This window comes from Enterobacter sp. SST3, from assembly GCF_000286655.1.
GTDB lineage: Bacteria > Pseudomonadota > Gammaproteobacteria > Enterobacterales > Enterobacteriaceae > Enterobacter > Enterobacter roggenkampii.
The window spans coordinates 114,433-294,064 of record NZ_ALNS01000004.1 but is presented as its reverse complement, the minus strand read 5'-3'; the positions used below and the strand labels follow the sequence as shown (position 1 = coordinate 294,064).

General features: G+C 56.0%; 157 protein-coding genes, 4 tRNA genes, 1 other RNA gene and 2 pseudogenes (1 of these 164 cut by a window edge). 94 read left to right on the top strand and 70 right to left on the bottom strand.

Features of this window, described 5'->3' with window-relative positions:
• Positions 1-41 precede the first annotated feature (41 nt).
• Together yghB and metC are read right to left on the bottom strand one after the other, a co-directional pair.
• Positions 42-701 carry a DedA family general envelope maintenance protein YghB gene (yghB, locus tag B498_RS18550; protein WP_008499812.1) on the bottom strand — a complete coding sequence of 220 codons (660 nt, stop codon included), beginning with the start codon at positions 699-701 and terminating at the stop codon, positions 42-44.
• A 143-nt stretch (positions 702-844) separates the two neighbouring features.
• A complete protein-coding gene (metC, locus tag B498_RS18555) occupies positions 845-2,032 on the bottom strand; it encodes a cystathionine beta-lyase (protein WP_008499811.1) in 1,188 nt (395 codons plus the stop codon).
• A gap of 251 nt (positions 2,033-2,283) precedes the next feature.
• Between metC and exbB the strand changes: the two genes are divergently transcribed.
• The gene (exbB, locus tag B498_RS18560) at positions 2,284-3,015 is read left to right on the top strand and encodes a tol-pal system-associated acyl-CoA thioesterase (protein ID WP_008499810.1); all 732 of its coding nucleotides are present in this window, start codon (positions 2,284-2,286) and stop codon (positions 3,013-3,015) included.
• Positions 3,016-3,019: 4 nt separating this feature from the next.
• Positions 3,020-3,445: a TonB system transport protein ExbD gene (gene exbD / locus B498_RS18565; RefSeq protein WP_008499809.1), complete on the top strand. Its 426-nt coding sequence runs from the start codon at positions 3,020-3,022 to the stop codon at positions 3,443-3,445.
• Between the two features lie 43 nt (positions 3,446-3,488).
• On the opposite strand, the gene B498_RS18570 is transcribed toward exbD, so the two are convergent.
• Positions 3,489-3,938 (bottom strand): hypothetical protein, encoded by a 450-nt coding sequence (locus B498_RS18570; protein ID WP_008499808.1) that lies wholly within the window; start codon positions 3,936-3,938, stop codon positions 3,489-3,491.
• 1 nt (position 3,939) lies between these two features.
• Entirely contained in the window at positions 3,940-4,344 is a 405-nt protein-coding gene (locus tag B498_RS18575; RefSeq protein ID WP_008499807.1) for a hypothetical protein, read from the bottom strand.
• A 103-nt stretch (positions 4,345-4,447) separates the two neighbouring features.
• Between B498_RS18575 and B498_RS18580 the strand changes: the two genes are divergently transcribed.
• The gene (locus B498_RS18580) at positions 4,448-4,951 is read left to right on the top strand and encodes an ESA_00282 family adhesion-associated protein (RefSeq protein ID WP_008499806.1); all 504 of its coding nucleotides are present in this window, start codon (positions 4,448-4,450) and stop codon (positions 4,949-4,951) included.
• 82 nt (positions 4,952-5,033) lie between these two features.
• The gene (locus tag B498_RS18585; RefSeq protein ID WP_008499805.1) at positions 5,034-5,522 is read left to right on the top strand and encodes a TIGR00645 family protein; all 489 of its coding nucleotides are present in this window, start codon (positions 5,034-5,036) and stop codon (positions 5,520-5,522) included.
• A 64-nt stretch (positions 5,523-5,586) separates the two neighbouring features.
• Here B498_RS18585 and B498_RS18590 read toward each other — a convergent pair.
• Positions 5,587-6,626, bottom strand: a pseudogene (locus B498_RS18590) (aldo/keto reductase).
• A gap of 181 nt (positions 6,627-6,807) precedes the next feature.
• Positions 6,808-9,354: an autotransporter outer membrane beta-barrel domain-containing protein gene (locus B498_RS18595; protein ID WP_223825737.1), complete on the bottom strand. Its 2,547-nt coding sequence runs from the start codon at positions 9,352-9,354 to the stop codon at positions 6,808-6,810.
• Positions 9,355-9,904: 550 nt separating this feature from the next.
• On the opposite strand from B498_RS18595, the gene B498_RS18600 reads away from it, so the two are divergent.
• From B498_RS18600 to B498_RS18610, 3 genes are all read left to right on the top strand, one after another.
• Positions 9,905-11,452 (top strand): methyl-accepting chemotaxis protein, encoded by a 1,548-nt coding sequence (locus B498_RS18600; protein ID WP_008499802.1) that lies wholly within the window; start codon positions 9,905-9,907, stop codon positions 11,450-11,452.
• Between the two features lie 126 nt (positions 11,453-11,578).
• Complete coding sequence (locus tag B498_RS18605) at positions 11,579-11,833, top strand: hypothetical protein (protein ID WP_008499801.1); 255 nt, start codon at positions 11,579-11,581, stop codon at positions 11,831-11,833.
• A gap of 202 nt (positions 11,834-12,035) precedes the next feature.
• Entirely contained in the window at positions 12,036-12,308 is a 273-nt protein-coding gene (locus tag B498_RS18610) for a hypothetical protein (protein ID WP_008499800.1), read from the top strand.
• 44 nt (positions 12,309-12,352) lie between these two features.
• Here B498_RS18610 and B498_RS18615 read toward each other — a convergent pair whose 3' ends face one another.
• The 4 genes from B498_RS18615 to yghU all read right to left on the bottom strand — a co-directional run bounded on the left by B498_RS18615 (position 12,353) and on the right by yghU (position 14,574).
• A complete protein-coding gene (locus B498_RS18615) occupies positions 12,353-12,679 on the bottom strand; it encodes a DNA-binding protein (RefSeq protein WP_008499799.1) in 327 nt (108 codons plus the stop codon).
• Positions 12,680-12,691: 12 nt separating this feature from the next.
• Positions 12,692-13,024 (bottom strand): type II toxin-antitoxin system RelE/ParE family toxin, encoded by a 333-nt coding sequence (locus tag B498_RS18620; RefSeq protein WP_008499798.1) that lies wholly within the window; start codon positions 13,022-13,024, stop codon positions 12,692-12,694.
• A gap of 192 nt (positions 13,025-13,216) precedes the next feature.
• A complete protein-coding gene (locus B498_RS18625) occupies positions 13,217-13,549 on the bottom strand; it encodes a glycine zipper domain-containing protein (protein WP_008499797.1) in 333 nt (110 codons plus the stop codon).
• Positions 13,550-13,707: 158 nt separating this feature from the next.
• On the bottom strand, positions 13,708-14,574 hold the full coding sequence (yghU, locus tag B498_RS18630) for a glutathione-dependent disulfide-bond oxidoreductase (RefSeq protein ID WP_008499796.1): 867 nt from the start codon (positions 14,572-14,574) through the stop codon (positions 13,708-13,710).
• Positions 14,575-14,819: 245 nt separating this feature from the next.
• Here yghU and B498_RS18635 point away from each other — a divergent pair, with 245 nt between their 5' ends.
• The 6 genes from B498_RS18635 (at position 14,820) to gss (ending at position 22,249) form a co-directional block, all read left to right on the top strand.
• Complete coding sequence (locus B498_RS18635) at positions 14,820-16,409, top strand: ABC transporter substrate-binding protein (RefSeq protein WP_008499795.1); 1,590 nt, start codon at positions 14,820-14,822, stop codon at positions 16,407-16,409.
• 45 nt (positions 16,410-16,454) lie between these two features.
• A complete protein-coding gene (locus B498_RS18640) occupies positions 16,455-17,408 on the top strand; it encodes an ABC transporter permease (protein ID WP_008499794.1) in 954 nt (317 codons plus the stop codon).
• Positions 17,409-17,413: 5 nt separating this feature from the next.
• Positions 17,414-18,259, top strand: coding sequence for an ABC transporter permease (locus B498_RS18645; RefSeq protein ID WP_008499793.1), 846 nt, complete (start codon positions 17,414-17,416; stop codon positions 18,257-18,259).
• Positions 18,252-19,229, top strand: a complete 978-nt coding sequence (locus B498_RS18650) for an ABC transporter ATP-binding protein (protein ID WP_008499792.1) — start codon at positions 18,252-18,254, stop codon at positions 19,227-19,229. Before B498_RS18645 ends, B498_RS18650 begins: the two co-directional genes overlap by 8 nt.
• Complete coding sequence (locus B498_RS18655; RefSeq protein ID WP_008499791.1) at positions 19,226-20,203, top strand: ABC transporter ATP-binding protein; 978 nt, start codon at positions 19,226-19,228, stop codon at positions 20,201-20,203. The genes B498_RS18650 and B498_RS18655 overlap by 4 nt, the downstream gene beginning before the upstream one ends.
• 183 nt (positions 20,204-20,386) lie before the next feature.
• On the top strand, positions 20,387-22,249 hold the full coding sequence (gene gss, locus B498_RS18660; RefSeq protein ID WP_008499790.1) for a bifunctional glutathionylspermidine amidase/synthase: 1,863 nt from the start codon (positions 20,387-20,389) through the stop codon (positions 22,247-22,249).
• Between the two features lie 52 nt (positions 22,250-22,301).
• Here the strand turns inward: gss and pgaD are convergent, their stop codons facing one another.
• The 4 genes from pgaD to pgaA are packed head-to-tail and all read right to left on the bottom strand — an operon-like array spanning position 22,302 to position 28,438.
• A complete protein-coding gene (pgaD, locus tag B498_RS18665) occupies positions 22,302-22,733 on the bottom strand; it encodes a poly-beta-1,6-N-acetyl-D-glucosamine biosynthesis protein PgaD (protein ID WP_008499789.1) in 432 nt (143 codons plus the stop codon).
• Positions 22,733-24,061, bottom strand: coding sequence for a poly-beta-1,6-N-acetyl-D-glucosamine synthase (gene pgaC / locus B498_RS18670; RefSeq protein WP_008499788.1), 1,329 nt, complete (start codon positions 24,059-24,061; stop codon positions 22,733-22,735). Before pgaC ends, pgaD begins: the two co-directional genes overlap by 1 nt.
• Positions 24,054-25,997 carry a poly-beta-1,6-N-acetyl-D-glucosamine N-deacetylase PgaB gene (gene pgaB, locus B498_RS18675; RefSeq protein WP_192812199.1) on the bottom strand — a complete coding sequence of 648 codons (1,944 nt, stop codon included), beginning with the start codon at positions 25,995-25,997 and terminating at the stop codon, positions 24,054-24,056. The genes pgaC and pgaB overlap by 8 nt, the downstream gene beginning before the upstream one ends.
• Before the next feature lie 2 nt (positions 25,998-25,999).
• The gene (gene pgaA / locus B498_RS18680; protein WP_008499786.1) at positions 26,000-28,438 is read right to left on the bottom strand and encodes a poly-beta-1,6 N-acetyl-D-glucosamine export porin PgaA; all 2,439 of its coding nucleotides are present in this window, start codon (positions 28,436-28,438) and stop codon (positions 26,000-26,002) included.
• 672 nt (positions 28,439-29,110) lie between these two features.
• Here pgaA and B498_RS18685 point away from each other — a divergent pair.
• Together B498_RS18685 and B498_RS22015 are read left to right on the top strand one after the other, a co-directional pair.
• Positions 29,111-29,638, top strand: coding sequence for a LuxR C-terminal-related transcriptional regulator (locus tag B498_RS18685; RefSeq protein WP_021242095.1), 528 nt, complete (start codon positions 29,111-29,113; stop codon positions 29,636-29,638).
• A 282-nt stretch (positions 29,639-29,920) separates the two neighbouring features.
• Positions 29,921-30,247 (top strand): hypothetical protein, encoded by a 327-nt coding sequence (locus B498_RS22015; protein ID WP_039265473.1) that lies wholly within the window; start codon positions 29,921-29,923, stop codon positions 30,245-30,247.
• Here the strand turns inward: B498_RS22015 and B498_RS0121175 are convergent.
• From B498_RS0121175 to B498_RS18700, 3 genes and pseudogenes are all read right to left on the bottom strand, one after another.
• A pseudogene (locus B498_RS0121175) lies at positions 30,225-31,043 on the bottom strand (DUF4225 domain-containing protein). The gene B498_RS22015 and the pseudogene B498_RS0121175 overlap by 23 nt on opposite strands.
• Before the next feature lie 543 nt (positions 31,044-31,586).
• Positions 31,587-31,662, bottom strand: a tRNA-Phe gene (locus B498_RS18695).
• Positions 31,663-31,757: 95 nt separating this feature from the next.
• Positions 31,758-32,471, bottom strand: coding sequence for a DUF554 domain-containing protein (locus B498_RS18700; RefSeq protein WP_008499781.1), 714 nt, complete (start codon positions 32,469-32,471; stop codon positions 31,758-31,760).
• Positions 32,472-32,653: 182 nt separating this feature from the next.
• On the opposite strand from B498_RS18700, the gene B498_RS18705 reads away from it, so the two are divergent.
• A complete protein-coding gene (locus tag B498_RS18705; protein ID WP_008499780.1) occupies positions 32,654-34,789 on the top strand; it encodes an ornithine decarboxylase in 2,136 nt (711 codons plus the stop codon).
• Positions 34,790-34,877: 88 nt separating this feature from the next.
• On the opposite strand, the gene B498_RS18710 is transcribed toward B498_RS18705, so the two are convergent.
• A complete protein-coding gene (locus tag B498_RS18710; protein WP_008499779.1) occupies positions 34,878-35,570 on the bottom strand; it encodes a response regulator in 693 nt (230 codons plus the stop codon).
• Positions 35,560-37,185, bottom strand: a complete 1,626-nt coding sequence (locus B498_RS18715; RefSeq protein ID WP_008499778.1) for a sensor histidine kinase — start codon at positions 37,183-37,185, stop codon at positions 35,560-35,562. Before B498_RS18715 ends, B498_RS18710 begins: the two co-directional genes overlap by 11 nt.
• A gap of 344 nt (positions 37,186-37,529) precedes the next feature.
• Between B498_RS18715 and B498_RS18720 the strand changes: the two genes are divergently transcribed.
• From B498_RS18720 to citG, 8 genes are read left to right on the top strand one after another with little or no spacing between them, the layout of a single operon-like run.
• Positions 37,530-38,891: a 2-hydroxycarboxylate transporter family protein gene (locus B498_RS18720; protein WP_008499777.1), complete on the top strand. Its 1,362-nt coding sequence runs from the start codon at positions 37,530-37,532 to the stop codon at positions 38,889-38,891.
• A 17-nt stretch (positions 38,892-38,908) separates the two neighbouring features.
• Positions 38,909-39,772 carry a fumarylacetoacetate hydrolase family protein gene (locus B498_RS18725; protein ID WP_008499775.1) on the top strand — a complete coding sequence of 288 codons (864 nt, stop codon included), beginning with the start codon at positions 38,909-38,911 and terminating at the stop codon, positions 39,770-39,772.
• A gap of 13 nt (positions 39,773-39,785) precedes the next feature.
• A complete protein-coding gene (gene citC / locus B498_RS18730; RefSeq protein WP_008499774.1) occupies positions 39,786-40,808 on the top strand; it encodes a [citrate (pro-3S)-lyase] ligase in 1,023 nt (340 codons plus the stop codon).
• 16 nt (positions 40,809-40,824) lie between these two features.
• Positions 40,825-41,118 (top strand): citrate lyase acyl carrier protein, encoded by a 294-nt coding sequence (gene citD, locus B498_RS18735; RefSeq protein WP_008499773.1) that lies wholly within the window; start codon positions 40,825-40,827, stop codon positions 41,116-41,118.
• The gene (gene citE / locus B498_RS18740; protein WP_008499772.1) at positions 41,115-41,990 is read left to right on the top strand and encodes a citrate (pro-3S)-lyase subunit beta; all 876 of its coding nucleotides are present in this window, start codon (positions 41,115-41,117) and stop codon (positions 41,988-41,990) included. Before citD ends, citE begins: the two co-directional genes overlap by 4 nt.
• A 10-nt stretch (positions 41,991-42,000) precedes the next feature.
• Complete coding sequence (citF, locus tag B498_RS18745; protein ID WP_008499771.1) at positions 42,001-43,524, top strand: citrate lyase subunit alpha; 1,524 nt, start codon at positions 42,001-42,003, stop codon at positions 43,522-43,524.
• The gene (gene citX, locus B498_RS18750; protein WP_008499770.1) at positions 43,521-44,060 is read left to right on the top strand and encodes a citrate lyase holo-[acyl-carrier protein] synthase; all 540 of its coding nucleotides are present in this window, start codon (positions 43,521-43,523) and stop codon (positions 44,058-44,060) included. The genes citF and citX overlap by 4 nt, the downstream gene beginning before the upstream one ends.
• On the top strand, positions 44,038-44,841 hold the full coding sequence (gene citG / locus B498_RS18755; RefSeq protein WP_008499769.1) for a triphosphoribosyl-dephospho-CoA synthase CitG: 804 nt from the start codon (positions 44,038-44,040) through the stop codon (positions 44,839-44,841). Before citX ends, citG begins: the two co-directional genes overlap by 23 nt.
• A 79-nt stretch (positions 44,842-44,920) precedes the next feature.
• Here the strand turns inward: citG and B498_RS18760 are convergent, their stop codons facing one another.
• The 4 genes from B498_RS18760 to mutY form a co-directional block, all read right to left on the bottom strand.
• Positions 44,921-46,177, bottom strand: a complete 1,257-nt coding sequence (locus B498_RS18760; RefSeq protein ID WP_008499767.1) for a nucleoside permease — start codon at positions 46,175-46,177, stop codon at positions 44,921-44,923.
• A 218-nt stretch (positions 46,178-46,395) separates the two neighbouring features.
• A complete protein-coding gene (gene mltC, locus B498_RS18765; RefSeq protein WP_021242082.1) occupies positions 46,396-47,472 on the bottom strand; it encodes a membrane-bound lytic murein transglycosylase MltC in 1,077 nt (358 codons plus the stop codon).
• A gap of 124 nt (positions 47,473-47,596) precedes the next feature.
• A complete protein-coding gene (locus tag B498_RS18770) occupies positions 47,597-47,869 on the bottom strand; it encodes an oxidative damage protection protein (protein ID WP_008499765.1) in 273 nt (90 codons plus the stop codon).
• A 26-nt stretch (positions 47,870-47,895) separates the two neighbouring features.
• Positions 47,896-48,948 carry an A/G-specific adenine glycosylase gene (gene mutY / locus B498_RS18775; RefSeq protein ID WP_192812198.1) on the bottom strand — a complete coding sequence of 351 codons (1,053 nt, stop codon included), beginning with the start codon at positions 48,946-48,948 and terminating at the stop codon, positions 47,896-47,898.
• A gap of 144 nt (positions 48,949-49,092) precedes the next feature.
• Here mutY and trmB point away from each other — a divergent pair, with 144 nt between their 5' ends.
• From trmB to B498_RS18790, 3 genes are read left to right on the top strand one after another with little or no spacing between them, the layout of a single operon-like run.
• On the top strand, positions 49,093-49,812 hold the full coding sequence (gene trmB / locus B498_RS18780; RefSeq protein WP_008499763.1) for a tRNA (guanosine(46)-N7)-methyltransferase TrmB: 720 nt from the start codon (positions 49,093-49,095) through the stop codon (positions 49,810-49,812).
• Complete coding sequence (locus tag B498_RS18785) at positions 49,812-50,138, top strand: YggL family protein (RefSeq protein WP_003862421.1); 327 nt, start codon at positions 49,812-49,814, stop codon at positions 50,136-50,138. Before trmB ends, B498_RS18785 begins: the two co-directional genes overlap by 1 nt.
• A gap of 56 nt (positions 50,139-50,194) precedes the next feature.
• Positions 50,195-50,911, top strand: coding sequence for a DUF2884 domain-containing protein (locus B498_RS18790; protein WP_008499762.1), 717 nt, complete (start codon positions 50,195-50,197; stop codon positions 50,909-50,911).
• A gap of 190 nt (positions 50,912-51,101) precedes the next feature.
• Here the strand turns inward: B498_RS18790 and hemW are convergent, their stop codons facing one another.
• The 5 genes from hemW to B498_RS18815 are packed head-to-tail and all read right to left on the bottom strand — an operon-like array spanning position 51,102 to position 54,422.
• Complete coding sequence (hemW, locus tag B498_RS18795; RefSeq protein ID WP_008499760.1) at positions 51,102-52,250, bottom strand: radical SAM family heme chaperone HemW; 1,149 nt, start codon at positions 52,248-52,250, stop codon at positions 51,102-51,104.
• Positions 52,243-52,836, bottom strand: a complete 594-nt coding sequence (locus B498_RS18800) for an XTP/dITP diphosphatase (RefSeq protein WP_008499759.1) — start codon at positions 52,834-52,836, stop codon at positions 52,243-52,245. Before B498_RS18800 ends, hemW begins: the two co-directional genes overlap by 8 nt.
• Positions 52,837-52,839: 3 nt before the next feature.
• Positions 52,840-53,136, bottom strand: a complete 297-nt coding sequence (yggU, locus tag B498_RS18805; RefSeq protein ID WP_008499758.1) for a DUF167 family protein YggU — start codon at positions 53,134-53,136, stop codon at positions 52,840-52,842.
• Positions 53,133-53,699, bottom strand: coding sequence for a YggT family protein (locus B498_RS18810; protein WP_008499757.1), 567 nt, complete (start codon positions 53,697-53,699; stop codon positions 53,133-53,135). Before B498_RS18810 ends, yggU begins: the two co-directional genes overlap by 4 nt.
• 21 nt (positions 53,700-53,720) lie before the next feature.
• The gene (locus B498_RS18815; RefSeq protein ID WP_008499756.1) at positions 53,721-54,422 is read right to left on the bottom strand and encodes a YggS family pyridoxal phosphate-dependent enzyme; all 702 of its coding nucleotides are present in this window, start codon (positions 54,420-54,422) and stop codon (positions 53,721-53,723) included.
• 17 nt (positions 54,423-54,439) lie between these two features.
• Here B498_RS18815 and B498_RS18820 point away from each other — a divergent pair, with 17 nt between their 5' ends.
• Positions 54,440-55,420 carry a type IV pilus twitching motility protein PilT gene (locus tag B498_RS18820; protein ID WP_032622697.1) on the top strand — a complete coding sequence of 327 codons (981 nt, stop codon included), beginning with the start codon at positions 54,440-54,442 and terminating at the stop codon, positions 55,418-55,420.
• 10 nt (positions 55,421-55,430) lie between these two features.
• Here the strand turns inward: B498_RS18820 and ruvX are convergent, their stop codons facing one another.
• The 8 genes from ruvX to metK form a co-directional block, all read right to left on the bottom strand.
• A complete protein-coding gene (ruvX, locus tag B498_RS18825; protein WP_008499753.1) occupies positions 55,431-55,847 on the bottom strand; it encodes a Holliday junction resolvase RuvX in 417 nt (138 codons plus the stop codon).
• Positions 55,847-56,407 (bottom strand): YqgE/AlgH family protein, encoded by a 561-nt coding sequence (locus B498_RS18830; protein WP_008499752.1) that lies wholly within the window; start codon positions 56,405-56,407, stop codon positions 55,847-55,849. The genes ruvX and B498_RS18830 overlap by 1 nt, the downstream gene beginning before the upstream one ends.
• A gap of 82 nt (positions 56,408-56,489) precedes the next feature.
• A complete protein-coding gene (gshB, locus tag B498_RS18835) occupies positions 56,490-57,437 on the bottom strand; it encodes a glutathione synthase (protein WP_008499751.1) in 948 nt (315 codons plus the stop codon).
• Between the two features lie 19 nt (positions 57,438-57,456).
• On the bottom strand, positions 57,457-58,188 hold the full coding sequence (gene rsmE / locus B498_RS18840; protein WP_008499750.1) for a 16S rRNA (uracil(1498)-N(3))-methyltransferase: 732 nt from the start codon (positions 58,186-58,188) through the stop codon (positions 57,457-57,459).
• Positions 58,189-58,239: 51 nt separating this feature from the next.
• On the bottom strand, positions 58,240-58,947 hold the full coding sequence (gene endA, locus B498_RS18845; RefSeq protein WP_008499749.1) for a deoxyribonuclease I: 708 nt from the start codon (positions 58,945-58,947) through the stop codon (positions 58,240-58,242).
• A 94-nt stretch (positions 58,948-59,041) separates the two neighbouring features.
• Positions 59,042-59,539 (bottom strand): SprT family zinc-dependent metalloprotease, encoded by a 498-nt coding sequence (locus tag B498_RS18850; protein WP_021242073.1) that lies wholly within the window; start codon positions 59,537-59,539, stop codon positions 59,042-59,044.
• A gap of 58 nt (positions 59,540-59,597) precedes the next feature.
• The gene (gene galP / locus B498_RS18855) at positions 59,598-60,995 is read right to left on the bottom strand and encodes a galactose/proton symporter (RefSeq protein ID WP_008499747.1); all 1,398 of its coding nucleotides are present in this window, start codon (positions 60,993-60,995) and stop codon (positions 59,598-59,600) included.
• Positions 60,996-61,436: 441 nt separating this feature from the next.
• On the bottom strand, positions 61,437-62,591 hold the full coding sequence (gene metK, locus B498_RS18860; RefSeq protein ID WP_008499745.1) for a methionine adenosyltransferase: 1,155 nt from the start codon (positions 62,589-62,591) through the stop codon (positions 61,437-61,439).
• 138 nt (positions 62,592-62,729) lie between these two features.
• On the opposite strand from metK, the gene B498_RS21845 reads away from it, so the two are divergent.
• The 3 genes from B498_RS21845 to speA all read left to right on the top strand — a co-directional run bounded on the left by B498_RS21845 (position 62,730) and on the right by speA (position 65,371).
• Positions 62,730-62,900 (top strand): hypothetical protein, encoded by a 171-nt coding sequence (locus B498_RS21845; protein ID WP_045335271.1) that lies wholly within the window; start codon positions 62,730-62,732, stop codon positions 62,898-62,900.
• A 354-nt stretch (positions 62,901-63,254) separates the two neighbouring features.
• Positions 63,255-63,386: an acid stress response protein YqgB gene (gene yqgB, locus B498_RS22005; RefSeq protein ID WP_127312443.1), complete on the top strand. Its 132-nt coding sequence runs from the start codon at positions 63,255-63,257 to the stop codon at positions 63,384-63,386.
• Between the two features lie 8 nt (positions 63,387-63,394).
• Complete coding sequence (gene speA, locus B498_RS18865) at positions 63,395-65,371, top strand: biosynthetic arginine decarboxylase (RefSeq protein ID WP_008499744.1); 1,977 nt, start codon at positions 63,395-63,397, stop codon at positions 65,369-65,371.
• A 52-nt stretch (positions 65,372-65,423) separates the two neighbouring features.
• On the opposite strand, the gene B498_RS18870 is transcribed toward speA, so the two are convergent.
• The 6 genes from B498_RS18870 to B498_RS18895 all read right to left on the bottom strand — a co-directional run bounded on the left by B498_RS18870 (position 65,424) and on the right by B498_RS18895 (position 80,438).
• Positions 65,424-73,682, bottom strand: a complete 8,259-nt coding sequence (locus B498_RS18870; RefSeq protein ID WP_008499743.1) for a hemagglutinin repeat-containing protein — start codon at positions 73,680-73,682, stop codon at positions 65,424-65,426.
• A gap of 14 nt (positions 73,683-73,696) precedes the next feature.
• Complete coding sequence (locus B498_RS18875) at positions 73,697-75,430, bottom strand: ShlB/FhaC/HecB family hemolysin secretion/activation protein (protein ID WP_008499742.1); 1,734 nt, start codon at positions 75,428-75,430, stop codon at positions 73,697-73,699.
• 17 nt (positions 75,431-75,447) lie between these two features.
• Positions 75,448-76,458, bottom strand: a complete 1,011-nt coding sequence (locus B498_RS18880) for a fimbrial protein (RefSeq protein WP_008499741.1) — start codon at positions 76,456-76,458, stop codon at positions 75,448-75,450.
• Positions 76,459-76,464: 6 nt separating this feature from the next.
• Entirely contained in the window at positions 76,465-79,047 is a 2,583-nt protein-coding gene (locus B498_RS18885) for a fimbria/pilus outer membrane usher protein (protein ID WP_008499740.1), read from the bottom strand.
• Between the two features lie 32 nt (positions 79,048-79,079).
• Positions 79,080-79,784 carry a molecular chaperone gene (locus B498_RS18890; RefSeq protein ID WP_225828762.1) on the bottom strand — a complete coding sequence of 235 codons (705 nt, stop codon included), beginning with the start codon at positions 79,782-79,784 and terminating at the stop codon, positions 79,080-79,082.
• Between the two features lie 93 nt (positions 79,785-79,877).
• The gene (locus B498_RS18895; RefSeq protein WP_008499738.1) at positions 79,878-80,438 is read right to left on the bottom strand and encodes a fimbrial protein; all 561 of its coding nucleotides are present in this window, start codon (positions 80,436-80,438) and stop codon (positions 79,878-79,880) included.
• Between the two features lie 447 nt (positions 80,439-80,885).
• Here B498_RS18895 and speB point away from each other — a divergent pair, with 447 nt between their 5' ends.
• Positions 80,886-81,806 carry an agmatinase gene (gene speB, locus B498_RS18900; RefSeq protein ID WP_008499737.1) on the top strand — a complete coding sequence of 307 codons (921 nt, stop codon included), beginning with the start codon at positions 80,886-80,888 and terminating at the stop codon, positions 81,804-81,806.
• A gap of 50 nt (positions 81,807-81,856) precedes the next feature.
• On the opposite strand, the gene B498_RS18905 is transcribed toward speB, so the two are convergent.
• Both B498_RS18905 and B498_RS18910 read right to left on the bottom strand, forming a co-directional pair.
• Positions 81,857-83,125, bottom strand: a complete 1,269-nt coding sequence (locus B498_RS18905) for an OprD family outer membrane porin (RefSeq protein WP_008499736.1) — start codon at positions 83,123-83,125, stop codon at positions 81,857-81,859.
• A 209-nt stretch (positions 83,126-83,334) separates the two neighbouring features.
• Entirely contained in the window at positions 83,335-84,093 is a 759-nt protein-coding gene (locus B498_RS18910; RefSeq protein WP_008499735.1) for a M48 family metallopeptidase, read from the bottom strand.
• A gap of 272 nt (positions 84,094-84,365) precedes the next feature.
• Between B498_RS18910 and tkt the strand changes: the two genes are divergently transcribed.
• From tkt to B498_RS18945, 7 genes are all read left to right on the top strand, one after another.
• Complete coding sequence (tkt, locus tag B498_RS18915; protein WP_008499734.1) at positions 84,366-86,357, top strand: transketolase; 1,992 nt, start codon at positions 84,366-84,368, stop codon at positions 86,355-86,357.
• Positions 86,358-86,683: 326 nt separating this feature from the next.
• A complete protein-coding gene (epd, locus tag B498_RS18920) occupies positions 86,684-87,703 on the top strand; it encodes an erythrose-4-phosphate dehydrogenase (protein WP_008499733.1) in 1,020 nt (339 codons plus the stop codon).
• Between the two features lie 49 nt (positions 87,704-87,752).
• Positions 87,753-88,916 carry a phosphoglycerate kinase gene (pgk, locus tag B498_RS18925; RefSeq protein ID WP_008499732.1) on the top strand — a complete coding sequence of 388 codons (1,164 nt, stop codon included), beginning with the start codon at positions 87,753-87,755 and terminating at the stop codon, positions 88,914-88,916.
• Between the two features lie 92 nt (positions 88,917-89,008).
• Positions 89,009-90,088: a class II fructose-bisphosphate aldolase gene (gene fbaA / locus B498_RS18930; RefSeq protein ID WP_008499731.1), complete on the top strand. Its 1,080-nt coding sequence runs from the start codon at positions 89,009-89,011 to the stop codon at positions 90,086-90,088.
• 186 nt (positions 90,089-90,274) lie between these two features.
• Entirely contained in the window at positions 90,275-91,129 is an 855-nt protein-coding gene (gene mscS / locus B498_RS18935) for a small-conductance mechanosensitive channel MscS (protein ID WP_008499730.1), read from the top strand.
• Positions 91,130-91,278: 149 nt separating this feature from the next.
• Positions 91,279-91,914: an arginine exporter ArgO gene (gene argO, locus B498_RS18940; RefSeq protein ID WP_021242063.1), complete on the top strand. Its 636-nt coding sequence runs from the start codon at positions 91,279-91,281 to the stop codon at positions 91,912-91,914.
• A 92-nt stretch (positions 91,915-92,006) separates the two neighbouring features.
• A complete protein-coding gene (locus B498_RS18945) occupies positions 92,007-92,738 on the top strand; it encodes an oxidative stress defense protein (protein WP_008499728.1) in 732 nt (243 codons plus the stop codon).
• 43 nt (positions 92,739-92,781) lie between these two features.
• Here B498_RS18945 and argP read toward each other — a convergent pair whose 3' ends face one another.
• Positions 92,782-93,675 carry a DNA-binding transcriptional regulator ArgP gene (gene argP / locus B498_RS18950; RefSeq protein WP_008499727.1) on the bottom strand — a complete coding sequence of 298 codons (894 nt, stop codon included), beginning with the start codon at positions 93,673-93,675 and terminating at the stop codon, positions 92,782-92,784.
• Between the two features lie 127 nt (positions 93,676-93,802).
• Here argP and rpiA point away from each other — a divergent pair, with 127 nt between their 5' ends.
• Positions 93,803-94,462: a ribose-5-phosphate isomerase RpiA gene (gene rpiA, locus B498_RS18955; RefSeq protein WP_003860091.1), complete on the top strand. Its 660-nt coding sequence runs from the start codon at positions 93,803-93,805 to the stop codon at positions 94,460-94,462.
• Positions 94,463-94,728: 266 nt separating this feature from the next.
• Positions 94,729-95,961 (top strand): phosphoglycerate dehydrogenase, encoded by a 1,233-nt coding sequence (gene serA, locus B498_RS18960; protein WP_008499726.1) that lies wholly within the window; start codon positions 94,729-94,731, stop codon positions 95,959-95,961.
• A 102-nt stretch (positions 95,962-96,063) separates the two neighbouring features.
• Here the strand turns inward: serA and B498_RS0121170 are convergent, their stop codons facing one another.
• The 3 genes from B498_RS0121170 to zapA form a co-directional block, all read right to left on the bottom strand.
• Entirely contained in the window at positions 96,064-96,660 is a 597-nt protein-coding gene (locus B498_RS0121170) for a 5-formyltetrahydrofolate cyclo-ligase (protein WP_025912458.1), read from the bottom strand.
• Positions 96,661-96,684: 24 nt separating this feature from the next.
• A non-coding RNA gene (gene ssrS, locus B498_RS21995) (6S RNA) lies at positions 96,685-96,868 on the bottom strand.
• A 41-nt stretch (positions 96,869-96,909) separates the two neighbouring features.
• Positions 96,910-97,239, bottom strand: coding sequence for a cell division protein ZapA (gene zapA / locus B498_RS18965; protein ID WP_006811891.1), 330 nt, complete (start codon positions 97,237-97,239; stop codon positions 96,910-96,912).
• Between the two features lie 168 nt (positions 97,240-97,407).
• Between zapA and B498_RS18970 the strand changes: the two genes are divergently transcribed.
• The 8 genes from B498_RS18970 (at position 97,408) to B498_RS19005 (ending at position 107,441) form a co-directional block, all read left to right on the top strand.
• Positions 97,408-97,986, top strand: a complete 579-nt coding sequence (locus B498_RS18970; RefSeq protein ID WP_025912457.1) for a YecA family protein — start codon at positions 97,408-97,410, stop codon at positions 97,984-97,986.
• A 31-nt stretch (positions 97,987-98,017) separates the two neighbouring features.
• Positions 98,018-99,331 carry a Xaa-Pro aminopeptidase gene (pepP, locus tag B498_RS18975; protein WP_085930285.1) on the top strand — a complete coding sequence of 438 codons (1,314 nt, stop codon included), beginning with the start codon at positions 98,018-98,020 and terminating at the stop codon, positions 99,329-99,331.
• Positions 99,328-100,506: a 2-octaprenyl-6-methoxyphenyl hydroxylase gene (ubiH, locus tag B498_RS18980; RefSeq protein WP_008499721.1), complete on the top strand. Its 1,179-nt coding sequence runs from the start codon at positions 99,328-99,330 to the stop codon at positions 100,504-100,506. The genes pepP and ubiH overlap by 4 nt, the downstream gene beginning before the upstream one ends.
• A gap of 12 nt (positions 100,507-100,518) precedes the next feature.
• Entirely contained in the window at positions 100,519-101,721 is a 1,203-nt protein-coding gene (gene ubiI / locus B498_RS18985) for an FAD-dependent 2-octaprenylphenol hydroxylase (RefSeq protein ID WP_008499720.1), read from the top strand.
• A 397-nt stretch (positions 101,722-102,118) separates the two neighbouring features.
• Positions 102,119-103,213, top strand: coding sequence for a glycine cleavage system aminomethyltransferase GcvT (gene gcvT / locus B498_RS18990; RefSeq protein WP_008499719.1), 1,095 nt, complete (start codon positions 102,119-102,121; stop codon positions 103,211-103,213).
• 23 nt (positions 103,214-103,236) lie between these two features.
• Positions 103,237-103,626, top strand: coding sequence for a glycine cleavage system protein GcvH (gene gcvH / locus B498_RS18995; protein WP_008499718.1), 390 nt, complete (start codon positions 103,237-103,239; stop codon positions 103,624-103,626).
• 127 nt (positions 103,627-103,753) lie between these two features.
• Positions 103,754-106,627 (top strand): aminomethyl-transferring glycine dehydrogenase, encoded by a 2,874-nt coding sequence (gene gcvP / locus B498_RS19000; protein ID WP_008499717.1) that lies wholly within the window; start codon positions 103,754-103,756, stop codon positions 106,625-106,627.
• A 70-nt stretch (positions 106,628-106,697) separates the two neighbouring features.
• Positions 106,698-107,441, top strand: a complete 744-nt coding sequence (locus B498_RS19005) for an SDR family oxidoreductase (protein ID WP_008499716.1) — start codon at positions 106,698-106,700, stop codon at positions 107,439-107,441.
• 75 nt (positions 107,442-107,516) lie between these two features.
• Here B498_RS19005 and bglA read toward each other — a convergent pair whose 3' ends face one another.
• Both bglA and B498_RS19015 read right to left on the bottom strand, forming a co-directional pair.
• Positions 107,517-108,950 (bottom strand): 6-phospho-beta-glucosidase BglA, encoded by a 1,434-nt coding sequence (gene bglA, locus B498_RS19010; RefSeq protein ID WP_008499715.1) that lies wholly within the window; start codon positions 108,948-108,950, stop codon positions 107,517-107,519.
• Between the two features lie 116 nt (positions 108,951-109,066).
• Entirely contained in the window at positions 109,067-109,798 is a 732-nt protein-coding gene (locus B498_RS19015) for a MurR/RpiR family transcriptional regulator (RefSeq protein WP_008499714.1), read from the bottom strand.
• A 266-nt stretch (positions 109,799-110,064) separates the two neighbouring features.
• Between B498_RS19015 and trhA the strand changes: the two genes are divergently transcribed.
• Positions 110,065-110,724 (top strand): PAQR family membrane homeostasis protein TrhA, encoded by a 660-nt coding sequence (trhA, locus tag B498_RS19020; protein ID WP_008499713.1) that lies wholly within the window; start codon positions 110,065-110,067, stop codon positions 110,722-110,724.
• An 84-nt stretch (positions 110,725-110,808) separates the two neighbouring features.
• Here trhA and ygfZ read toward each other — a convergent pair whose 3' ends face one another.
• Positions 110,809-111,789 carry a tRNA-modifying protein YgfZ gene (gene ygfZ, locus B498_RS19025; RefSeq protein ID WP_008499712.1) on the bottom strand — a complete coding sequence of 327 codons (981 nt, stop codon included), beginning with the start codon at positions 111,787-111,789 and terminating at the stop codon, positions 110,809-110,811.
• 294 nt (positions 111,790-112,083) lie between these two features.
• Here ygfZ and sdhE point away from each other — a divergent pair, with 294 nt between their 5' ends.
• Both sdhE and B498_RS19035 read left to right on the top strand, forming a co-directional pair.
• On the top strand, positions 112,084-112,350 hold the full coding sequence (sdhE, locus tag B498_RS19030; RefSeq protein WP_006178375.1) for an FAD assembly factor SdhE: 267 nt from the start codon (positions 112,084-112,086) through the stop codon (positions 112,348-112,350).
• Positions 112,331-112,741: a protein YgfX gene (locus B498_RS19035; RefSeq protein ID WP_008499711.1), complete on the top strand. Its 411-nt coding sequence runs from the start codon at positions 112,331-112,333 to the stop codon at positions 112,739-112,741. Before sdhE ends, B498_RS19035 begins: the two co-directional genes overlap by 20 nt.
• Before the next feature lie 6 nt (positions 112,742-112,747).
• On the opposite strand, the gene fldB is transcribed toward B498_RS19035, so the two are convergent.
• Complete coding sequence (gene fldB / locus B498_RS19040) at positions 112,748-113,269, bottom strand: flavodoxin FldB (protein ID WP_008499710.1); 522 nt, start codon at positions 113,267-113,269, stop codon at positions 112,748-112,750.
• A 101-nt stretch (positions 113,270-113,370) separates the two neighbouring features.
• Between fldB and xerD the strand changes: the two genes are divergently transcribed.
• From xerD to lysS, 5 genes are all read left to right on the top strand, one after another.
• A complete protein-coding gene (gene xerD / locus B498_RS19045; protein WP_008499709.1) occupies positions 113,371-114,267 on the top strand; it encodes a site-specific tyrosine recombinase XerD in 897 nt (298 codons plus the stop codon).
• Positions 114,268-114,295: 28 nt separating this feature from the next.
• A complete protein-coding gene (gene dsbC, locus B498_RS19050; RefSeq protein WP_008499708.1) occupies positions 114,296-115,009 on the top strand; it encodes a bifunctional protein-disulfide isomerase/oxidoreductase DsbC in 714 nt (237 codons plus the stop codon).
• 5 nt (positions 115,010-115,014) lie between these two features.
• Positions 115,015-116,748, top strand: coding sequence for a single-stranded-DNA-specific exonuclease RecJ (gene recJ, locus B498_RS19055; protein WP_008499707.1), 1,734 nt, complete (start codon positions 115,015-115,017; stop codon positions 116,746-116,748).
• A gap of 90 nt (positions 116,749-116,838) precedes the next feature.
• Positions 116,839-117,937, top strand: a protein-coding gene (gene prfB / locus B498_RS19060) for a peptide chain release factor 2 (RefSeq protein ID WP_095908218.1) whose coding sequence is annotated in 2 segments (ribosomal slippage) — positions 116,839-116,913 and positions 116,915-117,937 — 1,098 coding nt in all. Because the reading frame shifts where the segments join, the coding sequence is not laid out codon by codon here.
• Positions 117,938-117,946: 9 nt separating this feature from the next.
• A complete protein-coding gene (gene lysS / locus B498_RS19065) occupies positions 117,947-119,464 on the top strand; it encodes a lysine--tRNA ligase (protein ID WP_008499705.1) in 1,518 nt (505 codons plus the stop codon).
• 38 nt (positions 119,465-119,502) lie between these two features.
• Here lysS and idi read toward each other — a convergent pair whose 3' ends face one another.
• The gene (idi, locus tag B498_RS19070; protein ID WP_008499704.1) at positions 119,503-120,045 is read right to left on the bottom strand and encodes an isopentenyl-diphosphate Delta-isomerase; all 543 of its coding nucleotides are present in this window, start codon (positions 120,043-120,045) and stop codon (positions 119,503-119,505) included.
• Between the two features lie 163 nt (positions 120,046-120,208).
• Between idi and actS the strand changes: the two genes are divergently transcribed.
• The 9 genes from actS (at position 120,209) to B498_RS19105 (ending at position 127,308) form a co-directional block, all read left to right on the top strand.
• Positions 120,209-120,952 (top strand): amidase activator ActS, encoded by a 744-nt coding sequence (gene actS / locus B498_RS19075; RefSeq protein ID WP_008499703.1) that lies wholly within the window; start codon positions 120,209-120,211, stop codon positions 120,950-120,952.
• Between the two features lie 80 nt (positions 120,953-121,032).
• Positions 121,033-121,106, top strand: a tRNA-Gly gene (locus B498_RS19080).
• A gap of 510 nt (positions 121,107-121,616) precedes the next feature.
• Complete coding sequence (locus B498_RS23055; protein ID WP_008499702.1) at positions 121,617-122,054, top strand: hemagglutinin repeat-containing protein; 438 nt, start codon at positions 121,617-121,619, stop codon at positions 122,052-122,054.
• Positions 122,026-122,688, top strand: coding sequence for a hemagglutinin repeat-containing protein (locus tag B498_RS19090; RefSeq protein WP_008499701.1), 663 nt, complete (start codon positions 122,026-122,028; stop codon positions 122,686-122,688). Before B498_RS23055 ends, B498_RS19090 begins: the two co-directional genes overlap by 29 nt.
• Positions 122,685-124,142: a VENN motif pre-toxin domain-containing protein gene (locus B498_RS19095; protein WP_008499699.1), complete on the top strand. Its 1,458-nt coding sequence runs from the start codon at positions 122,685-122,687 to the stop codon at positions 124,140-124,142. The genes B498_RS19090 and B498_RS19095 overlap by 4 nt, the downstream gene beginning before the upstream one ends.
• Complete coding sequence (locus B498_RS21980) at positions 124,139-124,327, top strand: CPCC family cysteine-rich protein (RefSeq protein WP_369879017.1); 189 nt, start codon at positions 124,139-124,141, stop codon at positions 124,325-124,327. The genes B498_RS19095 and B498_RS21980 overlap by 4 nt, the downstream gene beginning before the upstream one ends.
• A gap of 518 nt (positions 124,328-124,845) precedes the next feature.
• Positions 124,846-125,121 (top strand): hypothetical protein, encoded by a 276-nt coding sequence (locus B498_RS23050; RefSeq protein ID WP_126287432.1) that lies wholly within the window; start codon positions 124,846-124,848, stop codon positions 125,119-125,121.
• Positions 125,122-125,695: 574 nt separating this feature from the next.
• A complete protein-coding gene (locus tag B498_RS19100) occupies positions 125,696-126,856 on the top strand; it encodes a VENN motif pre-toxin domain-containing protein (protein WP_102000885.1) in 1,161 nt (386 codons plus the stop codon).
• Entirely contained in the window at positions 126,856-127,308 is a 453-nt protein-coding gene (locus B498_RS19105) for a hypothetical protein (protein ID WP_008499695.1), read from the top strand. Before B498_RS19100 ends, B498_RS19105 begins: the two co-directional genes overlap by 1 nt.
• Positions 127,309-127,518: 210 nt before the next feature.
• Here B498_RS19105 and B498_RS19110 read toward each other — a convergent pair whose 3' ends face one another.
• The 5 genes from B498_RS19110 to B498_RS19130 all read right to left on the bottom strand — a co-directional run bounded on the left by B498_RS19110 (position 127,519) and on the right by B498_RS19130 (position 134,008).
• Positions 127,519-128,589 (bottom strand): ABC transporter ATP-binding protein, encoded by a 1,071-nt coding sequence (locus B498_RS19110; protein ID WP_008499694.1) that lies wholly within the window; start codon positions 128,587-128,589, stop codon positions 127,519-127,521.
• A complete protein-coding gene (locus B498_RS19115) occupies positions 128,582-130,351 on the bottom strand; it encodes an ABC transporter permease (RefSeq protein ID WP_008499693.1) in 1,770 nt (589 codons plus the stop codon). The genes B498_RS19110 and B498_RS19115 overlap by 8 nt, the downstream gene beginning before the upstream one ends.
• An 80-nt stretch (positions 130,352-130,431) precedes the next feature.
• On the bottom strand, positions 130,432-131,520 hold the full coding sequence (locus tag B498_RS19120) for an ABC transporter substrate-binding protein (protein ID WP_008499692.1): 1,089 nt from the start codon (positions 131,518-131,520) through the stop codon (positions 130,432-130,434).
• 168 nt (positions 131,521-131,688) lie between these two features.
• On the bottom strand, positions 131,689-132,384 hold the full coding sequence (locus B498_RS19125; RefSeq protein ID WP_008499691.1) for a response regulator: 696 nt from the start codon (positions 132,382-132,384) through the stop codon (positions 131,689-131,691).
• A complete protein-coding gene (locus B498_RS19130; protein ID WP_008499690.1) occupies positions 132,368-134,008 on the bottom strand; it encodes a sensor histidine kinase in 1,641 nt (546 codons plus the stop codon). The genes B498_RS19125 and B498_RS19130 overlap by 17 nt, the downstream gene beginning before the upstream one ends.
• 176 nt (positions 134,009-134,184) lie before the next feature.
• On the opposite strand from B498_RS19130, the gene yjdI reads away from it, so the two are divergent.
• On the top strand, positions 134,185-134,415 hold the full coding sequence (yjdI, locus tag B498_RS19135; protein WP_008499689.1) for a 4Fe-4S mono-cluster protein YjdI: 231 nt from the start codon (positions 134,185-134,187) through the stop codon (positions 134,413-134,415).
• A 10-nt stretch (positions 134,416-134,425) separates the two neighbouring features.
• The gene (locus B498_RS19140; protein ID WP_008499687.1) at positions 134,426-134,698 is read left to right on the top strand and encodes a GNAT family N-acetyltransferase; all 273 of its coding nucleotides are present in this window, start codon (positions 134,426-134,428) and stop codon (positions 134,696-134,698) included.
• A gap of 28 nt (positions 134,699-134,726) precedes the next feature.
• On the opposite strand, the gene B498_RS19145 is transcribed toward B498_RS19140, so the two are convergent.
• Positions 134,727-135,338, bottom strand: coding sequence for a LysE family translocator (locus B498_RS19145; protein WP_008499686.1), 612 nt, complete (start codon positions 135,336-135,338; stop codon positions 134,727-134,729).
• Between the two features lie 115 nt (positions 135,339-135,453).
• On the opposite strand from B498_RS19145, the gene B498_RS19150 reads away from it, so the two are divergent.
• On the top strand, positions 135,454-135,924 hold the full coding sequence (locus tag B498_RS19150) for an Lrp/AsnC family transcriptional regulator (protein WP_008499685.1): 471 nt from the start codon (positions 135,454-135,456) through the stop codon (positions 135,922-135,924).
• Between the two features lie 38 nt (positions 135,925-135,962).
• Here B498_RS19150 and B498_RS19155 read toward each other — a convergent pair whose 3' ends face one another.
• Both B498_RS19155 and B498_RS19160 read right to left on the bottom strand, forming a co-directional pair.
• A complete protein-coding gene (locus B498_RS19155) occupies positions 135,963-137,192 on the bottom strand; it encodes an amino acid permease (protein ID WP_008499684.1) in 1,230 nt (409 codons plus the stop codon).
• Positions 137,193-137,311: 119 nt separating this feature from the next.
• Entirely contained in the window at positions 137,312-137,773 is a 462-nt protein-coding gene (locus B498_RS19160) for a multidrug/biocide efflux PACE transporter (protein ID WP_008499683.1), read from the bottom strand.
• Positions 137,774-137,878: 105 nt separating this feature from the next.
• Between B498_RS19160 and B498_RS19165 the strand changes: the two genes are divergently transcribed.
• From B498_RS19165 to B498_RS19190, 6 genes are all read left to right on the top strand, one after another.
• Positions 137,879-138,745: a LysR family transcriptional regulator gene (locus B498_RS19165; RefSeq protein WP_008499682.1), complete on the top strand. Its 867-nt coding sequence runs from the start codon at positions 137,879-137,881 to the stop codon at positions 138,743-138,745.
• Positions 138,746-138,838: 93 nt separating this feature from the next.
• Positions 138,839-140,017, top strand: a complete 1,179-nt coding sequence (locus B498_RS19170; RefSeq protein ID WP_008499681.1) for an acetyl-CoA C-acetyltransferase — start codon at positions 138,839-138,841, stop codon at positions 140,015-140,017.
• 229 nt (positions 140,018-140,246) lie between these two features.
• On the top strand, positions 140,247-141,083 hold the full coding sequence (gene kduI, locus B498_RS19175) for a 5-dehydro-4-deoxy-D-glucuronate isomerase (RefSeq protein WP_008499680.1): 837 nt from the start codon (positions 140,247-140,249) through the stop codon (positions 141,081-141,083).
• A 63-nt stretch (positions 141,084-141,146) separates the two neighbouring features.
• A complete protein-coding gene (gene kduD / locus B498_RS19180; RefSeq protein WP_008499679.1) occupies positions 141,147-141,908 on the top strand; it encodes a 2-dehydro-3-deoxy-D-gluconate 5-dehydrogenase KduD in 762 nt (253 codons plus the stop codon).
• 293 nt (positions 141,909-142,201) lie between these two features.
• Entirely contained in the window at positions 142,202-143,635 is a 1,434-nt protein-coding gene (locus tag B498_RS19185; RefSeq protein WP_227009946.1) for a sugar porter family MFS transporter, read from the top strand.
• 133 nt (positions 143,636-143,768) lie between these two features.
• Entirely contained in the window at positions 143,769-144,461 is a 693-nt protein-coding gene (locus tag B498_RS19190) for an aspartate/glutamate racemase (protein WP_008499677.1), read from the top strand.
• On the opposite strand, the gene B498_RS19195 is transcribed toward B498_RS19190, so the two are convergent.
• Positions 144,456-145,382 (bottom strand): LysR family transcriptional regulator, encoded by a 927-nt coding sequence (locus B498_RS19195; protein WP_008499676.1) that lies wholly within the window; start codon positions 145,380-145,382, stop codon positions 144,456-144,458. The genes B498_RS19190 and B498_RS19195 overlap by 6 nt on opposite strands.
• Before the next feature lie 121 nt (positions 145,383-145,503).
• Here B498_RS19195 and lysA point away from each other — a divergent pair, with 121 nt between their 5' ends.
• Positions 145,504-146,766 (top strand): diaminopimelate decarboxylase, encoded by a 1,263-nt coding sequence (gene lysA, locus B498_RS19200; protein WP_008499675.1) that lies wholly within the window; start codon positions 145,504-145,506, stop codon positions 146,764-146,766.
• Here lysA and B498_RS19205 read toward each other — a convergent pair.
• Entirely contained in the window at positions 146,736-147,773 is a 1,038-nt protein-coding gene (locus B498_RS19205; RefSeq protein ID WP_008499674.1) for a LacI family DNA-binding transcriptional regulator, read from the bottom strand. The genes lysA and B498_RS19205 overlap by 31 nt on opposite strands.
• Positions 147,774-147,993: 220 nt before the next feature.
• Between B498_RS19205 and B498_RS19210 the strand changes: the two genes are divergently transcribed.
• Positions 147,994-148,479, top strand: a complete 486-nt coding sequence (locus B498_RS19210) for a GNAT family N-acetyltransferase (RefSeq protein WP_008499673.1) — start codon at positions 147,994-147,996, stop codon at positions 148,477-148,479.
• On the opposite strand, the gene galR is transcribed toward B498_RS19210, so the two are convergent.
• Positions 148,440-149,456, bottom strand: a complete 1,017-nt coding sequence (galR, locus tag B498_RS19215) for an HTH-type transcriptional regulator GalR (RefSeq protein ID WP_008499672.1) — start codon at positions 149,454-149,456, stop codon at positions 148,440-148,442. The genes B498_RS19210 and galR overlap by 40 nt on opposite strands.
• Before the next feature lie 425 nt (positions 149,457-149,881).
• Here galR and aas point away from each other — a divergent pair, with 425 nt between their 5' ends.
• Positions 149,882-152,041 carry a bifunctional acyl-ACP--phospholipid O-acyltransferase/long-chain-fatty-acid--ACP ligase gene (gene aas, locus B498_RS19220; RefSeq protein WP_008499671.1) on the top strand — a complete coding sequence of 720 codons (2,160 nt, stop codon included), beginning with the start codon at positions 149,882-149,884 and terminating at the stop codon, positions 152,039-152,041.
• Positions 152,034-153,227 (top strand): lysophospholipid transporter LplT, encoded by a 1,194-nt coding sequence (gene lplT, locus B498_RS19225; protein WP_008499670.1) that lies wholly within the window; start codon positions 152,034-152,036, stop codon positions 153,225-153,227. The genes aas and lplT overlap by 8 nt, the downstream gene beginning before the upstream one ends.
• A 92-nt stretch (positions 153,228-153,319) precedes the next feature.
• Here the strand turns inward: lplT and B498_RS19230 are convergent, their stop codons facing one another.
• The 3 genes from B498_RS19230 to mutH all read right to left on the bottom strand — a co-directional run bounded on the left by B498_RS19230 (position 153,320) and on the right by mutH (position 155,531).
• Positions 153,320-154,360 carry an NADP(H)-dependent aldo-keto reductase gene (locus B498_RS19230; RefSeq protein ID WP_008499669.1) on the bottom strand — a complete coding sequence of 347 codons (1,041 nt, stop codon included), beginning with the start codon at positions 154,358-154,360 and terminating at the stop codon, positions 153,320-153,322.
• Between the two features lie 131 nt (positions 154,361-154,491).
• Complete coding sequence (locus tag B498_RS19235) at positions 154,492-154,710, bottom strand: YgdI/YgdR family lipoprotein (protein WP_008499668.1); 219 nt, start codon at positions 154,708-154,710, stop codon at positions 154,492-154,494.
• Positions 154,711-154,838: 128 nt separating this feature from the next.
• Complete coding sequence (mutH, locus tag B498_RS19240) at positions 154,839-155,531, bottom strand: DNA mismatch repair endonuclease MutH (protein WP_008499667.1); 693 nt, start codon at positions 155,529-155,531, stop codon at positions 154,839-154,841.
• Between the two features lie 683 nt (positions 155,532-156,214).
• Between mutH and rppH the strand changes: the two genes are divergently transcribed.
• The 12 genes from rppH to recD all read left to right on the top strand — a co-directional run bounded on the left by rppH (position 156,215) and on the right by recD (position 174,544).
• Complete coding sequence (rppH, locus tag B498_RS19245) at positions 156,215-156,745, top strand: RNA pyrophosphohydrolase (protein ID WP_013098553.1); 531 nt, start codon at positions 156,215-156,217, stop codon at positions 156,743-156,745.
• Between the two features lie 12 nt (positions 156,746-156,757).
• A complete protein-coding gene (gene ptsP / locus B498_RS19250; RefSeq protein WP_008499665.1) occupies positions 156,758-159,004 on the top strand; it encodes a phosphoenolpyruvate--protein phosphotransferase in 2,247 nt (748 codons plus the stop codon).
• A 192-nt stretch (positions 159,005-159,196) separates the two neighbouring features.
• Positions 159,197-160,072 (top strand): prolipoprotein diacylglyceryl transferase, encoded by an 876-nt coding sequence (gene lgt, locus B498_RS19255; protein WP_008499664.1) that lies wholly within the window; start codon positions 159,197-159,199, stop codon positions 160,070-160,072.
• 6 nt (positions 160,073-160,078) lie between these two features.
• On the top strand, positions 160,079-160,873 hold the full coding sequence (gene thyA / locus B498_RS19260; protein ID WP_008499663.1) for a thymidylate synthase: 795 nt from the start codon (positions 160,079-160,081) through the stop codon (positions 160,871-160,873).
• A gap of 184 nt (positions 160,874-161,057) precedes the next feature.
• On the top strand, positions 161,058-161,522 hold the full coding sequence (locus B498_RS19265; protein WP_032622705.1) for a prepilin peptidase-dependent protein: 465 nt from the start codon (positions 161,058-161,060) through the stop codon (positions 161,520-161,522).
• Positions 161,513-162,073: a prepilin peptidase-dependent protein gene (locus B498_RS19270; protein ID WP_032622690.1), complete on the top strand. Its 561-nt coding sequence runs from the start codon at positions 161,513-161,515 to the stop codon at positions 162,071-162,073. The genes B498_RS19265 and B498_RS19270 overlap by 10 nt, the downstream gene beginning before the upstream one ends.
• Entirely contained in the window at positions 162,070-162,471 is a 402-nt protein-coding gene (locus tag B498_RS0121155; protein ID WP_032622689.1) for a DUF2509 family protein, read from the top strand. The genes B498_RS19270 and B498_RS0121155 overlap by 4 nt, the downstream gene beginning before the upstream one ends.
• Entirely contained in the window at positions 162,456-162,779 is a 324-nt protein-coding gene (locus tag B498_RS19275; protein ID WP_008499660.1) for a prepilin-type N-terminal cleavage/methylation domain-containing protein, read from the top strand. The genes B498_RS0121155 and B498_RS19275 overlap by 16 nt, the downstream gene beginning before the upstream one ends.
• Before the next feature lie 12 nt (positions 162,780-162,791).
• Complete coding sequence (gene recC / locus B498_RS19280) at positions 162,792-166,166, top strand: exodeoxyribonuclease V subunit gamma (RefSeq protein WP_008499659.1); 3,375 nt, start codon at positions 162,792-162,794, stop codon at positions 166,164-166,166.
• Between the two features lie 139 nt (positions 166,167-166,305).
• Positions 166,306-169,188, top strand: coding sequence for a pitrilysin (ptrA, locus tag B498_RS19285; RefSeq protein ID WP_008499658.1), 2,883 nt, complete (start codon positions 166,306-166,308; stop codon positions 169,186-169,188).
• Positions 169,185-172,727, top strand: a complete 3,543-nt coding sequence (gene recB, locus B498_RS19290) for an exodeoxyribonuclease V subunit beta (protein ID WP_008499657.1) — start codon at positions 169,185-169,187, stop codon at positions 172,725-172,727. Before ptrA ends, recB begins: the two co-directional genes overlap by 4 nt.
• Positions 172,724-174,544, top strand: a complete 1,821-nt coding sequence (gene recD / locus B498_RS19295; protein ID WP_008499656.1) for an exodeoxyribonuclease V subunit alpha — start codon at positions 172,724-172,726, stop codon at positions 174,542-174,544. The genes recB and recD overlap by 4 nt, the downstream gene beginning before the upstream one ends.
• A 34-nt stretch (positions 174,545-174,578) precedes the next feature.
• On the opposite strand, the gene argA is transcribed toward recD, so the two are convergent.
• On the bottom strand, positions 174,579-175,910 hold the full coding sequence (argA, locus tag B498_RS19300) for an amino-acid N-acetyltransferase (protein ID WP_008499655.1): 1,332 nt from the start codon (positions 175,908-175,910) through the stop codon (positions 174,579-174,581).
• 227 nt (positions 175,911-176,137) lie between these two features.
• Between argA and amiC the strand changes: the two genes are divergently transcribed.
• Complete coding sequence (gene amiC, locus B498_RS19305; protein ID WP_032622687.1) at positions 176,138-177,391, top strand: N-acetylmuramoyl-L-alanine amidase AmiC; 1,254 nt, start codon at positions 176,138-176,140, stop codon at positions 177,389-177,391.
• A gap of 87 nt (positions 177,392-177,478) precedes the next feature.
• Here amiC and B498_RS19310 read toward each other — a convergent pair.
• A tRNA-Met gene (locus B498_RS19310) sits at positions 177,479-177,555 on the bottom strand.
• Between the two features lie 44 nt (positions 177,556-177,599).
• Positions 177,600-177,676, bottom strand: a tRNA-Met gene (locus tag B498_RS19315).
• A gap of 208 nt (positions 177,677-177,884) precedes the next feature.
• Here B498_RS19315 and mltA point away from each other — a divergent pair.
• Both mltA and tcdA read left to right on the top strand, forming a co-directional pair.
• The gene (mltA, locus tag B498_RS19320) at positions 177,885-178,982 is read left to right on the top strand and encodes a murein transglycosylase A (RefSeq protein WP_008499652.1); all 1,098 of its coding nucleotides are present in this window, start codon (positions 177,885-177,887) and stop codon (positions 178,980-178,982) included.
• A 75-nt stretch (positions 178,983-179,057) separates the two neighbouring features.
• Positions 179,058-179,632: the 5' portion of a tRNA cyclic N6-threonylcarbamoyladenosine(37) synthase TcdA gene (tcdA, locus tag B498_RS19325; RefSeq protein WP_008499651.1), read on the top strand. Its footprint extends 232 nt past the window's final position; the window shows 575 of its 807 coding nt (coding positions 1-575); it begins with the start codon at positions 179,058-179,060; its stop codon lies off the right edge, out of view.

Sequence of the window (179,632 nt, the reverse complement as noted above, 5' to 3'; positions counted from 1 at the left end):
GTAGGCCGGGTAAGGCGTAGCCGCCACCCGGCAATTTTTTATCACGCGCTGCAGTACTTCTTCTTAATCACCACCGCGATGGTTCCCACCAGACCCGCCACCAGCAGGAACATCGGCAGCACCATCAGGAAGGTCATCACCTGATCTTCGTGGTGTTTCACGAAGGGGATCATATTCAGCGCGTAGCCGAATGTCGTCACCACGCCAACCCAAAGCAGGGCGCTCAGCCAGTTGAAGAACTGGAAGCGGCGGTTCGACAAACCGGAAATGCCCGCCATCGTCGGCAGAAGGGTGCGAACGAACGCCAGAAAACGTCCGGCCAGCAGCGCAAGCAGGCCGTGCCGGTCAAACATGCAGGTTGCACGCTGATGGTATTTATGGGGTAACTGCGCCAGCCAGCTTTTGACCACGCGCGTGTTGCCGAGCCAGCGGCCCTGCAGATAGCTCAGCCAGCAGCCCAGGCTGGCTGCGGAAGTGAGGATAACCATCGTGGGCGTAAAGTCCATGACGCCTTTGCCGATCAACGCCCCGGCAAGCAAAAGCAGACTGTCACCGGGTAAAAACGAAGCTGGCAGTAATCCATTTTCCAGAAACAGCGTTGCGAACATCACGAAATAGACGACGCCTATGACGTGAGGATCCGCCAGGGCGGCAAAATCATGTTGCCAGAGCGCCGCGATAATATCTTGAATAACAGCCATGGACTTTCCTGTGGAACAGCAGATATAGCGCTATTGTACTCCCTAATTCGCCCGTCGGGTTTGATCCCGGGCGCAACTCATGCAGACTTTTCTGCTTGCGGTGTCCACAAAAGCGTCCAGAGAGTACATTTTCAGCCAGCACTCTACACGATACGCTCGAACCCTGCTGCTAAATCCGCAATCAGATCGTCAACATTTTCTAAACCGATATGCAGTCGTATTAGGGTACCGCTGAAGTCCACTTCACCGCCGGGGCGCAGGGCCGCGATCTGCTCCGGCTGGTTAGCCAGGATCAGGGATTCAAAACCGCCCCAGGAGTAGGCCATGCTGAAGAGGCTAAAATTATCCAGATAGCTTGCCAGCTCGTCATTATTCAGCCGTTTTTTCAGCACAAACGAGAACAAACCGCTGCTGCCCGTAAAGTCACGTTGCCAGAATTCATGCCCCTTACTGCCCGGCAGCGCCGGATGGTTTACGCGCTCAACCTGCGGATGCTGCGCCAGCCATTCGGCCACCTTCAGGCTGCTTTCGTGGTGCTGACGCAGGCGAACGCCCAGCGTGCGGAGTCCGCGGCTGGTCATGTACGCCGTGTCGGCATCCACCATCTGGCCCATCAGATAGGCGTTTTCACGCAGCTGATCCCAGCAGCGCGCGTTGGAAACCGCAGTACCAATCATGCCGTCAGAGTGGCCAATCAGGTATTTCGTCGCCGCCTGGATGGAAATATCAATGTCGAATTCCAGCGCTTTGAACAGCACGCCTGCCGCCCAGGTGTTGTCGATCATAATGATCGCCTCTGGCGCTTTGCTGCGCACGGCCTTGACGATAGCCGGCACGTCGTGAACTTCCATGGTGAGTGACCCCGGCGATTCCAGGAACACAATGCGCGTGTTTGGCTGAATAAGTTCGGCAATACCTTCACCAATCAGCGGGTCGAACCAGCCGGTCGTCACGCCGAGCTTGCTGAGGATTTTGGTACAGAAGTCCTGGCTGGGTTCATAGGCGGTGTTGGTCATCAGGATATGGTCGCCCTGTTCCACAAACGCCAGAATGGTGTTGGCGACCGCCGCCGCGCCGCACGGGAACAGCGCGCAGCCTGCGCCGCCTTCCAGCTCGCACATCGCTTCCTGTAAAGAAAAATGGGTTAGCGTGCCGCGACGGCCATAAAACAGCCCGCCTTTTGCGCGGTTGCGCGTGGCGTTTTTTTTCTCCTCAACGGTGTCAAACACCAGCGAGGAGGCGCGTTGAATCACGCTGTTGACCGATCCCTGAGTATATTTTTTGCTGCGTCCTGCCTGTACCAGCGTGGTATCAAGATGCTTCGTTGTCATGTTCGCTAACCCTGTTTTTATACGTCTGGACGTCCAGACTACCACGATTGGAAAAAACTGCACCCGCAGGCTTATCGAATAAGCAGAAAATATTAGCAAAAAAGCGCATAAGAAATTTTTACTGCGTAAGCGCAAGGAAAGTGAACGAAAATTGCGGCACTATGCAAATACTAATGAGAACTACTATCAATTCGACGATGTTTTGATATTATTACGTTCAGATTTTGTGATTTGCGTCCTGGAGATACAGAGTGGGTAATAATTTGATGCAGGCGGATCTCTCCGTTTGGGGCATGTATCAGCATGCTGACATCGTGGTTAAGATTGTGATGATCGGCCTGATTCTGGCGTCCGTTGTCACCTGGGCTATCTTCTTCAGCAAGAGCGCCGAGCTGCTTTCGCAGAAGCGTCGCCTCAAGCGGGAACAGCAGCAGCTGGCAGAAGCCCGTTCTCTGGATCAGGCCTCAGATATGACCTCATCCTTCCACGCGAAAAGCCTGACCACCCTGCTCGTGAATGAAGCACAGAACGAGCTGGAACTCTCCGCGGGCAGTGAAGATAACGAAGGCGTCAAGGAGCGTACCGGTTTCCGTCTGGAGCGTCGCGTGGCGGCGGTTGGCCGACACATGGGGCGCGGCAATGGTTATCTGGCCACCATCGGCGCGATTTCGCCGTTCATCGGTCTTTTCGGTACGGTCTGGGGCATCATGAACAGCTTTATCGGTATCGCGCAGACCCAAACCACCAACCTGGCGGTCGTTGCGCCGGGTATCGCAGAAGCGCTGCTGGCAACGGCGATTGGTCTGGTCGCAGCGATTCCGGCGGTGGTTATCTACAACATCTTCGCGCGCATGATTGGCAGCTACAAAGCCACCCTCGGTGACGTTGCCGCGCAGGTTCTGCTGCTGCAGAGCCGCGATCTCGACCTGAATGCCAGCGCCGTTAAGCCGGTGCACGCGGCGTCCAAACTGCGCGTAGGTTGATATTATGGCGATGCGTCTAAACGAAAATCTGGACGATAACGGCGAAATGCATGAGATCAACGTGACGCCGTTTATCGACGTCATGCTGGTTCTGCTGATCATCTTCATGGTGGCCGCGCCGCTGGCGACGGTGGACGTGAAGGTGAATCTGCCAGCCTCGTCCAGCCAGCCGCAGCCGCGCCCGGAAAAGCCTGTCTATCTGTCCGTGAAGGCCGATAAATCGATGTTCCTCGGGAACGACCCGGTAACGGCCGACTCTGTTATCCCGGCGCTGGATCAGCTTACCGGCGGTAAAAAAGACACCACGGTCTTCTTCCGTGCGGATAAAACCGTGGATTATGAAACCATGATGAAGGTAATGGACACGCTGCATCAGGCGGGTTATCTGAAGATTGGGCTGGTCGGCGAAGAGAAAGCGGCCGCGAAGTGATAAAGAAGCTGGCGAAAGCCGGCTTTTTTTATGCCTGTTGGGTTTATGCGTTTTTATTTTCCGTCGGTGCGATAGAGGGGGTTGCCAGCGCGTCCTCATCAAGCGCAACGCAGGTGACGTTTGAGGTACGGTACTCGCCGTCTGACAGTTTGCGCGTCAGACGCAGGGTGGCGATCTCTCTGGCAAGAAGATACTGGTAGTTGGCCTCAAGGCGTCCCAGAAGCTTCTCTTTTAGCTCTGGCCGCTGTTCCATGATGGCGTTCATCACGGCACCGTAAATTTCTTCTTTGACCTGCAGCGGATAAATCTCACGGCGATTCTGCCATTTCAGCCGCACCAGCGTCGCCGGGATCGATACCAGGTCCTGTGTAATGCGCGTCATCTCGTCATTTTTTGTGTTTCGCAGCGCGTCGAGATTTTGCTTTAAGATAAATTCATCACTTTTTTTATCATCCAAAGTCAAATAAACGTCGTTATTTTTAACTTCCTTCACGTTAATCCTCCCCCAGGCTATAAAAAATTGGGTTGTTTTTTTCGCGCGTAATTAAGTTAAGCCAAATTTCATTGCCCGCTTCGTTAATTTCTTTGGTTTTTTCGGCCAATATTTGACTTAGTTTCTGGGCATCTATTTCACCTTCGGCCTGCAGATCATTCAGCAGGTGGACAAAAGCTTCAATTTTTATGGCGCGAAATAAGCGGTCTTTTATATGACGATCGTGCTCTTCCAGCAACATATTACGGGATTTGCCGGTACGGGAAACACCAATTAATATATCAGGCTCGAAATCAGAGAGCTTTCTTTTCCCCTGAGTGAAACTGACCTCTTTTTCTGCTTCCGTCGGTTGCTGTTCCACAGGCGTAATGTGGTACTTAGCCGGGACGAGATAGTCGGGCAGCATTTTTAATTTCCTTTAATTTCAACAGGGTGGGGTTGGTAAAGGCGTGAGATTCGTTGACAATATCATGAGGCAAATTTAAAATCAAAAAAAATGGAGCCTACCCATGAACAGCATCTTTTTTACGGTCATCACATTACTATTACTGACCGCTGGTGTGCTTTTATTGATGCAGGAGTTCAATAAAACGAAAGTGTCGAAAGACACCAGTGAACCGCCGCAACCGGAACTCATGACAAAAGAGGAAGGGGAAGACCATTTCTCTGTATTGATGAACTCCGTTACGCCTGTCTGGTACTGGCGGGTGAACCATGAATATATCGACTTTTTACACGCGACAATTAAACGCATGAAAATGTCGGAAATTAATGACACGCCCGGACTGTTTGAAGCACAGCGTCGCTGTAGCGATCTCAATTCAGCCGTGTATAAATATTATGACAATATCAAAAAACGCTGCCTTAACGGCGAGAAGGTCTCTTATTCCGATCTGGACGTATTAAATTTGCGTCAGTGTTTTCGTGAGTTCAGCCTGGAAGCCTACCCGGAGCTGGTGGTGCTGGTCTGGCCGGAATACGCCCGTCCCGAGGTTAACCCCGACAACGTCTGAGTGACCATACTGGTGAGCTATTGCAAACAGTCAGCGCCATTGGGATATACTGGGCGCTGGTTTCTCTTGCAAACAGGACTTTATGGAACGCTTTTTTGAAAATGCCATGTACGCCTCTCGCTGGATACTGGCTCCCGTCTATTTTGGCCTTTCGCTGGCGCTTATCGCGCTGACGATTAAGTTCTTTCAGGAAATCCTGCACGTTCTGCCGAATATCTTTTCCATTGCCGAGGCGGATTTGATTCTGGTTCTGCTGTCGCTGGTGGATATGACCCTGGTGGGCGGGCTGCTGGTAATGGTGATGTTCTCCGGCTACGAGAATTTCGTCTCTCAGCTGGATATCGACGAGCGAAAAGAGAAGCTCAGCTGGTTGGGCAAAATGGATGCCTCGTCGCTGAAGAATAAAGTGGCCGCGTCGATTGTGGCGATCTCTTCTATCCACCTGCTACGCGTGTTTATGGACGCGAAGAACGTGCCGGATAACAAACTGATGTGGTACGTCATTATCCATCTGACGTTTGTGCTGTCTGCGTTTGTGATGGGGTATCTGGATAAGATCAGTAAGAAGTAAAGTACGCCTTACCCCTCACCCTAACCCTCTCCCCAAAGGGGAGAGGGGACTGCTCGGTGCGGTATTATTTATCAGACGACGCCTGCCACAGGTTCAACTCCCATCCGCAACATGCTGGTCAATCCGCTTGAGTTCGTCCTCAGTAAAGCGCAGGTTATCCAGCGCCCGAACGTTCTCCTCAATCTGATCCGGGCGGCTTGCGCCAATCAGCACTGACGTCACGCGCGCATCTTTCAGCAGCCAGCTCAACGCCATCTGCGCCATGGTCTGACCCCGCGCCTGCGCCATTTCACTCAGCAAACGCAGGCTGTTCAGGTTGGCTTCGGTCAGCATTTTTTCGTTCAGACCGCGGACTTTCTTGCCTTCACGCTGCATGCGTGAATCTTCAGGAATACCGTTCAGGTATTTTCCGGTCAGCAGCCCCTGCGCCAGCGGGGTAAAGGCGATGCACCCGGTACCGTTTGCCGCCAGCGCATCCAGTAAACCGGTCTTATCGACCCAGCGGTTAAGCAGGTTATAGGACGGCTGGTGGATCAGCAGGGGGATCTTCCACTCGCGCAGCAGCTCGGCCATTTTTTGCGTGCGCTCGGTTGAGTAGGAGGAAATGCCTACATACAGCGCTTTGCCGCTCTGCACGGCGTGGGCAAGCGCAGAGGCCGTCTCTTCCATCGGCGTGGTTTCATCCACGCGGTGGGAATAGAAAATATCCACGTAGTCGACGCCCAGGCGTTTCAGGCTCTGATCGAGGCTGGCGAGCAGATATTTGCGCGATCCGCCTGAGCCGTATGGCCCGGCCCACATGTCGTAACCCGCCTTGGTGGAGATAACCAGCTCGTCGCGATACGCGGCAAAGTCCTCCCGCAGCAGACGGCCAAAATTCTCTTCCGCGCTGCCTGCTGGCGGGCCGTAGTTGTTGGCAAGGTCGAAATGGGTAATGCCGAGGTCGAAGGCTTTACGCAGCAGCGCCCGCTGGGCATCAAGAGGCTGAATATGGCCGAAGCTATGCCACAGGCCAAGCGACAGCGCGGGCAGGCGAAGGCCGCTTTTGCCACAGTGGCGGTACTGCATGTTCTCGTAGCGGTCAGGGGCAGGGTACCAGGACATGATGTCTCCTTTTCTTATCGATGAATTTTTGAAACGGCGTTTTCATTCTGTCCTTATCAAAACACAAATCCCGGGGAGAAGCGATGGCAGAACTCCCTGCCAGCAATTTTCCCCGGGATGCGTCAGACGTTGAGTCCCGCACTGCCCGATACACGCAGGTCACCGGGCAATCAGACGACAATCAGAAGCTATAGCTCATCCCCGCCTGTACGCTGGCATCGTTATCCACATCGCCAGTACCGACATAGACGCCGGTAGTCAGGGTGAAGTTATGGGCGATGGTGGCGTTGATACCTGCCCCAAAGATGCCCATGGTGTTGTTGTGACCGGAGGTATTGTGATAATCCGCCGCCTGAATGTCGGTGTCATCGCTGAACTCTTTCTGGAAGCGCGCGTCGATCCACGGCATCACCTTCACGTTCTTGTTCAAATCGCGAAGGGTGGTGGTGAGCCTCACGCCCGCGCCGCCGTTCCAGGAAGAGACCTGGCTGTCGGCAAAGGTGACTTCGCTGTCAGAGAAGCCGTTCGCTTTGGTCTGATCCCAGCCAAGAGTGGCGTAGGGTTGCAGCAGCGTTTCGCCTGGCAGCAACACGTTCACCCCGGTGCGAGCCTGCGCCAGATACAGACTGCCATCGGTGGAGCCGTGCAGCGCTTCCGTCATGCCGCTGGTATCGCCCGTCACGTTGTTGGCAGACAGCGAGTAACGCATATCGCCGTAGCTGAAGCTGCCGTCAGCAAACAGACCCCAGGTTCGGCCGTTCAGCGCCTGCTGCCAGCCGCCATACAGGCTGTAGTAGTTACCGTAAACGCTGTCTTTGAAGCTATCCGCGCCGTCGCTGGTGTCCTGCACGCGGCTGCGCGTCCACGCCAGCGCGATACCGCCGGTGACGCTGTCGCCGTTGTCCAGATGCGCCGTCCAGTCTACGCCGCCCTGCGCACCCTGAGTGATGCTTTTGTAGTCGACGTCGTTGCTGAAATTACCGTTCTGATAAAGGAAATCGCCCCAGACCTGCGCACCGTCCTGCTGTTCTCCCAGCAGGTTTGCCAGATGCACCTGGTTCATGTGGTTGCTGATGTCATCCGCTACCTGATGCCCGGCCTGTTCCGCTGCATCCAGGCCGGCTACCAGCCCCTGAACGTCGCTCGCAAGGTTGCCCTTCTGGCTGTTAAATTCAATATTCCAGCTCTGGCTATTATCTGCAGTCAGCTGAGCCTGAGGCGCGCTGTCGGCCGCAACAATATTCAGACTGTTGTTGTAGTTATACGCGCCGCTACGGTTCTCCACGGTCTGGTCGCCGTTGGTAAACGTGGCTGCTGCATAATTCTGCGGCGCACTGCTGCCCGACGTGGTGAAGGTCCCCAGGACTATTCCCTGCTGATTTTGCGCTGACGGCGTAATGCTGTTCACCACCACGGCGTTATTGGCGCCGGTAATATTACCGAAATTCACGTAGCTGTCGGTGCTCATGGTAACCAGCGCATTGCTGCCGGTGGTGTTGGCAATCAGGGTTGAACCGTTTTGCAAACTCCAGCTGGTTGCATCGTTAATTTTATCAATGGCAATGCTGTTATCGCTGGTGGTATTTACCGTTTCAAACTGGCTTATTTGTCCGGATATAGAACTGCCCGCATCCATTGACAGGGTATCGCTGCCGTCACCACCGTTAACATTGCCATTGACATGTGAATCATTGGTCAGGACGACCGTATCATCACCTGCACCCGTTGTAATATCACCGTTGACGGTCGCGTTGTTCTGCAGCGTAATTGTGCTATTGCCCGTACTCTGGCTAGTATTTATCTCGCCATTCACGGTGCTGTTATCCACCAGAACGGAATTTGCGGCGTTACCATCGACGGTCACATTGCCATTTACCACGCTGTTATTGGTCAATGAAATCAGCGTGGTGCCGTTTTCGTTAAAGGCCCCAATGTCGCCGGTGACCGTACTGTTATCCAGCGCCAGCGAATCAGCCTTCGTTCCGTACATCGCGATGGCAACATCGCCAAAGGCATCCAGGTTGATGTCGCTGAAGGGCTTGTATCCGCTCAGTTTTACCGCCAGCGTGTCGATGTTCTGCGCGATTTCGCTCTGCGAGGCATCCACGGAAGCGTTAGTCAGCGTAATATTGGTATCAGATTTATCGCTACCCGCGTAAATACCGCCTTTATCCATCGTGCTGTTGCTGATGGCAATATTTTGTGCACCGGCTCCCGCACTGAGAATACTGCCGTGCAGCATGCTGCCGTCCTCAACGTTGACGGTGTGGTAACCTTTATCCATGGGGTCGAGATAAATGGCGGAACCCATCATATAGGCTTTCTTGCCCTCGTAGCTTCCGGCGTCATTTTCGCCATTCAGCGTGGCGTCATCGATGGTCACCGTCGTATTGGTGGTTGCACCGGTATTGCCCACTTCGATCATATCGACGGTGGCGCCGTTATTCACCGTAATATTAGCCGTCCCCCCGTTGCTGCCCTGAATATAATGGCCGGACATGTCGGTACCAGAAACGGTTAATGACTGGGTATCCCCTGATTCACGGCTTCCATCCATAAAGATATTATTTGCGGTGGTGTCGGCCATAATGGCATTAGTCACGCCGGGATCTTCATAGAAACTATTATCTACATATTTCGTTAAGCCGCAGGTCTGCGATGTCACGCCCGGCTGGCAGGGCGTAGCGGGTGTTACGTTAGCCTGGGCGCCAAATGACGTTAAAGCCACTAATACACATTGCGAAAGCAATGTACGATTCATTAATTTGCGCATTTGAAGTTCTCTGGATGAGTCGAAAATTGTCCGGCTCTTTTTAAATGAATTTATTTAAAATAAGAACTTCCTCAGCAGGTAAGGATGTAATGAAATCTAAAAAAATATCCTGCACAATAATTAGCGTTTAAATAATTAAATCTGATTAATAAATTTAATTTAATTCATGAGCTAAATGCTTTGGAATGATTTGCATACAAATTAAAGGGTTTCTTGACCGGTCGTGCGGTTCTTTGACCGTCTTATTCATCAGGGTATTCATCCTTTCGGGTTGTGAGGTTAATTAACTGTTTGTCTGTTTTACATTTAGACGGCTGCTGAAATATGAAAACATGTATTGAGCAGTCAGATTTTCCCCGCAGTGATTATCCTTTTCCGGCGAACGGCAGGGTAGCGAAGATTTTTATAAAATTACGCGCGAAATAGTATAACTTCGTCAGTTTCTGCCGATAACGAGGGTAAGACTCGCCTCTGGGCGAATTCACCCTCACGGCAAGTAAGACTTATGAATATGCTCCGTAATTTCACGATCCGTTTCGTCATGCTGGCGATTCTCGGGATCTTTTGTTTAATGTGGGCGGGTGTTGGGCTGTACAGCACCTGGTCTCTGTCTCGCGTTTCTGATGGCAACGAGGTGGACCGCCAGCTGGTCAAGCAGATGACGGTGCTCAGCCAGGGCAACGATCAGTATTTCCGCTTTGTGACCCGTCTGAGCCGCGCAATGGAAGTCAAAGCCGCAGGCGGCACGCCGGATCTGGCCTCTGCCCAGCAGGCGCTGGATAACATGGGCAAGAAGCTGGCCGAGATGAAGGCGATCTCCCCAGGCCCAATGGATCCCCAGGTCTCTTCCCGGGTGATCGGTGCCTGGCAGACGCTGCTCGAACAGGGCGTGACGCCGCAAATGCAGCAGGCGAAACTGGGCGCGCTGGACGGCTATCGTCAGCAGGCCAATAACGTCACGCCAACGCTGAGCCGCGCGTTCGGCGCGGCGGCTGAAGAGTTCAACAATGCTGCCGCGAAGTCGCTCGACAGCACCCGCGTGGTGGTGGACGGCCTGACCAGCATGACCCGTACGGTAATTATCGTCGCCACGATCGTCGGTCTGCTGATCCTGCTCTTCACCGACCGTTACCTGGTCGCGATGCTGGTCAAACCGCTCGACCGCATTCGCCAGCAGTTCCGCCAGATTGCTCAGGGCGATCTCAGCCAGCCCATTGAGCCGTTCGGCCGCAACTGCGTGGGACAGCTGGTGCCGCTGCTGAGCGCCATGCAGGACAGCCTGCGCGAGGCGGTCAGCACGATCCGCTCCGGCAGTGAAAATATCTGGCGCGGGGCGACGGAGATTTCCAGCGGTAACAACGATCTCTCCTCCCGTACCGAAGAGCAGGCGGCGGCGCTGGAAGAGACGGCAGCCAGCATGGAACAGCTGACCGCTACGGTGAAACTGAACGCGGAGAGCGCCCGTCAGGCAAGCCAGCTGGCCGATGTGGCCTCAACCACCGCCAGCCGCGGCGGTTCGCTGGTGGAAGAGGTGGTAAGCACCATGAGCGGTATTTCGGAAAGCTCGAAGAAAATTGCTGAAATCACCAACGTCATTAACAGCATTGCCTTCCAGACCAATATTCTGGCACTTAACGCGGCGGTTGAAGCAGCACGCGCGGGCGAACAGGGGCGCGGCTTCGCCGTCGTCGCGGGCGAAGTCCGCAACCTGGCAAGCCGCAGCGCCAACGCGGCGAAAGAGATTGAAGGGCTGATTACCGATTCCGTTTCCCGCGTCGAGCAGGGGGCAAAGCTGGTAAGCGACACGGGGACGACCATGGATGCGATTTTGCGGGACGTGACGGAAGTGACGACCATTATGAAGCAAATCGCCTCTGCCTCTGAGGAGCAGAGTAAGGGCATTTCGCAGGTCGGTATCGCCATTACGCAGATGGACGGCGTCACCCAGCAAAACGCCTCGCTGGTGGAGGAGGTTTCCGCGGCGGCTTCGGCGCTGGAGCGTCAGACCGAAGATCTTCAGCGCTCGGTGCAGAAGTTCCGCCTGACGGCATAACGCAACGTTGTAAGGCCGCCTTGAGCGGCCTTACATTATTAACGCCTTCCCCATTCCGCGTGCTCTGAAACTGCTATTCTTTTGCTAACCCCTGACGTTCTGGACTCTCTTCTACGAGGTGTTGCTATGAACAGATCGTTATCGTTTATCCCTGTCTTTTCTCTCATTTTTCTGACGCTTTTCTCGGTTTCCACCAGCGCGACCCAGCAGGCGCAGGAGCGGCGCGTGGCGCGTGATGTCAGGCAGGAAACCCGCGACGCGTCACGGCAGGTGAAGCAGACCTGCATGGCGAACAATAACCAGAGTAATCACGACTGCCGCCAGGATAAACGTCAGATTAAACAGGCCGGGCGGCAAAAAGCGCGGGATATAAAGTATTAACATAGCAGGCGAGGCGGCATGCGAGCATGTTTCTTGCCGCCTTTTTAAAAAGCGTGAGTCAATATATTTCAAATATTAAAATATTCGCTTGTAACAATATATTTGGCATTTTCTGCACATTCCAGAACATGAAAATTAATATTGTCTTAAGAATTCGCCGACATAATGAATTATCTTCTTGAAGCCGGAAATAATTCAATTTATGAAAAACCGTATTATTTTATTTGCTGCCCTGGCAGGTTTTGCCGTGGTCAATACAGCGATGGCCCAGAGCGTCACGGTCGATGTCCCTGCCGGGTATAAGGTCGTGATTGTTCCGCAGTCAGCCACGGTTCCTGAGGCGGTAAGCGTTGCGCCTGCACCTGTACAAACAACGTATGCCGCCCCTGCTCCGGTCTATCATCCGCGTGCACGCCATGTGGCGAGCGTGGCGGAAGGAATGGTGATTGAGCATCAGTATGACGATCACCATTGATGTATTGCCCGGGTCGCATATCCGGGCCTATTTTGGAGTGGCTCTCACGCTGTTGTGTTTAATCCTGCTGTTGCAATTCGGGATATTGGGTAGCCCGTTGCAGATGCCACTTCGGCGATACGCTTAAATGAGGGATTACCGTTTGGTGAAAGTGATTTGTAGAGTGATTCGCGAGAAATGCCTGCGCGTTTTGCAATGACAGTCATCCCGCCGGAGGCTTCTATAACATGTCGTAAAGCCAGCATGAATGCCTCATAGCCTCCGGGCTCGTCAATTTCAATGAAAGCCTGATGAAGATATACGGGCGCGAAATCCGGAGAATCTTTCAGGAGTTGTACCATTGCGTCATCATGGAGTACTGATTTAGCCATTGCGATTTCCTTTTATATCCTGCGCTTGTAGTCGTTGAGGTACTCAACGGCTCTTTCAATATCTGCACTTTGCTTTTTTTTCGTTCCAGTCAGTAGCACCAGACTCACTGCGCCATCTGCCGGATCGGAGACTTCGCTGAAATAGACACGGTAACCCGGCCCCTGGTTAATTCTGAGCTCTGAAACGCTCTCTCTGCATGGTTTACAATCACCATAGTTACCCGTTGACATTCTGGCGACACGCGTGGCAATCATGGCTTTTGCTATGGGATCTTTCACACTTCTTAGATATGCATCAAAAGGGTCATACCCGTCAGCTGTGATGTAGTGTTTAACCTTAGCCATTATTGTAGCCTGTAGTTTACGATAAGCAAATGCATTGTAATCTTCAGGCTACGACTGGCAATTGTTAACATCGCTGCGACAGAGGGGAAATGCTATTTCGGAAAGCGGCTCGCAAAAATGCGAGATTGGGTGCGGGGTTATTACTGAATAGCCATGAGGCCGGGCACGCGCTGCGACGCCCGGCGAAGTTTATCAGTGCGTCGCTTCACCAATCAGCGCGCCCGTTCCCGCGCCAACGGCTGCACCTTTCAGCACGCTCTTGCCGGTAACCGCCGCGGCGCCTGCGCCCACGGCAGCCCCTACGGCGCCGCCTTTACGCGCGGCTTTACCTTTGTCGCCGTTTTTGAACATGGCACCCGTGCCTGCGCCAACAACGGCACCGCCAACGGTGGATTTCAGATCTTTGCCCGTGGCCGCGCCAATGGCAGCGCCTGCTACCGCGCCAGCGGCGGTTTTATCGATGGCCATTCCCGAGGTGGAAAAAATGAGGGCGCTGATAACCAGCGTTGTTTTAATCAGTTTCATAACAGATCCTTTGTGACTGCTGTCGGTTGATACGTCGCTTCTCACTCTGAGGTGAGAAAAACGCACAGATAGTGCCAGCAATACCGGCTCAACCTTTAGGCCAATCATGCCCTGCGAAAGGATCTCGGTTGCCGGGCGGCGATCCGCCCGGCAGAACATTACGCCTGACGCTTATCTTCCGTATTGGTCTCGAAGTCGCTCGCCGCGTGGCGTTCGTGGAGCTGCTCGTTCAGCTCGCCGCTGGTGCGGTTAACGATGCGTCCGCGCTTAACGGCATGGCGATTCGCCACGTCTTTCGCCCAGCGCTGCACGTTGGTGTACTTTTCTGCGTCGAGGAACTCAGCGGCGTTATACACGCTGCCCAGCGCCACGCAGCCGAACCATGGCCAGATGGCGATATCCGCAATGGTGTACTCCTCACCCGCCACGTAGCGACCGCGCGCCAGCTGTTTATCCAGCACGTCGAACAGGCGTTTAGCTTCCATGGTGAAGCGGTCAATCGCGTACTCAATTTTCACCGGGGCATAGTTATAGAAGTGGCCAAAGCCGCCGCCGAGGAACGGCGCCGCGCCCTGCAGCCAGAACAGCCAGTTCAGCGTCTCGGTGCGTCCCGCCGGATCTTTCGGCAGGAAGTGGCCGAATTTCTCCGCCAGATAGAGCAGGATATTGCCGGATTCAAAGACGCGCGTTGGCGGGTTCGTGGAGTGGTCACGCAGCGCTGGGATTTTCGAGTTCGGGTTCACCTCCACGAAGCCGCTGGAGAACTGGTCGCCCTCGCCGATGCGGATCAACCACGCGTCGTACTCCGCGCCCGTCACGCCCAGCGCCAGCAGCTCTTCGAGCATGATCGTCACTTTCTGGCCGTTCGGTGTGCCCAGCGAGTAGAGCTGCAGCGGGTGAGAGCCGACAGGAAGATCTTTCTCATGGGTCGCGCCGGAAATGGGGCGGTTGATGTTGGCGAACGCGCCGCCGTTGTTCTTTTTCCATTCCCACACTTTGGGTGGCTGATACGTGTTGTCTGACATGTTGGCCTGCCTTTTGAGTGATGTGTTGAGGCAGTGTAGCAGGAGATTTGTGAAGCGTTTAACGTTGTGAGCGCAAGCAATTAACCGCTATTCCTTCTGCTGCTTATATATATCAAATACGGCATAAGCTTAATCGAAAATCGCATTTTCATAATTAATGCGTAAACGGATAAAGCTGCATATGATGCTTCAACATAAATAAAAGATGCAGTCATAAACACTTTATAAGGCAAGGAGTTAGTGAGATGCGCAAGCTTCTGTTATCGGCAGTGGTTGTTTCGCTCGCGTTAGGCCTGGCGGGCTGTGATGATGCGAAAAATAAAGAGACAAATACGCCCTCAGCGGCAAAAAGCGATGCGCCAAAAGCGGGCGGTTCGCTGATTATCGGTATTACCTCCGGCGACCCGTTAGCTGTAAATCCGCTCTACGCCAGCGACCGTACCACGTTGACGATCATGCAGGCGCTCTATGCCCCGCTCTATAGCTTCAATAACGGTAAGATCGAATGGGGCCTGGCGGAAAGCCTGACGCCCTCCGCCGACAACCTGAGCTACACCCTGACGTTAAAACCCAACCTGAAATGGCAGGACGGCCAGCCGCTGACGGCGGACGACGTGGTCTTCACCTTCAATAAGCTGCTGGATGCCAAACAGCACAGCTTCTTCCGCAGCATGTTCACCTACGGCGATAAGCCGGTACAGGTAAGCAAGGTTGACGACCGCACCGTTAAGTTCACCTTACCGCAGGTCAGCGCGGCCTTTACCGGCACGCTGGTACAGATCTACCCGATCCCGCAGCACGTGTTCGCCGGCGAAGGCGACCTGGAAAAGAGCAGCAAAAACGATGCACCGGTCGGCTCCGGGCCGTTCAAATTTAAAGAGTACCGCGCCGGACAATATTATGCCCTGACCCGTTTTGACGATTACTGGAACGGCAAAGCGAAGCTAGATTCGGTGACCTACCGTTTCGCCAAAGACAGTAACGCCGCCAACCTTGCGCTGCAAAACGGTGAAATCAACCTCAAGATGGTTGACCCGCAGGATGTGAACCGCCTGAAAAATACCGGTAAGTTTGACTTCGTGGTCTATCCGGAAGGCCGTCTGGCCTATATGACGTTCAACCAGAACGTGCCGGTAATGAAGAGCAAAGAATTGCGTCAGGCCATTGCGTACGCCATCAACAAAGACGAGCTGACCCAGACCGCCTTTACCTCGCTGGACTACGCCAAACCGGCGACGTCCTTCCTGACGCCCGATACGCTTTACAAGACGGATGACGTCGAGCAATACACATTCGACCTGCAAAAAGCTAAAGAGCGGCTTAAAGCGTCCGGCGCGCCGGACAACCTCAAGCTGCGCCTGGCGTATGTGAATACCAACAAAACCCAGGAGAGCATGGCGCTCTACATTCAGCAGGCGCTGAAGGGCATTGGGGTGAACGTGGAGCTGATGCCGCTGGACTCCAACGCCATGTCTCAGCGCAGCCTCGATATGAACAACACCGCGTGGGAGCTGAACCTGGGCGGCTACATCATGGGCTCAGAGCCGGACGGCTACAAATCGCTGTTCATGAGCAACGAAGCCTATAACTACGCGCACTACAAAAATCCGCAGTTTGATGCCCTGTGGGATAAAGGCGCCGTGGAAACCGACGCCGCAAAACGTGCCGATATCTACAAGCAAATTCAGCAGACCGTGGCGAATGACATGACGTACTACCCGATCGCCTATACCAATGCGACCGTCGCGGTGGACAAGCGTTTTGGCGGTACCGAGGAAGCGGAGCCGAAACCGGTCTATCTGTTCCAGGATCTGTCAAAAATCTATCAGAAATAAGCGATTGCCCCGGCCGTCGGGTCGGGGCCTTGGTAAGGGCACGTCGTGAACACACTTCTCACGCGTCGGCTGCTGCAGCTGCTGCCGATGCTGTTCTTTATTTCGCTGGTGGCGTTTTTGCTGGTCAAGCTCGCGCCCGGCGATCCGGTGGCGGCGTACATCACGCCGCGCATGGCTCCGGAAGATATCGAACGTATTCGCCAGAGCCTGGGGCTGGATAAGCCGCTGGTCACGCAGTACGTCCTGTGGCTGAAAAACGTCCTGCAGGGCGATCTCGGCTATTCGCTGATTTACCACCGCCCGGTGCTCGAGATGATCGGCGAACGCATTCCGGCCACGCTGGGGCTGATGGGCGCGTCGCTGCTGCTGGCGATCGTGCTGGCCATCCCGCTCGGCCTGCTGGCGGGGGCATTTAAGCACCGCTGGCTGGATCACCTGCTGAACCTGTTCGCCTATATCGGCATCTCGGTGCCGATTTTCTGGTTCGGCATTTTGCTCATCACCGTTTTTGCCGTGCAGCTTAACTGGTTCCCCAGCATGGGAATGCGCACCATCGGCATGGAAGATAACGCGCTGGACGTGCTGCGTCATGGCGTGCTGCCGTGTATTGCCCTCACGTTCTACAACCTCTCCAGCTACGTGCGCTACATCCGCTCCAACACCATCTCGCAGCTCTCTGCCGACTATGTGCAGACCCAGCTGGCTTACGGCGCCACGCGTTCCAGCATTCTGTTCCGCCACGTGCTGAAAAACGTGCTGCTGCCGGTGATCACCCTGTTCGGATTGTCGTTCGGCGAGCTGATTGTGGGGGCCTACGTGACGGAAAGCGTCTTCTCCTGGCCGGGGATGGGGCTGCTCGGGATCCAGTCGATTGCTTCGCTGGACTACCCGCTGATCATGGCGATCATCATGCTCTCGTCGATGATGCTGATCGTCGGTAACCTGATCGCCGATCTGCTTTATCGCTTCGCCGATCCCCGCATTCGTACGCTGAGGTAACCCGCATGAGCAGACGCTGGCAGCAGGTTCGTCACCAGCTGCGCCGCAACCGTCCGGCGCAGTTCTCCCTGTTTGTGCTTTTTATATTTGTTATCGCCGCGCTCTGTGCCGGGTTAAGTCCCTACGATCCGGATCGGATGGCGCTCGGCGCACGTACGCTGCCGCCGGATGCCGCACACTGGTTCGGCACCGACGAGTACGGGCGCGACTACTTCACCCGCGCGCTGTATGGCGGGCAGATCTCCCTGATGGTCGGTTTTCTCGCCATGCTCTTTTCCACGCTTATCGGTACGGTGGTGGGAACGGTGAGCGGCTACTTTGGCGGCTGGCTGGACAACCTGATGATGCGCGCCGTGGATATCCTGATGGCCATTCCGGCCTTCTTCCTGCTGCTGGTGGTGAATGCGTACCTCAAGCCGGGCGTGGATAACATCATTCTGATCATCAGCCTGCTGACGTGGATGAACATGTCGCGGCTGGTGCGCGCAGAAACCCTGTCGGTGAAAGAGCGCGAGTATGTGCTTTATGCCCGCGCGTCGGGGGAACACCCGCTGCGCATTATCGTGCGCCACATTATTCCCGGCGTGCTGCCGACCATTATCGTGGCCGCCACGCTCAATATCGCCTCGGCCATTCTGATGGAGTCGACGCTCAGCTTCTTAGGGCTGGGCGTACAGGCACCGGCGGCGTCGTGGGGAAGCATGCTCAACAACGCCCAGTCTTATATTGGCGAAGCGTCGTGGCTGGCGATGTTCCCCGGCATTCTGATCCTGCTGACGGTGTTCAGCTTTAACGTGCTGGGCGATGTGTTCCGTACCGCCTTTGAGCCAGGAGCGAATCGCGATGAGTAGCTTATTAGCGCTGGAGAATCTGCAAACCACCTTCCGCACCCGCGAGGGCGAGGTTCACGCGGTGCGCGGCGTGAGCTTTCAGGTGCAGCCGGGGGAACTCGTCGGCATCGTCGGCGAGTCGGGCTGCGGGAAAAGCGTCACCTGTAAGTCCATCATTCAGCTTCTGGGGAGCAACGGACGGATAACCGGCGGCAGCATTCGCTTCCAGAATGACGATCTGGCGCAGAAAACGCCCGCGCAGATGCGCGCCATTCGCGGCAACGAGATCGCGATGATTTTCCAGGATCCAATGACCGCCCTGAATCCGGTGCTGACCATCGGCAAACAGATGGCAGAGATCCTGATGCGCAATAAAGGGCTCACCAAAAGAGCGGCCAAAGCGGCGGCGATCGCCATGCTGGAACAGGTGGGCATTGCCGAGGCGGAACGCCGATACGATCAGTATCCCCACGAGTTCAGCGGCGGGATGCGCCAGCGGGTGATGATCGCCATTGCGCTCTCCTGCAACCCGAAGCTGCTTATTGCCGATGAGCCGACCACCGCGCTGGACGTTACCATTCAGGCGCAGATCCTGCGTCTGCTGAAAAGCCTGCAACAGCAGACCCAAACCGCGATTCTGCTGATCACCCACGATCTCGGCGTGGTGGCGCAGGTCTGCAGCCGCGTGGTGGTGATGTACGGCGGGCTGGTGATGGAGGAGGGGAGCGTGGAGGACATTTTTTATCGCCCTGCGCATCCTTATACCCAGGGGCTGCTGGCCTCGCTGCCGCGCCCGGATGAGGTCAACCAACGTTTATCGCCCATTGAAGGCGCGCCGCCTGGCCTGCTTAACCCGCCGCCGGGCTGTCCGTTCGCCGAACGCTGCCCGAAACGCATGCCCCAGTGTGAACGGCAGCCCGCTTTTTACGCCATGGGTGAAGGCCATCGCGCCGCCTGCTGGCTATGGGCCGATAAGGAGATTCAGGCATGAGTGAACAACAGGCCCCTTTAGTAAGCGTGCGAGATCTGCGCAAACACTATCCGCTTAACGGCGGTTTGCTGCGTAAAGGCGCGGCGGTGAAGGCGGTTGATGGCGTGAGTTTTGATATCCAGCCCGGCGAGACGTTTGGCCTGGTGGGCGAGTCCGGCTGCGGGAAATCCACCCTCGGGCGCGCCATCCTGCGCCTTTTCGATATCACCGCGGGCGAAATCCACTTTGCCGGACAGGCGATTGCCCATGCCCGCGAAAAAGAGCTCAAGCCGCTGCGTAAGCGGATGCAGGCGATTTTTCAGGACCCTTACTCCTCGCTCAACCCCGGTATGACCGTGCGACAGCTGGTGGCCGAGCCGATGCAGATCCACGGCTACAGCCGTGAAGAACAGCGCGAACGGACGGAAACGCTGCTCTACAAAGTGGGGCTTAAGCAGGAACACCTTGAGCGGTTTCCGCATGAGTTCAGCGGCGGGCAGCGCCAGCGCATCAGTATTGCCCGCGCGTTGTCCGTGCGTCCTGAATTTGTGCTGTGCGATGAGCCGCTCTCGGCGCTGGACGTCTCGGTGCAGGCGCAGGTGGTGAATATTCTGCAGGACCTGCAGCAGGAGCTGGGGCTGACCTATCTGTTCATCGCCCACGATCTCTCGATGGTGCGCCATATCTCCAGCCGCATTGGGGTGATGTACCTCGGTAAGCTGGTGGAGGTGGCCCCGGCGAATGAGCTGTATCAGCGTCCGGCGCACCCTTATACCCGCGCGCTGCTGGCGGCGGTTCCCCAGCCCGACCCGCGGATTCGCAACCTCGAAGACGCAACCCTGCGCGGCGAAATGCCCGGCCCTACGTCCGCGCTGCCGGGCTGTAAGTTCTGCAGCCGCTGCTCACACGCCATGCCGGTTTGCCAGACGCAGGAGCCTGCCATGCAGGAGATCGCGCCAGGGCATTTCGCGGCGTGCTGGCTGTTTAAGATGTGAGCCTTAAACGTGTCGGGTGGCGCTTCGCTTACCCGACCTACAGGGTTTTGCGTTTTGTCGGCCGGGTAAGGCGAATTATTTACCACGCAGGTGTATGATAAACGCTCCTCTGTCAGGTTAATTACAACGTGCAGACGACGACAACCCATAAAAATTGCCGCCTGCCTGTTTTAGGTTGGATACATGCGTAAAGGAACGTTAAGCAGTGATGCGCCATTCGGGACATTGTTAGGCTATGCGCCCGGTGGCGTGGCGATTTACTCTTCAAATTACGGCAGTCTGGACCCGCGAAACTATCCGGAAGATGCGGATTTCCGCAGCTACATCGGCAACGAATACATGGGCCACAAGTGGCAGTGCGTTGAGTTTGCCCGCCGTTTCCTGTTCCTCAACTATGGCTTCGTGTTTACCGACGTCGGTATGGCGTGGGAAATTTTCTCCCTGCGCTTTTTGCGTCAGGTGGTGAACGATAACATTCTGCCCCTTCAGGCTTTTGCCAACGGCTCAAAACGCGCGCCGCGCGCCGGGGCGCTGCTGATCTGGCAAAAGGGCGGCGAGTTTCACGAGACCGGCCACGTGGCGGTGATCACCCAGCTTCTGGACGATAAGGTGCGTATCGCCGAGCAGAACGTCATTCACTCTCCGCTGCCGCTCGGGCAGCAGTGGACGCGCGAGCTGCGCCTGAGCGTGGAGAACGGGTGTTACACCCTCCACGACACCTTCAGCGACACGGAAATTCTCGGCTGGATGATCCAGACCGACGACACAGAACACAGCATTTCGCAGCCGGAAATCGACGGCGAACTGCTGAAAATCAGCGGCGCGCGGCTGAAAAACACACGTCAGTTCGACGGGAAATGGCTCAACGAAAATGACGCGCTGCAGCAGGCGTATATTCGCGCCAACGGTCACGTGATCAACAAAGATCCCTGCCAGTACTTCACCATTACCGAAAGCGCCGAGCAGGAGCTGATCAAAGCCACCAACGAGCTGCACCTGATGTACCTGCACGCCACGGACAAGGTGCTGAGAGACGACAGCCTGCTGGCGCTTTTCGACATCCCGAAAATCCTCTGGCCGCGCCTGCGCCTCTCCTGGCAGTGGCGTCGTCACCATATGATCACCGGTCGTATGGATTTCTGCATGGATGAGCGCGGCATCAAGGTCTACGAGTACAATGCCGACTCCGCCTCCTGCCATACCGAGGGCGGGCTGATTCTCGAAGAGTGGGTCAAAAACGGCTATCGCGGCAACGGGCATAACCCGGCAGAAGGCCTGCTGGAAGAGCTGACCGGGGCGTGGAAACACAGCCACGCCCGGCCGTTCGTCCACATCATGCAGGACAACGATGTCGAAGAGGACTATCACGCGCTCTTTATCCAGCGTTCTCTGCTGCAGGCCGGGTTCGAGACCAAAATCCTCCACGGGCTGGGGGCGCTCAGCTGGGATGCCGCCGGACAGCTGATTGATGACGAAGGCCGCCACGTCAACTGCGTGTGGAAAACCTGGGCGTGGGAGACGGCGATTGAGCAGATCCGCGAGGTCAGCGAAACCGAATACGCGGCGGTGCCGATCCGCACCGGACATCCTGAAGGCGAAGTGCGCCTGATTGACGTCCTGTTGCGCCCGGAGGTGCTGGTCTTTGAACCTCTATGGACCGTTATTCCCGGCAACAAGGCGATTCTCCCGGTGCTGTGGCAACTGTTCCCGAACCACCGTTACCTGCTCGACACCGATTTTGAGGTCAACGATCTGCTGAAGCAGACCGGATACGCCGTTAAGCCGATTGCCGGACGCTGCGGCAGCAATATCGATCTGATCAGCGCCCAGGACGAGCTGCTGGATAAATCCAGCGGCAAGTTTGTTGACCGTAAAAACATCTACCAGCAGCTGTGGTGCCTGCCGAAGGTCGACGGCAAGTACATACAGGTCTGTACCTTTACCGTGGGCGGGAACTACGGTGGGACCTGCCTGCGCGGCGATGACTCGCTGGTGGTGAAGAAAGAGAGCGATATTGAGCCGCTGATCGTGGTTAAAGATAAGTAGCTCTTACCTGCAATAAAAACGCCCCCGCAGGGTATCCTGCGGGGGCGTTTCGTTACTGTTCTTCCTCTTCCTGCCCGTTGATCTTCAGATCGATGATGCGGCCAATCTGGTCATGATAGACCGTCAGCAGGTTGTACTGGCTCATCTCGGAGATGATCTGCGGTGAAACATTAAAGCTGCGGGCCAACTCCTCCTGGTGAAAATAGCCCGGCTGACGCCGCCTCGCGTGGGCCCGACGGCGGTTGTACTGATACCACAAAATCAGCAGCCAGCCGTTGAGCGCGGCGAACAGCAGGTAGAGCAGCACCGTATTAAAGGAGGCAATAATCACGCTCCAGCGGTGATCGCTCTCCTCGGTTAGCTGCATCCAGAGCCGGGCATACAGGAAAAACAGAAAGCCCCCCCACGCCACCAGCGTTAACGCGGCATCGAAAAGACGTGGCAGCAGCCGATGTTCGGTCAGAATTAAGGTATTTTCGTTCATTAAATGCGTCCTTTTCCCCGGTCTGGACTGATCCAGCGCGCGCGGGCGCGCTGGCGTTTAAGCATGACTTTTGGAAATGCGACAAGGGTGGTGAACAGGCCGATCATCCAGTACACCATCGGGAACCAGATCACCCAGAAAAGCGAGCTGGCCACCTTCCGTTCATAGCGCCGCTCGATGAACAGGCTGACCAGGAACTGCAACAAGCACATCACGCCCAGCAGCAGCCCGGTAAACTCCGGTGGAAAGAGGCTCTCCACGGTCAGCCTGGCGGGAATCGGCGTGATATGGCTGAGGATAAATAACAGCACCGTCATGGCGTAGGCGAAGGCCCACAGCGTTGACAGGGCATACTCAAGATACAGGGGCCACATGCGGTGATGCTCCCAGCGCACAATCCTGCGAAGGTTGACCAGAAACACCTCCGCACCGCCCTGGGCCCAGCGCAGACGCTGTTTCCACAGGCCCTTCAGCGTCTCCGGCATCAGGATCCAGCACAGCGCCCGCGGCTCGAAAAAGATATCCCAGTGGCGCAGCTGCAGCTTCCAGCTGATGTCGATGTCTTCGGTGATCATGTCCGGGCTCCAGTACCCGACGTCCGCCAGCGCCTGTCGGCGAAAGGCGGCGATGACGCCCGAGACGGTAAAGACCCGGCCATAGATCCGCTGCGTCCGCTTGATGAGCCCGATAATCGATGAGAACTCGCCCACCTGAATGCGGCCAATCAGTGTGGAGCGCGTGCGGATACGCGGATTCCCGGTGACCGCCCCGACGTGGGGATACTGAATCAGCGGGGCTACCAGATACGCTGCCGTATCGCGGTCGAGCAGGGCGTCGCCGTCAATGCAGACCAGCAGATCGCCCCGGGCCGCCGCTGCCCCGGCTTTGAGCGCCAGCGCTTTCCCCTGGTTTTCCGCGAGATTAATCACCCGCAGGCGCGGCTGCTCCTGCGCCAGCGCCTGCAGCACCTGCGCGGTGTTGTCAGACGAGCCGTCGTTGATGGCGATAACCTCGATATTTTCATACCGCTGATCCAGCGCGGCGCTAATCGTCTCCCGGGCATTCCTTCCCTCGTTGAAGCAGGGGATAAGAATGGAGATGAGCGGCTCACCGGCGAGCGTCGGGGCGGGCGTCTCTTTATCCCACGACCAGTGGCGTTCAAGCTGAAACCAGAAATAGAGCCCGCCGGTTATCCAGAGCACGGACATGAACAGCGGCCAGAAGAACACAAAATCCAGAATCAGCTCGCCGGTAAAGAGGGCGGCCACGCCTAACGGCAACCCGAATACCAGACATAAAATGGAAAAGGCGATAATGCGATCAGTCATTGTCAGGGTACCAGTACGAAGAAAATACAGGCCTGATGCGTGAGATATCAGGTTGGTTGTTGATAAAATCATCGGGGTAGTAACCGTAGTTTTTGACGCCGTTCAGCTGGAGCACGCGCATCCACTGTGCCAGCTGGCTGTCGGAAACGGCGCGCTGCGGTTTCCGCTCCCAGTCCCGGGCCTGCAGCTCGAAAATGGTTTTATCGAGCGCGCCGGGGCGCGCGGCGACCGCGTTAACCAGACGCGTCAGCCAGACATCACTTTCGTCTGTCGGGACGGACTCCATCAGCGGCATAGCCATCGGCACCGTCCAGTCATACTCCGCCAGAAAATCGTCAAGATTCTGGGCGAACCACGCTTCGCTTTCGGGCTGCAGAATGGGCAAGGCGAACATGTTGCGCGCGGTTTTTATCTGCGGGCCACGGATATGCTTCACCGCGAGGCTCAGGGCGTGGGTAAACCCGATAAGCGTCTGGCTTTTCTGACGTGTTGTGCTCTGAGGGCCATCGTCCACGTCGGTCAGCACCGCATCGTCATGGAATAAGATCCCGTTGAAGCTGGCATAGCGGGCCAGATCTTCATAGAGATCCGTCACCTGCTGGCGCACCTGCGGGTCCCACGGGGAGAGCCGGATATAGGGATCGGTGGCTGCGCGCAGCTGGCCTGACGAGCGGTCCCGACGCTGCACGCGCGGCAGGGCAGGATCGAGATCGAACGAGAGCACCGGCATCCACGCGAAGACTTTCACGCCCGCCCGGGTTTGCAGCTGCCAGGAGACAAAATTAAACAGATCGGCACGGACCGGCAGCTGGCGGTTGGGGAAATAGAGCGCCTTGATCCGGCCGTCGCCCTGCGGGTCGGCAAACGCCTGCAGGAAAACATGGCTGATTTTCATGTCGTAGACCCGCTGGATCAGCCTGTTGATATTTTGGGTCTGCTGGGCTGGATCGGGATCGTAAACGTAGTCGAGATCGACGTGCATGACGCGCACGGGTTCGCGCTCCTGAACCTGGCTGACCGTACTGGCAAACGCCTTGAGCGAGGGATTGCCGGCGATCAGCAGACGGGGGATGTTCCCCAGCTCCTTCACGTTCCCCAGCCCGTCCTCAAGGGTAAAGGCCAGCTGATAACCCTGCTGTCTGGCGATGGCGAGCGACGTGCCGTTGGCGGCACCGTAGGGCCAGACCCAGGCGCGCGGCGCCTTGCCCGTCACCTGCGTGATTTTTTCAGTCACTTTGTGAACGTCATCGCCGATCCGCTGGCTGAACTGCCGATCGGTTTCATAGCGGCCCGTCGCTTTATCGTAAAAGCGGTTGGCGATGGCGGGTTCGCGGCTGCCCTGCGGGTTGGCAACAATGCCGTAATGCGAGGCCCAGGTGTGCGACCCGATCTCAATCAGCGGAGACCGGCTGAGCTCGCGCACCATATCCCACGTCGCGAAACGATCGCGGGGCGTCATCAGGCCGCCGAAGTTAACTTTTTGATTTTCCGGCGTATCCACCCAGTTGCCCACCGGCGCCCAGAGCGCAGGGACGTTCCACGCCTGAAGCAGTGGCCAGACGCGGGTGTAAAAGCTGCTGTAGCCATCGTCAAAGCTGAGCAGAACGGCTTTGGGCGGCAGCGTTTTTTTTCCGTCATGGGCATCCAGGATGTCCTGCACGCTGATGACGTGATAACCGTTGTGCAGCAGCCAGCTTATCTGCTCGTTTAGCGCGCTGGTGCGCACGGAGAGGTAGCGCTGATCGGCGGCATCGTCTTCGACGTCGTGGTAGGCCAGCACCAGAAACTGGTTCTGCGGCCAGGGTTTGCTCGCCTCCAGCTGCGGCCGATCTTTGGGCGCAATAAACGAAAATGCCTGCGCGCAGACATTTGCGCTGAGGCAGAGCCAGCCGATGAGTATCAGGCTCGCGGAAAAACGTGTGTTCATTATCATCATCCTTAAAAGCGTAAAGTCGCATCAAACGTGACGGAGAGGTTGCTCTCGCGTTTGCCGTCGTAAGGGCGCTTGTCCCAGTTCAGCATCACGCCGGTATCCATGACGTTGTTCCACTGAACGCGTTGTCCGTAACCCAGCACAGCGATGGCACCAGCGGACTGATTTTTCTGCCAGTAGCGGCCGCCTCCCGCCACGAACTGCTGGCTCCAGAGGGTGTCGTAATGGCGATACATCTCATGGTCAACGGCCAGGGCGGCCGTCACGGAAAGATCCCGTGCCGGGTTGTAATAGAGGGTGTCCCGCAGGCTGTTTTTGCTGGCGGCGATCCCCGGTTCGAGATCCAGCGTCAGGGACGGGGTCTGCCAGAGACGCTCCTTGCCCGTGAGGGTGTATTCCTGTCGGCGGTTATGATCCGAGAAGCGGCTGAGGGCGGCGCTGAACTGATACTCACGGCGCTCGTTTTGATACCAGCGCACGCCGCCTTCCCCCCGGTTGGCGCTGATCCCGTTGCGTAACGCCCGCAGGGGCGTGGTGCGCGACAGGCGCGCAAGGCTGCCGCTGACCTGCCAGCTATCGGTGAGGCTGTACGTCGTTGAGAGGCGAGCGCCCGGCTTGTTCGCCCCGTGATAGCGGTTGCTTGAGAGCTCGGCTTCGAGCTGGAGATCGCGTGGCCGCCATTCGATGCCGCCCAACAGGTGACGGCTGGTGCCTTTGCCTTCATCGAAATTGCCCTCTGCATAGCGGGTGCCGGCAAACAGCCGCCAGTTATCTGCTATGGGCGGGCCATAGAGCGTGGCGTCCCAGTTGAGGTCGTGCGTCCCACTGACAGGGTTATCGGAGTGCAAACCCTTGCTCGCGTTGAGGCGCAGCTCGGACATATGGTGGACGGTGCGGAGCCTGTCCAGACGCCTTGCGCTGCGATCGCGCGGCGCGCGGGCAACGACGTCGTCGGCCAGTAAATCCATCTGCCGCCACTCCTGCAGATCCATGGCGACGTAAGCCTGCTGCTGCTCAAGCTCCAGATTCGAGGGCTCCAGCGCCTCCGCCATTTTCAGCGTTTGCTCGGCCGCGCGCGGCAGACCTCGCGCCTGCAGCAGGGTAGCGTAGTCAATCTGCAAACCCTGATTGCCCGGTGCCGTTGTCGCCATACGTCGCGCCAGCTTTTCGGCTTCCGGCAGGGCATTCGTCGCCAGCAAATAGTTAAAACGAAGCGACTGACCGGTAAGCCACCGATCGTTCGGCTGAGGGGTAGGGGAACCGAAATCGTAACGGGTCCAGGGAACGTTGCGGGTGTGGCGCTCTGCATACCGGCGGGCGGACGGATACTCTCCCGTATCCAGCCAGGCGTAGAAAAGCGCGTGCTCCTCGTCCTGCGGATCGGATGCGTACTGCGGATAGCGTTGCAGAAGCGCGAAGGCGGCGGCAGCGTTTTTCTCCTGCAGATATGCGGAGATCACCCAGCCGATTGCCCAGCCCGGCACCGGATGCCGGGCTGCCGTCAGATCCTGATATTCGCTGATGACCCGCGGGTAATCGGCATGGGCATACAGCGCGCCGAGCCGGTCGATACGCGCAAGCACGACGTCTTCCGCGGCCTGCGGCTCGCTCTGCCAGCGAGACAGCTGCGCGTCGTAACGATTCAGCGCAGATTGCGCAAGCTGCAGGCGCTCCTTTTCTGTTCTGCCCGACACGTCTGCAAGGCGAACGCTTTCGGCGGCGGCATTCAGCTCAAGACGACGACGCTCCGCGGGGGCTAGCGCCACCTTTTGTGAAAGCAGGAGCGCGGGGGTATTGACCCGGTTATCCGTTAGCGCGTCGACCCGCTCGCGGAGAAGCGCGTGATTTTCTGGCGCGACACACAGCGCGCGCGTGTCGGCTAAAAGTCGATCCCAGCTTTTTCCCTGGCGTAGCCAGACGTATGCCAGCGTCTGAAGATGCGCCTGCGAGGGGGCCTCCGCCACCAGCCGTCGGGCCTCCTGAAGGGCAAGCGTATCTTTACGGGCATCGGCCAGGGTTTTGATATAGCCGATACGATAATCGTCGTTATCCGGCGCAAGGCTGCGCGCTTCTTTCCAGAGCGCCAGAGCGGGCTCCCACGCTTTCTGATTTCGTCTGGCCTGCGCGACAGCCGCAACGCCGCGGGCGGGCAGCGGCATATAAATGCTGTAGCGCTGCCAGACCTTAATAACCTCGTCATCATGACCTGCCCAGGCCGCCACCTGTAACCAGTCCGCAACGTGCTCGGGCGTCAGGGCATGCTGCTGCTGATAACGCTGAAGATAATCGAGAAACGACGTGTAATTACCGTTACGCGCCTGTTGAATCTGTTGCTCATAAACGGATTCCGTCGCCTGAACCAGAACAGGAAAGAGCAATAACAGAAACAATAATGTTGGGGTGCGATAAAAGAATAATGTACTGAATCGAAGCGATCTTTCCATATCTATTTGCCATTTGTTTATCATGAATCCATTGCATAACACGGCTGCCTTTTAACTCTGCGTTAAAGGCCATAAATGAGAACATTAAATCTGAATGCAGTAACGTTAAGGGGTACTTACTTAAAGGTAATTATGGCGCCTCATCTTAGTGGACTGGATGGGAGGTAATGTACACCCGATATGTTGCCCGATAAATATGCTGAAAAGCGGCTGTGTCGTTTTGAGATAATTCTGTAATGAGCAGATTTTTGTGTTTATTTTGAATTGAGTGATTAATTGTAATTCATTGAAATATAATGATTTTATTTTTATTGTGACAGTTTTGTATATATTTTTAATGACGCTTGCTAGCCTCAATTAAAGTACTTTCTGGTGCATGTTTGGGAAGTTTCATGACAAAAATTCTTAATGTTTAGAGAAGTGACTTTTCTGCGATTGTTTTTTATTTATAATTAAAGACAGACATTGAATGATAGTCTACAGGAAGTCTTACTCATCAATGTGTGTATTGAGGGATGTCTAAAGCCAGAATACATCTATCGTTAATATAACAGCGCTATAAAACGAAGGCGGTCTTCTTTTCGCAGGATCGTTCTTGCTTTAATCTAAAAGGGATGGTTAGTGGCAACTTCAATAGTGTTAGTGACTCAGGATCGCTACCTTGTCAGGGGGATGCGGATATTTTTTCCGGATATTATCCTGCTCGATTCGATTGACAGAAACATATTTGATAACGGTGCAGATGAATATTCTGTATTGATTGATAGTCGTGCGCCGCTCCGTTTATATGATTACCTGATACGCCATCCGGCCAGAACGAAAAAAACGATTTGCTGCGTTATGCTTGATATGCGCCATCGCGAGGAGAATCTGCTCAGTATGAAGCTGTTTATGAATACGTCGCTGACGGCACCGGATATGGCCTCGCTGTTTAACCTGGTGCTCAATATGAAGGGCCGTCGCCTGACCACGAAGTGGCTGCTGAATTTACGGCTGAGCACGCATGAAACGATCATGTTGCGGTTGCTGAGGGCAGGGATGTCAATGGAGGAGATTGCAGGCGAGCTGAATACGTCGGTGAAAAGTCTCTATCGCAAACGAATGGCGCTCTCGGAACGACTGGGGGCGGAGAACTTCAACGAGGCGTGTTTGTTTATCTTCAAAAACAAACTGCTGGGCGCAGGTGGGAACGATCCCTAGGTTGGGGAGAGAACAAAAGCATAATTGCGGGCGGTATTCAGAGGTTTGAGAACGCTGGATGAGGACAACTTCCTGGCCTTGGGTTTGGATTTACTCTGGCTCAAAACGACACAAGGACGTTGTCATGGACACGATTGAAGAGTCTGGTCACCGCCACTGTAAGATATCTTCAACTATTTGATATAAATATAAATTTGACAAATATCGACAGGTAGCGATTTATCCGTCAAATTCAGTTAAACTTCGTCACATGTTTCAGTGAGTTATGGGATGGTTAGTAGAATGACCAGCGAAGAAGCACTTTTAAAATCAGGTTTTAGTAAACGAGATCTTCAAAAGCTAAAAAACAATATCGAGAATTACGGTGGTTCGTTTGATAGCGTAACTCATGATCTGGCCAATCGTTTTAAGGCAATGAAGTGGATAACTATTATTGCCTTTATCATACTGGCTTTAACTCTTTTACTTGCATCCAGGGATACAAGTCTGACACTTGCGCTCACGTTATTGATTGTACTACCTTTTATCTGGTATATAACGCCAGCAAAACTTGGCTACAAATCCTGGCGTTACCGTAAAATGCTGACTAATTCTGAGACGGGTCGCTGACGGACAACAGATCAAAAATAATCTTAGCTTTCACGCCGTAACCTGCTATTTTCATTGTAAGCTGCGGGCGGCTCAATGTGCTCACCTTTCGGTAATAGTCTGTGGGTAGATAACGAAACAGTCGCCAGGTACCAGGTCGCCGTAACAAGCCAAAAATGGTATACGCATTAGCGGCCAGTGAGATTGATTTGTAGACACCTAAACCATTCTCACGACTAAAGCCCATAAACTCAGCTGTAGACATCGCGGCATTCGCGACCAGCCCTTCACTGGTAGTGTTGTTCGTTGCGTAGCGAGCCACTTCTTTACTGATGCTGTTTGCCCCGTCAGTAACCAGAATCGCACCAGCAAGAACTCCGAGAGGGGTCATCGTGCCAATCAGTGTAAATCCTGCGGCTATTTCAGCACCGGCCAGGACAACACTAACTGCCGAGATAACATACCCAACAATTTTGTTATTCTCTCGGATGAACTCGACTTTCGCGTAAAGCTTCGCTGCCTTCGTTCGTAATAAACGAGCTTGTTCCAGGAGGTTATAGTTTTATTCTCGAAGTATTTTAACGCAGTCCATGCATTCTTTATCTGATTTAGCCTGACGAGCTAGCGTAAACTGTTGTTCTATGAGGTCCCGAATTTCCTGAATGAACTTCATTCGAGTCAGACCATCGCTGAGATGAAAAGCCGACAGAGTGTTGGCTGTATTTACCAGTTTCCTGGCTTCCATATTCACCATCGTTTCCGCCCAGGCTTTATTTCTTCCACCTGATTGCATCATGTTAAGCAATGCTGCATCCATTGTAATTCCTCTCAATTGCTTTACCGGCGTCTGTTTAGACTGATAAACGGCTCCCTCTGACTGCCATGCGTGCCAACGCATGCACAATATAGTAGCAATGTGGTTACGGGGTCTGAAGCAGAAGTCGCTTTTTGCAGCTACACACCTCGGCCTGCTAGACGGCTTTCACCGGGCATCACCGAAAGTATCAGGCCAGATTTTTGCTCAATGGCATCAATGAGAAGCCCGTTCTCGCTTGAGTGGCCGCTGTAGTAGGGAAAGGGCAACACCAGCGGAAAGCCAGCCGTTTTTGTCGGGAATTTCACCATCAATCAGGCCGGATGTGCAGCACGACTGGACGTTTTCGGAGGCCCTGGGCAATCCGGCATGTGTCCACTGTATAGTAGGTGCCGTTTCGGTCTTTGGTAGGCTTTATCATAATGCCCATTTTGTACCACCGGGAAGCGGGGCCGGAGGAAAGATAAGAGGGGTAACTACTGATAAACCAACAAGTTGTTGACTCAGAAAGCAAAAACCCGCCACGAGGGCGGGTTCTTTAAATAGTGGTGCCCGGACTCGGAATCGAACCAAGGACACGGGGATTTTCAATCCCCTGCTCTACCGACTGAGCTATCCGGGCAACGGGGCGCATTAAACCCGATCTGCCCGGTGGCGTCAACGAAAAATGTTGTTTTCGTTACGGACTGCGCAATCTCTCACCATTTCGCCGCATCCTTAAGCGAAAAAGTGCGTCCAGAGCGCGGAGAGCGGCATGGCGAGCAGCAGCGCGGGCAGCATGTTCACCACGGCAAACATCTTGATCCCACAGATGCGCAGCCCTGTTGCCAGCAGCAGCAGGCCGCCGACGGCGGTAAAGTCTGCCATCATCGCCGGCGTAGTGAGCGGGAGAATTAACGTGGCGCAGGTAGCCAGTGCCAGCTGGATAAGCAGCATCGGCACGCAAATCGCCGCGACGGCAATGCCGAGCGTGGTGGCAAAAATGGTGGCGGTGAAGAAATCCAGAAACGCTTTTGCAATCAAAATGCTCGGGTCGCCCGTCATCCCTTCCTGCATCGAACCGAAAATCCCGGTGCCGCTGGCGCAAAACAGAATAATGATGGCGACGTAGTTCTGAATAAACGTCTCGTGCGTGCCGTGCTTCGCCTTGCCCGGTCGGGCTATCAGGTTTTTGGCTTTGCCTACCGCATTATTGATGCCTTTTTCCAGATAGCAAAACTCGCCAATCAGCGCGCCGAGCAGGGTGGCCAACACCATCACCGGCAGGTTGGCGCATTTGACCACTAGCAGAATACCGATCCCTAACGAGGCCAGGCCGAATATCGAGGGCATGGATGAGCGGATACGCTCCGGCAGCCGCTGGCTCAGCACTGCGCCGAGTACGCCGCCCAGCAATACGGCTCCTGCGTTGATAAATGGCCCGATAACCACGCTTAACTCCTGTTATTTAATCATTGATATTGCATTATTATGGCACGTCAGCGCTGCGCGGGCCTTAGCTTTGGGTGATATACGTGCATACTGATTCCTTCTTGCACCTCAAAATAAAAGGTGACATTATTGCGCGAATTTTCTCCTCCCTGTCTCACCGTTCGGTGAGGGTAATTGCGCTTATGAAAACCATGAAAATCGCCGTCAGCCGCGAGCTGCTCTCAACGGTGTCTACGCATCGCGAAAAGGTGACGCTGGACAGCACGGATTTCACCGATGTGGCAGCCGTCGTCATGACGACGACAGAGAGTCGCAGCGGCATCCTTGCCTTGCTGAAACGCACGGGCTTTCATTTACCGGTGTTTATTTTCTCTCAGGAGCCGACGGAGGTGCCTGACGGCGCCACCGCGGTCATCTCGGGTAAAGCTCAGGAGTTTCTGGAACTGGAGACTGCTGCCAGCCGTTACGAAGAGAACCTGCTGCCGCCGTTTTTCGACACCCTGAGTCAGTATGTGGAGATGGGCAACAGCACTTTCGCCTGTCCGGGCCACCAGCACGGCGCGTTTTTCAAAAAGCATCCGGCAGGGCGGCAGTTCTATGATTTCTTCGGTGAGAACGTGTTCCGCGCGGACATGTGCAATGCCGACGTGAAGCTGGGCGATCTGCTGATCCACGAAGGCTCCGCCAAGCACGCGCAAAAGTTCGCGGCGAAAGTCTTCAACGCGGACAAAACCTACTTTGTGCTGAACGGCACGTCGGCGGCCAACAAGGTGGTGACCAACGCGCTGCTCACCCGCGGCGATCTGGTGCTGTTCGACCGCAACAACCATAAATCTAACCACCACGGGGCGCTGATCCAGGCGGGCGCCACGCCGGTTTACCTTGAGGCCGCACGTAACCCGTTTGGCTTTATTGGCGGGATTGACGAGCATTGCTTTGACGACGCGTATCTGCGGGACCTGATCCGCGAGGCGGCGCCGGAGAAAGCCGACGAGCCGCGTCCATTCCGCCTTGCGATCATTCAGCTTGGCACCTACGACGGGACGATCTACAACGCCCGTCAGGTGATCGACAAGATCGGCCATCTGTGCGACTACATTCTCTTTGACTCCGCCTGGGTAGGCTACGAGCAGTTTATTCCGATGATGGCGGAAACGTCCCCGCTGTTGCTGGAATTGAACGAGAACGATCCGGGCATTTTCGTGACCCAGTCGGTGCACAAACAGCAGGCCGGGTTCTCGCAAACGTCGCAGATCCATAAAAAGGATAACCATATCCGCGGCCAGGCGCGTTTCTGCCCGCACAAGCGGCTGAACAACGCCTTTATGCTGCATGCCTCCACCAGCCCGTTTTACCCGCTGTTCGCGGCGCTGGACGTCAATGCGAAAATCCACGAAGGGGAAAGCGGGCGCAGGCTGTGGGCCGAGTGTGTGGAGCTGGGCATTGAGGCGCGCAAGGCCATCATCGCCAACTGCCATATGATCAAGCCGTTTATCCCACCGTTGGTGGCGGGGCGGCCGTGGCAGGATCATCCGACGCACGCCATTGCCAGCGAGCTGCGCTTCTTCAGCTTCGAGCCGGGGGCCAAATGGCACGGGTTTGAGGGCTATGCGAGCGAGCAGTACTTTGTTGACCCGTGCAAGCTGCTGCTGACCACGCCGGGCATTGATGCCGAAACCGGGGAGTACACCGATTTCGGGATCCCGGCGACGATTCTGGCGCACTACCTGCGTGAAAACGGCATCGTGCCGGAAAAATGCGACCTTAACTCGATCCTGTTCCTGCTGACGCCTGCCGAAAGCAGCGAGAAGCTGGCTCAGCTGGTGGCAATGCTGGGGCAGTTTGAACAGCATATTGAAGACGACACCCCGCTGGCCGACGTGCTGCCGACGATCTTCCAGAAATACCCGGTGCGCTATCGGGATTATACCCTTCGCCAGCTGTGTCAGGAGATGCACGATCTCTACGTCAGCTTCGACGTGAAGGATTTGCAGAAGGCGATGTTCCGCAAGGAGAGCCTGCCTGAGGTGGTGATGAACCCGCAGGATGCCAATCAGGCGTATATTCGCGGGAACGTGGAGCTGGTTCGCATACGGGATGCCGAAGGGCGGATTGCTGCCGAAGGGGCGCTGCCCTATCCGCCGGGCGTGCTGTGCGTGGTGCCGGGTGAAGTCTGGGGCGGGGCGGTACAGCGTTACTTCCTGGCGCTGGAGGAGGGCATCAACCTGCTGCCGGGCTTTTCGCCGGAGCTGCAGGGCGTGTACAGCGAGAAGGATGCCGACGGGATTAAGCGGCTGTATGGATATGTGTTGAAGTAGACTCTCCCTCGAACGTAGGCCGGGTAAGCGTCAGCGCCACCCGGCGATTTGCCCGGTGGCGCAAGCTTACCGGGCCTACAACATAGCTTCAGGCTTCTGCGCGCCGGTACATCCTCCTCGGGTGCCCAATCTTGCCGTACAGCATCTCCACGCTGAGAAACCCCGTCTCCACGCAGTGCTCCAGATAGCGACGGGTGGTGGTTTTACTCAGTCCCGTCTCGCTCACCACCTCATCCACGGTAAAGCAGTGCGTTGCCTTGTCGTTAAACAGCGACTGCACCCGCGCCAGGGTATTTTCCTCAATGCCCTTGCTGCCGTTGTCCTGGCGGTAGTTTTTCGCCTGAAGCTGATAGAGCGAATCGACGTTCTGCTGGTCGACAATCTTCCAGACGCGCTGCTGTTCGGCAAACTGCACAAACCGCTCCAGCGACTGGCTGAGCCGCTTCCAGGAGACGGGTTTGAGGATGTAGTCGAACGCGCCGTTGCGGATCGCCTGGCTGCAGGTGTCCATATCGCTGGCGGCAGTAATAAAAATGACCGAGCAGTTGGCGCGGGCCAGCATGGGGTTATTGATCAGCGAGATCCCTTTGCCGTCCGGCAGATAGTTATCCAGCAGCACCAGCTGCGGCTGTTTGCTTGCAAGCTCTGCCTGGGCCGCAGCCAGCGACGAGGCAATGCCCACCAGCCTCAGACGCGGATGCTTGCTTATCAGCTCCGCGTGCAGTTGCGCCAGCTCGTTCTCGTCTTCAACAATCAGTACGTCGATAAGTTCATGTTGCATAGTCGGTGTCTTCCAGTTGCCGGGCGGTTCCCGTGGCCGGGATAAACAGGGAGAAAATGGCGCCGCGCGGGATATTATCGGCAACTTCTACCGCGCCGCCAGCCTGTGTGACATAGCTTTCGATCAGATACAGACCAATCCCATGATCGCCGCGCGTTTTGGTGGTGATGCCGCGTTCAAAGATCCGCTCACGGATCTCCGGCTTGATGCCAACGCCCTGGTCGGCCACTTCAATAATCAGCTCCTGTTCGCTGAGCTTTATCAGCACCTCCACCGGCGCGTGGGGAAGCGGCGACCGCTGCGTCGCTTCGATAGCGTTATCCAGCAGGTTGCCAATAATCGAAATCAGCTCTTGTTCCCCCAACGGCAGGAACGGCCTGTCCAGCCGACAGGCCGGGTCGAAACTCAGCTCGACCCCTTTCTCCCGCGCGCGGGCGGCTTTCCCCAGCAGCAGGCCGCACAGGGACGGGGAGCTGAAGCGCGAAGAGATAAAGTCCAGCAGCTCCTGAGCGTGTTCAGACTGCGCCTGAATGTAGCCAATCGCCTCTTCATAGCGGCCCATATGCAGCAGGCCGGACAGGGTGGTCATCCGGTTTAACTGCTCATGGCGCATAATGCGCAGGTTATCGACGTAGCGTTTGACCTGGCTGAGCTGGGCGCTCAGCGAGTCGATCTCGTTGCGATCGCGGAAGGTGATCACCCAGCCCTGCAGCGATCCCTCAAGCATGATGTGGACCCGGCTGGCAATCACCGTGAGATCGTTAAAACGGCAAATCTCATCATGGGTATCTTTCGCCAGCATCGTCTGCGTGTCGAAGAACGGGACCGGATCGATCACCTGGCTTATCAGCTGCCCGCGAAGCTCACGGGCCGGCTGGCTCAGCCCCAGCAGCTTGCGCGCCGCCTGGTTGATGACTTCAATCCGCCTTTGATCGTCAATGGCAATTACGCCTTCATAAATAGACTCCATCAACGCCTTCTGCTGGCGCACCAGCAGGCCGATCTCGCGCGGCTCGAGGGAGAAGATCTGCTTCTTAATACTGCGGGTAAAGAACCAGGAGAAGATAAAGAGAGCAATCAGCAGCAGCACCGCGGCAATCAGGATATTGACCACTTTACTGACGGTAATGGTGTCCAGGTAGCTGGTGAGATAGCCGACCGAAACAATGCCGACCACCTGTCCGGCAGCGTTGAAGATGGGGGCCTTACTGCGCAGCGAAATACCCAACCCGCCTTTGCGGATGGTGGTGGTGCTTTTACCCTGCAATACGGCTTCGTTGTCACCGCCTACCAGCGTGGTGCCCACTCTGTCGGCGAAGACGGAGTGAAAAAGATGCTGGCCCTTATTATCACCAATCACAATAAAGCTGGCGTCACTGTGCGCAGAAATCTTCTGCATAAAATCATGGATGGCGGCGATATTCTTTTGTTCAACTTCATGTCGCAATGTTGGAATAAGCGCAATCTCTTCAGCCTGTATTTTGGCGCGCGTACTCATTTCCTGATAAAGCTGTTTCCCGACATCGGCATAATAATATCCGCCCAGTAACGCAAAAAGCACTGAGAAAAAGGCAACCAGCGAAATAAACAGCTTTATCTGGAAAGAGACTTTCATAACTCTCACGCAAGGTAGCGACAAAGAACGCCAATATATCATCTTTTTTCGCGCGGACGTCCGCTTTGCCGAAAACTTGTGATCCCTTGCACAGCGGGCGTTGTAAAAGCATCATCCCAAAGACGGGTGGCCTCTGGCTGCACGAATAAATGTTATTTGTTTGTTCAATTCAGAAAAGAAACCATAAAAACCACGGCCATAAATAAGGCGTAAATCACATTAAATAAAAGAAACCATTAAAACCATAGCTGCCATTAAAACTTCGCTTTTAATATGCCATTCCTCACATAAAGTAAGCCTTTGTGACTCTAAGCTGAACGCACAAAATAACCAAGGGGCTTATTATGAGCACAACTGACGATTCTTTCTCTGTTACCCACGACCCGATTGAAATTCAGCGGCCTTCGCTCAAAGAGCGCTGGTGGCATATTATGGATACCTGGAAAATCGGGATTATTCCTCTGCCGCTGTTCGTTCTGGCGGGCGCGCTGATCGCCATTGATTGCCTGGGCGGAAAACTGCCGAGCGATATCGTGGTGATGGTGGCGACGCTGGCCTTCTTCGGCTTTGCCTGCGGTGAGTTTGGCAAACGCCTGCCGATTGTCGGCAAGCTCGGCGCGGCGGCGATTTGCGCCACCTTTATCCCTTCCGCGCTGGTCTATTACGGCCTGCTGCCGGACGTGGTGGTCGAGTCTACGACCAAGTTCTACAAATCCACCAACATTCTCTACCTCTACATCTGCTGCATCATCGTCGGCAGCATCATGAGTATGAACCGCACGGTGCTGATTCAGGGCTTCCTGCGCATCTTCTTCCCGATGCTGTGCGGTGAAGTTGTCGGCATGCTGGTAGGGATGGGCGTCGGCCTGGCGCTGGGTCTTGAGCCATTCCAGATCTTCTTCTTTATCATCCTGCCGATCATGGCGGGCGGCGTCGGGGAAGGGGCAATCCCGCTTTCCATCGGCTATGCCACCCTGCTGCATATGGACCAGGGCGTGGCGCTCGGACGCGTGCTGCCGATGGTCATGCTCGGCGGTCTGACTGCCATCATTATCTCCGGGTGCCTGAACCAGCTGGGCAAGCGTTATCCACACCTGACCGGTGAAGGCCAGCTGATGCCGAACCGCGCCAATGCCGATGCCACCGTTTCTCAGCCTGCGTTCTCCGGCAAGGCGGATGTGACCACCATCGCCTCCGGCGCGCTGCTGGCGGTGCTGCTCTACATGCTGGGCATGCTCGGCCACAAGCTGATTGGCCTGCCTGCGCCAGTGGGCATGCTGTTTATGGCTGTGTTGGTGAAGCTCTGCAACGGTGCTTCTCCGCGCCTGCTGGAAGGCTCGCAGGTGGTGTACAAGTTCTTCCAGACCTCCGTGACCTACCCGATTCTCTTTGCCGTTGGCGTGGCCATCACCCCATGGCATGAACTGGTGGCAGCCTTCACGCTGACCAACCTGCTGGTGATTATCAGCACCGTCTCCGCGCTGGTGGCGACCGGGTTCTTCGTCGGCAAAAAGATTGGCATGCACCCGATTGATGTCGCCATCGTCTCCTGCTGCCAGAGCGGCCAGGGCGGTACCGGCGACGTGGCGATCCTGACCGCAGGCAACCGCATGAGCCTGATGCCGTTCGCCCAGATTGCTACCCGTATCGGCGGGGCGATTAACGTCTCCATCTCACTGCTGATTCTGGGCAACTTCCTCGTTTAAGTTTTCAGGAAAGAACAATGAAACTCGCAAGCTTTTTATACCAGGGAAAACGCAGCTACGGCATCGTCCAGGCCGACGGCGTGATTGATTTGGGCCGCCGTCTGGGCGACCGCTACAGCGACCTTAAGGCGCTGCTGCAGGGCAACGGGCTGGCGCAGGCCACCCGCTACCTGAACGATGCCGTGGACGTGCCGATGAGCGCTATCACCTTCTTACCGGTGATTGAGCAGCCGGAAAAAATCCTCTGCGTGGGCATGAACTACGCCGACAAGCGTAAGGAGTTTGACCAGCACAACCCGGCCCCGACGCTGTTTGTCCGCTTCCCCGACTCACAGACCGGCCACAACGAGCCGGTGCTGAAGCCGCGCCACTCCAGCGAATTCGACTACGAAGGCGAGCTGGCGGTGATCATCGGTAAAGGCGGGGAGAACATCAGCCGCGACGACGCCCTGCGCCACGTGGCGGGCTACAGCTGCTACATGGACGGCTCCGCCCGCGACTGGCAGCACACCTGGTTTACCGCCGGTAAAAACTGGCGCAAAACCGGCGCGTTTGGCCCGTGGATGGCGACGGCGGACGAGATCCCGGATCCGCACCAACTGGCAATCCGCACCTGGCTGAACGGCCACATGGTGCAGGAAGACAACACCAGCAGCATGATCCACAAGGTGGCGGAGCTGATCGAGTACATCAGCACCTTCACCCGCTTGAGTCCTGGCGATGTGATCATCACCGGATCCCCTGGTGGGGTGGGTAAAAAGCGTAACCCGCCGCTGTTTATGAAAGAGGGGGATCGCATTGAGGTGGAGATCGAGCATATCGGTCATCTCAGCAACGTGATCGTGGAAGCGCCAGCCGTCGGGCTTGCGGCAGCACATTAAGTAAGGCGGCAGCATGCATTCGCAACCCATCGATTTTCGCCACACGCTGGTGGCGAAACACCCGGAACGCTTGAGTCAGATCCGTTACCTGCTGGCAGACAGCGGCCTTGGCCTGGACAACGACATCACGCTGTTCGTCGAAGCCTGGTCCGGCCCGCAGCTGGTGGGTTGCGCAGGGCTTGCCGCCAACGTCATCAAGTGCGTGGCGGTCAACGAGCAGCTTCGCGGCGAGAACCTCAGCGCGCGGCTGCTGGCGGAGGTGCAAAATGCGGCGCTGGAGCGCGGCCATTTTCACCTCTTCCTCTGCACCCGGCCGTGCAACCGGGAGCGCTTTGCCCGCAGCGGCTTCTGGCCTATCGCCCAGAGCGGGAACAACGCGGTGCTGATGGAGAACACCCCGCAGGGGATCGCGCGCTACTGCCGTTCTCTGCGCGCGAGCCGCAAATGTGGAGAGAAGATTGGCGCCATCGTGATGAACGCCAATCCGTTCACCCTCGGGCACCGCCATCTGGTGGAGCAGGCGGCAGCGCAGTGTGACGCCCTGCATCTGTTCGTGGTGCGCGAAGACGCGTCGTTCTTCCCGTTCAGCGCGCGTCTGGAGATGGTGCGAGCGGGCGTGGCGCACCTGCCGAACGTGGTGGTGCATGAAGGCTCGCAGTACATCATTTCCCGCGCCACGTTTCCGGCCTACTTCCTGAAGGAGACCGGCAAGGTGCAGCAGGCGTGGAGCGAGATCGACGTGCTGATCTTCCGGGACTTCATTGCCCCGGCGCTCGGCATCACGCACCGCTTCATCGGCTCGGAGCCGTTCTGCGACATCACCCGCCAGTATAACCAGACGCTGCACGACCTGCTGGCCTCGCATATTGAGGTGGTGGAAATGCCGCGCATCAAGGCCACCGGTAACGCCATATCGGCGTCCGAAGTGCGCCGATTACTGAAGACACAGCAGTTTTCCCGGATCCGGGAGATTGTCCCGGACTCCACCTTCGCGCACCTCGAAACGCATTACCGTGCGAGTGCCGAAGTCGCTTAACTACCAGGAATTTATCATGAAAATTGTAAGGGAGGCGCTGGCCGGAACGCAGGAGTCCAGCGACCTGATGGTGAAAATTGCTCCCGCTCACGGCGAGCTGGAGATCGTCATCCACAGCGAAGTGATTAAGCAGTTTGGCGAGCAGATTCGCCAGGTGGTCAACGACACATTGCGCGCCATGAACGTGCACCAGGGATTAATCATTATTGAAGACAAAGGGGCGCTGGACTGTGTGATCCGCGCCCGCCTGCAAAGCGCGCTGATGCGTGCCGCCGATGAACAGGCCATCAACTGGGGAGCGCTGAAATGAGCAAACTCCGCCGCAGTATGCTGTTCCTGCCGGGTGCTAACGCCGCCATGCTCTCCACCGCCTTTATCTACCGTCCCGACGCCATCATGTTTGACCTTGAGGACGCCGTTGCCCTGCGCGAGAAGGATACGGCGCGCATGCTGGTGTTCCACGCGTTGCAGCACCCGATGTATCAGGATATCGAAACCGTGGTGCGCATTAACCCGCTGAGCACGCCGTTTGGTCTGCTGGATCTGGAAGCCGCCGTGCGGGCCGGCGTGGATGTGATCCGTCTGCCGAAAACCGATACCCCGGACGACATTTACGAGCTGGAGGGTCACCTCGAGCGCATCGAGCAGGCGTGCGGCCGCGAGGTCGGCTCCACCCGCGTGATGGCGGCGATTGAATCGGCCATTGGCGTCATCAACGCCGTGGCGATTGCCCGCAGCTCTCCGCGCCTCATCGGCATTGCGCTGGCCGCCTTTGACTACGTGATGGATATGCAGACCGAGCGCGGCGACGGCACCGAGCTGTTCTACGCCCGCTGTGCCGTGCTGCACGCCGCCCGCGCGGCGGGTATCGACGCCTTCGACGTGGTGTGGTCAGACGTTAACGACGAGGCCGGGTTCCTGCGCGAGGTCGATCTGATCCGCAAGATGGGCTTCAACGGCAAATCGCTGATTAACCCGCGCCAGATTGACCTGCTGCACAACGCCTACGCCCCGACGCAGGAAGAGGTGGATCACGCCAGAAGGGTGATTGAGGCGGCAGAAGAGGGCGAGCGTAACGGCCTGGGCGTGGTGTCGCTCAACGGCAAAATGGTGGATGCACCGATTATTAACCACGCGCAGGTGGTGCTGGAGCGCGCGGCGGCCTCCGGCCTGCGTCGGTAAGGATAAGACAATGAATCAGACTGAACTTCTTCACGTGAATTTTCCCCATCTGCGGGACTTAAAACCGTTTGATACCGCCCACAGCGCCACGCCGTGGCTGGCGGACAGCGACGCGAAGCACAGCCGCAAGCTCTGCGCCTCCATTGAAGAGGCGGTTAAACGCTGCGGCCTGCAGGACGGGATGACCATCTCCTTCCACCATGCGTTTCGCGAAGGCGACCGGGTGATCAACACCGTCGTGGCGCTGCTGGCGCGGATGGGCTTCAAAAACCTGACGCTGGCCTCCAGCTCGCTGATGACCTGCAACGACGCGCTGATCGAGCATATCGAAAGCGGCGTCATCACCCGGATTTACACCTCGGGCATGCGCGGCAGGCTGGCGGATGCCATCTCCCACGGGCTGATGGACGAGCCGGTGCAAATTCACTCCCACGGCGGGCGCGTGAAGCTGCTCCAGGACGGCGAGCTGAATATCGACGTGGCGTTTCTCGGCGTGCCGTGCAGCGATGCGTTTGGCAACGCCAACGGGACGCACGGAAAATCGTGCTGCGGCTCGCTGGGCTACGCCATGGTGGACGCGCACTTTGCCCACAGGGTGGTGCTGCTGACCGAAGAGCTGGTGCCGTTCCCCAATATGCCTGCCAGCCTGGTGCAGGACCAGGTGGACTACATCGTGCAGGTCGAGAGCGTGGGCGACCCGGCGAAAATCAGCGTCGGCGCGGCGCGCGTCACCAGCAACCCGCGCGAGCTGATGATCGCCCGCTATGCGGCGGACGTGATTGAACACTCCGGCTACTTCAAACCGGGCTTCTCGATGCAGACCGGCTCCGGCGCGGCGGCCACCGCCTGCACCCGCTTTATGGAAGAGAAGATGGAGCGCAGCGGCGTGAAGGCGCGCTTTGCGCTCGGCGGCATCACCGGCAGCCTGGTGGATCTGCACGAGAAGGGGCTCATCGAAAAGCTGCTCGATACCCAGTGCTTTGACGGTCAGGCGGCGGCCTCGCTGGCGCGTAACCCGAACCACGTGGAGATCTCCACCAACGTCTACGCCAACCCCGGCAGCAAGGCGGCAAGCTGCGACCAGCTCGACGTGGTGATCCTCAGCGCCCTGGAGATCGACGTCGAGTTCAACGTCAACGTCATCACCGGCTCCGACGGCGTGATGCGCGGCGCGTCCGGCGGGCACTGCGACGTGGCCGCCGCGGCGAACCTGACCATTGTGGTCGCGCCGCTGCTACGCAGCCGCATTCCGACGGTGGTGAAGCGCGTTACCACGCGCCTTACGCCGGGGGAGAGCATCGATGTCCTGGTTACCGATCACGGCATCGCGGTCAACCCGGCGCGCCCCGAAATCCGCGAGCGGCTGCTGGAAGCCGGGCTGAAGGTTGTGGATATCAACGCGCTGTATGAACGGGCGATCTCCCTGACCGGCGTCCCGAAACCGATTGAGTTCACCGACAAAATCGTCGGGGTGATCCGCTACCGCGACGGCAGCGTGATCGACACCGTGCGACAGGTGAAGGAGGACGTATGACTTTAGCGACACCCGTGCGGGCGGGTGTCAGCCTTGACGAACTGCTGGCGGCGAAAGAGCGCCGCGCAGCGCGCCAGGCTGACATGCTTGAGCACTATCAACAACCGGTGATCTCCCTCACGCTGGTCATGCCGGGGGAAATCAAGGACAGCCTGCGCTACCGCAATACCATGGGCGTGGCGCTGCAGATGTGCGACCAGCTGCTGTGGGAAAACCGCTGGCAGGTGCTGGACCGCCAGGTGCTGTGGCTCCCGACCGGGCCCGAAGCCCTGTGGTGCGTGGCCCATCCGGCGGTGGAAATTAAGGCGCACTGTGCAGAACTGGAGCAGACGCACCCGCTCGGCAGGCTGTGGGATCTGGACGTGATTTGCCCTCAGCACGGCCACGTCGGGCGTCAGTCGCTGGGGGGGAATCTCAGGCGCTGCCTGATCTGCGACGCGCCCGCCCACGCCTGTTCCCGTTCGCGCAATCACCCCGTTGAGCAGGTGGTTTCCCGCGTGGAGAAGACGATCGATGACTGGTTTGCTCGCGACTAAACCGCGCCCGGCTGACGTGCCCGCGCTTGCCGAAGCGGCGCTGTGGCAGGAGCTGGAGCTGACGCCCAAGCCGGGGCTGGTGGACAGGCTCAACAACGGTTCCCATCGCGATATGGACCACGCGCTGTTTGTCCGCAGCATTGCGGCGATTACGCCGTGGTTTTCGCGCTTTGCCGAGCTGGGCAGCGCGCATGCGGATAAACCGGCTGGGGAACAGCTACGACTTCTCCGCCCGATGGGGCTGGCCTGCGAGCAGGCGATGTATGCCGCGACGAACGGAGTGAACACCCACAAGGGCGGCATTTTTGCCCTGGGGTTACTGTGCTTCGCCGCCGGGCGTGTGAAAAATGTCTCCGCAGAGAGCCTCTGCTGTGAGGTGAGTAACATCTGCCGCGGGCTGGTGTCGCGGGAGCTGGCCGCACGCAGCGGACAGGCGACGGCGGGCGAGCGGCAGTTTAAGCAGTACGGCTTAACCGGCGCGCGCGGTGAGGCGGAGAGCGGCTTTGCGACGGTGCGTAAGGCTTTAGATTCGTGGAACGGACAGTCGCTTCACGGCCTGCTGTTACGCCTGATGGCGGTCAATCAGGACAGTAATCTCGTGTCGCGCGGCGGCATGGAAGGACTGCGCTACGTTCAGGGCTACGCGCGGGAACTGCTGGATAACGGCTGGGACCGCGAGGCGTTGATCAGAATGGATAACGCACTGATTGAACTGAACCTGAGCCCGGGCGGCAGCGCGGATTTGCTGTCGGTGGGGTGGGTGCTCTCTGCAATAAAATAGCCGGGTGGCGGCTTCGCCTTACCCGGCCTACGGTCTGGTTTTGTAGGCCCGGTAAGCGCAGCGCCACCGGGCACAACAATCAATGCGCGATCGGCTGCGCACCGTGCGGTTCACGCACGTGCTTGTACTTGAACAGCGCGATGAACGCGAAGAACAGCACCAGCGAGTACGCCGCGAAGATCAGCCACACCGGCTGCCAGTTGGTGATGCCGTTGGTGGTGTACATCTCAACCACTTTACCGCTCACCACGCCGCCCAGAATACAGCCGAAGCCGTTGGTCATCATCAGGAACATACCCTGCGCGCTGGCGCGGATTTCAGGTTTAACCTCTTTTTCCACAAACACCGAGCCGGAGATGTTGAAGAAGTCGAAGGCGCAGCCGTAAACAATCATCGATAGCACCAGCAGCACCGTGCCGAACGGGCTTGGGTCGCCGTAGGCGAACAGACCGAAGCGCAGCATCCACGCCGCGATACTGATCAGCATGACGTTCTTGATGCCGTAGCGGCTCAGGAAGAACGGGATGGTCAGGATGAACAGCGTCTCAGAGATCTGAGAGATGGACATCATCACCGATGCATGCTCAACGATAAAGCTGCCGGAGAACAGCGGGTTGTTATCGAAGCTGTGCAGGAAGGTGTTGCCGAACATGTTGGTGATCTGCAGCTCCGCGCCCAGCAGCATGGAGAAGATGAAGAAGATCGCCATGCGTTTGTTTTTGAACAGCGCGAAGGCATCCAGGCCGAGCATGGTGCTCCAGCTCTGGTTTTTCTGCTGGTTAGACACCGGAATGGTTGGCAGCGTCAGGGTGAAGATCGCCAGCAGCACGGAGAGCGCCGCACCGATATAGAGCTGCATATGGCTCAGTTCGAAGCCCGCAAAGCTCACGCCCCACATCGCCATGATAAAGCCGATGGTGCCCCAGATACGGATTGGCGGGAAATCGGTGACGATATCCATATCCGCGGACTTCAGGCGGTAGTAGGAGATGGTGTTGATCAGCCCAAGCGTTGGCATATAGGCCAGCGAGTTGAGCAGAATCACCATGAACATCGCCCCCGGCGTGGTCACCTGGGCTGCCATAAACAGCGTCCCCGCGCCCACCAGGTGGCAAAGCATGTACAGCCATTTGGCGCTTAACCATTTATCCGCCACGATCCCCAGCAGCGTTGGCATGAAGACAGCCGCAATACCGAGCGAGCTGTAGACGGCACCGATTGACGCACCATCGAACTTGAGCGTCACAAACATATAGGAGCCGAGTGTAGTCAGCCAGCTACCCCACAGGCAGAACTGCAGAAACGACAATATTTTAAGCTGCAGCTTAAGGTTCATGTTACTTTCCTCACAAGTGAGCGGGAGATATGTTGTTATAGAAACATTCAGGGTTGTTATTTGATGCAATTCTATCAGTTGGCAACGATATGTTTTGTTACCTCCCGCAAAAAAATGCAATCCACATTAATTTGCAGTTTGGATTGTGATGCAAATAACATTTTCGTATGGGTGGGGGGAAGCAGAACACCTTCTCCTTGCAGGAGAAGGTGTGCGGATCACCGGCGACGGTAGTTCTTCTGCGCCGTATTCACCTTATACAGATAACGACGGGATTCCGCGGACGGGTGGCGGGTGGTCAGGGTGGCGTAGACATCCCCCGGCGCCATGCTGTTGATGATGTTCGCGGCCTGCACTTTGTCATTTGAGAAGACGCGCAGCACGCTGCCCGCGCCGCCGTTATAGGCGGTGATCACCGCATAGCGACGCGACGTCGGGTTGTCGATGCCGCCGAGGTAGACATTGTTCAGCATCGCCAGATAGGCCGTGCCGGTATCAATGTTGCTCTGCGGGTCGAACAGATAGCTGCGGCTCGGCGTGCCGGATTTCCCCTGCGCGCGGAACACGTCTTTACCGGCGCTGTGCTGCACCACCTGCATCAGCCCCAGGGCGTCGGAACGGCTTACCGCATACGGGTTAAACGAGGATTCGGTCTGCATAATCGCCAGGATCAGCGACTCATCCACGCCGTATTTACGCGAGGCCTGACGCACCATGCCCAGATACTTATGCGCACGCTTGTCGAGGTGGTTCGGGACGAGGTTGATGGTGACGCTATAGATGATCTTCAGACCGTTCGACCGGCTCTTCAGGCGCGTTTGCAGCAGGTAGTCGGCAAATTTCGTGGCGCGACCTTCCCAGCGGATCGGCTGGCCGGTCTGATCGACGACCTGACCGTACAGGAACGGCTCTTTCGAGATGGTGATATCGTCGGCATCGGAGTAGAGATCGATAGAGCCCGGATCGTCACCCATCAGCAGGGTTTTGATAATGGCCTGACGGAGTCGAGCCGCAGGGTCTGTGCCTGCGATGGTCTCAATCGTGATCGTCCCCTCATCAAAGTTGATGTGGCTACGGGTCAGATAGGCGTCGGTGTACTTAACGTAGTCCTTAGGTCCGGCAATAAGAACTTCGTTAAATCCCCATATGTTCTCGATGTTGTGGGCAAACTGCCCCATCAAAATGTCAAAACCGTTGGTGTCCTTGATCCAGGCTTCGTTGTAATCATCGCCTTTTTTTGACGAACATGAGACAAGCAACGGCGCAACAAGGGCTAGCGCTAAAAGTTTTTTCATCATTCCGGGAGTGCGTGTTGTGTTTGCTTAGTCGTTGCTTTCGCCGGGTGGCGCTGCGCTTACCCGGCCTACAAAACCGTAGGCCCGTGCAAGCGAAGCGCCGCCGGGCAACAGCCGCTCGATGTTATTTTTCCGGTGGCGTATAGCCTTCGATGTGCACGTCTTTACCTTCGAACAGGAAGCTCACCATCTCCTGCTCCAGCAGCTTGCGGTGTTCCGGGTTCATCATGCTGAGTTTCTTCTCGTTAATCAGCATGGTCTGCTTTTTCTGCCACTGTCCCCAGGCTTCTTTGGAGATTTCATTGTAGATGCGTTTACCCAGCTCGCCCGGATAAAGCTGGAAATCCTGGCCCTCAGCGTCACGCTGCAGGAAAGTACAAAAAATCGTTCTGGCCATACTCATTCCTCTTTTTCTTGTCGATGCTAAACCATTGCACCGGCACGTAATTGCTGTAACAGGCGCTCCACGGGAGCCGCCAGTCCGACTGATGGCGGTTGCGCTAAGTTATACCAGAGAGCGGTGCCTTCATCCATGCACGAGGCGAAGGAGGACACGGGAAGCCACATCGGCACAATATCCAGATGGAAATGGCTGAAGGTGTGGCGAAACGCGGTCTGCTGCGTCAGGTTATCGGCAGCAATCCCGCGCTGTTTAAGCCATTCACGCAGCAAGTCTTCATCTTCAAACTGTGGGAAGCAGTATAGACCACCCCACAGACCGCTCGGCGGACGCTGGGCGAGGAAGACCTCATCGCCGTGCTGCATCAGCAGCATATAGCCGGTGCGCTCCGGCAGCGTCTGTTTGGGTTTCTTGCCCGGATACTGCGCCCAGGAATGATTGGCATACGCCACGCAGAGGTTATTCACCGGGCAGAGTTCGCATTTGGGTTTTGAGCGCGTGCAGACCATGGCGCCGAGATCCATCATCGCCTGGTTGAAACGCTCGACGCCGTTGGCTGGGGTAACCGCTTCACTGATTTCCCAAAGGCGTTTTTCAACATCCTTCTTCCCCGGCCAGCCGTCAACGGCATAGCAGCGTGCCAGCACGCGCTTCACATTGCCGTCGAGGATCGGGAAATGCTTGCCTAAAGACAGGGAGAGAATAGCGCCTGCGGTTGAGCGTCCCACGCCGGGGAGATCGGCCACCTCATCGAAGGTTTCCGGGAATTTCCCGTTGTGGCGCGTCGCGACCTGCTGTGCGGCCTTGTGCAGGTTGCGCGCGCGGGCGTAATAGCCCAGCCCGGTCCACAGGTGCAGCACCTCGTCAAGCGGGGCGTTCGCCAGATCGGTGACCGTCGGGAAGCGCGCCATAAAACGCTCGAAGTAAGGGATTACCGTGGCGACCTGCGTTTGTTGCAACATCACCTCGGAGAGCCATACTTTGTAAGGCGTTTTTTCAATTTGCCAGGGCAGGGTTTTACGCCCGTATTTGTCGTACCAGTCCAGCACCTGGGCTGAAAATTGAGAGGCTTGCATGGTCATCGATTCGCATAATCAGGGACGCAGATTGCAGCACAGCGTCAATCTGCTGTAAACCGGATCTTTCCCATGCTTGCATAGAAGCCTTAACTTTGGATAATGCCCGTTTCCCGAACATTCTCACAAGCAGACAACTCTTTTATGAAAAACGACGTCATTTCACCGGAATTTGATGAAAACGGTCGCCCGCTGCGCCGTATTCGCAGCTTTGTCCGTCGTCAGGGCCGCCTGACAAAAGGTCAGCAACACGCGCTGGACAACTACTGGCCGGTGATGGGCGTTGAGTTCAGCGAGCAGCCTCTGGATTTTGCCGAGCTGTTTGGCCGCGACGCGCCGGTCACGCTGGAAATTGGCTTCGGTATGGGCGCCTCGCTGGTGACCATGGCGAAAGCGCGCCCGGAGCAGAACTTCCTCGGTATCGAAGTCCACTCCCCGGGCGTCGGTGCGTGTCTGGCAACGGCCCATGAAGAGGGCGTTGAGAACCTGCGCGTGATGTGTCACGACGCGGTGGAAGTGCTGCACAAAATGATTCCTGACAATTCTTTAACCATGGTTCAGCTCTTTTTCCCTGACCCGTGGCACAAAGCGCGTCATAATAAACGCCGTATCGTTCAGGCGCCGTTTGCCGAGCTGGTTAAAAGCAAGCTGAAGCTGGGCGGTGTCTTCCATATGGCAACCGACTGGGAACCGTATGCGGAACATATGCTGGAAGTGATGTCGTCGCTCGACGGTTATAAAAACCAGTCTGCGAATAACGACTATGTACCGCGTCCGGAATCGCGTCCGGTAACGAAATTTGAACAGCGTGGCCATCGTCTTGGTCACGGTGTATGGGACTTAATGTTCGAGAGGGTGAAATAATGGCAAAGAATCGTAGCCGTCGTCTGCGTAAAAAGATGCACATCGAAGAATTCCAGGAAGTTGGCTTCTCCGTTGCGTGGCGTTTCCCGGAAGGCACCAGCGTTGAGCAGATCGATCAGGACGTGGATGCGTTCATCAACGAGGTGATCGAGCCAAACAAACTGGCCTTCGACGGTAGCGGCTATCTGGCCTGGGAAGGTCTGATCTGCACCCAGGAAGTGGGTAAATGCACCGAAGAACATCAGGCCCTGGTCCGTAAATGGCTTGAAGATCACAAGCTCGAAGATGTCCGCGTCAGCGAACTTTTCGACGTTTGGTGGGACTAATAAAGCAGTCAAGGGCCAGCATTAGCTGGCCCGTTTTGTCTGAGGGAGTGTTTAAGATGCGCAAAACGTTGCTGGCTGTTGCTTTGATGGCAACCGGATTCACCGCCCATGCGGATTATCAATGTAGCGTCACCCCGCGTGATGACGTGGTGTTAAGCCCGCAAACCGTGCAGGTCAAAGGCGAGAACGGCAATCTGGTAATTACGCCAGAAGGGAACGTCACCTATAACGGCAAACAGTACAACCTGACTGCCGCACAGCGCGAGCAGGCGAAAGACTACCAGTCCGAATTGCGTACCGCGCTGCCGTGGATTAATGAAGGTGCCCTGACGCGCGTCGAAAAGAGCCGCGTGGCGCTGGATAAGATCATCACCAAAGAGGTGGGTGAGAGCAGTAACATGCGCACCCGCCTGACGAAGCTGGACAAGCAGCTTAAAGAACAGATGAACCGCATTATCGAGACGCGCTCCGACGGCCTGACGTTCCACTACAAGGCGATCGATCAGGTCCGTGCTGACGGGCAGCAGCTGGTGAACCAGGCGATGGGCGGCATCCTGCAGGACAGCATCAACGAGATGGGCGCCAAAGCGGTGCTGAAAGGCGGCGGTAACCCGCTGCAGGGCGTGCTGGGCAGTCTGGGCGGCCTGCAAACCTCCATTCAGAATGAGTGGAAAAACCAGGAAGATGATTTCCAGCAGTTCGGCAAAGACGTGTGTAAACGCGTGGTGTCGCTGGAAGACAGCCGGAAGGCGCTGGTGGGGACGCTGAAGTAAGGTCCCCTAACCCTAACCCTCTCCCTTTTAGGGTGTACGGTCCGGGGACATGGTAGACAGGTGTTCGGGGACATGGTGAACACTTTTTAACATCCTTTACCCATGGTGATCGACTGTTTCTTCAGGTCGATCATCCCCACACTCTGCCAGCCTTTCCCTCAGCCGGCAGAACGGGATGCAAAATCCTGAATCAGCCTTCAGCTTCTTCGGCGAGGAACAGCTCAAGAAGGGAATTGAGGAACAGTTTGCCGTGCTCGGTGATCTGCCAGTATTCCTCACATTCCGTGAGATACCCCTGCGCCAGCGCTTCGTCGATCTGCGGGCGAATCACCGACTCCGGCAGCCCGGTGTACAGCGCAAACTCAGCGCGCGGCGCGGCTTCCAGCAGACGGAAGCGGTTCATAAAGAACTCAAACGGCTTATCCGCCGCCTCGACGTCGTGCTGACGCTCCAGGTAGCGGCCTTCCATATACCCGCGAGGGTGGCGGGTTTTGGCAGTACGCAGAATACGCCCGTCCGGGAAGGTCACCTTGCCGTGTGCGCCGCAGCCGATGCCGAGATAGTCGCCAAAGCGCCAGTAGTTCAGGTTGTGCTGACACTGGTAGCCCGGCTTTGCATATGCCGACGTTTCGTACTGCTGATAGCCCGCCGCGGTTAACAGCTGGTGACCCTGCTCGAAGATATCCCACAGCGCGTCGTCATCCGGCAGCACCGGCGGACGCGAGCCAAACAGGGTGTTGGGCTCGATGGTGAGCTGGTACCACGACAGATGAGGGGGATTCAGCGCAATGGCCTGGCGCAAATCGTCCAGCGCCTCTTCCAGAGACTGATCCGGCAGGCCGTGCATCAGATCCAGGTTAAAGCTGCGAAGATTAAGACCGGTCGCCAGGTTTGCCGCGCGTTTCGCCTCTTCCGGGCCGTGAATACGCCCCAGGCGCTTCAGCTTCGGCTCGCTAAAGCTCTGCACGCCGATGGAGATGCGGTTCACGCCCGCGCGCTGGTAGTCGACAAAACGGTCGGCCTCAACGGTGCCGGGGTTGGCTTCCATCGTAATTTCAGCATCCGCTGCCAGGTTCAGGCGCGCACGCACGCCGTCCAGCAGCGTTTGCATCGCCGGGCCTGACAGCAGGCTCGGCGTACCGCCACCAATGAAAATGGTCTTAACTTCACGTCCCTGTGCGTAAGGTACATCGGCATCCAGGTCGGCCAGCAGATGCGCAACGTAGTCATCGTGCGGCACTTCGCCCTTCAGCGCGTGCGAGTTGAAATCACAGTACGGGCATTTTTGCACGCACCACGGGATGTGAATATAAAGACTCAGAGGTGGCAAATTAGCCATTACGCAGTGCTTCCAGTAACAGTTTCAGCGCGCGTCCGCGGTGGGATATCGCGCTTTTTTCTTCGCGGGTCAGTTCCGCAGCGGTTTTGCCCTCGGAAGGGACAAAGAAAATCGGGTCGTAACCAAAGCCGCCGTTGCCCGCTGCTTCACGGGTAATCACGCCCGGCCAGCTGCCGTGGCAGACGATCGGCGTCGGGTCTTCCGCGTGACGCAGATAGACCAGCACGCAGTGGAACTGCGCGGTGCGCTGTTCGTCCGGGACGTCTTTCAGGGCGACAAGCAGCTTTTCCAGATTCTGCTGGTCGGTAGCGTCAACGCCGGAATAGCGGGCAGAGTAGATCCCCGGCGCGCCGCCGAGGGCGTCTACGGCCAGGCCGGAGTCGTCGGCAATCGCGGGGAGGCCAGTTACCTGCGCAGCGTGGCGTGCTTTGAGGATCGCGTTTTCGATAAACGTCAGCCCCGTCTCTTCGGCGGAATCCACGCCAAGATCGGTCTGGGCGACCACGTCCAGACCAAAATCATTTAATAGCGAGGCCAGCTCGCGCACTTTACCGGCGTTGCCGGTCGCGAGAACAACTTTCTGCATGGTTTAGTCCTGTTCTGTCAGAGCCGCGACTTCCGTCGGGATAGATTGCGGATTAAGGATTTTTACCTGTTTATGTCGCCCCAGTTCGCCTTTTTCAATGATGACCTGGCTTTTGGCGACGCGAAACTGTTTTGCCAGATATTTGGTCAGATGCGCGTTCGCCTGGCCGTCAACCGGCGGGGCAGTGATGGCGACTTTTAACTCGTCGCCATGCAGTCCAACAATACCGTCACGGCTGGCTTTCGGCTGAATATACAGCCGTAAAACCAGCCCGTCAGCGCAGGTGCTTACGGCACTCATAGCGCCATCCACAGCCCCGGCAGCAGCATATCGCCCGTGGACTGCAGCAGTTCAGCGACCCCCATGTTGATCACATAGAGCAGCAGAACCAGGATCATCGGCGAAAAATCGATGCCGCCCATAGACGGAAGCAGGTTACGGATCGGGCGCAGCAGCGGCTCGGTCAGCTGAATCAAGGCGTACTCCACCGGGCTACGGCCCTGGCTCACCCAACTCATGATCGCCATGACCAGCAGCACCCAGAAGATCAGCAGACCGATGGTTTTGATCAAAATCAGGACGGCGACAATCCAGATGATCGGCTGGAAGGTGAAGACCATAAACAGCACAATCGCTTTGATAACGCTCAGAATAAACGCCACCAGCAGAGACGAACTGTCGATGGGCCCCATGGCCGGGATAATACGGCGCAGCGGTCCGACAACAGGCTGCGTGATTTTCACGACAAACTGCGAGAACGGATTGTAAAAATCACAGCGGGCCCACTGCATCCAGACGCGCAGCAAAAGCGCCATCGTGTACAGCTCAATGACCGTTGAGAGCAGGAAAGTCAACGTCTTCATGGCGTTCCTCAGGTTTCCTTATTATTTTGAGTAGTCGCGCGCACCGAAAATTGCCGTGCCGATGCGCACCATCGTGCTGCCTGCCGCAATGGCGGCTTCCATATCATCCGACATGCCCAGAGAAAGCGTGTCTACCGTGTTATAGCGCGCTTTAAGCGCCTCAAATGCTACAGCCATTTGCTGTGCCACGGCAAACTGCCTTTCATAACTTGACTCAGGCGCCGGGATTGCCATCAAACCACGCAGGCTTAAGCGCGGCAGTTCGGCCACCTCGGCTGCCAGCGCATCCAGCTCGCTCAGCGCAATACCGGACTTGCTGTTTTCATCGCTGATGTTGATTTGAATCAGCACGTTAAGCGCTGGCATCTCTGCCGGACGCTGGTCGTTCAGGCGTGTCGCAATGCGCAGACGGTCAACGGTATGGCACCAGTCGAAGTGCTCCGCCACCAGACGGCTTTTGTTCGACTGCAGTGGGCCGATAAAGTGCCACTGCAGATCCGTCTTCCCCTGTTCCTGGAAGTAGCGAATTTTATCCACGCCTTCCTGGACGTAGTTTTCACCAAACGCCCGCTGGCCTGCGTCAATGGCTTCTGCGATGGCGCTCGCAGGCTTGGTTTTGCTGACTGCAAGCAGCGTAATTTCTTCTGAAGCCCGGCCGCAACGCGTTGCGGCGGCTGAGATTTTGTCCCGGACCTGTGCCAGGTTATGCGCAATGTCGTTCATTTTCCGAGGAGTAGTCTATAGATGTGGAAGAAATTGTGGCCCTTAGTGTAAAGCATAACGTCTCCGATCTACACCTGTGCAGTGATTCGCCACCTCGCTGGCGCAGAACGGGCCGCCTTGAACCGGCACCGTTTCCTTCTCCGGACCTCGGGGCGTTGTTAAAAGCGTGGCTCAACGATGAGCAGCAGGGGATATGGTGGGCCAACGGGCAGGTGGATTTTGCCGCGACGGTGGCGGGAGGCCAGCGCCTGCGCGGCAGTGCCTTTAAGCAGATGCACGGAGTCTCTGTGACGCTACGGCTGTTGCCGCGTACCTGTCCGCAGCTCGCTTCGCTGGGCGCACCGAGGGTTATCCCGGAACTGTTAACCAATGCGTCCGGGTTGATTCTGGTGACGGGGGCGACCGGCAGCGGCAAATCTACGACGCTGGCGGCGATGGTCGATTTTCTCAACCACCATACTGACGGCCATATTCTCACGCTCGAAGATCCGGTGGAGTTTATCTATCAGAGCGCACGTTGCCTGATCCAGCAGCGGGAGATCGGCCAGCACAGCCCGTCATTTGCCGATGCGCTGCGCAGTGCCTTACGCCAGGATCCGGACGTGATTTTACTGGGAGAGTTGCGCGACAGCGAAACGATCCGCCTGGCGCTAACGGCAGCGGAGACCGGGCATCTGGTGCTGGCGACGCTGCATACGCGCGGGGCATCGCAGGCGATTGAGCGGCTGGTCGATACGTTCCCGGCGCAGGAGAAAGATCCGGTGCGTAACCAGCTGGCCGGCAGCCTGCGGGCGGTGCTGGCGCAGAAGCTGGTTCCTGACTTACAGGACGGGCGCGTCGCGCTGTATGAGCTGCTGGTGAATACCGCGGCGGCGGCGAATCTGATACGAGAAGGAAAAACGTGGCAGCTGCCCGGCATTATTCAAACCGGACAGCAGGCAGGCATGCAGAACTTTGACCAAAGCCTGGCGGAGAGACGGTCGCAGGGGCGGTTGTAGGCCCCTGTGCTTAAAAGCCCTGCTCGAAATAGCTTTCGAGGATGATGACGGCAGAAGCGGAGTCCACGCTGCCTTTATTGAGCGCGCGGAAGCCACCGTGTTCAAACAGACCCGCACGCGCTTCGACGGTGCTGAGACGCTCGTCGTGCAGCTTCACGGAGACGCCAAAGCGACCATGGATTTTATTGGCGAACTTACGCGCCCGGGCGGTCAGCGGCTGTTCGGTACCGTCCATGTTGAGCGGTAATCCGACAATCACGTCATCCGGCTGCCACTCTTTGAGCAGACGCTCAATGAGATTCCAGTCCGGCGTACCGTCGTTGGCCTTCAGGGCCGCAAGCGGACGCGCGGTACCGGTGATGCGCTGCCCCACGGCGACGCCAATGCTTTTGGTGCCAAAATCGAAGGCCAGAAGCGTTCCGCTCATCAGGCGTGCCCCGCTACGCCAGGCATGGTCAGGATATCAATGCCAATCAACTTCGCCGCGTCGCGCCAGCGATCGGCTATCGGCGTTTTAAACAGGATATTCATGTCCGCAGGGGCGGTGAGCCAGGCGTTATCGAGGATCTCCTGCTCAAGCTGGCCTTTTTCCCACGACGAATAGCCCAGCGCCACCAGCACTTCAGAAGGCTGCTCTGCGGTGCCCAGCGTTTCGAGCACGTCACGCGAGGTGGTGATGACGGTGTTATCCGAAATGCGAATACTGGAAGAGAACACCGGCGGCGTATGCAGGATAAAGCCGCGATCTTCTGCAAGAGGTCCACCCAGCATCACGGGCTTATCAAGCCGGATCTCCGGCAGTCGCGCTTCAGCCGGGATTTTCAGCTTGTCCAGAATCCCTTCAACCTGAAGATTTTCCAGCGGTTTATTAATGATAATACCCATCGCACCGTCTTCATTGTATTCACAAATATAAACCACGGCGCGGCGAAAAATCGGGTCCTGGAGAGCAGGCATGGCAATAAGAAAGTGATGCTGTAAATTCATTGTCAGAGGTACTGTTTCCTGGTTTAAAAAGCGACAGCGACCAGTATGCGGAGAAACCCGGGCGCTGTCACTCATTGGTGGGTTATTTCTGCAGGCGTTTTTCGATGGCGTCCATCAGCATTCCGGTGATCGAGACCGGGAATTCCGCTTCAATTTCACGAATGCAGGTCGGGCTGGTGACGTTCACTTCGGTCAGACGATCGCCGATGATATCCAGTCCGACGAAGATCAGGCCTTTGGCTTTCAGCGTCGGGCCTACGCGGCGGGCAATTTCCCAGTCGCTTTCGGTCAACGGACGCGGTTCACCCCGGCCACCGGCCGCCAGGTTACCACGGGTTTCGCCACCCTGCGGGATACGCGCCAGGCAGTAAGGGACCGGTTCGCCATCCACCACCAGCACGCGTTTGTCGCCGTCCTTGATTGCCGGAATATAGTTCTGTGCCATGCAGTAACGGGTGCCCAGTTCGGTCAGGGTTTCGGCAATCACGCCAATGTTCGGGTCGCCTTCTTTCACGCGGAAAATCGACGCGCCGCCCATCCCGTCCAGCGGCTTCATGATGATGTCGCCGTGCTTCTGCCAGAATGCCTTCAACTGCGCCTTGCTGCGGGTCACCAGGGTTTCCGGCGTCAGGTCAGAGAACCAGGCGGTGTAGAGCTTCTCGTTACAGTCGCGCAGGCTCTGCGGCTTGTTGACGATCAGCGTTCCCTTCTCTTCTGCACGTTCAAGGATATAGGTGCAGTAGATATACTCGGTGTCGAACGGCGGATCTTTACGCATCAGAATGACGTTGAGATCGGCCAGGGCAATGTCCTGCTCGGTGCCGAACTCATACCATTTGTCGTAGTTCTGCTCGACGTTAACGATGCGGGTGCGGGCGCGGGCTTCACCGTTGATCAGGTAAAGATCGTTCATCTCCATATAGTGGAGTTCATAGCCGCGACGCTGCGCTTCCAGCAGCATGGCGAAGCTGGAATCTTTCTTGATGTTGATGTTTGCGATGGGGTCCATCACGATGCCGAGCTTGATCATCTTTCTCTCCAATAATGCGTCAACCCAGATCGCCAAACCGTACCTGTAGCGCGGTAATGGCCGTGAGTGCCGTTGTCTCAGTGCGCAGAACGCGAGGTCCCAACAGAATATCAGTAAACTGGTAACGTGCCGTCATCGCAATTTCGTCCGCCGACAGGCCGCCTTCAGGGCCAATCAGCAGGCGAACGCGCTCAACGGGCAGCGGCAGCGTATTGATGCTGGCGCTGGCGCGCGGATGAAGATTGAGCTTCAGCCCACTGTCCTCTTCTGCACACCACTCCTCCAGATCCATCGCCGATCGGATCTCCGGAATACGGTTGCGGCCACTCTGTTCGCAAGCCGCGATGGCAATTTTCTGCCACTGCTGGATCTTTTTGTTCAGACGTTCCGCATCCAGTTTAACGCCACAGCGCTCAGAAAAAAGTGGCGTAATGAGGCTTACACCCAGTTCAATGGATTTCTGAATCGTGAACTCCATTTTCTCGCCGCGCGACATCACCTGGCCCAGATGGATATGCAGCGGTGATTCCCGGTCATCCACTTCACCGCGCAGGACGTTCACGTGTACGCTTTTTTTATCCGCCCTCGTGATTTCCGCGTCGAAAACCTGGTTAGAGCCGTCGAACAATTGTATTGCCTGGCCGGCGCCCATGCGCAGCACGCGGCCAACGTGGTTGGCGGCGTCATCAGACAGGGCGATTTCACGGCCTGCGGTAATCAGTTCAGGATGGTAAATGCGGGGAATGCGCATAGTCAGAAATTCCATGTGTCATGCGATATAAGCGAATTGCCGTAGTGTAGGTTAGCTCTTTTGCGCCTGGCAAGCCCGCTGGACGTAAGGGTTGTGATTCCCCTGGACTCTGGCGATACGCTCGTCGCGCTGGCATTCCCACTCCGTCACCGGGTATTGCTTGTCCCAGGCGTTGAACAACTGGGTCTGCTGGCGGGAGAGGTTGAGATCGTAACGGTCACGCATATAGAAATAGGTGCGGGCAATGCTGCCGCGCGCGCGGGCAGGGGGCTCGGCGACTTTCTCTTTAAAATCAATCTTCATACCGCACTGGCCGTACTGACCTTCGCCACCGTTCCACTGGCTGTACATGAAGTTGCCGCGATCGCCGTTCACTTCGCCCACCGCGGGCTGCAGGTTATGCATGTCGCTTTCCATCTGGCGGTATACCGGATCTTTGGCGCAGTTTTTACGTCCGCCATCCTGCCAGCACTGGCGCTGGTGGCCAAACTGCCATGCCGGAACGACATGTTCCCATTCAATACGGCTGGCGCGGTTTTCGTTTTTACGCACCTTGTAGCCGCAGGACTCAAGGTCAACGAGCCCTTTTTTACCCTTCCAGTTAATTTTACAGCCGCAGTAGAAATCGCCCGGTACGTCAGCGTTGACCTTTACACCGGCCGCTTTGGCCTGTGAGAAACTGTTGATACCGTCGGCCAGGGCGTGGCCTGAGAGCGCCGTCGTCAGAAAGGCGACCGCGAGAGAAAAATTACGGGACATCTTACACTCCGTGTCAAAACGAGCCCGCAACGTAACGAATGTTGTTCCTGTATGCAATCAGTCAGATCAGGAAAGTTCCTGAACGTTCAGATAATTATTCCGCCACCAGCGGCTCGCCGCATTTCACGCAGCGGTAGGTTGCCTCGCCGCGCACCACGCGATTATGGCGGCGGACGGTAAGCTGATGTTGCTGACACTGGCAGCGGTAGGGGAAGGTATTGCGGCGCACCGATTCCAGCTCGAACTGATGGGTTCTGCGCGCCGGAACGCCGAGCACCGCTTCCATCATCCACTTCCACTCCTTGCCGTGGGGGGCGACGCGTCCGAAGTGTTTCCACACCAGCAGGTGCGCCAGCTCGTGCGGCACCACCTCATCAATAAACGCCTGCTGGTTTTCCATCATCAGCACCGGGTTCAGGCGGATCTCATAGGATTCCAGCCAGGCGGTACCGGCCGAGGTGCCACGCTGCTGGTAGACGAGTTTGGGTTCAGGGTAATTGCGACCAAGCTTCAGGTTCGCCTGGGCGAGTTTTTCCCGCAGGCTGCGCATAACGGCTTGCTGAATGGCGATGGGGAGACGGGGAGCTTTCATAGGGGCAGAGCATAAAGCGGGAAGCGGGGAGGCGCAAGAGGCGCCTCCCGCAAGAGGATCAGTCGTGGGCGCCGATTTCGCGCAGCGGGCGACCTTTCATCAGGTTACGTTCAATATGTTCCAGAGACACGTGTTTGGTTTCTGGAACCAGCCAGATGGTCAGCACAATAAAGAAGATGTTCAGACCGGCGTAGACCCAGAAGGTATTGGCATTGCCCAGAGTGTTGAGCATGGTCAGGAACGTTGCGCCGACGATCATGTTGGCAATCCAGTTGGTTGCGGTAGAGCAGGTGATACCAAAATCACGTCCTTTCAGCGGCTGGATCTCAGAGCACAGCACCCAGATCAGCGGCCCGGCGCTCATCGCAAACCCGACGATAAACATCAGCAGCATGCCTACCGCAAAGTACTGGGCGGTTGGGGAGTGAATGCCCACATGCATCATGGTACCGAGGACGCCCATACCGGCCGCCATCACCAGGAAGCCCAGCGTCAGGGTTGGCTTACGTCCCCAGCGGTCCACCAGACCGATGGCGATAAAGGTCGCCAGCACGTTGGTCAGACCCACGATGACGGTCCCCCACATCTGCTCGGTGGTGTTGGTATAACCCGCCAGCTCAAAGATTTTGGGCGCGTAGTACATGATGACGTTCATCCCGGTGAACTGCTGCATCACCTGGAGCAGCACGCCGAGGAACACCGCCCGGCGGAAGTTGCTGTTCTCTTTAAACAGCGCCCAGCCGGACTGTTTGACCTTCAGGCTTTCGCGGATCTCTTCCAGCTCGTTTTTCGCTTCCGCGCTGGTATCGCGCAGGCGCATCAGCACGCGTTCGGCATCGTGGAAGCGACGTTTTGCAGCAAACCAGCGCGGGCTGTCCGGCAGGAAGAAGACGCCAATCAGCAGCAGAACCGCAGGGATGATGATCACGCCGAGCATCCAGCGCCATGCGCCGCTGTAGCTAAACGCGGTATCGGAAAGGTACGCGCCCAGGATACCGATGGTGATCATGAGCTGGTACATCGAAATCATACTGCCGCGGATTTTCTCCGGCGCGATTTCCGACAGATACAGTGGGGCGGTATAGGACGCCACGCCCACGGCCAGACCGAGCAGCACGCGGGAAACCAGCAGAACCTCAACGTTAGGCGCTGCGGCAGAGAAGAGTGAGCCGGCCACGAACAGGATCGCGCCAATCATCAGGCTCTTTTTACGTCCGAGTTTGAAGGAGAGCCAGCCGCTGCCGACGGCCCCAACGGCCGCACCGAACATCATGGAGCTGACCACCCATTCCTGGGTGTGAGCGCTAATCTGGAACTCGTCAGTGATGAAAGGTAATGCACCGGCAATCACGCCGATATCCAGGCCAAAAAGTAATCCTGCCAGGGCGGCGAGGAAACAGACGAAGAATGTCATCGCCTTGTTGGACGTACGCCCCTGTTTTTTATTGTCAGGCATTATGCCCTCCAGTTGGGTTATCAGTTTTATTGATGGTAAGGGTAGGTGAGCGACCCGTAAAAATATGTGAGATTAATCACATAGGTGTAATCGGTTACACTCGTGTGCAACCGTAAATAAAATTAAAGCTTTGAAAATATAGAGGTAAATGAAGTGAGGCGCATCGCGAAAGGAGATATTTCAGACTTAACTGAAAGGAAATGTAACAGCAGAAGAATGGCGATCATGCAAAGAGAATATTCTGAAAGCGGAGGGGTACCGGTGCGGTGTAATCGGTTCCAAATAGTGCGCCTTTCAGCCGGGTGGCGGCTGCGCCTTACCCGGCCTACAAATGCCCAAAACTCGTAGGCCCGTGCAAGCGAAGCGCCGCCGGGCAAGGATGATCGCACAAATGCAAAAGGCCAGCCCGAAGGCTGGCCTTTTAAAAGCGATGACAGTCGATTACTTCAGACCGGCAGCTTCACGCAGCAGGGCGGCTTTGTCGGTTTTTTCCCATGGGAAATGTTCACGACCAAAGTGACCGTATGCAGCGGTTTCTTTGTAGATTGGGTGCAGCAGATCCAGCATCTGAATCAGGCCGTATGGGCGCAGGTCGAAGAACTCGCGCACCAGCAGGGTCAGCTGTTCTGAAGGCACCTTCTCAGTACCAAAGGTTTCCACCATGATGGAGGTGGGTTCAGCCACGCCGATGGCGTAGGAAACCTGAATCTCACAGCGGTCAGCCAGGCCGGCAGCAACGATGTTTTTCGCCACATAACGTGCCGCGTACGCTGCAGAACGGTCCACTTTTGATGGATCTTTACCGGAGAATGCACCGCCACCGTGACGCGCCATGCCGCCGTAGGTATCAACGATGATTTTACGACCGGTCAGGCCGCAGTCACCCATTGGGCCGCCGATAACAAAGCGTCCGGTTGGGTTGATGAAGAATTTGGTGGCGCTGCTCAGCCATTCGGTTGGCAGAACCGGCTTGATGATCTCTTCCATCACTGCTTCCTGCAGGGATTTCTGATCGATATCTTCGGCATGCTGGGTAGACAGAACCACCGCGTCAATACCGACAATTTTACCGTCGTCGTACTGGAAGGTGACCTGGCTCTTCGCATCCGGGCGCAGCCACGGCAGGGTGCCGTTTTTACGCACTTCAGCCTGACGCTGCACCAGACGGTGTGCGTAGGTGACCGGCGCTGGCATCAGCACGTCGGTTTCGTTGGTTGCATAGCCGAACATCAGGCCCTGGTCGCCCGCGCCCTGTTCCAGCGGATCGGCACGGTCAACGCCCTGGTTGATGTCCGGAGACTGTTTGCCAATTGCGCTCAATACCGCGCAGGAGTTGGCATCAAAGCCCATATCAGAATGCACATAACCGATCTCACGCACCGTGTTACGGGTGATCTCTTCGATATCAACCCATGCGCTGGTGGTGATCTCACCGCCAACCAGAACCATGCCGGTTTTGACATAGGTTTCACACGCGACGCGTGCTTTTGGATCCTGCGCGAGGATCGCATCCAGCACCGCATCGGAGATTTGGTCAGCAATTTTATCAGGATGTCCTTCTGATACGGACTCGGACGTAAACAGGTGTTTTGCCATGTTTTATTTCACCTAAGAGGAATTTGGTTAGCTCAAGCTGCTGTGTGGAATAGCCAAAGGAGATAATTCTACCAAGGCCTGCAGGTTTTTGACACTGGCAGTATGAGTGTTAATCAGTATAGATGGATTAACATCTGGATGGCTATTTTAGGTCACTTCTTCACCCGATTTCCAGTTTTTTTTGACTCATCTCTCACTCAGTTGAAATTGCTGCTGGCAAAAATTCCTGACGGTGCTGGCAACACGCGCATTTTTGTTTTGCTTTTTAGCCCCCTTCTCGGTATAAAACGCGGCGCGCGGCTCATATAAAATAAGCGCTCGATGAACTCATCGTGTCGCCACTTCCAGCCGGGTAAAGCAGTGAACTTTTAGCTTTGGCTTGGGGTCCGTTTCAGCAGAGGCGGCCGTGGAGGTGATACGAGATAATGAACCATCGTTTTCCGCTAATTCAGCGCAGCCGTTCTGGCGCGCATTTGATTCCCGCAACCCGCATTTCTAGTCTGCAAACCTGCCGATGTTATACCCATCTCGGCGCTTCTCAGGATTCCAGGGCCGGTCACGCTTTGTGAAAACTGAACAAGGGCGCTCTTGTTAATACAAGAGTTTTCTCGTGGTTTCGCCGAACCTTGTCATACAGAGTTCGGATACGTGTTTTACAATGATATGAATAAGAAACCGGTCGCACGGTCTGGATTTCAGCATACTCTGCTGGGAAACGGAGCCGTTTATGGGTTGTTATCGCCGTATAACGCTGCGATAGTAGTCAACTGTTTTACACTTAATACAAAGAGTTGAGGTTCGCTATGTCTGACGACATGTCTTCTTTTTCGCCTTCGTCAGCGGGCGAACAGGGTGTACTACGTTCTATGCAGGAGGTTGCGATGAGCTCCGAGGAAGCCAGCAAGATGCTGCGCACTTACAATATTGCCTGGTGGGGCAATAACTACTACGACGTCAACGAACTGGGCCACATCAGCGTCTGCCCGGATCCGGACGTCCCAGAAGCGCGCGTGGATCTCGCCAAACTGGTGAAAGCCCGTGAGGCTCAGGGCCAGCGTTTGCCTGCACTGTTCTGCTTCCCGCAGATCCTGCAACATCGTCTGCGTTCGATTAACGCCGCGTTCAAACGCGCGCGTGAATCCTACGGCTATAAAGGCGACTACTTCCTGGTTTACCCGATCAAGGTAAACCAGCACCGCCGCGTGATTGAATCGCTGATCCACTCCGGCGAGCCGCTGGGGCTGGAGGCGGGTTCCAAAGCGGAACTGATGGCCGTGCTGGCGCATGCGGGGATGACCCGTTCAGTGATCGTCTGTAACGGCTATAAAGACCGTGAATACATTCGTCTGGCGCTGATTGGCGAGAAGATGGGCCACAAGGTCTATCTGGTTATCGAGAAGATGACTGAAATCGCTATCGTGCTGGAAGAGGCCGAGCGTCTGAACGTGGTGCCGCGCCTTGGCGTGCGTGCGCGTCTGGCGTCGCAGGGTTCCGGAAAATGGCAGTCCTCCGGCGGTGAAAAATCCAAGTTCGGCCTGGCGGCCAACCAGGTGCTGCAGCTGGTAGAAATTCTGCGCGAGCGTGGTCGTCTGGACAGCATTCAGCTGCTGCACTTCCACCTCGGCTCGCAGATGGCCAACATTCGTGATATCGCCACCGGCGTGCGAGAGTCGGCGCGTTTCTACGTTGAGCTGCACAAGCTTGGCGTGAATATTCAGTGCTTCGACGTGGGCGGCGGCCTGGGCGTGGACTACGAAGGGACTCGCTCGCAGTCCGACTGCTCCGTAAACTACGGCCTGAACGAATACGCGAACAACATCATCTGGGCGATCGGCGACGCCTGTGAAGAGAACGGCCTGCCGCACCCGACGGTGATTACCGAATCCGGTCGCGCGGTGACCGCGCACCATACGGTGCTGGTCTCTAACATTATCGGCGTTGAGCGGAGCGAAACCACCGAAGCGACGCCGCCGGCAGACGATGCCCCGCGTTCCCTGCAAAGCATGTGGGAAACCTGGCAGGAGATGCACGAGCCCGGCACGCGTCGTTCCCTGCGCGAATGGCTTCACGACAGCCAGATGGATCTGCACGATATTCACGTCGGCTACTCTTCAGGCACCTTCAGCCTGCAGGAGCGCGCGTGGGCAGAGCAGCTCTATCTGAATATGTGCCATGAAGTGCAGAAGCAGCTCGACCCGAGCAACCGCGCCCACCGTCCGATAATCGACGAGCTGCAGGAGCGTATGGCGGATAAGATTTACGTCAACTTCTCGCTGTTCCAGTCGATGCCGGATGCCTGGGGTATCGATCAGCTGTTCCCGGTTCTGCCGCTGGAAGGATTGAATCACGCCCCGGAACGTCGCGCGGTGCTGCTGGACATCACCTGCGACTCTGACGGCGCTATCGACCACTACGTGGACGGCGACGGTATCGCCACGACGATGCCAATGCCGGAATACGACCCGGAGAACCCGCCAATGCTGGGCTTCTTTATGGTCGGTGCGTATCAGGAGATCCTCGGCAACATGCACAACCTGTTCGGCGATACCGAGGCGGTCGACGTGTTTGTCTTCCCTGACGGCAGCGTGGAAGTTGAGCTGTCTGACGAAGGGGATACCGTGGCGGACATGCTGGAATACGTTCAGCTGGATCCGAAAACCCTGCTCACGCAGTTCCGCGACCAGGTGAAAAACACCGGGCTGGACGATGCGCTGCAGCAGCAGTTCCTGGAAGAGTTTGAAGCGGGTCTGTACGGATATACGTATCTGGAAGACGAATAACGTTCGAAAGGGGCGTTAAAAAAGGGTCTGACGAAAGTCAGACCCTTTTGTTTTAGCTGTACTGCTCGTCGGTGAAGGTAATGGTTACCGGAGCATAGATATCAATCGGTCGATCGATTTGCAACGCCTTCCACTGTGGACGCGCGTTCATCGCACCTTTGCTCATGTCGCCATTCCACTGTTTGTGTTCCGGCGTTTTCGGCATGTCCATCCCGGTCTGACCGGTGGACGACCCCGGAGAAAGCTTAACGTCATTCCCTTTGGCGTTGCTGGATGGCGCAACGCCGTTGGTCATGTCGCCATTCCACTGCTTGTGTTCCGGCGTTTTCGGCATATCCATCCCGGTCTGACCGGTGGACGAACCCGGCGAGAGCTTGACGTCATCGCCTTTGGTGTTGCTGGATGGCGCAACGCCGTTGGTCATGTCGCCATTCCACTTCCTGTGGTCCGGTGTTTTCGGCATGTCTTTACCGGTTTTACCCGTTGCAGAGCCAGGAGAGAGCACCGGATAGTTAGTTTCCGGTACGGCCCATTTCTTCACTGGCGTAACCGTTGTGGCTTCTGGTTTCGCTTTTGGCGTAACCGTTGCGGCCTCTGGTTTCGCTTTTGGCGTCAGCGGCTGGGACGTTGACGGCGCAACGTTTGGCACGGCTTCACTGCGTGCGGTTTCAGACGCGACGGCCTCCTTATGGACCACCGAAGAGGCGGACGTGGAGGTCGTTGTCGCCGTCGTTTTCTCAATCGTCATATGCTGAGAATCAGACGTTGTACGCGTCGTGGTAGTCGTCTGCTGCTGCGTTGAGCCTGGCTTAGTCGGCGTACACTTCTGAGGGCAGCCGCCATCGTCCGTATGGCCGTCATCCGGCTTCGCTGGAGTATCGCTGTCTGCGTCAGCGCCACTTTTCTTCTTCTTACGAATCCCCGGATCGGCAAGCGTGTAGGAAATGTTATTTCCTGCTTCTTTCTCATCACGTGTGACAACCGACATTTCATCTTTATTGGTATTGAGATCGCCATTCACTGTCGCACTGGTGGTGTCACCCACGGCGATAGTGGATTTCTGCGTTTCGTTGTAGTGAATTTCATCCACGGTGTCGACGTAGATGTTACCGGAAGGCACTACGCCATTGCTCAGGCCAATGCCGCCACCGCCGTACAGACCATCCTGCTCAACGTGGTCTTCCAGCGTTTTCGCATTGATATCACCCGCAACGTTCACCGATCCGGTGCCATCCTGAGATACCAGATTAGCCCCGGTCATATTGAGGTCGCCTCCGGTTTTCACATTCAGCTCGCCGCTGGTATTGATACCAGATTGCTTCGCTGTTTTAGACGAATCGTAACTTTCAGAGCCGCCGCCCCCGTTGACGGACGCGTTCGGGATGATGCCCGCTGCCGAGACGGAGATGCCCACAGAAGCGCCCCAGTTACCGCGGCTACTTTCGGTGTGCTCGGTATTCTGCACGGAGGTGATATTCATATCGCCTGCAACGTTAACATCCGCTTTTTCTGCATCGATGTTAGCGCCCTTCATGTTCATATCACCGCCAGCGTTCACTGTCACCGTGTTGCCGTTGATAGTACTGTTCTTATACGACGTAGAGTTACCCGAGCCGTGTTCCGTACTGCCGTTGTAATCGACTGAAATACCGCCGCTTGCGCCAGTTATATCCACTCCCACGCCTGCGGTAAGACCGCCTTTGTGTTTTTCGGTTTCATTGGTGTAAGAGGTTGTTGATTTCGCTGCGTTAATGTCCACATTACCACCCGCATTGATCTCCGTATTCTGCGAGTTCACGTTCACGCCGTTGAGCGTGGTATCGTTGGTCGAATTAATGCTGACGTTTTTAGCATTAATATTGGTGGTATTCTCCGCCGTTGCGGTGCGCGTTTCTTTCGTTTTTGTCGTGTTCCCGCCGAAAGTGACGGAGCCGCCAGCAAGATCGTTTAGCATGATGTTGGACACATCGCCCAGCACTTCCGCCGTCGTGGTTCCGCTGTTAATCGACTGGCCTTGCTGCGATTTATCAATGAGATTCCCGGTTTTGTCGATCGCATCAACTACCGCACTGTGGGCCTCACCTGAAACACCGACAAAGCGGTCTTTATGTGTGACGGTGGTTTTGGTTTCATCCTCGTATTTGGTGCTTGCGACATCCTTCGCGTTAATGCTGAGCTTATCTCCGGCGGAGAGGTCAGCGCCGCCAATATCCGCCGTTTTTCCTGCATTTACGGAACCGGAATCGGTAAAATTAATGGACGCGTTGGTGTTCTGCTTGCTCTGGGTCGACACGGTATCGGTTGTGTCTTCCATACCCACCTTGAAACCGGCAGTATCGGTGATCGGTGCGCGGCCCGGTTTGGCACCAATCGCGGAGGTTTCAGAATTACCGCCTGCGCTGGTGTAGTCGCCAGAGGTGGTATTTTTTGTGGTGCCGTCGTTTTTGCCGTAGGAAGCCGAGGCGGATTTACCGGCGCCGCTGATGCCGGCCTCAGCAACAAACTGGCGAGACTGTGTGGTGTGTTCCTCAGCGGACACGTTTTCAGACGTCTTTATCTCAACGTTTTCTGCCGCGTTGATGGAGCCGCTTTTCGCGTCAATGCTGCCGCCTTCGATGACCACATTCTTGCTGGCATCAATCTGCACATTGCCGCCAGCCTTGACGGTTGCGCCGATAGCTTCGCCGGTCACCGTTTTGGTGTCGGTGGTGGTATAGCTGGACAGACCGTTGATCTCGGTATTGATGGTACGGTTAGAATCAATCTGATGCAGGTCGTTGAAGGTGACGTCACCTTCGCTCGCCTTCATATTCACGTCCTGGCCTGCCGTAATATCAGCCGCGTTGGAAGTGATGGTTTTCGCCTGCATGTTGATACTGCCGCCTGCGGTGACGCCATCATCGTGCGCATGAATCTTCTGCTTGCCGTCTTCGCCGTGTCCGACAGATGCGGTCAGGGTGATGTCGCCCTTTTCAGCCTTCATGTCAATGTCGCCACCGGCGTTCACTGCCGCGCCGTTTGAGGCAATGCTGCCATTTTCCGACGTCATTGAGACGTTACCGCCCGCCGAGATGCCAGCATCTGTCGCATTGCTGATGTTGTTAATATCCCCTTTGGATTTCAGCGTGACGTCACCCTTAGAGGAGAGGGTACCGTTCACGTTGTTAATGGCGGTGGCATCAACTGCAAGGCTATTTCCGGCTGCAATGGACGCTGTGCCTTTACTGATATCACCGTTAGCCAGCTGGCTAAGGGTTTCAGGGCAAAGGTAGACCACCGGCACCAGCACTTCCGTCCCTTTGATGTTCTGGCTCACGAACCAGACGATATCCTGGGTTAGCCCATTGCGCTGCTCTTCGCTCAGAGGCTGCCCCACCACCAGATTTAGATCGCTGTTTTTCGCCGCAATACCGGCGTTATCCATCAGGTTTTGTACCAGCGCATCGCCTTCAAGACCGTCTCGTATCGCAAACATGCTGCCTACGGAGCGGCTGATCTCTCGACGAATCAGTTCGGAGATAAAGTAGTTATCGCCAATGACGTTAACGGTTTCGGTGGTAGTGTAATCCACCTTGTCGAAATAGTAGTCAGAGCCGCTGTACTTGCTCTGATCGATCATTTCCGGGCGCGTTTCGAAAATCGGAATGATGTGGTTGGCCGGGCCGCTGTATTCGGTACCGTTTTTCGCCGCCTCAGAGGCTTTTTTGAATTCGTCAGTGACTTCAAACATGCCCGGCAGAGAGACCAAATCCTTGATGGTCGGCAGTGGGCTGATCCCCATGGCCAGTTCATTCAGCTTTTTGGTATTGATGGCAACATCATAGCCCGCGACGGCGGTGTCGATGGTGTAGTCACCCACGTCGATATTCTCAATTTTGGCGTTTTCTTTGATTGTGCCAGCGTTAGCCAGGCCGTTATCCAGCGTGCCGCCATTGTGCGTAAAGTTACGACCCGCCGTGATTTCACCTTTTTCTGAAGGCACGAAGTAGATCATATTCGTCTTCAGAGGGGTAATGCTGGTGTCATTGCTTACCAGGTTATGCCATGCCGTGTTCAGGGTCGCGTAATCTTGCGAATTCCACGTTTCACCAAACACTTTGCTCATGACGTAGTTGAGCTGGGTTGAGTCATTCGCGGCGTCGAGAAGCGATTTATAGCTACGCTCTCTGTTTGGATCCTGGGTACCGCTTTTGGTTGCAGGTGCGCCGTCACCAAAGATGAAATCAAGGTATTGATAGAGCGAGTTGAAGGTCAGCGTCGTGTAGTGCTCTGCTGCCACCTTCCAGTAGTCGGTCAGTACTATCGGTTGCTCAAGGATGAGATTCAGATAGTCATACATGGATTCGGAGGTATAGGTTGGCGAGTTCAGCAGATTACCCGTGATGGTGATATCACGTCCCGCCTGGATCAGGCCGCCGTTATTTTTAACCTCTTTTTCGTCGAAAATGCCGCGCTGGTTAATATTAATATCTTTCCCGGCGCTGATTTCGCCGAGCTTACTCATAGCGATATCTGACGCCAGAACCGGGATGTGCAGAACCGTGGTAATCCTGACCTGCGTCATCACATTATCAATACCGGCCCATTGACCCACGGCATCCTGCGTTTGGGTTTGCGAAATGGTGCCACCCGTATAGGTGCTCTGGTTTTCCAGAGAGGCCGCATCAATATTGATGTTCTGTTCGGAGCGAATGATCCCGGCGGAGTTGATAATCGTTTTCGCGATGAGCGACATGTCACCCATGCTCAGCACGTTACCGTTATAGTCATTAACAAAGGCACCGTCGTGGGCATTAATATCCATCTTCCCTAACGACCAGAGCAGGCTGTTGCTGTTGTTCATTACCTCATTAGCGTTGATGTGTAAATCACCCCCCGTGACCACAGACTTGCTGTTGATCACCTTACCGTCTGCCTGGAGCGTCAGGTTGCCGATGGCTTCCATCATGGTGTTGTTGTACAGCGTACCTTCCGTGCTGAGCGTCATATCATGACCTGCACGAATACTGCGGTTATTGTCATTCAGCGCGATGGAGTCTTTTACCTTGAGCAATAAATCATGACCCGCTTCGAGGATGCCATTGATGTTATTGAATGAACCGGTATGGATGTTGAGGTCGTTTCTGGCAGAGGTCGTGCCGGAATCATGATTATTCAGCTGCGAGGCATTAATCGTGATGTTATTCCCGGCGATCAGGGCATTTTTTTCGTTGCTAATCGTCCCGCCCGCTACGTTAAGGTTCGTATTGTTGGCACCCGATAGTACCGCTGCATTGGCGTTGATCAGATTATTAGCGACATTAACTGACAGATCGCTCTGCGTCGACACAATCACCGCCTGTTCGGTGTTAAGCATGTTTTGCGCATTGATCGTAATGTCGCCGCCCGCCACGAGAGTGGACACCGACTGCTGCCCGTCCTCTGCGGTGAGGCTGCCAATGTTGCTCAACGTGTTGGCGACAATCTCCAGCGGGCCGTTTACAGCCTGAATGACACCGGCCGTGCGGTTGGTCAGAACGCCGATGGCGTTCAGCACCGTCTGCATATTGGCGGAGATGACCGCGCCGTCGCTGTTGATGAGCGACTCAACGTCTTCAATCGTCAGGTTACGCAGTGCAGCTAAAACATGCCCTTCACCTGTGTTGGCCAGGTTTTTGACGTTGCGAATAATCAGATCCAGACCTGCCTGAACCACACCGTCGTTTTTCAGCTCCTCAACGGCATCGATCGCGATATTGCCATTGCCGATGATCACCGAGCGGTTGTTTAACGTCTTCACGCCGCTGATATTCAGATTGCCCTCAGAGGCAATCACTGCATCACTGCTGTTATTAAGCGTCGTGGTCGTCGCGATCGAGAGCGCATTATCCGATTTAATCATCGATGCGCCGCTGTTATTAAGGGTACCTACGTTTCTCAGCGTGGTATTTCCAGCACCGAATAGCGTTGCACCTTCAGTGTTATTGAGGGTGTTCACATCGGACAGTGACAGCGTGCCATCAGAAATCACAAAACTGCCGGTGTTATTCAGCGTGTTGAGATGGGTAAGTTGCAGCGTCTTGCTGGCATACAGCGTGGCGGCGTTAAGGTTATCGACGGTGCTGACGCGATCGAGCGTCAGGCTACCGGCCTGAATGGTTGAGGCGTCGTTAAGCAACGATGTCGCTGTAACGGAGAGGGTTTCTCTTGCCGCGATCAGCGCGTCATGGGTGTTAGAGAGGGTGGTAATTCCGCTGGCATTGATATTATCGCCCTGGATCAGCCCATCGTCATTGTGTACTGCCAGCGCGCCGTCACCCTTTATGGTGAGGTTCTTCCCGGCAATAATGCTGCCTTTTTGACTATTCTGTAGCTCTTTTTTGACATCAAGCTGCATGTCAGTGGTTGCACTCAGCGTGCCGGCCTGGTTTTTCAGATTCGCGGTTGCGATGGTCAGTTTCTCGCTGGCACTGATGGTGCCGCTGTTACTGACGGTTGCACTGGCTTTACGGGTCTGGGTGGAGACATTACGTCCTGCAATACGTCCGGTATTGCTGAGCGTGTCGCCGCCGGATGCCAGCGTCACGTCATGCTTGTTGCTGGCAATGGTGCCGTCGTTGACGATGTTACCGTCGGCATCAATGAAGATCAGCGCATCGTTACCGCTCAGGGTGCCGCTGTTTGAAACCTCACCGTTGACCTTAATGCGCATCTCACCGCTATTAGCGCCAATATGACCACTGTTGTTCAGGGCGCTGGCGGTCATAACCAGGTTTTTATCCGCGTAGAGGCGGCCTGCGTTGTCGAGATGGCCGACAGACAGCGTCTGGGCGTTGCTGGCATACAGGATGCCATTGTTCTTCATTGAACCTGATGCAATCCAGATATCCCCTGTGGCGCTGACGGAACCCTTGTTTTCAAACGCACCGGTCAGGTTGAACTGCAGCGTCCCTTTCTTCGCGAGAATAACGCCTTCATTGTTAGTCATGCTGCCCGCGGTGATGTTGACATTACCACTGTTGCTGACGATCTCCGCATCGGAGACGAGGGTGCTGAAGGGCACCTGCTGGCCATTCTGGATGACGACAAAATCGCCATTTTTTAACGTCACGACGCCACCGGAAATGACAGCGCCGTTAGCATCCAGCGCTTTTAGTTTTCCGGAAAGGGTGTACTGCCCGGCAACATTAATCTGAATGGCGGGTACCGCTGTTGTGGCACTGTTTTGCGCAATGATAGCAGCCGTATTTTGCAGCAGGGTTGAGGCATCAATTCGGATTGTGCCGTTACGGGAGATAACGTCGTTATTCACCGTCATGCCAGAGAGCGCATGCAGGATAATATTATTTTGCGCTTCTGTACTTCCGGTGCCGCTGCTGTTTTTGTTCAGGGCAATATTGTTGCCGCTGACAGTGACATTTTTATCGCTGCGTAAACCTGTCAGCGTCACGTCGCCGTTCGCACTGATCTCAATGTCACCCGTGGCAATAATACTGCCCTCATGACGGACGCCTGCGCCGGATTCGGTGCTGATAAGCTGAATTTTACCACCGTACATTGACCCCATCGCCCGACCGTCAATCGCGACATCCGGCGTATGGCCGTCACCCGTGGCGCGAGTCGTGTGCTGGCGGCTGGAGAGATCGTAATCGTTCTGCCCGGCAACTACCTTAACGTCCGCCTGGCCGGCAATTTCACCTTCCAGTTTTGCACTTCGGCTGACAATGTCGAAGTAGCTTAGCCCTTCGGTAGAAATGCCTTGCCCTGTGAGAGACACGGTGCCTTTTTCAACAGCTAGTTTATAGTTGCCGTCCTCTTTCATCTGCACCTTACCGGTACTCAGCGTCAGGCTGTTGGCATTAATGGTGGTGGCGCCGTTAACGCTAATACCGTTTTGGTTAGCAACGATCACGTCCGCTTTTCTGCCGAAGACTTCCATCGTCCCGTTAATATAGGACGCCTGGGCTCCCGTCACTTCACTGATAATTGCTTTTGCTTCATGCTCAAGCTGGGCGTTTTTAACCGTGTAACCCCCGATCTTAGACACACCATCCTGCATGCTGTTGTTAAAAATAAGACCATTTTTATCAACGTTAAACTGGTCGAATTTATTATGCGAGACGCCTTTCGCATTCGGATCGGTGATATTCACGACTGGCGTGCCGTTAGCCGCCTGACCCATTGTTGGCCCTTTACTCTGGCTGGCATCCGGCACAGTTGCGGCTTCGGCATTAGCTGCGAGAATACCCGCTATTGAAATAAAAAGTGGGCAAAGGTGTTTATGCAAATTCCCTGCGGTTAGCTTCGTTTTTGAGGTTTTATTATTGCTCATAAAAATTCCTTAAATTAGAACGTTACTTCCATCTTGTAATAAACGACCGTGTTATCGACGGTATTCTCTTCCAGTGAATCTGGTTTTTTTATAGGCCAGCCCGCGAGGACATACGTTGAAAAATGGCTACCGGTAGCTTTAATCCCGACAGAGCCACCCATCATGAATTGGCTATCACATACGTTGACGCCTTTAGGGCAATTATCTTTGGCAAAGCCCAGGTCATAACCTACATAGGGAATAAGCTGATAGATACCGCCGACGCCAACATCGAATGGAAACTGCAGGGTATTGGCGATCCAGCCGCCGCTATCAACCAGCAGGCTATCGTCCTTGAAGCCTCGTACGGTGAATTCATCGCCCAGCGTTAATTTTGCATCGCTAACCAGTACGTTCGGGGTGTACTGGAATCCTGCGTTGAGTTCATACACGCCACCTAAACGGCCAGACTGAAAAAGCGGACGCGTCCAGCTGGCAATGCCGTTGTACTTGACGTAATCAAGGTCAAACCCTTTAAGGTCGGCATCGTTTTTCCAGGCGGAACCAAACCAGGGAACCGCTGCCGTCACGCCCACATCGCCATAGAACCAGCCGTTCATCAGAGCGCCGACCCAGGTAGCGCCCGACGAAATCGAGGTATAGGTTTTAGAGCTGACGTCTATACGCTGGTTTTCAATGCTGTTGTTGCTATTACGTCTTTCAACTTTTGCCCACCAGCTGGTTTTACCCGTGGCGTTACGGCCGAGCATGCGGCTGACACGCAGAGAAGCACGGTCAGAATCTCCGTCAGAAGTGTAGCTGGCGTTATTGCCGGCAAGCGTTTTGTCGTAGCTGGATTTGTAATAAAGCGCGTCAAACGACCAATAACCCAGTGGGATGCTGTAACTCGTTGACCACGAATCCTGATTATCCTGGTTATTCTTCAGGTTATTCCATGAATAATAAACGTTGAAAATATCATTGATGCCGGCAATGTTTTTAGCGGTTACGCTGCCATAATACTGCTGCCAGCCGTCAGCCTTAAAGCCAGAGTTGTTAAGACCCGCGGTGACCGAAAGAGGGAATGCAGGCACGTGCAGCAGATTAAGATCGGAATAGCTGTTTATAACAGACGGTTGAATTTCAATATTGTCGTTAGGGTAAACGCTCAGCAGGTTTTCGACCATTTGATCGACATCCTGCATGTTCAGAATCTTGTCTTTCGCAAAAGGATAGGCAGTGAACATGCGCGTGCGTTCACGGAAGGACGGCGCTTGCCCGTTAACCTTAAGATCGTGTATTTTTCCCCACATCACCCGCAGAGAGAGTGTGCCCGTTTTGATATTACCGGGCTCAACACCAATCAGCGTCGTGGCATAACCACGAGAAATATAAAAATCGGTCAGTTCTTTGGCCAGTTCAAATATTTCTGTTCGACCGAGCATTTTTCCCTCATAGCGATCGATAATCGCCTGACGCTGCGGTGAGTTGTCAAACTGCGTATCATCAAGGATGACAATATGATTGACCTGAAATTTCCAGTTCGAGTCGCTGCTGGCCAGGGTTTCATCTCCGGCTTCGCGCATTTTTTTTTGTTGCTGGATTAACTGCTCGGTCCGCTTGGCTTCTTCTATTAATGCCTGGCTGGTTTGTCTTTCGAGACGATCCAGTTCCTGTTTATTTTGCTGACCAGGGAGTGCCGCCGTAGCGTGAGCCACAGGAATGAACGGCACTAATAAAAGTGCATATTTTGAAAAACGCTGAAGCACGAATCTCTCCTTGATAATTATCTTAAAGCCATGGTGTATTGAATTGCGCCGACCACCCTGCCAGCACTTAATGAGTTTTCGCGATTAACCTCGGCAGGAACGAATATCTGGGCCTGATAGTTTTTAGTTAAGCGGGATGAAACCTGGAAAGGGTATTCTTTTCCAAGAACAAGGGCCGATGAGACATAAGGGCTGGATTTTTCGTAAACCATAATCGCGAAATTTTTCGCGTAGCCTTCGCCGGTCTCGACGCCCAAAAGACCGATCATTGATGCGAATTTGGTATTGATCAGGGAAGAGAAAGTTAAGCCAACTTGTGCCTGTTCCGGGCATGTGATGGTAATAGAAAAGTCCTTTTTATCACCTTGATAATTTAGCGTGTTCTGGAATGAGGCAATACTGTAGGTCCCCAAATCGACGTTGGTCGACGAGGGATAAATGGAACATGAACGCGTATTTACTTTAATTGGCGCTGAGAAATTGATAGTAAGAATACGAAGCGCATCCTCTGGCGTGAGCAAAGGTTTGACTTTTACGTTAACCATTTCGCCGGCAGGGATCTCGGATTCTCCCTGATTAATATTACCTGTCTGCACGAACTCTACCAATACGGTGCTGTTGTCGATAGAACAGCTCGGGCTGCAGGTCACCGGAGAGCCGGAGTTACCCGGCACCCAGGTGTTCCCTGCGTTGGCTGGCCATTTCATCCGAATACCGATACCCGGAATTTCGGTTGTATAGACTTTATCTACCGATGAAGAGAGATAATTTCGGCTGTAAGCGGTGTGCCACTGCGTTTGCGTTGATTCATCACAGATATATTTGATGTTAGGTGCAGTATACGTTTTCGACCATAAGACCGTTCCAGTGGAGCCTTTATCCGCAGGGTTTAACGTAATGTCGTCTGTAATATTTAAAACCTTTTCTACGCCTTCGAGTCTGCACGCAGAGGCTTTTGCTTCAAGGGTAAACATCCATAAAACGGATAATAAAACGAGATAAAGCAGAGTAGTAATGTATTTATTCATTTTCTGTTAAAGGCCTTTGCAGATAATATCTATTGCATTAAAGGAGGCGGCTTTATTCATGTTGCGGGGTTTTCTGTTATCAGAAAGGTGATTGACTTCTGCTGAGCACGCGTTCATCACCTTATTACTATTCCATTTAATAACGATCGGCTTGCCAGGTTCAGGTAAGGTCAGCATTGCCAGGCCACCCTGTCCGACCATACCGAGCGTGGTATTGCTACCATCGGTAATGGATGCGCCGAAGGGGATCTTTTGCCCGGAGGCATGTGTGAAGCGCACAAAGGTCTGTTGCTTCTGCTGTGTTTCCATTTTGATATGCACGGCGGCACCGGCGGTTGGCACAATGCTCTTACGCGTATCCTCTACATCGACACTCATTGATGTACCTTTTGGATCAATGAAGACATCGTTGTATCTGTAAGGCGTCAGATAGCCGACAATCCCGTAGCCGTTATCTTTAATGACCGCATTTGAATCAGGGTAAACTCTTGCCCCTTCAGCGCCTTTGGCCTCTATCACGCCAATGGTGTCGCCTAACGTTGGGGTCAAATTGATACCGCCACGGTGCACAACCACGCCACCGTTCATGTTCAAACCGCCCATGAAGCTATGGAGGGACTGGCTGAACGCGACGCCGCCGGAAGCGCTATCGCCCACATAAGACAGGTTGGTACCGAAGTTGGTTTCCGGCCTGCTGGACTCGCTGAAGTAGCCGCTAAAGCCATACTGCGATCGCTCGCCGGCCGAGCCGCTGAGCGAGGTGCGGATGGTGGCCTCATCACTGTTGTAGCTAAAGTTTGCTCCCAGGCGAGCCTGTTTTTCATAACGATGGCCGAGCGGCATAGATACGCTCAGGTAGATCGTATCGTCGTGACCACCGTCTTCATTGTTGGTACGGCCAAGCGAAATGCCCCAGGTCGACGAGCCAAACCGGTTGTTGTATCCCAGCGCGTAGTTGGATTTTTCCGTGCGGCCCAGTTCATCGTTCCAGATGTTGCCGATAAAACCACTGACGTAGAAACTTCCCCAACCCGCAGGCAGCATCTGGTTGATGTTTGCTTCCAGGCGTTCACGATAGCGTTCGGGTAAATATCGGTCGTTACCATGCTCCAGCGCCTGCTTCACGCTGACGGCATCCGACAGCGAGTAGTAATTTTTACTGGAGTAGCGGTAACCCACCAGGCTGAAATTTGTCCCGGTTTCGGAAAGATTTTTAGCAAGGCTGATACGCAGGGACATGTCACACAGTGAGCCGCAGTCATCGCTCCCGGTGCTGGAGTTAAAGTTCGTATAAGAGCGGGTAACGTCCAGGCCTAATGCCCCCAGCGGGGTATTGATAGCCACACCACCCAGCAGGGCGTTGTAATCGCCATCAAACGCGGTTTGAGCGCCTACGTAACCGGTCAGATTATTAAGCAAACCGTACTGAAGCGTGCCTTCCGTCATCCACGGATCATCGGCAAGAAATGTGTTGCGGATTTCACCCGAGGAGACCGAATAGCGAAAATAGCCTTCGCGCAGCAGCTGCGGAACGCTGGAGTAGGGGACGGTAAAGGTATTGATGGTGCCATCGGTCTCTTTGACGGTGACTTCCAGATCGCCGTTGTAGCCCGTTGCATAGAGATCGCTGATGGCAAACTCGCCTGGGGGAACCACTTTTTCATAGAGGGTACTGCCGGACTGCTTGATGGTGACCGTCGCGTTGCTGTTGGCAAAACCACGAACGACAGGCGCATAGCTGCGCACGGAATCCGGCAGCATGCGATCGTCGGTGGCGAGTCTGACGCCGCGGATGGCCGTTGTATCAAACATCTCCCCGCTGGTGTTGAGATCGCCCAGCACCACTTCAGATTGCCAGGCCGCAATTCCCCGGCTGGCAAATGCCTGCAGATGATCGACCCCTTCATCCTCAATATCATTGCCGAGGTTCAGGGTGTCATAGGTTACAAAACGCCACGCACCGAGCGTCATAGCGGTTTGCAGGTTACCAAAGAGATAGTTGCTGGTTTCACCTAACTCACGGTTGCGCGTGCTTGAACCACTCAGCGCGTAGGAGGCCATGAGGGTAGGTTCACCGTCATCCCATAGTTCAGGGCTGATATAACCCTCTGGTGTATTGAGCAGCATCGCCTGCGGAACGGTGACATCCAGGCGCTCATCATCCTGGTTGTAGGTGACGGTCGCGCCGGGGATAAGCGTTTCGAGGATCAGGCAGCGGCCCGTCTTCCAGTTTTCCGGCAGTTTGCTGGTATCGACATCAAAGCGGATAATCATTTCCGGCGTCATGCAGGCATTTACGCCCTGCGTATTGTTTGCCGGAATAAATGAAATGGGCCAGGTTCCTAATTTCCGCAAGTTGCTAAATACTTCCAGTTTGTAATCACCTGGCTGGATTTTATCTACCCCGTCGAACTGGCTAAGGTCTAATCCACTGTCATAGAAATTCATAAAGCCGCGAGAAAAGTTTACCGCTTTTTTTTCTGTTTCTGCGTTAACCTGGCCTGAAATGCACAATGCCAGAATCATTATCTGGCCAAGGGTACTTTTCGCTTTTTTGAGAAGCCTGTATTTATTATGGCGTGCGGACATTTGACCTTCCGAAAGGTAGAACGTATAAAAAGTTAAAAGTTATAGGTGCGCTTAATATATGCGCCTAAATCAGTGATATAATTGTATTTAAATATGCCGCGTCCACTCACTGCGCTCACCTGCGGAAAGTGATAAACCAGCGTTCCATAAGGGACAATCATGTCACCGGGGATCTCAATGTCTTTATTGTCGGCATTCGTTAGCCACACGCTCGTCATGCTCACGTGGAAAGGCGAATTATTGGTTCCCACCACGTCGTAGCCCTTTGCCACTTTACGCAGTTCCCACTTCAGATCGTCGCCCGCCTGCATGGGATTGCCTTTCAGGCCCGCAGGGCGATAGAAAAATTTGATCATCGTGCGGAACGCCATTTTTATCTGATTCCGATCCGCCTCTTCCGGCAGTTCAGGTGGAATATCCAGCACGTTTAGCCAGAGCAGGGTTTCGCGATCTTTCGGGTATTTTCCTGCGGCTTCCTCTGTCTGGAATATACGGAAAACTTTCCCTTTCTGACCGTTTACGCGCGCAGCGGGAGGGTTGATAAAGAACGGAAGATTCTCCTTCTCCGTCCCATCGGTTTTGTCGGTGCTGGAAAGCCAGACCTGCACCAGCTCCGGGTTTTTACTGAGGTTATTTACGCGAACGGTTTGTTCACTCTCGTTTGCATTGAATGCCACACGAGTTGTTAAAATTTGTATAGTGGCGTTGGCGCAGGGGAACCACGTCAATGTCACCATTAACATTACTTTGAGAATATTACTGACCATCAGGCTCAACGTTCCTAAATGTGGCAGGGAAAGCAGTGGGATAACTCCCACTGCTCAAAGGTCTTACTGGTACTTAATGGAATAAATGACGTCAGTGGTGACTTTACCGGCCGTTGCCGCACCGCCGGTGGCAACGTACTGCGCCCAGTAGTCGAAGCGAGCGGTATTACCCGAAATGACCGCTGTTTTCGGGTTATTGTTTGCGGTATTCAAATCCAAAACAGCTTTGCTGGAATCTAACAGACCGATTTCAACTTTATCGGCACCACCCGTGGTAACGGTGTTTTTCAGGTTACCGGTCGCGGTGTTGATATTGGTGCTCTGTGCCAGTTCGAAGAATACGCTGGCGACTTTGTTGTTGGTGCAATTTGAGCCGCTCAGTTTAATGAAGAATGGCGTGTCTCCCGCGCGCTGACCCGCAGTGGCCAGCGCGGTGGTGCTGACGCTTGGCAGATGCACGGTGAAATCAGGAGAGGTGGATTCACCCTGTGCGTCACCGCCTGTAATAATACAGGTGGCGTCACTGATCGTTCCGTCAAAGGTAATTGTGCCATCTTCTGCCGCTGCTGCAGAACCCGCTCCCGCCAGAATGGTAAAAAGACCAATTTTTAAATATTTGTTCATAGATAATTCCATTTAGACATAAATTTTAATAAAGCGGCGGGATTGTAGGGAGTAAAAAAAGAGAAAACCACAGGATGAAACTAAATAAATTCCGAATTGAGACTGTCTCATGCTGTTTATGTATGTATGAATATGGTATGAGGCGTTTTTTCCTTTGAATTACAAGGGTGAAATAGATGGTGGGATGAATTAAATATTCACCTGGAAAATATATGGATTGTAAAGATTATAATATTTTTATGGCTATGGTTTTATTTGGTGAATAGGATGGGTTGTCTATATATATTGTATTTATGAGTCGCTTGAATTTAATGGAATCAGGCGCTATTCTTAGCGCCATACAGCATTACGATATGAAACGATCCCTTCCTCGTCGGGCTTAACGACGCGGAAGGGATTTTTTTCACCTTTAGCAACGATCGTCTATCTATGATACGAGGACAGGACATGAGCACTTTAGGTCATCAGTACGATAACTCTCTGGTATCTAACGCGTTTGGTTTTTTACGCCTTCCGATGAACTTCCAGCCGTACGACAGTGATGCGGACTGGGTGATCACCGGCGTGCCGTTCGACATGGCAACGTCAGGCCGTGCGGGTGGCCGCCATGGCCCGGCGGCGATCCGTCAGGTTTCCACTAACCTGGCCTGGGAGCACAACCGCTTCCCGTGGAACTTCGACATGCGCGAGCGTCTGAACGTGGTGGACTGCGGTGACCTGGTGTACGCCTTTGGCGACGCGCGTGAGATGAGCGAAAAGCTGCAGGCCCACGCCGAGAAGCTGCTGGCTGCCGGCAAGCGCATGCTCTCCTTCGGCGGCGACCACTTCGTGACCCTGCCGCTGCTGCGCGCCCACGCGAAGCACTTTGGTAAAATGGCGCTGGTGCACTTCGATGCCCACACCGACACCTACGCCAACGGCTGTGAGTTTGACCACGGCACCATGTTCTTCACCGCGCCGAATGAAGGTCTGATCGACCCGAACCACTCCGTGCAGATCGGTATTCGCACTGAATTCGACAAAGACAACGGCTTCACCGTGCTGGATGCGGGTCAGGTTAACGATCGCGGTGTTGATGACATCCTCGCGCAGGTGAAGCAGATCGTGGGTGATATGCCTGTGTATCTGACCTTCGACATCGACTGCCTGGATCCGGCATTTGCACCGGGTACCGGTACGCCGGTGATCGGCGGCCTGACCTCAGACCGTGCCATCAAGCTGGTGCGCGGCCTGAAGGATCTCAACATTGTCGGGATGGACGTGGTGGAAGTGGCGCCTGCGTATGACCAGTCCGAGATCACTGCGCTGGCCGCAGCGACCCTGGCACTGGAAATGCTCTACATCCAGGCAGCCAAAAAAGGCGAATAAGCCTCTTCTGGCGTAAAAAAACCTCTCCCTGGAGAGGTTTTTTATTGCCTTTAAAACACGTTAAACGGGTATTCCACGTAAGCGCGGATCTCGTCCCCGCCCACGTTATAATCGCTGGCGTTGCTGGAGACGCGCAGTACGGAATAGCGCAGTTTCAGTTTCAGATCCTTCGCTGGGCCATCCTGCACCTGGTACTGGATCTGATTAAACCACTCGTGCTCTTTGCCGTTGCTGGTTTCTGCGGTTTTGATGTTGTCCCCGCGCACGTAGGCGGTGGTCCAGCTCAGACCCGGCAGGCCAAGGCCACCAAAGTCCAGACCGTAGGATGCCTGCCAGGAACGTTCATCTTCGCCGTTAAAATCAGACCAGTAGGAATTTGCCAGCCAGATGGTGTTACCGCCATCACCCACGCCGCCCTGGTCGCGGTAGCCGCCGTAGTTGTAGCCGGTGCTGCCGCTGCTCTGCTGGTACGCCACTTTGAACGTGTGAATATCCCAGATGTAGCTCGCCGCCAGGCTCCAGATAGCGTTGCTGCGGCCCGTGTCGAGGCTGTCCGCATAACTCTGGTCCAGACGGGAGTTATAACCGTTGAAGTCGAGCACCAGCTGCTGCCCGGTGCTGAACGGCTGTTTGAAGTTCAGGCCCAGATATTGCTTGTTCATCACCTCTTCATTGTGAGAGGCGTAAAACGCGCCGCTGAACTGGTCGTTGAACTGGTAGCTCGCGCCGCCGAAGGAGAGGCTCTTCAGCCCGCTGTCGTGGCGGTCGTCACTTTTACGCTGCTCGTCCGTGAAATAACCGGCGTTGATTTCCAGACCATCGATCTCTTTTGAGGTCAGCATGGTGCCGGTATAGCTTTCAAACAGCAGGCGGGAGCTGTCGGCATTCACGATAGGCAATTCTGGTCGCTGATTCCCGTAGCTCAGTACGGTATTCGAGATGCGCATTTTGGCGGTTGCGCCAAACTTTGCCAGATCGGATTTTGCCCGGCCGTCGTCTTCCTGCTTAAAGAAGTCGATGCCGCCCGCGCCGCTCTTGCCGCGGCCGCCGTCCAGGCGCACGCCGTATTGAGCAATACCGTCCACACCAAAGCCAACCGGTCCTTCGGTATAGCCGGATGCAAACGTGGCGATGATCCCCTGACCCCATTCGGCTTTGTCCTGCTGGCCCTGATGATAATCACGGCTGATATACGCATTGCGTAAAAACAGGTCCAGATGGCTGTCGTCAATAAAACCCTGGCTGTCGGATTGCTGGCTTGCAGCGGCAGGTAATGCGGCAAATAAACTTAAAGCAATTAATGATAATTCTTTTTTCACGGAGGGAACGTCTCTGTCTGGATATATTAATTGAATAACTGCAGGGGGGATAATTACCGGAAAAAGTGACCTTTGCAATAATTATGTGACCAGGTGTTTCGATGTGACAGAGCAGATTTGGCGGGGCTTTCAGGGGTGTTATCGATGCGTGCTGTTAAGTTAACAATTCATGCGAAATAAAAAGGAGGCAAAACTGCCTCCTTCTGAAATTATTTAATTCCGTCTGCGGCCATACGGTCGCGAATATGCTGTGCGCGTTCTTCTGAGGCAGGGTGATCGTCAAACATGGAGCTTTGACGTCCCGCTTCCAGCTTGGCCAGTTTTTCGAAGCTGGTGGCTAAACCGGATGGATTAATGCCGCGTTTGCGCAACAGATCGTAGGAGTAGTCATCCGCTTCGGACTCCTGACGCTGGGAGAACTGAGAGTTCACCAGCTTTTCACCTACGTCGCCCAGCTGTGACTGCGACAGGCTGCCAACGATACCGCCCGCTGAGGCTGCCGCTGCGCGGATGGCATTGGTGCCCAGGGCTACCTGCATCCCTTTCTTCACGTGGCCCAGGGCAACGTGGCCCATTTCATGGCCGATAACCGCTTCCACTTCGTTGTCGGTCATCATGTCCATCAGCCCGCTGTAGACGCGGATACAGCCGTTTGCCATCGCGAAGGCGTTGACGTCTTTCGCCATGTACACCTTGTAGTTCACCGGCTGGCCGTTGATGTTATCGCCCAGCGCGGAAGCAATCTTATTCAGACGCTGCGTGTAGGTACTGTCAGACGGTGCAAGGGTGGCTTTTCCGTCCATATCTTTACAGGCCTGGTCGCTCAGCGCTTTTACCTGCGCATCGCTCAGGGAATAGGCCTGAAAGGCCTCTGCGCCTGACGTCATCAGACCGTTAGAGTCCATATTCTGACAGCCGCTCAGCAGGAGCGTTGTACCCAGGGCCAGCACTATTGCACGCATTTTCATGAGGTTGCTTCCGTACTCGTTAATCTGAATAAAATCCGAAAAGTGCACCGTCAGCGAAGCCGGTGTCGGGCTAAGTATAAGGAATATCTACAGGGCCGGGCGAGCAGATTGCGCAACATGCGAGCATGATCCAGAGATTTCTTAACAAGCAAAAGAATGCTCCATGTACATGACTTGCGGCTTGGGTTACATTGTTGGCACTTTTTTCCGGCGTAGCCCAAAACGCGCTGTCGTCAAGGGCATGGCCTTTAACAGTCCGATCTGGAGTTAAAATGTCCTCACGTAAAGAGCTTGCTAATGCTATTCGTGCGCTGAGCATGGACGCAGTACAGAAAGCCAAATCCGGCCACCCAGGGGCCCCTATGGGTATGGCTGATATCGCCGAAGTTCTGTGGCGCGATTTCCTGAACCACAACCCGCAGAACCCGTCATGGGCTGACCGCGACCGCTTCGTGCTGTCCAACGGCCACGGCTCTATGCTGATCTATAGCCTGCTGCACCTCACCGGCTACGATCTGCCTATCGAAGAGCTGAAAAACTTCCGTCAGCTGCACTCCAAAACTCCAGGTCACCCGGAAGTGGGCTACACCGCTGGCGTAGAAACCACCACCGGCCCGCTGGGTCAGGGTATTGCAAACGCTGTGGGTATGGCGATTGCTGAGAAGACCCTGGCGGCGCAGTTCAACCGTCCTGGCCACGACATCGTTGACCACTTCACCTACGCGTTCATGGGCGATGGCTGCATGATGGAAGGCATTTCTCACGAAGTGTGCTCCCTGGCAGGTACCCTGAAGCTGGGTAAACTGGTTGCGTTCTATGACGACAACGGTATCTCCATCGACGGTCACGTTGAAGGCTGGTTCACTGACGACACCGCTGCACGTTTCGAAGCCTACGGCTGGCACGTTGTGCGTGGCGTTGATGGCCACGATGCTGACTCGATTAAACGTGCAGTAGAAGAAGCGCGCGCTGTGAAGGACAAACCGTCCCTGTTGATGTGCAAAACCATCATCGGCTTCGGTTCTCCGAACAAGGCGGGTACGCACGACTCCCACGGCGCGCCGCTGGGCGACGCGGAAATCGCACTGACCCGCGAAGCGCTGGGCTGGAAATACCCTGCATTCGAAATCCCATCTGAGATCTATGCTCAGTGGGATGCAAAAGAAGTAGGCCAGGCGAAAGAAGCGGCATGGAACGAGAAGTTCGCTGCTTACGCGAAAGCCTTCCCACAGGAAGCGGCTGAATTCACCCGTCGTATGAAAGGTGACATGCCGTCTGACTTCGACGCGAAAGCGAACGAATTCATCGCTAAGCTGCAGGCGAACCCGTCTAAAATCGCGAGCCGTAAAGCGTCTCAGAATGCCATTGAAGCGTTCGGTCCTCTGCTGCCTGAATTCCTCGGCGGCTCCGCTGACCTGGCACCATCTAACCTGACCCTGTGGTCCGGTTCTAAGCCAATCAACGAAGACACTGCCGGTAACTACATCCATTACGGTGTACGTGAATTCGGTATGACTGCGATTGCCAACGGTATCTCCCTGCACGGTGGTTTCCTGCCGTACACCTCTACCTTCCTGATGTTCATTGAATATGCGCGTAACGCCGTGCGTATGGCGGCGCTAATGAAACAGCGTCAGGTGATGGTCTATACCCACGACTCCATCGGTCTGGGCGAAGACGGTCCAACTCACCAGCCGGTAGAGCAGGTGGCTTCCCTGCGCGTGACCCCGAACATGAGCACATGGCGTCCATGTGACCAGGTTGAATCCGCGGTGGCGTGGAAATACGGCGTTGAGCGTCAGGACGGTCCTACCGCGCTGATCCTCTCCCGTCAGAACCTGGCGCAGCAGGAACGTACCCCAGAGCAGCTGGCGAACATCGCGCGCGGCGGTTATGTGCTGAAAGATTGCGCGGGCCAGCCAGAGCTGATCTTCATCGCTACCGGTTCTGAAGTTGAACTGGCCGTTGCTGCATGGGAAAAACTGACTGCCGAAGGCGTGAAGGCGCGCGTGGTTTCCATGCCGTCTACCGACGCGTTCGACAAGCAGGATGCTGCTTACCGTGAATCCGTACTGCCTAAAGCGGTTTCCGCGCGTGTGGCAGTGGAAGCGGGTATCGCTGACTACTGGTTCAAATACGTGGGTCTGAACGGCGCTATCGTCGGTATGACCACCTTCGGTGAATCTGCTCCGGCAGAACTGCTGTTCGAAGAGTTCGGCTTCACCGTTGAGAACGTTGTCGCGAAGGCGAAAGAACTGCTGTAATCACCATTTTGCCCGGTGGCGCTTATGCTTACCGGGCCTACAAATGGCTCGAAAGTAGGCCGGGTAAGCGCTAGCGCGCCACCCGGCTTTTTTGTAAGCATTATTCCACCTAAAATGTGACGCAAGTCATATAGCTCGCTTATTCATCTGGACAGACATTCCTTTTATTCCCCGATTCGCTTATTCTTGCTGAAGCGTTTCAGTCGATTAAATGTTCGACAAATGACCAATCAATCGCAGTTTGTGACAGCAAGGATTCCCCTTCGGGCGTAGCTGGATTACTCTTTCAGCCACCTCAAACTCAGGGATTGCTTTGCAGGAGATCTATGACCGTACGCGTAGCGATTAACGGCTTCGGTCGCATCGGGCGTAATGTGGTTCGTGCTTTGTATGAATCCGGACGTCGGGCGGAAATGACCATGGTGGCAATCAATGAACTGGCGGATGCTGCGGGCATGGCGCATTTGTTGAAGTATGACACCAGCCACGGACGCTTTGCCTGGGATGTACGCCAGGAAAGAGATCAGCTTTTTGTGGGTGATGACGCTATTCGTGTGCTGCATGAGAACAGCATCTCCGGGCTACCCTGGCGTGAACTGGGTGTGGATGTCGTGCTTGACTGTACCGGTGTGTATGGCAATCGCGAACATGGCGAAGCGCATCTCTCTGCAGGTGCGAAAAAAGTCCTGTTTTCTCATCCCGGCAGTAACGACCTCGACGCGACCGTCGTGTTTGGCGTCAACCAGCATGAGCTGCAAGCCGAACACCGCATTGTTTCCAACGCCTCCTGTACCACCAACTGCATTATTCCGGTCATCAAACTGTTAGACGATGCGTATGGCATTGAGTCCGGCACCGTGACCACGATTCACTCCGCCATGCACGATCAACAGGTCATTGACGCTTACCACCCGGATTTACGGCGCACGCGTGCAGCGAGCCAGTCAATCATTCCGGTGGATACAAAGCTGGCTGCTGGGATTACCCGAATTTTTCCGCAGTTCAACGATCGTTTTGAGGCGATTGCCGTGCGCGTCCCGACGATCAACGTCACCGCGATCGACCTTAGCGTGACGGTGAAAAAACCGGTAAAAGCCTGTGAAGTCAACCTGTTGCTGCAAAAAGCGGCACAGGGGGCATTTCATGGTATAGTTGACTATACGGAATTACCGTTGGTCTCAGTAGATTTTAACCACGACCCGCACAGCGCCATCGTCGATGGCACGCAAACGAGGGTCAGTGGCGCACACCTTATCAAGACGCTGGTCTGGTGTGATAACGAATGGGGCTTTGCTAACCGAATGCTCGACACCACGTTAGCAATGGCTGCTCAAGGTTTCAGGTAAGGCGCATCGTGCGTCTGCAAAACTTTAAGAATCAACGAGAGGATTCACCATGTCTGTAATTAAGATGACCGATCTGGATCTGGCTGGTAAACGCGTTTTCATCCGTGCCGATCTGAACGTACCGGTTAAAGATGGCAAAGTGACCAGCGACGCGCGTATCCGTGCATCTCTGCCAACCATCGAGCTGGCTCTGAAGCAGGGCGCGAAAGTGATGGTCACCTCCCACCTGGGTCGTCCAACTGAAGGCGAGTACAACGAAGAGTTCTCTCTGCTGCCAGTGGTTAATTACCTGAAAGACAAACTGTCCAACCCGGTTCGCCTGGTGAAAGATTACCTGGACGGCGTTGACGTTGCAGCCGGTGAACTGGTTGTGCTGGAAAACGTTCGCTTCAACAAAGGCGAGAAGAAAGACGACGAAACCCTGTCTAAAAAATACGCTGCACTGTGCGACGTATTCGTGATGGATGCATTCGGTACGGCTCACCGTGCTCAGGCGTCTACCCATGGTATCGGTAAATTCGCAGACGTAGCGTGTGCCGGTCCTCTGCTGGCTGACGAACTGGAAGCGCTGGGTAAAGCACTGAAAGAGCCTGCTCGTCCGATGGTCGCTATCGTTGGTGGTTCTAAAGTTTCTACCAAACTGACCGTTCTGGATTCTCTGTCTAAAATCGCTGACCAGCTGATCGTTGGCGGTGGTATCGCGAACACCTTCGTTGCCGCTCAGGGCCACAACGTCGGTAAATCCCTGTACGAAGCAGACCTGGTTGACGAAGCCAAACGCCTGCTGGGTACCTGTGATATCCCGGTTCCAACTGACGTGCGCGTCGCGACCGAGTTCTCCGAAACCGCAACCGCGACCCTGAAATCTGTAAACGACATCAAAGACGAAGAGCAGATTCTGGACCTGGGCGACGTTTCTGCACAGAAACTGGCTGAAATCCTCAAAAACGCAAAAACTATCCTGTGGAACGGTCCTGTTGGCGTGTTCGAATTCCCGAACTTCCGCAAAGGGACTGAAATCGTGGCTAACGCAATCGCAGACAGCGAAGCGTTCTCTATCGCAGGCGGTGGTGACACCCTGGCAGCAATCGACCTGTTCGGTATCGCTGACAAGATCTCCTACATCTCCACTGGTGGCGGCGCATTCCTCGAATTCGTGGAAGGCAAAGTACTGCCAGCAGTAGCAATGCTCGAAGAGCGCGCTAAGAAGTAAGCCATTCAAGGGCAGGGAAACCTGCCCAATTTTCAGCGCGCTTTTAAGAGCTCGCACCTTTTCTAACGGCCGAAGATACAGGACTAAGCAACATGTCTAAAATTTTTGATTTCGTAAAACCTGGCGTTATCACTGGTGATGACGTACAGAAAGTGTTCCAGGTAGCTAAAGAAAACAACTTCGCTCTGCCAGCAGTTAACTGCGTGGGTACCGACTCCATCAACGCCGTACTGGAAACTGCTGCTAAAGTTAAAGCTCCAGTTATCGTTCAGTTCTCTAACGGCGGCGCTGCGTTCATCGCAGGTAAAGGCGTGAAAACTGACATTCCTCAGGGTGCTGCAATCCTGGGCGCTATCTCTGGTGCGCACCACGTTCACCAGATGGCTGAACACTACGGTGTTCCAGTTATCCTGCACACTGACCACTGCGCGAAGAAACTGCTGCCGTGGATCGACGGTCTGCTGGACGCGGGTGAAAAACACTTCGCGGCAACCGGTAAGCCACTGTTCTCTTCTCACATGATCGACCTGTCTGAAGAGTCACTGCACGAAAACATCGAAATCTGCTCTAAGTACCTTGCGCGCATGGCCAAAATGGACATGACCCTGGAAATCGAACTGGGTTGCACCGGCGGTGAAGAAGATGGCGTGGACAACAGCCACATGGACGCTTCTGCACTTTACACCCAGCCAGAAGACGTTGATTACGCTTACACCGAGCTGAGCAAAATCAGCCCACGCTTCACCATTGCAGCGTCCTTCGGTAACGTACACGGCGTTTACAAACCAGGTAACGTAGTTCTGACCCCAACCATCCTGCGTGATTCTCAGGAATACGTTTCCAAGAAACACAACCTGCCGCACAACAGCCTGAACTTCGTCTTCCACGGCGGTTCCGGTTCTTCTGCTCAGGAAATCAAAGACTCCGTAAGCTACGGCGTTGTGAAAATGAACATCGACACCGACACCCAGTGGGCAACCTGGGACGGTATCCTGCAGTACTACAAAGCGAACGAAGCTTACCTGCAGGGCCAGCTGGGCAACCCGAAAGGCGAAGACCAGCCGAACAAGAAATACTACGATCCACGCGTATGGCTGCGCGCAGCGCAGACGTCCATGGTGACCCGTCTGGAGCAGGCTTTCAAAGAACTGAACGCGATCGACGTTCTGTAATTTGAGCTGCTAACAGCATCAGAAGGCCCGCAAATGCGGGCCTTTTTTTATGCTTTTTCAATACCCTGCCAGCCCTGTTTTTGTGATCTGTTTGGCAAAGCCGGTGCTTTTTGTTTACCCTTTACTGACCTGCCTGTCTCCATGGGGGATGGATTTTGTGTTTTGGTTTAACAAAAGGAAGAATAAATGGAACAACTCGATGTTGTAGACAGCATCAATAACGCCGGTAACTGGCTGGTGCGCAACCAGGCCCTGCTGCTGAGCTATGCCGTGAACATCGTCGCGGCGATTGCCATCATCATCGTCGGGATGATCGTGGCGCGTATTGTCTCGAATACGGTTAACCGCGTAATGCTGGCCCGTCACATTGACGCCACGGTGGCAGACTTCCTCTCCGCACTGGTGCGCTACGGCATTATCGCCTTCACGCTGATTGCCGCGCTGGGCCGTGTGGGGGTGCAAACCGCCTCCGTCATTGCCGTTCTCGGCGCCGCCGGTCTGGCCATTGGTCTGGCACTGCAGGGCTCGCTTTCAAACCTGGCGGCAGGCGTGCTGCTGGTGACCTTCCGTCCGTTCCGCTCCGGCGAATACGTTGACCTTGGCGGCATTGCCGGAACCGTGCTGCAGGTACAGATTTTCTCAACGACTATGCGTACCGTCGATGGCCGCATCGTGGTCGTGCCGAACGGGAAAATTATCGCGGGCAACATTATCAACTTCTCCCGTGAGCCGGTGCGTCGTAACGAACTGATTATCAGCGTGGCATACGACTCCGATATCGATCAGGTGAAGTCGCTGATTACCAACATCATTGCTTCTGACGATCGCATTCTGAAAGACAAAGAGCAGACGGTTCGCCTGAATGAACTCGGCGCTTCCTCCATTAACTTTGTGGTGCGTATCTGGAGCAAAAGCAGCGATCTGCAAAACGTATACTGGGACGTGCTGGAACGCATTAAGCGCGACTTCGACGCCAACGGCATCAGTTTCCCGTATCCGCAGATGGACGTGAATCTTAAACGCGAGAAAGCCGCCGAGTAATCCCCCGACGTTGTAGGCCCGGTAAGCGCTAGCGCCACCGGGCTTTACCTTCATAAGCTCCGCTAATACCCAATTAATATTATCCATTTCATCTAATGTGATTCGCGCAGTATAGTCAGCTTCCAGAACAACTCTGCGAGAAAATCATCATGCTATCTTATTATTTTCAAGGGCTTGCCTTAGGTGCAGCCATGATCCTTCCCCTCGGCCCGCAAAATGCGTTCGTGATGAATCAGGGCATCCGCCGCCAGTACCATCTGATGATTGCCCTGCTGTGCGCGGTAAGTGATTTGCTGCTGATCTGTGCCGGGATTTTTGGCGGCAGCGCGCTGCTGATGCAGTCTCCGTGGCTGCTGGCGTTGGTCACCTGGGGCGGCGTGGCGTTTCTGCTCTGGTACGGATTCGGCGCGCTGAAAACGGCGATGAGCAGTAACCTCGAACTGGCGAGCGCGGAGGTCATGAAGCAGGGGCGCTGGAAGATTATCGTCACCATGCTGGCGGTGACCTGGCTTAACCCGCATGTGTATCTCGACACCTTCGTCGTGCTGGGCAGCCTGGGCGGTCAACTGGACGTTGAGCCGAAACGCTGGTTTGCGCTCGGTACGGTCAGCGCCTCTTTCCTGTGGTTCTTCGGTCTCGCCATTCTGGCGGCATGGCTGGCGCCCCGCCTGCGTACGGCCAAAGCCCAGCGCATCATTAATACCCTGGTCGGCCTGGTGATGTGGTTTATCGCTTTCCAGCTGGCGAAAGAGGGGATTCATCATGTCCAGGAATTGTTCAACTAATCCTTGTCTTATGGACAACTGAATAAGACCCGCTAAGCTTGCTGGCATGCGCCCTGTTATTGGGGCACTCTTCGCAACATGGAGGAATGACAGTGAAGTTTAAAGTGATGGCCCTGGCGGCATTAGTGAGTTTCGGTGCGGTGTCGGTGCAGGCAAGCGAATTGCCGGATGGCCCGCACATCGTCACGTCAGGCACCGCAAGCGTGGACGCGGTACCCGATGTTGCAACCCTGGCAATTGAGGTGAATGTGGCGGCGAAAGATGCAGCGACGGCCAAGAAGCAGGCTGACGATCGCGTTGCGCAATACCTCTCTTTCCTCGAGCAGAACGGTGTCGGTAAAAAAGATATCAACTCTGCGAACCTGCGTACTCAACCCGATTACGACTACCAGAATGGCAAAAGCATCCTGAAAGGCTACCGTGCGGTGCGTACCGTTGAAGTGACCGTGCGTCAGCTGGATAAGCTTAACTCGCTGCTGGACGGTGCGCTGAAGGCGGGCCTGAACGAGATCCGTTCCGTGTCGCTGGGCGTTGCGCAACCGGAGAAATACAAAGACGAAGCGCGTAAAGCGGCGATTGATGATGCCATTCACCAGGCGGAACAGCTGGCTTCTGGCTTTAAGAGCAAGCTCGGTCCGGTTTACAGCGTGCGTTACCACGTCTCTAACTACCAGCCAAGCCCGATGGTTCGTATGATGAAGGCTGACGCAGCGCCGGTATCCGCTCAGGAAACTTACGAGCAGCCGACGATCCAGTTCGACGATCAGGTGGATGTGGTGTTCCAGCTTGAACCTGTTGCAGCACAGCCGAAACCGGCTCAGTAATCTGTAGGCCGGGTAAGGCGTGGCCGCCACCCGGCTTTTCTTTTTAATCCTGTCTCAATACCTTATGCCCGTACGCCAGCAGCGCGTCAGTGACGTTGCGCATCATGCGGCTTTCCGGCGCAAAACGGTGCCAGTAGAGCATCCGACGCTGATACAGCCCCGGCGTTAAGTCAATCAGCTCACCGCTTTTCAACTCTTTCTCAATCTGCAGGTGCGGGATCATGCAGCAGGTCGTGCCCTGGCGTGCAAGCTGCACGAAGGCTTCTGACGAGTTCACGATATGGCACGGCACGCTGCCCGGCGGCAGGTCGAAGTTTTGCTGCAGGAACGCCTGATGCATATCGTCCAGATGGTCGAAGGCCACGGCAGGGGCTTTCAGCAGCGCCGCGCGGGTGACGCCGTTGGGGAAGTAGCGTTCCGCAAAGGCTTTTGAACCCACAAACAGGTAGTCCAGGGCGCCTAACTGATCGACAAGGCAGCTTGGCAGCGCCTGAGGCTGAATACTGACCGCCCCAACCACTTCACCGCGACGCAGGCGTTCCTGGGTGCGGGTTTCGTCTTCAACCTGCAAATTCAGGCGGATAGGGGAGTCCGCGAGGACCGGCGCCAGGGCCGGCAGCAGCCAGGTTGCCAGACTGTCGGCGTTGACCGCCAGAGAGAGCAGCAGCGGCGTAGAGCCCGTTTGTTCGTCACCCAGCCACTCGTCTTCCAGCAGTTCAACCTGACGCAGCAGAGCGAGGAGCTTTTGCCCTTGCTCTGTTGGACGTGGCGGCACGGTACGCACCAGCAGCGGCTGGCCGAACATGTTTTCAAGCTGTTTGATACGCTGAGAGACGGCGGACTGCGTGATGCAAAGCTTTTGCGCCGCGCGCTCAAAGCCTCGTTCACGAATAACTGCATCAAGTGCCTGTAGTGTTCTGTAGTCCGGACGTTTCATTGCTCTGGCTGGCTCCTTAATTTTGCTTATTCTGCACTATGACACAATTTTCCCTTTGTGGCAGACGAATTCCATTCGACGTGTTCTATAATGCGCCCTGAGTTTTCACACCACAGGCAAAACGATCATGACGCAGGATGAACTGAAAAAAGCAGTAGGATGGGCCGCTCTCCAGTACGTACAGCCGGGTACCATTGTCGGTGTCGGTACGGGATCAACCGCGGCACACTTTATCGATGCGCTGGGCACGATGAAGGGGCAGATCGAGGGCGCGGTTTCCAGCTCTGATGCTTCCACGGAAAAGCTGAAAAGCCTCGGCATTACCGTTTTCGATCTTAACGAAGTGGATCGTCTGGGGATTTACGTTGATGGCGCGGATGAAATCAACGGCCACATGCAGATGATCAAAGGCGGCGGCGCGGCGCTGACGCGCGAAAAAATCATCGCCTCCGTTGCGGACAAGTTTATCTGCATCGCCGACGCCTCCAAGCAGGTGGACATTCTGGGGAATTTCCCGCTGCCGGTTGAAGTGATCCCGATGGCCCGCAGCGCGGTTGCCCGTCAGCTGGTCAAGCTGGGCGGTCGTCCGGAATATCGTCAGGGCGTAGTGACCGACAACGGCAACGTGATCCTCGACGTTCACGGTCTGGAAATTCTTGACGCGATTGCGCTGGAAAACGCCATCAACGGCATTCCAGGCGTAGTGACCGTAGGGCTATTCGCCAACCGTGGCGCGGATGTGGCGCTGATCGGCACCGCTGACGGCGTGAAAACCATCGTAAAATGATCTGACGGGGGGAGTCCTCCCCCCGCTAAAAAATTTTTGAAACGCTAAATTCGGTGACTTGTGTCACGTTTTTATGCCTCTTTTGCCGATCCTTCCGCGTTTGTAAATTTCCATAGCATTTTCCTCTGCCATTTTGCGCTGTATGACTTTCCTTCAGCGTACTGACGCAAACGTTCATATTGCTGCAATAGTTTTTTTTGATATGTTGGCTACAGCGGATTTATATCCAGCACAACATCAGTTCAGACAAAAACAGGGTCGGGTAAATGGCAAAGGTATCACTGGAGAAAGACAAGATTAAATTCCTGCTGGTCGAGGGCGTGCATCAAAAAGCAATCGATAGCCTTCGTGCGGCAGGTTACACCAACATCGAATTTCACAAAGGCGCGCTTGATACCGAAGAGCTGAAAGCGTCCATCCGTGATGCCCACTTCATTGGCCTGCGATCCCGTACTCACCTGACTGAAGATGTGATTGCCGCGGCGGAAAAGCTGGTGGCTATCGGCTGCTTCTGCATCGGTACCAACCAGGTTGACCTGAATGCTGCTGCGAAACGCGGTATTCCTGTCTTCAACGCCCCGTTCTCTAACACCCGTTCCGTGGCGGAGCTGGTGATTGGCGAACTGCTGCTGCTCCTGCGCGGCATTCCGGAGGCTAACGCTAAAGCACACCGCGGCGTCTGGAACAAACTGGCTGCGGGCTCCTACGAAGCCCGTGGGAAAAAACTGGGTATCATCGGCTATGGTCACATCGGTACCCAGCTGGGGATTCTGGCGGAATCTCTCGGTATGCATGTCTATTTTTACGATATCGAAAGCAAGCTGCCTTTAGGCAATGCCACCCAGGTTCAACACCTGTCTGACCTGCTGAACATGAGTGACGTGGTAAGCCTGCACGTGCCGGAAAATGCCTCCACCAAAAACATGATGGGCGCAGAAGAGCTGGCGCTGATGAAGCCGGGCTCACTGCTGATTAACGCCGCGCGCGGCACGGTGGTCGATATCCCTGCGCTGTGCGATGCGCTGAAGCGTAAGCATCTGGCAGGGGCGGCCATCGACGTTTTCCCAACGGAGCCCGCCACCAACAGCGATCCGTTCACCTCTCCGCTGTGCGAGTTCGACAACGTGATCCTGACGCCACACATCGGTGGGTCTACGCAGGAAGCGCAGGAGAATATCGGTCTGGAAGTGGCAGGTAAGCTGAGCAAATACTCCGACAACGGTTCTACGCTCTCTGCGGTGAACTTCCCGGAAGTGTCTCTGCCGCTGCACGGCGGTCGTCGTCTGCTGCATATTCACGAAAACCGTCCAGGCGTGCTGACTGCCATTAACCAGATCTTTGCTGAGCAGAGCGTCAACATCGCCGCGCAGTATCTGCAGACCAACTCGCAGATGGGCTATGTGGTCATTGATATCGAAGCGGATGACGATGTGGCCGAGAAAGCGTTGCTGAGCATGAAGGCCATTCCGGGGACGATTCGCGCGCGTCTGCTTTACTGATGGTGCGGTCTGTGGTGTCGGGGGGGGCTTACGCTTACCCGACCTACAATGTTTGAGGATTTACGTAGGCCGGGTAAGGCGCAGCCGCCACCCGGCTTTATCCTACCAGACCCAGATTTTGCTGGGCGTCACCACCGCCGGTAACGGCACATCCCATTTCTCCACCGGCAACGCCTCCACGCCCTGGCAATCATGCGCGTAGCCTACCGGCTGCAACCCATACTGCTGCCAGTTTTGTAGCGTTCTGTCGTAAAAACCACCGCCCATTCCCAGGCGCTGTCCCTGCTCATCAAACGCCACCAGCGGCGTAATCAGCACATCCAGCTGTGACAGCGGCAGCACGTCGCGCACATCGAGTTTCGGCTCGGTGATTTTCAGACGATTCACCACCAGCTCGCTGTGCGGGTGATAGTGCAAAAAAAGCAGATTGCCTTCGCTGAACGGGTGCAGCACCGGCAGGTATACCTTCTTCCCGGCGCGCCAGAGCTGCTCTATCAGCGGTTGGGTGTCCAGTTCGCCGTCAAACGACAGAAACAGGGCAACCGTGCGCGCCATCACGACAGGGGGATACGCCATCATACGGGCGGCGGCCTGCTGGGCAAAATGCGCTTGCTGTTCTGGGGTTAACGCACGACGGCGTTGACGAATGAGCTGACGAATGTCCTGGCGTGAAGCTGAAACTTCAGGGAATTGAGTCATGGTAGTCGGTAGAAGAAAAGAGAGGGAATCTCCGAGATGCCGCCGCAGGCTGTAACCCTTGAACCCTTGGTTCAAGGTGAATGTGTCGTCATAGTTTTAAGGCTTCTCGGACGGACCGAGCATGCTCACCAACCATGGAGCGCCACATTCTTGTGGTATGAAATATCGGCTCAGGGGACTGGCCCGCTTGCGAACATCTCAGAGAAATTTTGTCTTCACAGTTACTCTACCATAGTCAACTGAGAAGTGTTATTCAAACTTGGGTCCCGGTCTTTCGGGATTGCGACCTTGATCAAGCAATGCTTGTTCTATGGTCTGCTGGAGCATTTTTATGCGCTGCTCCATGCTTGCCGCGTAGTCGCGGGTCTTCGCTTTTTCCTGAGTCAGTTCATAGCTGATGTTCAACGCGGCGATGAAAACCAGCTGCTCAGTATTTGTGACTCTAGTGCGTTCTTTTAGATCTTGCAACCGCTGATTCAAATCGTCCGCAGCCTGATTCAAAGCATCCCTTTGTTCAGGCGGACAATTCACTCGCAGTGAACGGCCAAAAATCTGGAGATCGACGGGTTGTGCAGACATGCCACCTTCCTGCTGATTGACTGCGCTGCCTTCGCTTACTGCCCCGGGGGCTGCGAAGGGGCGACACTATAGCTACCCTGATGTGAAGATACAAGCCCTTTTCTGGTATCACCAGGGTCCAAAGTGGTAGCATATCATGAAACTTCCCCCCAATGATGACGAATGCGCATGTCTATACAGAACGAAATGCCTGGTTACAAGGATTTAAACCAGTTACTGAACCAGCAGGGAGTCGGTTTAACCCCTGCCGAAATGCACGGTCTGATCAGTGGCATGCTGTGCGGCGGAAACAGCGACAGCTCCTGGCAGCCGCTGATCCACGACCTCACGAATGAAGGGCTGGCGTTTGGTCACGAGCTGGCGGAAGCGCTGCGTAAAATGCACGCCGCCATCAGCGATTCGCTGGAAGACGATGGCTTCCTTTTTCAGCTTTATCTGCCTGACGGCGACGACGTCAGCGTGTTCGATCGCGCCGATGCGCTGGCCGGCTGGGTAAACCACTATCTGCTGGGGCTGGGCGTCACGCAGCCTAAACTGGATAAAGTGACCGGCGAAGCGGGTGAGGCGATCGACGACCTGCGCAACATTGCCCAGCTTGGCTACGATGAAGACGAAGACCAGGAAGAGCTGGAAATGTCTCTCGAAGAGATCATCGAGTACGTGCGCGTGGCGGCACTGCTGTGCCACGACAACTTTACGCGCTCACAGCCGACCGCACCGGAAGTTCGTAAGCCAACCTTACATTAAGAAAAATAACGCACAGGAGGGTGTCATGGTTATCTCGAGTCAAGAGTATTCGCGCCGCCGTCAGGCGCTGCTGGCGAAAATGCAGCCGGGCAGCGCCGCGCTAATTTTTGCTGCGCCTGAAGTGACGCGCAGCGCTGACAGCGAATATCCCTATCGCCAGAGCAGCGATTTCTGGTACTTCACCGGCTTTAACGAGCCGGAAGCGGTACTGGTGCTGATTAAAAGCAATGACACCCACAACCACAGCGTGATATTCAACCGCGTGCGCGACCTGACGGCCGAAATCTGGTTTGGCCGCCGCCTGGGCCAGGAGGCCGCGCCGGCGACGCTGGGCGTTGACCGGGCGCTGGCGTTTAGCGAAATCAACCAGCAACTCTACCAGCTGCTTAACGGCCTCGACGTGCTCTATCACGCGCAGGGCGAATATGCCTACGCCGATGAGATTGTCTTCACGGCGCTGGATAAGCTGCGCAAAGGCTCGCGCCAGAACCTGTCCGCACCGGCCACGCTGACGGACTGGCGTCCGGTGGTGCATGAGATGCGCCTGTTCAAGTCTGAGGAAGAGCTAAATGTGATGCGCCGCGCGGGCGAAATCAGCGCGCTGGCACACACCCGCGCCATGGAGAAATGCCGTCCCGGGCTGTTCGAATACCAGCTGGAGGGCGAAATTCACCTCGAATTTAACCGCCACGGCGCGCGCTATCCCTCCTACAACACCATTGTCGGCGGCGGGGAAAACGGCTGCATTCTGCACTACACCGAAAACGAAAGTGCGCTGCGCGACGGCGATCTGGTGCTGATTGACGCCGGTTGCGAATATCAGGGCTATGCGGGGGACATCACCCGTACCTTCCCGGTGAACGGCAAATTCTCGCCGGCACAGCGCGCGATTTACGACATTGTTCTCGAATCCCTTGAGACAGCGCTCAAACTGTATCGTCCGGGGACTTCCATGCAGGAAGTGACCGGCGAAGTGGTGCGCATCATGATTACCGGTCTGGTCAGGCTCGGGATCCTGAAAGGGGATGTCGACACCCTGATTGCTGAAAATGCGCATCGACCGTATTTCATGCACGGCCTGAGCCACTGGCTGGGGCTGGACGTGCATGACGTTGGCGCATACGGCACCGACCGTTCGCGCGTGCTGGAGCCGGGCATGGTGTTAACCGTGGAGCCGGGTCTCTACATCGCGCCGGATGCCGACGTGCCAGAAGAATACCGCGGGATTGGCATTCGTATTGAAGACGATATCGTGATTACCGAAACCGGTAACGAAAACCTGACCGCCAGCGTCGTGAAAAACGCTGACGATATCGAGGCGCTGATGGCAGCGGCACGCGCATGAGCGTGATTATCGTGGGCGGCGGCATGACCGGGGCCACGCTGGCGCTGGCCATTTCGCATATGACGCAGGGCCAGCTTCCGGTGCACCTGGTAGAAGCCGTTGCGCCAGAGGCGTCAAACCACCCTGGTTTTGATGCCCGCGCCATTGCGCTGGCGCAGGGCACCTGCCAGCAGCTTGCGCGCATTGGTATCTGGCAGGCGATAGCCGACCGCGCCACGGCGATCGGGACCGTGCACGTCAGCGATCGCGGACATGCAGGCTTTGTCACGCTGGAGGCGCAGGATTACCGTATTGATGCCCTGGGTCAGGTTGTTGAGCTGCACGACGTCGGATTGCGTCTGTTCCGCCTGCTCCAGGACGCGCCGGGCGTCACGCTGCATTGTCCCGCGCGCGTGGCCAGCGTGAGCCGGAGTGACGCGTCGGTCAGCGTGACCCTGGAAAGCGGCACCGTCCTTGAAGGCCAGCTTCTGGTCGCTGCGGACGGTTCGCGCTCGTCGCTCGGCACCCAGTGTGGCGTGGAGTGGCGCCAGCAGCCTTACGGGCAGGTGGCGGTCATTGCGAACGTCGCTACCGCAGCTGACCACAACGGCAGGGCCTTTGAGCGCTTTACGCAGCATGGCCCGCTGGCGATGCTGCCGATGTCGGACGGGCGCTGTTCCCTGGTCTGGTGTCACCCGCAGGATAAGGCGGAAGAGGTTAAGGCCTGGTCCGACGAACGTTTTTGTACCGAGCTGCAGAAAGCCTTTGGCTGGCGGCTGGGGCGTATTACCCATGCCGGCAAGCGGACGGTCTACCCGCTTTCGCTGACCACGGCGTCTCAGTCTGTCTCCCATCGTCTGGCGCTTGTCGGTAACGCTGCGCAGACGCTGCACCCCATCGCGGGGCAAGGTTTCAACCTTGGCTTACGCGATGTCATGAGCCTGGCCGAATCTCTGGCGCAGGCGTGGGGCGAGCAAAAAGACTGTGGGGCCTATTCGGTGCTGAGTCATTACCAGAAGCGCCGACAGGCGGATAAAGAGGCCACCATCGGTGTGACCGATGGTCTGGTTCATCTTTTTGCCAATCGCTGGGCACCGCTGGTTGCGGGTCGCAACCTTGGGCTGATGGCGATGGAATTATTCATTCCGGCACGTGACGTGCTGGCGCAGCGGACCCTGGGTTGGGTCGCGCGTTAAGGAGTTATCACCGTGCAAAATGTTGATGTCGCCATCGTTGGCGGCGGAATGGTTGGACTGGCATTGGCCTGCGGGTTACAGGGCAGCGGCCTGCGCGTGGCGGTGCTGGAGCAAAAGCAGCCTCAGCCCGTTGCACCGGATGCGCCGCCGGAACTCCGCGTCTCGGCGATCAATGCGGCCAGCGAAAAGCTGCTGACGCACCTTGGCGTCTGGTCAGATATTGTGGCACACCGTGCCAGCTGCTATCACGGCATGGAAGTGTGGGATAAAGACAGCTTTGGTCATATTGCTTTTGATGATGAAAGCATGGGCTATAGCCATCTGGGGCACATCGTTGAAAACGCGGTGATCCACCACGCGCTGTGGCAGAAAGCACAGCAGTGCAGCGACGTGACGCTGATTGCGCCTGCGCAGATCCAGCAGGTGGCGTGGGGCGAAAACGAGGCGTTTATCACCCTGCAGAGTGGCGACATGCTGACCGCGCGTCTGGTGGTCGGTGCTGACGGTGCCAACTCCTGGCTGCGTAATAAAGCCGATATCCCGCTGACGTACTGGGATTACCGCCATCATGCTCTGGTCGCGACGATCCGTACCGAAGAGCCGCACGGCGGCGTCGCGCGCCAGATTTTCCACAACGATGGCATACTGGCGTTCCTGCCGCTTGCCGATCCGCACCTGTGCTCAATTGTCTGGTCCCTGGTGCCGGAAAAAGCCCAGCAGATGCATGAGGCGACGCCGGAGGCCTTTAACCAGGCGCTGTGCGTGGCCTTTGATAACCGCCTTGGCCTGTGCACGCTTGAAAGCGAGCGTCAGGTGTTCCCGTTAACCGGCCGCTACGCGCGCCAGTTTGCGGCGCACCGTCTGGCGCTGGTGGGCGATGCGGCGCATACCATCCATCCGCTGGCCGGGCAGGGCGTCAACCTTGGTTTTATGGACGCGGCGGAGCTGGTAGAAGAGCTGCGTCGCCTGCATCGTGAAGGCAAAGATATCGGCCAGCATCTCTACCTGCGTCGCTACGAGCGCAGCCGCAAGCACAGCGCGGCAATGATGCTGGCGGGTATGCAGGGCTTCCGCGAGCTGTTTGCCGGGTCAAATCCGGCGAAGAAATTGCTGCGCGACATCGGCCTTAAGCTTGCTGACACCCTTCCGGGTGTTAAACCCCAACTCCTCCGTCAGGCGATGGGTCTGAACGACCTCCCGGACTGGCTGCGTTAATGTAGACCCCTGTCACACTTTCTTTTCCCGGCCTCTGCGCCGGGGAAATTCCCTCGTTTGAAATATTCTAATTTCACGTCATTTTTCGCATTAGATAATCTAATGTCGTGTTTTTCTCGTTACGGAAATTCGGCCCGTTTTTCCGCACGAAATATCACCATGTGCTAAATCCTGTTAGATCATTGTTAATTTTGTGCGGGGTTAATCGCATTTTTCCAGTGGATAACTCTGTAGGCTTTTCAGCGTTTTTTGGTCATAAGCTAATGTGATGACCTGTTTTGCCTTATGGTTAACCGCCGTTTTCGGTGGTAAGTTCAGGTAAAAGAGAACGTTTGCGTCGGTGCCCGAACGCGGGGCCGATACCGGGTTTCACGGTGAATTTTTCAACGAGGACAAGATGGCTCAACAGACTCCTTTGTACGAACAACACGTGTTGTGCGGCGCCCGCATGGTGGACTTCCACGGCTGGATGATGCCGCTGCACTACGGCTCGCAGATTGATGAGCACCACGCGGTGCGCACCGATGCCGGTATGTTCGACGTGTCCCACATGACGATTGTCGATCTGCGCGGTAGCCGCACCCGGGAGTTTTTGCGTTATCTGCTGGCAAACGACGTCGCCAAACTGAAGACGCCGGGTAAAGCGCTCTATACCGGCATGCTGAATGCCTCGGGCGGCGTGATTGATGACCTTATCGTCTACTACTTCACCGAAGATTTCTTCCGCCTCGTTGTAAACTCCGCCACCCGCGAAAAAGACCTCTCCTGGATCACCCAACACGCCGAACCGTATGCCATCGACATCACCGTCCGTGATGACCTGTCGCTGATCGCCGTGCAGGGGCCTAACGCGCAGGCGAAAGCCGCGTCTCTGTTCAACGATGAGCAACGTAAAGCCACCGAAGGCATGAAGCCGTTCTTCGGCGTGCAGGCGGGGGATCTGTTTATCGCCACCACCGGCTACACCGGTGAAGCGGGCTACGAAATTGCGATGCCGAACGAAAAGGCCGCTGATTTCTGGCGTGCGCTGGTGGAGGCGGGCGTGAAGCCTGCGGGCCTGGGCGCGCGCGATACGCTGCGTCTGGAAGCGGGCATGAACCTCTACGGTCAGGAGATGGACGAAGGCGTCTCTCCGCTGGCCGCCAACATGGGCTGGACCATCGCGTGGGAACCGGCTGACCGTGACTTTATTGGCCGTGAAGCGCTGGAGATGCAGCGCGAGAAGGGCACTGAACAGCTGGTTGGCCTGGTGATGAAGGAAAAAGGCGTGCTGCGCGGCGAGCTGCCTGTACGTTTTACCGATGCTGACGGCAATCCTCGCGAAGGCGTGATCACCAGCGGAACCTTCTCACCGACGCTGGGCTACAGTATTGCACTGGCACGCGTGCCGGCGGGCATTGGCGAAACGGCGGTGGTGCAAATCCGCAACCGCGAAATGCCGGTCAACGTAACCAAACCGATTTTTGTTCGCGCCGGTAAGCCGGTCGCCTAACTATTTTTATCAGGAGAACTTCAATGAGCAATGTGCCAGCAGAACTGAAATACAGCAAAGAACACGAGTGGCTGCGTAAAGAGGCGGACGGCACTTACACCGTCGGGATCACCGAGCACGCGCAGGAGCTGCTGGGCGACATGGTGTTTGTTGACCTGCCTGACGTGGGCACGACCGTGAGCGCGGGCGACGACTGCGCCGTGGCGGAGTCCGTAAAAGCGGCATCAGACATCTACGCACCGGTAAGCGGTGAGATTGTTGCGGTCAACGACGCGCTGAGCGACTCCCCTGAGCTGGTCAACAGCGAGCCTTATGAAGGCGGCTGGATCTTCAAGATCAAAGCCAGCGACGAATCCCAGGTTGCCGCGCTGCTGGATGCGACCGCATACGAAGCACTACTGGAAGACGAATAACGTTGTGCCGGATGGCGCTGCGCTTATCCGGCCTGGAGATCAACGTAGGCCCGGTAAGCGTTAGCGCCACCGGGCAACAGCGTTACAGATAACTACGATTCACTGCACGTTTCAGGAACCATCGCTCATGACACAGACTTTAAGCCAGCTTGAAAACCGTGGCGCCTTCATTGAACGTCACATTGGGCCGGATGCTCAGCAACAGCAGGAGATGCTGAAGACGGTTGGCGCGGATTCATTAAACGCATTGATCGGCCAGATTGTGCCAAAAGACATCCAGCTTGCCACGCCGCCTCAGGTGGGGGAAGCCACCACGGAGTTCGCCGCGCTGGCGGAGCTGAAGGCTATCGCCGGCCTGAACAAGCGCTATAAGTCTTACATTGGCATGGGCTACACCAACGTGCAGTTGCCGCCGGTGATCCTGCGCAACATGCTGGAAAACCCGGGCTGGTACACCGCCTATACGCCGTATCAGCCAGAAGTGTCCCAGGGTCGTCTGGAAGCGCTGCTGAACTTCCAGCAGGTAACGCTGGATCTGACCGGTATGGATATCGCCTCCGCGTCTCTGCTGGATGAAGCGACCGCCGCCGCCGAAGCGATGGCGATGGCGAAGCGCGTGAGCAAGCTGAAAAATGCCAACCGCTTCTTCGTGGCGGCGGACGTGCATCCGCAGACGCTGGACGTGGTGCGCACCCGTGCGGAAACCTTCGGCTTTGACGTGATCGTCGATGACGCTGACAAAGTGCTGGATCACCAGGACGTCTTCGGCGTGCTGCTGCAGCAGGTGGGCACCACCGGCGAAGTGCACGACTACGGCGCGCTGATTGCCGAGCTGAAATCCCGCAAGGTGGTTGTCAGCGTTGCCGCCGATTTTATGGCGCTGGTGCTGCTGACGGCCCCGGGCAAACAGGGCGCGGATATCGTATTCGGCTCTGCGCAGCGCTTCGGCGTACCGATGGGCTACGGCGGCCCGCACGCGGCGTTCTTCGGCGCGAAAGATGAATTCAAACGTTCCATGCCAGGCCGTATTATCGGCGTCTCCAAAGATGCTGCCGGTAACACCGCGCTGCGCATGGCGATGCAGACCCGCGAGCAGCATATCCGCCGCGAGAAAGCGAACTCCAACATCTGTACCTCGCAGGTTCTGCTGGCAAACATCGCCAGCCTGTACGCCGTATTCCACGGCCCGGCAGGCCTGAAACGCATTGCCAGCCGCATTCACCGCCTGGCCGATATCCTGGCCTGCGGCCTGCAGCAAAATGGTCTTAAGCTGCGCCATGCCCACTACTTCGATACCCTGTGCGTGGACGTGGCGGACAAAGCCGCCGTGCTGGCGCGTGCGGACGCGGCAAAGATCAACCTGCGCAGCGACATCCACAACGCCGTCGGCATTACGCTGGATGAAAGCACCACCCGCAACGATATTCTGAACCTGTTCAGCGTGCTGCTGGGTGACGCGCACGGTCTGGACATTGATGCGCTCGACAAAGAAGTTGCGCTCGACAGCCGCTCCATTCAGGACAGCATGCTGCGTAACGACGCCATCCTGACGCACCCGGTCTTCAATCGCTACCACAGCGAGACCGAGATGATGCGTTACATGCACTCTCTGGAGCGCAAGGATCTGGCGCTGAACCAGGCGATGATCCCGCTGGGATCCTGCACCATGAAGCTGAATGCCGCGGCAGAGATGATCCCGATCACCTGGCCTGAATTCTCCGAGCTGCACCCGTTCTGCCCGCCGGAGCAGGCGGAAGGTTATCACGTGATGATTAACCAGCTTTCCGACTGGCTGGTGAAGCTGACCGGTTACGACGCGCTCTGCATGCAGCCGAACTCCGGCGCGCAGGGTGAATATGCCGGCCTGCTGGCGATCCGTCACTATCACGAAAGCCGTAACGAAGGCCATCGCGATATCTGCCTGATCCCAAGCTCCGCCCACGGCACCAACCCGGCCTCAGCCCAGATGGCGGGCATGGAAGTCGTGGTGGTCGCATGCGATAAGAACGGCAACATCGACCTGGCTGACCTGCGCGCGAAAGCCGAACAGGCGGGCGACAAGCTCTCCTGCATCATGGTGACCTATCCGTCCACCCACGGCGTGTACGAAGAGACCATCCGTGAAGTGTGCGAAGTGGTGCACCAGTTCGGCGGTCAGGTATACCTCGATGGCGCGAACATGAACGCGCAGGTGGGCATTACCTCTCCGGGCTTTATCGGCGCGGACGTGTCGCACCTTAACCTGCACAAAACCTTCTGCATCCCGCACGGCGGTGGCGGCCCGGGCATGGGCCCAATCGGCGTGAAGGCGCACCTGGCACCGTTTGTCCCAGGCCACAGCGTTGTGCAGATCGAAGGCATGCTGACCCGTCAGGGCGCGGTCTCTGCGGCACCGTTCGGCAGCGCTTCCATCCTGCCAATCAGCTGGATGTACATCCGCATGATGGGCGCGGAAGGGCTGAAGCAGGCGAGCCGGGTGGCAATTCTGAATGCTAACTACATTGCGACCCGCCTGAAGTCTGCCTTCCCGGTGCTCTATACCGGCCGCGACGGTCGCGTGGCGCACGAGTGCATCCTCGATATTCGTCCGCTGAAAGAGCAGACCGGCATTAGCGAGCTGGATATTGCCAAACGCCTGATCGACTACGGCTTCCACGCGCCTACTATGTCGTTCCCGGTTGCGGGCACGCTGATGGTGGAGCCAACGGAGTCCGAAAGTAAAGCCGAGCTGGACCGCTTTATCGACGCGATGCTGGCCATCCGCATGGAAATTGACCGCGTGCAGGACGGCGAGTGGACGCTGGAAGATAACCCGCTGGTCAACGCTCCCCACACCCAGCACGAGCTGGTGGCCGAGTGGAACCACGGCTATTCCCGCGAGCTGGCCGTCTTCCCGGCAGGCGTGGCGAACAAATACTGGCCGACCGTGAAGCGTCTCGATGACGTCTACGGCGACCGTAACCTGTTCTGCTCCTGCGTGCCGATGAGCGAATACCAGTAACATTGCTGATGTAGTAACGTAGGCCGGGTAAGGCGAAGCCGCCACCCGGCTTTTTTATTGGGAGAAGAAAATGGGCATTGCACTTGTGACGGGCGCCAGCCGGGGCATAGGGAAGGCCACTGCGCTGCAGCTGGCCCGCGAAGGCTACACCGTGGCGGTGAACTATCATCACAACATTAAGGCCGCAACGGACGTGATCAACCAGATTGTTGAGGCGGGCGGTAAAGCCTTTGCCGTTCGGGCAGACATCAGTGATGAAGCTCAGGTGCTGGCGATGTTTGAAAGCCTCGATCGTGAAGGCGAGCCGCTGACCGCGCTGGTCAATAATGCGGGGATTCTGTTTGAGCAATCCACCATTGAGAATCTCTCCGCCGAGCGCATTAACCGCGTCCTGGCGACCAACGTCACGGGCTACTTCCTCTGCTGCCGGGAAGCGGTAAAACGCATGTCCTTCAAACATGGCGGCAAGGGCGGGGCGATAGTGAATGTCTCTTCCGCGGCGTCCCGCCTGGGCGCACCGGGGGAATATGTGGATTACGCCGCGTCCAAGGGGGCGGTGGATTCGCTGACAACGGGGCTGTCGCTGGAGGTGGCGACGCAGGGCATTCGCGTCAACTGCGTCCGTCCGGGCCTGATCTATACCGATATTCATGCTTCCGGCGGAGAACCGGGGCGAGTGGATCGCGTGAAAGCGTTACTGCCGATGCAGCGCGGCGGCCAGCCGGAAGAGGTCGCCCAGGCGATTGTCTGGCTGCTGAGCGAAAAGGCGTCGTACGTGACGGGGAGTTTTATTGAGTTAGCGGGCGGGAAATAAGCCGGGTGGCGGCTTCGCCTTACCGGGCCTACTGTTCGTGTAGACCCGGCAAGCGCAGTGCCACCGGGCAAAAAATCACAGCGCCTCGCCGTTGCTGGCAATCACGCCTTTATACCACTCGAAGCTCTTCTTGCGGGAACGCGACATGTCGCCCGTGCCGTCGTCGTGCTTGTTCACGTAGATAAAGCCGTAGCGCTTGCTGTACTGGCCGGTGGTGAACGACACGCAGTCGATACAGCCCCATGGCGTATAGCCCATCAGATCGACGCCATCGTGGGTGACGGCTTTGATCATCTCCTCCACGTGGGCACGCAGGTAGTCGATGCGGTAGTCATCGTTGATGCTGCCGTCTTCTTCCACCTTGTCGTAGGCACCGAAGCCGTTTTCAACGATAAACAGCGGCTTCTGGTAACGCTCGTACAGTTCGCACAGAGAATAGCGCAGGCCCACCGGGTCAATCTGCCAGCCCCAGTCGGACGCCTTCACGTGCGGGTTCGGCACGCTGCCTTCGAAGCCGGAAATGGCATCGCCGGTGCCGCCTTCCGCCTTCACCGCGTTGGTCATGTAGTAGCTGAAGCCCAGGTAGTCGCAGGTGCCTTCGCGCAGGATCTGCTCGTCACCCGCTTCCATTTTGATGGAGAAGCCACGACGCTCCCATTCGTTCAGCACGTAGGACGGGTAGTAGCCGCGCAGCTGGACGTCGGTAAAGACGTAGCGCTCGCGCATGGACTCCTGGGCGAACATCACGTCTTCCGGTTTGCAGGAGTACGGATAGAGCGCCACCATCGCCAGCATGCAGCCGACTTTCATCTCCGGGTTGATGCGGCGCGCGGCTTTCACCGCCAGGGCGCTGGCCACAAACTGGTGGTGCAGGACCTGGTACATGGTCTCTTCCGGATTTTCATGTTCCGTATAGACCACGCCCGAGCAGCAGTAGCCGAACAGCGGGGCGCGCCAGTTACGCTGGTTGTTGATTTCGTTGAAGGTCATCCAGTATTTGACCTTGTTTTTGTAGCGCTCAAAGACCACTTCCGCGAAGCGCACAAAGAAATCGACCACTTTACGGTTGGTCCAGCTGCCGTACTCCTTCACCAGGTGCAGCGGCATTTCGAAGTGGGAGAGGGTGATCACCGGTTCGATGTTGTATTTCAGCAGCTCATCGAACATGTCGTCGTAGAACTTAAGCCCTTCTTCGTTTGGCTGCGTTTCGTCACCGTTCGGGAAGATACGCGTCCAGGCAATCGAGGTGCGGAAACACTTGAAGCCCATCTCGGCAAACAGCTTGATGTCTTCCTTGTAATGGCCGTGAAAATCAATCGCTTCATGGTTGGGATAGTATTTTCCCGGCACCACGTCCTGCGTGATTTCGCGCGGCACGCCGTGTGCGCCGCCGGTTAATACGTCGCAAATGCTTGGCCCTTTGCCGCCTTTGTTCCAGCCGCCTTCAACCTGGTGAGCGGCAACCGCGCCACCCCATAAAAAATCTTTTGGTAAGGTCAATTTTTTCATCGCTGCTATTCTCAATAAATGGCTTATTGGCATCGAGTCTAGCAAAGCGAAATTAAATGTCACGATATAACAAATTGGGCATAATGTGATTTGTCACATCAAAAAAACAGGATGTTTTATTCTGCAAGTTTCTTCGCCAGCTTACGGCCGAGAGATTCCAGAATATAGATGACGGGAATTTGCGTGGTGATATCGTAGACGCCTGCAATACGCGTCTGGGGAACGTGCCAGGAGAGATTAAAGTCCGCCAGTTTTGCGAGACGCGAGTGCTCGTGGCTGGTAATGGAGAGCACCTTGCAGTGATGCAGGCTAAACTGGCTGGCGAAGCGCAGGATCTCCTCGGTCTCACCCGAGACGGAGAGCACAATCGCCAGCGCATTTTTCGCCATGTCATTGGTGACCGGGAAATAAGGGTCATCAATATGGTTACTGAATTTTCCGATATTAGAAAAGAAACGTGCGCCATATTTTGCCAGCGAGCCTGACGTTCCTGCGCCGACAAATATAATGCGTTCCGACGATAAAATAATATCGACCGCATTATCTAATAACGCGTCGAACTCTTCATTATTTACGCTTTTAAAGAAGCTGATAATTTCGCTGGCGCCAAAGTTCGCCTGCTGGGGTTCATTCTGCTCGAGATAGAGCTTAAAGCGCACGCGAAACTCCGAGTAGCCTTCGCAGTTAAGCTTGCGGCAAAAGCGCAGGATAGTGGTCGTCGAGACACCCGCCGCATCCGCCAGCTCGCGGATGGTCATGTACATGACTTTGTCACGGTTTTTAATGACATAGTTGTAGACCATCATCTCCAGGTTATTGAGACTGGCAATGGCGGAGTGGGTGAACATACTCACAATGGCATAACTCTTATTCAGACCTCATGTATCCATCATAACATGCGGCCAGACGGCAGGATCCATTTTTATGCTCTTGATTCTTAATGGTTAAATTTTAATGTGAACAAATGTTAGGTGAAAAATTCATTTATACCTATGATTTTTAGGTATAAATCACTGATGTGAAATTATTTTAGCTAACAGGTGTTCACTGGAATCATTCTCAGTTAGCATAGTGATGCGATGAATAATCATCTTTTGTTTTCCCGGAGTTTTGTATGGTGAGTAGACCATTAATCGCACAGGGATATTCGCTGGCTGAGGAAATAGCCAACAGCATCAGCCACGGCATTGGCCTGGTGTTTGGGATTGTCGGTTTAGTGTTATTGCTGGTGCAGGCGGTAGACGCCGATGCCAGCGCGATGGCGATTACCAGCTACAGCCTCTATGGCGGGAGCATGATCCTGCTGTTTCTGGCCTCGACGCTGTATCACGCGATCCCGCATCAGCGGGCCAAGATGTGGCTCAAGAAGTTTGACCACTGCGCTATCTACCTTCTCATTGCAGGTACCTACACGCCGTTTCTGCTGGTGGGGCTCAACTCACCGCTGTCGCGCGGGCTGATGATCGTTATCTGGAGCCTGGCGCTGCTCGGGATCCTGTTTAAGCTCACCATCGCGCACCGGTTTAAGGTGCTGTCGCTGGTCACCTATCTGACCATGGGCTGGCTGTCGCTGATCGTGGTGTACCAGCTGGCAATCAAACTGTCGATAGGGGGCGTAACGCTTCTGGCCTTAGGCGGCGTGGTGTATTCGCTCGGCGTCATTTTCTACGTCTGCAAGCGCATTCCGTACAACCATGCTATCTGGCACGGCTTTGTGCTGGGCGGCAGCGTGTGCCACTTTTTGGCGATTTATTTGTACGTGGGGCAGGTGTAATTTTTCGTCGGGTGGCGGCTTCGCCTTACCCGACCTACGGGATAAGTAGGCCCGGTAAGCGCAGCGCCACCGGGCGATACAGCATCACTCTTCCAGAGAATACGGCAGCGGCTCGATGCTCAGCGTGTTCACATCGTCACGCACGCGGAACACGCTGTCGGCTTCCATGTCGTTGTTCATAACGGCCTGCACCAGAAGACGTCCATCATCCAGCTGTACGGCGGCTAATACGGTGCCGGTACGGCGCCAGTTTTCACCCATCTTCAGCTCTAAATCTTCCCCTGCTTCAGGTACGCGGCTGGCATGGCCCGCAAGTGTCCATAACGCGCGTTTGTTTGCCCCGCGGAATTTTGCTCGTGCGACCATCTCCTGGCCGGTGTAGCAGCCTTTTTTAAAGCTGATGCCGCCCAGCGCCTGCAGGTTCGTTGCCTGAGGAATAAACTGCGCGCTGTTTGCAGCGTCAATGATCGGCAGACCCGCTTCGATGTTCAGCGCCAGCCACTGCTGGCTGTTGTTGAGCTGCGCTTCGCCGCGCAGCGCTTCGGTCACGCGTTCGGCAGTTGCCGCATCCGTGACTAACAGGAAACGCTCCGCCGGGTGTTCAAACCACAGGATTGAGGTGGCGCCTTCGCTGACGAGCTGCTTTTCGGCATCCGGCAGTTCGCTGAACAGGTTTTTCAGCGCCGCACGCGCCTGGAAGCCGGCCACACCCAGCAGGACATGTTCGTCGTCTGCGGCAATGGTGACTTTGGAAAAGACCGCGTATTTTTTCAGCTCTTTGAGCTGGGCGTCTCGCAGGCTGCGGCGCTCAATAAAGGCAAAGCCGTCCTGACGGCGGAACAGACGCAGGTTGCTCCACATTTTGCCTTTTGGATCGCAATGGGCGGCCAGCAGGTGCTGGTGTTCGGTCATCTGGCTGACGTCGGCGGTCACCTGGCCCTGCAGATATTTTTCGGCGTCGGCACCGGTGAGCGTTGCCAGCGCCCAGTCATCAAGAGAAATAAGCGTCAGCGGCAGACGCGCAGAGGCGGCGGGCTGGCGAGGAGAAAATGGTGTAAAGGCCATAACGATATCCTGAATTGCTTAACGCTTTGATAATGCCTAATGGTAAAAGAGCCTGCAGGCAATGCAAGCGCTTTCAACAGGCCATTTGTGCCATAAACCGGTTCTGCGTAGCGCCACGCAAAATAGTGTAATCCGCTGTGTTTGTAGGGATTATTCTGGAAGCCTGCTCGTTGATCGCAATATTCCAGTAATGAAACGGTCAAAAACACGTTACACTAGCTGGTGTCCCCGTAGAGAAATAAAGAACACCGAATGGGGTACCGACTGTGCCAAACGTAATGCAGGAAACTGAACATGGATATTAACAACAAGGCCCGTATTCACTGGGCGTGCCGTCGCGGCATGCGTGAACTTGATATTTCCATCATGCCTTTCTTCGAATATGAGTATGACACCTTAAGCGACGACGATAAGCGTCTGTTTGTTCGCCTGCTTGAGTCTGACGATCCGGATTTATTCAACTGGCTGATGAACCACGGCAAACCCGCCGACACCGAGTTGCAACGGATGGTGCAATTAATTCAAACACGGAATCGGGAACGTGGTCCTGTGGCAATCTGATCTTCGCGTCTCGTGGCGCTCGCAGTGGATGTCTTTATTGCTCCACGGCCTGGTTGCGACCATTGTGTTACTGATGCCGTGGCCGCTGAGCTATACGCCGCTGTGGCTGCTGCTACTTTCGTTTGTCGTTTTTGACAGCGTACGCAGCCAGCGTCGCATTAATGCCCGTCAGGGAGAGATCAAGTTACTGATGGATTCCCGCCTGCGCTGGCAGGGAAAAGAGTGGGATATTCTCGGTATGCCCTGGATGCTCAACTGCGGCATGATGTTACGGCTACGCAAGGTGGACGGCGGGCGTTGCCAGCATCTGTGGCTGGCGGCTGACAGTATGGATGCTGCTGAGTGGCGAGACCTGCGCCGGATGCTATTGCAACAGACGACGCAGGGGTAATACGCGTTAGCTAAACTTTTCTGCCATTTCGCCGAGAATCTGCTCGCACCAGGTTTGCAGACGTTCATCGCTAAGATCGTACTGGTTGGTTTCATCCAGCGCGAGCCCAACAAACAGCTCGCCGTCGGCAATAATCGGTTTTTTACTGGTGAACTCGTAACCTTCGGTTGGCCAGTAGCCGATGAACGACACCCCTTTCGGCGCGAGCTTGTCGTGCAGCATGCCGAGTGCGTCCAGGAACCATTCCCCGTAACCCAGCTGATCTCCCATGCCGTACATGGCAATGATCTTGCCGTCGAGATTGACTGAATCGAGTTGATCCCAGATGGCTTCCCAGTCTTCCTGTATCTCACCAAAATCCCAGGTTGGGATGCCCAGGATCAGCACATCGTACTGTTCCATCAGCGCGACCGCGTCATCTTTCAGGTTATGCAACGTCACCAGTTCCGGGCCAATGATGTCGCGAATTTTCTCTGCCGCCATTTCGGTGTAGCAGGTGCTGGAACCATAGAACAGACCAATATTCATCGCGTAACTATCTCAATTCATGCTTTGACTTTGCGCGTAGTGTACCAGAAACCGGTCACAATCAGGCATAATGGCCAGACTGCAGAATCAAAGGGGCTGATGTGGAAAAGGATCTCGCACTCGTTGAACAGTTTCTCGACGCGCTGTGGCTGGAAAAAAATCTGGCCGAGAATACGCTCAGCGCCTACCGGCGCGATCTTACCATGCTGGTGGAGTGGCTGGCCCGTCGGCAGCTCTCGCTGGCGAGCGCGCAAAGCGACGACCTGCAGGCGCTGCTCGGTGAACGTGTAGAAGGGGGATACAAAGCCACCAGCTCTGCACGCTTGCTCAGCGCCATGCGTCGGCTGTTCCAGCATCTCTACCGTGAGAAGATCCGCGAAGACGATCCCAGCGCGCTGCTGGCATCCCCGAAACTTCCGCAGCGGCTGCCGAAAGATCTCAGCGAAGCACAAGTTGAGAGATTATTACAGTCACCGGCTGTTGACCTGCCGCTGGAGTTACGCGATAAAGCCATGCTTGAGCTATTGTATGCTACCGGCCTGCGCGTTTCGGAGCTGGTTGGCCTGACGATGAGTGACATCAGCCTGCGTCAGGGCGTGGTGCGCGTCATCGGTAAAGGAAACAAGGAAAGGCTGGTTCCGCTGGGCGAAGAGGCGGTTTACTGGCTGGAAACGTATCTGGAGCACGGTCGCCCGTGGCTGCTCAACGGCGCGTCTATCGACGTTCTGTTTCCGAGCCAGCGCGCACAGCAGATGACGCGGCAAACGTTCTGGCATCGCATCAAGCATTACGCCACACTGGCCGGTATCGACAGTGAAAAGCTTTCGCCGCACGTATTGCGTCATGCCTTCGCGACGCATCTGCTCAACCACGGCGCGGATTTACGCGTGGTGCAGATGCTGCTGGGACATAGCGATCTTTCCACGACGCAAATTTACACCCATGTCGCGACGGAACGCCTGCGGCAGCTACACCAACAGCACCACCCTCGTGCGTGAGTGCCGACGAATTGTAACAGGATCAACTATGAAAAAGAGTTTCGCGCTATTCACCCTGCTGGCAGCCTCCTTTACCGGTTTCGCCCATGCTGACGACGCCGCTATCAAACAGTCGCTCGCTAAGCTTGGCGTCACCGGCAGCGATATTCAGCCAGCACCGGTCGCCGGGATGAAAACGGTACTGACCAACAGCGGCGTGCTGTACGTCACCGAAGACGGTAAACACATTATTCAGGGGCCAATGTACGACGTGAGCGGCGCGCAGCCGGTCAACGTGACCAACCAGCTGCTGATGAAAAACCTGAACGCGCTCGAAAAAGAGATGATCGTCTATAAGGCGGCGCAGGAAAAACACGTTATTACCGTCTTCACCGATATCACCTGCGGCTACTGCCACAAGCTGCATGAAGAGATGAAAGACTACAACGCGCTGGGTATTACCGTGCGTTACCTGGCCTTCCCGCGCGCGGGCGTGCAGAGCCAGCCGGAGCAGGACATGAAGGCCATCTGGTGTGCAAAAGACCGCAACAAAGCGTTTGACGACGCGATGAACGGCAAAGGCGTTAAGCCGGCCTCCTGCGACATTGATATCGCTAACCACTACGCGCTGGGCGTGCAGTTTGGCGTGAGCGGTACGCCAGCGATTGTCCTGAGCAACGGGTACGTCGTTCCGGGCTATCAGGGACCAAAAGAGATGAAAGAGTTCCTCGACGCGCACCAGAAACAGGTTAGTGGTAAATAATCCGCGTGAAAGCCCCGATAAAATTGCGCCGCCGCGAGGCGGTTGAACCGATTGATTTGCCGGACGATCTCCCGCCGCTACTGAAGCGCCTCTACGCCAGCCGCGGCGTGCGTCGTGCTGAGGATCTTGAACGTAGCGTAAAAGGGATGCTGCCCTGGCAGCAGCTGAACGGCATCGAAAAAGCCACTGAAATGCTCTACAACGCCCTGCGTGAGAACACGCGTATTGTGGTAGTAGGGGATTTCGACGCCGACGGCGCAACCAGCACCGCGCTGAGCGTGCTCAGCCTGCGCGCGCTGGGCTGCGATAACGTCACGTATCTGGTGCCGAACCGTTTTGAAGACGGCTACGGACTCAGCCCGGAAGTGGTCGATCAGGCCCACGCCCGCGGTGCGCAGATGATCATGACCGTCGATAACGGGATCTCTTCCCATGCGGGGGTCGATCATGCCCACGCGCTGGGGATCCCGGTGCTGGTTACCGATCACCATCTCCCCGGTGAAACGCTGCCTGCCGCCGACGCGATTATTAACCCCAACCTGCGCGACTGTGATTTTCCGTCGAAATCCCTCGCGGGCGTAGGCGTGGCGTTTTATCTGATGCTGGCGCTGCGTACCCTATTACGCGATAAGGGCTGGTTCGACTCCCGCGGTATTGCCGCACCGAACCTGGCCGAATATCTCGATCTGGTGGCGCTGGGTACCGTCGCGGACGTGGTCCCGCTCGATACCAATAACCGTATTTTGACCTGGCAGGGCTTAAGCCGTATCCGAGCGGGCAAGTGCCGTCCGGGGATCAAGGCGCTGCTGGAAATCGCCAACCGCGACCCGCTCAAGCTGGCGGCAAGCGATTTGGGCTTTGCCCTCGGTCCACGCCTGAACGCGGCCGGAAGACTGGACGATATGTCCGTTGGCGTCGCGCTGCTGCTGTGCGACAACCTCGGTGAGGCGCGCGTGCTGGCCAACGAGCTGGACGCCCTGAACCAGACACGTAAAGAGATTGAGCAGGGAATGCAGGCCGAAGCGCTGACCCTGTGTGAAAAGCTTGAACGCAGCGGCGATACGCTGCCGGGCGGCCTGGCAATGTACCATCCCGAGTGGCATCAGGGCGTGGTCGGCATTCTGGCGTCGCGCATCAAAGAGCGCTTCCACCGCCCGGTGATCGCCTTCGCCCCCGCGGGCGACGGCACGCTGAAAGGCTCTGGCCGCTCGATTCAGGGCCTGCATATGCGCGACGCGCTGGAGCGTCTCGATACGCTGTATCCGGGCCTGATGATCAAGTTCGGCGGCCATGCGATGGCGGCAGGCCTGTCGCTGGAAGAGGCGAAATTCGACGAGTTTCAGCGCCTGTTCGGCGAGCTGGTCACCGACTGGATTGACCCGGCCCTGCTGCAGGGTGAAGTGGTGTCCGATGGCGAGCTTTCACCGCTTGAGATGACGATGGACGTGGCGCAAATGCTCCGCGATGCCGGTCCATGGGGGCAGATGTTCCCGGAACCGCTGTTCGATGGCCGTTTCCGCCTGCTGCAGCAGCGCATCGTCGGCGAACGTCATCTGAAGGTGATGGTTGAGCCGGTCGGCGGCGGCCCGCTGCTGGACGGCATTGCCTTTAACGTTGACACGGCGGTATGGCCGGACAACGGCGTGCGCGAGGTCGAGCTGGCGTACAAACTGGACATCAACGAGTTTCGCGGTAACCGCACCCTTCAGATCATCATCGACAATATCTGGCCAATTTAGCGGCAGTAATCTCTATAAAAAAGGGCGTGGATTCGGTACAATCCCGCTCTTATCACCGCATTTTGACAAGTCCATAAAAGAAAACAGACCATGTTTGAAATTAATCCGGTAAAAAACCGTATTCAGGACCTCACGGAGCGCTCTGACGTTCTTAGGGGGTATCTTTGACTACGATGCCAAGAAAGAGCGTCTTGAAGAAGTAAACGCCGAGCTGGAACAGCCGGACGTCTGGAACGAACCTGAACGCGCACAGGCGCTGGGTAAAGAGCGTTCCTCTCTCGAAGCTATCGTAGATACGCTGGATCAAATGGCCCAGGGGCTGGAAGATGTTTCCGGTTTGCTGGAGCTGGCCGTCGAAGCCGACGACGAAGAAACCTTTAACGAAGCCGTAGCAGAACTCGACGTGCTGGAAGAGAAGCTGGCGCAGCTTGAATTCCGTCGCATGTTCTCCGGCGAATACGACAGCGCTGACTGCTATCTCGATATTCAGGCAGGTTCCGGCGGTACCGAAGCGCAGGACTGGGCCAGCATGCTGATGCGTATGTATCTGCGCTGGGCCGAAGCGCGCGGCTTCAAAACCGAAATTATCGAAGAGTCAGAAGGTGAAGTGGCCGGTATTAAATCCGTGACCATTAAGATCATCGGTGATTATGCCTACGGCTGGCTGCGCACCGAAACCGGCGTTCACCGCCTGGTGCGTAAGAGCCCGTTCGACTCCGGCGGCCGTCGTCATACCTCCTTCAGCTCCGCGTTTGTTTACCCGGAAGTTGATGAAGATATCGATATCGAAATCAACCCGGCGGACCTGCGTATCGACGTTTATCGCGCATCCGGCGCGGGCGGCCAGCACGTTAACCGTACGGAATCGGCGGTGCGTATTACCCACATTCCAACCGGGCTGGTCACGCAATGCCAGAACGACCGTTCCCAGCATAAGAACAAAGACCAGGCCATGAAGCAGATGAAAGCGAAGCTTTATGAGCTGGAGATGCAGAAGAAAAATGCTGAGAAACAGGCGATGGAAGACAACAAGTCTGACATCGGCTGGGGCAGCCAGATCCGTTCTTACGTCCTTGATGACTCCCGCATCAAAGACCTGCGTACCGGGGTTGAAACCCGCAACACGCAGGCGGTGCTGGACGGCAGCCTGGACCAATTTATCGAAGCAAGTTTGAAAGCAGGGTTATGAGGAACCAACATGTCTGAACAACAAGCACAGGGCGCTGACGCGGTAGTCGATCTTAACAACGAACTGAAAACCCGCCGCGAGAAGCTGGCAGCGCTGCGCGAGCAGGGCGTGCCGTTCCCGAACGATTTTCGTCGTGACCACACCTCAGACCAACTGCACGCTGACTTCGACGCGAAAGAGAACGAAGAGCTGGAAGCGCTGAACGTTGAAGTGGCCGTTGCGGGCCGCATGATGACCCGTCGTATCATGGGTAAAGCCTCCTTCGTGACCCTGCAGGACGTTGGCGGCCGCATTCAGCTGTACGTGTCCCGTGACGATCTGCCGGAAGGCATCTACAACGAGCAGTTCAAGAAGTGGGACCTGGGCGATATTCTGGGCGCGAAAGGTAAACTGTTCAAAACCAAAACCGGTGAACTGTCTATCCACTGCACCGAGCTGCGTCTGCTGACCAAAGCCCTGCGCCCGCTGCCGGACAAATTCCACGGCCTGCAGGATAAGGAAGCGCGCTATCGTCAGCGTTATCTGGATCTCATCTCTAACGATGAATCCCGCAAGACCTTCAAAATTCGCTCCCAGATCATGGCCGGTATCCGCCAGTTCATGGTGAACCGCGACTTTATGGAAGTGGAAACCCCGATGATGCAGGTGATCCCTGGCGGCGCGTCTGCGCGTCCGTTCATCACCCATCACAACGCCCTGGACCTGGACATGTACCTGCGTATCGCGCCGGAACTGTACCTGAAGCGTCTGGTGGTTGGTGGTTTTGACCGCGTGTTCGAGATCAACCGTAACTTCCGTAACGAAGGGATCTCCGTTCGTCATAACCCAGAGTTCACCATGATGGAACTCTATATGGCGTACGCGGATTACAAAGATCTGATCGAGCTGACCGAATCCCTGTTCCGTACCCTGGCGCAGGATATTCTGGGCACCACGCAGGTTCCTTACGGTGAAGAAGTCTTCGACTTCGGCAAGCCGTTCGAAAAACTGACCATGCGCGAAGCGATCAAGAAGTACCGTCCGGAAACCAACATGGCGGATCTGGATAACTTCGATTCTGCGAAAGCGATCGCCGAAAGCATCGGTATCAAGGTTGAGAAGAGCTGGGGTCTGGGCCGTATCGTGACCGAGATCTTCGAAGAAGTGGCCGAAGCGCACCTGATTCAGCCGACCTTCATTACCGAGTACCCGGCTGAAGTCTCTCCGCTGGCGCGTCGTAATGACCAGAACCCTGAAATCACTGACCGCTTCGAATTCTTCATCGGCGGCCGTGAAATCGGCAACGGCTTTAGCGAGCTGAACGATGCGGAAGACCAGGCTCAGCGCTTCCAGGATCAGGTTGACGCGAAGGCGGCAGGCGACGACGAAGCGATGTTCTTCGACGAAGACTACGTGACCGCGCTGGAGCACGGCCTGCCACCAACGGCGGGTCTGGGTATTGGTATCGACCGTATGGTGATGCTGTTCACCAACAGCCATACCATCCGCGACGTGATCCTGTTCCCGGCGATGCGCCCGGTCAAGTAAGACGTTAAGATGTAAAAAAAGCCCCGAAAGGGGCTTTTTTATTGCGCCGCGAAGGCTATGAGTTTTTCGCGGGCGGTCGTCGCTTCCATGACCATCCACGGGCTAAAGGCCCAGGGCGTCGCGTCCAGCGCGCGGAATAGCGCATCAAGCTCAACCCACTGATAGTCCATCACTTCATCTTCGTTTATCGTCACGTCATTGGTAATGCGTGCGGCGAATACCGGGCAAATTTCGTTTTCCACGATCCCGGACGGGTCGGTTTCCCGATAGCGAAATTCAGGGGCGACGGCGGTGATATCGGTCAGTTCTGCGCCCACTTCGAAGCGGCAGCGGCGGATTATCGCCTGGACTGTCTCTTCGCCCGACTGCGGGTGGCCGCAGACGGAGTTGGTCCAGACGCCGGGCCAGGCTTTTTTGCTTAAGGCGCGTCGGGTGATCAGACATTCGCCTTTTGCGTTAAAAAGCCAGGAAGAGAACGCCAGATGCAGCGGGGTATGTAACGTGTGCGCGGCATATTTTTCCTGAGTGCCAATCACCATTCCCTGGTCGTTTACCAAAATAACGTGTTCTTGAATACTCATTGATGCTCCAGTGCCAAATTGCCGAGTGGTTCAGCACCATCAGCCGAAGCATTATACTGCATTCTTATACGAACGGTTTGGCTCGTAGAGCGGAAAAGGGAATGACCCCTGTTCGTTTTGGCTGTTATCATAGTGCGCCATTCACGCTGACCGAGGATCTGTTTTGTTTGCAGGAAGCCTGACGAGAAAACCCCTTACCGCTATTTTTTGCCTGACGCTGACGCTATTACTGGCGGGCTGTTCAGGGAGCAAATCTTCGGATACGGGAAGCTATTCCGGTTCGGTCTACACCGTCAAACGCGGGGACACTCTGTACCGGATTTCGCGCGCAACGGGGACCCGCGTGAAGGATCTGGCGCGTCTGAATAACCTTTCTCCGCCCTACACCATCGAGGTGGGGCAGCAGCTGAAGGTTAGCGGCGGATCGTCCTCCGGTAAAAAATCCTCTTCGAAAGGCAAAACCGCCAAAGTGACGCCGTCCTATCAGGTGCCACAATCGTCATGGCCGCCGGTTGGACAGCGCTGCTGGATTTGGCCTGCCAGCGGTAAAGTGGTCGCCCCTTACTCACTCTCTGAAGGTGGCAACAAGGGTATTGATATCGCCGCTGCGCGCGGTACGCCGGTTTATGCCTCCGGAGCCGGGAAGGTGGTTTACGTGGGTAACCAGCTGCGCGGCTACGGTAACCTGATCATGATTAAGCATGGGGAAGACTACATCACGGCCTATGCGCACAACGACACGATGCTGGTCAACAACGGGCAGAACGTCAAAGCCGGGCAGAAGATTGCCACCATGGGCAGCACCGGTACGGATTCAGTGAAGCTGCATTTCCAGATCCGCTATAAGGCGACGGCCATCGATCCGCAGCGCTATCTTCCTGCGCCCGGCAGCAAACCGAAGTGCTAAGTGATTATTTAATCGCCGGTTAGTTGTGAAGAGGCTTGTATGAAGGTGCGTAAGGTCTATAATGCCTTACGCACCTCAAAGCGGGCGTAGTTCAATGGTAGAACGAGAGCTTCCCAAGCTCTATACGAGGGTTCGATTCCCTTCGCCCGCTCCAGAATTTCTTGATGTGATCCTCCTCTGTCTATTTTTTAACCAGACCATCCTTTTCCATCCAGGTATCGTCATGCTGTTGTTTGATCGCTTCAACGAAGTTATCACGCATGCCTCCATATTCAGCACTGAGTTATCAGGTGTCATCAGAATTTGCAGCACGATGAATGCAACGGATAATTTAATCTACGCTGCAAGCTCATGTTTATATCTAACTATTGGAAGGGGTGGTTAAAATTTTTTGAAAGAAGAAACAATCAGGCAATAATAAAAAATTCCGATATGACGCTCTTCGTCATAACGGTTTTTTTAAACTTAACGCAAATATTACTACCAATTATAGTAGCCCTCTTTTTGAGACTATTCCCTATTGCGCCAGAGCTGGCATATTGAGGAAAACAAAAACTATTATCCTTTAATATGCGCTATTACAGCAAAGCCGTCTTTTTTTGCTCGTTTTATTTTTTTGCTCTCTGAGCCATGCAGCCCCCTTACTCCTGCTGACCGGGACACAATGCGTCAGCAGCAGGAGGAACTGTTATTAAAGAGCCAGCAACAGCGTGAGGAGCTGGAGCGGAGTATTCCTCGCCCTGCGCCCGCCAGACCGCTGCCTGTTTCCGGCTCCGGACCCTGTTTCACCATTCATACCATTACCCTTTCCGGTGCGACCTTAATCTCCCCAATAACCCGGCAGAACCTTGTCGCGCAGGCCGGTAACGATCTCTCCCTGTCAGGTACGGATATCCGTGCCGGTAAATCGGTCTCACTCAGTGGCGAAAATGTCCTCATGGGGGTGAGCCGGGATACCCGCGACGGTGAAAACCACAGCAGCAGCGCCCAGAATGGTGTGACGGCATCTGCTGGCGGCTGGGCTGTTGAGGCTGCTAAAGCCGCAGAGACGGCTGCCCGCAGCGCAGGGCGCTATGCCGGACTCGTCGCTCGTCAAGGCTAAAGTGTCTTTAACGGCGGGGACGTCCTCTCAGGACAGTCGTTACAACAGTACCGACACGCAGGGCACCACCATTAATGCCGGTGAGAATGTCTCTGTCCGTGCCGGAAATGACATTGCCGGTATTGGGGTACAGATCGCGGGTAAACACGTGGCGCTGGATGCGGGGCGCGATATTCTGTTGTCTGCCTCCCAGAACACAACCCTCTCTGAGAGTAAAAACAGCGTTAGCCAGTTCAGCGTTGGTGTTGGTGTGAGCCTGATTGGTGCGCAAAACGGCATCTCGGTGGAGCTGGGAGCGTCACAGTATAAGGGTAAGGAAAACAGCCAGTCACAGCGCAATACGAACAGCGTTGTCCATGCTGATGAACAGCTTACGGTGAACAGCGGACGCGATCTCACCATCAGCAGCGTGCAGGATACAGCCAGTTATAACAGCAAGCAGTCTTCGTCAGGCGCGTCCCTCAGTCTGTGCATACCGCCACTGTGTTATGGTGCCTTTTCCGGTAGCGTCAGTGCATCGGTGAGAATATCACCCAGAATGGTAAGAGCGTCGCTGAACAGAGCGGGATATTCGCAGGCAAGGGCGGCTTTGCCGTCACCACCGGAAATCATACCCAGCTTGACGGAGCGGTGATTGCATCCACGGCGTCTGCAGATAAAAATAGCCTCGACACCGGTACGCTGGGTTTCAGTAATCTCCACAACGAGAGCCAGACCAGCGGCAACGGCTACACGGTGGCGCTTTCCGGCAGCGCGGGCGGCAGCGGGAACGGTGAAAACCGCAACCTGGCACCGGCCATCGGTACGGGCCAGGCAAAAGAGAGCCACACCGGCACGACCTCATCAGCGGTGAGTGGCGGTAGCATTGTCATTCGCAACCCGGCGGGACAGAAACAGGATATTGCTGACCTGAACCGTGATACGGCTGACGCCCACCACGGCGTGGACGTGAACGGTGATGTGCAGAAGGTAAGGGATAACCTGGCGGTCCAGAGCGAAGGCGCGGCGCTGGCCACCTCTGCGCTGGATGCTTACGGCAAGTATGCGGAGCAGAAAGCGCGGGAATCCAATGCGGTGCTGGGCGCGAAGCTGGCGTCAGAAGGAAAACTGCAGGGCGATACGCCGCAGGAGCAGGAAGCGTTCCTGAAGACGCAGCCCGGATATCAGAATACCGAGTACGGTCCGGGGAGTGCCTTCTGGACTAAGGGCAGTGCCGCGGCGGGATTACTGGCAGGTGCGCTTGGCGGTAACCTGAAGGCAGGTGCGGCAGCGGGGGCGGCCCCTCTGCTGGCGACCCTGGTCAAGGAGCAGAAAGATCCGACAGCCCGTGCCGCGCTGCACGGTATTGTGGCTGCGGCGCTGACGCAGCTGAGTGGCGGGAGCAGTGCGGATGGCCTGAAGGCTGGTGCCATAGGGGCCATTACGGCCTCGGCGATGACTGACCATCTGGTCAGCGCGCTGTATGGAGATAAAAAATCCAGTGACCTGACGGCAGAGGAGAAACGGCTGGTCAGTAGCCTCGTGAGTATCGCAGGTGGTCTGGCGGGCGCAGCAGTGACGGATGGCAGTGTCTCCATGGCGGCGACGGCGTCGGAAACGGCGAAGGTGGAGGTTGAGAATAACACGCTGAGTCCTGGCCATGATGAGGAAGAGCTTGAGAAAGAGCACGGCGACCGCCTCCCAAAAGTCTACAACATTGCCAGGCCTGGGGTGTTGTTTGACGAAGATGGTAAGCCGCTTCCTGGAACTGCTGGTCTTGGGATTGGGGCTGTTCCGATTGGTGGTAAATCTAAAGATACTCAGATTTGGACAGAAACCAAGAAAGCAAAACCTGTGGGTAATGCCTATGGACACTGGACAAAACATGGGAAAGAATTTCCTGAGTATCAGAATGCTAAGCAATATGTTGATGCTGCCCATAATTTTATGACAACCCCACCGCAAGGTACCTTAACTAAAACTCGCCCTAACGGAGACACGCTGTATTACAATCCTGCGACTAATGTCTTTGCTTCAAAAGATATAAATGGTGTACCGCGTACAATGTTTAAACCAGAGAAAGGTCTCGAATATTGGAAAAAACAATGATGAATAATGGCTCTTATCCTTGTCCATGCTGTGGAAATAAAACAATTGATGAGCTGGGTTGTTATGAAATTTGCCCTGTATGTGGGTGGGAAGATGACCCTGTACAATCGGCTGATCCAGATTTTTCTGGCGGGGCAAACTCTTCGAATTTAAATGAGGCGAAACGAGCATTTAACAAACAGTAACTGATAAAACGATCCCAGCTCAATGGCTGGGATCGTTTTATCAGCCTTTAACCCCTTGAAACGCTTAACAGCGAAAAAAGTTGCAGCAGCAGATGTACCTTAGCAAAAACACCCTGTAAGTCACTGACTGAACAGGGAAAAATGTGTTGTTCCTGCCGGAATGCACAGGAAAGAGTTGTTGTTGAGAATAACACGCTGAACAGCGCAATGTGTGCACAGGAGCCGTGGGCATGCAGAAATCCATTGCTGGAAGGTGGTGGGTTTGGGCCAGGAGGCGGGACTGCTGCCGCCACTGGTGCAGGTGTAGCAATCGGTGAAGCGCTGACTAATGATAAAGAACAGCCAAATACTGGCGCAAATTGGACGGATGAAGAAAAGGCAGAACTGGGGGAGCGGGATCAGGCACGCCGGGGGGCTGGGAGCCGCAGGATGAGGAGAATGCTCGGAATAACAGGGCTTCTACTGCCCCATCAAAAGATCGCCTTAATGAGGCCGCTTCAGCATCTAACAGAAATGGATTGACTGATGCCGGACGAGCACTACAAAAGCATGGCGGAAGAGAAGGTTCCGCATATTCTTATTCCAGTCAAAAAGCGTCAGTTCTTAATCAGGAAGCTCAGAATATAGTTAACGAAATATTAAACAATCCAAATACTAAGATTGAATCCCGAGTGGTTTTTGAAAATAAACAAAGGATTACTGTTGTTGAAGCTACAGCTCCTGATGGACGAGCATTACGATTTAATTCTGATGGTTCAAGATTAATTGGCTTCCGTGAACCACCAACTAAATAGAGGTCTCATATGTTGGAATATAGCGTAGGTAGTTCAGTTGATCGGGAAGATCTTTATGCTGAATTGTCTTTTAATCGAGTCCAGTGGGGTGAAATCTCACTATCAGAAGACAGGAAATCAGTGAATATTATTATTTATCCAGATGAAAGTAATATTCTTGAATTTCAATGCGATGAGTTTTTACAGCTTATAGAGAAGGCAAAGTCTCATCTTCTTCGCCTTGAACCACTGTCTAAATGACACAGATCCCGGCCACTGTGCCGGGATCGTTTAATCAGCCGTTAAGTTTACCCCCAATGCGGCGCTGGGCGCGAAGCTGGCGTCAGAAGGAAAACTGCAGGGCGATACGCCGCAGGAGCAGGAAGCGTTCCTGAAGACGCAGCCCGGATATCAGAATACCGAGTACGGTCCGGGGAGTGCCTTCTGGACTAAGGGCAGCGCAGCTGCGGGATTACTGGCAGGTGCGCTTGGCGGTAACCTGAAGGCAGGTGCGGCAGCGGGGGCGGCCCCTCTTCTGGCGACCCTGGTCAAGGAGCAGAAAGATCCGACAGCCCGTGCCGCGCTGCACGGTATTGTGGCTGCGGCGCTGACGCAGCTGAGTGGGGGGAGCAGTGCTGCTGGCCTGAAGGCCGGTGCCATGGGTGCCATTACGGCCTCGGCGATGACCGACCATCTGGTCAGCGCGCTGTATGGCGATAAAAAATCCAGTGACCTGGCAGCAGAGGAGAAACGGCTGGTCAGTAGCCTCGTGAGTATCGCAGGTGGTCTGGCGGGCGCAGCAGTGACGGATGGTAGTGTCTCCATGGCGGCGACGGCGTCGGAAACGGCGAAGGTGGAGGTTGAGAATAACTCGCTGGGTGTCGTTATACAGGGCGGTAAACTGGCTGCACAGGGATGTCTGAAAATTTCTGCTTGCCGTGATCGCCTGGTTGCCAGTGGTCTGGGTGCTTTACTGGGCATTGGTGCATCCACATCAGCAATGGATACATTGTCACAAGATGAGCAGTTGCATCTGATCTATGTGGCCTCGCTCAATGATCCTTCCCAGCTCAGTCAGTTAAATAATGCTCAGAAAGCGGCCTATGAGTCCCTGACAGGTAAGACGATCACCAGTACTGGTGGTACGCAGGTCATCAACCCGGGACCATCAAACACTGGTGGCGACCAGACTGTAACTGGAAATGTGCCCTCCAACACAGGGAAGAATAGTGTAGCAACCGGAGGGATAAATCATACTGGTAATACCAACGGTGATGGAGCGTCAAACAATAATGGCTGGACGACAACTACGCCGGTTCCGGATTCTCCTTCACTGGATGATCTTTTCTATCAGAACGAGAAGATCCCCGGTCTTGAAAATGTTCGCCCTGAAAATCCCGGTTATCCAGCCAATCAGAGTGTTATTGAAAAAATGAACGAACCTAAGTTTATTGCCTGGATAGGCAATACAGATTGTACGGATTGCTCAGATATCGCACCTAAACTTCTCGATGCAGCTGGCGGGCACGGGAAAATTATTGAAGCAAGGCCGACGACTCCGTACAACTTAAATGTGTATGAAAATGGAAAAATTGTACATGAACAAGCATTTCATCAGGTTTATACCGATGGTCAGTATGTTTACGATCCAAGAGTGTCCTTAAAACCAATTCCTAAAGGAGATTGGGAAAAACATATCAAATCTATAAATCAGGGAAGTGTTACGATCTCTGATAAATTACAGGGGTTAAAATAATGTTTCCGATAGGTAAGAAAGAAACAATCTTGTTGGACTTCATTGGTTCTCTTGGAAAACTGGAGTGGTTACATTATCAGAGCCGTATTGAAGATGAATGGATAAATGACCATTTTGAAAAAATTGATCGCTCTAAGTATCCTCCTTATACCAGTTTTCGTTTTGAAAAAGAGGTTCCAGAAGTTATCGCCTTACTGGAAGATGCGATTCAATCATATAAAGGTAAAGTTGAGTGGTGTATGACCCATCATCCGAAAGAGTATGGTACTGGTGTTAATCATCGTATTTTGCCTACATTTGTTAAGAATCTCAGAGTCAGTGAAGGTATGGAAGATGTTAACGAGTATATTGAAAACCATTATCCTGATTTTGGCCCAATCGCCTATGAAGATCTTGTTGGACTGACGGAGCATGTTCAATCAGTTTTCAAAAATGCTGGATATGATGCATAAATTTTCTTTATATGCTCTGTAATAACATTTTGATATGGAGCCTTAACCCGTTATGCGTAGGGATGGAAAGAAGAGTCAGGTAAATATTTAAGTCGGAATGCATTAACAATAATAACTAGCGCCACCAATCCTGGCATCAGCGCATTTCTTTATTTTGTAGACCCGGTAAGCGAATCGCTACCGGGCCATGGCAGATTAATTATTGACTCATCACCCTTTCGGGAACACCCAAACATGCTTCTCCGGCAGCGAAAGATGGCAGTGCTGCGGATCCCGAACCTCATGCCCATACGCACGAATGACAAAATCATCTCCCACCGTGCGGAACAGGTACTCCCAGCGGTCGCCGAGGTACATGCTGGTGAGCAGCGGCAGCTCAAGCTGATTTTCCCCAGGCCCCTCGACCACCGCCACGCGCTCGACGCGGATCACCGCCGTGGCGTCATTACCGCTCTGTACCCCTTCGCCCGCCTGGCCCCACAGCACCCAGCCTTTTCCTTCGATGCGCGCTCTGCCGTCGCGCACGTCGGTGACCTTGCCGTGCAGGCGGTTGTTGCTGCCCATAAACTCGGCGGTAAACAGCGTCTTCGGCGAGCCGTACATCTCCTGCGGCGTACCCTGTTGCTCAATTTTGCCGTTGTTGAGCAGCAGGATGCGGTCGGAAATGGACATCGCTTCGTTCTGGTCGTGCGTCACCATCAGTGCAGATAACCCGAGCTTGATAATCAGCTCGCGCAGGAACACGCGGGCCTCTTCGCGCAGCTTGGCGTCGAGGTTGGAAAGCGGCTCGTCCAGCAAAATCACCGGCGGGTTGTACACCAGCGCGCGGCCAATCGCTACGCGCTGCTGCTGCCCACCGGAGAGCTGGTGCGGGTGACGTTTGCCAAGATGGCCCAGACCAAGCTGGTCCAGCACGTCCTGCACGCGCTGCTGGATCTCTTTGGCCGGAACTTTGCGCAGCTTGAGCGGATAGGCCACGTTCTCAAACACGGTTTTGTGCGGCCACAGGGCATAGGACTGAAATACCAGCCCCAGGTTACGCTCTTCCGCCGGGACCTCACTGCGCGGCGTGCCGTCGTATACTTTATTGTTGCCAATCACAATCGAGCCCTGGGTCGGTTTTTCCAGACCCGCGACGGCGCGGAGCAGGGTGGTTTTGCCGCTGCCGGAGGGGCCTAACAGGGAGACCACTTCGCCGCGCTTCAGGTTCATGGAGACACCTTTTAAAACAGGATTGTCGCCGTAGGTTAAGTGCAGATCGTCAACCGCTAATTCAATCATGTATTTTCACTCCGAAACGAAGGGCAATGCCCAGACCTACCACGACAAGCAGGATGTTAATGAAAGAGAGCGCCGCCACGATATCAATGGCACCCGCGGCCCAGAGGGAAACCAGCATCGAGCCGATGGTCTCCGTGCCGGGCGAAAGCAGATACACACCCGTTGAGTATTCGCGTTCAAAGATCAGGAACATCAGCAGCCACGAACCGATCAGACCGTAGCGGGAGAGCGGAATGGTGACGTGGCGGGTGATCTGCCCGCGCGTCGCCCCGGTACTGCGCGCCGCCTCTTCAAGCTCCGGCCCTACCTGCAGCAGCGTGGAAGAGATAAGCCTCAGCCCGTAAGCCATCCACACCACGGTATAGGCCAGCCAGACGCTGAAAATGGTGCTGCGCAGCGAACGCAGCCAGACGATGACGTTTTCGCGCATCCAGTCGGTCCAGGCAAACCCGGAAAGCCAGCCGGATTTCAGCGAGTTATCCAGCCACATCGGCAGGAACAGGAACACCCACAGGAAGGCCAGACCCGCCAGCAGGCCAGGCACGGCGCGCGGCACCAGCACGCTGTAGTCCAGGAAACGCGTGGTGTTATCCGGCTTACGGTGCATGGCAATGCCGACAAACAGGTAGCACACCACGGCAAGCGCGCCGCCAATGACGCCAATCGCCATGGAGTTGACGATGGCGCGCAGCAGATTGGGCTGCGCCCAGATGGTGCGGAAGGTGTTCAGAGAAAGCTCGTCCCACAGCGAAACGCCCACGCCCCAGTTGGAGATAAACGCGCGCAGCACCACGCCGAGCAGCGGAACGCCGATGGTGACGGTGAGCCAGAAGGCAATCACCCCGCCAGCCACCCAGCGCCATTTACCCAGCGGTAGCGCGCGGGCCTGCGAGGCCTTGCCCTTCATGGTGACGAAGCGGTTAGCGGTGCGCATCAGGCGACGCTGGAGCATCACCAGCGGGATGGTGATGCAGATCAGCACCACGGCAACCGCCGCCATCAGGTTATAGGACGGGGTACCCATCTTGTTCGTCAGCTTATAAAGATAGGTCGCCAGCACCATGTTGCCTTCCGGGTCGCCGAGGACCAGCATCAGGCCGAACACTTCCAGCCCGAGGAAGAACAGCAGCACGGTGGCGTACAGAATGGACGGGCGTACCATCGGCAGGCTGACGGAGGTCATCACCTGCCATGGCGACGCGCCCGCGGTGCGCGCGGCTTCTTCCACGTCGGAGCCCACGCTGCGCAGCGCTGACGAGATATACAGATAGGCGTGCGGGACGTGCGTCAGGCCGGCAATGACCACAATGCTCGACATGTCGTAGATGTTCCACGGCACAAAGCCAATCAGCGCCTCAGCCCACTGGGAGAGAAAGCCCACCGGACCGGCGGCCACCACGTAGCCGAAGCCCAGCACCATCGGTGAAACGAAAATCGGGACCAGGATCAGCGGCTCAATCAACCGGCGACCGGGCAGGTCGGTACGCACCATCAGAAACGCCAGCACGCCGCCCAGCGGAATGGAGATAAAGACCAGCCCGAAAGCCAGAATAAAGCCGCTTTTCAGGGCCTTATAAAAATCGGGGTCGGTGAAAATAAAATCAAATGATTCAAAGCTCCACTCTTTTGACGGCGAAAAGAACGGCGCGGACAGGAAGCTCTGGATCACGATAAACGACAGCGGCGTGTAGATAACCAGGGCGGTTATCAGCACGACGATGCCTCGCGGCAGGCTTTGCCACTTTCTGCGTAATGTATTCATGGGGTATCCCTGGTATTGCAGCCCAGAAAAACGAACTCAGTCGATAAGGGAGCGCGGCGGCCAGCGCCGCGCTCAGACGCTTATTTACCGGCGGCGGTGCGCCACTCTTTGATGTACTCGAGGCGTTTTTTCGGCTGCAGGTATTCCAGCAGCGTTTCATCAACCGGGATCGGCTTCAGCGCGTTGCCGAGGATTTTGGTCAGGCCGTCGATATCGTTCTTGCCTTCGATATCGTTACGAATGGAGGGGATGTCCGCCTGATTGGCCAGAATGTTTTGCCCTTGTTCAGACAGCACGTAGTCCAGCCACAGCTTCGCGGCATTGCTGTTTTGCGCCTGCTGGCTGATGAACGACACGCGCGACAGCACCAGGATGTAATCCTTCGGATAGGCAATGCCGAGTGACGGATCGTTCTTCGCACGCGCTTCCGCATAAGAACCGAGGATGTTGAAGCCGATCAGGTTTTCACCGGAGGAGACGCGCTCCATCATGGTGCCGGTAGACGACTGCACCGACAGGCCACCTTTGGCGACGTCGGCCAGGGTCTTAAAGTAGTTCGGATCGGCGTTGTGATCCTGCACCGAAAGCATAAAGCCCAGACCCGATTTTTCGATGTCATAGGTGGTGACTTTGTTCTTGAATTTGTCCGTCTGGCTGGCAATCAGCTTCGCCAGCGCGGCGTGAGAATCCGGCACGTCGCCAGCTGGGATCAGACGCTTGTTGTAGATAAAGACCACCGGCTCATAGGTGGTGCCGTAGGCCTTATCTTTCCAGACCGCCCATTTCGGCAGCTGGCTTTGCTCCGGAGATTTGTACTCCATGGCGTAGTCGGTGGCGAGCTTCAGGCCGGTGTCCATCGAGGAGCTCCAGACCACGTCGCCGCTCACGCCGCCGGAAGCCTGTTCGCTAATGAAACGGTTGTACAGCTCGGTGCTGTTCATGTCGTTGTATTCGACTTTAATGCCCGGGTAGGTTTTTTCGAAGCCCTGGATCAGCGGCCCGGCAGCTTTGATGTCGGTGGTGGAATAGATGACAACCTTGCCCTCTTTCGTGGCGGCATCAACCACTTTTTGATACTCAGCAGGATAACCCTGCGGCAGGGCAGAGAGTGCAGAAGCAGAGAACAGGACGGTAGCGGTAAGCAGAGAAATTCGGAACGTGTTCGACATTATAGTTAACCTTTTAGTTACATTTGAGGAACTAATTGTCAACATAGCGTAAAGCGCGCCTCCGACAATAGGGAGGCGAGGGCAATGATTCCGAAGTGTGATTGTCGCCGTCGTTTCAGCAATTAACACCATAAAATCCGCGAACGTTAGCCAACGAACGGTTGCGGATCACGGTTTATTGGGGGCTTTGCGGTATAACCGGCGAGGATGACCAATATTGCCGTACAGCATTTCAACGCTGATTAACCCGCTCTCCACGCAGTATTCAAGATAGCGGCGCCCCGTGGTTTTGCTGATCCCCACGTTTTCCACTACCTCCTCAACCGACAACGCACTGTCGGGATGCTCGGCGAACAGGCGTTTAATCCGCTCCAGCGTCTGGGGTTCAATGCCCTTTGTGGACGGCGTTACGGAGGCTTCCGCGGCAGGCAGATGAAACAGGCGATCAAGCGCATGCTGGTCGACCACCTTCACCTGTTGCACGGTGTGGATGAAGCGCATAAACCGCTCCAGCGAAGCGTGCAGGCGCTGGAAAAAGACGGGCTTGATGAGGTAGTCAAACGCGCCGCTGCGCATGGCGTGGCTGCAGGTCTGCATATCGCTGGCGGCGGTTATGAAGATCACCGAACACTCATAGCTTTTCAGCAGCGGGTTATCGATGAGCTCCACGCCTTTACCGTCCGGAAGATAGTTGTCCAGCAGGATAAGTCGCGGCTGATGCTGACGAATCAGGCTGCATGCCTGCTCAATCGACGCGGCGATACCCACCACGCGTAAATGAAAATTCTGCTCGATATACTCGCGATGCAGCTCCGCCAGGTGCGGCTCATCTTCAACGATCACAACATCAAGTGCTCGGGTCATGCTTTAGCCCATTCGGAATAAATACAGAAAAAATAGTCCCTTGTGGCGTGTTGTCGGCAATCTCAATGCTGCCGCCAGCCTTATCGATATATCCTGCCACCAGATACAGGCCAATACCGTGCTCGGTGCCCACAATGTCGTTTTCACGTTCCGGTTTGCTGCTGAATCCCTGGCTGAAAATATGCGGCTTCATCGCATCCTCCACCCCGCAGCCCCGGTCGGCCACCTCGATCAGCAGCTCCTGGTTACGGTCAGAAATGTAGAGTTCCACCGGCGCGGGGACCGGTGCCTTAAGGGTCGCGTCCACCGCGTTATCCAGCAGGTTACCAATAATGGACATCAGCTCCGTTTCGTTGAGCGTGGCAGGCATGCGGGTGAGCTGGCAGGCGGGGTCAAACAGCAATTCGATGCCTTTTTCGCGCGCGCTGACGTATTTTCCAAGCAGCAGACCACACAGCGCGGGAGAGGAAAAATGGGCGGAGACAAAGTCCAACACTCGCTGCGCGCCTTCGGACTGCACCTGGATGTAACGAATCGCTTCGTCATAGTGTTTCATCTGCAGCAAGCCCACCAGCGTGGCGGTCCAGTTCAGCTGTTCGTGGCGCATAATGCGCAGGTTATCGGCATAGCGCTTGATCTGACTGAGCTGGCTGCTGAGGGTGTTGATGTCATTTTTGTCGCGAAAGCTGTAGACCCAGCCGCTTTCAACGCCGGGTTCGACCTCAATCGCCACCCGGTTGACGATCACCTCGCGCTGGTTCAGCACGGCAATCTGGTCGTGGCTGCCACTGCTCACCGAGGCGTAGCGCTGGGATAAAAAGCCCGGCGACGTCTGCAGAACGTCTTCCAGCGGTTTGCCGATAAGCGCTTTCTCACTTTGCCGAATATCCAGCATTTCTCGTGCGGCGCGGTTAATTAAAATCAGCTGCTTCTCTTCATTGACGGCAAATACCCCCTCATACATGGCTTCTAATAGCGCGCGCTGCTGCAAAACCAGCTGAGCGATATCTTTCGGCTCCAGTCGGAACATCTGTTTTTTGAGATTGCGGGTAAACAGCCAGGAGAACATAAACAGCAGCAGCAGAAGAGCCGCGCCGTACAGCCCGGACTGCCAGAGAATGCGGGCATTAATATTGGCAATATAGGAGGTCAGATAGCCGACCGAGACAATACCTATCACCTGGTGCTGCGCGTTAAAGATCGGCGCTTTGCTGCGCAGTGAAACCCCAATCCCGCCCTGGCGCACGGAAATAATGGTTTTGCCCTTTAATACCTCCGCATTATCTCCGCCGATCATCGGTAAGTTAATCCGCTCCGGGGATTCCGAATGATAGAGGTGCTGTTCCTCGGTATCGCCAATCACAATGTAGCTGGCATCGCTTTCGGCGCGCAGCGGCTGGATTAACCGAGCGATGCCGGGGATATCTCTGGCCGCAACCATTGCCGCCAGACCCGGCATCAGCGCGATCTGGCTGGCCTGAACCCGGGCACGCTGACCGAGATCGTGATGGAGCTGCCGGTCAATAAAATGAAACAGGATCGTTCCCAGCAGAACTAACAGCAGGCAAGAGAAGCACACCAGCGCTAAAAACAGCTTTACCTGAAAAGAGAGTCTGCGTTTCATTCAACCTGCGGATGTTATGTAAAAGTGACATTTGCCGAGCCTGACATGGGCAAATAGCGGACGCAATCTGGCAAGAAAAGAGTTGTGACCTGGCTTTTCGTTTTCGGCGTTATAGCCATCAGGATCCCGTCAGGCTATTCTTCATTCAGCACGATAATAATTACAGAGGCAATGTCATGGATAAAGAGCTACTGGATGCGGGTTACCGGGCCTATACCGGCGAGAAAATTGACGTTTACTTCAACACCGGGATCTGCAAACACTCCGGTAACTGCGTGCGTGGCAGCGCAAAGCTGTTTAATCTGAAACGTAAACCGTGGATTATTCCCGATGAAGTGGACGTTGAAACGGTTGTCCGCGTGATTGATACCTGCCCGAGCGGTGCGCTGAAGTATCGCCAAAAATAAGCGAGGAAACATGGATATTCTGGAAGGCCATAACAAGTTTTACGTGAATGATGCGAACGGCAACCAGGTCGCGGAGATTGTCTTCGTGCCGACCGGCGAGCACCTGAGCATTATCGAGCACACCGATGTGGATGAGAGCCTGAAAGGGCAGGGTGTCGGTAAACAGCTGGTGGCGAAAGTGGTGGAGAAGATGCGCGGTGAGAACCGCAAAATTATTCCGCTGTGCCCGTTCGCGAAACATGAGTTTGATAAAACGCGGGAATATGACGATATTCGGGCGTAAATAACACCGGCGATGGCCGGTGTTTTTTTTATCTTACCTGCTCAAGCAGCAATACCATCGCGATCAGCACCATTATCCCTCCAGATGCCATGCTCACCCGACGCGCCGCCTGTGGCCGGGTCGCCAGCACCGCTTTTGAACCATACCCCACCAGCAGATAGACCAGCGTACAGGTGATAAGGTGCATCATCCCAAGCGTGGACATTTGCATTGCTAACGACCAGCTCCCGGTCGGGTCTGTAAACTGCGGGAGCAGGGCCAGGAACAGCAAAAACACTTTCGGGTTTAGGCCGCTAATACAAAGCCCTTTCACCGCCCACTGTCGCCAGTTTCCCGCGTGGTAGCTCGCCTTTTCCGGGGCGGCAGGGTGCCGCAACAGTCCGATGCCGAGCCACAGGAGATACGCGGCCCCCGCGAGGGTCAGCCCGGTTAACGCCAGCGGATGTTGAGCAATCACGACCCCCACGCCAGCCACGACAATGAGCGTGGCTAACAGATGCCCTGACATCAGCCCCAGCACCGCCGGTACCACGCGTCGCCCGTTAATCCCGGCGCTAATGGCGTAGGCCCAGTCGGCGCCTGGCGTCATGATGAGCAGAAACGAAACTACCCAAAAGCCGGCCACAATACTCATTTCCATCGTTCTGAAAACTCCCGCAGTGCGTTAAACGTTGCGAAAAAGAATATCGTTAACCCTGCGAAATAGGCTTTCAATGTTATGCTCATAACACGGTGAAATTGAGAAAATCTTCCAAATGGACAGCATCGATCGAAAAATTCTTGCGGCGCTCCAGTCTGATGGACGCCTGTCGCTTACCGAGCTGGCTGAGCGGGTCAATCTGAGCCTCTCGCCCTGTCATCGTCGCGTGCGGGCGCTGGAGCAAAGCGGGGCCATAACGGGATACCGTGCCAGCCTGGATCCCGCCAAAATGGGGTTTAACTTCCTGGCAATCGTCTTTGCGACGCTGAAAGAGGGGGACCGAAAGGCGGTTAGCGCGTTTGAGGAGGCGGTGGAGGAGATCCCGCAGATCGTGCTGGCGCAGCGTCTCTTTGGCGATCCCGATTATCTGATGCACGTTGTGACCCGCGACCTCTCCGCTTTCCAGAAGCTCTATGACGAGAAGCTTTCCGCCATGCCTGGCGTGCAGCATCTTCGCTCAACGCTTGTCATGAAAACGGTGGTGCAGGACAGACCTTTTCCGCTGGACGTTACGGGACGAGACTGAATGACATGCCCGGCAGAGCGCCGGGCATCAAAGGGGGGTTAGCCGACGAACATTACCGACACGCACAGCACCCCGACGATCAGCGTCAGCAGGTTGCCAATGGAGCGGTACGGTTTCAGGGAGGGGATCAGATACGTCGACAGCGTCGGCATGATAAACAGGATCATGGCGATAAGCGGGCCGCTGATGGCGTAAATCATCGAAATGGCGTTCGGGTTGATGCAGCAGACAGCAAAGGTGATTAACGACACCCCCATAATGGAAATCGCGCGGTTAAAGGCGCGGCTCTTTTTCACTCCCACCTGATTCAGCGACGACTTCACGATCTCCGTCGCCCCTTCAATCACCCCAAAATAGGTGCCGAGGAACGATTTCGACATCGCAATTATCGCCACGACAATCCCGGAAATTCCCAGCCACGCCGGTGAAGAGGGCATCATCGACAGCGCGGACAGGATCGTCACCCCTTCCTCTTTGGCGGCCACAATGTACGACGGCGGAATAGAGAGCAGGCAGCTGAAGACAAAGAACAGCACGCTCAGGCAGATAATCAGGTACGCCACCTTCATGATTTTCTTGCATTTATCTATGGCGCCGTCGCCAAATTTCTCGCGACGGTCAACGGCAAACGTGGAGATAATCGGGGTATGGCTGAACGCAAACACCATCACCGGAATCGAAATCCAGACCTGGTGCAGCGTATGGCGATCCACGGCCATCTGGCTGGTCAGCAGCGAGGGCTGCCAGCTGCCGATCAGATAGAGCGAGACAAACAGGAAATAGGCAATCAGCGGAAACACCAGGAAGCCCATCACTTTTATCGTGATATGCCGTCCCATCAGGAAGATCAGATTCAGGACCAGCACCACGCCAAGGCTGACCAGCACGCGAACGGCGGTATCCACCGTCAGGTGTTTTCCCAGCTGCTCGGTTAACGAGTTGGTGATGGCCACCGCATAAATCTGCACCACCACAAAGAAGGCGATGAAATAGAGCGTGGTGATCAGGTTGCCGATCTTCCGGCCGTAATAGTGCGAAACGGCGCCGGTGATCCCTTCGTTGCCTTTCGTTTTTGACGAGAGGATAAATTGCGCCAGCGCTCTGTGCGGCCAGTAGGTTAAGGGATAGGCCACGAGGGCGGTAATAAACAGGACGATTGCGCCTGCGGAGCCCAGCTGAATGGGCAGGAAGAGCGTTCCTGCGCCCACGGCCGTGCCGTAGAGAGCGAAACTCCAGAGAGTCTCATCTTTTGACCAAATTTTCGACATTAGAGCAACGTATCAACTATCAAACCATCAGAATGGCGTGCAATTTACCATAGTTATGCCTTAAGAGCGCAGTTGCTTCGAAGACGTCGGGCCGGAACGGGCGTCCGGCCAGAGGCGGTTCAGCCTGCCAGGGCGCGTCGTTGCTGGCGGCGCTTAAGAAATTTCTCACGCAGATTATCGTACGCCCAGTTATAGAACATGGTGTACGGCAGGAAGAACAGGAAGAAACCTATTTCCAGTGTGAATGCCTGCAGCAGGGTGACGCCCAGCACGGCGGCGACAATCGACACGCCAATCACAATAAAGCCGCATTCGAACCCCAGCGCATGCAGCGCACGCACTTTTGCCGTACGTTTGACGCGCTGAACAGGCCAGAAACGGTCGAAGCCGACGTTATAAATAATGTTCCACAGCATGGCGGTGGTGGCCAGAATAATGGTCAACCCACCCATTTCCACCACGGAACGCTGCATAAGCCACGCCGCGGTAGGGGCGAGGATCGCCGTCGCAATCCCTTCAAAACAGACAGCATGAAAGATCCGCTCCGGCAGTTTACGTTGGAGTGCATCCTGATGTTGCATAGCGATAGACCTCGTTAATTCGCCAGTATGGGCGTTGATGTGGCCTATTTTTATCGCTAAAGCTGATATATTAAAGATAGTATCCATCGTAAAAGTAGATAGGTTATGCGCTATTCACCCGAAGCCCTGACCGCGTTTGTCGAGACCGTTGCAGCAGGCTCTTTCTCTGCGGCCGCACGCCGGCTGCGTAAAAGCCAGTCGACGGTCAGCACGTCCATTGCCAACCTTGAAGCCGATCTGGGATTTGAGCTGTTTGACCGTTCGGCCCGCCAGCCGGTGTTAACGGCCCAGGGGGAACAGGTGCTGGGCTACGTGCAGGCTATTCTCGCCGCCAGCACGCGGCTGGATGAGCTGGCGGTGTCGCTCACGGCGCAAACGGAGGCGCGTCTGACGTTTGTCCTTTCCGATACCCTCAACCCGGACGTGCTGGAAGAGATGATGAAGCAGTTTGATGCGCGCTTTCCCCATACGGAATTCGAATGTCTGATTGGCGAAGAGGAGGACGTGATCGATCTGCTGCAAAAGGAGCGCGCGCAGATTGGCCTCACCGAAGCGCGAGACGGTTATCCTACGGATATTGGCGCCATCCGGCTGCCGATGCAGACCCGCATGGCGATCTATGTCGCGACCACGCATCCGCTGGCCGGGCAGGATGACGTTCAGCGTGACGAGCTGCACGGCTCGCGAGAGCTGCGGCTGAGCACCTATCTTGAGCGTGAGGCGGAGATCGCGCGCGGGCCCGTCTGGTCAGCCCCGAATTACCTGTTACTCTTGAGTATGGCGGTACAGGGATTTGGCTGGTGCGTCTTGCCGTGCGCGCTGGTGGAGGAATTTGCCGCCGCGAAATCCCTGGTACAGCTCAATGTTCCCGGCTGGCCGCGGGCGATCGGCATCGATCTGCTGTGGAATAAACGATCCCCTCCCGGCGTTGCCGGAAGCTGGCTGCGGCAGTATCTGCAGGATGCACGCTGATCCTTGTGATTAAACTCACTATTTTTAAACAATTAAGATAATTGCCAGTAACAATCCTCTACTATCGTCATGTCATTTAACACAGAGGTCGTGATGAAAGATGTCGTAATAGTGGGTGCGTTGCGTACAGCTATCGGCTGTTTTCAGGGAGCGCTCGCGCGTCACTCGGCGGTTGACCTGGGCAGCGTGGTGGTGAAAGCGCTGGTAGAACGTAGCGGGATCGCAGCACATGAAGTTGATGAGGTGATTCTGGGACAGGTCCTCACGGCCGGTGCCGGGCAAAACCCTGCGCGACAGGCGGCGCTGAAGGGCGGACTGCCCAATACCGTCTCCGCTATCACTATCAACGACGTCTGTGGTTCAGGATTAAAAGCGCTGCATCTCGCGACGCAGGCCATTCAGTGTGGTGAGGCGGACGTAATCATTGCGGGCGGGCAGGAGAATATGAGCCGCGCGCCGCACGTCCTGACCGACAGCCGTACCGGCGCACAGCTGGGTAACAGTCAGCTGCTCGACAGCCTGGTGCATGACGGGCTGTGGGATGCCTTCAACGATTATCATATGGGCGTAACGGCGGAAAACCTGGCGCGCGAGTACGGCATCAGCCGTGAGGTGCAGGATGCCTATGCGTTAAGCTCGCAGCAAAAAGCGCGTGCGGCGATTGATTCCGGCCGTTTTCGCGACGAAATTGTCCCGGTCAGCACGCAGCGTCAGGGGGGCGAGGTTATCGTTGTGGATACCGATGAACAGCCGCGCACCGACGCCAGCGCTGAAGGGCTGGCGAGGCTGAATCCTGCGTTTGAAATGCAGGGCTCGGTCACGGCGGGAAATGCCTCTTCCATTAACGACGGCGCCGCGGCCGTGATGATGATGAGCGAAAGCAAAGCCCTCGAACTCGATCTTCCCGTATTAGCCCGCATTAAGGCATTTGCCAGCGTGGGCGTGGATCCTGCGTTAATGGGGATCGCGCCGGTCTATGCGACCCGTCGCTGTCTGGAGCGTGCGGGGTGGCAGCTTTCTGATGTGGATCTGATCGAAGTGAACGAAGCCTATGCCGCGCAGGCGATCTCCGTCGGAAAAATGCTGGAGTGGGATCCGCTGCGGGTCAACGTAAACGGTGGAGCGATCGCGCTGGGGCACCCGATCGGGGCGTCCGGCTGCCGGATCCTGGTTTCGCTGGTCCACGAAATGAAAAAGCGCAATGCCCGCAAAGGAATTGCCACGCTGTGTATAGGCGGCGGGCAAGGGGTGGCGCTGGCCATCGAACGCTAACCTCTTCTCATTAAAAAACCTCCTCCGGGAGGTTTTTTTTCGCGCCCTTTTTCTCCTGGCGGCTTAATTGTGATCCGAACACCATTTCCGTTATAAATAAAAATGAAACGTTGTTTTAAATATAATTGAAAAGCCCACTTTATGCCGATAGTATGTGCTCATCATGTAAAACGGAACGCTGTTTCGTTTTACTTCCCGCCTTCGGGCATGACCACATCTGGAGGTTACCGTGGACGTCAGAGAAAGCATCCACAGCGCGCACGCCAAAACGCTGGATACGCAGGGGCTGCGTAAGGCATTTTTAGTCGAGCAGATATTCGAGGCTGACAGGTACACCATGGTTTACAGCCATATCGACCGCATTGTTGTGGGCGGAATAATGCCCGTCACGAAAAGCGTCTCCGTGGGCGGCGAGGTCGGTAAACAGCTGGGCGTGAATTATTTCCTCGAACGTCGCGAGCTGGGGGTGATTAACATCGGCGGGCCGGGCACCATCACCGTAGACGGGCGGTGCTATGAGATTGGCCATCGCGAGGCGCTGTACGTGGGTAAAGGGGCGAAGGACGTGGTCTTTGCCAGCATCGACGCCAGCAGGCCTGCGAAATTCTACTATAACTGCGCGCCGGCCCACGCCACCTGTCCAACCAAAAAGGTGACCCCGGCAGACGTCGCGCCCGTGACGCTGGGCGACAACCTCACCAGCAACCGCCGCACCATCAATAAATACTTCGTGCCGGACGTGCTGGAGACCTGCCAGCTCAGCATGGGGTTGACCGAACTTGCGCCGGGCAACCTGTGGAATACCATGCCGTGCCATACCCACGAGCGCCGCATGGAAGTCTACTTCTACTTCAACATGGATGAGGACGCGTGCGTGTTCCACATGATGGGACAGCCGCAGGAAACGCGCCATATCGTGATGCATAACGAGCAGGCGGTGATTTCGCCGAGCTGGTCTATTCACTCCGGCGTAGGGACAAAAGCCTACACCTTTATCTGGGGAATGGTGGGTGAAAACCAGGTCTTTGATGATATGGACCATGTTGCGGTCAGCGATCTGCGCTAGTCGCGGGCAGTGACGCATAAACCTGCCTGTGAGTGACAGGCTCTGAAAGAGTAAGGAATAAACATGATTCTGGATGCATTCTCTCTGCAGGGAAAAGTGGCGGTGGTTTCCGGGTGTGACACCGGGCTGGGTCAGGGGATGGCGTTAGGCCTGGCGGAAGCGGGCTGCGATATCGTCGGAATTAATATCGTTGAACCGACGGAAACCCTCGAGCGCGTGACGGCCCTGGGCCGCCGCTTCCTGAGCCTGACCGCCGACCTGCGTAAAATCGATGCCATTCCTGAGCTGCTGGATCGCGCGGTGGCGGAATTCGGTCACATCGACATTCTGGTCAACAACGCCGGGCTGATTCGCCGTGAAGATGCGATCAATTTCAGCGAGCGCGACTGGGACGACGTGATGGATCTGAACATCAAGAGCGTATTTTTCATGTCCCAGGCGGCGGCAAAGCACTTTATCGCGCAGGGGAACGGCGGCAAGATCGTGAATATTGCCTCCATGCTCTCGTTCCAGGGCGGTATCCGCGTGCCGTCTTACACCGCCTCCAAAAGCGCCGTGATGGGCGTGACCCGCCTGCTGGCAAACGAGTGGGCGAAACACAACATCAATGTGAATGCGATTGCGCCGGGTTACATGGCGACCAACAACACGCAGCAGCTGCGTGCGGACGAGCAGCGTAGCGCGGAAATCCTCGACCGCATTCCGGCGGGGCGCTGGGGGCTTCCGGGCGATCTGATGGGGCCGGTGGTCTTTCTGGCCTCGTCCGCATCGGACTATATCAACGGCTACACCGTGGCGGTCGATGGCGGCTGGCTGGCGCGATAGCCCGCATCGGGTCTGGACCTCTGCTTTTGGGCAGAGGTTTTTTTTGCTTAAAAATTGTCAAAATCCATATGGATAAACACGGAAAATCCATACTAAAAAGTCATGAACGACAGTCATCACACTTTTAATCTTTAAAAATTAGATGATTAGTAAAAGCATGTGATTATTCAGCGTTAGTTGAAATTGTAATGTCCATCACAGAACGCTATGTCGCAGCGAAATAATCCATATCTTCACCTTTTCCCGCCTGACACTTTTTCTCGCTATCTCGTAATTTCACTTAACGAATTTCACTGTTCAGGCAGGAAAATATGACATCTATAAATGACTCTACCCTAATGCCCGCTGCGCTGCGTGATACTCGCCGCATGAACCAGTTTGTCTCTATTGCCGCCGCCGTGGCGGGCCTGTTATTTGGACTGGATATTGGCGTCATTGCCGGTGCATTGCCCTTTATTACCGATCACTTTACCCTGAGCAGCCGCCTGCAGGAGTGGGTGGTCAGCAGCATGATGCTCGGCGCGGCCATCGGCGCGCTGTTCAACGGCTGGCTCTCGTTTCGCCTGGGGCGCAAATACAGCCTGATGGCCGGAGCGGTTCTGTTTGTCGCCGGCTCCATTGGCTCCGCGTTTGCCGCAAACGTTGAGGTTCTGCTGCTTTCCCGCGTGCTGCTGGGCGTGGCGGTGGGGATTGCCTCCTACACGGCGCCGCTTTATCTCTCCGAAATGGCGAGCGAGAACGTGCGCGGAAAGATGATCAGCATGTATCAGCTGATGGTCACGCTGGGTATTGTGCTGGCGTTTCTGTCTGACACCTACTTCAGCTACAGCGGCAACTGGCGCGCAATGCTTGGCGTGCTGGCGCTGCCAGCGGTGGTGCTGATTGTTTTAGTGATTTTCCTGCCGAACAGCCCGCGCTGGCTGGCACAAAAAGGGCGCCACGTGGAGGCGGAAGAGGTGCTGCGTATGCTGCGCGATACCTCCGAAAAAGCCCGCGAAGAGCTGAACGAGATCCGCGAAAGCCTGAAGCTCAAGCAGGGGGGCTGGGCGCTGTTTAAAATCAACCGCAACGTGCGCCGGGCGGTCTTCCTCGGCATGCTGCTGCAGGCGATGCAGCAGTTCACCGGCATGAACATCATCATGTACTACGCGCCGCGCATTTTCAAAATGGCCGGGTTCACCACAACCGAACAGCAGATGATCGCCACCCTGGTGGTCGGGCTGACCTTCATGTTTGCCACCTTTATTGCCGTATTCACCGTGGACAAGGCGGGCCGCAAACCGGCGCTGAAAATTGGCTTCAGCGTGATGGCGCTCGGCACGCTGATCCTCGGCTACTGCCTGATGCAGTTTGATAACGGCACGGCTTCCAGCGGACTCTCCTGGCTTTCTGTCGGGATGACCATGATGTGTATCGCAGGCTACGCGATGAGCGCCGCGCCGGTGGTGTGGATCCTGTGCTCCGAAATTCAGCCGCTCAAATGCCGCGACTTTGGCATCACCTGTTCCACGACCACCAACTGGGTATCGAACATGATCATCGGCGCGACCTTCCTGACGCTGCTGGACGCGATTGGTGCAGCGGGGACGTTCTGGCTCTATACGGTGCTGAACGTGGCATTTATTGGCGTCACGTTCTGGCTGATACCAGAAACCAAAGGCGTGACGCTGGAACACATCGAGCGCAAGCTGATGGCCGGGGAGAAACTGCGGAACATCGGCGTGTGATCGTATTGCCTGTCTACGTATTCCAGCGTATGCAGGCGATTACGGATATTGGTTTAACAAGGCGCTGAACAGAGCGCCTTTTTTTATTGGCACCGGTTGTGTTAAAAGAAGAAATCAACGAAAAGGAGGGATGATGAAAACGATCGGCCTGTTAGGTGGAATGAGCTGGGAATCGACAATCCCTTATTATCGCCTGATTAACGAAGGGGTGAAGCAGCGTTTGGGTGGTCTGCATTCCGCAAGCCTGCTGCTGCACAGCGTGGATTTTCATGAAATCGAAGCCTGCCAGTCGAGCGGCGAGTGGGATAAAGCCGGGGCGATCCTGGCCCAGGCGGCGCTGGGGCTAGAGCGGGCTGGGGCCGAGGGGATATTGCTTTGTACCAATACCATGCACAAAGTGGCATCGCATATTGAGAACCGCTGCTCGCTGCCGTTCCTGCATATCGCTGACGCGACCGGGCGTGCAATTGCGGCATCCGGGATGCGCCGCGTAGCGCTGCTGGGCACGCGCTACACCATGGAGCAGGATTTCTATCGCGGGCGTTTGCGCAGCGAGTTTGGGATCGAAAGCCTGATCCCTGAAGAAGAGGACCGGGCGCGCATCAATCAGATTATTTTTGACGAGCTCTGTCTCGGCACCTTCAGCGAAACCTCCCGCGCCTTCTACGTCAGCGTCATCGAAAAACTCGCGCAGCAGGGGGCTGAAGGGGTGATCTTCGGCTGCACGGAGATCGGTTTGCTGGTACCCGTTGAGCGAAGCCCTCTTCCGGTATTTGATACCACCGCTATTCATGCTGCGGATGCCGTGGCGTTTATGCTGTCATAATGGGTCCTGCAGGTCAGGTAAGCGAAGCGCCACCTGACGCGCGTGCTCCATGACGTGTTCGGTGAAAGCATCCACCAGCGCGGAAGCCGGACGGTGTAGCGGACGGATAAGGCTTACGGTGAACGGGACGGACACGCTAAAGCGGCGGATGACGATCCCGCTTCCCGCATAATCCAGCGCCGTGAGCGGATTCACCACCGCGACGCCGACGCCGGCACGCACCATCGCGCAAATCGAGGCCGCGCTGTGCGTTTCCACCGCCATTCGCCGTTTTACCTGATGCTCGGCAAACAGGGTATCCAGCAGCTGTCTGTAACTGTCGGTCTGCGACAGGCTGATGTAGTTTTCCCCGTGGAAATCCTCCGGCGTGAGCACCGCCTTACCGGCAAGCCGATGCCCGGCGGGCAGAACGCACACTTCATCTAACGAGAGCAGCTCCGTGCGCGCCGTGCCCGCTGGGGTGGTGAGGGTTTCGGTTAGCCCTAAATCATGGCGCTGAGCCGAAAGCCACTCTTCAAGCAGGGGAGATTCCTGCGGCACGATGGTGAGGCTGACCTCCGGGTATCGGGCCAGAAAGGGTTGCAGCAGCATCGGCAAAAAGGATTGCGAAAAGACGGGCAGGCAGACAATCGACAGCTCGCCCTGGCGAAACTCGCGCAGGCTTTCCGCGGCGCTCACGATTCTGTCCAGCCCGTACCAGGAGCGCTGAACTTCCTCAAACAGGCGTAACCCTTGTACAGTCGGGTGAAGCCTGCCCCGGGTGCGTTCGAATAGCTTCAACCCCAGCACTTTCTCGAAGCGCGCCAGCTCGCGGCTCACCGTCGGCTGCGAGGTATGCAGCATCTGTGCGGCTTCGGTGAGATTGCCGGTGGTCATCACGGCGTGAAAAATCTCGATATGGCGTAAATTGACGGCGGGCATAGGGCACCTGAAAGCAGAGAACTGTCCATATCATTTTTGCATAGACTCGCGATAAAACGATATTTTTTATTCTCCTTGCGCTGTGGCGTAATCATCAAAACGCATTTATCCGGAGAAGACCATGCCACGCCCGCTGAACCAGACTGATACCGATTTGAACGCCGACAACCTGCTGCGCCTGCCTGCCGAGTTTGGCTGTCCGGTGTGGGTCTACGACGCGCAGATCGTCCGCGAGAAGATCGCCGCCCTGCATCAGTTCGACGTGGTGCGTTTTGCCCAGAAGGCCTGCTCCAATATTCATATTCTGCGCCTGATGCGCGAGCAGGGCGTGAAGGTTGACTCCGTTTCACTCGGCGAAATCGAGCGCGCGCTGGTAGCCGGATACGATCCGAAAGCCGACAGCGACGCGATCGTCTTTACTGCCGATGTGATCGACGATGCGACGCTGGCGCGCGTTCACGAACTGCAGATCCCGGTAAATGCCGGTTCTGTGGATATGCTCGAGCAGCTCGGTCAGGTTTCTCCCGGCCACCGCGTCTGGCTGCGCGTGAACCCGGGCTTTGGTCATGGCCACAGCCAAAAAACCAATACCGGCGGCGAAAACAGCAAGCACGGGATCTGGTATGCCGACATGCCTGCCGCGCTGGAGGTGTTACAGCGCTACAACCTGAAGCTGGTGGGCATTCATATGCACATTGGCTCTGGGGTGGATTACGGCCACCTGGAACAGGTGTGCGGCGCGATGGTGCGTCAGGTTGTCGACTTCGGTCAGGATCTGGAGGCGATCTCAGCGGGCGGTGGTCTCTCCATTCCTTATCGCGAAGGGGAAGAGGCGATCGATACCGATCACTATTACGGTCTGTGGAGCGCCGCGCGCGATCAAATTGCCGCGCATCTGGGCCACGCGGTGAAGCTGGAAATTGAGCCGGGTCGTTTCCTGGTGGCGGAAGCCGGCGTGCTGGTTTCGCAGGTCCGCAGCGTGAAAGAGATGGGGTCTCGCCACTTCGTCTTGATTGATGCAGGCTTTAACGACCTGATGCGTCCGTCCATGTACGGCAGCTATCACCACATTACCGCCCTGGCTGCCGACGGCCGCGATTTAACGCAGGCGCCGCGCGTTGAGACGGTCGTTGCGGGGCCGCTGTGCGAATCGGGTGACGTGTTTACCCAGCAGGAGGGCGGCAAAGTGGAAACCCGCGCGCTGCCAGAGGTCAAACCGGGTGATTATCTTGTGCTGCACGACACCGGTGCCTACGGGGCGTCTATGTCCTCTAACTACAATAGCCGCCCGCTGCTGCCGGAAGTGCTGTTTGATAATGGCAAGGCGCGGCTGATACGCCGTCGCCAGACCATTCAGGAACTGCTGGCTTTAGAACTCATCTGATGAAAGTACGGCCCCGTTGTGACCGAATCGCGTAACACCAGCGTGCCGGTAAACGGCGGGATGGCATCGACCGGCTGGTTTCTTGCCAGCCGGATCGCCTGATCGATGGCGGTGACAATCATATTGTCGATGGGCAGATAAACCGACGAGAGCGCAGGCTCCAGCCATTTCGCGCTTGGGGCATCGTCAAAGCCGAACAGGGAGATATCCTGCGGGATTTTCAGCCCCGCCTGGTGCAACGCTTTGGACGCACCCAGCGCCATATCGTCGTTACAGGCAAACAGGGCGCTAAACGGTACTCCGTCGGCAATCAATTCCTTGCAAAGCTCGTATCCCCGCGTCATTCCTGCATCGCCGTACTTTATCCGACGCTCGTCCAGACGGATACCGTGCTTTTCCAGCGCCTTGCGATAGCCCATCAGCCGCGCTTTACCCGTGGGAGTGTGGATCGGGACGGTGATACAGGCGATCTCCCGATGGCCCTGGCCGATCAGGTAATCCACGGCCTTGAATGCGGCATCCTGCTGTTCGAAGAACACGCAGCGATCCGGCGCCTGGCTCACTTCACGGTTAATGACCACCAGCGGCGTTTTCACGGTGTTCATCAGTTTGACGATCGCTTTTTCGCTCATGTAGCGCGTGTAAAGCACGATGGCGTCGCACTGGCGATCGGCCAGCATCTGCACCGCCTGCTCTTCCTGTTCCGGCGCGTCGTGACCGTCGGTGACGATCAGCTGTTTCCCGTGAGTTTCGGTCTGCCGCGACGCCTGCTGGAGAAGGCGGCCAAAATAAAAGCCGTCAAAGGTCGAGACGACCAGACCAATGCTGTTGCTGGTCTGGTTAGCCAGCGAGCGCGCGAGAAAGTTCGGGCGATAGCCCAGCTCTTCCATCGCAGCAAACACCTGCTGACGCGTACTCTCTTTTACCTGACCTGTGCCGTTCAGCACGCGCGATACCGTGGCCTTCGACACGCCCGCGCGCAGTGATACATCCAGCATTGTTGCCATTCTATATTCCTGCTTCCACGTAACGATCTGCAGTTTACCACAGAGCTTATGCCGTATAAGCGATGCGGGAAGCGCAAAAACTCTGCCACGATCACGCTTTTTGGTAACGATTCGTCCGGCCAGCCTGAAGTCAAACTCAATAGCCTGACTCTGGTAAGATAATCACCGAACCGGGCTGGAGCATCAGGCCAGTAAATACATGAGAAAATGCAGGTGAAACATGAATAAGGCTGTCATCCTCCCGCTTTACAAGGCGCCACACTTCGCAGAGCAGGTTACTGACTGGATCTGGCAGGCCTTTGGCGAAGGGCTTCCTCGGGAATTTTTCCACAGTATTGTTGAGCACAGCCAGACGCCGGGGGCATTACCATTGACGTTTATTGCCGTTGAAGGCGAACAGCTTCTCGGCACGGTGGGACTCTGGCGCTGCGATTTGATCACCCGTCAGGATCTCTGTCCGTGGCTGGCGGCGCTCTACGTTGACGACGCGGCGCGAGGCAAAGGGCTGGCGGGGCAGCTTCAGCAGCATGTTATCGCTTACGCCGCGCAGTCCGGGTATGAGGAGCTCCATCTCTGGTCTGCCTGCCGCGACTTCTACGAACGTTACGGCTGGCAGTATATCGGTGATGGGCTGGAATACCCCAACACGCGGGTGCACCTCTACCGTTATTCGCTCTGCGCTTCTGCAGGCGACGCAACGGAGTGACGACGGACCAGCGTCGGGCTAAACAGATGGGTAATTTCCGGCGGCTGGCGCTGTTCAGCCAGCGCTAGCGCCAGCTCGGCGGACTGCGTTGCCATGGTGATGATCGGGTAGCGCACGGTGGTCAGACGCGGGCGAACGTAGCGGGAGACCAGCACGTCATCGAAGCCAATCAGCGAAATTTCCGCCGGTACCTCAATTCCGTTGTCATTCAACACCCCCATTGCCCCTGCGGCCATAGAGTCGTTATAGCTGGCAACCGCCGTGAAATTCCGTCCGCGGCCCAGCAGTTCGGTCATGGCCTGTTCACCGCCGCTCTCGTCCGGTTCACCGTAGGCCACCAGACGGTCATTACACGGCAGCCCGTTTTCACGCAGGGCATCGTAGTAGCCCTGCAGACGGTCTTCCGCATCAGAAATGGGGTGATTGGAACAGAGATAGCCAATCCGGGTATGGCCCTGCTGAATCAGGTGCCGCGTGGCAAGCCAGGCGCCGTAGCGGTCGTCGAGCGCCACGCAGCGTTTCTCAAAGCCGGGAATGATACGGTTGATAATCACCATTCCGGGCATCTGCTTCATCAGGTGAATCAGTTCGGCATCCGGGATCATTTTAGCGTGAACCACCAGCGCCGCGCAGCGGTGGCGGATCAGTTGCTCGATAGCCTGGCGTTCCTTTTGTTCGTTATGATAGCCATTGCCGATCAGCAAAAAATTGCCTGTCTGATAGGAAACCTGTTCAACCGCTTTCACCATGGCGCCGAAAAAAGGATCAGAAACATCGCCCACCACCAGACCAATCGTTTCTGTGGACTGCTGGGCGAGCGCGCGAGCGTTGGCATTGGGATGATAATTCAGGGATTCCATGGCGCTTTGTACCGCCTGACGTGATGCGTCACTGGCCTTTGGTGAATCATTAATCACGCGCGAGACGGTTGCCACCGACACGCCAGCCAGACGGGCCACATCCTTTATTGTCGCCATTCATTACCTTCTTATTGGGGGTAAGCGTTTACACACCAAATAGTGTTGCGGAAAAGCGGCGTGCATTCAAGGGGAGCGGATTTCCGCTCTCCACAAACGTGACGCAGCACACCCCTGGCGGTGTAATCGTTACACGCCCAGTCATGTCTGAAAAATGTGAATCTGAACCTTTAGTTACACTTTGCCTCAGGCTGTTGCGATTGTCCGATAGCAAGGGCGTTAAAGAGGTTGATACAGTTGAGATCCCAGAGGTATTGATTGGTGAGAATTCTTAGTACGGTTTCGTACTCATCTCTTGCACCAACCTGCGCGGATGCGCAGGTTTTTTTTCGCCTCCACTTTTGCTGTCGCTCCCTTATCACTTCTCGTGTAATCTGCCACCATTTACTAATAACCCTCCACACTGGCTGGCAAAGGGAGTTGAGATGCTATTTGGGTTCTTCCGTACGCTTTTCCGTATTCTTTTTCGCATCCGCATCACTGGCGACACCCGGGCGCTTAGCGGCGAACGCGTTTTGATCACACCAAACCATGTTTCCTTTATAGACGGCATCCTGCTGGCGCTGTTTTTGCCCGTGCGTCCGGTGTTTGCGGTGTATACCTCCATCAGCCAGCAGTGGTACATGCGCTGGCTCTCGCCGCTGATTGATTTTGTGCCGCTCGACCCGACAAAGCCGATGATGATTAAGCATCTGGTACGTCTGGTCGAGCAGGGGCGCCCGGTGGTCATTTTCCCTGAAGGACGGATCTCCGTGACCGGTTCGCTGATGAAAATCTACGACGGCGCGGGGTTTGTTGCGGCGAAGTCAAAAGCGACCGTGGTGCCGCTGCGTATTGAAGGCGCGGAGCTGACCCATTTCAGCCGTCTGAAGGGGCTGGTGAAGCAGCGTCTGTTCCCCAAAATCACGCTGCATATCCTGCCGCCAACGTCATTACCGATGCCCGACGCGCCGCGTGCCCGCGATCGCCGTAAAATCGCCGGGGAAATGTTGCATCAGATCATGATGGAAGCGCGTATGGCCGTGCGCCCGCGCGAAACGCTCTACGAATCCCTGCTTTCCGCGCAGTACCGCTATGGCGCGAAGAAAAACTGCATCGAAGACATTAACTTTACTCCGGATACCTATCGCAAGCTGCTGACCAAAACCCTGTTTGTGGGGCGTATTCTGGAGAAGTACAGCAAAAAGGGCGAAAAGATTGGCCTGATGCTGCCTAACGCGGGCATCAGCGCGGCGGTGATTTTCGGTGCGGTTTCCCGGGGCCGTATTCCGGCGATGATGAACTACACGGCGGGCGTGAAGGGGCTGACCAGCGCGATAACCGCTGCGCAAATCAATACCGTATTCACCTCCCGCCAGTTCCTGGACAAAGGCAAGCTCTGGCATCTTCCCGAGCAGCTCACTCAGGTGCGCTGGGTCTTCCTGGAAGATCTGAAAGCGGACGTGACCACCGGCGACAAGCTGTGGATTTTTGCGCATCTGCTGATGCCGCGTCTGGCCCAGGTCAAACAGCAGCCGGAAGATGACGCGATTATCCTCTTCACGTCGGGTTCTGAAGGCAACCCAAAAGGCGTCGTCCACAGCCACAAGAGCATTCTGGCAAACGTTGAGCAGATCAAAAGCATTGCCGACTTTACCGCGAACGACCGGTTTATGTCGGCGTTGCCGCTGTTCCACTCCTTTGGCCTGACGGTGGGGCTGTTTACCCCGCTGCTGACCGGCGCTGAAGTGTTCCTCTATCCCAGCCCACTGCATTACCGCATCGTGCCGGAACTGGTGTATGACCGTAACTGCACCGTGCTGTTCGGGACCTCTACCTTCCTGGGGAACTATGCGCGTTTTGCCAATCCGTATGACTTCTATCGCGTGCGGTACGTGGTGGCTGGCGCAGAAAAACTGCAGGAGAGCACGCGGCAGATCTGGCAGGACAAGTTTGGCCTGCGCATCCTCGAAGGCTATGGCGTGACCGAGTGTGCGCCCGTGGTCTCGATTAACGTGCCGATGGCGGCGAAACCGGGAACGGTTGGCCGCATTCTGCCGGGGATGGACGCGCGTCTGCTGGCGGTGCCGGGCATAGAGGACGGCGGCCGTCTGCAGCTGAAAGGGCCAAACGTGATGAACGGGTATCTGCGCGTGGAAAACCCAGGCGTGCTGGAAGCGCCGACGGCGGAGAACGTCAACGGCGAGGTTGAAACCGGCTGGTACGACACCGGTGATATTGTCCGCTTTGATGAACAAGGCTTTGTACAGATCCAGGGACGCGCGAAACGCTTCGCCAAAATCGCCGGTGAAATGGTCTCTCTGGAAATGGTGGAGCAGCTGGCGACAGCCGTGTCCGCCGAGAAGATGCACGCCACCGTCGTGAAGAGCGATGCCAGCAAAGGTGAGGCGCTGGTACTGTTTACGACCGACAGTGAGCTTAAGCGCGACAGATTACTGAGCTATGCACGCGAACACGGTATTCCTGAACTGGCCGTGCCGCGCGATATTCGCTACCTGAAACAGCTCCCGGTGCTGGGCAGCGGGAAGCCCGATTTCGTGACCCTGAAAGGCATGGTTGAAGAGGCGGAACAGCAAAATGCGTGAGTCAGTACACACTAACACTTCACTCAGGTCGAAAGGCATGATGGCCGTCATTGCCGCGCAGTTTCTCTCTGCGTTCGGCGATAACGCGCTGCTGTTTGCCACGCTGGCGCTGCTGAAAGCCGAGTTTTACCCCGACTGGAGTCAGCCGATCCTGCAGATGGTGTTTGTGGGCGCTTACATTATCTTTGCCCCGTTTGTGGGACAGGTGGCGGACAGTTTCCCGAAAGGCCGGGTGATGATGTTTGCCAACGGCCTCAAGCTGCTGGGTGCCGCCAGCATTTGCTTTGGCTTCAATCCGTTTATTGGCTACACGCTGGTGGGCATTGGAGCCGCCGCCTACTCCCCGGCGAAGTACGGCATTCTCGGCGAGTTGACCTCCGGGGATAAGCTGGTGAAAGCCAATGGTCTGATGGAGTCATCCACTATTGCCGCTATCCTGATTGGCTCCGTTGCGGGCGGCGTGCTGGCCGACTGGCATGTGTTGGCGGCACTGGGCGTGTGTGCAGTGGTGTATGGCGGGGCGGTCGTGGCGAACCTGTTTATTCCGAAGCTGCCTGCGGCTCGCCAGGGTCAATCCTGGCGATTTAAACCGATGACCGGCAGTTTCTTTACCGCCTGCCGCGTGCTGTGGCATAACGGTGAGACGCGTTTCTCCCTGATGGGGACCAGCATGTTCTGGGGCGCGGGCGTCACGCTGCGCTTCTTGCTGGTTCTGTGGGTGCCGGTGGCGCTGGGCATTACTGATAATTCGACGCCAACCTATCTTAATGCGATGGTGGCCATCGGCATTGTGGTTGGGGCGGGCGCGGCGGCGAAGCTGGTCACGCTGGAGACGGTCGCACGCTGCATGCCCGCAGGGATCCTGATTGGCGTTGTGGTGCTTATCTTCTCGCTGCAGCATGCGTTATTGCCCGCGTATGCTCTCCTCATCCTGATTGGTATTCTGGGGGGCTTCTTCGTGGTGCCGCTGAATGCGTTACTGCAGGAGCGGGGCAAGCAGACCGTCGGGGCAGGCAATGCCATTGCGGTACAAAACCTGGGTGAAAACCTGGCGATGCTGTTAATGCTGGGGCTCTACTCGCTGGCGGTAAAAGTGGGTGTGCCGGTGGTGGGGATTGGCGTCGGGTTTGGCGGGCTGTTTGCGATTGCGATTGCGAGCTTGTGGATGTGGCAACGTCGCCGTTGATATCTGGCCGGGTGGCGGCTTCGCCTTACCCGGCCTACGTTTGCGCACCTGCAGGCCCGGTAAGCGTAGCGCCACCGGGCAAAAGTATCAGGCTACGGTGCAGGATAAGTATAAACCTGGTGCACCGCTTCAATCTCCGCTAACACCTCTTCACTCAGGTTCAGATGGAAACTCTCAATATTGGTTTTCAGCTGTTCCATCGTGGTTGCGCCCAGCAGGGTACTGGCAACAAACGGCTGACGACGCACGAAGGCCAGCGCCATCTGCGCAGGGTCAAGACCGTGACGCTTCGCGATATCCACATAGGCGGCAACGGCTTTCTGCGTCTGCTCGCCGCTGTAGCGGGTAAAGCGGCTAAAGAGGGTATTACGCGCACCGGCCGGTTTCGCACCGTTCAGGTATTTCCCCGTCAGCGTGCCGAAGCCGAGACAGGAGTAAGCGAGCAGCTCCACCTCTTCATACTGCGTCACTTCGGCCAGACCCACTTCATAGCTGCGGTTAAGCAGGCTGTACGGGTTCTGGATAGTCACGATACGCGGCAGATCGTGCTTATCCGCCAGGTGTAGATAGCGCATGACCCCAAAGGCCGTTTCGTTAGACACGCCAATGTAGCGGATTTTTCCCGCACGCTGGCATTCGGTCAGCGCTTCCAGCGTTTCCAGTAGCGTCACGGTGGGGGCGCTCTCATTCCAGCTGTAGCCGAGCTTACCAAAGCAGTTGGTTGACCGCTGCGGCCAGTGCACCTGGTAGAGGTCGAGATAGTCGGTTTGCAGACGCTTGAGGCTGGCATCCAGCGCGGCGCGGATATTTTTGCGATCGAGGATCTGGTTCGGGCGGATCCCGGTATCGTTGTTGCGCGCGGGGCCACTGACTTTGGAGGCAATTATCAGCTTTTCACGGTTGCCGCGTTTTGCCAGCCAGTTACCGACGTAGGTTTCGGTAAGTCCCTGCGTCTCAGGACGTGGCGGAACAGGGTACATCTCTGCGACATCAATCAGGTTAATGCCCTGGCTGACGGCGTAATCGAGTTGTGCATGGGCATCGGCTTCGCTGTTTTGTTCACCAAATGTCATCGTGCCCAACCCAAGTTGGCTAATTTCCAGAGCGCTGTGGGGGATACGGTGATAATGCATAGCCGGCTTCCTCAGTAGACTTATAGACCGCGTCAGGCCGTGCCCGACAAAGGAATATAAACATGGCAGAGGGGAAGCAAAAGGGGAAGAAAAAAATCAAAAAGGCCAGCAAGCGACTGACCTCTCTCTGTTTATCGCTCGATAATTTGCGAGACTTCGTCGCGATTGATCTGCATTTTATTGCCTTCCTGGTCGCGGTAGCTGACCAGACCGGTATCATCGTCGACTTCGGGTTTGCCGTCGGTCAGGATCATTCGACCATCTTTTGTCGCCATGACGTAATCGCTGCTACAGCCCGATACAGCAAACGCTAAACCGACTGCTGACACTAACACTGCCCATTTTTTCATCGTTATCGTCCTCATCTGGCTTGTATCAAATCATAATCTAGTATTAACCCGATATAGCGACTTGAGGAAGCGGTAAAATCTTAAAAAGCAGTCGATTATGTTCGAGAGCTCTCAAAATAAGTAAAAAACTATGTTTTCAACAGGAAATGACGTGCAAGTAGTGCACCGGTGAAATTCTTTTTGAGATAAAAACCGCGCGGCAGCGTCAGGATAGGCTCGCCCTGCGCGCCGATTGCCTCGGTAAGTGCTTTACTGTTGGCCGCTTTCGGACGCAGCTGTAATACTTCTCCGTGTCGGGCGGTGATACGCTCTACCTGCCCAAGCACAATCATGTCCATCAGTTCCTCCCAGTCCAGACGCAGCTGATGCTCCTCATCCTCGTCAGGGCTCCAGAGCAGCGGCGCGCCAACGCGACGGTCAGCCAGGGGGATCTGACGCTCACCCTCAACCGGTACCCACAGTACGCGCTTCAGCTTGTGGCGAACGTGGCTGGTTTCCCAGGTTACGCCGGTATTGCCGGTTAATGGCGCAACGCAGACGAAGGTGGTTTCAAGCGGCTTGCCCTGGCGGTCTACTGGGATGGTTTTTAACTCCACGCCAAGGGCTGCAAAATCCTGCTCGGGTTTGCTCCCTGCGCTGGCACCCAGCCACAGCTCCAGCAGCATACCGATCCAGCCTTTATCCTGCTTCAGATCCTTTGGGATCGGAAGCCCGGCCATTGCCGCCAGCTCGCCAAGCGAAAAGCCAGCCAGACGCTGTGCCTGCAGTAGCAACTGGCTCTCGCTGGACGGTGGTGAGAGCAAGGGTGTAAGCGGGTGCATGACGGTAACCTTTTGATTAAAAAATAAACGAAGAAAATGTCCCCTGTGGATAGAGTTTAACTATTTCTGTACCAATATGACATCTCTATGATTTATAGGATTTTTTATTGGTCTGAAATCGTTCCGCCTGGGTGAGAAAACCGGTTGTTCAAATCTGGTCACTGACAATGAACAGGATCTTACACCATGTTATCCACAGAAAAATGGGATAACTGGGCATAACCCTGACTACTGTTTCCATTTACAGCCTTGACGTGCAATGAAAATCGAATTTTCAAACAAATTGTGACTAACTTATTGGCACAATCTGTGGATAAAACCGACGCTGTTCGATCTTTCATCAGTGCGACGATCCCTGATGTGACGATCGTCACGCTAATCAGTTTTTTGTTTATCTCAATGCGTATAACAATATGAAAATAATCATATTAATGGAGTGGGGTATAAAAAGACGTTTTGTGGTGCTTGAGGTTGTTCATCGGTAATCAGACACTTCTTCACAACTATATCCACAGAAAAGGTGAATAAAATTCCCTTTGCTGTCTCATATCTGTTTATAACTCCGCACATATTTGTGAGTTATTCAATTGTTATTAGCTTGCAGGCCTGTAAGAGAGTGGTTTACCGCCTCCCTGTAGTGTGAAACAATCATTCATATATAAGGTTTAGTTTGGGGTAGTCCGGTGATTGATGACGATGGCTACCGCCCAAACGTAGGAATAGTAATTTGTAATCGTCAGGGCCAGGTGATGTGGGCCCGTCGATATGGTCAGCACTCCTGGCAGTTCCCGCAAGGCGGGATCAATCCTGGAGAGTCCCCAGAACAAGCGATGTACCGGGAGCTTTTTGAAGAGGTCGGTTTGAGCCGAAAAGATGTTCGCATCCTGGCTTCGACCCGCAACTGGTTGCGTTACAAGTTACCGAAACGTTTGGTGCGTTGGGACACAAAGCCGGTTTGTATCGGCCAGAAACAGAAGTGGTTTCTGTTGCAGTTGGTGGGCAACGATTCAGACATCAATATGCAAACCAGCAGTACGCCGGAGTTCGATGGCTGGCGCTGGGTGAGCTATTGGTATCCTGTTCGTCAGGTCGTGTCATTTAAGCGCGATGTTTACCGTAGGGTGATGAAAGAGTTTGCAAGTGTGGTGATGCAGCTTCAGGAGATCCCGCCTAAGCCGCAGAGCGCACCTGCCTGGCGACGTAAAAGAGGTTAAGCTACGCAAATCATGCTCACCCGCTTGCGAGAAATAGTCGAGAAGGTGGCCAGCGCGCCGCGTCTGAACGAGGCGCTGAATATTCTGGTCACCGACATCTGTCTTGCGATGGAGACCGAGGTCTGTTCGGTGTATCTGGCCGACCACGATCGGCGCTGCTATTACCTGATGGCGACCCGTGGTTTGAAAAAACCGCGTGGACGCACCGTAACGCTCGCATTTGATGAGGGTATCGTGGGTCTGGTTGGGCGACTGGCTGAACCCATTAACCTTGCTGACGCGCAAAAACACCCCAGCTTTAAATACATTCCTTCCGTAAAAGAAGAGCGCTTCCGCGCTTTCCTTGGCGTGCCGATTATCCAGCGTCGCCAGCTGCTCGGCGTGCTGGTTGTCCAGCAGCGTGAGCTACGTCAGTACGACGAAAGCGAGGAGTCATTCCTCGTCACGCTTGCCACGCAGATGGCGGCGATCCTCTCCCAGTCTCAGCTTGCCGCGCTCTTTGGCCAGTATCGCCATACGCGCATTCGTGCCCTTCCGGCCTCGCCAGGCGTGGCGATTGCTGAAGGCTGGATGGATGCCACGCTGCCGCTCATGGAGCAGGTTTACGAAGCCTCAACGCTTGATGAAGCGCTGGAGCGCGAGCGTCTTACCGCCGCGCTGGAAGAGGCCGCGAATGAATTTCGTCGCTACAGCAAGCGCTTTGCTGCAGGCGCGCAAAAAGAGACGGCGGCCATCTTTGACCTCTATTCGCACCTGCTTTCCGATGCGCGCCTGCGCCGTGAGCTTTTTGCGGAAGTGGATAAAGGCTCGGTCGCGGAGTGGGCGGTTAAGAAGGTCATCGAAAAATTTGCCGATCAATTTGCGGCACTGACCGACGGTTACCTGAAAGAGCGCGCAGGCGATCTGCGCGCCCTGGGGCAGCGCCTGCTGTTCCATCTTGATGACACCATTCAGGGGCCTAACGCCTGGCCAAAACGGTTTGTTCTGGTCGCCGATGAACTCTCAGCAACGACGCTGGCTGAACTGCCGCAGGACAGGCTGGCTGGTGTGGTGGTGCGCGATGGTGCCGCCAACTCGCACGCCGCCATTATGGTGCGCGCGCTGGGTATCCCTACCGTTATGGGGGCGGACATTCAGCCGTCGGTGCTTCATCGCCGTACGCTGGTGGTCGACGGCTATCGCGGTGAGCTACTGGTCGATCCTGAGCCGGTTCTGCTCCAGGAATACCAGCGTCTTATCAGCGAAGAGAATGAATTAAGCAAGCTGGCGGAAGATGACGTTAACCTGCCCGCCCAGCTTAAGAGCGGTGAGCGGATCAAAGTCATGCTCAACGCCGGTTTAAGCCCTGAGCATGAAGAGAAGCTGGGCAGCCGCATCGACGGCATTGGCCTGTACCGCACTGAAATCCCGTTCATGCTGCAAAGCGGTTTCCCCTCTGAAGAGGAGCAGGTGGCGCAGTATCAGGGCATGCTGCAGATGTTTAACGACAAACCTGTCACCCTGCGAACCCTGGACGTCGGGGCGGATAAACAGCTGCCCTATATGCCGATCAGCGAAGAAAACCCGTGCCTGGGCTGGCGTGGGATCCGCATTACGCTCGATCAGCCGGAGATCTTCCTGATCCAGGTGCGCGCGATGCTCCGCGCCAACGCGGCGACGGGCAATCTCAGCATCCTGCTGCCGATGGTCACCAGCATCGATGAGATCGACGAAGCGCGTCGGTTGATCGAACGTGCAGGCCGTGAAGTGGAAGAGATGATCGGTTATGCGATTCCGAAACCGCGGATCGGCGTCATGCTTGAAGTGCCGTCTATGGTCTTTATGCTGCCGCAGCTGGCGAACCGGGTTGATTTTATCTCTGTCGGCACGAACGACCTGACGCAATATATTCTGGCCGTCGACCGTAACAACACCCGCGTCGCCAGTATCTATGACAGCCTGCATCCGGCGATCATTCGCGCCTTAGCGATGATTGCCCGTGAAGCGGAGCAGTACGGCATTGATTTACGCCTGTGCGGTGAAATGGCCGGGGACTCCATGTGCGTTGCGATCCTGATTGGTCTGGGATATCGCCATCTGTCGATGAACGGTCGCGCTGTTGCCCGCGTGAAGTATCTGTTGCGGCATATTGACATCAATGATGCCCGCGAGCTGGCTGAACGTAGCCTTGAGGCGCAGCTGGCTGCTGAGGTTCGCCACCAGGTCGCGGCGTTTATGGAACGACGCGGTATGGGCGGTCTGATCCGCGGCGGCCGCTAAAGCCTCTCTCCCTCTCCCTGTGGGAGAGGGCACCAGCGCGCATAAAACCCTATACACATCTTTTACATCTCGGGCGCATCCTCCGCGCCCGCCTTGTGCTATGATTCGCAACTTTGGAGCCTCTGCTTACGGCAGAATCGCATTTCTACCGCTGTCCACTTTCAGCGGAATAACAACATCTTGTGGTGACAGATGAACAGTGGTTATCTGCATTTTCCGGAATTTGATCCGGTCATTTTCTCAGTAGGACCTGTTTCGCTTCACTGGTACGGTCTGATGTACCTGGTGGGCTTCATTTTTGCCATGTGGCTCGCTGGCCGTCGCGCCAGCCGTCCTGGCAGCGGCTGGACTAAAAACGAAGTTGAAAACCTGCTCTATGCGGGCTTCCTCGGCGTGTTCCTGGGTGGCCGTATTGGGTATGTGCTGTTCTATAACTTCCCGGTATTCCTGAATGACCCTCTCTATCTGTTCCGCGTCTGGGACGGCGGCATGTCCTTCCACGGCGGCCTGATTGGGGTGATCCTGGTGATGGTGATTTTTGCCAAACGCACCAAACGCAACTTCTTCCAGGTGTCAGATTTCATCGCACCGCTGATCCCGTTTGGTCTCGGCGCTGGTCGTCTGGGCAACTTCATCAACGGTGAGCTGTGGGGGCGTGTCGACCCGAGCGTTTCCTTTACCATGCTGTTCCCGGGGTCGCGCGCGGAAGACATGGCGCTGTTGCCGTCGCACCCTGAGTGGCAGTCCATTTTCGATACCTACGGCGTGCTGCCGCGCCATATGTCCCAGCTGTACGAGCTGGCGCTGGAAGGCGTGGTGCTGTTTATCATCCTCAACCTGTTTATCCGCAAACCGCGCCCGATGGGGGCTGTCTCCGGCTTGTTCCTGATTGGCTATGGCGCGTTCCGCATCATCGTCGAATTCTTCCGCCAGCCGGACGCCCAGTTTACCGGCGAGTGGGTACAGTACATCAGCATGGGGCAGATCCTCTCCATTCCGATGATTGTCGCGGGTGCCATTATGATGATTTGGGCGTATCGTCGTCGTCCACAGCAACAACTTTCCTGAGGAACCATGAAACAGTATCTTGAATTGATGAAAAAAGTGCTCGATGAGGGCACGCCGAAAAATGACCGCACCGGTACCGGTACGCTCTCCATTTTTGGCCACCAGATGCGCTTCAACCTGCAAGAAGGCTTCCCGCTGGTGACGACAAAGCGCTGCCACCTGCGCTCGATCATTCATGAACTGCTCTGGTTCCTGCAAGGCGATACTAACGTTGCGTATCTGCACGAAAATAACGTCTCCATCTGGGACGAATGGGCAGACGAGAACGGCAACCTGGGCCCCGTTTACGGCAAGCAGTGGCGCGCATGGCCCACGCCTGATGGCCGCCATATTGACCAGATCACCACCGTGATGAACCAGCTGAAAAACGATCCGGACTCGCGCCGCATCATCGTTTCCGCCTGGAACGTTGGCGAGCTGGATAAAATGGCGCTGGCGCCGTGCCACGCGTTCTTCCAGTTCTATGTCGCTGACGGCAAGCTCTCCTGCCAGCTCTACCAGCGCTCCTGTGACGTGTTTCTCGGCCTGCCGTTTAACATTGCCAGCTATGCGCTGTTAGTTCACATGATGGCGCAGCAGTGCGACCTGGAAGTGGGTGATTTCGTCTGGACCGGTGGGGATACCCATCTCTACAGCAACCATATGGAACAGACGCATCTCCAGCTAACCCGCGAACCGCGTGCGCTGCCGAAGCTGATTATCAAACGCAAACCGGCATCCATCTTCGACTACCGCTTTGAAGATTTCGAGATTGAGGGCTACGACCCGCACCCGGGCATCAAAGCGCCTGTTGCGATCTGATGCGGTAAAGCCTGACATAACCGGTGCTCTTTAGCGCCGGTTTTTTTTCGCCTTTCTCCCGTTTCCCGAAGCGCTATCCAGAAAGCGTGCAACGCGCTGCAACCCTCCTAATGCTGCGGATAACGCCTCGCAAAACGATAATCCGATGCTCGTCATGTTCACGGCGCTTCGCCACACTCCCGGTATGAAAAAAGAGAACGGTTTTACGCTTATCGAAATGCTGGTCGCTGTTTCGCTTGTCGTCATCCTCAGCGCTTCAGGTCTGTACGGCTGGGACAGCTGGCAACGGCATCAGCGGCTGTGGCAAACCGCCAGTCAGGTGCGAGATTACCTGCTGTTTCTGCGCAACCATGCCAACCGCCACAACCGCGACCATCAAATCACCCGTCAGCGGGTTGGCGACAGGGACTGTCTGGTGAGCTCTGCCGTGCAGGGCTGTGAGAAGGACAGCCCCTTTGTGCTGCTCCCCCTCTGGCCTGAGGTCGCGATCGGCGAGGTCACGCCGTCGCTGGGGTTCTATGGATTACGGGATACGGCATGGGCAGGGCGGATACGCGTTCAAAGTCGTGCCGGAGACTGGCTGATTATCGTTTCAGACGGAGGGCGCATCAGGATGTGTAAGGTCTCCGAGGGAGGACAATGTCGATGAGACAGGGCGGCTTTTCGCTTACCGAAGTGCTGATTGCTACGGTCATCAGCAGCCTGTTATTGATAAGCACATCGCGCTTTTTACCCGGATTACAGCGGGCGGTATTACTGCAATCTACCCAGCGAGAGCTGGAAGAAGAGATCTGGCAACGCCTGTTCGCCCTCGGCAAACAGCTTCAGCGTGCAGGGTACTGCGCGGGAAATTGCCAGGGACAGGCGCTGACGATCGGCAGGCAGGGGCGCTGCATCATTGCGCGGTGGGATGCCAACAGTAACGGCTACTGGGATAGCAGCGCGTCAGAAAATGACAGCACTGGTTTTCGTCTGGAATCGGGGGCGCTGGAAACCCTGCGTGGCGCGACGTCGTGTGAAGGAAAAGGGTGGGAAAAGCTCACGGACCCGGACAGGCTTGCGATAGCACACTTTGTGGTGAGGAGAGTCGAACATGCCGGTTTTGCGCCAGAGCTGAATATCGAACTGGCCGCGAGGCGTAAAGATGAAAAAGGGGAACCCTGGCAGGCGTTGTATACGGTCACGGGGTACAACCTGTGAATCGTCAACGCGGCATATCTTCGCTGGCGTTGGTTCTGCTTTTACTGGTGCTCGGTACTTTGATCCTGACGGGGCTCAATCAGCAGGTCACAACGTTCAGTGCGCTCGTCGGCGGTGAGAGCCGCTCGCTTCAGCAGCAGGCGACGGTGCAATCCGCGCTTGAGTGGGGGCGCGTTCAGCGCTGGGCGTCAGCGCCACCAGTCCAGTGCAAAACGACATCGGCATGGCGGGTGTGTTTGCGTCAACTGAGCGAGGCGCGGGTACTACTGATAGCCGGCGGCAACGACCTGCTGCTCTGGCGCAGGGGAGAGATCGTCGACGGGATAGTGCGCTTTTCGCCTCACGGCTGGAGCGATTTTTGCCCCCTTAAGGAGAGTGCGTTATGTCAGCTGCCGTGAGCAGAGAAAAAGGCTTTAGCATGGTTGAGGTCCTGCTGGCGATGATGCTGCTGGTGGTGGTCGTGACGGCACTGTCGGGGTATCACCGGGCGCTGGCGGCGCGGTTCACCGTGTTTAATCAGTATCGCCAGCTCTGGCACCATGCCTGGAACCAGTCTCAGCTCTCAACAAATGTTCTCCCGGCAGGCTGGCAGGCCAGTCGGGGGCAGACAACGCTCGCAGGATGTGTCAGCATCACGGTTACACTTATTTCTCCTCTGGGTCGGCGCGGTGAGTTAACGCGTCTGCATTGCCCGGTTAGCCAGTAGTCGGGAGCGTCTATGTTAAGGGTCTACCACTCAAATCGTCTGGATGTGCTGGAAGCACTGATGGAGTTTATCGTTGAGCGCGAGCGGCTTGACGATCCTTTTGAGCCTGAAATGGTGCTGGTGCAGAGCACCGGTATGGCGCAGTGGCTGCAAATGTCGCTTTCCCGCAAATTTGGTATTGCCGCGAATATTGATTTCCCGCTGCCTGCGAGTTTCATCTGGGAAATGTTTGTCCGCGTGTTGCCGGATATCCCGGAGCAGAGCGCCTTCAACAAGCAGGCCATGAGCTGGAAGCTGATGGCGCTGCTGCCGGAAATGCTGCAGCACGATGAATTTGCCATGCTGCGCCACTACCTCAATGACGATACCGACAAGCGCAAGCTGTTCCAGCTGGCGTCGCGCACTGCCGATCTCTACGACCAATACCTTGTTTACCGCGCTGACTGGTTAATTCGTTGGGAAGCGGGCGAGTTGGTTGAAGGCCTGCCGGAGGCGCAAATATGGCAGGCCCCGCTGTGGAAAGCGCTGGTGGAGCATACCGAGAGACTGGGTCAGCCTAAGTGGCACCGTGCCAATCTCTACGATCGGTTTATCTCGATACTTGAAAATGCGTCGGAACGCCCGGCCCGACTGCCGTCACGCGTTTTTATCTGCGGGATATCCGCATTACCCCCTGTCTATCTGAAGGCGCTGAATGCGCTGGGTAAACATATTGATATTCATATTTTGTTTACCAACCCTTGCCGACAGTATTGGGGGGATATTCTCGACGAACGCTGGCTTGCACGGCTGGTAACTCGCCAAAGAAAGCGACTTTTTGAAGAACGATCCATCCCGCTGTTTAAAGACGGCTCGACGGCCGGGCAGCTTTTCGATGAAGACGGTATCCAGAACCTGCCCAATCCGCTGCTTGCCTCGTGGGGGAAGCTGGGGCGTGACTACATTCACATGCTTTCAGACATCACTTCCTCAGGTGAAGGTGATGTGGATGCCTTTGTTGAGATCGCCCCGGACTGCCTGCTGCATAATATTCAGTTAGATATTCTGGATCTGGAAAACCGCGCCGTCATGGGCGTGACGGCGAACGAGTTCGAACGCAGCGACAATAAGCGAAAACTGGATCCTGACGATCGCAGCGTCACGATCCACGTTTGCCACAGCCCGCAGCGTGAGGTCGAAGTGCTTCACGACCAGCTGCTGGCGATGCTGCAGGAAGATCCCGACCTGACGCCACGCGATATCGTGGTGATGGTGGCGGATATCGACACCTACAGTCCCTTTATTCAGGCCGTCTTTGGCAGCGCGACGGGGGAACGGTACCTGCCTTACGCGATATCTGACCGTCGTGCCCGCCAGTCGCATCCGGTATTGCAGGCGTTTATCACTCTGCTTTCACTGCCGGATAGCCGATTTATCTCCGAAGATGTCCTGGCGTTGCTGGATGTTCCCGTGCTGGCTGCACGCTTCAACATTAATGAAGAGGGTCTGCGCTACCTTCGTCAGTGGGTGAATGAGTCTGGCGTGCGCTGGGGGATCGATGACGATAACGTTCAGGAGTTCGAGCTTCCCGCAACCGGACAGCACACCTGGCGATTTGGCCTGACGCGTATGCTGTTGGGCTATGCCATGGAAAGCAGCCAGGGTGAGTGGAATGAGGTGCTGCCTTACGATGAGTCCAGCGGGTTAATTGCTGAACTGGTGGGGCATTTAGCATCGCTATTAATGCAGCTTAACCGCTGGCGATATGCGCTGTTGCAGCCGCGTCCACTTGAAGAATGGCTCCCGGTCTGCAGGGCGTTACTCAATGATTTCTTCCTGCCGGACAATGACACCGAAGCGGCGATGGCGCTCATTGAAACCCAGTGGCAGGCTATCATCGACGAAGGCGTGAATTCCCACTACCACGAGGCCATCCCGTTGTCGCTGTTGCGTGATGAGCTGACGCAGCGGCTTGACCAGGAGCGAATCAGCCAGCGTTTCCTGGCGGGGCCTGTCAATATCTGCACCCTGATGCCCATGCGTTCTATCCCGTTCAGGGTGGTCTGCCTGCTTGGCATGAACGACGGTGTGTATCCGCGCGCGCTGCCGCCGCTGGGGTTCGACTTAATGAGCGCAAACCCAAAACGGGGCGATCGTAGCCGCCGCGATGATGACCGCTACCTCTTCCTTGAAGCGCTCATTTCTGCTCAGAGCAAGCTCTATATCAGCTATATCGGCCGTTCTATTCAGGACAACAGCGAGCGTTTCCCCTCCGTACTGGTGCAGGAGCTGGTGGACTATATCGGCCAGAGCCACTACCTGCCGGGAGATGAAGAGCGCAACTGTGATGAAAGCGAGCAGAGGGTGAAAGCCCATATCACCTGTTTCCACAGCCGCATGCCGTTTGACCCGGTGAACTATATTGCCGGCGAGCGCCAGAGCTATGCCCATGAGTGGTTACCGGCGGCGAAAAAAGAGGGGAATGCGCATACTGATTTCATTCAGGAACTTGACCCGCGCCCCATCGACACCCTGACCTTCGAGCAGCTTCAGCGGTTTTGGGCACATCCGGTGCGCGCCTTCTTCCAGCAGCGACTGCAGGTCAACTTCCGCTCTGAAGAGAGTGAAATTCCTGATGCAGAACCGTTTACGCTGGAAGGTCTGGAGCGCTACCAGTTAAACCTGCAGCTGCTGAATGCGCTGGTTGAAGAGGAAGATGCGGACAAACTTTACCGTCGCTACCGTGCTGCGGGTCAGCTGCCCTACGGAGCGTTTGGGGAGATCGTCTGGGAGGCGCAGTGCCAGGAGATGACCGCTCTGGCAGAGCGCGTAAGAGCGTGCCGACAGCCGGGGAAAAGTATTGAAATTGATCTCAACTGCAACGGGGTACAGCTCACGGGCTGGTTAACCCAGGTACAGCCGGATGGGCTGCTGCGCTGGCGGCCCTCAATGCTAAGCGTTTCGCAAGGATTGCAACTCTGGCTGGAACATCTTGTCTACAGTGCGGGTGGGCATAAAGGCGAAAGCCGCATTTTCGTGCGCAAAGAGGGCGAATGGCGCTTCCCGCCGATGGAAGCCGAGCAGGCGTTAGGGTATCTCTCTTTGTACATTGAAGGCTACCGTCAGGGAATGAACAAACCGCTCCTGTTACTACCGGAAAGTGGCGGCGCCTGGATAAAAGCCTGTTATGACGCGCAGAATGATGCGATGTTAACGGATGAGGCTTCGCTCCAGAAAGCGCGCAGTAAGTTTATGCAGGCCTATGAAGGAAACATGATGGTGCGGGGTGAAGGTGAGGATGTCTGGTATCAGCGTTTGTGGCGAGCGCTCGAGCCAGAGTACTTTGAGGCGATCACGGAAGAGGCGCAGCGCTACCTGTTGCCGTTGTTTAGATTTAATCAGTCCTGAGTGCTGTATAAAAATTGCGCAGATAAAGGTGTTCATTTATGATGCACTTCTTATCACGGACTGATGTACCCAAAGAAAGAGATGTTGGCGTGTCCAGCACGCAGTTTGTTAATGATGTAGCCGTGATAAAGAGGTCGTAATGCCAGGCAGCACCTTGTTTAAAGCGTTTGTTTTGTTTATTGCCCTTTGGGCGCCCGTCACTCACGCAGACTCCGGTTGGCAACCCGTTCAGGAAACTATCCGTAAGAGCGAAAAAGATACCCGTCAATATCAGGCTATTCGCCTTGATAACGGGATGACCGTGCTGCTGGTTTCCGACCCGCAGGCGGTGAAATCCCTGTCGGCATTAGTGGTGCCGGTTGGGTCGCTGGAAGATCCTGACGCTCATCCTGGGCTTGCACACTATCTGGAACATATGACGCTGATGGGGTCAAAAAAATACCCGCAGCCAGATAGCCTGTCCGAATTTCTGAAGATGCATGGCGGCAGCCACAATGCCAGTACGGCACCGTACCGCACGGCCTTTTATCTCGAAGTCGAAAATGATGCGCTGGAAGGGGCGGTCGATCGCCTTGCTGATTCCATTGCCGCGCCGTTGCTGGATAAAAAATACGCCGATCGTGAACGTAATGCGGTGAATGCCGAGCTGACCATGGCCCGCACGCGAGACGGTATGCGCATGGCGCAGGTCAGCGCCGAAACCATCAACCCCGCGCACCCGGGTTCGCGCTTCTCCGGTGGTAATCTGGAAACCTTGAGCGACAAACCGAACAGCCCGGTGCTGGATGCCCTGCACGCGTTTCGCGATAAATACTACTCCGCCAACCTGATGAAAGCGGTCATCTACAGCAATAAACCGTTGCCGGAGCTGGCAGCCATGGCGGCCAAAACCTTTGGCCGGGTGCCGAATAAAAATATCGACCTGCCGCAAATAACCGTTCCGGTGGTCACTGACGCGCAAAAAGGCGTCGTGATCCACTACGTTCCTGCCATGCCGCGCAAAGTGCTGCGCGTGGAATTCCGCATTGATAACAACACGGCACAGTTTCGCAGTAAAACCGATGAGCTGGTCACCTATTTGATTGGTAACCGTAGCCCGGGTACGCTGTCTGACTGGCTGCAAAAGCAGGGGCTGGCGGAAGGCATTCGCGCCGACTCCGATCCGGTTGTGAACGGCAATAGCGGCGTGCTGGCGATCTCCGCCACCCTGACTGACAAAGGACAGGCCAACCGTGATGAAGTCGTAGCGGCTATCTTTAGCTACCTCTCCTTACTGCGTGAGAAAGGCGTCGATAAGCGCTATTTTGATGAACTCGCGCACGTGTTGGATCTCGATTTCCGCTACCCGTCCATCACCCGCGACATGGATTATGTGGAGTGGCTGGCGGACACCATGATCCGCGTGCCGGTGGAACATACCCTCGACGCGGTAAATATTGCCGACCAGTATGATGCCGGGGCGGTAAAAGCCCGCCTGGCGATGATGACGCCGGAGAATGCCCGCATCTGGTACATCAGCCCGAACGAACCGCATAACAAGACGGCGTATTTTGTCGATGCCCCTTATCAGGTGGATAAAATCAGCGCCCAGACCTTCGCCGACTGGCAGAAGAAGGCCGGGGAGATTGCGTTGAAGCTGCCGGAGCTGAACCCCTATATTCCGGATGACTTCTCGCTGATCAAAACAACGAAAGATTACCCGCATCCGGAACTCATCATCGATGAGCCCACGCTGCGCGTCGTGTACACCCCAAGCCGCTATTTCGCCAGCGAGCCAAAGGCCGATGTCAGCGTGGTGCTGCGTAACCCGAAAGCCATGAACAGCGCCAAAAATCAGGTGATGTTCGCGCTCAATGACTATCTCGCCGGTATCGCGCTCGATCAGCTCAGCAACCAGGCCGCCGTGGGCGGGATCAGCTTCTCCACCAACGCCAATAACGGTTTGATGCTTAATGCAAACGGCTATACCCAGCGCTTGCCTCAGCTGTTCCAGGCTCTGCTGGAGGGCTACTTCATCTACACGCCGACGGAGGAGCAGCTTGAGCAGGCTAAATCCTGGTATGCCCAGATGATGGATTCTGCCGAGAAGGGCAAGGCTTACGATCTGGCGCTTATGCCGGCGCAAATGCTGTCGCAGGTTCCTTATTTCCAGCGTGAGGATCGCCGCGCGCTGCTGCCTTCCATCTCCTTAAAAGACGTGCTCGCGTACCGCGACGCGCTGAAAACCAACACGCGTCCGGAGTTCCTGATCGTTGGCAACATGAGTGAGGAGCAGGCCAAAACCCTGGCGGAGAATGTTCGCACTCAGCTCGGCTCTAAAGGCGACGAGTGGTGCCGCAACCAGGACGTGCTGGTTGAGAAAAAGCAGAATGTGATCTTTGAAAAAGCGGGTAACAGCACGGATTCCGCGCTGGCCGCGGTCTTTGTGCCAACGGGCTACGATGAATTCGCCAGTTCAGCGCAGAGCGCCGTGCTGGGACAGATTATTCAGCCGTGGTTCTTTAACCAGTTACGCACAGAGGAGCAGCTTGGCTACGCGGTGTTTGCCTTCTCCATGAACGTCGGTCGTCAGTGGGGGCTGGGTTTCCTGCTGCAAAGCAGCGATAAACAACCGGCGTATCTCTGGCAGCGTTACCAGGCTTTCTTCCCGCAGGTGGAAGCAAAACTGCGCGCCATGAAGCCGGAAGAGTTCGCTCAGATCCAGCAGGCCGTCATCGCGCAGGTGATGCAGCCGCCGCAGACGCTGGGTGAAGAAGCCTCGCAGCTGAGCAAAGATTTCGATCGCGGTAATCTGAAATTTGATTCGCGTGATAAAGTAGTGGCCGAGATAAAACAGCTGACGCCGCAGAAGGTTGCCGACTTCTTCCATCAGGCGGTCATTAAGCCGCAGGGAATCACCATCCTGTCTCAGGTTTCCGGTAGCCAGAACGGGAAAACGGAATACGTGAACCCGAAAGGCTGGAAAGTCTGGAAGAGCGTCAGCGCGCTGCAGCAATCTATGCCCTGGAGTAAGAAAGAATGACCGATACCGCTGAGTCCCTTGATCCCTTACGTTTACCTCTGCAGGGTGAACGATTGATTGAAGCCTCAGCGGGAACGGGAAAAACCTTCACCATTGCCGCCCTCTATCTGCGCCTGCTGTTAGGGCTTGGCGGCAACGCCGCTTTTCCGCGCCCTTTGAGCGTGGAAGAGCTGCTGGTGGTCACCTTCACCGAGGCCGCTACGGCGGAGCTGCGGGGCCGTATTCGTACCAATATCCACGAGCTGCGCATTGCCTGTCTGCGTCAGAGCACGGATAACCCCCTCTACGCGAGCCTTCTGGAAGAGATTGCCGATAAGCAGCAGGCAGCCCAGTGGCTGCTGCTCGCTGAACGGCAGATGGACGAAGCGTCCGTCTTTACCATTCACGGTTTTTGCCAGCGCATGCTGAGCCTGAATGCGTTCGAGTCCGGTATGCTGTTCGAACAGCAGCTTATTGAAGATGAATCCGTGCTTCGCTATCAGGCCTGCGCGGATTTCTGGCGTCGCCACTGCTACCCCTTACAGCGCGATATTGCCGAAGCGGTACACGCGCTCTGGAAAGGCCCGGAGGCGCTGCTGCGCGCGATCGATCGTTATCTACAGGGGGAAGCGCCGGTCATCAAATCCCCGCCGCCGGCAGATGAAACCCTGGCCTTGCGGCATGAAAAAATCATCGCGAAAATTGCAGACATCAAGCAAAAGTGGATGGAGTCAGTCGGCGAGATTGACGCCATTATCGAAAATTCCGGGATTGACCGTCGCAAGTTCAACCGTGGCAATCAGGGAAAATGGATCGACAAGGTCAGCGCCTGGGCGCAGGAAGAGACGCGGGGCTACCAGCTCCCGGACGCGCTGGAGAAATTCTCCCAACGTTTCCTGGCTGAGCGGACCAAAGCCGACGGCATTGTACCTGAGCATCCCCTGTTTGTGGCGATTGAAACCCTGCTGGCGGAGCCCCTTACGCTCAACGATCTGATGATCGCTCGCGCCATGACGGAAATTCGTGAAGCCGTGGCGCGCGAAAAGCGCCGCCGTGGCGAGCTGGGGTTCGACGATATGCTGAGCCGCCTGGATGCGGCGCTGTGTAGTGAAAATGGCGAAGCGCTTGCCGCCGCGATTCGCACCCGCTTCCCGGTGGCGATGATAGACGAATTCCAGGACACCGACCCTCAGCAGTACCGCATTTTCCGCCGTATCTGGCGCCAGCAGCCCGACACCGCGCTGCTGTTAATCGGCGATCCGAAACAGGCCATCTACGCCTTCCGCGGTGCGGATATTTTCACCTATATGAAGGCCCGCAGCGAGGTTGATGCGCACTACACGCTCGATACCAACTGGCGCTCCTCTCCCGGCATGGTGGAAAGCGTCAACGCGCTGTTTAGCCGCATGGAAACGGCGTTTATGTTCCGGGAGATCCCGTTTCAGCCGGTAAAATTTGCCCCGAAAAACGCCTCGTTGCGCTTCGAGTTTAACGGCGTGACGCAGCCTGCCATGAACTTCTGGCTGCTGGATGGGGAAGGCTGCGGCGTTGCCGACTATCAAAATGCCATGGCCCAGCACTGTGCTGCGCAAATCCGTGACTGGCTCAGTGCGGGAGCGCGAGGCGAGGCGTTGCTGTGGAAGGGGGATAACCCCACCCCGGTAAAGGCATCGGATATTACGGTACTGGTGCGCAGCCGTCAGGAGGCCGCATTCATCCGCGACGCCCTGACGTTACTGAATATCCCCTCCGTCTACCTCTCGAACCGCGACAGCGTCTTTGAAACGCTGGAGGCGCAGGAGATGTTATGGCTGCTGCAGGCCGTGCTGGCCCCGGAGCGGGAAAGTACATTGCGCAGCGCATTAGCCAGCGCGATGCTCGGACTGAACGCGCGCGATATTGATGCGCTCAACAATGACGAAGCCGCGTGGGATGCGGTGGTGGAAGAGTTTGTCCACTACCGGGAAAGATGGCAGAAGCGCGGCGTGATGGCGATGGTGCGCGAGCTCATGGCTCAGCGGCACATTGCCGAGAATATGCTGGCTACCGCAGGCGGCGAGCGACGTTTGACCGATATTTTGCACATCAGCGAACTCTTGCAGGAAGCGGGTACGCAGCTGGAGAGCGAGCACGCCCTGGTGCGCTGGCTGGCGCAGCAGATTGCCGATCCGAACAGCAATTCCTCCAGCCAGCAGATGCGCCTCGAGAGTGATAAACATCTGGTGCAGATCGTCACCATCCACAAGTCGAAAGGCCTGGAATATCCGCTGGTCTGGCTGCCGTTTATCGCCAATTACCGCGTGCAGGATCAGGCTTTTTACCACGATCGCGAGTCGTTCGAGGCGGTGCTCGATCTCAGCAACGCGGAGTCCAGCGTTGAGCTGGCAGAGGCCGAACGTCTGGCGGAAGATTTGCGCCTGCTCTACGTGGCGCTGACCCGCTCGGTATGGCACTGCAGCCTGGGCGTTGCGCCGCTGTTCCGTCGCCGTGGCGAAAAGAGCGGAGAGAGCGATTTTCATCTGAGCGCGCTGGGGCGGCTTATTCAGCAGGGTGAACCCAAAGACGCGGCGGGCCTGCGCCAGTGCATCGAATCGCTTTGTACTGAGCATGTTGCCCTGCATATTCCATCGCTGCCCGACAACAGCCGCTGGCACATGCCGGAGCCGCACGAGTCAGATCTCCATGCCCGTCGGGTGGTACGTACGATTGCCGACGACTGGCGCGTTACCAGCTACTCTGGCTTACAGCAGCACGGGCAGAGTATTGCGCAGGATCTGATGCCAAAACTGGACGTGGATGCCGCAGGCGCCGGTAGCGTACCCGCTGAGCCGGTGCTGACGCCGCACCAGTTCCCGCGCGGCGCCTCGCCGGGCACGTTTTTACACAGCCTGTTTGAAGAGCTGGATTTTACCCAGCCGGTTTCCGAAGAGTGGGTGCTGAAGATGCTACAGAGCGGTGGTTACGACGCGCAATGGCAGCCGGTTCTTACTGAATGGATCCGCGCGGTTCTGCACGCCCCGCTCACGGCCCAGGGGATCTCGCTTAGCCAGTTGACCGCCAAAGATAAGCAGGTGGAGATGGAGTTTTACCTCCCCATCGCCAGCCCGCTCAGGGCCGAGGCGCTTGATGCGCTGATCCGCGAGTACGATCCGCTGTCCGCCGGGTGCCCGCCGCTGAACTTCCGCCAGGTGCAGGGAATGCTAAAAGGCTTTATCGACCTGGTTTTCCGCCACGACGGGCGCTACTACCTGCTGGATTACAAATCGAACTGGCTGGGCGAAAACAGCGAAGCCTATACCCAACAGGCGATGGCGTCGGCTATGCAACTGCATCGCTACGATCTGCAGTACCAGCTTTATACCCTGGCGCTGCACCGTTACCTGCGCCATCGTATTGCCGATTACCGTTACGACGCGCATTTTGGCGGCGTGATTTACCTGTTCCTGCGCGGCGTGGATGCCAACGACCCGCATTCCGGCGTCTTTAGCACGCGTCCGGCTGTGGAACTGATTGAAAAAATGGATAACCTGTTTGCCGCAGGCACGGAGGAGATGGCATGACGATGCAGGCGCTACTGCTGGACGCGGTTGAACAACGATTACTGCGCCACCTGGACGTGCAGTTTGCCATGATGGTGGCAGGCGAGGAGCCTGCCGTCATGCTTGCCGCCGCCATTCTGAGCAAAGACGCGGGGGAAGGGCACGTATGCCTGCCGCTGTCGCGTCTGGCGGTGGATGAGAAAATGCCTCCGGCTTTACAGGCGTGTTTCGCGCTGCTGGGTGACGCCGTGGACTGGCAGGCGATACTACGCGGTTCGCCTGCCGTGAGCGGGGCCGATACCGGGACGCCAATGATTCTGGTCGGCGAGCGTTTGTATCTTAACCGGCTGTGGCGTAACGAACTGACGGTGGCGCGCTTCTTCAGCGAGACCAACGCCCCGCTTCCCTGCGATGAAACGCAGCTCCGGCAAACGCTGGATGCACTGTTTTCCTCTGACGAGGCGACAGACTGGCAGAAAGTTGCGGCAGCCGTGGCCTTAACGCGTCGGATCTCGGTGATTTCAGGCGGACCGGGCACCGGGAAAACGACCACCGTGGCAAAACTGCTTGCCGCGCTAATTCAGCTGTCGGGTGAGCAAAAGTGCCGTATTCGCCTGGCGGCCCCCACCGGTAAAGCGGCGGCGCGTCTCACGGAATCGTTAGGCGGCGCGCTGCAAAAGCTGCCGCTTACCGGGGAGCAGCTGGCGCTTTTCCCCAACGAAGCCAGCACGCTGCACCGTTTGCTTGGCGCTCAGCCCGGCAGCCAGCGTTTGCGCTACCATGCCGGTAATCCCCTGCACCTGGATGTGCTGGTGGTGGATGAGGCATCGATGATTGACCTGACGATGATGTCGCGTTTGATTGATGCCCTACCGCCGCACGCGCGCGTTATTTTCCTGGGCGATCGCGACCAGCTTGCCTCCGTGGAGGCGGGGGCTGTGCTGGGCGATATCTGCACCTATGCCAGCCTGGGATATACCGCAGAACGCGCTCAGGAATTAGCCCGTCTCACCGGATGCTCGCTCACTTCTGAAAACCATTCGCTTGCAGGAGCGCTGCGCGACAGCCTGTGTCTGCTGCAGAAAAGCTACCGCTTCGGCAGCGATTCCGGTATCGGCCAGCTTGCGGCGGCCGTGAACCGGGGCGACCGGCGCACAACCACTGCGGTGTTTGACGGCACCTTTACGGATATTGAGAAAAAATCGCTGCAGACCGGGGAAGAGTATCAGGCGATGCTGGATGATGCCCTGCAGGGGTATCAGCACTTTCTGACGGGCGTACAACAGCAGCGTTCACCGGAGCAGGTCATTGCTGCATTTGGTGAATATCAGCTGCTCTGTGCGCTGAGGGAAGGGCCCTTTGGTGTCCGGGGCCTGAACGACAGGCTGGAACAGCTGCTGGTGCAAAAGCGTAAAATAAACCGCACCCCGCACTCGCGCTGGTATGAAGGGCGGCCGGTGATGATTTCCCGCAACGACAGCGCGCTGGGGTTGTTTAACGGGGATATCGGGATTGCGCTCGACTGCGGCCAGGGGCTGCGCGTCTGGTTCCAGATGCCGGACGGGAGCGTGAAGTCTTTCCAGCCCAGCCGTTTGCCCGAGCATGAAACCGCCTGGGCGATGACGGTGCATAAGTCCCAGGGCTCCGAGTTTAACCACGCGGCGCTGATCCTGCCCACGCAGCTTTCCCCCGTCATTACCCGCGAGCTGATCTATACCGCCATTACGCGCGCGCGTCAGCGCCTGTCGCTGTATACCGATGAACGCGTGCTGGTGCAGGCGATTGCCACCCGCACGGAACGCCGAAGCGGGCTGGGCGCGATATTTGAGTCCCTCTGAACGAACGCCCTCGCCGCACGGTGAGGGCGTCGTATCATCCCAGGTCCGCCATCAGCACTTTTGAACGGCGCTGATAGTTGTACATCTCTTTCTTCGTTTCCGGCAGAGAATCGATATCCACCGGCGTGAACCCGCGCTCCTGGAACCAGTGAATGCTGCGCGTCGTCAGGACGAACAGCTTGCTCAGCCCCATCTGGCGCGCCTGTGCCGCCACGCGCTCAAGCAGCATTTCACCGCGTGAAGAGCTGCGGTAATCAGGATGCACCGCCACGCAGGCCATTTCACCGATCTTCTCTTCCGGGAACGGATAGAGCGCGGCGCAGGCAATCGTCAGGTTATCGCGCTGAATAATGGTGAATTTGTCGATTTCCATCTCAAGCTGCTCGCGTGAACGACGCACCAGAATACCCTGCTGTTCCAGCGGGCGGATCAGCTCCAGAATACCGCCGATGTCGTTGATGGTGGCGCGGCGGATCTGCTCTGCGCTCTCCATGACAATCTGCGTACCAATACCGTCGCGGGAGAACAGCTCCTGCAGCAGGGCGCCGTCTTCCTGATAGCTGATCAGGTGGCTACGACGCACGCCGCTGCGGCAGGCCTTCACGGCGCCACGCAGGAAGCGGACCGTGCCGGAGTGATAATCGCCTTCGGCTTCCAGCGCTTCCACGCGGGCCTGGGCTTCATTCGGGAAGAGTTCCGGCACGATCGTTCCTTCATCATTCACGACGCCCTGGGAGGAGCAGAACCCAATCATTTTTTCCGCCTTCAGCTTGATCGCCAGCTGCGTGGCGATCTCTTCGGACGTCAGGTTAAAGCTTTCGCCGGTCACGGAAACGGCGACCGGGCCCATCAGGACGATGGCGCCGCTGTCCAGCTGGCGGTGAATGGCTTCTTCATCAATACGACGAATGCGGCCGCTGTGGCAGTAATCCACGCCATCGTCCACGCCGAGCGGCTGGGCAATGATGAAGTTGCCGCTCACGACGTTGATATGCGCGCCCTGCAGCGGCGTGTTGTTCAGGCTCATGGACAGGCGAGCGGTGATATCCAGCTGCAGCAGACCTGCCGCCTGCTTCACCAGCTCAAGGGTTTTGGCATCCGTGACGCGGGTATGCTTGTGGTAAATCGGCTCGTGATGGTGAGCGGCCAGGTTAGCGTCGATCTGCGGGCGCGCGCCATAGACCACCACCAGGCGGATCCCCAGGCTGTGCAGCAGGCCAATGTCATTGACGATGCTGGAAAAATTTTCATGCTCAATGGCTTCGCCGCCAAGCATTATGACAAACGTTTTTCCTCGATGGGCGTTGATATAGGGAACAGAATGGCGGAATCCCTGGACCAGTTCGGTTCTACGTTCCTTCACCATGGCACAACCCTTAATGAATGTTTATTCGTAATTTCTGTATTTTTATTCGATTATAGCCGCGTGTGCAAGCGCAAATTTTCCGCGACCCACAGAAAATGATAAGTAATCCGTGCGTTAGCGTATGATTGTTTACCCTTTTATAGATGACAGTTTATGCGTCATTCGTTAAAGTTTTCGGTCAATCTGGACATTTTGTATATCAGTCAGTGTTCTTGCTCGGGAGAAGCATGTCGGGATCCAATTCAGCAATAAGCCGCCGCCGTTTGTTAAAAGGGGCCGGGGCAATGTGGTTGCTTAGCATCAGTCAGGTCGGTCTTGCCGCCACCAGTCAGGTCGTGGCGGTGCGCGTCTGGCCATCGTCGACCTATACGCGCGTGACGGTCGAATCCAATCGCGTGCTGAAATATAAGCAATTTGCCCTCAGCAACCCGGAACGTGTGGTGGTGGATCTCGAAGGCGTTAACCTCAACTCCGTGCTGAAAGGGATGGCGGCGCAGATCCGCGGCGACGATCCGTTTATTAAATCGGCGCGCGTCGGGCAGTTCGATCCGCAAACCGTGCGCATGGTGTTTGAACTGAAGCAGAACGTGAAGCCGCAGCTGTTTGCCCTGGCGCCTGTCGCGACGTTCAAAGAGCGCCTGGTCATGGATCTCTACCCGGCCAATGCGACGGATATTCAGGATCCACTTCTTGCCCTGCTGGAAGATTACAACAAAGGCGATCTGCAGCGTCAGGTTCCGCCGGCGCAAAGCGGTCCGCAGCCGGGGAAAGCAGGGCGCGATCGTCCGATTGTGATCATGCTCGATCCAGGCCACGGCGGCGAAGACTCCGGTGCGGTGGGGAAATACCGCACGCGTGAAAAAGACGTGGTTCTGCAAATTGCCCGTCGTCTGAAGGCGCTGATTGATAAAGAAGGCAATATGCGCGCCTATATGACGCGTAATGAAGACGTCTTTATTCCGCTGAAGGTCAGGGTGGCGAAAGCACAGAAGCAGCGCGCAGATTTGTTCGTCTCGATCCATGCGGATGCGTTTACCAGCCGTCAGCCAAGCGGCTCGTCGGTGTTTGCGCTCTCAACCAAAGGCGCGACCAGTACCGCAGCAAGATACCTGGCGGATACCCAGAACGCCTCGGACCTGATCGGTGGCGTGAGCAAAAGCGGCGACCGCTACGTCGACCACACCATGTTCGACATGGTGCAGTCGCTGACCATTAACGACAGCCTGAAGTTTGGTAAAGCGGTGCTGGGCAAGCTGGGCAACATCAATAAGCTGCACAAGAACAGCGTTGAACAGGCCGGATTTGCGGTACTCAAGGCGCCGGATATCCCGTCCATCCTGGTTGAAACCGCGTTTATCAGTAACGTGGAAGAGGAGCGTAAGCTCAAGACGGCAAAATTCCAGCAGGAAGTGGCGGAGTCGATTCTGGCAGGGATTCGTGCGTATTTCTCTGACGGGGCGACGCTGGCGCGGCGCGGGTAGATCTTTTGGCCGGGTAAACGCCCGGCAAATTCACAAACGACAGATACAAAAAAACACCCTTAAGGGTGTTTATTGTTTTAGAAGTGTTGGTTGCGGGGGCCGGATTTGAACCGACGACCTTCGGGTTATGAGCCCGACGAGCTACCAGGCTGCTCCACCCCGCGTCCGTCTTTCTACAGTCGTAGAAGATACTTCATCAAATTTTAATTGGTTGCGGGGGCCGGATTTGAACCGACGACCTTCGGGTTATGAGCCCGACGAGCTACCAGGCTGCTCCACCCCGCGTCCGTGGATGCGCACTATACTCGGATAGACTTGTGATGCAACCCCTTTTTCACATTTATCATGATTTTGTATGCAAATTGAACGACATGGCGCTGTTTGGACTATTTTTTGCGCAAAATTTGCCAAAGGGCATGCGATCGCATTTCATTAGCCCTGGCGGTTTGTTATCTTCATCACGCGGAAATGGGCAACTTAAAGACGAGACAGAATGAAAGGACGTTGGGCGAAGTATCTGATGGCGGGCGCAATGGTAGCGATTCTTGCGGCCTGTTCTTCCAAACCGACCGATCGCGGTCAACAGTATAAAGACGGGAAGTTATCCCAGCCTTTCTCTTTAGTTAATCAGCCTGATGCGGTCGGCGCACCGATCAATGCCGGAGATTTCTCCGAGCAGGTTTACCAGATCCGCAACGCGTCACCGCGTCTGTACAGCGCACAGAACAACGTTTATAGCGCGGTGCAGGACTGGCTGCGCGCGGGCGGCGATACGCGCAACATGCGCCAGTTTGGTATCGACGCCTGGCAGATGGAAGGGGCCGATAACTACGGCAACGTTCAGTTTACCGGCTACTACACCCCGGTTATCCAGGCGCGACACACGCGTCAGGGCGAATTCCAGTACCCTATCTACCGTATGCCGCCAAAACGCGGTCGTCTGCCGTCGCGCGCTGAGATCTACGCCGGTGCGCTGAGCGAAAACTACGTTCTTGCTTACAGCAACTCCCTGATGGACAACTTCATCATGGACGTTCAGGGCAGCGGCTATATTGATTTTGGCGACGGCTCGCCGCTTAACTTCTTCAGCTATTCCGGTAAAAACGGCCACGCCTATCGCAGTATTGGCAAGGTGCTGATCGACCGCGGCGAAGTGAAGAAAGAAGACATGTCGATGCAGGCGATCCGCGAGTGGGGCGAAAAGCACAGCGAAGCCGAGGTGCGTGAGCTGCTGGAGCAGAACCCGTCGTTCGTCTTCTTTAAACCGCAAAACTTCGCGCCGGTGAAAGGGGCGAGCGCGGTGCCGCTGATTGGCCGTGCGTCGGTGGCATCGGATCGTTCGATTATTCCTGCGGGCACCACGCTGCTGGCAGAGGTCCCGCTGCTGGACAACAACGGCAAGTTCAACGGCCAGTATGAGCTGCGTCTGATGGTGGCGCTGGACGTTGGCGGCGCGATCAAAGGGCAGCACTTCGATATCTATCAGGGCATTGGCCCGGATGCAGGCCACCGCGCAGGCTGGTATAACCACTACGGACGCGTGTGGGTGCTTAAGACGGCACCGGGTGCCGGAAACGTATTCAGCGGCTGATTGTGGTATTCTGAGCGCAATACGGATTACTGTTCAGGGTGAGGAGAACCTCACCCTTTTTACATCTGAGGTGTTATGTCTGTGGTAATCAGCGATGCCTGGCGCCAGCGTTTTGGCGGCACGGCACGTCTCTATGGTGAAAAAGCCCTGCAGCTGTTTGCGGATGCGCATGTCTGCGTCGTGGGCATTGGTGGTGTGGGGTCGTGGGCCGCAGAAGCGCTGGCGAGAACCGGTATTGGCGCAATCACGCTGATTGATATGGATGACGTGTGCGTCACCAACACCAACCGTCAAATCCACGCCCTGCGTGATAGCGTCGGCCTGGCAAAATCGGAGGTCATGGCGGAACGTATCCGCCTGATTAACCCGGAATGTCGGGTCACGGTGATTGATGATTTTGTGACGGCAGATAACGTCGCTGAATACATGAGCAAAGGCTACAGCTATGTGATTGACGCCATCGACAGCGTGCGTCCAAAAGCGGCGCTGATCGCCTACTGTCGTCGTTACAAGGTTCCCCTGGTGACGACCGGCGGCGCGGGCGGGCAAATCGACCCTACGCAGATCCAGGTGGCCGATCTGGCGAAAACCATTCAGGATCCTCTTGCCGCCAAGCTGCGTGAACGCCTGAAGAGCGACTTTAACGTGGT

What these genes read in the sequence shown, in the direction of transcription:
- yghB (WP_008499812.1), bottom strand. Translation starts at nt 701, where the DNA reads ATGGCTGTTATTCAAGATATTATCGCGGCGCTCTGGCAACATGATTTT.
- metC (WP_008499811.1), bottom strand. Translation starts at nt 2,032, where the DNA reads ATGACAACGAAGCATCTTGATACCACGCTGGTACAGGCAGGACGCAGC.
- exbD (WP_008499809.1), top strand. Translation starts at nt 3,020, where the DNA reads ATGGCGATGCGTCTAAACGAAAATCTGGACGATAACGGCGAAATGCAT.
- B498_RS18575 (WP_008499807.1), bottom strand. Translation starts at nt 4,344, where the DNA reads ATGCTGCCCGACTATCTCGTCCCGGCTAAGTACCACATTACGCCTGTG.
- B498_RS18580 (WP_008499806.1), top strand. Translation starts at nt 4,448, where the DNA reads ATGAACAGCATCTTTTTTACGGTCATCACATTACTATTACTGACCGCT.
- B498_RS18585 (WP_008499805.1), top strand. Translation starts at nt 5,034, where the DNA reads ATGGAACGCTTTTTTGAAAATGCCATGTACGCCTCTCGCTGGATACTG.
- B498_RS18600 (WP_008499802.1), top strand. Translation starts at nt 9,905, where the DNA reads ATGAATATGCTCCGTAATTTCACGATCCGTTTCGTCATGCTGGCGATT.
- B498_RS18605 (WP_008499801.1), top strand. Translation starts at nt 11,579, where the DNA reads ATGAACAGATCGTTATCGTTTATCCCTGTCTTTTCTCTCATTTTTCTG.
- B498_RS18610 (WP_008499800.1), top strand. Translation starts at nt 12,036, where the DNA reads ATGAAAAACCGTATTATTTTATTTGCTGCCCTGGCAGGTTTTGCCGTG.
- B498_RS18615 (WP_008499799.1), bottom strand. Translation starts at nt 12,679, where the DNA reads ATGGCTAAATCAGTACTCCATGATGACGCAATGGTACAACTCCTGAAA.
- B498_RS18620 (WP_008499798.1), bottom strand. Translation starts at nt 13,024, where the DNA reads ATGGCTAAGGTTAAACACTACATCACAGCTGACGGGTATGACCCTTTT.
- B498_RS18625 (WP_008499797.1), bottom strand. Translation starts at nt 13,549, where the DNA reads ATGAAACTGATTAAAACAACGCTGGTTATCAGCGCCCTCATTTTTTCC.
- yghU (WP_008499796.1), bottom strand. Translation starts at nt 14,574, where the DNA reads ATGTCAGACAACACGTATCAGCCACCCAAAGTGTGGGAATGGAAAAAG.
- B498_RS18635 (WP_008499795.1), top strand. Translation starts at nt 14,820, where the DNA reads ATGCGCAAGCTTCTGTTATCGGCAGTGGTTGTTTCGCTCGCGTTAGGC.
- B498_RS18645 (WP_008499793.1), top strand. Translation starts at nt 17,414, where the DNA reads ATGAGCAGACGCTGGCAGCAGGTTCGTCACCAGCTGCGCCGCAACCGT.
- B498_RS18650 (WP_008499792.1), top strand. Translation starts at nt 18,252, where the DNA reads ATGAGTAGCTTATTAGCGCTGGAGAATCTGCAAACCACCTTCCGCACC.
- B498_RS18655 (WP_008499791.1), top strand. Translation starts at nt 19,226, where the DNA reads ATGAGTGAACAACAGGCCCCTTTAGTAAGCGTGCGAGATCTGCGCAAA.
- gss (WP_008499790.1), top strand. Translation starts at nt 20,387, where the DNA reads ATGCGTAAAGGAACGTTAAGCAGTGATGCGCCATTCGGGACATTGTTA.
- pgaD (WP_008499789.1), bottom strand. Translation starts at nt 22,733, where the DNA reads ATGAACGAAAATACCTTAATTCTGACCGAACATCGGCTGCTGCCACGT.
- pgaC (WP_008499788.1), bottom strand. Translation starts at nt 24,061, where the DNA reads ATGACTGATCGCATTATCGCCTTTTCCATTTTATGTCTGGTATTCGGG.
- pgaB (WP_192812199.1), bottom strand. Translation starts at nt 25,997, where the DNA reads ATGATGATAATGAACACACGTTTTTCCGCGAGCCTGATACTCATCGGC.
- pgaA (WP_008499786.1), bottom strand. Translation starts at nt 28,438, where the DNA reads ATGGAAAGATCGCTTCGATTCAGTACATTATTCTTTTATCGCACCCCA.
- B498_RS18685 (WP_021242095.1), top strand. Translation starts at nt 29,111, where the DNA reads ATGCGGATATTTTTTCCGGATATTATCCTGCTCGATTCGATTGACAGA.
- B498_RS22015 (WP_039265473.1), top strand. Translation starts at nt 29,921, where the DNA reads ATGACCAGCGAAGAAGCACTTTTAAAATCAGGTTTTAGTAAACGAGAT.
- B498_RS18705 (WP_008499780.1), top strand. Translation starts at nt 32,654, where the DNA reads ATGAAAACCATGAAAATCGCCGTCAGCCGCGAGCTGCTCTCAACGGTG.
- B498_RS18710 (WP_008499779.1), bottom strand. Translation starts at nt 35,570, where the DNA reads ATGCAACATGAACTTATCGACGTACTGATTGTTGAAGACGAGAACGAG.
- B498_RS18715 (WP_008499778.1), bottom strand. Translation starts at nt 37,185, where the DNA reads ATGAAAGTCTCTTTCCAGATAAAGCTGTTTATTTCGCTGGTTGCCTTT.
- B498_RS18720 (WP_008499777.1), top strand. Translation starts at nt 37,530, where the DNA reads ATGAGCACAACTGACGATTCTTTCTCTGTTACCCACGACCCGATTGAA.
- B498_RS18725 (WP_008499775.1), top strand. Translation starts at nt 38,909, where the DNA reads ATGAAACTCGCAAGCTTTTTATACCAGGGAAAACGCAGCTACGGCATC.
- citC (WP_008499774.1), top strand. Translation starts at nt 39,786, where the DNA reads ATGCATTCGCAACCCATCGATTTTCGCCACACGCTGGTGGCGAAACAC.
- citD (WP_008499773.1), top strand. Translation starts at nt 40,825, where the DNA reads ATGAAAATTGTAAGGGAGGCGCTGGCCGGAACGCAGGAGTCCAGCGAC.
- citE (WP_008499772.1), top strand. Translation starts at nt 41,115, where the DNA reads ATGAGCAAACTCCGCCGCAGTATGCTGTTCCTGCCGGGTGCTAACGCC.
- citF (WP_008499771.1), top strand. Translation starts at nt 42,001, where the DNA reads ATGAATCAGACTGAACTTCTTCACGTGAATTTTCCCCATCTGCGGGAC.
- citX (WP_008499770.1), top strand. Translation starts at nt 43,521, where the DNA reads ATGACTTTAGCGACACCCGTGCGGGCGGGTGTCAGCCTTGACGAACTG.
- citG (WP_008499769.1), top strand. Translation starts at nt 44,038, where the DNA reads ATGACTGGTTTGCTCGCGACTAAACCGCGCCCGGCTGACGTGCCCGCG.
- B498_RS18760 (WP_008499767.1), bottom strand. Translation starts at nt 46,177, where the DNA reads ATGAACCTTAAGCTGCAGCTTAAAATATTGTCGTTTCTGCAGTTCTGC.
- mltC (WP_021242082.1), bottom strand. Translation starts at nt 47,472, where the DNA reads ATGAAAAAACTTTTAGCGCTAGCCCTTGTTGCGCCGTTGCTTGTCTCA.
- B498_RS18770 (WP_008499765.1), bottom strand. Translation starts at nt 47,869, where the DNA reads ATGGCCAGAACGATTTTTTGTACTTTCCTGCAGCGTGACGCTGAGGGC.
- mutY (WP_192812198.1), bottom strand. Translation starts at nt 48,948, where the DNA reads ATGCAAGCCTCTCAATTTTCAGCCCAGGTGCTGGACTGGTACGACAAA.
- trmB (WP_008499763.1), top strand. Translation starts at nt 49,093, where the DNA reads ATGAAAAACGACGTCATTTCACCGGAATTTGATGAAAACGGTCGCCCG.
- B498_RS18785 (WP_003862421.1), top strand. Translation starts at nt 49,812, where the DNA reads ATGGCAAAGAATCGTAGCCGTCGTCTGCGTAAAAAGATGCACATCGAA.
- B498_RS18790 (WP_008499762.1), top strand. Translation starts at nt 50,195, where the DNA reads ATGCGCAAAACGTTGCTGGCTGTTGCTTTGATGGCAACCGGATTCACC.
- hemW (WP_008499760.1), bottom strand. Translation starts at nt 52,250, where the DNA reads ATGGCTAATTTGCCACCTCTGAGTCTTTATATTCACATCCCGTGGTGC.
- B498_RS18800 (WP_008499759.1), bottom strand. Translation starts at nt 52,836, where the DNA reads ATGCAGAAAGTTGTTCTCGCGACCGGCAACGCCGGTAAAGTGCGCGAG.
- yggU (WP_008499758.1), bottom strand. Translation starts at nt 53,136, where the DNA reads ATGAGTGCCGTAAGCACCTGCGCTGACGGGCTGGTTTTACGGCTGTAT.
- B498_RS18810 (WP_008499757.1), bottom strand. Translation starts at nt 53,699, where the DNA reads ATGAAGACGTTGACTTTCCTGCTCTCAACGGTCATTGAGCTGTACACG.
- B498_RS18815 (WP_008499756.1), bottom strand. Translation starts at nt 54,422, where the DNA reads ATGAACGACATTGCGCATAACCTGGCACAGGTCCGGGACAAAATCTCA.
- ruvX (WP_008499753.1), bottom strand. Translation starts at nt 55,847, where the DNA reads ATGAGCGGAACGCTTCTGGCCTTCGATTTTGGCACCAAAAGCATTGGC.
- B498_RS18830 (WP_008499752.1), bottom strand. Translation starts at nt 56,407, where the DNA reads ATGAATTTACAGCATCACTTTCTTATTGCCATGCCTGCTCTCCAGGAC.
- gshB (WP_008499751.1), bottom strand. Translation starts at nt 57,437, where the DNA reads ATGATCAAGCTCGGCATCGTGATGGACCCCATCGCAAACATCAACATC.
- rsmE (WP_008499750.1), bottom strand. Translation starts at nt 58,188, where the DNA reads ATGCGCATTCCCCGCATTTACCATCCTGAACTGATTACCGCAGGCCGT.
- endA (WP_008499749.1), bottom strand. Translation starts at nt 58,947, where the DNA reads ATGTCCCGTAATTTTTCTCTCGCGGTCGCCTTTCTGACGACGGCGCTC.
- B498_RS18850 (WP_021242073.1), bottom strand. Translation starts at nt 59,539, where the DNA reads ATGAAAGCTCCCCGTCTCCCCATCGCCATTCAGCAAGCCGTTATGCGC.
- galP (WP_008499747.1), bottom strand. Translation starts at nt 60,995, where the DNA reads ATGCCTGACAATAAAAAACAGGGGCGTACGTCCAACAAGGCGATGACA.
- metK (WP_008499745.1), bottom strand. Translation starts at nt 62,591, where the DNA reads ATGGCAAAACACCTGTTTACGTCCGAGTCCGTATCAGAAGGACATCCT.
- B498_RS21845 (WP_045335271.1), top strand. Translation starts at nt 62,730, where the DNA reads ATGGCTATTTTAGGTCACTTCTTCACCCGATTTCCAGTTTTTTTTGAC.
- yqgB (WP_127312443.1), top strand. Translation starts at nt 63,255, where the DNA reads ATGAATAAGAAACCGGTCGCACGGTCTGGATTTCAGCATACTCTGCTG.
- speA (WP_008499744.1), top strand. Translation starts at nt 63,395, where the DNA reads ATGTCTGACGACATGTCTTCTTTTTCGCCTTCGTCAGCGGGCGAACAG.
- B498_RS18870 (WP_008499743.1), bottom strand. Translation starts at nt 73,682, where the DNA reads ATGAGCAATAATAAAACCTCAAAAACGAAGCTAACCGCAGGGAATTTG.
- B498_RS18880 (WP_008499741.1), bottom strand. Translation starts at nt 76,458, where the DNA reads ATGAATAAATACATTACTACTCTGCTTTATCTCGTTTTATTATCCGTT.
- B498_RS18885 (WP_008499740.1), bottom strand. Translation starts at nt 79,047, where the DNA reads ATGTCCGCACGCCATAATAAATACAGGCTTCTCAAAAAAGCGAAAAGT.
- B498_RS18890 (WP_225828762.1), bottom strand. Translation starts at nt 79,784, where the DNA reads ATGGTGACATTGACGTGGTTCCCCTGCGCCAACGCCACTATACAAATT.
- B498_RS18895 (WP_008499738.1), bottom strand. Translation starts at nt 80,438, where the DNA reads ATGAACAAATATTTAAAAATTGGTCTTTTTACCATTCTGGCGGGAGCG.
- speB (WP_008499737.1), top strand. Translation starts at nt 80,886, where the DNA reads ATGAGCACTTTAGGTCATCAGTACGATAACTCTCTGGTATCTAACGCG.
- B498_RS18910 (WP_008499735.1), bottom strand. Translation starts at nt 84,093, where the DNA reads ATGAAAATGCGTGCAATAGTGCTGGCCCTGGGTACAACGCTCCTGCTG.
- tkt (WP_008499734.1), top strand. Translation starts at nt 84,366, where the DNA reads ATGTCCTCACGTAAAGAGCTTGCTAATGCTATTCGTGCGCTGAGCATG.
- epd (WP_008499733.1), top strand. Translation starts at nt 86,684, where the DNA reads ATGACCGTACGCGTAGCGATTAACGGCTTCGGTCGCATCGGGCGTAAT.
- pgk (WP_008499732.1), top strand. Translation starts at nt 87,753, where the DNA reads ATGTCTGTAATTAAGATGACCGATCTGGATCTGGCTGGTAAACGCGTT.
- fbaA (WP_008499731.1), top strand. Translation starts at nt 89,009, where the DNA reads ATGTCTAAAATTTTTGATTTCGTAAAACCTGGCGTTATCACTGGTGAT.
- mscS (WP_008499730.1), top strand. Translation starts at nt 90,275, where the DNA reads ATGGAACAACTCGATGTTGTAGACAGCATCAATAACGCCGGTAACTGG.
- argO (WP_021242063.1), top strand. Translation starts at nt 91,279, where the DNA reads ATGCTATCTTATTATTTTCAAGGGCTTGCCTTAGGTGCAGCCATGATC.
- argP (WP_008499727.1), bottom strand. Translation starts at nt 93,675, where the DNA reads ATGAAACGTCCGGACTACAGAACACTACAGGCACTTGATGCAGTTATT.
- rpiA (WP_003860091.1), top strand. Translation starts at nt 93,803, where the DNA reads ATGACGCAGGATGAACTGAAAAAAGCAGTAGGATGGGCCGCTCTCCAG.
- serA (WP_008499726.1), top strand. Translation starts at nt 94,729, where the DNA reads ATGGCAAAGGTATCACTGGAGAAAGACAAGATTAAATTCCTGCTGGTC.
- B498_RS0121170 (WP_025912458.1), bottom strand. Translation starts at nt 96,660, where the DNA reads ATGACTCAATTCCCTGAAGTTTCAGCTTCACGCCAGGACATTCGTCAG.
- zapA (WP_006811891.1), bottom strand. Translation starts at nt 97,239, where the DNA reads ATGTCTGCACAACCCGTCGATCTCCAGATTTTTGGCCGTTCACTGCGA.
- B498_RS18970 (WP_025912457.1), top strand. Translation starts at nt 97,408, where the DNA reads ATGTCTATACAGAACGAAATGCCTGGTTACAAGGATTTAAACCAGTTA.
- ubiH (WP_008499721.1), top strand. Translation starts at nt 99,328, where the DNA reads ATGAGCGTGATTATCGTGGGCGGCGGCATGACCGGGGCCACGCTGGCG.
- gcvT (WP_008499719.1), top strand. Translation starts at nt 102,119, where the DNA reads ATGGCTCAACAGACTCCTTTGTACGAACAACACGTGTTGTGCGGCGCC.
- gcvH (WP_008499718.1), top strand. Translation starts at nt 103,237, where the DNA reads ATGAGCAATGTGCCAGCAGAACTGAAATACAGCAAAGAACACGAGTGG.
- gcvP (WP_008499717.1), top strand. Translation starts at nt 103,754, where the DNA reads ATGACACAGACTTTAAGCCAGCTTGAAAACCGTGGCGCCTTCATTGAA.
- B498_RS19005 (WP_008499716.1), top strand. Translation starts at nt 106,698, where the DNA reads ATGGGCATTGCACTTGTGACGGGCGCCAGCCGGGGCATAGGGAAGGCC.
- bglA (WP_008499715.1), bottom strand. Translation starts at nt 108,950, where the DNA reads ATGAAAAAATTGACCTTACCAAAAGATTTTTTATGGGGTGGCGCGGTT.
- B498_RS19015 (WP_008499714.1), bottom strand. Translation starts at nt 109,798, where the DNA reads ATGTTCACCCACTCCGCCATTGCCAGTCTCAATAACCTGGAGATGATG.
- trhA (WP_008499713.1), top strand. Translation starts at nt 110,065, where the DNA reads ATGGTGAGTAGACCATTAATCGCACAGGGATATTCGCTGGCTGAGGAA.
- ygfZ (WP_008499712.1), bottom strand. Translation starts at nt 111,789, where the DNA reads ATGGCCTTTACACCATTTTCTCCTCGCCAGCCCGCCGCCTCTGCGCGT.
- sdhE (WP_006178375.1), top strand. Translation starts at nt 112,084, where the DNA reads ATGGATATTAACAACAAGGCCCGTATTCACTGGGCGTGCCGTCGCGGC.
- fldB (WP_008499710.1), bottom strand. Translation starts at nt 113,269, where the DNA reads ATGAATATTGGTCTGTTCTATGGTTCCAGCACCTGCTACACCGAAATG.
- dsbC (WP_008499708.1), top strand. Translation starts at nt 114,296, where the DNA reads ATGAAAAAGAGTTTCGCGCTATTCACCCTGCTGGCAGCCTCCTTTACC.
- lysS (WP_008499705.1), top strand. Translation starts at nt 117,947, where the DNA reads ATGTCTGAACAACAAGCACAGGGCGCTGACGCGGTAGTCGATCTTAAC.
- idi (WP_008499704.1), bottom strand. Translation starts at nt 120,045, where the DNA reads ATGAGTATTCAAGAACACGTTATTTTGGTAAACGACCAGGGAATGGTG.
- B498_RS23055 (WP_008499702.1), top strand. Translation starts at nt 121,617, where the DNA reads ATGCGTCAGCAGCAGGAGGAACTGTTATTAAAGAGCCAGCAACAGCGT.
- B498_RS19090 (WP_008499701.1), top strand. Translation starts at nt 122,026, where the DNA reads ATGCCGGACTCGTCGCTCGTCAAGGCTAAAGTGTCTTTAACGGCGGGG.
- B498_RS21980 (WP_369879017.1), top strand. Translation starts at nt 124,139, where the DNA reads ATGATGAATAATGGCTCTTATCCTTGTCCATGCTGTGGAAATAAAACA.
- B498_RS19105 (WP_008499695.1), top strand. Translation starts at nt 126,856, where the DNA reads ATGTTTCCGATAGGTAAGAAAGAAACAATCTTGTTGGACTTCATTGGT.
- B498_RS19110 (WP_008499694.1), bottom strand. Translation starts at nt 128,589, where the DNA reads ATGATTGAATTAGCGGTTGACGATCTGCACTTAACCTACGGCGACAAT.
- B498_RS19115 (WP_008499693.1), bottom strand. Translation starts at nt 130,351, where the DNA reads ATGAATACATTACGCAGAAAGTGGCAAAGCCTGCCGCGAGGCATCGTC.
- B498_RS19120 (WP_008499692.1), bottom strand. Translation starts at nt 131,520, where the DNA reads ATGTCGAACACGTTCCGAATTTCTCTGCTTACCGCTACCGTCCTGTTC.
- B498_RS19125 (WP_008499691.1), bottom strand. Translation starts at nt 132,384, where the DNA reads ATGACCCGAGCACTTGATGTTGTGATCGTTGAAGATGAGCCGCACCTG.
- B498_RS19130 (WP_008499690.1), bottom strand. Translation starts at nt 134,008, where the DNA reads ATGAAACGCAGACTCTCTTTTCAGGTAAAGCTGTTTTTAGCGCTGGTG.
- yjdI (WP_008499689.1), top strand. Translation starts at nt 134,185, where the DNA reads ATGGATAAAGAGCTACTGGATGCGGGTTACCGGGCCTATACCGGCGAG.
- B498_RS19140 (WP_008499687.1), top strand. Translation starts at nt 134,426, where the DNA reads ATGGATATTCTGGAAGGCCATAACAAGTTTTACGTGAATGATGCGAAC.
- B498_RS19145 (WP_008499686.1), bottom strand. Translation starts at nt 135,338, where the DNA reads ATGGAAATGAGTATTGTGGCCGGCTTTTGGGTAGTTTCGTTTCTGCTC.
- B498_RS19150 (WP_008499685.1), top strand. Translation starts at nt 135,454, where the DNA reads ATGGACAGCATCGATCGAAAAATTCTTGCGGCGCTCCAGTCTGATGGA.
- B498_RS19155 (WP_008499684.1), bottom strand. Translation starts at nt 137,192, where the DNA reads ATGTCGAAAATTTGGTCAAAAGATGAGACTCTCTGGAGTTTCGCTCTC.
- B498_RS19160 (WP_008499683.1), bottom strand. Translation starts at nt 137,773, where the DNA reads ATGCAACATCAGGATGCACTCCAACGTAAACTGCCGGAGCGGATCTTT.
- B498_RS19165 (WP_008499682.1), top strand. Translation starts at nt 137,879, where the DNA reads ATGCGCTATTCACCCGAAGCCCTGACCGCGTTTGTCGAGACCGTTGCA.
- B498_RS19170 (WP_008499681.1), top strand. Translation starts at nt 138,839, where the DNA reads ATGAAAGATGTCGTAATAGTGGGTGCGTTGCGTACAGCTATCGGCTGT.
- kduD (WP_008499679.1), top strand. Translation starts at nt 141,147, where the DNA reads ATGATTCTGGATGCATTCTCTCTGCAGGGAAAAGTGGCGGTGGTTTCC.
- B498_RS19190 (WP_008499677.1), top strand. Translation starts at nt 143,769, where the DNA reads ATGAAAACGATCGGCCTGTTAGGTGGAATGAGCTGGGAATCGACAATC.
- B498_RS19195 (WP_008499676.1), bottom strand. Translation starts at nt 145,382, where the DNA reads ATGCCCGCCGTCAATTTACGCCATATCGAGATTTTTCACGCCGTGATG.
- lysA (WP_008499675.1), top strand. Translation starts at nt 145,504, where the DNA reads ATGCCACGCCCGCTGAACCAGACTGATACCGATTTGAACGCCGACAAC.
- B498_RS19205 (WP_008499674.1), bottom strand. Translation starts at nt 147,773, where the DNA reads ATGGCAACAATGCTGGATGTATCACTGCGCGCGGGCGTGTCGAAGGCC.
- B498_RS19210 (WP_008499673.1), top strand. Translation starts at nt 147,994, where the DNA reads ATGAATAAGGCTGTCATCCTCCCGCTTTACAAGGCGCCACACTTCGCA.
- galR (WP_008499672.1), bottom strand. Translation starts at nt 149,456, where the DNA reads ATGGCGACAATAAAGGATGTGGCCCGTCTGGCTGGCGTGTCGGTGGCA.
- aas (WP_008499671.1), top strand. Translation starts at nt 149,882, where the DNA reads ATGCTATTTGGGTTCTTCCGTACGCTTTTCCGTATTCTTTTTCGCATC.
- lplT (WP_008499670.1), top strand. Translation starts at nt 152,034, where the DNA reads ATGCGTGAGTCAGTACACACTAACACTTCACTCAGGTCGAAAGGCATG.
- B498_RS19230 (WP_008499669.1), bottom strand. Translation starts at nt 154,360, where the DNA reads ATGCATTATCACCGTATCCCCCACAGCGCTCTGGAAATTAGCCAACTT.
- B498_RS19235 (WP_008499668.1), bottom strand. Translation starts at nt 154,710, where the DNA reads ATGAAAAAATGGGCAGTGTTAGTGTCAGCAGTCGGTTTAGCGTTTGCT.
- mutH (WP_008499667.1), bottom strand. Translation starts at nt 155,531, where the DNA reads ATGCACCCGCTTACACCCTTGCTCTCACCACCGTCCAGCGAGAGCCAG.
- ptsP (WP_008499665.1), top strand. Translation starts at nt 156,758, where the DNA reads ATGCTCACCCGCTTGCGAGAAATAGTCGAGAAGGTGGCCAGCGCGCCG.
- lgt (WP_008499664.1), top strand. Translation starts at nt 159,197, where the DNA reads ATGAACAGTGGTTATCTGCATTTTCCGGAATTTGATCCGGTCATTTTC.
- thyA (WP_008499663.1), top strand. Translation starts at nt 160,079, where the DNA reads ATGAAACAGTATCTTGAATTGATGAAAAAAGTGCTCGATGAGGGCACG.
- B498_RS19265 (WP_032622705.1), top strand. Translation starts at nt 161,058, where the DNA reads ATGAAAAAAGAGAACGGTTTTACGCTTATCGAAATGCTGGTCGCTGTT.
- B498_RS19270 (WP_032622690.1), top strand. Translation starts at nt 161,513, where the DNA reads ATGTCGATGAGACAGGGCGGCTTTTCGCTTACCGAAGTGCTGATTGCT.
- B498_RS19275 (WP_008499660.1), top strand. Translation starts at nt 162,456, where the DNA reads ATGTCAGCTGCCGTGAGCAGAGAAAAAGGCTTTAGCATGGTTGAGGTC.
- recC (WP_008499659.1), top strand. Translation starts at nt 162,792, where the DNA reads ATGTTAAGGGTCTACCACTCAAATCGTCTGGATGTGCTGGAAGCACTG.
- ptrA (WP_008499658.1), top strand. Translation starts at nt 166,306, where the DNA reads ATGCCAGGCAGCACCTTGTTTAAAGCGTTTGTTTTGTTTATTGCCCTT.
- recB (WP_008499657.1), top strand. Translation starts at nt 169,185, where the DNA reads ATGACCGATACCGCTGAGTCCCTTGATCCCTTACGTTTACCTCTGCAG.
- recD (WP_008499656.1), top strand. Translation starts at nt 172,724, where the DNA reads ATGACGATGCAGGCGCTACTGCTGGACGCGGTTGAACAACGATTACTG.
- argA (WP_008499655.1), bottom strand. Translation starts at nt 175,910, where the DNA reads ATGGTGAAGGAACGTAGAACCGAACTGGTCCAGGGATTCCGCCATTCT.
- amiC (WP_032622687.1), top strand. Translation starts at nt 176,138, where the DNA reads ATGTCGGGATCCAATTCAGCAATAAGCCGCCGCCGTTTGTTAAAAGGG.
- mltA (WP_008499652.1), top strand. Translation starts at nt 177,885, where the DNA reads ATGAAAGGACGTTGGGCGAAGTATCTGATGGCGGGCGCAATGGTAGCG.